Here is a 228,240-nt window from a genome sequence, read left to right as displayed (position 1 = left end):
TCCGGTGGTGGGCTGGCGGACAGCCTGGCCGCCGCGCTGACCTCTCTCGGGGGCGGATTCCTGTTCCTGGTGCCGTTCATCGGCGGACTCGGCGGCTACATCACCGCCTCCAATACGGGGGCGAACTCGATGTTCGGTGGCACCCAGACCGCCGCCGCCCACGCCCTCGGGGTGGAGCCGCTCTGGGTCATGGGCGGGCAGAACGCCGCCGCCGGACTCGGCTGCCTGACGAGCCCCGCCCGGATCGAGCTGGCCTACCGGCTGGCCCAGCCGCACGTGCTCGAGGACACCCCCGGGCGGACGCTCAGCCGGGGCGCCCTGCTGCGGATCACCATGCCCTTCTTCCTGGCCTGCCTGGTGATCTGGGGCTTCGCCTGCCTGCTGTTCCTGCCCGCCGCCGGGTGAATCCGGCTACGGCGTGACCAGGCCCGCCCGGTAGGCCGTCACCACGGCCTGGACGCGGTCCCGGGCCCCGAGCTTGGCCAGCACCCGGCCCACGTGGGTCTTCACGGTGGCCTCGGAGAGGAACAGCCCGGCGGCGATCTCCTGATTGGAGTCACCGCGCGCCATCAGCACGAGCACCTCGCGCTCTCGCGGTGTGAGCGAATCCACGGAGGCCGTCTCCCGTTGGCGCCGATCGTCGGCCGCCTGGTCCCGGCGCAGGGTCGGCGCCATGTGGTCCAGGAGGCGGCGCGTGGTGGAGGGGGCGATCACGGCGTCACCGCGGTGCACCGTGCGGATCGCCGCGAGCAGCTCTTCCGGGGGCGCGTCCTTCAGGAGGAACCCGGATGCCCCGGCCTCGATTGCCTCCAACGCGTATTCGTCCAGGTCAAAAGTGGTCAGCACCACGACGCGCGGTCCCTCCGGTTCGCCCGTGGCCGCACCGCCCAGCGAACTCGGGTGGGCGGCGCGGCCGTTCCCCGGTCCGTCCGTGGTGGCGCGACCGTCCGAGGCGGTGCGGCCAGCCGTGGCCGGTGCGGGGCCGGCGTCGGGCGTCTGGGGCAGCAGGGCACGCGTGGCGGAGATGCCGTCCATTTGCGGCATGCGGATGTCCATCAGCACCACGTCGGCACTGCGGACGGCGGGGGAGGCCACGGCGTCCCGGCCGTTCGAGGCCTCGGCCACGACCTCGAGGTCCGGCTGGGAGTTGATGAGCATGGCCAGGCCGGAGCGGACGAGTTGCTGGTCGTCCACCAGGGCCACGCGAATGGCTGCGGGATGCTGGGTCTCGGTCACGCTTCCATCATCTCCTGTCCGGTGCTCCCTGCGGTGCGGAGGTGCACAGGCGGCATCTCAGATCTCCTGATACGGCACCGAGGCGCGCACGGCGAAGCCACCGCCCTGCCGGGGGCCGGCCTGGACGGAGCCGCCGAACAGGGCGATGCGTTCGCGCAGGCCCACCAGACCCTGCTGGGAGCCCTTGGTGGACTCCGAGGCGGCGGCTCCGCGCCCGTTGTCCGTGACCTCGATCTCGAGGCCGGTGCCGGTCCAGCTCAGCAGTACCGTGGCCCGGGCGTTCGGGCCACCGTGGCGGACGGTGTTGGTCAGGGACTCCTGCACGGCACGGTAGGCCGCCAGCTCGCCGCCGGTCGGCAGGGCCCGGCGGGCAGTGCCCTCCACCGAGTAGTCCACATCCAGTCCGGTGAGGCGGATGGTGTTGATGAGGTCCTCGAGGTCCACCAGCCCGGGCTGCGGGTGGAACTCGGTGGCCTCCGGTCCGCGCAGCACGCCCAGCAGCCGGCGCATCTCCCCGAGGGCCTTGCGGCCGGTCTCGGAGATGGTGCCCAGGGTGTTGACGGCGACCTGCGGGTCGTGCGCACCGGCGTACCGGCCGCCGTCGGCCTGGGTGATGATGACCTGCAGCGAGTGCGCGACGATGTCATGCATCTCGCGCGCGATGTGGTTCCGCTCGTCCGCTGCCGCCAGTTCGCGCTCCTGGGCCGCCTCCACCTCGAGCTGCCGGGCCCGGTCCCGCAGTTGCTCCATGGCCAGGCGGCGGGTGCGGGCGAGATCGCCGAAGGCCCACGCCGCCAGCACGATCGCCGCGGCCCCCACGGCGAAGGACACCGCGATCACGGCCTGCTGGGCCGAATCGGCGTACATCGACGCGTTGTTGGAGATCAGATCCGCACCTGGATCCAGGAAGGACGGCGGGGCGTAGGCGATCTTCGCTCCGTTGAGCACGGCCCCCGCGAGGGCGGTACCGAGGCCGGCGAAGGAGGCCCACCGGGGCCCGTTCGCGGCGAGGTTGTGCACCATCATCGGCACGATGATGACCGAGGGCAGCAGGTCCGGGCCGATCAGCAGCTGCACAAGACAGAAGAACACGGTGACCCCAGCTGCCAGCACGGGCTTCCACCGCCGGATGGCCCACGGGACGAGCTGGCCGACCGAGATGATGAACGCCAGTATCTCCCAGCCCATGGACGACGCTCCCGAACCCGACATGGGGGCCGCAGCCCCGATCGACAGCGTGGAGAACAGGAGCACCAACACGCACGCCACCAGCACATCCGTGATGACGGGATGGTTGCGGAAAAACGAGTCGAGGCGGCGCAGAGGGTTCACGGTGTGAGGTCCGCCAGGATCTCCGAGGCCGGGGCCACGCGCGTCCGTGCGGCTCCGACGCCGGCCCACAGGCTCACTGCCTCAGCGTCACCGGCCGCGGTGGCCGCAGCCCGCAGCGGCTGGGTCAGGACGTTGACCTCCGGATACGCGGCCGGCGCGTCGGCGTGGTCGCGCATGAACCGGTTCTCCAGGCCCCGCGCCCAGCGCCCGGAGAAGGCGCGGGTCAGCGCGGTGCGGGCAGAGCCGTCGCCGTGAGTGAAGCGGGTGCCGGCGGCGGTCTGCTCCAGGACCGCGCGCTGCAGGGCGGAGGTGCCGGCCTCCTCGGCCCGCAGGAACGCGGTGCCGCACTGGGCGGCGGCGGCCCCGGCGGCCAGCACAGCACGCACCCCATCCGCGTCCGTAATGCCGCCAGCGGCAAACAGGGGAACCTGGGGCCCGACGCCGGCCCGCACCTCGGCGAGCAGCTCGGCCAGGGCGGTGGTGGCGGGGGCGGCCTGGGGATCGTGGACGGAGCGGTGGCCGCCGGATTCAGGCCCCTGGACGCTGAGCACGTCAGCGCCGTGGGCCAGGGCGGCGGTGGCCTCCTCGACGGTGGTCACGGTGACCCCGAGGACGCAGCCGGCGGCGTGCAGCCGGTCGAAGACCTCGGGTGCGGGCAGGCCGAAAGTGAAGGTGATCAGGGGCCAGGCGCCGGCCTCGGCGGCCTGGAGCTTGGCGTCCCAGCCGTCCATCGCGTCCGGGTTCACGGCCGGGCCCTGGGTGGGCGGGACGTCGGTACCGGGCAGGTCCACACCGAGGGCTGCCGCCTCGGCGAGCAGCGCGGAACGGTAGGCGGCCACCTCGGCCGCGCGCCGGCGTCGTGCCTCGGAACCGGGTGCCTTGCGGGAGGCGGGGATGGCGGTGTTGGCCGGTTCGGGGACGAAGAGGTTGACCCCGATGGTCCGGTCCGTGACCTGGCGGGCCGCCTCGACGTCCGCGGTGAGCTGGTCCACCGGACGCATGCCGCCGGCCAGGAACCCCAGACCGCCCGCGGCCGAGACCGCAACGGCGAGCTGCCAGGTGGAGGGGCCGCCGGCCATCGGCGCGGCGACCACGGGTACCGCGGGAGGCGCGAACTGCGGGGCGGTGTGCGGGCTGGTGCCGGGCGCGGCCGGTGAGACGAACGGAGAGCCGGTGAGCGGGGCGTCGGGTGAATCAGAGCTCATGGGTGGATTCTGGCACGGAGCGCGAGCACCTGCGTGATGCCAGCCGTGGCGAGCGCCGAGACCAGCATCGCGGCCAGGACGATCTCCTGGCCGGCGTCCGTGAACTGGGTGAGGAACGCACCCACGGCGATCATGGCGAGCAGCATGCCCAGCAGGGCAGGGCCGCGACCGGTGGACTCGGTACGGGCGGGGCGGGTCTCGGCGGCCGGGTCGGTGATGTCCGCGGCGTAGCTGGAGGCCGAGATGACGTGGTGGACGGGCTCGGAATCGGCCATTCCGTCCGTGGCCGGGATGGTGATGACGCGGAGATCCTCGGCGGGGGCATCGGTGTGGGTGGCGTCAGCGTGGGTGGCGGTGGTGGCGGAGGTGGGGGTCAGGGTCGGCGTGCTCATGTTCTCCAGAGTGCCCGCCGGGACCGGTCTCGCAGAAGACACCGGAGGGTGAACCTGTGGCCCGCGGTGTACAACCAGGGGATGACCCAGACCCTCTCGTTTTCCGTCGAGTTGGGGTGAGTGTTTCGCCGAAACACCCACCCCAACTCGACACACAACGCAGGCGGGTCAGAGGATGCCGAGCCGGTTGGCGTCCGGGGAGACACACGCCATGGGGTCCACGGAAGCCGTCAGTGACGGGTGACGGTTCAGCAGCGGCACGGTCCACTTCTCGCCCGGATGCATGGTCTTGTCCCGGCCCTCCACGTTGAGGTGGATGGGATGGGCGGAGCCGTCCAGCAGCTCCAGGGTGATGCAGTACTGGGTGATGCGCACGCTCAACGGCTGACGGCGGAACCGGATGGTGAACTGCAGGCCCGGCAGTTCCAGGGGGAGTAGGGGGTGCAGCCACAGGGTGTCCGCACGGGTCTCCACGCCGGCGTAGCAGCGGATGATCATGTCCACGGTGCCGGCCATGGCCCCCAGGTGGATGCCCTCGCGGGTGGTGCCGCCCTGGGTGTCGGACAGGTCCGCCTCGAGGGCCTCCTGGAAGAGTTCCCAGGAGCTGGAGCGGTCCGTGCGGGCCGCGACCCAGCCGTGGACCAGCCGGGACAGGGTGGATCCGTGGGAGGTGCGGGCCAGATAGTAGTCCACGGTGGCCGCGAAGTCCTCGGAGGTGAAGTGGTACCCCATCCGGTTGAGGATGCCCTGGAGTTCCTCGGAGGAGAACAGGTAGGTGAGCATCAGCACGTCCGCCTGCTTGGAGAGCTTGTAGCGGTTCGTGGTGTCACCCTCCGCCTGCAGGATGAGGTCGAGCCGCCCGATGTTGCCGTACTTCGCCCGGTAGGCGTCCCAGTCGAACTCCAGCAGGTCCTCGTAGCCGTCGAACTGGCTCATGACGCCGCCGTCCTGGAACGGTACCCGCAGCTTCAGGCTGATGTCCGCCCAGTGGTCCAGCTCATCCTCGAAGACGTCCAGCCATTCGGTCAGTGGGTCGTCCAGTCCGTCCAGCCAGTGCACCAGCCGCACGGTCTCGGAGAGCACCCAGGACAGCAGCACGTTGGTGTAGGCGTTGTTCCGCACACCGGAGCCGGGGGCCTCCGGGTAGCCGTCGTGGTACTCGTCCGGGCCCATCACGCCGTGCAACTCGTACCGGCCGCGCTCGGGGTTGTAGTGGGTCATGGACACGAAGAACCGGCAGATCTCCACGAGCATCTCGGCGCCGTAGTCGGAGACGAAGGTCTGGTCCTGCGTGGCCTCCACGTAACGCAGCACGGAGTACGCCACGGCCAGGGAGACGTGCCGCTGGCGGTGCGAGTTGTCCGGCATCCACTGCTGGGAGCGTTCGTTCCACAGCTCGGTGGGCGTCTCCTCGCGACCATCTGACCCGGACTGCCAGGGGAACATGGCGCCCTGGTATCCCTCGGCGCGGGCGTTGGCCCTGGCCTCGCCGAGCCGGCGGTAGCGGTACATCAACAGTCCGCGGGTCAGCTCCGGCCGGCGCAGTGTCAGCATGGGATAGATGAAGATCTCGTCCCAGAAGATGTGCCCGCGGTAGCCCTCCCCGTGCAGGCCACGGGCGCCCAGGCCGGCGTCCAGGTCCCGGCGGGAGCCGAAGCTGGTCTGCAGCACGTGGAAGGTGTGCAGGTTCAGAGCCATCTGGTGGCGCTGATTGGCCCCCTTGCGGACCAGGGCCTCGGTGGCGTCGAGCCGGGTGGCCGGGGGGAGCAGGTGGCCGTGCTGCTCCGGGGCCTGGTCCAGTTTCACGGCGAAGCGGGACCAGTTGATGCCCCACATCTCCTCGTGATAGGTCAGCAGCTGGCGGAATGAGCCGGTCCGCTCGATCCGCTTGGCCGCGTTGTGCCAGACCGAGGAGATGGCGTGGTCGTGGGTGTTGGCCGCTGCCGCGATCTTGTCGAACATCACCGGCACGCCCTCGGCGAGCTCGATCTCGATGTCGTGGCCGATCACCATGGGGCCCAGCTCCACCGGGGTGCGGACCGGTTCGGGCGCATCGGCGGGAGACTGGAAACGGGTCCGCGCGGCGGTGGCCACGTGCACGCGGGACTGGCTGGTCACGGTCTCCAGCAGGACGGTCTCCCCGTCGATCTCCCGGGTCTGGGCCGGCTCCCAGTGGTCCGAGGCGAGCTCGCGGTCATCGGCCACGTTCTGGTTGGACACACGGCCGTCGATCATGGACCGCACCGTGGCGGTGCCGGTCCAGTCCTCGGCCTCCACCGTCAGTTCCATGGCGGCCAGGTGGTGGCCGGCGAAGGACTGGAACTGGCGGGTGCTGACCCGGGTGGTGCGGCCCCGATCATCCCGGAACCGCATGGTGCGGCTCAGCAGCCCTCGGCGCAGGTCCAGCTCCTGGCGGTAGGAGACCATGTTCGGGTTGCCCGGCACCAGTTCCTCGCCGTTGTCCAGGGTGACCAGCACGAACGTCCAGTCCGGGGCGTTGACCATGTGCTCCGTCTCCACCGCCTTGCCCTGGACCGTGGACGTCAGCCGGTTGAAGACGCCGGCCACGTATGTCCCGGGGTAGTGGGTGGGGCCGGAGGTGGTGCCGGGGACGGAGCCACGCGTGCCCCAGTAGCCGTTGGCCAGGGTGCAGAGGGCCTCCCGGGTGCCCTCTTCCGCCGGGTCGAACTCGTCATAGGCCAGCACCCAGTTCGGGTCGAAGGGCCGGGTGGTGCGCTGTTCCAGGTGCAGCATGGTGATGTCCTCCACCACCACGTCCGCGCCGGCGTTCTTGAGCCGGTCCGGGTCACGCGCCCGGTCCACGCCGACCACCAGGCCGAAGCCGCCGTCGTGCGCCGCCTGCACTCCGGAGGCAGCGTCCTCAAGGACGATCGCGTCCACCGGCTCCACGCCCAGTTGCTGGGCGGCCAGCCGGAACATCGCCGGATCGGGTTTGCCGGGCAGGTCCCGTTCCAGGGCGGTGTTGCCGTCCACCACCACGTCGAAGAGCTTGTCCACGTGGCCGGCTCCCAGCACCGCCGCGGAGTTGCGGGAGGAGGTGACGAGGGCGGTGGGCACGGAATCGTGCCGCAGCTGCGTCAGCAGGGCGAGAGCCTCCGGGAAGACCGCGACGCCCTCGCGCGCCAGGACCTCCTCGAAGAATCCCTGCTTGCGGGCCGCCAGGGCCTGCACGGTCAGCGCGCCGTCCGCGCCAACGTCGACCCCCTCGGCGGCCGGCGTGCTCGCCGCCCCCGCAGCTGCTCCCGCGGCAGCCTCCGGGCCCGCGGGAGCCCTTGGGCCCGACAACTCGGTGAGCACGTCCGGAATTTCCGGCACCACCAGTCCGCGGGAGGCGAAGAAGGCCCGGACACCGTCCTCACGGGGCCGGCCGTCCACGAACTGCAGGTAGTCTGTGACGTGGTCGAAGGGGCGCAGCGCTCGCGGGTCCGCGGTCACCGTGGCCAGGTTGTGGGGCAGGGTGCCGACCGCCGCGATCGAGGCGTCGAAGAGTTCCTTCCACGCCCTGGCGTGCACGCCGGCGGTGTCCGTGACCACCCCATCCATGTCAAAGATGACCGCTCGGAAATGGCGGAGGGTGTGGCGGCGGGCGGGTCCCGTCAGCTGGACGGGACGAGTCAGTGGATGCATGAAGCCTTCCTGTTCCTCGGGCGGTGACCTCGGGACGATCGCGGTCAGTCCCCTGCATGGACCCGGCCACAGGTCTTGGGGCCAGCCTAACGAGGGGGACGTGCAGTGGATCAACCCGAGGCCACCCGGGCACGGCGAGCGCAGGGGCCGGGGAAGTCAGCGCCGTTCGAGGAGCATCAGGACCTCGTAGTGCTCGGTCTGCGGGAACATGTCCAGCAGCCGCGCCCGCACCGGACGGTACCCGGGCAGGTGCTCCAGGTCCCGCGCCAACGTGGCGGCATGGCAGCTCGAGTACAGCACGTGCGGAATCCCGGAGGCCTGGATCCAGTCCGCCAGCTCCGAGCCGATGCCGCGCCGCGGCGGATTGACCACGACAGCGTCCGGCAGCTCCGCGGGCACCTCGCCGGCGCCGGTGCCCATGGCCGGCGGCCCGTCCGGGGCGAGGTCGGGTGCGCGGTCCGGTGTTCGTCCCGTGGGGATCGCGGTGGCATCCCCGACGGCGAAGCGCACGCGGTCCTGCACGCCGAGCTCCCGTGCCGTCACCTGGGCGGCGGCGACGGCGTCCGCGGACGTCTCGAGGCCCCAGACCGTGCGCTCGGTGCCGGCCGGGAGCGGGCCGGGCCGGCCGTCGTCGTGAGGGCGGACCTCGGCGAGCTGGAAGCCGAAGCCGCCCACGCCGCAGTACAGGTCCCAGACGCTGGCGGCATCCGTGGTGTCCAGCCACTCGGCGGCCAGGGAGTAGAGGGCGGCCGCCATGGCGGTGTTGGTCTGGAAGAAGCCCTGGGGGCGCAGGTTCAGGGGGATGCCGTTGAGACGCATCGTCAGCGTCTGTGCCCCGGCCAGGTGGATCTCCTCCGGGCCTTCGAGCAGGGCGCGGTGCTCCGGCAGGAGGTTCGCGGTGACCACCTCGGTGTTCGGCAGGGCCGCCAGCAGGGCGGGGACCGCAGCACGGAGGGCAGGCAGCTGGTCCGTGGAACGCAGCACGAACCGGATCATCAGACCGCCGAAAGGGGAGAGGGTCATGATGACGTGCTTGAGCTCACCGGTGCGCGTGCCGACGCTGTACGGGGTCAGTGCGGCAGTGGTGATGACCTCCGCGACCACGGGGAAGGCCGCCCCGAGGGCCGGTTCATAGAGGCCGCAGTCGCGCAGGTCCACACCGGTGCCGTCATGGTGCTTGGGATGCTGGCGTGGATCGAGGATGCCGAGCCGGGGGTTCTCGGCGGTGCCCGTGACGACCATCTTGGCCTTGTTGCGGAAGCCGGACTCACGTGAGGGGACCGGGTCCAGCCACAGCTGCGAGCCATCCGGGGTCCGGGTGCCGGCCACCGGATCCAGGAGGCGGCGGACGCCGGCCTGTTTCCGGTCCAATTGCTCCGCGTAGGGCACGCCCATCAGGGGACAGGAACGGCACTCGCCGGCGTCGAAATGGGGGCATTGCATGGTGTCTCAAGGTTAGTGGCTGAAGAAAGTTCTGCCGATTCCCCACCCGGACCCATCCGCCGGCCGGGTGGCTCCGAATACTCCATGACAGCCCGCACGGAAGACCGGCGGGAGGCACCAGTGGGACAGCACGTTCCACGCACTTCAAGGAGTAGTCATCATGAAGACCACGATGCGCAACACCATGCTTGGATTGTTCGCTGTGACGGCACTCGGACTGACCGCCTGTGGCGGCGCCGCAGACGAGCCGGCCTCCTCCTCGGCGGCCGCCTCGTCCGAATCCTCCATGACCGCCTCGCCGTCCATGGAGGAGTCCATGGAGTCCGGATCTGGATCTGCCAGTGCCTCGGAGTCCATGATGGATCCGGCCGCCAACCTGGTCGGCCCGGGCTGCGCCGCCTACGCAGAGGAGGTCCCGGACGGTGCCGGCTCGGTGGAGGGCATGGCCATGGACCCCGTGGCCGTGGCCGCCTCGAACAACCCCATGCTGACGACCCTCACCTCGGCGGTGTCCGGCGAACTGAACCCGGATGTCAACCTGGTGGACACCCTGAACGGTGACGAGTTCACCGTGTTCGCCCCGGTGGATGACGCCTTCGCCGCCATCCCCGAGGCAGACCTGAACGCCGTGGTGGAGGATGCCGATATGCTCTCCTCGGTGCTCACCTACCACGTGGTCCCCGGCCAGATCTCCCCGGATGAGATCGCCGGAACCCACACCACCGTGCAGGGCGAGGACCTCGAGGTGGCCGGCAGTGGTGACGAGCTGACCGTCAACGACGCCAACGTCATCTGCGGTGGCGTGCAGACCGCCAACGCGACCGTCTACCTGGTCGATTCCGTCCTGATGCCGGCCATGGACTGATCCTCCACCGGCTGAGCCGGTCCATTGACGGCGCGGAGGTGGCCGGTCCAGTACCGAAGGAGGTGCGGGGCCGGCCACTTCCGCACCCGCCACTCTTGACCTAGCGACACTCTTCAAGTTCCACATTGTCCGCCCCCCGCCGCCAGGCGCAATCGACGAGAGAAGAACGATGGCCATGACGAGGCACGCTGAACCAGGCTCCGCCCGCGGCTGGCCCTTCGCCGCCTCCGGCGCCCTTGCCGCCGCCCTCCTGCTGGGCATCGCCGAGATCGCCTCCGCGCTGTTCTCCCCGGTGTCCTCACCCCTGGTGGCCGTGGGGGCGGCCTTCATCGACATCACGCCCTCGTGGCTGAAGGACTTCGCGATCGACGTCTTCGGCACTGCGGACAAGCTCGTGCTGATGGTGTCCATGGGCGTGGTGGCCCTGGCCCTGGCCGCCGTCCTGGGGCTCATCGCCCGCCGCCGGGTGGCACTGGCCTCGGTGCTCTGTGCCGCCATCGCCGTTCTTCTGGGCGCCGCCGTCCTGAGTCGGCCGGCGACGGGGTGGCTCGACCTGCTGCCCACCGTTCTCGGCGGCGTGGCTGGCATCGCGGCGCTGAACTGGCTCGTGCGGCTGGCGCATCGGCGCACCGTTCCGAACGGCGACAGCCCTGGCCCGGAGTCCACCGAGGGTGGCGCATCAGGTTCCGCTCGGCCGGAGGCGGCACGGCGCACCTTCCTGATCGGCGCCGGGCTGACGGCGGTGGTGGCCGTGGCAACCATGGCCGGAGGCCGCGCCCTCTCCGCCGTCAGCACGGCCGCGATGGCCACCCGTGACGCCTTGCGCCTGCCCGGGGCGCGCCGCACGGCCGCGCCGCTGCCCCCGGGAGTGGGCGCACCGGCCCCCGGGATGCCACCGTTCGTCACCCCCAACGGCGACTTCTACCGCATCGACACGGCCTTGGCCGTCCCCCGGATCGACCCCTCCACCTGGGAACTGCGGGTGCACGGCATGGTCGAGGAGGAGTTCACCCTGAGCTTCACCGAACTGCTGGAGCTGGACCTCCAGGAGAGCTGGGTGACCCTGACGTGCGTGTCCAACCCCGTGGGCGGGGACCTGGCCGGCAACGCCAAGTGGCTGGGATACCCGCTCCAGGACCTGTTGGCCCGGGCCCGGCCGCAGGCGGGTGCGGACATGGTGCTCTCGACGTCGGTTGACGGCTTCAGTGCCTCGACCTCCCTGGACGTCCTGACCGACGGCCGGGACGCTTTGCTCGCGGTCGGCATGAACGGGGAGCCGCTCCCGCTGGAGCATGGCTTTCCCGTGCGGATGGTGGTACCCGGACTGTACGGCTACGTCTCGGCCACCAAGTGGGTGGTGGACCTGGAGGTCACCCGCTTCGCGGACAAGACCGCCTACTGGACGGACCGCGGCTGGTCGGAACGCGGCCCGATCAAGCTGGCCTCAAGGATCGATGTCCCGCGGGGCTTCGAGGCGGTGCCGGCCGGCGCTACCGTCCTGGGCGGCACGGCCTGGTCCCAGACCATCGGCATCGACCGGGTCCAGGTGCAGGTGGATGACGGGGCGTGGCAGGACGCCACCCTGGCGGCCGAGGCCACCGTGGACACCTGGCGGCAGTGGTCCTTGGAGTGGGAGGGCGAGCCCGGCAACCACACGGCCCGGGTCCGCGCCGTGAACCGCGACGGCGAGGTGCAGACCGCAGAGCGTGCTGACACCGTGCCGGACGGCGCGAGCGGCTGGCATGAGGTCCAGTTCCGCGTCGAGTAGCCGACCGCGCGGCAGGCAGCCCGGCACGCAGCGCAGATTCGGCTCAGTACTCCGGTTCGGCGCGCAGGTCCGGCCGGGCGAAACGCTCGGCCAGGCGGTCCAGGGCGTCCTCGGCGGCTGAGGCCAGCACCGAATCGGGGTCCATGAGCAGACCCTGCAGGGCAGATGCGGTCGACTCCCCGCCGACCTCACCGAGGGCCTGCGCGGCGGCGCTGCGGACCCGCGGATCCGGGTCGGACAACAGCGCTTCGACGGTGCGGGCGGCGGACGCCAGGCCCTCCGCCGCGTGGGCCGCGACGACCCGGCAGCACATCCGCCGCACCGCCGTGCTCTCGTCCGTGAGGCCGGCCAGCACGGCATCGGCGGCCCGCGGGTGCCAATGGTGCACCAGCACGCGGGCGCCCAGCATGCGGGGCAGGTGCGGGTCCAGGGCCAGTTCCGGGTCCAGGGTGTCGGCCTCGCCGCGGATCAACGCGATGTCCGGATCCCCGACATCCCCGGGGCGCGCCCGGCCCCTGAGCAGCCGCACGGCCCAGTCGGCCAGCTGGTGCCCGCCCACCTGCTCGACGGCGGCCGTCACCATGGCGGCCTCCTCGCCCTCGGCGGGGCCCGGCAGGTTCACCTCCCAGAAGCGGTCGGCCATCAGTGCTGCCCTCTTTCCTGGGTCTCGGCTGTCTCATTGACTGTCTCGTTGTCTGTCTCAGTACTGGGTCCCGGGCCCCCTGCGGCCGGTGCGCGGCCGGCGTCGCCCTTCTGTTCCTCCAGCAGGTGGTTGGGCAGCCGGTTCCCCGGTGCCCGGCCGCGGATCTCCAGGAGGGTGCGGGCGTGCTGCCACAGCCTCCGGTCCTCGTCATTGGCCGGCTTCCACGTGGGGACCGGCACGGACGTCCCGGAACTGTCCCGGGCCACCATGACGGTGATGCAGTTCGTGGTCTGGGCCAGCTCCTGACCCTTCGGGTCCCCGGACCGGACTTCGACGGCGATGTGCATGCCCTTGTTCCCCGTGTAGATCAGGCGGGCCTCCACCTCCACGAGGTCTCCGATGTGCAGGGGGCGCAGGAAGCGGATGCCGCCGGAGAACACCGCCACGGTGTCCCGGCCGCAGTAGCGGGAGGAGCAGAGGTAGGCCGCGGAGTCGATCCATTCCATGACGATCCCGCCGTGGACCTTGCCGCCCCAGTTCACGTCCGTGGGTTCGGCCAGGAAGCGCAGCACCACCTTCTCGGCGGTGCCGGCCTCGGTGTACTGCTGCCCCCGGAGCTCGGCCGAGATCTCGTCCCGGACCGGGATGCGGGACCTGGCGTAGTCGCGGGCGAGCTGCTGCTCCAGGGTGCGGGGGACGAACTCGGGCACGGGCGTGGAGTGGCCCTCCGCGTCCACGGCCACGAAGATCACCAGGCAGCGGGCACGTTCTGCGAGCTGACCGGTCTTCGGGTCTCCCGATCGCACCATGGTGTTGATGTGCATGGAGGACCGGCCCGTGTAGAGGACAGTGGCCGTGATCTCGACCATCTCGCCGATCTGGACGGGGTATTCGAAGTGGACGTTGCCCACGTAGGCGGTGACGCAATAGCTCTCGCTCCAGCCCGTGGCGGCGGCGAAGGCGGCCTTGTCCACCCACTCCAGCACCCGGCCGGCATCCACCGTCCCGGCCTTGCCACGATCGGTGGGGGCCGCGAGGAAGCGCAGCGTGACCTCGTGCCGGCGGTCCGCCGTTGGCGTCAGCGATGCCGGAGCGGCCGGCGTCGGGGAAATCTCCATCCCACCATTGTGACCTGCGGCCGGGGGCTGGACGTCGGCTGTGGACTTGCCGAAAGTTTCCGCTGGGCGAGAATCCGGTGAACGTGGCGTCCGTCACGGGTGCTAGTTTCGGTGGTATGCCCACCCACAGTTCCGTAGCCCTGCAGTTCAGGGCCGAAGCCTATGACCACCCTGATGGCTCCGTGGACGCCGGCACTGTCATGACCTGGATCGACAAGACTGCTTACGCCTCCGCCGCCTCCTGGTCCGGCACCAACGTGGTCTCCTCCTATGTGGGCAACATGCACTTCGGCAACCCGGTGCCGGTGGAGACCCGCGTGGTGGTGCAGTCGCGGGTGGTGCACACCGGCCGGACCTCGGTACACGTGCAGACTCGGGTGGTGCTGCCGGAGATCAAGGGTGCTGACGGCAAGTCCACGGTGTGCACCGAGTGCGTCATGGTCTATGTGGCAGTGGACGCGCAGGGCAACTCCATCCCCGTCCGCCCCTGGGAGCCGGACACCCCGGAGGAGCTGGAGCGGGAGCGCCTGGCCAAACTGCGGGGCACGGTCCGCCGTGAGGTGGAGGAGGCCATGATCGCGGCCCCTCCGCCGGCCGGTGAGCTGACCAGCGAATCAGTGGTCATGAGGTTCCTGGCCCACACCCGCGAGGTGTACCCCGGGGAGAAGGTCCAGGGTGGCACTGTCATGCGGTGGATCGACGAGGCGGCCAACGTCTGCGCCTCCCGGTGGTCAGGCGTGCCTGTGGTCGCCGTCTTCGCCGGCGGCGTGCGCTTCTACCAGCCCGTCCGGGTGGGCGACCTCGTGGAACTGGAGGCCCGGCTCGTGCACACCGGCCCGCGTTCCATGCACCTGTCCGTCCGCGCCCGGGGCGGGGACCGGCGTGAACGCGAACCGATGCTGATCGCCCACGGGCTCACGGTGATGGTGTCCGCCGGAGCGGACGGCAAGGCCCTGCCCGTCAAGCAGTGGACCGCCGTGACCGAGCAGGACCAGGCCCTGGAACGGCGTGCCCTGGAACTCGTGGGCCTGCGGAACAAGGCCGCCCACGAATGGGCCGGCGGCTGACGGGGAGGACTGCTCCTCGGCCGAGGGCTGTGCGAAGCCCGCGGGCCGCTCGCAGGTGGTGAGTCACACGACGGGGACTCAGGTGTAGAACCCGTCCCGCAGATTGATCCCGTGCTCCACCCAGGCCTTCATGGCTGCCAGCATCCCGGTCCAGCCCATACAGTTGCCGAACGCGTTGCGTGCGCCGTCCTGGGTGGGATGCCAGGAGGACTCCGTGATCGAGACCAGCGTGCGAGTGTCTCCGTCCAGCGGGGAGAACGTGAACGTCACCGTGGTCATGCCGGACTCATCCACGGCCGACTCGCCGTCCCACCGCAGCACGATCCGTTGCGGCGCGATGGCCTCGACCACCTCGACCGGGAACGCCCCGGGGAAGTCGGCGAAGTCCCACGTCACCTCGGCACCGGTCTCCAGCCGGCCCCGCGCGCCGCCGGTGGTGAAGTACCGCGAGATCCGGCCCGGGTCCGCCACGGCCTCATAGGTCTCCGCCACCGGCCTGGCGATCCGCCCCGTCACGGTGAAGGACAGCTCGGTGAGGTCTACTGGCTCTGTCATGCGGTGAAGATACCGCCTGCACCCGGCGTGGCGATAGGGTCCACGCATGGACGTCTGCCCGGTCGAGCTCGAGGTCGGGGTGCCCGTCACCGCGCCCTACGACGCCCCCGGGATCTTCCGCTTCCTGGCGGCGCGCGCCATCACGGGCGTCGAGGCCGCCGACCTGACACGGCCCGAGGACCTCCGATACGCCCGCACACTGACCCTGCCGAACGGTCCGGCCGCGGTCCTGGTGTCCGCCACCTGGACCCGGAACCGGAGCTGGACCCTGCGGGCGAGGCTGCAGCTGGCCTCCGCCGCAGACCAGGGCCCCGCGCTCGCCGTCCTCCGGGCGCTGTTCGATGCGGACCGCGATGCAGTCGAGGCAGATGGTCTGTTGGCCGCCGACCCCGCTCTGGCTCCCCTCGTGCGGCGCACCCCGGGCATCAGGATCCCGGGCACGGTGGACCCTCACGAACTCGTGGTCCGCGCGCTCGTGGGCCAGCAGATCTCGGTCGCCGCCGCCCGCACGCATCTCGGGCGGCTGGCCGGGGCCCTGGGCACCCCGTACGCCCCTCGCGGCTTCCCGCCGATGCGCCAGTCAGAGGAACGCCCGGACGAGGACTCGCTCGTGGCCTCACTGCACCGGCACTTCCCGACGGCGGCCCAGATCGCCTCCGGCGTGCCCGAACCGATTCCCGGCGAGAGACCCGACCCCGAGCGACTCCTGAGGCTGCCGGGACAGGCCGTGCGGGCCGTCGTCGGGGCCTGCCGCGCCCTGGCCGACGGTGAGCTGGCCGTGCACGCGGAAGCCGAGCCGGAGGCGCTGCGCCGGGCGTTGCTGGCACGGCCGCGCATCGGGCCGTGGACCGCGGCCTACGTGGCGATGCGCGTGCTGAGAGATCCCGATGCCTGGCTCGACGGGGATGTGGCGCTCGTGGCCGGAGCACGGGCTGCGGGGCTGCTGGCACCGGACCTCACCGGGTCGGCGGCGCACAAGGCCCTGGCCCTCCGAGCCGCGGACTGGTCGCCCTTTCGTTCCTCCGCCGCCCTGCACCTCTGGCAGCTGGCGGGCCGTCGCGCCACCATGGGACGGGACGCCCGACCACGAAGGAGTGCCCGATGATGGACCCCAACCCCGCCGCGGTCGACCAGAACACGATCGAGCACGCGGCGATAGACCCCGCCGCCTGGGACGGTCTCGTCCTGTGCGCCACCTGCGGGGTCGAGCAGGCGGACACCGCCGCTGATTCCCTGACTGACGCCCTGACTGATGCCCTGCCGGCGGTCTGCGCCATCTGCGCGGACGACCGGCAGTGGGTTCCCGCCGACGGGCAGCGCTGGACCACGGTGGGTGAACTCCGCGCGTCGGGTGCGAGCACCGAGGTGACCGAGCTGGAACCGAACCTGTGGGCCGTGCGGGTGAGCGCCGGCGTCGGGATCGGCCAGCATGCCAAGATCCTGGTCACCGGGGCCGGGAACCTCATGGTGGACGTCCCCGCGTACATCGACCGCGCGGCCGTGGACGCCGTGATGGGGTTGGGCGGGCTGGCGGGGATCATCGCCTCCCACCCGCACATGTACGGCGCGCAGTCCGCCTGGGCCGAGGCCTGTGGAGGAACGGACGGTCCGGTGCCCGTCTACATCTCCGAGCCCGACGCCGGCTGGCTGGCCCGGCGGCCGGCGAACACCATCGTGTGGTCCGATTCCCTGACGCCGCTGCCCGGGCAGTCCGGACTGCCCGGCTCACCAGTGACCGCCTCCCAGCCCGGCGGGCATTTCCCCGGCAGCGTGGTGGTGCACTTCACCGGCCAGGACGGGGCGGGCGTGCTGCTGGCCGGGGACACCGTGGGCGTGGCCCGGGACCGGAAGTGGGCCACGTTCATGCGCTCGTTCCCCAACTACCTGCCGCTGTCCGGGGCCGTGGCCCGGCGGATCGCCGGGCACCTGGACCGGTACGAGTACGAGCGGCTCTATGACAACTTCTCCGGGGTCATCTCCTCCGAAGCCTCCGCGGTGGTGCACCGGTCCGCGCGGCGGCATGCGGACTGGGCCGAGGGCCGGATGGACCACCTGACTTGACCCTGACGCGACGTGAGGCTGTTCAGTGGGAGCCATGAAGAACGAGAAGCAGCGGATGAGACCCGGAGCCCATCCGGAGCTCGCACTGATGACGGTGGGGGAGACCGCCTCCGCCACCGGCGTCACCGTGCGCACCCTGCACCACTATGACGAGATCGGGCTGGTCTCCCCGGCCGCCCGCTCCTCGGCCGGCTACCGGCTCTACGCCCCCGCCGACCTCGAGCGCCTCCAGCAGGTGGTCGCCTACCGGCGGCTGGGCCTGGGGCTGGAGGACATCGCCGCCGCGCTCGCAGAGGGGCCCGGGCGCGACGACGGCGCGCACCCGGGTGCGCGGGGCACACCGGCCTGCCGGCCGGCGTCGGGCACTAGAACGCCAGCGCGAGCTGGTGGAGGAGAAGATCACCGAACTCACGCGGCTGCTGGCCGCGTTGGACACTGCATTGGAGAAGGACATGAAGGACATCGACCTGAACGAGGACGAGATGCGCGAGCTCTTCGGGGACTCCTACACGGAGCACTTCGAGGAGTACCAGGCCGAGGCCGAGGACCGCTGGGGCCAGACCGAGGCCTGGAAGGAGTCGCAACGCCGGACGACGGCGTACACGCAGGAGGACTGGGCCAAGATCAGCGCGGAGACGGAGGAGAACAACCGGCTGATCCTGGACGCGATGGACGCCGGCCTGCCGGCCGACTCGGAGCAGGCCATGGCCGCAGCCGAGGCCATGCGCGTACACATGGACCACTGGTTCTTCCCGATCGACGGAAAGTTCCACAAGAACCTCGGGGACATGTACGTCCAGGATCCCCGGTTCATGAAGACCTATGAGGACCTGCGCCCCGGGCTGGCTCAGTATCTCCGGGACGCCATCCACGCCAATGCGGACCGGATGGCGCGGTAGTCCGCCGCCCGCCACCGGGATCTGCGGGCGGGTTCTCCGATTCTGCTCAGAAGGTTTCACTGTCAGCAGAGAAGCGCCCATTTCACGCGATATTCGGGCATGATAACGATGGACCATTTTCGGCTCCCCGATCCCGCAGCCCACGCCCTCTCGGTCACAGCGGCATTCCTGCGCCCGGAAGCGGTCCCCATCATCAACATCCCTCCTGCCTGATCGGCAGGTGGGCGGAACGATCCGGAAGCGAAACCCATGCTGTGGAAACTCGTCCGGCATTACGGCAAGCCCTACTGGGCCCATGTCGTGGCCGTCCTGGTGCTCCAGCTGGCCGCCACCCTGGCCACGCTGTACCTGCCCAGTCTCAACGCTGACATCATCGACAACGGCATCGCCACCGGTGACACCGAGTACATCTGGCGCGTGGGCGCCGTCATGCTGGCCGTCGCCCTCGCCCAGGTCATCACCGCCATCGCGGCGGTCTGGTTCGGTGCGCGCATGTCCATGTCAATCGGCCGGGACATCCGCCAAGCCATCTACACCCGCGTGGACCACTTCTCCGCCGAGGAGATGGGCCGCTTCGGTGCCCCCACCCTGATCACCCGCGGCACGAACGACGTGCAGCAGGTGCAGATGGTCGTGCTGATGGCCCTGAACTTCATGGTGATGGTCCCCATCATGTCCATCGGCGGCATCGTGATGGCCATCCAGGAGGACCCGGGCCTGTCCTGGCTCGTGTGGGTGTCCGTTCCCGTGCTGCTGCTGATCGTGGGCGTGCTGGTGCGGCGGCTGATGCCGCTGTTCGAGCGGATGCAGACCAACATCGATGACGTCAACGGCGTGATGCGCGAGCAGATCATGGGTATCCGCGTGGTGCGGGCCTTCGTGCGGGAGCGCCACGAGACCGGTCGCTTCACGGACGCCAACGCGACGCTGACCAAGACCTCCGTGAACATCGGCCGGCTGTTCATCCTGATGGGCCCGCTCATCACCATGGTCCTGCACCTGGCCACCGCCGCCGTGCTGTGGTTCGGCGGCCACCGCGTGGACGACGGCCTCGTGGAGGTCGGCGCCCTGACCGCGTTCATGCAGTACCTGCTGCAGATCCTCATGGCCGTCATGATGGGCACGTTCATGTTCATGATGTTCCCGCGCGCGATCATCACCGCCCGCCGCATCGGCGAGGTGCTCACCACCACCGGTTCCGTCCAGGAGCCGGAGTACTCCATCGAGCCGCAGAGCAAGGACGGCACGGTCGAGTTCCGCAACGTGTCCTTCGCCTATCCGGGCGCCGAGGCGCCCATCGTGGACGGTGTTTCCTTCACTGCCGAGGCCGGCCGGACCACCGCGATCATCGGCTCCACCGGTTCCGGCAAAACCACCCTGATCAACCTCGTCCCCCGGCTCTACGACTCCACCGGGGGCACCGTGCTGATCGACGGCGTGCCGGTGGCGGAGATGTCCCGGGCCGCCCTCACCGAAGCTGTGGGATTCGTTCCCCAGAAGCCGTTCCTGTTCTCTGGTTCCGTGGCGGACAACCTCCGCTTCGGCAAGCCGGATGCCTCCGAGCAGGAGCTCTGGGCGGCCCTGGACACCGCCCAGGCCACCGAGTTCGTCCGGGACCGGACCACCGGCGAGGGTGAGAGCGCCGCGACCGGGCTCGACTCGTCCATCTCGCAGGGCGGCACCAACGTCTCCGGCGGTCAGCGCCAGCGACTCTGCATCGCCCGGGCCCTGGTGGCGAAGCCCCGCATCTACCTGTTCGACGACTCGTTCTCCGCCCTGGACGTCACCACGGACGCCCGGCTGCGGGCTGCCCTGAACGGCTACACCGAGGGGGCCACCACGATCATGGTGGCCCAACGCGTCTCCAGCATCACCGAGGCGGACCAGATCATCGTGCTCGAGGAGGGCCGAGTCGTCGGCCGCGGCACCCACCAGGAACTCCTCGACACCTCGGAGACCTACCGGGAGATCGTGGATTCCCAGATCAGCGCGGAGGAAGTGGCATGAGCACGGGCGAGAGCAACAACAGCACCCAGTCCAGCCAGCGAACCGGCCGCCCAGAGGACCTCTTCCCGGAGGTCCAGCGCCCCGCGTACCGGTCCACCGCCTTCCGGCGCACTGCCGGAGGTGCCGTGAAGGACGGCGGCGCCGCGGCCGGCGTCGTGTCCGAGCAGGAGATCGCCGAGCTGCAGGACAGTGTGGGCACCGGCGAGTGGGGCGAGGGCTCCGCGCCACGCAAGGCCAAGTCCTTCTGGCCCTCACTCGGGCGGCTCTTCGGCACCCTGAAGGACCACAAGTTCGGGGTGGTGATGGTGTTCGTCTTCGGCGCCATCTCGACCATCCTGACGGTCTGGGCCCCGGCCATCCTCGGCCAGGCCATGGACGTGATCTTCGACGGCTGGCTGGGCGACGGCATCGACTTCACCACGCTCTCGCGGATGCTGGCGATCGTGCTGGGCATGTACGTGGTGGCGTCCCTGTTCGACTGGCTCCAGGGCTTCGTGCTCAACGAGATCGTGATGCGCGTGGTCTACCGGATCCGCCAGCAGATCGAGGCCAAGGTCAACCGCCTGCCCCTGAGCTACTTCGACACGCGCCAGCGCGGGGATCTCCTGTCCCGGACCACCAATGACGTGGACAACGTGCAGACCGCCATGCAGCAGGCCTTCGCGTCCCTGTTCTACGCGGTCATGACCATCATCGGCATCACCATCATGATGTTCGTGCTGTCCTGGCAACTGGCGCTGATCGCCCTGATCGCCCTGCCGATTGCCGGGATCGTGGTGGGCCTCATCGGCTCGAAGTCGCAGAAGCTGTTCACCGCCCAGTGGAAGAACACCGGGCGGCTCAACGGGCACATCGAGGAGTCCTTCACCGGGCACGAGCTGGTGACCGTGTTCGGCCGCCAGGAATCCATGCGCGAACGCTTCGACGAGCGGAACGAGGACCTCTACGAGGCCTCCTTCCGGGCTCAGTTCTACTCCGGCATGATCATGCCGATCATGCAGTGGGTGACGTACCTGGGCTATGTGGGCATCGCCGTGGTCGGCGGCCTGCGGGTGGCCACCGGCCAGATGTCCCTGGGTCAGGTCACCGCGTTCATCCAGTACTCCCGCGAGTTCAACGCCCCGCTGGGTGAGATGGCGGGCATGGCGAACATGCTCATCTCCGGCGTGGCCTCGGCCGAGCGGATCTTCGAGCTGCTGGACGCCGATGAGCAGGAGGAGGACCTGTCCGACCAGGCCGAAGAGGGCACCCTGGATCCGGACGGCAAGCAGCCCGGCCAGCTGGCCCAGCCCGTGCACGGCCGGGTGGAGTTCGACCACGTGCAGTTCTCCTACACCCAGGAGAAGCCGCTCATCACGGACCTGTCCCTGGACGCGCGTCCGGGGGAGACCGTCGCCATCGTCGGCCCCACCGGGGCGGGCAAGACCACCCTGGTCAACCTCATCATGCGGTTCTACGAGATCGACGGCGGTCAGATCCGGCTCGACGGCGTGGACATCGCCACCCTGGACCGCGGGGTGCTCCGCGGCCAGATCGGCATGGTGCTGCAGGACGCCGTGCTCTTCGGCGGGACCATCCGGGAGAACATCCGCTACGGCCGGCTCGACGCCACGGACGAGGAAGTGGTGGCAGCGGCGAAGGCGACCTTCGTGGACCGGTTCGTGCACACATTGCCGGACGGCTATGACACGGTGATCGAGGCGGAGGGAGCCAACATCTCCGCCGGTGAGCGCCAGCTCATCACGATCGCCCGGGCCTTCCTCGCCGATCCCGCGCTGCTGATCCTGGACGAGGCCACCTCCTCCGTGGACACCCGCACCGAGGTGCTCGTCCAGGAGGCCATGGCGGCCCTGCGCTCGGACCGGACGTCCTTCGTGATCGCGCACCGGCTGTCCACCATCCGCGATGCGGACGTGATCCTCGTGATGGAGCACGGGGACATCGTGGAGCAGGGCTCGCATGAGCAGCTGCTCGCCGCCGAGGGTGCCTACTACCGGCTGTACATGTCCCAGTTCACCCAGGGCGTTGACCTGGACGCGGAGGAGGCGGCGGTGTCCGTGGGCACCGGTGCCATCCCGCTGGTGGACGCCCAGCCGGTGTCGGCCGGGGAATCTCCCGTTCCCGTGTCCACTGGACCGCTTCCGCTACTGGCCGAGCCGGAGGAGGGCGTGAATCCGCCCGGCGTCGACCGCGGACGATGACGCCGCCCTCCAGCGAAGGGCGACCCTTCACCCTTCGAGGTGACGGTTGGAAAGACGACTTTCCGTCAGTGCGACAGGAGGTCGGATTCTCACCCGTCTACTTCGTTTTCATGGGCGCGTTGTCGGCGTAACTGCTGTGCGGCGGCGTCGTTGCCTTCCTGCGCGAGCCCCGTCAGCATCTTGGTGACTTTCTGTTCCGGTGCCCGCGGCGGCAACAGCGGCGTGGCCGGGTCGACGATCGCCTCGATCACCGTGGGCCGGTCCGCGGCCAGGGCGGCGGCCCAGGCGTTGTCGATGTCCTCCGGCCGGTCGATCCGGATCGCGTCCAGCCCGAGCAGGCGGGCGTAGGCGGTCCAGGAGAAGCCTGGGACGTCCTGGGATGCGGGGAAGCGGGCGTCGCCCTCCATCTCCCGCTGCTCCCAGGAGACCTCGGCGAGGTCTCCGTTGACCAGGACGAGGACGACGAAGCGCGGGTCCGCCCAGTCCCGCCACCGGTGGGCCAGGGTGATCAACTCGGCGTTGCCGCTCATCTGCATGGCCCCGTCCCCGACCAGTGCGACCACGGGCCGGTCGGGGCGGGCCAACTTGGCGGCCAGGCCGTAGGGCATCGCCGAGCCCATGCAGGCCAGGGTGGAGGACAGGTGCGCGGGAACCCTCGGGGGCAGGCGCAGGAAGCGGGCGTACCAGTAGGTGACGGAGCCGACGTCGACCGCGACCTGGGCGTCCGCGGGCAGATGCGCGGACAGGGCCGCGACGACGGCCTGCGGGTTGAGTGGAACCGCCGGTTCGGCACAGCGTTGCTCTGCCACCCGTCGCCAGGACGTGACCATCTCCTCTACGTCTTCGCGCCATGATGTGCCCAAGTGTTGCAGGCGGGGCAGCAGGGCGCGGAGGGTCTCCGTGGCGTCCCCGGCCAGGGCCACCTCGACGGGATACTTGGCGCCGAGCTTGCTCGCGTTGATGTCGATCTGCACCGCCCGGGCTTGACCGGGGGCAGGGTAGAACTCTGTCCACGGGTCGTTGCTTCCCACGATCAGGAGGGTGTCGCACCCGGCCATCAGATCGGCCGCCGCCGTGGTCCCGAGATGGCCCATGACCCCGCAGGAGTACGGGAGGGATTCATCCAGCACGGGCTTGCCGAGCAAAGAGGTGGCGACTCCGGCGCCGAGCCGCTCGGCCACCTTCTGTACTTCCGTGCTGGCGCCGTAGACCCCTTGGCCCACCAGCAGCGCCACGCGCTCCCCGGCGTTGAGCAGCACTGCGGCTCGATCCAGGTCCTCCTCGCCGGGGATAGTCCGAGGGACGGCGGTGACCGGGGCGCTGGGGACCACCCCGTGCGTGTGCTCCTTGGCGGGGACCTCGGCCTGTTGAATGTCGTGGGCCACGATCACGCAGGTCGGGCTCGAGGTGGCGATCGCGGTGCGGAAAGCGTTGTCGACCACGGCCTCGAGCTGTTCCGGGGCGGAGAGTGTCTGGACGTACTGGGCGCACACGTCCTTGAACAAGGTGGGCAACTCGACCTCCTGCTGGTAGCCGCTGCCCTGGGCCGTGGTGACGACCTGTCCGATGATGGCCACGACCGGCTTGCTGTCGAGTTTGGCGTCGTACAAGCCGGCGAGCAGGTGCACCGCCCCGGGGCCCTGGGTGGCCAGACAGACCCCGACTTCTCCGGTGTACTTGGCGTGGCCGGTGGCCATGAAGGCGGCCATCTCCTCGTGCCGGGCCGAGACGAACTCTATGCCTTGCTCGGCCCGGTGCAGGGAGGCCAGGAGAGGGTCCACCCCGTCCCCGGCGTAACCGAACACCCGGTGCACGTCCCAAGCCCGGAGACGGTCGACGATCCCGTCTGCAACGTTGCCCATGCTCGTCCTCCTGTCGTGCACCCTTGCTCGGCTTCACGACCACAGCAATGGATGCTTCTGATGCTTTCGTCGCCGGCCACGGCATCCTCTGGCGTCTCTTCTGGTGAACACCCATGGTGTTACCCGTCGGTCGAGGTAGTGGCAGCTGTTGATCCTGCCCATCATTCTGGGCGGACCAGGGCCGTCCGGGGAAGAGACAAGCCATGTCGGATCCGAGGCGGCGACCACGCGTTGGACACCGAAGCGGTTGCCACCGCAGTGCAGCAGGCCCGGCGGCCCGGGTCTGGAGGGCGGCCCGGCTCGATGTTGGCCTGTAGTCGTTCTCTACTGTGGGTGCTTTTCGTCGCCCTGTTCTTGTTCGCCCTTGTCGCGTTTGTCGGCGAAGTCCTTGTTCAAGTCCTTGGGCTGGTTGACGTCTTCGGGGTTGTCTTGGGCGGACTGCATTGCCTTATCAGCTGCGTCACCGATACCGGACATGACGGTGTTCCTTTCGTCGTTCCCACCGCAACCGGCTGAGCGGCCGGCACGGCCTTGGGCACCCATCCTGGGGCATAGCGAATGGGCAGTCCAGTCCCGGACCCAGACGGCCTTGCGGCGTGCAATGGACGTATCCAGCGGGAATCCCGCTGCCCGGTAGGCCGTATCGATCAATGAGAGCGGACGGGGAGTCACCGGACGGAGTTGACGATGTCGGCGTCGAGCAGTTCCTTCGGGGCACGGTTGTGGATGCGTTTCCGTGCTGGCAAGTCGACCCCCCGGGTTGGTCGTCAAGCAACAATCGAGGGTTATCAGGCCGCGGTACCGCTGTTACGTTGAGAGTTCCGAGCAGCCCCAACTTGTCAGGAAGTCCCATGAACGACGTACCAGACCATGATCAGCTGCCTCTGCCCGACTATGACCACATCCCGCTGGGGACACTGCCCAGCAGAATCAACGGGCTCAGCGAAGACCAGGTGAACCAGTTGCTGGCCTACGAGACCGCGCACGGCAACCGTCTTCCGGTGGTCCAGGTCCTCGAACAACGCATCGAAGCCTTGCGCAACGGTGCCGAACCATCTGGGCCTACCGTGCCGGACACTCCCGAGGTCAGTGAGGGCCGTAGTGGTTCCCCGGTCTCTCCGGAGACCACCGGACCGAATGTCGTGCCGCCATTTCACGGCAACCCCGCTTACCCCTCGCAACCGGAGAAGTAGAGGTCCGAGCCGACTGGGTCCAGTTGCACATGCGGAGCGGTTTCGGCTTCCTCCGGGTGGCTTTCTGGCGTGGACGTCCACCTCTCGTCTCCCCGGCCTGTCGCAGAGCCAGCGTTGCCAGGGCGAGCAGCACTGTCGGTCTTTGATCCGGCTCATCCGCGTGACACGGTGAAGCGCAGGTGGAATGGGCTCAGGGTCCCGGGGACCTGGTCGGTGTCGAGAGGTCGTTCGGGCGTGAACCGCCGCTGGCGCAGCAGGTCCCCGAGCACCAGGCTGGCGGTCAGTAGCACCACGTTGCGTCCCGGGCACATGCCGGGTCCGCCGCTGAACGGCACGATCGGCCAGTCGCTTCCGTTGCACGGGGCATGCCCCCAGACTTCCACGGGGATATGACCCCGACAAGGGAACTCTCATGCCATCGCCTCTTGAGCCACTCCACTACATTCCCCTAGCGTGGGGGCTACTTCCCCTGGGAGTTGGGGAGGGCCAGGATCTGCAGGCAGCTCAGCCTCAGACGCAGAGCATGACGCATAGAAAGGCAGGGACCATGGCCAACGAACCGCAGAGTCCCGTCAAGGACCCGAACTACGACCTAATCTCCATCCTGGAAGCATCCCTGCACATGGTGTGGAAGATGGAGACCTACGCGCGGGATGCCGAGCAGGCCGGTGACACCGAACTCGCCCACTGGTTCCGTGCGATTCAGGAGAACAACCGCAAAGCCGGCGAGCAGGGCAAGCAGCTGCTCGCCCAGCGCCTGCAGAACCAGGCGGGCTGACTATCCAATCGGGGCTTTCCCCAGCGAAGGTCCTGACACCGTCATGAGGAAGGCCTCCACCGCCACGGTCGGTGGGGGCCTTCCTGTACCCGCTTCGCCTGAAGACCCATGGATCGGGTAATGCTCCCTTGACGAGGACCCAGGCGGTATTCGTCCACCATCACACCATCGGAGCCGCTGTTGCCGCGCAGGCCGCCCGAGCCGCATCAACGACACCCGGTGGCTCCGTCTGCTGGAGACGTTCAGTTCGCGGATCTGGACGGTCGAGGAGGTGAACTTGGTCGAGTCGGTGCTGCAGGGCCACGGCCACCGGCCCCGGCGCCAGATCGTGATGTCGGCACCTTTGAACCACTGACGGGAGCGGCCGGCGTCGGTACCGTGGGTGGTGCCATGCCGTGATGCGGTCGGCAGCTCCATCACCAGTCGGCGGCAGCGGCGCGAGGAGAGGGAACACCATGCTGCAGCAAACTGCCCGGAAGACCACCCTGATCCGCACGACGACGGCCCTGCTGGGCCTGGGCGGCATGCTCGCCCTGGGTGCCTGTGGAGGAGGCGGCGACGTCGACGCGACGCCGGCTCCCGTGCCCGAGGCCGCCACCCCGTCGGTGCCGGCCGACGACCCCGAAGCTCCGGGTTCTCCCGACGAGTCCCCCGGCATGGGGGCGGAGGGGGCCGGCGCTGCCTTCACCGCCACTCTGCAGGACATAGACGGCGGCGAGCTCGTCACGGCAGAGATCAGCGACGCCGAGGGGATGCTTGAGTTCACGGTGGACGCCACCGGCATGGAACCCGGGTTCTACGGCCTGCACGTCCACGCGATCGGGGAGTGTGAGCCGGACAGCGCCGCCCCCGACGACCCGGAGGACACCGGTGCGTTCAAGTCGGCCGGCGGCCACATCGGCTCCGAGGATTCCGACCATCCGGACCATGCCGGCGACCTGCCGACCCTGCTCGTGCAGGAATCCGGGGACGCGCACCTGACGTTCCAGACTGACCGGCTGAGCGCGGAGGACTTCGAGGACGAGGACGGCGCCGCGCTGATGGTGCACTCAGAGCCGGACAACTACGCCAACGTCCCCGAGCGCTACGCCCCGGACGGACCGGACGAGGACACCACCGGCACCGGCGACGCGGGCGATCGACTGGCCTGCGGGGTCATCGAACCCGCCTCCTGATCCCTCCCGCGATTCGCCCCAACCCCACGTCACGTACTCAATTGATGTGTTGAGCGGATCAGAGCGGACGGACCGACGAGGCCTGCATGCCCTTGGCGCCCTGCTCGGCCTCGAACTCGACCTTCTGGTCTTCCTGCAGCTCCTTGAAGCCGCTGCCCTCGATGGCGGAGAAGTGCACGAAGATGTCGGCGGAGTTGTCGTCCGGGGCGATGAAGCCGAAGCCCTTCTCGGCGTTGAACCACTTGACGGTACCGGTGGCCATGTGAGCCTCCTTCAGGGGGATGTGTCCCCTGCCGGGTTTCCGGCGGGGGCGAAGCGGCATGTTGCGAACCGCTTCCCAACGCCCCAGTCGGCCCCAAGGGGCCGTCCGGTCCGCAGTGAAGACGGACTTACTGCTACGACTTCTGTGCCTACCGTACGAGACAACCAGCCACCGGGCCAGAGCCCATTCGGATCCCGGTTCGCCCCATTGCGGGTGCCATAGGGCGGTCGCTCGTGCTCGCTCGGGAACTTTGCGAGTCTTACGCGTCGAAGAAACTGCGCGACGTGCCAGTTCGGATAACCGAAAGGATCGATGGTGGGGACCGCTTGGCGACCCTCAGCGACACGCCGACAAGGCGGAAAACGTCGGGAAGATGAGGTGGCAATGTCCATCCGTGAAGACGACCTCGTGAGCGCACTTTGACGAATGGCCGAACGCCGGCAGGAGCGGAAGAGATGACCACTGCAGCGGCGGCGCAGGAGGACATGCCCGATGACGTCGCGCGGGCGCTGAAACGGGCCAGAACGCTCGAATGGGTAACGCTGGGCTACCTGCTGGTGGACGTCGCCCTGGTGCTGCTGGTGAGCGGAAACTCGCAAGCCATGCAGGCCGCTTGGGTCCAGGACCTCCTGGAAATGGTCCCGCCGCTGGCCTTCCTGGTCACCGTCAGGATGGTGGCGAAACGTCCCACGCGCAAACACCCGTACGGATTTCATCAGTCCTTCGATCTCGCCTACCTGTTCGCCGCCTTGGCGCTGTTGGGCTTCGGTGGTCTGCTGCTCGTGCAGTCGGCGCTCTCCCTGATCCAGGCAGAACATCCCTCGGTCGGTACCGTCGCAGTGCTCGGCGAGACGGTCTGGCTGGGTTGGTTCATGATCGCAGTGCTGGCCGCCGGCCTTGTTCCGCCCCTGGTCCTCGGTCGGATGAAGATGAAGCTGGCCCCGAAGCTGCACAACAAGATGTTGTATGCCGATGCCCAAATGAACAAGGCCGACTGGTTGTCGTCGGCCGCCGCCATCCTGGGCGTGGGCGGCATCGGGATGGGCTGGTGGTGGGCCGACTCGGTGGCCGCGATCGTCATCTCCCTTGACATCATCCAGGACGGGGTCAAGAACCTGCGCGGCGCCCTGTCGTCGCTGACCGACGCCGTACCCAACGACCTGAAGGGGAAGGATAGGCACCCGTTGCTGGGGGAGGTCGAGGACCACCTGGTGGCTCTGCCGTGGGTCAAGGAGGTCGGCGTGCGGATGCGGGAGCAGGGCCAAGTCTTCCATGTCGAGGCGTTCGTGGTTCCAGATTCCATCGACGACGCCACGGTAGACCGCTTGATCGACGCTCGTCACGCTTGCCTGGACCTGGACTGGAAGATCCACGACGTGGTGATCGTCCCCACCGAGCAGCTACCGGAGCCGCTCCGGCCGGACCCAGCTGATTCGGCGTAGAGACGCAGCCGGGGCAGCCACGAGCAGGTCAACGACGTCGGCCTCGCACGTCTCGTTCACGAGCCGGTGCCTTGGCGCCGGATTTCGGATGGAGGTCCTGGCAGGGGGACCCGTCAATGTGGCCGATCAGCTCTCTACCGGCCAATGAGGCCGTTCACGCGGCCTAAGGCCCAATCCACCGCCGCAGCTGAGAAGTTGGACATGGCCCTGCGGCGTGCCTCCCCAAAGTTCGGCTCACAAGGCCTTCTCCCCCGCCGTTCCACCACCGAACGAACCACCTCCACGCGTAGCCCGGTCCAGATCGTCGCGCTGATCTATGGCGTGGTCTTCCTGCTGGTGGGAATCGCCGGGTTCATCCCTGGGATCACCACCAACTACGAGACCATGCAGTTCGCAGGACACCACTCCGAGGCCATGCTGATGGGGGTCTTCCAGGTCTCGATCCTGCACAACATCGTCCATCTGCTCTATGGCATCGCCGGATTGGCGCTGGCCCGGACCGGGACCATGGCACGGCATTACCTGCTGTGGGGCGGCATCGTCTATCTCCTGCTGTGGCTCTACGGCCTGTTCATCGGCCACGAGTCGCCAGCCAACTTCGTGCCGCTCAACGATGCCGACAACTGACTGCACCTGGGTCTCGCCGTGACCATGGTCGCACTGTCCTTCCTGCCGCGCAGGACGGACTCCACCGCCGAGACGACCGCTGCGACACCTCGGTACTGATCTCTGATCTCCGTCTTCCGACCACGCTAGTCACCGCTGGAGGCATATACCGTGGGGTATCCACTAGGAGGGCCGAGGAGTCGAGACGTGAAGAATCTGTTGACAGAAGCTCTGACGATCCTGGGGAACACAGAGGTGAATGACACCAGGCACAAGGCCCGTGGCCGTCGGGCTCAGGCCCGAGTCCTTGCGATGATCAGCGTGGCCGACGCGACAGCCCGGATGTACCGCGAACAGCGAATCGCCAACCTGTTGGTGCTGGCACAAATGGAAAAGGACTACGCTGACTGGGCGCTGAGCGAAGCCCGGCGACTGCTATCCGCGGACAAGCCAGGAGACCCGCCCGCACCGCCGGATAAGTCCTGATCCACGGCTTTGGATCGGTGGATCAAGACCAGCAAGACCGAAAGGGTAACGGAGCGGAGCCGACGCATGGGCGGTGACGGACGCTGCGAGGTGCCCTGGCCGTCCTCGGGCCCGATGCGGTTCCTGAGCGGAGAATGGGGCTAACCTTAAAATTCCCTGTGTGTTAGCGTCGGCAACTAGCACGGAAGCTGTTACGCACTGATCACGTGAACCGCAAGGTCACCACGATGCCGGCGTCAGGGGGCCGACGATGACTCAGGGTCGAGAACGCACGTTTCTCGGAGCCACGATCTCCCGTCGCTCGATGCTGGGTTCCACCGCGATCTTCGGTGGTCTTGCTCTCGCCGGTTGCACGCCGTCGAGCGAGCGAGAGGTTCCGGAGGAGCAAAGCATCCTCGCACCCGATCGGGAACCCACACCGCCGGGGGACCTCGGCCCGGACGCCTACGCCTTCTTCACCGAGGAGGAGGTGCGGTCCCTTGAGGCCATGGTTGCGCGGATCATCCCCGGAGACGACGATGACCCGGGTGCCCTCCAGGCCGGCGTTCCCGTCTACATCGATCGCAAGCTGGACATGTTCGAGGCGTTCGCCGAGCCCACCTACCGGCACGGCCCTTTCGCCCAGGGATATGAGGACGGCGAGGAGCCGCCAGCGGACCCCGAGTCGGTGCCGGTGCCCGAGGACCAGCTGTACCGCTACGGCTATCAGGCAGAGCTCGGGCCCCAGGAGCTCTATCGTCTCGGTCTCGCCGGGGTGGACCGCCTGGCCCAGACCCGTTCTGGGTCTATGTTCGCCGATCTCGATGCCGGCCAGCAGGATGAACTCCTCATGGTGCTCGATGGAGTGCAGCAGCGCAGCGAGGGGGGCGGCAGCGGAAGCGGCGCGGACCCCGAGGCCGATGCCGGTGAGGACACGGGCAGCAGCGGCCCGTCGGAGTCTGAGATGGACCAGGCGGAAGACCTGTTCGGGGAGGCGGACCCGGGATCATTCTTCAACACGGTGCGCATCGACACGATCGAGGGGATGTTCTCCGATCCGGCGTACGGCGGGAACCGCAATCTCGCCGGTTGGACACTGATCGGCTGGCCGGGAGCCCAGCGCTCCTATTCACCGCACGAGATGATGCACGGCACCGACAAGCAGCCGACGTCCATGGAGGGGCTCACCCCGATGAACCCAGACCGTGCCGGTGGCGGCCGTGAGGCCCTCGAGCAGCCACGTGAAGGCGTCCACAGCCACTGAGCAGTCAGGAGGGGAGATGAGAACGCACGACCCGGTCGACATCGTGACCATCGGTGGCGGAATGACGGCCTCGATCCTCGCAGCCCGGATCCTCCCCAGCACGAGCCACCGGATGGTGTCCATCGAGCAGGGACCGGCGCAGTGGACGTACCCCGACTTCGCCCATAACCACGACAGTCTCCGGTTCAACAACCGCTACGCCCTGATGCAGGACCTGAACCGGTCCACGTGGACCTGGCGGCCGAACGCCAACGCACCGTCTCTGCCCTACCGGCAGTACGGCAGCTTCCACCCGGGACAGGGGCTGGGCGGTGCGATGGTGCACTGGACCGCGCTGACGTGGCGATTCCTGCCCGACGACTTCCACGTCCGGAGCGTCAACGAGGAACGCTACGGGCGCGACCGCATCCCCGCCGAGATGACGATCCAGGATTGGCCGATCGGCTACGAGGACCTCGAGCCCTACTACGATGCCCTGGAGTACGACATGGGCGTCTCCGGGAAGGCCGGCAACCTGGATGGCCGGATCCTCCCCGGCGGAAATCCCTTCGAGGGCCCGCGCAAGCGTCCGTACCCGAACCCGCCGCTGGAACGGACGGCCTTCGGCGAGCTGTACATGGATGCCTGCCAGGACTTGGGCCTGCACCCCTTCCCGACGCCGGCCGGCATCCTCTCGCGCGGGTGGACCGACCCGTACGGCAACGTCCGGTCTGCATGTCTGTACTGCGGTTTCTGCACCCGATACGGCTGCGAGGTCGGAGCGAAAACCAGCCCATTGACCACCTGGCTGCCGCCGGCATTGGCCACCGGACGCTATGAGGTGCGGACCGATAGCCGGGTGCTGGGTATCGAGACCGCTGACGATGGCCGGGCCACCGGCGTGCGTTACGTGGATTCACGCGGCCGCGAGCACTTCCAACCGGCCGAGATCGTGGTGTGCTCCGCGTTCACCCTCGAAAACGTGCGAAATCTGTTGCTGGCCCGCAGCGACGCCCACCCCGAGGGCATCGGCAACGATCGCGGGATGGTGGGGCGGAACTACACCTACCAGATCAACCAGGCGCCAGCGCGGGGATTGTGGCGGAACCGCAGGTTCAACCTGTTCACCGGCAACGGGTGCACGAACGCCCAGATCCACGACTTCAACAGCGACAATTTCGACCACAGTGACCTCGACTTCATTGGCGGGGCACGCATCCAGTCCGAAGGGGGCCAGCGAGAACCGGTCAGTTCGATCGACGGCCTACTCGACGGCTTTGCCGACCGAGAGTGGGGTGCGGACTGGAAGGCGATGCTGGGACAGTCCTGGGACAGCGTCGGTGAGCTCAGTTACGAGGGCTGGAGCCCGGCCTACGAGGGCAACTTCCTGGACCTTGACCCCACCTACAAGGACGAGTGGGGCCTGCCCATGTTGCGTATCACCTTCGACTTCCGGGACAACGAACGCAACATGCACCGCTTCCTGGCCGACCGGAGCGAGGAGATCGTCCGCGCGATGGGAGCCGACGAGGTCGTCGTGGAGCGCGAGCTCGGTGACTACCGCATCGACCAGTACCAGAGCACCCACCCGACCGGCGGGGCGATCATGGGCACTGACCCGGGCAACAGCGTCACCAACAGCTATGGCCAGGTGTGGGACACCCCCAACGTCTTCGTCACCGGTGCCGCGCTCTACCCGCAGAACCCGGGGGCCAATCCGACCGGAACCGTGGGTGCGCTCGCTTTCCGCACCGCCGAGGCCATCCGTGACAGGTACCTCAACGATCCAGGAGAGCTGCTCGTCTAGCGCCGCGCGCGAGGACCGGTGGCAGAAGGGGAGGCGAGATGAGACAACACGACCCGGTCGACACCGTGGTGGTCGGCGCCAGCCCGAGGAACCGCCTCCTGACGTTCGCTCCTGCGGCCGTCGCTGCGCTGCTGCTGGCCGGGTGCGCCGCCCCCGGGGGCCCCGAGGTCGCCGTGGTGGAGATCACGGCCGACGGTTTCTCGCCGGCCACCCTCGTCGTCGCCCCCGGCACCGAGGTGCGGTGGACGAACAGCGAGCCTCAAGCGCACACGGTGACCAGTGGCGGTGCCCTCCTGCCCGGCCAGCGGCCCGTTCCCGGCGGAGCCGCCGAGTTCGACTCCGGACGCTTGCTGGAGGGCGAGACGTTCGCCCACGTCTTCCAGGTCGCAGGTGACCACTACTACTGGTGCGAATACCACGGAGAAGGGGAGCAGATGGTAGGGACTATCCGGGTGGAGCAGCCATGACCGGGCGTCGAACATCGCTTCCCGTGATCGCGGCAGCCGCGGGGGCGGTGCTGTTGGGCGGTTGCGCTGCCGCCGAGGAGCAGTCCCCGCTCAACCCGGTCGGACGCAGTGCTGAGGCCATTGACGTGCACTGGCAGACCATGCTTTGGACCGGAACAGCGGTATGGGTCATCGTCGTCGCCATGATGGTGGCCACGCTGGTGCGTCGGCGTCGCAAGGATGGAACGGGCGAGAGCCGAGGCGAAGGTGGGGGCGGGCGTGCCATCCTCTTCGTAGCCCTGGCCGGGGCGGTGATCCCAGCCGTGATCATCGTCGGCATCACGGTGCAATCGGTGTGGGTGCTGCAGGAGACGGACCCTGGACAAGAGGTGGACGGCAGGACCATCACGGTCACTGGTCACCAGTACTGGTGGGAGGTCGAGTACCCCGAGCACGGCGTCGTCACCGCCAACGAGATCCATATTCCAACCGGCGAGCGGGTCCGTCTGGAGCTCACCTCGGACGACGTCGTCCACAGCGTCTGGGTGCCTGAACTCAGCGGGAAGACGGACATGGTGCCCGGCCGGGCCACGAGCATGTGGCTCGAGACGGACGAACCTGGCACCTACTGGGGCCAGTGCGCCGAGTACTGCGGCATGCAGCACGCCCTGATGCGGTTCATCGTCGTCGTCCATGAGCCGGCAGAGTTCGAGGGATGGCTGGCAGCCCAGGGCCAACCGGGTGCGGAACCAGCAGCAGTGCCGTCCGGAGAACCCGACGTCTCGACCCAGGACACACCGGCCGAGCAGGACTCGGAACTGGTGGCGCGCGGGCGCGAGGTGTTCATGTCCTCCTCCTGCGTGTACTGCCACGCCATCTCCGGGACCGAGGCGCAGGGACGTGAAGGACCGGACCTCACCCACCTGGCCAGCCGGGACACGCTGGCAGCCGGTACGCTGCCGAACAACCCCGGAAACCTCGCCGCCTGGGTCGTCGATCCCCAAGCGATCAAGCCCGGGAACGAAATGCCCGGAACGGACCTGGCCGGGGATGAGCTGCAGGCTCTGCTGGCCTACCTGGAAAGTCTGGAGTAGCCCATGGCCCAGGACATGGCGATCAGCGCCGCAGAGTTCGAGCGCATCTACGACAAGCCCCCCGGTCTCCGCGGCTTCTTCACCAGTGTGCAGCACAAGGCGGTCGGCACCCGCTACATGATCACCGCGTTCGCCTTCTTCCTGATCGGCGGCCTCGAGGCCATGCTGATGCGGACGCAGCTGGCCAAGCCGGGGAACGACTTCCTCAGCGCCGAGAGCTACAACGAGCTCTTCACCATGCACGGCACCACCATGATGTTCCTGTTCGCCATACCCTTCATCGAAGGACTGGCCACCTATCTGCTTCCCTTGCAGATCGGAGCCCGGGACATGCCCTTCCCGCGGTACAACGTCTTCAACTACTGGTGCTATCTGTTCGGCGGGCTCCTGCTCTACGGCAGCTTCCTCGTGGACCTCGTCCCGGACGCCGGTTGGTTCGCCTACGTTCCCCTCAGCGGTCCGGAGTTTGCGGACAAGTCGATGGACATCTGGCTGTTCGGGCTCACCCTGGCCGAGATCGCCGCCGTCGGCGCGGCCATCGAGATCATCGTCTCCGTGCTCAAGACCCGGGCGCCCGGGATGTCCCTGGACAAGATGCCCATCTTCGCCTGGACCATGCTCTCGGTGGCGGTACTGATCATCGTGGCCTTCGTGCCGTTGATTGTCGCCTCGCTGCTGCTGGAGCTCGACCGATCGGTGGGTACCGCCTTCTTCAACCAGGATGCCGGTGGAGACCCGCTGCTCTGGCAGCACCTGTTCTGGATCTTCGGCCATCCTGAGGTCTACGTGATGTTCCTGCCGGGCGCGGCCATCATGAGTCACGTCATCCCCATCCATGCCCGTCACCGACTGGTCGCCTACCCGTTCGTGGTGGTCGCGGTCATCGTGACGGCCATCATGAGTCTGGGGCTCTGGGTCCACCACATGTACGTCACGGGCTTGCCGCCGCTGACACTGACCTTCTTCACGGCGGCGAGCATGTCGATCTCACTGGCCAGCGGCATCCAGATCTTCGCCTGGATCGCCACGCTGTGGTCCGGTCGCCCGAGGTTCACGGTGCCCATGCTCTTCGCCCTGGGTTTCATCATCACCTTCGTGGCCGGAGGCATCACCGGCGTGATGGTCGCGTCGGCGTCCTTCGATTCCCAGGTCCATGACACCTACTTCGTGGTGGCGCACTTCCACTACGTGATCATCGGCGGTCTGCTCTTCCCCGTCTTCGCCGCCCTGTACCACTGGTGGCCGAAGTTCACCGGTCGCATGGTCAACGACATGGCCGGATACGCCAGTTTCGCGCTGATCTTCCTGGGCTTCCACCTCACCTTCTTTCCCATGCACCTCACGGGCCTGTGGGGCCTGCCGCGCCGGGTGTACACCTATGACGAGTACATGGGCGTCGAAACGGTGAACCTCCTCTCGACCATCGGGGCCTTCGTGATGGCCGTCGGCGTCCTCATCTTCTCGGTGGCCCTGGTGTACGCGTGGCGCTGTGGTCGCCCAGCGCCGCGGGATCCGTGGGGCGGGGACACCCTGGAATGGGCGACGGAGTCGCCAGCGTCCTCGTCGAACTGGCCCACGATCCCGGTGGTCACGGACCGTCATCCACTGTGGGCGCCGGACCGGGACACCACGGAATCCCACCGTACGATGCGCGACGCCTTCGACCACCGGCCGACCACGGTCCGGGTCTCCCCGCTGACCACGGTGCTCTCGGCATCGCCGGACGGGGCGATGCGGTTGGCGTCGCCGACCGTCTGGCCGTTGTTGCCCGCCGGGGGGCTCATCGTCATCGCCCTCGGGCTGCTACTGGAGATCTACCCCATCGCCTTCGTGGGCATCACGGTCGTCGCCATCGGCCTGCTGGGCTGGGCGCGCAAGGTAGAGATCGACAACGGCGAGGCCTCCACTGCTCCAGTCGGAGGGCGATACCCCATCGAAGCCCGCGGATCCAGGGCGATCGGATGGTGGGCTGCCTGGTGCCTGGTGGCCGTGCTGACCGTCGGGATGGCGACGATCGTGCTGAGCGCGCTCTTCCTCCAAGTCAATGCCGGCAACTGGCCGCAGGAACCGCTCGGTGCACCGCTGCTGACCGCGGCCGGGGGACTGTGCGCGATCGTGGGCCTGTTGGCCTGCCGCCAGGGGTCACGCCACGGTATGACGCAACACGCGCCCGCCGGCTCCCGGCGGGCGCATCTGGTGGCCGCCGGGATCGCGCTGGTGGCCGGCGTCGTGCTCCTGGCACTCCTCCTGACGATCTGGGTCCAAGCCGGCAAGGACCCGACCGCTCACGCCTACGACTCCTCAGTGATGCTGCTGTTGGGCACCCAGGCACTGACGGTGCTGTTCGCATTGGGCACCACTGTCGCCGCGATGATCGCCCGGGTGATGCAGGTGCGGGACCTGAGGCCGGCGCTGCTGCTGCAGAACGCGGCCATTGCGTGGGTTGCCGTCCTGATCGCCTGGGCCCTGAGCTGGGTCGCCACGGACTTGCTCCCGGTGGCGGTGATCTGAGATGCCTACTCCCTCCTTCGTGCACCGGCCCGACGAGACGACGCGCGGGGCGTGGCAGGCCGCCCTTCCCCTCCTGATCCCGCCGGTCGCCTGGCTCGCCTCGCTGGGGTTGTCCTGGCTGCTGCAGGACTTCACGTGCACCGCGTCGGCGACCGCGGGGGCCCCGGCTCCCGAGACGGCGCTGCTCCTGGTGCTGATGGGGATGAACGCGGTGCTGCTGCTGATCACGGTCGTCAGCGGCTTCTTCAGCGTGCGGGCGCTACGTGCTGGGCACCGTGCCCGTGCGCCGCTCATGTCCTTCCTGGGCCTCAGCGGCTGTGCCCTGGCCGTCCTGTTCGGCTTCGGCATCGTGCTGATCATGGCCATGCCCCTCGTCCTGGAGGTCTGCTGATGAACGTCCGAAGAGCCGCTATTGCCGTGGCTGCGGTCGCCACGTTGCTGGCGGTGGCCGCCTGCGATCACGGGCCTGGCACCACAGACGGGTCCGGCCCCGTGCCCCGAAGTGATCCGGATGCGGGAAGCGCGGCGATCATCGAGTACGGCTGCGCCTCCTGCCACACCGTTCCGGGAGTCCAGAGCGTCTCCCGGACCATCGGCCCGGATCTCACCGGATTCGATGACCAGATCTACATCGCCGGTCAATTGCCCAACCGCCCTGAGGAGCTCATCCGATGGATAAAGAACCCGCAAGACATCGTGCCGGGCACCGCCATGCCGAACATGGGGGTCACCGAGCAGGACGCCCGGGACATCGCCGCCTACCTCTACGACCAATGAGTGCGGGGCAGCAGAAGCTGCTGGCAGCCGGATTGATCGTCTGCGTCCTCACTCTGCCGTTCGCCCTGTTCATCGCACCCGCCGATGCCGTCCAGGGAGAGGCGCAACGGCTGATGTACCTCCATGTGCCCGCCGCCTGGAGCGCCTTCCTCTGCTTCGGTGCAGTCCTGGTGGCCAGCCTCCGGCATCTGTTCATCCGCAGTGAGCGGGCGTGGGCCGTGGCCCGCGCTGCAGCCGAAGCCGGCGTCCTCCTGACCGCCCTGACCCTGCTCACCGGAAGCATCTGGGGAGCGCTGACCTGGGGAACGTGGTGGGCCTGGGACGCACGCGTCATCACCACCGTTGCCATGGGCCTGGTGTACGTGGTCTACCTGACCCTCAGCGGGCTGGTCCGGACCAGCCGCGGCCGTCAGTCGGCCTCCGTGATCGGCGTCGTCGGATTCCTCACCGTGCCGCTGGTTCACTTCTCGGTGCTGTGGTGGCGGACCCTGCACCAGCCTCCGACGATCCTGGCCCCGAGCCTGAGTCCGCCGATCGACCCCCTCATGGGCGTCGCGCTGGCTGCGGCCGTGCTTGGTTTCACCCTGCTGACGGCGTGGGCCGTGGGATATCGCGCCGTGACACTGCGGGAGGCGGCCACGCGAGGCGTGCCCCTACCCGAACCGAAGCTGCCATCGACCACCACCGGAGGGGAGCTGCTGCGCCGATGACCGATCGAGCCAGGCCCTCATGGATCACGTCGCGGACAGCGCGGCTGGGCCTACTGCTCGCCGCCTGTGCCGGCCTGGCCGGACTCGGGGTGGCGGCTGCCGACGACGGTATGTCCTATTTCCGGACACCCAGCGAACTGGTGGGAACCACGCAACCGGGGGATTCAGTGCGGCTGGGCGGGATGGTCATGCCGGGATCGGTGGTCGAGACCGTCGAGGAATCGACCATGACACTCACCGATGGAGCCACGGATGTCACGGTGAGTTACCCCGGCCGACTGCCGGACGTCGTGCGTGAGGGGGAGGGCGCCGTCGTCGACGGAACGCTGAGCGAGGACGGTGTGGTCGCCGCCGACCAGATCGTGCTGCGCCACTCCAACGAGTACCGTGCGCCCGCCGAGGTGACACCGTGACCGTGCTGGGCACCGTCCTGTTGATCCTCGTGCTGGCCGCCTCGCTGACCGGTGCCATCGTCTGGGCCGCCGCTGCCCGGGCGGAGGCCGTGCGCGTAGCCGGCCCCTCTACTACTGGAGCCGGACGTGGTCGTCAGCTGGCGAAGGTCGGGCAGTGGATGACTGGACTGGCACTGGCCGCTGCGGTCGCCGCGGTGGCGCTCGTCGAGGTCGCGCTGGTATCCCACGACACGCGATTGAACTTCGTGGCCATGGTGTCCGGACCGGAACTGCCGGTCTACTACCGCATCACCGCGCTGTGGTCCGCGTTGGAGGGATCGCTGCTGCTCTGGCTGCTCGTGTTGGCTGTTGTCTCGGCCCTCGCTGTCCGGGATGCTGCTGACACCTCGCAACGCAGCCGAGGTGTCGTCGGTTCGGTCCTGAGCCTGACCACGGTCGCCTTCGCCATCGTGGCCCTGATGGCGTCCCCCTTCACGGTGGATGACGGTGCCGTATCCGCCCGGCCCAGCCCTCTGCTCCAGGATCACGTGGCCATGGGCGTGCATCCGCCGCTGCTCTACGCCGGCTTCCTCGGTTTGGCTGTTCCCTATGCGGTCGCGTTAGGGGGCTTGGTCACCCGGCAGATGGATGCCGCCTGGGCGGCTCGATTGCGCCGGTGGACCCTGGTGTCGTGGATCCTGCTCACCGCCGGGATCGTCCTCGGTGCCTGGTGGTCCTACGCCGTCCTCGGCTGGGGCGGCTACTGGGCCTGGGATCCGGTGGAGAACGCCTCCCTGCTGCCCTGGCTCACCGCCACGGCCGTGCTGCACACGGTGGCTCCGAGGGCCCGTGTCGGCGCATGGCGACTGTGGGCGGCCGGACTGGCCGGTGCCAGCTTCGTGCTCGTGCTGTTGGCGACGTTCCTGACTCGGTCCGGATTCGTGGAGAGCATCCATGCGTTCACCACATCGCCGCTGGGACCGGCGTTACTGGTCATCGTGGTGGCCGCCCTCGTGCCGTGGGCGGTCCTGGTCCACCGGCGCCGCCGTGAACTGGGGGACACCTCGACGCCGTCGCTCGTGTCCCGGTCCACCGCCCTCCGGGTCAACCGGACGCTGTTGGTCCTCGTCACCCTCGTCGTGCTGGTGGGCACGACGCTCCCGTCGATCCTGCTGGCCACCACGGGTGAGCGACTGTCGGTCGGTCCGCCGTGGTACCACCGGACACTGGCTCCACTCGCACTCCTTCTGCTCGTCATGATGGTGCTCGGACCGTGGCTGCCGGTGCGTACCGGCACGTGGCGCTCGACGGCACGCCGTATGCGCCTGCCGGCCTTGGCCGGACTGACCTGCCTGGGCGCGGTCGCCCTGATCTTCTCCGAGGTGTGGCTGGCCGTCAGCGCCGGCCTGGCCGCTTTCGCCGTGGCCAGCCTCGCTATGGTGGCATCCGATCGACGCCGGCGCGACCGGCTCGCCGTCGGCGCGTGGGTCGCCCACACCGGTATCGCCGTGGCTGCCGTGGCCGTTCTGGGCGGTGGACTGGGCACGGTCACCCAGGAGAGCGTCCCCGTCGGGGGGACGGTGACGGCCGGGGAGACAACGGTCACGGTGATCGGACTCGATGGCCGGGACGAGGGACGCCGCAGCGTGGCGGCCGCCCAGGTGGCGCTGGGCCAGGGGCAGGAGTTCGTCACCGTCGTGGAGCCGGAACTGCGCTGGTACGAAACAGAGCGCACCATGCTCGCGGGACCGCAGATCCGCAGCGAGCTGCTGCGCGACGTCTACGTCACCCTCCTGGACGTGGACGAGGAGTCCGGGCTTGTCACCCTCCGTCTGGCGGTCAACCCCCTCGTCAGCTGGCTCTGGACGTCAGCGGGCATCATGATCCTCGGCGCAGCCATCGCCGGTTGGCCGCGCAGTCGTCGTGCCGCACCAGCGCGCCCGTCCCCTCGCTCAGATCCTGCGCCGGTGGGACAGCGGGCATGAGGCGCGGCAAGGCATCGGTGCGCACCATGGCGGCAACGGCCATCGGGGTGCTGGTCTTGGCGGGCTGCCAGCACGGCGCCGACGACGGCCCCCGCGTGGCGCCGCCCTTGTCCGGTCTCGACCTCCAGGGCAATCCCCAAGACATTGCCGAGCTGGCGGGAGAGGTTGTCGTCGTCAACGCCTGGGCATCCTGGTGTGGACCCTGCCGGGACGAGATGCCCGTTCTTGAGGCGGCCCAGGATGCTCACGGTGACGACGGCCTGCACGTGCTGGGGATCAACACCCGGGACCGGACGGATGCGGCCCAGGACCTCGTGGCGGAGACGGGAGTGAGCTTCCCCAGTGTGGTGGACACCGAGGGGACCCTTGCGGTCGAGTGGGGGATCAGCGGGATGCCCCAGACCTTCGTGGTGGACCGGGACGGGACCATCGCCGCCCACCGGTTCGGTGCGGTGGACCAGGACTGGATTGATTCCGTCATCGTTCCCCTCGTCCACGGCACCTCTGTGAGTGAAGAGGAAGAACCATGAGGCGGGTGCTGGCGTGGTCTGTGGCCGTGGCCATCGGGATCTTCGCGATCCTGGGACTGTGGTCCGCCGCGACGGATTCTGGCCCGGTCTCGGCGGAGGACACGGCCCGCGAAGTCTCCCAATCACTGCGCTGTCCCACCTGCGCCGGGGAGAGCATCGCCGATTCGAGCGCCCTGCTGTCCGATGCGATGCGGCGGACGGTGGAGCAGCAGGTCAGACAGGGCCGTTCAGCGCATGAGATCCAGGCGTGGTTCGCCGAGCGCTACGGAGATGAGGTGCTGCTGGCACCGCCCCACACCGGTTACGGCTGGCTGCTGTGGGCCGCGCCCGTCGCACTGGTCGGGGCCGCCGTCGTCGTGCTCCTGGTCCGTGGTGGCCCCGCCAACCGGCGGCGGTGGACCGGACTTCTGGCCTTGGCGGCCACCACCCTCGTTGGCGTGTGGTTGCTGGTCCCGCGCGCTGGGGCACCGGTGCCACAGGGCATGCAACAGGAGGGCGCGGGACCGGTTGATACCCTTCCCATCTTGCGTGACGCCGTCGACCACGCACCAGGGAACGCCGGACTGCGGCTCGCCTTCGCGGGCGCCCTGGAGGAGGCCGGCAAGGACGCCGAGGCCGTCAAGGCGTACGCCGCCGCCACGCGACTTCGGCCCCTGGACCCCGATACCCGCTACCGGCATGCCTTCGCCCTCGTCCGCAGCGGCGAACCGAGGGCAGCACGCGAGGTCCTGGAGGAGTCCCTGCGCGTCCGGCAGGACCACGCTCCCAGCCTGTTGCTCCTCGGCGCCCTGGTGCACGGCGAGGACCCTGACCGGGCCTCCGCGCTGCTCCAGCAGTTCGTCCAGTTGGCACCTGAGCATCCCGCCGCCGACCAGGTCACCGCCTTCCTGGAGGGCGGACTCGGCCAGATGCCCGCAGAGGTGCTGCCGTGACCTCCGGACCGCTCCGTTCCGCGCACCGCAGGACATTGCCGCCCCGGGCGTCGGTATGGGCCGCGATGTTCGGCTCGGCGCTGGCCGTGACCCTGGGCCTGGTAGTCGTCGGGTGCGGATCGGAAGAACCGGTGCCCGCACACTCCGCCGCACCACACTCCGCTGCACACTCCGCCGCGGCCACCGATCGGCTGCGGCTGGGACTGACTGAGTGGAGCATCGAGACCGGTGGGGCGCAGCTGATCCCCGGCGAGGTGCACGTGGAGGTGACCAACGCCGGAGGGGCCAGCCACGATGTCGTCATCCATGGTGAACAGGGTTCGTGGGCATCGCCGGAGCTCGACCCCGGCGAGACGCACATCATGGCGATCACAGTCTCCGCCGGCGAGGAGCTCGAGTTGGTCTGCACGCTCGTCGGACACCACGCGCAGGGCATGCACACCACGATCACCGTGGCGGAGTCTCCATGAGCCAGGTCGACCTTCGGAACACGCCGGGCCAGGAGGACACCGGCGGAGCGCCCTGGCCGGCCGCCTCGCTCCTGGCGGCAGCGCTAGTCATCGCGCTCATGGTGGCCGCGGCCGCCATCCTCCTCAGCGGCGTTGCGGTGTCCGGGGGACTCGTGGATCCAGGCGCGCTGGTGCGGTGGGGGCTGCCCCTGGTCAATGCCCTGGTGCACCTGGCGGCCATGGTGACGCTCGGCGGACTCACGCTGTGCGCCGTCGTCCTGCGGCCTGGCCGGCCACCATGGCAGCGCGCGGCCACGCTCAGCGCCGTCGCCGCCATCGTCTGGGCCCTCGCGCAAGCGGTCCACCTGGTGTTCGTCCATGCCTCCGTCATGGGATCCAGCATCGGCGGGCCCGGCTACCCGGCGTTGGTGGTCCAGTTCATCTCAGGCATCGACCTCGGCGCGACGCTGGCCTGGGCAGTGGTCCTCTCGGCCGTGACCGCAGCCCTGGCAGTGTTGAGCACGACGTCGGCCGGTGCCTGCTGGGCGGCCGTCGCCGCCGGTGCGGCACTGGCCCCGCGCGCCGGCCTCGGCCATGCCTCCAGCGCCGGGGACCACGAACTCGCCGTCTCGGCGCTATGGCTCCACCTGGTGGGTATCAGCCTGTGGGCGGGGGCGCTGGCCGTGCTGGTCTTCGCGATGCTGGGCACGAGGGACCACCTCAGGCCGGTGATCTCCCGGTTCTCCACGATCGCCGGCTGGGCGGTGGTGATGGTCGTCCTGTCCGGTGCTGCCGGTGCATGGATCCGACTGGAGAGCCCGTGGCAGCTGCTGACCACCACCTGGGGTCAGCTCCTCGCGGTGAAGCTCCTGGCCTTCACCGCCCTAGCGGCCGCCGGCTGGTGGCACCGGCGTTCCACGATCCCGCTCGTGACGGCCGCCGGTGGCCCGAGCTGGCCCTTTTGGCGGCTGGCTGCCGTAGAGGTGCTCATCATGGCGGCGGTGGTGGGGGTCTCCGTCGCGCTGGGGTCCTCCTCCCCGCCCATACCGCAGGCCCGGATCTCGGAGGGCGCGGAACTGGCCGGATTGCCCGTCCCTTGGTTCGCCGGCCTGGTCACACAGTGGAGTCTCGACCCGCTCTTCCTCCTTCTGGCGGGGGCAGGGGCGTGGGTCTACCTGTCCTGGGCGCTGCGGCTCCGGCGTCGTGGCGACGCCTGGCCGGCGGCCCGCATGGTGTGCTGGCTCCTCGGCATGGCGCTGCTGGTCTGGACGGCCAGCGGCGGGGTCGGCGTCTACGGCCGGGTTCTGTTCAGCGCGCACATGATGCAGCACATGATGCTGCTCTCGGTGTTGCCGATCTTCATCGTGCTCGGCTCGCCCGTCACCCTGGCCCTGCGCGCAATCCCACGTCGCCAGGATGGAACGAGCGGACCGCGGGAACTGCTGATGGCGGTCCTGCACGCCCGGTGGGCACAGTTCTTCACCCATCCGGTAGTCGCCGCGCTCCACGTACCCGTCTCGATGGCGATCTTCTACCTGACCCCTCTGTTTGAGCTGGCCATGCGCAGCCATGTGCTCCACGTCTTGATGATGGTGCACTTCTTCCTCGTGGGGTACCTGTTCACCAACGTGGTGATCGGGACCGACCCCGGCCCTCAGCGGCCCTTCTTCCCGCTGCGGCTGGCATTGCTGCTGCCCTCCATGGTCTTCCACACCTTCTTCGGGCTGTTCCTGCTCAGCAACACATCCCCCCTGGGCGGAGCCTTCTTCACGGGGATGGACCACCTGCCGTGGACAGACCCGGTGACGGACCAGCAAGTCGGTGGTGCCGTGTCCTGGGCCATGGGCGAGTTGCCGGCACTGGTGCTGGCCATGATCGTCGCCACGCGGTGGACGACGCATGACGAGCGCGCCCAGCGGAGACGCGGACACACCGTGCAGCGTCGATAACATGAACCCATGACCGACGACCCGCGGCAGCCCCCGCAGCACCAGCCCACCGGCCCGGCCCACGGTCACGGCTCCTCATCGCAGGGCCAGCCGAACATCCCGGCCGGCTGGCCGAAGCGGGGCCAGCGCTACGGCCAGCCGCAGGGCATTCCAAGCCACCCGAACGCGGTCGGCTTAGCCCCGCAGGGCTCCATCCCGCCGGGTTCCATCCCACCAGGGTGGCCGGGCCGCCGTCCGCAGGACCGGATCGTCCTCGACCCGGGGAAGCCCACCTGGATGGACCTGGTCACGGTGCTGGCCTACCTGCTCATCTTCATCCTGGGCGGGGCCGTGCTGGTGACGCTCATCCCGGGCTTCCGGGAGCAGTTCACGGAGCCGGATGGCACGCTCAACGAGGGCTCGTTCACGTTCAGCATCAACCTGATCTCCTACTCGCTCCTCACCGTCCTGGCGCTGATCGCGTGCTGGAAGCCGTTCATCGCCTCGTTCCGCACGTTCAAGCAGTACGGGTGGCTCAAGATCGGGCTCATCCCGGTGATCTGGTTCGCGTGCATCATGGTCAACGCCCTCGTGGTGATGGCCGCGGGCCAGCCCATCAAGAGTGCCAACCAGCTGGCCATCGAGGAGATGACCACCCAGGTCGCGTTCCTGCCCATGCTGCTGGTGACCGTTTTCATGGCGCCATTCGTGGAGGAGTACATCTTCCGGCACCTGATGATCGGCAAGCTCTCCCGCTGGATCAACGTGTGGGTCTGCGTGGTGATCTCCATGGTGCTGTTCGCCCTGATCCACTTCCTCAGCACCGGCTTCAACTTCGACCCCGTCCAGGTCATCCCGTACCTGACGCTCGCCGCCGCCATCACGGTGGCCTACGTCCTGACCGGCAAATCACTGGCCTATGCCACGATCCTGCACGTGTTCAACAACCTCGTCTCCATCATCGTGGCGTACACGCTCCTGCCCCTGCTGCCCGAGGGCATGTGACCGCAGCACCACGGGACGCCCGCCCGATCTCCCGGCAGATCCTGGCCCTCGCCGTCCCCGCGTTCGGCGCCCTGTTGGCCGAGCCGATGTTCCTGCTCGCGGACACCGCGATCATCGGCCACCTGGGCGTGGCCGAGCTGGCCGGCGTCGGGGTCGGCACCACGGTGCTGCACACCGTCACCGGACTGATGGTCTTCCTCGCCTATTCCACAACGCCGGCCGTGTCCCGGTTCCTGGGCGCCGGCAACCTGGGCGCGGCGATGGACCGCGGGCGGGACGGCGTGTGGCTGGCCCTGCTGCTCGGCACCGTCCTGGCGGTGGCCGGCTGGTTCGCCGCCCCGGCCCTGGCCGGGATGATCGGTGCCGACGGTGCGGTGCAGGACCATGCCGTGGCCTACCTGCAGTGGTCCATGCCGGGGATCCCGGCGATGCTCGGCGTGCTGGCCGCCACCGGCATCCTGCGGGGGTTGCTGGATACAAGGACCCCGCTGATCGTGGCCGGGGTGGGCTTCGCCGCGAACATCGGGCTGAACTTCGTGCTGGTCTACGGCGCGGGCCTTGGAGTGGCCGGCTCCGCGATGGGCACCTCGGCCGTGCAGTGGGCCATGTTCGCGGTCTATTTGGCCGTGCTGTACCCGCGGTTCCGTCGCGCCGGCACCCACCTGGCCCCGTCCGGGTCCGGCATGCGGGCCACCGCGCAGGTGGGCTCCTGGCTGCTGCTGCGCACCGCCACCCTTCGCGCCGCCATCCTCTTCACGGTGGTGGCGGCCACCGGCCTCGGCACGTCCACGCTCGCCGCACACCAACTCGTCTTCACGGTCTACTCGACCCTGGCCTTCGCCCTGGACGCCCTCGCCATCGCCGCCCAGGCCCTCATCGGCCGGGAACTCGGTGCCGGCCGAAAGGACGATGCCCGTGCCCTGACCAGCACCATGATCAGGTGGTCCCTGTGGTTCGGCGTGATCACCGGGTTGTTGTTGGCCGTCCTGGCGTGGGTGCTGCCGCCCCTGTTCACCCCGGAGCCCGCCGTCCAGGCCGCCGCGACCGCCGGGCTCCTCGTCCTGGCAGCCTCCCAGCCGCTGAGCGGTTACGTCTTCGTCCTGGACGGGGTGCTGATCGGAGCCGGCGATGCCCGCTATCTCGCGCTGGCCGGCGTCGTGAACCTCGCGGTCTACCTGCCGGCGCTCGCCGGGCTCGGTTGGCTCGCCACCGGTACCGGAACCGGTCAGGCGCCCGATTCCGGCGCCCAACTGGCGCTGCTGTGGGCCGGTTTCGCGGGGGTCTTCATGGGAGCCCGCGCGCTCACCCTCGGGCTGCGGGCGCGGTCGGATGCGTGGATGCGGACGGGCGGTTGACGGCACCCACCTAGAATGGTCGGGTGCCTGCAGCAAAAGCCCCCGCCGAGACCGCCGCGATCATGTGGAAGCCGATCATCATCCGCGCGCTGATCGCCGCGATCTTCGGCCTGACCACCGTCTTCCTCCAGGATTTCGGCCTGCCCGTGTTGAAGTACGGCCTGGCGGCCTACTTCGTGTTCTCCGGATCCGGCCTGTGGGAGTACCTGCGCCGGGATCCGGTGCCGGAAAAAATGCGCGGACCGCTCTCGATCGCCGCGGCCCTCTTCATGGCCGGTGCCATCGCCCTGCTGTTCGCCGGGACCGAGTTCGTGGCGGGGATCATCGCCGCCGTCGCCCTCATCGGCTCGGGTCTGGCTGAGTTCGTGGCGTGGCTGCAGTACCGCAAGGCCTTCGTGCCGGCCCGCGACCAGCTGTACACGGGTGCGGTGGGTGCGCTGTCCGGCGTCGGGCTGTTGCTCTTCCTCCACCTGGACGCGCACGGGCTGCTCGGCATCGTGGGCGGCGGAGCCATCATCATCGCGGTGCTGCTCGCGATCTCCGGCTTCGGCTTCCGGCACGACGCCGGCCCGGCCGCGCTGGCCGCCCAGAAGGACGAGGGACCGCGCGCCCCGCGCAGCTGACCGGATGCGCTCGGCGGAGCGGTCCTGCGGGACGGTCGGCCCCGTTCTCTACAACGCGTAGAATGAAAGGGTGCGTCCCGGCCTGAGGCCGGCGCGCCACCACACTTTGAGCAGGTCAGGCCCTCGTTCACTCGAATCCGGCCCGGCCACCCGCCGTACAGGAGATGGTCAGTGAGCACGCCCAGCGCCGGTCAGCAGCCCGAGACGCCCCGTCCCGGTGATGCCCGGACGGGGCGCGCCCCAGGGCAGGCTGCCGGGAAGCCGGCGCGGAAGGCAGCAGCCGGACGGTCGGAGACCTCGGCCAACCAGTCTGCCGCGACGCCCCAGCAGAAGGCCGGGTTCCTGCAGTCCATCAAGGGACCCCTGTGGTTCTCCTTCGTCCTGGCCCTGGTGGGCGGGGCTGTGGCCACGATGACCGCCTCCGGAGGCTCGGACAACCCGCTGCGGTTCGACCTCGGGTTGATCGCCTTCGGGATCTTCTTCATCGTCTCCCTCGTGGTCGTGGCGATGCTCCAGCTGGCCGCCAAGGACAACCCCGAACACCTCTCCCAGGGCTCCGGCGTGCACCGCTCCTCCGAGGAGCTGCACCGGCAGTCCGTCGCCCGGCGCAAGGCTGAGGCCCAGCGCAAACGGGATGCAGCCGGCCAGGGTGACCAGTCCGGCTCAGGCGACCAGTCCGACGCAGGCGAACCACAGGGGTCCTGAACCGTCAGTAGTGGAAGGTGTCCGAGGGCGCCGGGGCGTGATCGTCCTCGTCCTCGCGGATCCACTGCACGCCGAAGGCCTCGGCCAGTTCCAGGATCCGGTCCGCCCGCGCCTTGCGCGGCAGGTCGGAGCCGTTGCGGATGACCCCGCCGTCCGCGGCGAAGTCGTCCAGGAACTCGTGTGCCCACGTGATCTCGTCCTGGGACGGGCTCAGGCCCTCGTTGACCACAGCGCACTGCTCGGGCAGCAGGCAGATCTTTCCCGTCATGCCGAACTCCGCCGTGGTGGCGGCAGCCTCGGCCAGCTTCACGCCCGTGGTGCCGACGGTCGGGCCATCGATCGGGCCCGGCAGGCCGGTGGCCTTGGCGGCGATGGTGAACTGGCTGCGCGCGTAGGCCAGTGCCAGCGGCGACTCCCCGAATCCGGTGTCCCGGCGGAAGTCGCCGATCCCGAAGGCCAGCCGGTAGGTGCCCTTCGCCGCGGCGATCGAATTGATGCGCTGCAGCCCTCGGGCCGTCTCCACCAGTGCGACCACCGGGATGCCCGGCAACCGGGCCGCAGTCTCGTTCACGTGGTCGGTGGACTCCACCATCGCCAGCACGACGCCGGCCAGGCCACCCTCGGGGACCGGCCCGCCGTAGGCGCGGGGCAGGGTGGCGGCCAGCGCCGCGACGTCCTGCTCCCACCACGAGGAGCCGTAGCCGTTGAGGCGCACCCAGGCCGAGTGCCCGCCGGTCAGCCACGCCACGGCGTTCTCCCGCGCGGTGTCCTTGTCCTGGGGTGCCACCGCGTCCTCGATGTCCAGGACCACGATGTCCGCCGGAGAGTCCTCGGCGGCCGGGAACTTCTCGGGGTGGGCGGCGTTGACCAGCAGCCAGGAGCGGGCCAGGACCGGATCGATCCTCTGGCCGGGGGTGGGGGTGAATTGGTGCGGGATGGCAGGGATCAGGGGTGTGGAGTTCACGGTGTCTTCCTCACGTGGACGGCGATCAGGGACCAGCGCCACGGGCGCGGTCGGGGGACCGGCCAGCGGCGGGCAACAACGGTCGACGTGTGCGTCGGGCCTTGACGGCACCGTCCGGGTGAGACGGGAACGGTGTCCCGGGTGGGGACGTGACGAGCCTACTTCTTCTTCTTGCCCTTCTTGGCCTTCTTCTTCCCGGCCTTGTCCTTCTTCTCCTGCGCATCCTCCAGCGAGCCGTGCTCCGAGGACATCTCGTCCGATTCGGCCTCGTGGTCCGGGTCGTCGCTGTGGTCCGGGTGGTCTGAGTGGTCGCCGCGGTCCGATGACTCCGCAGCTTGCCGGGCCCGGTAGGCCTTGACGTGGGCGCGGTTGGCGCAATTGGCCTCGTCGCAGAACTGCTTGGAGCGGTTGCGGGTCAGGTCCACGAAGGCGTTGGTGCAGTCCTCCCCGGAGCAGGTCCGCAGCCGCGTCAGTTCGCCTGCCAGGGCCACCTCGGCCAGTGCCAGGGCCAGAGAGGTGGAGAGGGTCTTCTCCGGGACGTCACTGTCCTGCCCGGCGGCCAGCACTGCGGGGGTGCGCTCCGTGGCCGGTTCGGGCGCGATCACGTGCACGGGCCCCGCAGAGGCCAAAAGGTGGTTGACGCCCTCGAGAGCGGCATCGATGTCCAAGGCATGGGCGTCCTGCCAGATGCCGGCGACGGCGGCGCGCAGCTTGCGGACGGAACGCAGGGTGGCGCTGGAGGGATCCTCGTCGAAGTTCCAGTTGGGCAGGGCTACGGGGAGTTCGGCCGGCTGGTCGAGCCGGTCGGGGAGAAGGCGACCGCCGCGGGGACCGGGGGCCGTGTTGGCAAGCGTCGCGGCCTGGGCCAGACGACTGGTGGTGGTTGCTGAGAACATGGTGCGTTTCGTCCTTTTGAGGCTGTCCGGGATTCGGGGATGAATACTTCGGACGGTGACAGCACTGTACGTCTGCTTGGGGGTGCAGTTCAGGCGACTGGCGCTGAAACGGGTAGTGGACAGGAACTCCACAGATCATGTTCAGGGAGGACCACGTGCTCGCTGCGGACGACACATCCTGCCACAGCGCGGGGTGGGGCCTCTGAGCTGGGGTACTTTGTACAAAGTTTGACCTGCGCGCCGCCCGAGGACCATCTCGGGCCGCGGAGCCGGCATGTCCGGCACCGCCCACAGTCCAAGGAGTACTGCATGAGCACTGAACAGACCACGGCCACAACGAAGTCGGCCGGGCACGTCATCGTCGACACCCTCGACGCGCACGGCGTCAAGCGGATCTATTCCATTCCGGGTGAGAGCTACCTCGATGTGCTGGACGGCCTGCACCACTCCTCCATCGAGAACATCATCTGCCGCCACGAGGGCGGTGCCGCCTACATGGCTGAGGCCGACGGCAAGATGAACTCCGTTCCAGGCATCGCCATGGTGACACGCGGCCCCGGTGCCGCCAACGCCCATGTGGGCTTGCACACCGCATGGCAGGACTCGACCGCGATGGTCCTGTTCGTGGGCCTGATCCCGTTCGAGCACCGCGGCAAGGAGGCCTTCCAGGAGTTCGACCCGCAGATGTGGTTCGAATCCGGCGCCAAGCGCGTGATGACCCTGGACCACGCCAGCCGTGCCTCCGAGATCGTGGCCGAGGCCATGTTCGCCGCCACGTCCGGCCGGCCCGGGCCGGTGATCGTAGGCCTGCACGAGGACATCATCAAGGAGCAGATCAGCCCCGAGCTGCACCCGAACATCCCGGTGGCCACCGGCGGCATGACCGTGGAGGACTGGAAGGCCCTGAACGAGGCGCTGCAGGAGTCCGACAAGCCGCTGTTCATCACCGGAGGCAACGACTGGACCACCGAGGGTGCCGAGGCCCTGACGACGTGGCTCGAGGAGCACAACATCCCCGCGGCGGCCGAATGGCGCACCGAGGGCACCGTGCCGTTCACCTCCCCGTCCTATGTGGGCCCGATCGGCTACGGCCGCCCCAAGCCGACCTATGATCTGCTCGAGGAGACCGACCTCATCGTCTTCGTGGGCACCGTCCCCGGTGACGTGGTCACGGACGGATTCACCATCCGTCAGAACTGGGACAAGAAGAACTTCCTCGTCACCATCGACCCCTCGCTGCGCGGCCGCTCCGGCCCCGTGTCCCACCAGATCGTGGCCAAGCCGGACGTGTTCGTGCGGGACCTCGTCCGGATGGACCTGGCCGTCAAGGACTCGTGGAAGGAATGGACCTCCCGCATGCGCGGCGAGCAGGAGAAGTTCGCCGCCCTGCCGTCCGCCGAGCCGGCCGAGGGCCAGGCCCGCATGGACACCCTCATGGCCAACCTGGTGCAGTCGCTGCCCGAGGACGCCATGATCACCCTGGGTGCCGGTGAGCACACCAACTGGGCCCACCGTTACTTCCCGACCAACTCCTACGCCGCCATGGTCTCGGCCCGCAACGGTTCCATGGGTTACTCGGTGCCCTCCGCCGTGGCCGCGTCCCTGAACCACCCGGGCCGCCGCGTGGTGACCATCGCCGGTGACGGCGAGTTCCTCATGAACGGACAGGAACTGGCCACCGCCGCCCAATACGGCGCTACCCCGCTGGTGGTCGTGATGGACAACCAGGAGTACGGCACGATCCGCACCCACCAGGAGCGGGACTACCCCAATCGGGTCTCCGGCACGCAGCTGAAGAACCCGGACTTCGCGAAGATGGCCGAGGCCTTCGGCGGCTTCGGCGTGCGCGTGGAGAAGGACGCCGACGTCCCGGCCGCCGTCGAGGCCGCTCTCAAGGCGATCGACGAGGACGGCACGTTCGCGCTCATCCACCTGATCGTGGACCAGCGGGTCAAGGCCTACTGACCTGCTGCTCTGGAGTCATCACGGAGGCCGCCCCCGGACGGGGGCGGCCTCCGTGCCATCAGTAGACCTCCGGGTACGGCGGGTCCAGGCCGACCTGCCCGTCCACAGCCTCACGGATCAGGTCCGCATGGCCGAGGTGCCTGGAGTACTCCTCGATGAGGTCGAAAAGGTTCCGGCGCAGCGAGACCTCCAGATCGACCTGATCTGACAGGGCGAGCCGCTGGCCCAAGCCGCCCCGGTCGAGGGCTGCCTCCAGCCGGCTCTGGGCCTGCGTCACCGCGGCGTCGTAGAGCGCATACAGCTGCTCGGGGGAGTCCTGCCCGGCGGAGGTGAAATCCCAGTCCTGCACCTCGTCCCACGGAGCGGAGGCCCAGGGCTCACCGGGGCTGGAGCCGTCGATCTCCGGACCCGCCTTCATCGCCTCGACCCCCGCCAGGTGCTTGATCAGACCGCCCAGGGTCAGCGTCGATGCGCCGACGGTCGTGTTCATCGCCGCCGCATCCAAGCCTCCGGTCTTCCACCGGAAAGTGACGCGCAGACGCTCCAGGGAGCCCAGCACATGTTCGATTTCGGTGCCGGCCAGCGGCGGATCCCACGGCGGAGGCACCCACGGCCGGTCGTCGGTGGGCCCGTCCAGGGAGTCGTCGCTGGAGGTCATGGGACCAGGCTAGGAACTCCCGACGCCGGCCGGTAGCCTTCGGAGCCCCCACCAGGCCTCCGGTGGTCGTCAGGGAGTCAGAACCGAGTTCGCCGCCGCGCCGGCCCAGCGGTTAATGTCCAGGGGTGCCTGGCGGCACGTCTCGTACATCGCCGAGAAGGCCGGGTGGAAGACGGCATTGAGCTCATCAGTCCGGTCCTGCCAGGCCTGGATCTCCGGCAGGTAGCCGTTGAACTCGTCGACGATCTCCTGCTCGTCCAGGGTGGCGAGGGCACCGTGGTCCACCACGACCCGGCCGTCCACCATGACGTATTCGAGGGAACTGCCGTTCTCGGAATAGACCAGCTGGTGATCCAGCTTCTGCCGTGGCGTGAAGTTCAGGGTCTTGAGGTCCCACACCAGGAGGTCGGCACGCTTGCCGACCTCGAGTGATCCAACGGTGCGATCTAGCATGGCGGACTTCGCGCCGTCGAGGGTGCCGGCCCGCAGGGTCTCGTCGACGGTAGGCCACGCCGCCGGATCGGAGTCGCCGATCTTGTGCAGCAGAGACGCCATCTTGATGACCTCGAGCAGACGCGGGGTGTCCGAGGAGGAGCAGCCGTCCGTGCCCAGTCCGAGGTTCACCCCGGCGTCCCGGTATTTGCGCCAGGGGAGGATGCCGGAGCCGAGCTTCAGGTTGGAGATCGGGTTGTGGGAGACGGATGCGGAATGGTTGGCCAGGATCTCGATGTCCTGATCGGTCACCCAGATGCCATGGGCGAAGGTGGTGTTCCGGGACAGCGCCTGGATGCTCTCGAGGTACTGCGGCAGGGTCTTGCCGTAGAACTCCTGGCCGGTGATTGCCTGCGTCTTGGTCTCCAGCATGTGGATGTGGCACTCGATCCCGTGGCGGCCGGCCAGGGCCACGGCACCGGACAGGAGGTCCGGGGTGCAGCGTTGTGGAGCGGACGGGGCGAGCATGTAGTGGAGGCGCCCCTTCCCCCGCCCGTGGTAGCGCTGGATGGCCTGCTCGCTGTAGTCCAGGTATTCGCCGGCGCTGAGCAGGGACTCGTTCCGGACAGCGTCGAGCACTTCGGCCGGCAGGTGGTCTGCGGCGAAGGGGACGGTGTCCACGAAGGGCACGTTGATGACGTGACCGGAGACATTGGCCCGGATCCCGATCCGCTCGTAGGCATCCACCACGGCCTCGAGCTGGCCGAAGTCCTGTGAGGGGGTCTCCAGGACGTCGTCCACGATGGTGGTGACACCGGACTTCAGGCTCTCCAGCGCGAACAGCTGGGATCGGACGCGGACGAAGTCAGGCGACCGCGGCGGAGCGCCGAGCAACGGGTAGGTGTAGAGCATCCACAGTTCCAGCGGCATGTTGTCATAACGGCCCTTGTAGACGGTCTCCCACGAGTGGGTGTGGGCGTTGACGAAGCCGGGCGTGACGAGCCGGTCCCGGCCGTCCAGGATCTCGTCACCGGGCTCGGGCCGCAGGTCCGTGCCGATGGCCACGATGTCTTGCCCCTCGATCCGCAGGTCGAGGATCTGCGGGCTGCTACTGGTGCCCTCCGCCATGGTGATGACGTGGGCGCTGCGGATGAAGAGGGACATGCGGGTTCGCTCCTGAGAATGTGACGTGAGAGATGAGAGATGAGAGATGAACGCGAGGCGCCTCAGGCGTGTGAGGTGAGATCCCGGTTCCGGCCGGCCCAGCCGAGGGCGGCGGCGCAAGCCGTGGCGATGATGATGCCCACGATGGCGGGGCTGCCCCAGGACAGCAGGTTGCAGAGCACGGCGGCGGCCACGCCGGCCAGATAGGACACCACGCCGGGAAGCTTCAGGCGCGGCTGGTCCTCCAGATCGAGGCCAGGGTCGCGTCCCCGCCATGTGGTGAGGAAGGTGCCGATGAGGACTCCGCCCAACGGCGGGATGACCACTCCGACGAGCACGAGGAAGCCCGTCATGGCGTCTGCCACACCGGTCAGGGCCAGGACGATGCCGATGGCCACGCCGGCGACGATGAACGGGCTCTTGGACTTGCGCTCGAACAGTTCTGCCCCGGCGACACCGAAGGCATAGGCGGCGTTGTCATTGGTGGTCCAGAGATTGGCCACCAGGAGAAGGACGGCGGCGCCGGCCAGGCCCATGGACATCAGTAGGTTCACGAAGTCGGGCTCGCCGTAGGCGGCCGCGCCGACGCCGCCGAAGAACAGCATGCCGAACTGGACCACGATCACGGCCAGGGCGGTCAGGGTGAACACGCGGGCCGGGGTGCCACGGTCGAAGCGGCTCCAGTTACCGATCTGGGTGCCTCCAGAGACGAACGTGCCCACCATGAGCGTGATGGCCAATCCGGCGCTCATCTGTCCGTTGCCCTCGACGGCCAGGAGCCCGTCCCAGCCACCGATGTGGTCCAGCGACTGGGCCAGCACGATGCCGCAGAGGATGAGCATCAGCGGAATGGAGATCCAGGAGATGACCTCGATGCCCTTGAAGCCCAAGTAAGCCGTGGTGGCCATCAGGATGCCGCCGACGATGATGACCGGCCAGGCCACGGACCAGCCGAAGGCAGCGGCGACCAGATTGCCGAGAATGCCGACGGTGATGGCGTACCAGCCGACCTGGGTCCCGCCAAGGATGATGGAGGCCCATTTGCCGCCCCAGCGGCCCAGGACCAAGCGGGAGAGCAGGACGGTGGTCAACCCGGTTCGGGAGCTCGCGACGGCCAGTAACCCGATGTAGACGGCCAGGATCGCGGCGGCGGTGAAGGCCAGGCCGAGGTAGGGGCCGAAGGCGAAACCCGCGGCCACGCCGCCGCCGGTCACCATGGTCGGGGTGTAGAAGAAGAAGCCGGCGATGACGATGACCAGGGAGAGGGTCGGCCGGCGGGCCGACCGTGGAACGCGCGTGGCCGGATAGTCCCGGTCGACTGGCGTGGACCCGTTCGCCCGGGACGCGCCCGTCTCCTGGGCCTGCCGCACGGGCTGGGAAGGGGGTGGTGCAAGCGTGGTCATGGTTGCTCCTGAGGGGCGGGTGGTGGCGGAGGGGACACCGCCAGACAGTACGGAGCAGGAGGCGGCCCGGGGCGCTGCGGAAACAATTCGGGTGGAAGCCCACACGGTGCGGGGCGAAGAGTGTGCGGATCTACACGTCCCGGCAACGGGGGCGAAATATCGCGGTCCTAGGGTCGAAACATGTCCTCAGGAACCACCGGAAGCCGTTTTGAGCAGGAGGAGGCTTTCTGGCCGACCGTGCATCAGGTGCTCTCCTGGGGTGAACTGAAGCTGAGTCTGCGGGTGGGCGAGGGCCACCTGGACCGGCCGGTGCGGGTAGCGATGACCACGGAACTGGTGGACAACACTCCCTTCCTGCGTGGCGGCGAACTGCTGCTGACCACCGGCACGGCCTGGCGGCGGACCGAGGATGCTGCCGCCTTCGTCCACGGGGCGTCCCGGACCGGTGCCGCCGCCATCGGGTTCGGGACCGGGCCCTGGAGCGAGGCTGTGCCGGAGGCGCTGCTGGCCGCCGCGCGTCGGGTCTCGATGCCGGTGCTGGAGGTGCCGCGGTCCACGCCGTTCGTGGCCGTGGCCGAGCGGGTGGGGACCGAGCAGGCCGAGCGGCGAGCCCACCACACGGAAAGGGCGATGGTGGGTGCGCTCATGGACCACGTCCGGCGGGGGCAGGCCGACCCGGTCGTCCTGGAGGATCATGCGCCGTTCCTGTACTCCCGCCATGACTCCGGCACCACGCTGCTGGCGGCCGTCTGTCATGCCGACGGCGGTGCGTTCCCCGAGCCGGCCCGGGGGCGGATCCTGATCGGCCACCGGGAACGCCGGGTTCTGGTGGTGGGGGAGGAGCCGGCGGTGCGCTGGTATGTCCAGTCACGGGCGATCCCCCTCTACGGCTGGGGCGAGGCAGCCACGGCGCGTGACCTGCGCCGGATCCTCGGCGAGTCCTGGAGCGCCTTCGATGTGGCGCTCCAGCGCGGCCGGCCGGCCTCGACCCGGGACCTGGCCAGCATCGGCGGGCTGGTGGCGCGGCTGACCTCGGAGCAGCTGGCACCCTTCGCCGATCACGTCCTCGAGCCGATCCGGCGCTACGACGCCATCCACGGGACGGACCTGCTGACCACCGTCGCGGCCTTCGTCCGCGTGCGCGGATCCCTGGCCGAGACGAGTCGGGAGCTGTACCTGCACGTCAACACGGTGCGCAAGCGGATGGTCCGGCTGGGGGCCGTGCTGGGGTTGGACCCGCTGGACCCGGAGGGGTACCTGGTGCTTCACCTGGCCATCCATGCCGCCGGTAGTGACGTGGGCCACGACTAGGGATACCGTGGATGCACCGCCACAGCCAGGAGGTTGCGCCATGACGTCCCCGTCTACGGAATCCACCCGCACCGCAGTAGATGCCACGGATCGTTCCACCGGCACGGTCGATGCCAGCTCGGTGCTGGACGCCCGCCCCGAGATCGACGGCGAGGCCGTGTCCCGCGTCGACATGACCCAGGCCGCACTGGACCTGATCGGCTCGCTCCAGCAGGTCCACGGCCCGCTGATGTTCCACCAGTCCGGCGGCTGCTGTGATGGATCCTCGCCGATGTGCTTCCCCGCCGGTGACTTCAAGACCGGGGGAGCGGACGTCCTGCTAGGGACGTTCGTCCTGCCCGACGGCACGGAGCTGCCGTTCTGGATGAGCCGCGAGCAGTTCGACTACTGGAAGCACACCCACCTGACCCTGGACGTGGTCGATGGCCGCGGCTCGGGCTTCTCAGTGGAGGCGCCGGAAGGCAAGCGCTTCCTCATCCGGTCCCGCCTGATGGACGCGCGGTGACCCTGTCCCTGTCCGGCCCGTCGTCCGGCTCCCTGTCCGGTGCTGCCTATCAACGGGTCGTCGAGCGGGCGCGAGGCGAGCTGGCGGGGCCGGATCACCGCGGGATGCTCGGCCAGATCCGTGCCGAGGTCGCCGAGTCCTGGCGTCGTTCGCTGGTGGTGCACGGTGGCACCGGAAAGCCCCTGGAGCCTCGGCTGGTCGCGGACGCGGACCTGCGAGAGGTGCGGCAGGGCCACCCGTTGGCGCCGGTGCTGCCCATCATCCGCCGGCTCCTCGTGGAGCCCGCCGCGGACGCCAGCCTGATCGTCGCGGTGGGGAACGCGGAGGGGCATCTGCTGTGGGTCGAGGGCGATGACCAGGCCCGCCGTCGCGCTGACGCCATGGGTTTCGTCCCCGGTGCCGATTGGTCCGAGGCGTCCATGGGCACCTCTGCCCCAGGGACGGCGCTCTACTCCGGCCGGCCTGTGCAGGTGAGCCGGGCCGAGCACTTCAATCCCGTGGTGCATCCCTGGAGCTGCTCGGCGGTTCCCCTCCGCGACCCAGCTGACGGCCGCATCGTCGGGGTGATCGACCTGACCGGTGGGGACGAGGCCATCTCCCCGCTGGCCCTGCCCCTGCTGAAGGCCGCCGCCGAGGCGGTGCATTCGGCCTGGCGGGAGCACCTCCTCCCGCCCCCTGCGCCGAGCCCGGTCCGCGAGACCATCCTGCACGTCACCGGCGGTCTTCCGCCGCGGTTGGCGGGTGCGGACGGCGCCTGGCGGGAGATCCCCGGCAAGCACGCAGAGATCCTGACGCTGCTCACCTGGCATGGGGCTGGACTGGACGGCGCCGAGCTGGAAGAACTCGTCTACGGGTACGACGCCGGCACCACCCTCCGTGCCGAGGTGCACCGGCTCCGGCGAGCCTTGGAGGCCGGCGTGGCCGGCGTGGCGCTCCGGGCTCGGCCCTATCGGTTGGAGGGCGCGCTGGCCACGGACGCCGTGCTGGCGCGGGAGGCCCTGCGCCGGGGTGAGGTGAGCGTCGCGTTGGGCCATGCCGCAGGGTCGGTGCTGCCCCGGTCCGCGGCGCCCGGCATCGTCGAGATCCGCCACCACTTGGGCCTCGCCCTGCGGGAGGCGGTGCTGGAGGACGCGGGAATCGAGGACCTGTGGACCTACCTGGCACGCCCCGAGGCGGTCGGCGACCTCGAGTTGTGGATGACAGCTTTGAAGATGCTGCCAGCGGACTCCCCGCGCCGGGCCCTGGCGGTCTCCACCGTGGAGCGCCTCGAGGCCGAGGCGCGCTGAGAGCCCGGGCATAGGCCTGCGCGGAGGTGCAACGTGGATGCAACATGTCTGTGACTACGATCACAGCATCAGTCCATCCATCCCCGCATTCCAGGAGCTGACATGACCATCTACGCCAACCCGGGAACCGACGGTTCCGCGGTGACCTTCAAACCCCGCTATGAGCACTACATCGGTGGTGAGTGGGTAGCCCCGGTCAAGGGCCAGTACTTCGAGAACCCCAGCCCGGTCACCGGCAAGTCGTTCACCGAGGTCGGGCGCGGCACGCCGGAGGACATCGAGGCCGCCCTGGACGCCGCCCATGCCGCAGCCCCGGCCTGGGGCAGGACCTCTCCGGCCGAGCGGGCGGTCATCCTCAACAAGATCGCCGACCGCATGGAGCAGAATCTGGAGATGCTCGCGGTCGCCGAGACGTGGGATAACGGCAAGGCCGTGCGGGAGACCCTGAACGCGGACATCCCGCTCGCGATCGATCACTTCCGCTACTTCGCCGGCACCATCCGGGCGCAGGAGGGCTCACTGTCCCAGCTCGACGAGGACACGGTGGCGTACCACTACCACGAGCCCCTCGGCGTGGTGGGTCAGATCATCCCGTGGAACTTCCCCATCCTGATGGCCACGTGGAAGCTCGCCCCGGCGCTGGCGGCCGGCAACGCCGTGGTGCTCAAGCCCGCAGAGCAGACCCCGGCCTCGATCCTGGTGCTGGCCGAACTGATCGGCGACCTGCTGCCGGCCGGCGTGCTGAACATCGTCAACGGCTTCGGGCTGGAGGCCGGCAAGCCACTGGCGTCCAACAAGCGGATCCGCAAGATCGCCTTCACCGGTGAGACGACCACGGGCCGGCTGATCATGCAGTACGCCTCCGAGAACCTCATCCCGGTGACGCTCGAGCTGGGCGGCAAGTCCCCCAACATCTTCTTCGAGGACGTGATGGCCGCGGATGACGCGTTCTGGGACAAGGCGCAGGAGGGCTTCACCATGTTCGCCCTGAACCAGGGAGAGGTCTGCACGTGCCCGTCCCGTGCCCTGGTCCAGGAGTCCATCGCGGACGGCTTCCTGGAGGCCGCGGTGGAGCGCACCCGCCTCATCAAGCAGGGCAACCCGCTGGACACCGAGACCATGATGGGAGCCCAGGCCTCGAACGACCAGCTGGAGAAGATCAAGTCCTACCTGGACATCGGCCGCCAGGAGGGGGCCGAGGTGCTGCTCGGTGGAGAACAGGCCCACCTCGACGGCGACCTGGCTGGCGGTTACTACGTGCAGCCGACGATCTTCCGCGGCCACAACTCCATGCGAGTCTTCCAAGAGGAGATCTTCGGTCCGGTGGTCTCCGTGGCCACGTTCTCGGACTTCGATGACGCCATGACGATCGCCAATGACACGCTCTACGGCCTGGGAGCAGGGGTCTGGTCCCGCAACGGCAACACCGCCTACCGTGCCGGCCGTACCATCCAGGCGGGCCGGGTGTGGGTCAACCAGTACCACGCCTACCCGGCGCACTCGGCGTTCGGCGGCTACAAGTCCTCCGGAATCGGGCGAGAGAACCACAAGATGATGCTGGACCACTACCAGCAGACCAAGAACCTGTTGGTCTCCTACACGGAGGACAAGCAGGGCTTCTTCTAGGCCGTTTCCAGACACCGGCCCGGGATGTGCGGCTCGCGTCCCGGGCCGGTGACAACCACCGCGACTCCGGATCCGCGCGCCCAGAAGCGTGACGGCTCGCCGGAGGGGACGAGCGTGCCCTCAAGCCCTTGAGCGCGGCCATCCCGAGCAACGTCACCATGACCGCATCAACACACCCATGACCAACATGACCAAGGAGTACCCATGTCAACCATGAAGGCAGCAGTTGTTGAGAGCTTCAACCAAGATCTCGCGATCAAGCAGGTCGGCATCCCGGAGCCTGGGCCCGGCCAAGCCCTGGTGAAGCTGACGTCCTCAGGGGTCTGCCATACGGACCTCCACGCCGCGACCGGGGATTGGCCCGTCAAGCCGTCCCCTCCGTTCGTTCCCGGCCACGAGGGCGTGGGCATCGTGGAGAAGATCGGGGAGGGTGTCACCGAGCTCTCCGAAGGACAGATGGTGGGCAACGCCTGGCTGTGGAGCGCCTGCGGGAGCTGCGAGTACTGCCGCACCGGCTGGGAGACCCTGTGTGAATCACAGCAGAATGGCGGCTATGCGGTGGACGGCTCCTTCGGTGAGTACATGATCGTGGATGCCAAGTACGCCCCGGTACTGCCCGAGGGGTCAGACCCATACGAGGTCGGCCCGGTGCTGTGCGCCGGCGTGACCGTCTACAAGGGCCTGAAGCAGACGGAGGTCCGGCCCGGGCAATGGGTCGTCATCTCCGGCATTGGCGGCCTGGGGCATATCGCCGTGCAGTACGCGGTGGCCATGGGCATGCGAGTGGTGGCCGTGGACGTGGCCGATGACAAGCTGGCCCTGGCCCAGAAGCACGGGGCCGAGATCGTGGTGAACGCCAATGTGGCGGAGCCATCCGTGGAGATCCAGGAGAAGATCGGTGGTGCCCATGGCGTGCTGGTCACAGCAGTCCACCCGAAAGCCTTCGGCCAGGCGATCTCGATGACCCGCCGTGGGGGAACCATCGTGTTCAACGGCCTGCCCCCGGGAGACTTCCCGGCCCCCATCTTCGACATCGTGCTGAAGGGCCTGACGATCCGCGGTTCGATCGTCGGTACGCGGCAGGACATGGTGGAAGCCTTGGAGTTCTACGCCGCCGGCAAGATCCACCCGACCTACACCAAGCGTCCGATCGAGGACATCAACGCGATCTTCGACGAGATGCACCACGGCAAGATCGACGGCCGCGTGGTCCTGGACTACTCGGCCAGGCCGGAACGCTGATCTGCGCCGTGCCCACCGCGGGTGGGTACGGGAAGGGACCGCCACTGCGGGCATGACGAGACCCCGGGTGATCCGGCTGCGTGAGGGGGACGCAATCTGCCGGGCCCGGGGCCTCTTCCTGTCATCACTCGCACCTTGATGAGGTGCTTCCCACTGTAGGGAGACGACCTGTTCGTGGACTTGGCTGTCGCTGGGAATGGGCTGGCAATCCGGCCCCGCTCTAGAGGTACCGGCCGGCCAGGCGGGTGAGTGAGGCGCGGATGCCGTTGGCGTTGTCCTGGGGGCGGCGCGTCAGCTCGTACACGCGGGCCACGGCGGGCCGGGTCCAGGAGTAGTCGAAGGTCTCGGTGACCACGGTGCTGCCGTCGCCCTGGTCCTCGAACTGCCAACGCCAACGGTGCCCGCCGGGGTGCTGCCACTCCACGAGCTCGTTCTCATCAGCGGCGGTGACCACGAGCTTCATGGTGTACGGAACGCCCATCTTCTTCATGGCCACGGAGAACTCGTCCCCCGCCGACACCATTGAAGGCCCAGTCTTCGTGTATTGCACCGTGGCCGAGCCGTCCACCTCGTGGTGCCGATGCGGGTTGGCCAGGATCTGCCACAGTTCTGCGGCGGGGGCCTGGACGCGGATTCGGTAGCTCACCTGCCGCGGTCCGGTCTCCACCAGTTCGGGCCAGTCGGCCTGCGGGGCCGACGTCGGCAGGCCGGCCTCGGGGTTGACGGCGGCTTCGGCGTCCGGCCGGCTCGAGTTCGGCTGCGGGGTGTTCTGCGGCTGGTTGCTCATGTACCCAGTGTAGGAACACCTCCGGGCCGGCGCCGCGGCTACTGTGGAGGCGTCACCCTCGAACACCCGGAGTCCTTGCCATGCCCGACGACGTCCCTGCGCCCCCGCTGTTGCCGCACCACCCCGAGGTGGCCCAGAACCTCTCCCTGGGGCACGGTGGGGCGACCCCGGAGCAGCGCCAGTCGGTGTGGCTGACCCTGCGCCGGCCCGGATGGCTCAAGACGGAGGTGCTCTCCGGGCTCGTGGTGGGACTGGCGCTCATCCCCGAGGCCATCGCCTTCTCGCTCATCGCGGGCGTGGACCCGGCGGTCGGGCTGTTCGCGGCGGCCATCATGGCCATCTCCATCTCCTTCCTCGGGGGCCGGCCGGCCATGATCTCGGCCGCCACCGCCGCCACGGCCCTGGTCATCGCCCCCGTGGTGGCCAGCCATGGTGTGGAGTACCTCTTCGCCACCGTCATCCTGGCGGGTGTCCTGCAGGTGGCGATGGGCCTGCTCGGCATCGCGAAGCTGATGCGGTTCATCCCCCGCAGCGTGATGACCGGGTTCGTCAACGCGCTGGCGATCCTCATGTTCATGTCCCAGCTGCCGGACTTGATGGATGTGCCCTGGCTGGTCTATGTGCTGGTGGCCCTCGGCCTGGCCCTCATCTTCCTGTTCCCCCTGCTGACCAAGGCGGTGCCGGCGTCCCTGGTCTCGATCGTGGTGGTGACAGGCCTGGTGATCGCCACCCAGATGGCCGTGCCGACCGTGGGGGACAAGGGCGAACTGCCGCAGGCGCTGCCGGTGCTGGTGCTGCCCCAGGTGCCGTTCACCCTGGAGACGCTCCAGGTGATCGCGCCCTACGCGTTCGCCATGGCCGTCGTCGGGCTGATGGAGTCCCTCATGACCGCCAAGCTCGTGGACGATGTCACGGACACCGGCTCCTCCAAGACGCGGGAGTCCCTGGGTCAGGGCGGGGCGAACATCATCTCCGGGTTCTTCGGCACCATGGGCGGTTGCGCCATGATCGGCCAGACCATGATCAACACCAAGGCCAACGGGGCCCGCACGCGGCTCTCCACCCTGGCGGCCGGCGTCATGCTGCTGGTGCTCTCCGTACTGCTGGGCGAGCTGGTCGGGATGGTCCCGATGGCCGCCCTGGTGGCCGTGATGGTCTACGTCTCCTGGGCCACCTTCGACTGGCACTCGATCCGTCCCGCCACCCTGCGCGCCATGCCGCTGTCCGAGACGCTGGTCATGCTGGTGACCGTGGCCGGGACCGTGGCCACCGGGAACCTCGCGGTGGGCGTGGGGCTCGGCGTGCTCGCCGCCATGGTGTTGTTCGCCCGGAGGGTGGCGCACTTCGTGACGGTCCGGCGGACTGTCGGCCCCGGGGACAACGGGCACGACGACGGCGGGACCGTCACGTACACCGTGGACGGTGAGCTGTTCTGGGCCTCCTCGAACGACCTCTACACGCAGTTCGACTACCTCGCGGACCCGGATCACGTGGTCATCGATCTGACCCGGTCCCACCTGTGGGACGCCTCCACCGTGGCCAGCCTGGATGCCATCACGGAGAAGTATGAGCGCTACGGCAAGACCGTGGACGTGGTGGGGCTGAACGAGGCCAGCACGGCCATGCGTGCCCGCCTGAAAGGCAAACTCGCCCCGGGGGAGTGAGCCGACCGGACGGGCCGGTGCCAGAATGGGCGCCATGCAACCAGACGACCTCGACGCTCGCCTCATCCAGCTGCTCACGGACGAGCCGCAGCTGCCCGTCCTGGAATGCGCTCGGCGATTGGGCGTGGCCCGCGGCACCGTGACCAGTCGGCTGGCCCGGCTCCACGCGAAGGGTGTGGTCTCGGCGATCGTCCCTCAGGTCGACCCCGCGGGGTTCGGGTACGACCTGGTGGCCTTCTGCTTCGTGGACATCATCCAGAACGTGGGGCACGGACCGGTGACGGAGGCGATCCTCGCGGCCATCCCGGAGGTCACTGACCTCTACACGGTCACCGGGGACCACGATCTCCACCTGCGTGTGGTGGCCCGCAACGGCCAGGACCTGCAGGACGTGCTGGACCGGATCTCCCAACTGGCCGGCGTGGCGCGCACCTCGTCCTCCCTGGCCCTGCGCACCCACATCCAGGGGCGCACGCTGCCTCTGCTCCATGCAGTGGCCGACTCGACTCCCTAGTGTCTTCCCGGCTGGTCAGACTGTCTGATCGAATGCCGGTAGATGCGGTCAGAATGTACAGGGTGTTCAGTCGATACGTGCTCGATTGCGTAGCGAGGAAACGCCGTACACACTTCTCGGCAAGGCCCGAAGTCCATCTCGCCGAGGAGTTTCACCGTGACCGCTGCGCCCGCCCCGACCGTCTCGCCCACCGTCGAGATGGCCGAGCCTGCTGACGTTCCCGTGCCGCCCACTGGTTCCGGTGACCCCGCCGTGCGCGCCACCGTCCCCCAGGCGGTGGCCCGCGTGATCCGCGAGAACACCGAGGTCCTCTTCGGACTCATGGGCAACGGCAACGCCCACCTGATCAGTGAGCTGACCAGCACGGGGTTCCCGCTCGTCACCGTCCGCCATGAGGCCGGAGCCGTGGCTGCCGCCGACGCCTACCACCGGGCCTCGGGCCGGGTCGGGGTCGCCACCGTCACCTACGGGGCCGGATTCACCAACACCCTCACCGCCCTCTCGGAGGCCGCGCTGGCCCGCATTCCCCTGGTGCTGATCGTGGGCGACGCCCCCACGACCGGGCCGCGGTACTTCGACGTGGACCAGGCCGGCATGGCGGCCGCCGCCGGGGTCGAGACCGTGCGTCTAGGCGCCGACGACCCGGCGGCCCAGGCCCGCCGCGCCTTCGCGGACGCCGCCTCCGGGAGGCGCCCGGTCGTCGTCGCCATCCCCTATGACCTCGTGGAGGTGCCGGTGCAGCAGCCCGCCGCCGCCCTGGACCTGCCCGCCGTGCCTGCCGCGACTGCTGAGCCGGAGGCCCCCTCCGCCGAGGAGCTGAGCGCGCTGCTCGCTGCCCTGCGCGGCGCCGAGCGTCCGCTGCTCGTCGCGGGACGCGGCGTCGTGGACTCGCCGGGCGCCCCCGCCGCCCTGCGTCGGCTGGCCGACTCGCTGGGGGCCTTCGTGGCGACCTCGGTGATGGCCCGCAACGTCGCGGGCGCCGAGGGGGACCTGGGCATCGCCGGGGGATTCGCGCGGACCGAACGCGTCGAGATCATGCGGCAGGCCGACGTCGTGCTCGTGGTCGGCGCCGGCATGAACCCCTTCCAGATGCGCTACGGCACCCTTTTCTCCGCCGAGGCCACCGTGCTGCAGGTGGACCACCGCGCCGAGGCGCGCCATGAGCGGACGGAGCACTTCCTGGTGTCCGACGCCGGCGCTGCCCTGAGCGCGCTCGCCGCCGCCTTCCAGCCCGCCCCGGCGGGCAACGGACGTCCTGATGGTGGCTGGCGCGCGCACCAGCCGATCCCGGCCGCCCCGACGCTGGACCCCGTGCGCGCCGATGGCACCGCCGAGGAGGGACTGGCTGCCGACGGCCGGCTCGACCCGCGCGCCATGGCCCTGGCCCTGGACGGGATCTTGCCCCCTGAGCGGACCTTCGTGCAGGACGGCGGTCACTTCATCGGCTGGGTGCCCCTGATGTGCTCGGTCCCGGATCCGCGCTCCCACCTGTTCGTCGGCACCGCGTTCCAGTCCATCGGATTGGGTTTCCCCTCCGCCGTCGGCGCCGCCGCGGCCCGGCCGGACCGCACCACGGTGCTGGTCACCGGTGACGGGGGCGGGCTGATGGCCCTGGCCGACCTGGAGAGCTTCGTGCGCCAGGCCCGGTCCGGCGTCGTGGTGGTCTTCAACGACGCCGCCTACGGGGCCGAGCTGCACCAGTACGCGGTCCGCGGCCTGGATGACGAGGCCATGCTCATCGAGGAGGTGGACTTCGCCGCCCTCGGCCGCGCGATGGGGGCCCAGGGCACCAAGGCCCGCAGCCTGGCCGACCTGGACGCCCTGACGGACTGGGTGGCCCGGGGCGCCGAGGGCGTCTTCGTGCTCGACCTGCCGATCTCCCGCCATGTGGTGGCCGAGTACATGGCCGAGTCGATGGCGGGCGCCCAGCCCGCGCCGCGCCCGTTGTCAGTGGACTGATCGACCGGCGCTCCCCGGTGCCGGTCCGGGACGTCGGCTGCCTGCCGGGCCCACCGGGTTCCCTAGGATGTGGGGATGAGTGATCGTGAGGGCGGGAACCGCATGCTGGAACGGGTGGCGGCCATCCTGGACGCCGTGGAGACCGGCCCGGCGTCGGCGAGTGAGATCGCCCGCCGGACCAAGCTGTCCGTCTCCACCGTGCACCGGCTCGCCCTCTCCATGGTCGACTTCGAGTTCCTCCGCCGTGACTCCGACGGCCGGTTCCGGCGTGGTGCGCGCTTCGTCCGCTCTGCCTTGGAGAACGCCGCACTGCCGATCCTGACCCTGCTCCGCGACAGTACCGACGAGACCGCCCAGCTCTGGGTGCGCCGCGGTGACGACCGCGTGTGCCTGGCCACCGTGGACAGCACGCAGGTCTTGCGTGCCGCGCTGCCCGCCGGCACCCGTCAGCCACTCCCCGCAGGTTCGGCCGGCCGGCTGCTGGCCCGTGAGGAGGAGGCCTGGGCCTCGATCGAACGGCATGGCTGGGTCGAGTCGGTCGGCGTGCGTACTCCGGGTCTCGGCTCGGTCAGCGCTCCGGTCTGGCTGGGCGGCGAGCTCGTCGGCGCGATCTGCGTGGCCGTGCCCCTCGCCCGCGTGGAGGACGGCCCCGGCGCGGACTTCGGTGCCCAGGCCGTCGAGGCCGCCACCACGCTGGCCGGCGTGATGATGACGCTCCGCCTGCCCTGAGCCCTCGGGCCGGCAACTGCGCGCAGGCGCCCGGGGGTCCGACGGTCTCCTGAGCGCCGTGAGCGCCGTGAGCGCCGTGTGCGCCGTGAGCACCGAGTGCGCGGGGCAGTGCGCAATTCTCTCAACACCCCCTTGTGAGCCGGATCACGCCTTGCTATGGTCTTCCCGCTAAATAGCAACGAGTTCCCAACCAGTGGGAACGTTTTGGTGGGAGAGACATGACTGAATACGACATCGCCGTCATTCCCGGAGACGGCATCGGGCCCGAGGTCGTCGAGGCCGCGCAGGCGGTCCTGGCGGAGTGCGAGACGCGCTACGGGCTGACGCTGAACTACACCACGTATGACTTCAGCGCTGACCTGTACCGCCGTACCGGACGGAAGATCACCGCTGCCGATATGGACGAGATCGGCATGCGGGACGCCGTGCTGTTCGGTGCCATGGGTCTTCCTGACGTGCGCGGTCCGGAGGGCCTGGAACTGGGGGCCCAGGTGGAGATGCGAGCCCACTACGGCCTCTTCTCGAGCCTTCGGCCGGTCCGGCTCTTCCCGGGCGTCGACGGCCCGCTCAAGGCGGAGAAGGTCGACATGCTGGTGATCCGGGAGACCTCGGAGGGGATGTTCGCGGGACTGGCCGATGAACACGAGCCCAGCGACGAGAGCGCGAGCGATCGCATGACGATCACGCGGGCCACCAGCGAGAAGCTCTTCGACGTGGCGTTCTCGCAGGCGCGGGCACGCCGCAAGCGGGGGACCCCAGGTCATGTGACGCTCCTGCACAAGTCCAACGCCCTGCGCAGCAATGTCCTGCTGGAGAAGGTGTTCGACGAGGTCGCCGCACGGAACGCCGATATCGGCAGCGCCAAGTACTACATCGACGCGGGATCGATGTACATGGTCACCGATCCGGGGCGCTACGACGTCATCGTCTCGGAGAACATCTTCGGCGACATCGTCTCCGAGGTCGCAGCCGGCCTCGTGGGCGGCCTCGGCGTCGCCCCGTCGGCCGACGTCAGTCTGACGCACGGCGTCTTCCAGCCGTCTCATGGCAGTGCCCCCGACATCGCGGGCCAGGGTATCGCCAATCCCACAGCGATGATCCTCTCGGCCGCGATGATGCTGGAGTGGTTGGGGGAGCGCCGCGGTGACGACCTCGCCACCCGCATCGCCCACGCCATCCAGGGCGCCGTCGAATCGACGCTGGCGATCGGCCCCCGGGCGCGGGACCTGGGTGGCTCCGCTGGCACCCGGGAGGTGACGGACGCAGTCATCAGCGCGCTTCCGCCACAGGTGGACTCCGGACGGCGGGAACACGTCGCCGCGGCTGGCCGATGACCCGGTGCCGTCCGGCCGCCACCCCTTCTTCCTTCTCTTCTTCCCTCTCTCCCCTCCTCACCAGGTCCCCACGCCACCGGCCGGGGCCGCCCTGCGAAAGGCGCACACCCGTGACGTACAAGGTCCTGTTCATCAATCCCCTCAGGGACTACATCGACCGTCTGGTGGCGGCCGCACCGGAAGGTTTCAGGGTGACCGTCATGCCGCCGGGGACGGACGTCGAGGACCTCTGCCGCGAGGCCGCGGACGCTGATTTCCTGATCTCGGGCGTCGAGGTCCCTGAGGCGGTCTTCCGGGCCGCCTCGAAGGCGAAGTTCATCCAGTACATGAGCTCCGGCTATGGCCAGCTCTCCCTCGGGGTTCTCGATGACCTGGGCATACCGGTGGCGCAGATGAAGACACACTCCATCTCCGTCGCGGAGCATGCGGTCACCCTGGTCCTGACACTGCTGCGGCGGATCCCTGCCTCGATGCAGTTGATGCGGGACGGGAAGTGGCGCGAGGACCTGGACGAGACGTCTTACTCCGAGCTGTACGGCAAGACGGTCGGCATCGTCGGGCTGGGCAATATCGGCCGATGGGTCGGCAAGGTGGTCCATCACGGTTTCGGTGCCGAGGTGATCTTCTATGACAACGCGGAGATCCCGCTGACCGTCTCCGAGCTCGTCCCGGCCCGGCCCGTCTCCCTGGACGAGCTCATGCGGACCTCTGACATCGTCTGCGTCAGTGTCCCGTTGAACGCCGGGTCCGAGAGGCTGATCGGTGAGGACGAGCTCGCCCTCATGAAGAAGACAGGCGTCCTCGTGAACGTCGGTCGCGGTGAGGTCGTGGACGAGCGTGCGCTCATCGAGTCTCTGCGGGAGGGACGCATCGCCGGGGCCGGGCTCGATGTCTATAACCGGGAGCCCCTGGATGCTGCGAGCGAGCTGCTGGAGATGGAGCAGGTGGTGTGCACGCCGCACATGGCGGGAGTCGGCTGGGAGAACGTCCAGCGCCGGATCGCCACCGTGTGGCAGAACATCGAGGCCGTGCTGCGGGGCGACGTCCCGACCGGCGTCGTCACTCAGGTCAAGCGACCGGCGAACCTCGAGCCCGCCGCCTCGGAAGATGTCCTCTTGTGATGCGCATCACGTCCTGCTACCGTCCTACCGCTAAATAAGAACTGCTTCCCAGCCAATGGGAAGCATTGAGGAGAATCCCCGTGACCGAGAGCATTGACACCGGAGAGAACACCCTCCCGCTGCAGGGCATCCGCGTCCTCGAGCTGGGCAGCTTCATCGCCGCCCCCTTCGCCGCCCGCATCTTCGGCGACTTCGGCGCCGAGGTCATCAAGGTGGAGCGGCCCCTCGGCGGCGACGAGCTGCGCGACTGGCGCAAGACCCGTGGGGACACGTCCATGCTGTTCCGCACCATGGGCCGCAACAAGAAGTCCGTCGCCCTGGACCTGCGCAGCGAACTCGGCCGTGAGGCTGTGCTGAAGATGGCGGCGGGCGCCGACGTCGTCATCGAGAACTTCCGCCCGGGCACCCTGGAGAAGTGGGGGCTGGGGCCAGACGAGCTGATGGCCCAGAACCCCGACCTCGTCATGGTCCGCATCTCCGGCTACGGGCAGACCGGGCCGTACAACGACCGTGCCGGGTTCGGCAGCTCGGCGGAGTCCTTCGCCGGGCTGCGCTACATCACCGGCGAGCCGGACCGGCCAGCAGGCCGCGCCGCCGCCTCCCTGGGAGACACCGTCGCCGGCCTCTACGGTGTCATCGGCGCCCTGATGCTCATGGTGCAGAAGGCGCGCGGAGGGGACACCCGCGGCCAGCAGGTCGTGGACGTGGCGCTGTACGAGGGAGTGTTCAGCCTCCTGGAGTCCCTCGTCCCGGACTATGACGCCTACGGCATGGTCCGCCAGCGCACCGGCGGCCGCCTACCCGGCGTGGTGCCGACGGGGTCGTATGCCACCGGTGACGGGCTGGAAGTGGTCATCGGCGGCAACTCCAACTCGGTGTTCAAGCGCCTGATGCGTGCCGTGGGTCGGCCGGACCTCGCCGAGGACGAGTCCCTGACCACCACCGAGGCCCGAGGCGCCCGCGAGGAGGAGCTCAACGGCATCATCTCCGCGTGGACCGAGGGCCGTTCGCTCCAGGAGGTCTTGGAGGTCCTCAGCGAGGAGGGCGTCCCGGCCGGCCCGGTCTACGACGCGCCGTCGATCGCCCAGGACGAGCACTACATCGCCCGCGGCATGATCGAGACCCATGAGGTCGTCGTCGAGGACGAACCGGAGTTGATCCGCTTCCCCGGGGTGGTCCCCAAGATTCCCGGCCACGAAGGCCGCGTGGCCTGGGTCGGGCCGAATCTCGGTGAGCACACCGAGGAGGTGCTGCGGGAGATCGCCGGCTTCGACGGCGACCAGATCGCGGCAGCCTCCGCTGCCGGTGCCGAGGCGGTGCGCTCATGACTCCGGCTCTCCCGGGGGCGGGCATCCAGGTCACGGACGTCTTCCTGCGGGACGGCCTTCAAGACGAGGCCGTGACCCTCGCTCCCGCCCAGCGCGTGGAGATCGGCGAGGCCATCGCCGCAGCCGGAGTGCGGCGCATGGAGGTCGCCTCCTTCGTCCATCCCCGGCGGGTGCCACAGATGGCCGGAGCCGAGGAGGTGGTCCAGTCCCTGCAGGTCAGCACGACGGCGGAACTCACTGTCCTGGCGCTCAACGGCCGGGGAGTGGAGCGGGCCGTGGCGGCCGGAGCCGGCCACATCCAGATCGTCGCCTCCGCCAGCCAGGCGCACTCGAGCGCCAACGCCGGGCGCACCGTCGAGCAGGCCCTGCACGATCTGGGTGACCAGGTGGCGGCATGCCCCGGTGTCGACTTCTTCGCCGGGATCTCCACAGCGTTCACCTGCCCGTTCGAGGGGCGCATCGATCCGGAGCGCCTGCTGTGGATGGTCCGGTCCTTCAAGGACATGGGTGTCACGGACATCGGCCTGGCGGACACGCTCGGCACCACGCCCACCGCGGAGCTGGTCGCCAGCCTGGACCACGTGCTCGCCGGCGAGCCGAACCTGACCTACTACTTGCATCTGCACAACGCCCACGGCCAGGCGCTGGCCACCGTGGACGCGGCCATCGAACGCGGCATCACCCGCTTCGACGCCGCCCTCGGCGGCTACGGGGGTTGCCCCTTCGCCCCCGGGGCAGCCGGCAACCTCTCCACGGGCGACCTGGTCCGGCACCTGCACGAGCAGGGCCACCGGACCGGTATCGACGAAGACCTCCTCGCCGTGGCCACCTCCTTGGCGCGGGATCTGGTCAGCACTGCCCCGCGCCTGCCAGAGGCTTCGAACGCCTGAGCCTCCCCATCGACCACGAACGTTGCCCGGCTCTCCATCGCGACCCGGGCTGAACGACCCCTCTCCAGGAAAGAGACCACCATGTCCACCATGTCCACCAACGACACCCAGGGCGGCCGCCGTGCGGCCGCCACGTCCCGGGCGGAGGATGACGACCTCCGCGGGGCGCTCGAGCAGGAGATCACCGCCGGCACGCAGTCGGTCTTGGCCCGACCCGTCGAGAAGTCCGTCGACGGACGCGGCGGCGTGCACCACCCCGGGGCCGGATGGAAGCGGATTGCGAGCGTGCCGATCCCGCTGTACCTGATCATGGTGGCCGTGGTGGTCGTGGCCGCGGTGACCGAGACGCTTCCGGCGTCGATGTTGTCCGGATTCGCCGTGACCATTCTGCTGGGCGGGCTGTTCATCTGGCTCGGCAACCGGGTGCCCGTGGTCCGCGACTACGGCCTGCCGACCATCCTGTGCACGTTCGCCCCGGCCACCTTGGTGTACTTCGGCCTGGTTCCGGAGCCACTGGTGACCGTGGCCAGCACCTTCATCGACGAGCAGGGCTTCCTGGACTTCTTCGTCATGGCCATCATCGCCGGATCCATCCTCGGTATGCCCCGCGCGCTGCTGGTCAAGGCCGGGCCGCGCTTCGCGGTGCCGGTGTTGGGCACCATCATCGTGACCTTCCTGGTCATCGGCCTCGTGTCGATGATGTTCGGCAACGGCTTCATCGAGGGCATGCTGCTGGTCGCAGCGCCCATCATGGCCGGCGGTCTGGGGTTGGGTGCCCTGCCGATGTCCGAGATGTACGCCGCCCGCACGGGGCAGGACGCCTCGGCGTTCATGGGTGACCTCATGTCTGCCGTGGTTCTGGCCAACGTCTTCTGCATCATCTTCGCCGGCCTGCTCAACGGTCTGGGCAAGAACAAGCCGACCCTGTTCGCCGGCTTCTCCGGCAACGGTGACCTGATCCGGGTCAAGGGTGATCGTCGTGATCTCTCGATGCCGAAGAAGGGTGGGCAGTCCACCTACATCACGCTCGGCAAGGGGCTGCTGTTCGCCGCCGTCATCTTCGTGGTCGGCGAGCTGATGGGTGCCTACCTGACCTTCCTCCACCCCTACGCCTGGGCCATCATCATCATGGTGGTCCTCAAGCTGACCGGCTGGCTGCCCAAGGACCTGGAGGAGTCTGCCACCGATTGGGGTGATCTCATCAACGCGGTGCTGGTCCCGGCGCTGCTCGTGGGCGTCTCCCTGACGTATATCAAGATCGACGAAGTACTGGTCTCGTTGGCCGACCCGACCTTCATCGCGCTGACGTTCCTCTGCGTGCTGGTGGCGGGCCTGTCGGCGGGGATCATCGGGTGGCTGGTGAAGTTCAACTTCGTGGAGGTCGCCATCGTTCCGGGACTCGTCATGGCGGACACGGGCGGCTCCGGTGATGTCTCGGTGCTCAGCGCCTCCGAGCGCATGCACCTGATGCCGTTCGCGGCCATCACCAACCGCATCGGCGGCACCCTGGTGCTCTTCGTGACCTCGCTGATGGTGCCGCTGTTGGCAACCGGAGCCCTCTGAGCCATGCGGGGCACGGCGGAACTATCAACGCAGAGGCCCCCTAGGAGACGGGCGAGGGATCAGCGGTGGCATGGCGCGCCACGGCTGCGGTCATCAGCAGCTGGATCAGGCCTAGCTCGAGGAGGCTGGTGGCCGGTCGGTAGGTGACGTGGCCGGGCAGGGGATCAGGTCGCGTCTTCGACGTTGAGCCGGGCCATGGTTGCGGCGGGAGTTCGGGCCATGGTTCTGGCCGCGGTTCTGGGGGCCGTTGAGGTGGCCGGTTCCCCGGCGGCACGGTGGGTCGACCGGCGGGGCGTCCGGAGTGCGGCCCTGGTGGTGCTCCGGCCACGAGTGGCGGGGTACGGACGGTGTAGTGGTGTCCGGTCGGGGTGGTGACCTCCAGCCGGTCACCGTCTGAGGTGTGGGTCCAGGCGGGGTTCTCCTTGGTGTAGTTGCATCGGGCGCACAGTCCGGAGGCGTTCGCGGCGCTGGTGGGTCCGCCGTCCCGGTAGGGGGTGACGTGGTCCACGTGCTTGACCGGGGCATCGCAGTAGGGGGTGCGGCAGGTGTCGTCGCGCACCAGGATCAGCTGGCGCAGGGCCCCGGAGAAGGTGCGGCGCTTCGAGTCCATGGCCACGAGCTGTCCGGAGGTCGGCTCGGTGTACAGCCGGCGGATGAAGACCTCGGCCTGCGTGTCCGTGATGACCCGCCGGGCCACCTCGGCCGGCAACGGCCCCTGCCCGACCAGCCACGCCGGAACCTCTGACCCTCCCGTCCGGTCCAGTTCCGCCTGACCCTGTTCCGCCTGGTTTCGGCCCGGCTGGTTTCGTTCCGCCTGGCCCCCGACGGGTCGGTCTGTGCTGGGTGGGGCTGTGCCGGTGGAGCTCTCGGCGGTTCGATCCTGACCTGCTGGGTTCCGGTGTTCGGCGTCGGCCTCCTCGGCCTCGTCGGTCTCGGGGCCGCCCCAGAGCGACCGGTCGGTCATGACCAGGTGGATCTCCACGGGCAGGTCTTCGGCCTGGGTCTGTCCGGTGATGCGCTCCACGAGGAGGTCGGCCATGACCTGGTCCTGGGTCCGCTCGGCCCGGTCTCCGGTGCCGACGGTGGTGGCCGCTGACTTCTTCAGGGCCCCGAGGCAGCCCACGGCCTGGGCCATCGGCAACAGCGCCGTCAGGTACGCCATCGCCCCGGGCGCGGGGCGCACCGAGACCCGGCGCTCCCGCACGGACCGGTTCATCTGCTCCACCGCGGAGGCCTGGTCCAGCCGTTGGGCGTGGGCCCGGGCCACCCCGGCCAGCTTCTTCACCCCCAGCACCTCGAGACGACCGGCCATGAGCTCGTCCACCTGACGCCGGGCCTGAACCGGCAGCCACGCGGTCTCCCGACACATGATGGTGGCCTTCCATTCCGAGATCGCCCCCCGCGTCAGGGCGGCCAGGGTGTGTGGCATCTCCTCGCATAGGGCGCGGGCCAGGCCCAGGTCCCGGGACCCGGTATTCGGCGACTCCCGGCGCGCCAACGCCACCTCGGCGGCCAACCCGCGGCCACGGTCCCGGACGGGCACACCCTGCTCGGCCTCGGCCTGCGTCCTGAGCCCGTGCAGGGCCGCCGTGGTCCTCGCCTGCGCCGCCGCACACGCCGCCTTGAGTTCCTCCAGGGCCCGGATACGGTCCACCGCCTCGGCCTCCGAGGCCGGCGTCGGCAGGCTCGACAGCATGGAGACGCACGAGAGCAGATCTGCCGCACCGCCGTCTTCCCGCACCGAATCCTCGAACATGTGTTCTACATTAAGCGACCCCGAAGACGCCGTAAAGACCCCGGTACCCAGCTGTGGATACCCCAGCAGAGACCGCGGATTCCCCGTTTCCCGGTCCGCCACGCGGCCCTGGTCTTGGCCACCTCGGGCACTGCCACGCGGATTTCCTCCAGGGGTGGCCAAGGTCACGCTGAATCGTATACGATCACGGAAAGAGATCGGGGTCACTCCGACTGACCCCGGATCATGAGCCCCGGACGCGACGAAAGCAGGAGACGATGACCGAGGATGCCGCAGCGGGCCGATCGACAGCACAGGCGGCCGGCCCCGTGGACTTCACGGCCCGCCAGAACCGCCCCGGCAAGGTGGTGGCCCTGCACCTGAACTACCCCTCGAGGATCGCCCAGCGCGGCCGGTCCCCGAAGTTCCCCGGGTATTTCCTCAAGGCCGGCACCTCGATCGCCCGCACCGGAGAGGCCATCGAACGCCCGGCCGGCACCGAGCTGCTGGCCTACGAGGGGGAGATCGCCCTCGTCATCGGTGAGACCTGCCGCCGAGTATCCCCGGAACAAGGCTGGTCCAAGGTCTCCGGGATCACCGCTGCCAACGACTGGGGCCTCTACGACCTGCGCCATGCGGACAAGGGCTCCAACCTCAAGAACAAATCCGGTGACGGGTACACGCCGCTCGGTCCGAACGTCATCCCGGCCGCCGACCTGGATCCCACGAAGCTCCGCGTGCGCACCTGGGTCAACGGCGAGCTGACTCAAAACGACACCACCGAAGGACTCGTGTTCCCCTTCGGCCAACTGATCGCCGACCTCTCCCAGCTGATGACCCTGGAGGCGGGCGACGTCATCCTGACCGGAACCCCGGCCGGCTCCTCCGTGGCCCAGCCCGGCGACGTCGTCGAGGTCGAGGTCGACGCCCCGGACGCCCCCGGCGCACCGAGCACGGGACGGTTGGTCACCCACGTCGCCGCCTCGGAGATCCCGATGGCCGCCTACGGGCACGGCCCGCAGGTGGACGATACCCAGCGGGAGGAGGCCTGGGGGTCCCGCGAGGCCGCAGGCCTGGCGCCGCAACCGGCCGCCGCCTCCGGTGAGACGGCCGGCGGCGGTGAGGGGGCCGGCGTCGGGAACCTGCACTACGTGCCCTCCACCCCGGAGGCGGACCGCGGCCTGCTCACGGAGGAGTTGAAGTCGAGGATCAACGAGACGGCCGTCGCCACCATCACCGCCCAGCTGCGCAAGCGCGGCATCGACAACGCGACCATCGACGGCGTCCGGCCCACCCACCCCGGCCGGCGCATCCTCGGCTACGCCAAGACCCTGCGCTACGTGCCCAACCGCGAGGACCTGTTCAAGGCCTTCGGTGGCGGGTTCAACGCCCAGAAGCGCGCCATGGACTCGGTCCAGCCGGACGACGTGGTGGTCATGGAGGCCCGCGGGGAGAAGGGCACCGGCACGCTCGGTGACGTCCTGGCGCTGCGCGCCAAGGTCCGCGGCGCGGCCGCGGTGGTGACCGACGGCGGCGTGCGGGATTCCGCGGCCGTCGCCGAGGTGGGCCTCCAGGTCTACTCCAACGGCAACCACCCGGCCGTGCTCGGTCGGCGACACATCCCCTGGGAGGTGGGCGGCACGATCGCCTGCGGTGGTACCACCATCCAGCCGGGAGACATCGTCATCGGCGACGACGACGGTGTGGTGGTGGTTCCCCCCGCCCTGCTGGAGGAGGTCATCGCGGATGCCTGGGAGCAGGAACAGCAGGATGCCTGGGTCTACGAGCAGGTCGAGGCGGGCCACCCGGTCGACGGGCTGTTCCCGCCGAACGCCGAGTGGAAGGCGAAGTACGAGCAGTACCGCGCGTCCCGCCCGAACCGGGGCGAGCGATGACCACGATCGCCGCCGACGCGGCCTCGTCCAAGGCGGACCTGGCCTACCAGCGGATCCTGTCCGGCATCAATGCCGGCCGCTATGCCCCGGGGGCCCGGCTGGTGCTCGCCCAGCTCGCCGCCGAACTCGAGATGTCCGTGGTCCCCGTGCGGGAGGCCATCCGGCGCCTGCAGTCGGAGTCGGTGGTGGCCTACACCCGTAACGTCGGGGCGACCGTGATCGGGATCGACCCGGAGATCTACCACGACACCATGGAGACGCTCGCGCTGGTGGAGGGCTACTCCACGGCACTGTGCGCTCCTTTGGTCACCGCGGAGGAGATCGAGAGGGCGCGGGCCATCAACGAGCGGATGCGAGGGCTCCTGACGGACTTCAACGCCGTGGAGTTCACCCGTCTGAACAAGGAATTCCACTCCGTGCTGTTCGAGCACCACCAGAACAGCCACATCCTGGACCTCGTCCACCGGGGCTGGGCACGCCTGGCGGCGCTGCGTTCCTCGACCTTCGCCTACGTCCCCCACCGTGCCGACAGCTCGGTGGCCGAACACGACCACCTGCTGGACCTGATCGCCGCCGGTGCCGAGTTCGGCGCGGTGGAACAGGCCGCCCGTCACCACCGACTCAACACCCTGAACGCCTACCTGGACCACGTCGCCGCCAGCAACGGCGACGCCGACTCACCATCTGTCTGACGACCGAGAGGACCATCATGACTGCCCAGAGCAACGACTTCGTTCCCGCGAACCTGCCTTCGACCATCCAGCACTACATCGGCGGACAGCACGTCGACTCCATCGACGGGGACACGTTCGACGTGCTGAACCCGGTCACCAACAAGCCCTACCTGCAGGCCGCCTCCGGCAAGGTCGCGGACATCGATGCCGCCGTGGCCGCCGCCAAGGACGCCTTCGAGAACGGTCCGTGGCCGACCATGCTCCCGCGCGAGCGCTCCAGGGTGCTGCACAAGATCGCGGACATCGTGGAGACCCGCGGTCAGGAACTGGCCGAGATGGAGTGCTACGACACCGGGCTGCCGATCTCCCAGGCCCTGGGCCAGGCCCGTCGCGCTGCCGAGAACTTCCGCTTCTTCGCGGACCTGATCGTGGCCCAGCACGACGATGCCTTCAAGGTTCCCGGCCGCCAGGCGAACTACGTCAACCGCAAGCCGATCGGCGTGGCCGGGCTCATCACCCCGTGGAACACCCCGTTCATGCTCGAGTCCTGGAAGCTCGGCCCGGCCATCGCCACCGGGAACACCGTGGTGCTCAAGCCGGCGGAGTTCACCCCGCTGTCCGCCTCCCTCTGGCCGGGCATCTTCGAGGAGGCCGGTCTGCCGGCCGGTGTGTTCAACATGGTCCACGGCTATGGCGAGGAGGGCTTCGCCGGGGACTCTCTGGTCAAGCACCCGGACGTGCCGCTGATCTCCTTCACCGGCGAATCCCGCACCGGGCAGATCATCTTCGGCAACGCGGCCCCCTACCTCAAGGGCCTCTCCATGGAACTCGGCGGCAAGTCCCCGGCCGTGGTCTTCGAGGACGCGGACCTTGACGCGGCGATCGACGCCACCGTCTTCGGTGTCTTCTCCCTCAACGGCGAACGCTGCACCGCTGGCTCCCGCATCCTGGTCCAGCGGGGCATCTACGACGAGTTCGTGGAGCGCTACTCGGCCCAGGCGAAGCGCGTGAAGGTCGGCCTGCCGCACGAGGAGACCACCGAGGTCGGCGCCCTGGTCCACCCCGAGCACTTCGAGAAGGTCATGTCCTATGTGGAGATCGGCAAGTCCGAGGCCCGGCTGACCGCCGGCGGCGGGCGCCCAGAGGAGTTCCCCGAGGGCAACTTCATCCAGCCGACCGTGTTCGCCGACGTGTCCCCGGACGCCCGGATCTTCCAGGAGGAGATCTTCGGCCCGGTGGTGGCCATCACTCCGTTCGACACGGACGAGGAGGCCCTCGAACTGGCCAACAACACCAAGTACGGCCTGGCCGCATACATCTGGACGAACGACCTCAAGCGCTCCCACAACTTCGCCCAGAACGTCGAGGCGGGCATGGTCTGGCTGAACTCCAACAACGTCCGTGACCTCCGCACCCCCTTCGGCGGCGTGAAGGCCTCCGGACTGGGGCACGAGGGCGGCTACCGCTCGATCGACTTCTACACCGACCAGCAGGCCGTGCACATCAACCTCGGCGAGGTCCACAACCCCGTCTTCGGCCGGCAGGAGCAGGCCGCCGAGGACCTCCAGGCGTGACCGGATCCGGCTGCTCCGCGCCCGACGGGCTGTCTACCCAGGCTGCCCCGTCCGCCCCGACTTCCCCGACAGAGTAAGGACCATCATGACCCACCTCGACGACCGGACGATGACGTCCTCGGGCTTCTACGTCTCCCAGGAAGCCCCCATCGTCTCCGACAATCCCGTCCCGACCCCGCAGGCCCCGGCCCCGGACATCCTGCGCTGCGCCTACATGGAGCTCATCGTGACCGACCTGGCGGCGTCCCGCCAGTTCTACGTCGACATCCTCGGGCTGTACGTCACCGAGGAGGACGACGAGGTCATCTACCTCCGCTCCACAGAGGAGTTCATCCACCACAACCTCATCCTGCGCAAGGGCGAGCTGGCCGCGGTGCGGGCGTTCTCGTACCGGGTGCGCGCACCCGAGGACCTGGACAAGGCGGTCGCGTTCTACGAGGAGCTCGGCTGCCGCGTGGAGCGCCGCAAGGAGGGCTTCACCAAGGGCATCGGCGACTCCGTCCGCGTGGAGGACCCGCTGGGCTTCCCGTACGAGTTCTTCCACCAGAGCGAGCACGTCGAGCGCATGTCGTGGCGCTACGACCTGCACATCCCGGGTGAGCTCGTGCGTCTGGACCACTTCAACCAGATCACGCCCGACGTGCCACGCGCGGTGAAGTACATGCAGGACCTCGGCTTCCGCGTCACGGAGGACATCCAGGACGACGAGGGCACGGTGTACGCCGCGTGGATGCGTCGCAAGCCCACCGTGCACGACACCGCCATGACCGGCGGCGACGGCCCGCGCATGCACCACGTGTGCTTCGCGACGCACGAGAAGCACAACATCCTCGCGATCTGCGACAAGCTCGGCGCACTCCGCCGTTCCGACTCGATCGAACGCGGTCCCGGCCGCCACGGCGTCAGCAACGCGTTCTACCTGTACCTGCGCGACCCGGACGGGCACCGCGTCGAGGTCTACACGCAGGACTACTACACCGGCGACCCGGACAACCCCGTCGTCACGTGGGACGTGCACGACAACCAGCGTCGTGACTGGTGGGGCAACCCCGTGGTCCCGTCCTGGTACACCGACGGCTCGCTCGTGCTCGACCTGGACGGCAACCCGCAGCCGGTCATCGAGCGCACCGACAACAGCGAGATGGCGGTGACGATCGGTGCCGACGGGTTCTCCTACACCCGTGAGGGCGACGCCGCCGGCACCTACCAGGGCGAGGCCGCCAAGGGCTTCAAACTCGGACACCAGCTGTAGAGGCAGGGGACGCACGGACATGCTTGACCACTCAACGCACACGGCGATCGCCGATGAGCTGCACCGGGCCGGTGAGGACCGGACGCCGGTTCCCCTGCTCACCGCGCGGTACCCGGACATGGGGATCGAGGACTCCTACGCGGTCCAGGGGATCTGGGCCCAGCGGCAGATCGATGCCGGCCGGAAGAAGGTCGGCCACAAGATCGGCCTGACCTCCAAGGCCATGCAGGACGCCACCGGGATCGATGAACCGGACTACGGGGTGATCTTCGACGACATGGTGATGGAGTCCGGCCACGTCTTCGAGTGGTCCCGTTACACGCATCCGAGGGTCGAGATGGAGCTGGCCTTCGTGCTGAAGGACACCCTGGCTGGCCCGGGGGTGACGCTGTTCGACGTCCTGCGCGCCACGGAGTATGTGGTGCCGGCGCTGGAGGTGCTGGACTCCCGGATCGAGATGGAGGGGCGCACGATCACCGACACCATCAGTGACAACGCCGCGATGGGCGCCATGGTGTTCGGCGGCCGCCCGGTGGCGCCCGACGCCGTGGACCTGCGCTGGGTGGCCGGGATGCTGTCCCGCAACCAGGAGATCATCGAGACGGGCGTGGCCGCCGGGGTGCTCAACCACCCGGCCAACGGGGTGCACTGGCTGGCGAACCGGATCGCGGGGCACGGGGACGTGCTGGAGGCCGGGGAGATCATCCTGGCCGGCTCCTTCACCCGGCCCATGTGGGTCTATGCCGGGGACACCGTCTACGCCGACTACGGGAACCTGGGGACCGTGACATGCCGATTCGCCTAGAACCACAGCCCAGCCTCAAGAACCTGTTCAGCGCGCAGGCGCGCGCCGACCGGGACGGCCGGGCCCCGGCCGGGATGTTCATCAACTCGGCCGACCCGTCCGTCACCGAGATCTGCGCCTCCGCAGGCATGGACTTCCTGTTGGTCGACGGCGAGCACGCCCCGTTGGGCCTGGAGACCATCCAGTCCCAGCTGCGGGCCATGGCCGGATACCCGGTCATCCCCGTGGTCCGGGTGCCCGCCCTGGACCCGGTGCTGGTCAAGCAGTACCTGGACCTGGGTGCGCAGTCCCTCGTCATCCCGATGGTGGACAGCGCCGAGGACGCCGAGCGGGCCGTCCGCGCGATGCACTACCCACCGCGCGGGATGCGCGGGGTCGGGTCCGCCCTGGCGCGCTCGGCGCGCTGGAACCGGGTCCCGGACTACCTGGCCCGTGCCGGGGACCTGGTGACCCTGGTGGTGCAGATCGAGTCCGCGGCCGCCGTCGCCGCCGCCGGGCAGATCGCGGCCGTGGACGGAGTGGACGGGATCTTCGTCGGTCCCTCCGACCTGGCCGCCTCCATGGGACTGATCGGGCAGCAGAACCACCCGGACGTCGTCGCCGCGGTGAAGGCCGTGATCGGGCAGGCCCGGGAGGCCGGCCGGTTCGTCGGCGTCAACGCCTTCGCCCCGGACCAGGCCCGGGACTACCTGGCCGCCGGCGCCGATTTCGTCAACGTGGCGGCCGACGTCGCCCTGTTGGCCCGCGCCACCGAGGCCCTCGCCGACACCTGGTGTGCCACCGGCACCACCGAATAGAACGCTAGAAGACCTGTAGAGGAGACCACATGCTGTTTCACCACAACGGGTACGTGTCCGGGGACCCGCGCGTGCAGCCCGCCGCCGGCGTGGGCGTGGACCGTTCCCCCGAGCTGCCCGAGACCATGGACGTCCTGGTGGTCGGCGCAGGACCGGCCGGCATGACCGCCACCGCCCAGCTGGCCAGCTTCCCCGAGGTCATGACCTGCCTCGTCGACCGCCGCCCGCAGCGGCTGGCGATCGGCCAGGCCGACGGCATCCAGGCCCGGAGCGTCGAGACGTTCCAGGCCTTCGGGTTCGCCGAGGAGATCGTCGCGGAGGCGTACCACCTGACGGAGATGAACTTCTGGAAGCCGGACCCCCAGGAGAGCGGCCACATCATCCGCACCGCGCGGGCCGTGGACGACCCGGCCGGGGTCAGCGAGTTCCCGCACCTGATCGTCAACCAGGCCCGGGTGCTGGACTACTTCGCCCGGTTCGCCCGTCACGCGCCGTCCCGCACCGAGCCCTACTGGGGCTGGGAGTTCGTCTCCCTTGAGATGGGCGAGGGCGAGTACCCGGTGACCGTCACGCTGAAGCGCACCGGTGAGACGCCCGACGGCGGCGTGAACCCGGGCGAGACCCGGACCATCCGCACCAAGTACGTCGTCGGCGGAGACGGAGCGCACTCGAAGGTCCGCCGGGACATCGGCGCGCAGCACGTGGGTGCCGTGTCCTACCACGCCTGGGGCGTCATGGACGTCATCGCGGAGACCGACTTCCCGGACATCCGCACCAAGTGCGCCATCCAGTCCGAGCACGGCTCGATCCTGCACATCCCGCGCGAGGGCGGCTTCCTGTTCCGGATGTACGTGGACCTGGGTGAGGTGGACCAGAACGATGCCGGCGCCGTGCGCAAGACCCCGATTGAGTCGATCATCGCCCAGGCCAACCAGATCGTCTCGCCCTACACGGTGGACGTGAAGGACGTGGCGTGGTGGAGCGTCTACGAGGTGGGTCACCGGGTGACCGACCGGTTCGACGACGTCCTGGCCGAGGACGTCGGCCAGCGTCACCCCCACGTGTTCATCGCCGGCGACGCCTGCCACACCCACTCGGCGAAGGCCGGTCAGGGCATGAACGTCTCCATCCAGGACGCGTTCAACCTGGGCTGGAAGCTGGGCCACGTGCTGACCGGGCTCAGCCCGGAATCGCTGCTGTCCACCTACTCGGCCGAGCGACAGCCGGTGGCCCAGAAGCTCATCGACTTCGACCGTGAGTGGTCCTCGATGATGGCCGCCAAGCCGGAGGAACTGGAGAGCGCCACCGCGCTGGAGGACTTCTACCAGAAGACCGCGGAGTTCCCGGCGGGCTTCATGACGGAGTACCCGGCCGGAATGCTCGTGGCGGATGCCTCCCACCAGGCGCTGGCCAGCGGGTTCCCGCTCGGCAAGCGTTTCAAGGCGCACCCGGCCAAGCGCGTCTCCGACACGACTCCGCACCGCTTCGGTCATCAGCACACGGCGGACGGGCGCTGGCGGATCTATGCCTTCGCCGACGCCGCGGTGTCCTCCGCGCAGGACTCGGCGCTGCGGGCGTGGGCCCAGTGGCTGGACTCCGAGGACTCCCCGGTCCGTCGCTTCACCCCCGCGGGCCGTGACCTGGACGCGCTGTTCGACGTCCAGGTGGTCTACCAGCAGCCCCACGAGGAGGTGGAGCTGATGAAGACGCCCTCGATCTTCCGTCCGCAGGTCGGCCGGTTCCAGGTCTCCAACCTCAACAAGGTCTGGGGCGTGGACCCGGAGGACGACTTCTTCGAGGCGCGCGGCCTGAGCCGCGACGGCGTGATCGTGGTGGTCCGGCCGGACCAGTACGTGGCCGCCGTGCTGCCGCTGAGCGCCACGGAAGAGCTCACGGACTTCTTCGAGCCGATCTTCACCCCGTGACCCCGGCCTGCCCCGGCAGCCACGCACATCTTCTCAGCACCACCCAACGAGGTACCCATGACTGAAACCCGACACTCTGACCGGGCCAACCAACGCCGCGTCGCTGCCGCCACCCTGGTCGGCACCACCGTGGAGTGGTATGACTTCTTCATCTACGCCACGATGGCCGGCCTGGTCTTCTCCCAGCTGTTCTTCGAGCCGGCGGGGGAGTCGATCGGCCTGCTGCTGTCCTTCGCGTCGGTGGGCATCTCCTTCCTGTTCCGCCCGCTCGGGGCGTTCCTGGCGGGCCACTACGGGGACAAACTGGGCCGCCGCGTCATCCTGGTGGTCACGCTCATCATGATGGGCGGGGCCACCACCCTGATCGGCCTGTTGCCCACGTATGAGTCGGCCGGGGTCATCGCCCCGATCCTGCTGATCCTGCTCCGCGTGCTCCAGGGCGTCTCCGCCGGGGGCGAGTGGGGTGGCGCGGCGCTGATGGCCGTGGAACACGCCCCGGCGAAGCGCCGCGGGCTGGCAGGCTCCATGCCCCAGCTCGGCGTGCCCTTGGGTCTGTTGCTGGCCACCGGGGTGACCGCCCTGATGACCGGCGTGATCTCCCCTGGGGAGCAGTTCCTTGAGTGGGGCTGGCGGATTCCCTTCATCGCCTCCGTGGTGCTGATCGGGGTCGGCTACTTCGTCCGGATGGCCGTGGACGAGTCCCCGGTGTTCAAGGAGATGGCCGAGAAGAAGGAGCAGACGAGTGTCCCGATCGTGGAGCTGTTCCGCAAGTACTGGCACCTGGTGCTCCTGGCCTCGCTGATCTTCGTGGGCAACAACTCGGTGGGCTACATGTCCACCGGCGGGTTCATCCCCTCCTACGCCACCTCAGACGACATCGGGCTGGACAACACCGACGTGTTGATCGCCATGACGTTCGCCGCCGCGGTGTGGTTGCTCTCCACCCTCGGGGCCGGAATCCTCTCGGACTACATCGGGCGGAAGCGGACGTATCAGCTCGGCTATGTCTGGCTGATCCTGTCGGTCTGGCCCCTGTTCCTGCTCATCGACACCGGCAGCCTGGCGAACCTCTACCTGGGCCTGGGGATCATCTGCATCGGCACCGGGCTGACCTACGGGCCGCAGGCCGCCCTCTACTCGGAGCTTTTCCCCGCCTCCATCCGGTTCTCCGGGGTGTCCATCTCCTATGCGATCGGCGCCATCCTCGGCGGGGCGTTCGCGCCCATGATCGCCCAGGCCCTTCTGGACGCCACCGGATCCTCCGGGGCCATCGCCGTCTACCTCATCGGGATGTGCGTGGTGGCGCTGATCGCCGTGACCCTCGTCCGGGACCGCTCCGGAATCGACCTCTCCATCCACAACCAGGCCGAGCAGGAGGTCGGGTGCACGGTGTTCGATCAGCGCCCCGTGCCGGCAGCCCGCGAGATGTCCTCGCACTAGGGTTGCCTGGGCGGCGGTTGCTCGGTGCCGGACATCGGGTGATGAGCGCGCTCAGCGCCTGACCGCCGCTGTCAGCGCGCGAACCGCGTCAGCCGCAGCGAGTTGGCCACCACCAGCACCGAGCTCAGTGCCATCGCTGCGCCGGCCAGCATCGGGTTGAGCAGGCCGAGGGCGGCCACCGGGATGCCGAGCGTGTTGTAGGCGAAGGCCCAGAACAGGTTCGACTTGATGATGCCCAGCGTCTTCCGGCTGAGCTGCACCGACTGCACCACCTGGCCCAGCGAGGAGCCCATCACGGTGATGTCCGCGGCCTCACGGGCCACGTCCGTCCCGGATCCCATGGCGATCCCGAGGTCGGCCTGGGCCAGGGCGGGGGCGTCGTTCACGCCGTCGCCCACCATGGCCACCACGCGGCCGGCCTCCTGCAGCTCGATCACCTTGGCCACCTTGTCTTCGGGGCGTACCCCGGCGAACACGTCCTCCGCGGAGATCCCGACGGCGGCCGCCACCTGGGTGGCGACCTGCGCGTTGTCCCCGGTCAGCAGGATGGGGCGCAGTCCGAGTCGCGTGAACTCGGTGATCGCCGGAGCCGACGACTCCTTGATGGTGTCCTGCAGGGAGATGATCCCAGCGACCCGGCCGTCCACGGAGACCCAGATCGCGGTGGCGCCTGCGGCCTCGGCGGCGGCGAGCTGCTGCTCCTCGGCGGCGGTCAGGGTACCGGAGTCCACCTGGGTGGAGATGTAGCTGGACCGCCCCGCCGCCACGGTGTGGGACTGGACCGTTCCGCGCACGCCCCCGCCGGCGGCGGACTCGAAGCCGGTCACCTCCGGGACGGTGCTGCCGGCGGAGGCAGCAGCTTCGCGGGCCGCCGTGGTGATCGCGGCGGCGATGGGGTGCTCGGAGTGCGACTCGACGGCTCCGGCCAGGCGCAGGACCTGATCGGCGTCGTGGCCGTTGAGGGGCGTGACGGAGGTGACGGCGAGGTCGCCGGCCGTCACGGTACCGGTCTTGTCCAGCACGATCGTGTCCACGGTGCGCGTGTCCTCAAGGACTTCCGGGCCGCGGATGAGGATGCCCAGCTGTGAGGCGCGGCCGGTGCCGGCCAGCAGGCCGACGGGCGTGGCCAGGCCCAGCGCGCAGGGGCAGGCGATGACCAGGACGGCGACGGCGGCGCGGAAGGCCGCGTGCAGGTCACCCGAGAAGAGGAGCCAGAGGGCGAAGGTGATGACGGCGATCACGAGCACGATCGGCACGAAGACCGCGGAGATGCGGTCCGCCAGCCGGGCGATCGGAGCCTTTCCCGTCTGGGCATCGGAGACGAGCCGGCCCATCTGGGCGAGCGTGGTGTCCGAGCCGGTCCGGGTGGCGCGGACCAGCAGCCGTCCAGAGGTGTTGACGGTGGCACCGGTGACGGTGTCCTCCGGGCCGACCTCCTCGGGGACCGATTCACCGGTGATCAGCGAGGTGTCCACGGCGGAATGGCCGGAGACCACGTAGCCGTCCGTGGCGACCTTCTCACCCGGGCGGACCACGAACTCGTCACCGGGCACCAGCTGGGCCGCCGGAACGGTGACCTCCACGCCGTCGCGCAACACCGTGGCGGTCTTGGCGCCGAGATCCAGCAGCGACTTCAGGGCGTGGCCGGCCCGCTTCTTGGCGCGCGCCTCCAACCAGCGGCCGAGGAGCAGGAAGGTGGTGACCACGCCGGCGGTCTCGAAGTACAGCTGGTGATCGGCCATGCTGGCCATGGAGGCCATGCCACCGCCGCCCATGGCGGCACCAGCGTGGGCGGTCATGGCCGGGTCCAGCAGGAGTTCGGCCGTGGAGAAGCCCCAGGCGGCGAGCACGCCGATCGAGACGAGGGTGTCCATGGTCGAGGATCCGTGGCGGGCGGCCTTGAAAGCGGCGGTGTGGAACGGCCAGGCCGCCCAGAAGGTCACCGGTGTGGCCAGGGCGAGGGCCACCCAGCCCCAGTGGGGAAACTGCAGGGCAGGCACCATGGAGATCAGGAACAGCGGGATGGTGAGGACGGCGGCCCCGATGAGTCGAGGCTTGATCACGTCGTCCGAGGGGCCGTGGTTCAGGTGGTCTTCGTGTCCCTCGTGACCGTCAGGTCCGTGATTGCCGTGGTCGCCGTCGCCCGACTCCTCGCCGTGGCCGGGCGCAGGGTGACGAGAGCCCGTGACGGGGGTGGAGGTGTGCTCATGTGGTGCGTGGCGGATCGAGGCGGAGTAGCCGGCCCGGTCCACGGCGGCGATGATCTCCTCGTCGGTGACGGAGGACGGGACCGTGACGGCGGCGGCCTCCAAGGGCAGGTTGACCGTGGCGGTGACACCCTCGAGCTTGCCGAGTTTGCGCTCCACCCGCCCGACGCACGAGGCACACGTCATGCCGGTGATCTCCAGATCCACCCGGCGAGTCCCGCTGTCCTCGGCGGCTGCGCTTTTCACTCTCTCGCTCATGGCAAGCTCTCCTGTCCATCTTGTGTTCTTCGCGGGCCGATAACGGCCCGTTGTTGTCCTGCCGACGCTCGGGCCGGATCAGGACCGATCAGGCCAAGTCGAGCCCGGGGGTGGCCACGGCGTAACCGGCTTCTTCGACGGCGGCCTGCAGGTCCTCGGGAGCCGGCGCGCGTCCCTCGGAGGCGACAGTGGCAATGGAGGTTCCTCCGGCCACGAGGGTGACGTCGACGCCGGTGACACCCGGCAGTTCCTGGAGTTCCTCGGTGACGCTCGCAACGCAGTGGTTGCAGGTCATGCCGTTGATCTTGATGTCGGTGGTGGTGGTCATGGTGATCCTCCGTGGGGTGGTGTCGTGTGGGGCGGCCGGCGGCGAGCCGGTCAGCGCATGAGCCGGGCGATGGCTGCGGTGGCCTCGGCGACCTTGGCCTGCACGGCCTCGTCATTGCCGGTGTCCCGCGACTCGCGGGCGGCATCGGCCACGCAGTGACGCATGTGGTCCTCGAGCAGGCCGAGGCTGACAGCGTGCAGGGCCTTCGTGGCGGCGGCGACCTGGGTCAGGATGTCGATGCAGTACTTGTCCTCGTCCACCATCTTGGAGATGCCGCGGACCTGCCCCTCGATGCGGCGCAGCCGCTTGAGGTAGGCATCCTTGCTGGGGCTGTATCCGTGGTGCGCCCCGTCTGTGGCGTCCGCGCCCGCGGTGACCGAGGCGGACTGGTTGTCCCGGCCGGCGGTGCCGTGAAGGTCCGTGATGTCAGTGCTCATGACTCGAAGATATACCCCCGAGGGGTATCCAGTCAATTACCCCTGGGGGGTATCAATTGCCGATGGTTCCGGCGCGGGTCAGGAGTGCAGGTGCCCCTCCTGGTCCCGGTGCCCGGGCGGCTCCAGCTGGAAGGTGCTGTGGTCCAGGGGCAGCGCGAAGTGCTCGGCCACGCAGTCCTGTAGCGACCTCAGGATCTCCATGGTGTGGCCGTCCCCGAAGCAGCCGTGCTCCACCACCACGTGGGCCGTGAGCACGGGAGTCCCGGTGTCGATCCGGGAGACGTGCAGGTCGTGGACCTCAAGCACGTGGGGCTGCCCGAGCAGGTGGGTGCGGATCTCCGTCAGGTCCAATTCCCGGGGGACCGACTCGAGCAGGACACTGCCGGCCTCCCGTAGGATCACGAACGCGCGCGGAAGGATGAGTGCGGCGATGACCATCCCGGCCAGGGCGTCCGCACGGGTCCAGCCGGTGGTCGCGACGACCACGGCGCTGACGATGACGGCGACCGAGCCGAGGGCGTCATTGACGACCTCCAGGAAGGCAGCCCTCAGGTTCAGTGACCCGTCCCGCCCGCCGGCCAGGACGGCCAGGGCCACCAGGTTGCCGGCCAGGCCGATGATGCCGAAGACCAGCAGCCCGTCGGCGTCAACCTCGGCCGGCTCGGCGAGGCGTCGGAGGCCCTCGATGAGCGCATAGATCCCGACGGCGAGCAGTACCGTCGCCTGAGCGCCGGCGGCCAGCACCTCGGTACGGAGCAGCCCCCAGGTCCGGCGGTCGGTGGGCGGGCGCAGCATCAGGTTGGCCGCGATGAGCGCGACCAGCAGGCCTCCGGCGTCGGTGAGCATGTGGCCGGCATCCACGAGCAGGGCCAGGCTCCCGGTCAGCCAGGCGCCGATCACCTCGGCGACGAGGATGCTGGCGGTGATGCCGAAGGCGATCGCGAGCCGGCTCCGTGAGGATCCGGCGCCGTGTTGGTGGCCGGGCCCGTGCGTCGAGTCAGTCATGCCGTGATGATACGCCGCTAGGTCTCCGGGCCGCGTCACCGGCCAGGGCGGAGCCTGATCGCCCGGGGTGCGGCGCCCACGCGAGGCTGGGAACGTCAGGCGCTCATCTGCAGGGGGGGATGGTCTCGACGGTCGGACCCAGTCCCGGAGTCAGCGCCAGCCTCGGTGGCAGTGTCGGCGCCGACCTCACGCATCAGATCCAGCACCCGCGCATCGAGGTCCTCCCGCATGGCCCGAATGTCCTCGAGTGACCGTCCCACGAAGCTGGGGATGTCCCACTCGCGGTAGTCCTTGCCGGGCAGCTGATCCACCTGGTCGCCGCAGGACAGGGTGACCACGTGCTGGGCGGCGGCGTGGACATCCACGGACAGCGGCTTCGGGTAGGCCTGGTCCAGGGGGATGCCGATCTCGGCCATGACGGCCACGGCGTCCTCATAGAGGTGACCCACCGGCGCCACGCCGGCGGAGCGGGCCGTGACTCGCCCCTCCGAGTGCTTGAGCATCAGGGAGGCGGCCATCTGGGACCGTCCGGCATTGGCGTCATCGATGAACAGCACGCGGGGCAGGGGCGATTCGATGATCCCCTGAGCGATCCCGAGGGCGCGCAGCTGGCTGTCCGCGAAGTTGCCGGCCAGCAGGGGCAGGAAGGTCTTCACGGCCGCCCGGCGGTCCATCTCCTGGTAGGTCTCCTCCAGGATCCGGTCGACCGTGGCGCGGTCAGCCACCTGGGCGTAGCGCTCGTACAGGTGGGCTGCCGTCCGTTCCAAGACGTGGCGGTCCAACTCGGGGACGGCGTCGGGGGCATCGAGTCCACGGTCCTCCGGAGCCGTGTCCAAGGGGTTCTGGTGCGTGGTCATGGCTGCTCCTGGGTGGGAGTGGGGAATCAGGCGGCCGTTGTCATCCCGTCAAGGGTCTCGACGGTCTCGACCTCGGGAGTGCCGGCCGCGGCGGTGCGGTCAGCGATCTCGCGCAGGCGGGTCTCGGCCTGGTTCAGGGCGAGGGTGGGCAGGTAGGTCTTCAGCCGGGCCGTGCGGTTCAGCTCGCGATAGGCGGCGTGGACGGTGCGGCGGATGAGGCCACCGTCCAGGACCGGGGCAAACTTCGTCTGCAGGTCAGTGACGCCACGGGACAGCACGTGGGCATGGACGATCTGGTTGGCCCCGGTGGGCAGTGAACCGTTCATACCGTTGCCGGCGGCTGGGGCCATCGCGTGGCGGCCAGCCGTCCGGGCAGAGCGGGTCTCGGCCTCGGTGGCCAGGTTCTCGGTCATGACATGGGTGGTCATGGGCACCTCCTTCTATGGTCCCGCCAACCCTTGTTGGCGAGTCCGCCTCCTTCGTAAAGTGAACAAAAGGTAAACGGAGTATGAATCAGCATAGTCCAGTCGGCATCAAAACGGTAGAGGGTCGTTCCATGTGTCCGTCCATGAGGCGTTCGACATTGGGCCGTGGTGAGCACCGCGTGCCACCATCGTCAACGTGACGGACTTCAGCGCAACCTCAGCAACCGCCACCGGTCGACCGTCGGTGACCAGGGTCCCGGAGGGCCATCCCCGCCCGCTCGAAAGGCTCCTGTCGGTCCGTCGGCTCACCAGCCCGGTGGCCCGGGAGTCCTTGGCCATCTGGGTGGCCATCGCCTCCGGAGCCGCGGGAGCCGCCGTCGGGCTGCTGGTGTTCTCCGGGCGCCGTGCACCCCTGTCGGGCGACTGGTCCGTGGGTACCGCCGCGGCCATCCTGACCGCTGTGGCCGCGGGACTCGCCTGCCTGGTGGGGCTGGCGCGCTCCACCCGCACCACCCACCAGTGGATGACGCAGCGGCACTGGGGCTGGATGGTGGCGGACGCCGTCGGGCTCGTGGTGGTCCATGGAGCGATCGCCGTGATGGCCTGCCTGGCCTTGTTCCGCCTGTTCCAGGAGGCCTTCACCGGTCTGACCGTGGACGGCATCGCCTCCACGGTGATGCTGACGCTCACCGGTACCGTGGCGGGCTACCTCGGTTTCAACTCCTCGGCACGGATCTCCACCCGGTCCCTGTCCACCCTGCTGGCGCTGTTCATGGCCTCCGGGATGATCGTCTCGATGCTCCTGGCGGAGAACCCGTTCTGGTGGCATGCCTTCTTCTCCGAACTCGGCACCGGGCAGGCCGGGATCCTCTCCTTCTGGACGTTCAACACCACCCTCACGGTCTCCGGACTGGTGCTGACCACCCTGTCCTCCTTCATCACCCAGGACCTGTTCACCTGGGCGCGGGCCCGGGCCAGGCTCGGCATCCGCAAGGCGAGGATCGGCGTGCTGCGCTGGTCCCTGTTCATCATCGGACTGTGCATGATGGGCGCCGGAGTGGTCCCGATCAACTTCTCCGACCCCGTCCACTCCACGTTCATCCGCATCCTCGGCGTGGTCTTCATCGTGCTGCTGGCCAGCATCCAGCTCTGGCTCCCCGGCTTCCCGCCCGCCGTCTATGTGGGCACCTATCTGATGCTCGGCCTGGGCATCATCGCCACCCTGCTGTGGTTCCCGCTGCGCTACTACAACCTGACCGGCTTCGAACTCGCCATGGGCGGGGTGATCTACGCCTGGCTCGTGGTCTTCATCCGCAACCTCGATGCCGTGCTCACCGAGGCCGGCATGGGCGACCGGGCCCGGGACGCGGCCGTCCAGGAGGCTGTGGATGCGGTTCAGGAGACTGGCGAGGCTGTTCCGTCAGCACCGCAGCGGCCCGCCACCGCTGCGGTCCCGGTCTCCACCGCCTCCTTCACGACGCCGGCCCGGCAGCCGAGCGGCCGGCCCGCCTACCGCGGGTGGACGACTGGTCCAGGCGGGCCGGGGGGCCCGCGATGACCGCACCGACCGGCACGGAGGACCTGGCCCGGGAGGCCGTGGTGCTGGCCGGGGCCGGAGCGGCGATCCTGCTGCAGGTGTCCCACCCGTCCGTGGGCGCCGGGGTGGCACAACACTCCGACTTCGCGGCCGACCCGCTGAAGCGCCTGCGCCACACCCTGCAGTTCGTCTATGCCGCCGTGCTCCCGGAGGCGGGAGCCGCGCGAGAACGGGTGGCGGGCTGGGTGGGCGCTGCGCACGGCCCGGTCCAGGGCACGGATGCCACTGGACGTTCTTACTCCGCCGCCGATCCGCAGGCCCAGCTCTGGGTCACGGCCACCCTCTACTGGGCGGCCGAGCAGGCGCGGTGGCGGATCTGGGGCGAGTGGCCGGACGCGGTCGCGGGAGGCCATGGAGGCCGAGCTGGATCCGAGGCCGAGGCTGTCTATCGCGACTACGCCGTCCTGGGGACCCTGCTGGGCATGCCCGCCGATCTCTGGCCCGAAGACCGGGCGGCCTTCGCGCGGTACTGGGACGCCGCCGTCGGGAGCCTGGAGGTGACGGATGACGCCCGGGCGATCTGCCGGGACCTGTTCGCCGCTGAGGCGGCGCCGTGGTGGCTCCGGCGGGTGATGCCGTTGGTTCGGTTTGTCTCGGCCGGCATGTTGCCGGTGCGGATCCGTCACCAGCTCGGCCTTGACTGGGACGGTGCCGACTCCCGGCGGGAGGATGCCCTGTGGGGCGTGCTCCGGGCGGTGTACCCGCGGCTGCCCCTGCGCTGGCGTCAGCTGCCCGCGCGGCTGGTGGTCCGCACCCTCCAGGTCTGAACCGGTGGCCCGGAGTGGGCGGCACCGACTGCCCTGCCGGCGCCGAGACGCGAGGCTTCGTCATGAGCGGGCACCGCGCTGGCACAATGCTGGGATGACCACTTCACCGGCGTCCAGGCCGTCACCGGTCTCCTGGGTGTATCTGGCGCTCTGCGTGGTCTTCGTGTCCCTCAACCTGCGGACCCTGTTCTCGAGCTTCTCGGCCATCCTCCCGGAGATCGTCACCGCCACCGACCTGCCGGCCTGGGGTGCCACCCTGCTGACGACCGTCCCCGCCACCCTGCTCGGTGTCTTCGCACCGCTCGCACCGGTCCTCGCCCGCCGCTTCGGCACCTGGCAGGTGCTGGCGGGGGCGCTGGCGCTGCTGACGTTCGGCCTGGTGCTGCGCTCGGTCCCCGTTCCCGACGGCGGCGCCATGCTCACGCTCCTGGCCGGCACCGTGGTCTCCGGGGCGGCGATCGCCCTGGCCAACGTGGTGCTGCCCAGCATCGTCAAGCAGGACTTCGCCGAGCATCAGGGCCTGATGAGCGGGCTGTACACCACCGCGATCTGTGGTTCCGCGGCCTTCGGCGCCGGGCTGACCTTCCCCTTCTACGAGGCGGTGGGGGACTGGAACCTGGCCCTGGGTATCTGGGCCGTGCCCGTGGCAGTGGCCGCCGCACTGCTCATCCCGGTGATCCTGCGGCACCGTTCCTCCGCCCGGGTCTCCACCTCGACCACGGGGCGCAGCCCGTTGACCTCCCCGGTCGCGTGGCACATCACCGCCATGATGGTCTGCCAGGCCATGACCTCCTTCACCTGTTTCGCCTGGCTCGCCCCGATCCTGCGGGAACGGGGGATCGACGGCGGTCTGGCCGGGGGGATCGTGGCCTTCTCCATCGTCCTGCAGATGGCCGGCTCGCTCCTGGGCCCGGTCTGGGCGACGCGATTGCGCTCGCAGTCGTCGCTGAATGTGGCCGCCGCCGTGCTCACCGGCGGCGGGTTCATCCTGGCCATCCACGGTCCGTTGGCCGGGATCTGGTGGTGGACCGGCATCCTCGGCGTGGGGCAGGGTGCGCTGACGGCGTTGGCCCTGACCATGATCACGCTGCGCAGCACCACGCCCCACATGGCGATCCGGGTCTCCGGCATGATGCAGGGTCTGGGGTATGGCCTGGGCTCGGCCGGGACTTTCATCACCGGTCAGATCTTCGCCACCACGGGGTCCTTCGGGCCGGCGGCCTGGCTGTTCGCGGCCTCCGGGCTCGGCGCCGCGGCTTTCGGCTGGTTGGCGGGCCGGGACCGGACGATCGCGGGGTAGCCGTCCGGCCGGCGTCGTGCCCTGCTGTGGCCTGCGTTGGCCAGGGTGCCCGCGTGGAGGGCGGGCCGGGTGGTCTCACCGCGTTACGTGTCCGGTGCCGGCGGTTCGTGTCGTTATCGTTAGTTGAGACCCGCCGGCGATCCCGCCCTGCGGGGGCCCGGGCAGGGCCGGCCTGCCGAGTTCCCGGACCCGTCCCGCAGCGGACGCCGGGTGAAAGGGAGGCCACACCACGTGACCGTTCTCCTGAGTATCGTCCCGCGCGGTACGGCGGACAAGGCCGGCCTCCGGGCTGTCTGCGCCGCCGCCGTCGAGTCCTACACGCCCTTCCTCGGGCCGCGCTACGGACAGGAACCCGTGGTCCACCGGGGCCTGTCCTCCCCCGGCGCGGTGCTGGTCGAATGGCCGGCCACGGCGGCACGCCACACCCGCCGCAGGGCCATCCGGTGGGCCTCGGCAACGTTCCCGGGCGTCGGCGATGAGCTGCTGCGTTCGTCCGGGCCGTTCGGTCAGCCGATGGAGTTGCGCACCCCTGTTGGGGGGTCCTACATGGCGATCGCCGGAAACCGGCGGGAGATCTACTCCTGGAATACCGTTCCGGCCCTCGAAGCCGTCCACTATGGCGAGGACGCCGACTACTTCTACGTCTCCAACCGCCCCCTGGCCATCGCGCTGGCCATGGCCCGAGGCGACGTCAACGCGGTCGAGACCAGCGATGACTACCTGGCCGAGGCCCTCAACTTCGGCTTCTCGATGTCCGGCCAGACACCCTTCGCCGGTGTGACGACCATCCCCACGCGGAGTGCGGTGAAGATCTCCGGTGGACGGCTGGAGGTGGTGGACGGGCCCGCGCGGCCCCCCGCCACAATCGCCCCGAACGAGGACCCGTTCCAGCCGGGGGTGTCTGAGCTCGAGGCGGCCTTGAACAGCTCCACCGACCGGCTCCTGGCCGCCCTGCCTGAGAAGACCATCCAGCTGCGTCTGAGTGGCGGCAAGGACAGCCGCCTACTGCTGGGACTTCTGCGGAACCGGGGCGTGGAAAACCTCCATGCGGTCACTCAGGGGAACGAGACCAGCGAGGAGGTGATGGTGGCCGCGCAGCTGGCCGAGATGACCGGCATCCAGCACTCCGTGGTCCGGCCGGCCATGAGCGTTCCCAGCAGCGTCATCGATTCCTTCACCCAATCCCTTCGCGACGGCCAGGGGTTTTTCCTGTCCGAGGCTCTCGGTGCCCCCTACGCCTTCGCGGACCCCTTCGTGATCGGGGAGGGCTATGCCTCGGGGCAATGGCCCACCTTCAAGGGGCTCTATCAGCGCAAGAAGAGCATCGTCCAGGCGGACCTGGACCACGAGTGGGCGGCGCACAACGCCCAGATCCTGACCCCGGAGCTCAATGAGAAGACGGCTCAGGCCCTGCTGGACTGGGCCGAGTCCATGCCCGGCAGCACCCCGGCGGAGATCCTCTACGCCTACGGCAGGGACATCCGCGCCAGCCGGTACATGCAGGCCAGCACCGTGGTGGTGGACGCGTACTCCCAGGTGTTCTTCCCCTTCGCGGACTCCGAGGTCACCGCCGTCTCCGATGCCCTGACTCCCTACCTGCGCTTCTCCCACATCGCCATGTTCCTGGTGATGCGCCGGGTGTGGAATGAGTCGATGGCGGTCCCCTTCGCCCGCGGCGGCCGGTTCCGGTTCGAGCGGGACGGACCCTCCGAGAAGCTCAGCGGTCCGGATTTCGCCCAGCGCACGGCCACCCCCGAACCCCGACCGGTCACCGTGCTGGGCGCCGATCGGATGGCGGGGGTCCCCGACCGGGCGCTCGTCGAGGAGCCCCTGACGGCCAGTTCCCGCTACCTGTTGGAGTGCGCCGCCTGGCCGCGCCTGGAGACGCTCTTGAGCCCCCAGTTCGTGGCCCTGATCCGCAGGCTGGCCGCCATGGAGACGGAACACGAGGCGCTGATGACCCTGCGAACGGCGAAGGGCAGGGTCCATACCCGGGTCAACCTCGCACGCGCGATCCTGGCGGACCGCTGGCTGTCCCGGGAGTGGCTGCGTCCCTAGGATCTCCTTCGAGTCTCCCGTCCACCGATTGGACACTCATGGGAGAATGGCGGGGATGGCTGAGACTTCTCGTCCCCGTGGAGGGGACCACGGTACGGACCGCACTGACCGGACCCGGGCGCGCCGGAAGGCGCAGCAGGGTCGGGGCACGGCTGTCCCCGCGGCCGACCCCGCGGACGCCCGGCTGGAGCATGCGCGAGACGGCAAGCTCAAGCTGAACCGCCCCAAGCGCGGCCTGATCGACGAGACCGAGGCACAGCAGATCGCCGAGGACCGTGCCCGGCTACAACAGCAGGGAATCGGCGGGCCGCTGGACGGGCGGATGCTCTCCAACCCGGCCGCCACGGATGGAGGCCGGCCCCAGGTCCGTCCGCAGGCCGAGGGCTGGAAGCAGCAGACCACCGACGACGGCCGGCCGCTGCTGCAGTTCAAGCAGCCCCGCGTGGCGCAGCCCAAGACCCACCTGGCGGACCTGACACTCGCCGAACGCCAGGCCAAGGTGGCCGAACTCGGGTTCCCCGCGTTCCGTGCCAAGCAGCTCTCCAACCACTATTTCAATCACTTCACCTCGGACCCGGACCGGATGACGGACCTGCCGAAGGGCGCGCGGGAGAAGCTCGTGACGGAGCTGATGCCGCCACTGCTGACCGAGGTCCGCCGGCTCACCACGGACAACGGGGACACCATCAAGTTCCTCTGGCGCCTGTTCGACGGCGCCCTCGTGGAGTCGGTGCTCATGCGCTACCCGGGGCGGGTGACCCTGTGTGTGTCCAGCCAGGCCGGCTGCGGCATGAACTGCCCCTTCTGTGCCACCGGCCAGAACGGGCTGACCCGCAACATGTCCACGGCCGAGATCGTGGAGCAGGTGGTCCGCGCCAACGAGGTCATCGCCGAGGGCGCCTTGGGCGGCCTGCGCAAGGACGGCGGCCACAACGCCGAGCGCGTCACCAACATCGTGTTCATGGGCATGGGCGAGCCGCTGGCCAACTACAAGCGGGTCATCGCCTCGGTGCGCCGCATGGTGGACCCGGCCCCCGAAGGACTCGGCATGTCCGCGCGCCACATCACCGTCTCCACGGTGGGCCTGGTGCCGGCCATCAACAGGCTGGCCGAGGAGGGCATCCCGGTGACCTTCGCCCTGTCCTTGCACGCCCCGGACGACGAGCTGCGGGATGAGCTCATCCCGGTGAACTCGCGGTGGAAGGCGGACGAGGCCATCGATGCGGCGTACAACTACTTCGTCAAGACCGGACGGCGGGTGTCCATCGAGTACGCGCTGATCAAGGACATGAACGACCACGCCTGGCGCGCCGACCTGTTGGGCCAGAAGCTCAACGCCCGCGGCCGCGGTTGGGTGCACGTGAACCCCATCCCGTTGAACCCGACACCGGGCTCGATCTGGACCTCGTCCGAGCCGGACGTTACGGACGAGTTCATCAACCGCCTCGAGGCCGCCGGTATCCCGACCACGCTGCGGGACACCCGTGGGAAGGAGATCGACGGCGCGTGCGGCCAGCTGGCAGCCGAGGGGGACGAGGACGAGGGTGCGGAGGGTGACGTCACGCCGTCGGACCGGCGCCCCGGTGCGTCTTCCGCCTCGATCGACCTGCGCGCCTGAACCGGGCCGTCAGCCGTCGACCTGCGGTGGTGCGGTGGCTCAGCGGCCGGCTGTGACCTCTGCCGCAGTGGCCACGGGGGCGCTGAAGACGGCTCGGTGGCGGAGCCGGACGAGCAGCCCCAGGAGCGCGGAGGCCACGGAGACGATGATGCCGAGCCAGACCACGGTCTGGTAGGGGCCGCGGAGCGCCTAGACGGAGACCAGACGGGCAGCCTCCGAGGAGGACATTCCGGCCAGGTTCTGACCCATGCCGGGCAGTGACTGCTGGGCCAACCAGAACGCGCCGGTGGACGTGAAGCCGAAGATCACCAGGGCCACGCCCTCCACGGAGAGCTTGGCACCGGGGACGGAGCTGGCCGGTGCTGGGCTCTGGCCCTCACTCGTCTGCGGCGCCCGCTCACGGTCCGGGAACCTCACGAAGAACATGGCGACGAGGATCAGGGCCAGGAGGGCGGCCGCGCCGTAGAAGGACGTCCGCCAGAAGAGTCCGCCCGCCACGAGGATCGGCAGCAGGAGCTGTCCGATGGCGATGGCCGCCTTGACCAGGAGGTTGGCCGAACCCGCCTTCCGCGGGAACGATTCCATGAGGGCCGGATAGGCGCCGGAGTCCAGGAAGGCGTTGGCGATGCCGAACCACAGGGACAGGATGAAGCCGATCACGTAGTTCGTGCTGAAGGCCATCCCCACGAAGAACACGACGTTCATCGCCAGTGAGGTCATGATCATCGGCCGCCGGCCCAGCCGGTCGGACAGGAATCCGGCGACGACCGGGCCGATGAGCTTGCCGATGCCGATGCCCGAGATGGCGAGGGCGATCTGGGCCTCCGTGGCGCCCCATTGGTCCATCAATGCGCCGCTGTTCTGCGAGATGATGATCAGCGCAGCACCGTAGACGACGAAGTAGAAGTAGATCGAACTGGCGGTGGGGAGATACGGATGGTTCCGCATGGATCGACCTTTCGGGGACTCTGGCGCGATAGCAGGCCTGTGGGGCGCGGGACCCCGGGGCGAGGATCAGACAGGTTTTAGAGCAGGCGGGCCATGTGCTCCAGTGCCAGCCGGTAGCCGTGCACGCCGGCGCCGGCGATGACCGCCTCGGCCACCTTGGAGACGTAGGAGTGGTGGCGGAACTCCTCGCGCCGGTGGATGTTGGTGATGTGCACCTCGATCACCGGCAACTCGGCGGCCAGCAGGGCGTCCATGATGGCAATGGACGTGGTGGTGTAGCCGGCCGGGTTCAGGATGATGCCACTGCCGGAGGCACGGGCCTCCTGGATCCAGTCGATGAGGACTCCCTCATGATTGGACTGCCTGAACTCCACGGCCAGGCCGAGGCCCGAGGCCGTCTCCTCGCACAGCTCACGCACGTCGTCCAGCGTCGACGTGCCGTACTTCTCCGGCTCGCGCTGGCCCAGGAGGTTCAGGTTGGGGCCGTTGAGCACGAAGATGGTCTTGCTGGTGGGCGGGGTCATGATCACTCCTGGGTGGCTGGGCCGCTGCGCGACCGGTGATGATTTTGCAGAGGACGGGGCCGGATGGTCCGGCCCCGTCCTCGGTCTCACGTGGTGCGGCCAGTATCCCAGGCCGGTGAGGTCAGCGCTTGGAGCCGTGGTGTAGCCCGGCCTCGAGCTCGGCGTCGGACACCGGGTTGCCGAGCTCGCGCAGCGGCGTCTTGTAGGTCTCGCGGGTGGTCAGAGCCACGAGGGTCGCCAGGATGGTGGCGCCGGAGACGAGCCAGGCGGCCGGGCCCCAGTTCTCATAGTTGTCACCCACCAGCGCGGTGGCGATCATCGGGGTGAACCCGGAGACCAGGATGCCCACCTGGAGGCCCACGGCGACGCCGGAGTAGCGCACCTTGACGTTGAACAGCTCGGAGAACCAGGCCGGGTAGACCGCGTTGGACATGGCATAGGTGACGCCCAGGATGATGGTGGAGGTGACGAAGATCAGCGCGACGTTCGCCGTGGCGATCGCGTTGAAGTACACCCAGATCATCACGGCGGTGGTGGCCGTGCCGGCGATGAAGGTCGGCTTGCGCCCGATCTTGTCCGAGAGGTAGGCGGCTGCCGGAGTGGTGAAGATGGCCACGATGTTGCCGACGATGGTCACCCACAGCATGGTGGAGGAGTCGATGCCCACGGACGTGGCGTAGGAGAGCCCGAAGGCCTGCATCAGGGTGTTGGTCACGACCTGGAGGGACAGGATGGAGATCTGCACGAACTGCACCGGGTGGGTCTTCAGCATGACCAGGAAGGGGGCCTTCTCCTGCTCGCCGGCGTCCTTGGTCTCCTGGAAGTCCTCGGGTTCGGCGAGCTGCCGGCGCACGAACCAGGCGACGGCGAGCACGAGGATGGACGCCAGGAACGGCAGGCGCCAGCCCCAGCTGAGGCGGTCGGCCTCGTCCATTGCGGTGATCGGCAGGAAGGCCAGGGAGGCCAGGACGATGCCGGCGGCGATGCCGGAGATGGAGAAGGACGGGAAGAACCCGCGCAGGCCGACGGGGGCCTCCTCGGTGCTCAGCGCGGACGCTCCGGCGATCTCGGCGCCCGCGGACAGGCCCTGGGCCAGTCGCAGCACCACGAGCAGGATTGGGGCCCAGAGGCCGACCTGCTGGTAGGTGGGCAGCACGCCGATGAGGAAGGTCGCCACGCCCATCAGCAGCAACGTGGCCAGCAGGATGGACTTCCGGCCGACCCGGTCGCCGAGGTGGCCGAAGACGATGGCGCCGAACGGGCGGGCCACGTAGGCGACGCCCAGGGTGCCGAACGAGGCCACCATGGTCAGGGCGTCACTGCCGGTGTCCGGGAAGAAGATGTGGGGGAAGACCAGCGAGGCGGCCGTGGCGTAGACGAAGAAGTCGTAGTACTCCAGGGCGCCGCCGAGGAAGGCGGACCAGCCGGCCCGCTTGGCCCGGGTCATCCGGTATTGCTGCTGTTCCGGCGTCAGGGACTCCAGCGTGCCGCTGGTGTCCTGCTGGATGGTGGTGCTCATGTGTTCTCCCAGGGGGGACGTGGTCGTGGCCAACCTCGGGTCCGGAGCCGCCCCTGCTCGCATCACGCTCGCGGGGCGGTCGGATCACCGACAGGGGGTCGGGTGGCCGGTGACACCCGCTTCTGTGAACGGGGTCACGGTGCTTCAGAGAAGCCTTCCGCTCCGCCGCGGCCCAGACAAAACACAGCCCATTCAATGGGTTAGGCTCGTCTCTGTGTCCAAGGCGCGGCAGTGGGTCCAGAAGTGTGCCCTGGCCTGATGGGAGGACGTGACGGTGGCGAATTCCAAGTCCGGTGAATCGGTCGTGTCCAGGGTGGCGCGCCTGCTGCAGTGCTTCGACGCCGACCACGGTGAGCTCTCGGCCGCCGAATTGGCCGAGCGGGCCGGGCTGTCCACGTCGACCACCCACCGGCTGGCCTCGGCCATGGCGGAGGACGGCCTGCTCTTCCGCACGGGCCGCGGCCGCTTCCGGATCGGTCTGGCCCTGTGGGAGGCGGGCCAGCGTGGCACCCGCTTCCAGGCCTTCTCCCAGCTGGCCCTGCCGTTCATGGAGGCCATCCACGTCACGCTGAAGCAGAACGTCAGCCTCTCGATCCTGGACGAGTCGACGGCGGAGATCGTCTACCTGGAGCGGCTCACCCATCGCGGGGCCCAGGAGGATCTGACCAAGGTGGCGCTGCGCCAGCCGGCCCTCTCCGTCTCAGCCGGCCTGGCCATGCTGGCCTTCTCGCCCGCACCGGTGCAGGAGCGGATCCTGTCCATGCCCTGGGATCCCAGCGCGCTGCAGTCGGGCGTCACCGAGGGGCACATGAGGCGCCGGCTCGCCCAGGCCAGGGTGGACGGGTATGTCCATCTGCCCGGGGTGCTGGTGGGGTCGCTGGCCGGCCTCGCGGCGCCGATCCTGGACGCGCACCGGCAGGTGCTGGGTGCGCTCGCCATCGTGCAGACCATGGCGGACGTCAACCTCAAGGTGCAGGTTCCGGTGTTGCTCTCGGCCACCCGTGGGCTCTCGGGGATGGTCGGGAATCTGCCCCGCGACTGAGTTGGCCGATGGGCACGACGGCGGGAGGCCGGTTCCCGCTCGTGGGTGGGCCCGGAGGGTGTGTGAGTCCTGAGCGTGAGCCGCGGTCGTTGTGACCCGCTTCACCGGAAATCCTGTTCAATGGGACGCATGGTGGCCCCCCGCGTGTGAAGCGGGTTACATGAGGGGCGACGCGGGTTGCCTGCGTTCCACCGCACCATCCCTCGCCCTTCAGAAAGTGGGTCACCCCTGATGCCAGCAGCCAACGGACGCCTGATCGGCCTGGCACCCCTGTCACTGCTCTCGGTGGCGCCTCCGAACCTCCTGCAGCACGCGGCCGAGGCCGGCTTCGACTTCGTGGGGGTCCGCGTGCGCCCGGTGACCGCGGCGGAGAAGCCCTACGATATGCAGCCGGGATCCCCGCTGCTGGCCGAGACACTGGCGCGGATGGCGGACACGGGAGTGGGGATCAAGGACATCGAATTCCTGCTGCTGGACGGTACGGATCAGCGGGACGCCTGGCTGCGGATGTTCGAGGCCGGTCAGGCACTCGGTGCCGAGTCGCTGACCGTGGCCTGCGGAGATCCGGACCTCTCACGTGCCCGGGACACCCTGGCACAGATGGCGGAGGACGGGCGCGCCTTCGGGATCAGCCCCGCGCTGGAGCCCATCAGCTATCAGACGGTCGCCTCGATACCGATGGCGGACGAGTTCGCCGTGCACGCCGGCTGCGACATCCTGGTGGACACCCTGCACGTGGGCCGGTTCGGGGGAACCATGGAGGAGCTCTCCGCCGCCGCCTGCCGAGCACCGCTCGTGCAGCTCTGCGACGCCCCGGCCGAGCGCCCTGCCGACCGCGAGGGCCTCGTGGAGGAGTCCCGGTCCGCTCGCCTCGTCCCTGGCGAGGGAGGCCTGGAGCTGGCCGGAGTCCTGGCCGCACTGGAATCCGGGCTGGCGCAGACGCCGCGGGCCGGCACCCAGTTGCCCGTCTCGCTGGAGGTCCCGAACGACGCCGCCGTTGCGCGCCTGGGAGCCCAGGGCTGGGCGGATCACCTGAAGACCGCCGCCCTCACCCTCCTCGGTGAGCGCGCGATGCGCTGACCAGCCCGCCACCACCCCTGGCTCCGCCCTTCAGTCCATCCACTCCCACGTCCGGCTCGCGCCTGGCCCGCCAGCGGCCGGCCCGCGTGGCACCAGGGCCTTCCGTGCCCACCGTCAGAAATCCGCAGCAAGAGAAGTGAGACCGCTCCCATGCCCCAGACCGCAACCCCCTACCTCCTGTCCGAGGAAGAGGCCCTCACGCTGGACGTTCCGGTGGAGGACGTCGACGTCCTGGTCGCCGGGTCCGGCGCCGGGGGACTGGCCGCGGCCATCACGGCGGCCTATCACGGCCTGTCCGTGATGGTCGCTGAGAAGGCACCGGTCTGCGGCGGCGCCACGAGCTGGTCCGGTGGCTGGGCCTGGACCCCCGGGACCGCCCTGGCCCGGGCCGAGGGCGTGGACGAGGACCGCGAGCAGTTCCGCGCCTACCTGCGGGCCGTGCTCGGTGACCGCTACACCGAGGCCGCGGAGGAGAAGATCGACGCGTTCCTCGAGGCCGTGCCCCACATGGTCGGGTTCTTCCACACCAAGACCTTCATGCGCTTCGTCACCGGGGCCAAGATCAACGACATCTACGGCGACCTCCCCGGCGCGGGCACCGGCAACCGCTCCGTGGGCCCGGCACCCGTGAACGCCAAGGAGTTCGGACCGGCGCTGCTGAAGAAGATGCGCCGCCAGTACTACCCCACCTCCTTCTTCGGCATGGGCATCATGGCCGGCCCGGACCTCTCCACCTTCCTCAAGGCCTCGAAGCTCAAGCCCGAGGGCTGGATCCACTCGGTCAAGCGCGTGGTCCCGCACATGCTGGACATGGTCACCCGGGGCCGATCCATGCACCTGGTCAACGGCACGGCCCTGACCGGCCGCCTGATGAAGTCCGCGGACGACCTCGGGGTGGACATCCGGGTCAACTCCCCGGTCCAGGGCCTCGTCCGGTCTGCGGACGGCCGCATCACCGGCGCCATCGTCGGCTCGCCCGACGGCGGCCGGTACATCCGCGCGCAGCGCGGCGTGGTCCTGGCGACCGGAGGATTCCCGCAGGACGTGGGCCGGCGTCGGGAGGTATTCCCCCGGACGCCGACCGGCAACGAGCACTGGACGCTGGCCCCCGAGGAGACCACCGGGGACGGCCTGGACCTGGCGCTGGCCGCGGGCGGCGTGTTCGACGCGGACATGAAGGCACCGGCGGCCTGGTGCCCCGTATCCCTGGTGCCGTACCCGGGCAACCGGCATGGCGTGTTCCCGCACATCATGGACCGTGCCAAGCCCGGATCCATCGGCGTGCGCCGTGATGGCCGACGCTTCGTGAACGAGGCCAACGGTTACTACGACTATGTGGACGGCATGCTTGCGGCCACGCCGGAGGGCGAACCGGTGGAGTCGTGGCAGATCGCCGATTCCACTGCCATCCGGCGGTACTCCCTGGGCTTCGCCAAGCCGATCCCGATGCCGCTGACCCCCTACCTGAAGACCGGATACCTCGTGAAGGGGGAGACGCTCCAGGAGCTGGCCGAGAAGTGCGGGATCGACCCGGAGGGGCTGACCCGGACGGTGGCCGAGTTCAACGCGAACGCCCGGCGCGGCGAGGACCCGGAGTTCGCCCGCGGCGCCACGGCGTTCAACCGGTACGGCGGCGACCCCGAGGTGGGCCCCAACCCGTCCCTGGCCCCGCTCGAGAAGGGCCCGTTCTACGCGGTTCACGTGCGCCCCGGATCCTTCGGCACCTTCGCCGGGATCGCCGCGGATGCCAAGGCGCGGGTGGTGGATGCCAACGGTGCCCCCATCGAGGGGCTGTACACGGCGGGCAACGACCACGCCTCGATCATGCGCGGCTTCTACCCTGCCGGTGGCATCAATCTCGGCCCCGCCCTGACCTTCGGGTACGTGGCCGGCCGTGACCTGGCCGGCGTCACCGAGTACGAGGACGACGGTACGCAGGCCCCGGCCTGACGGGGCTACCGTTAAGGGTCACCGGGCATGAACACGAGAATGGAGTACGCATGAGCACCGTCGGGGAATCGTATCTGGTCGGACTGATCGGGGACGGGATCACGGCGTCGCTGAGCCCGCCCATGCATGAGAAGGAGGGCCGCGAGCACGGGCTCCTCTACCTCTACCGTCCGGTGGACGTGGCGGCGCTGGGCTTCGAGGGCCAGGCGGCGCAGGACGAGGCGCCGCGGCTGCTGGAGTACGGCCGGAGGCTGGGCTTCAACGCGTTCAACATCACCCACCCGTTCAAGCAGACCATCATGGAGCACCTGGACGAGGTGGACGAGGATGCCCGCAACCTCGGCGCGGTGAACACCGTGGTGTTCGAGCACGGCCGTTCCGTGGGCCACAACACCGACTACTCCGGCTACATCACCGGACTGAGGAACACCCTGACGGATCCCGACCTGGGTTCCGTGGTCCAGCTCGGCGCCGGCGGGGCCGGCTCGGCCGTGGCCTACGCCCTCCTGCGGGCCGGGGCGGGCAAGCTCACCCTGATCGACCTCGACCTCGAGAGGGCCACCGCCCGCGCCGCCGACCTGCAGGAGCAGTTCCCGGACCAGCAGGTCACGGCCCGCCCGCACGCCGAGCTGCAGGACGCCCTGGCCACCGCCACCGGCTTCGCCCACTGCACGCCCGTGGGGATGCACACCCATCCCGGCATCCCGGTGGACGCGGCGTGGCTGCGCCCCGAGCTGTGGGTCTCGGACGTGGTGTACCTGCCGGTGGAGACCGAACTGGTGGTGGCGGCCCGCGCGGCCGGCTGCCAGGTGGTGGACGGTGGGACGATGGCCGTGGGCCAGGCCCTGGACGCCTTCGGTCTGATGACGGGGCTCACCGCCGATCCCGAACGGGTGCGTGCCCACTTCCTCGAGCTCGTCGCCGCGAAGCAGGGCTGAGAACCGACGTAGGGTTAATGGCATGAGCCAGAGTGTCCCCGCCGTCAACGCCGCCAATGCCGCCATCGGCGTGAACGCAGAGCCCACCCGTATGTCCCGTACCTCGATCGCCACCGTCTGCCTCGCGGGCACGTTCGAGGAGAAGATGCGGGCCGCCGCGGAGGCCGGCTTCCACGGGATCGAGGTGTTCGAGCCGGACCTGGTGGCCTCGCCGCTGTCCCCGGAGCAGGTCCGCGACCTCGCCGCGGAGCTCGGCCTGACCCTGGACCTCTACCAGCCGTTCCGGGACCTGGAGGGGGTGGAGGAGGGCGTCTTCCAGAACAACCTGCGCCGGCTCGAGGGCAAGTTCCAGCTCATGCAGCGCCTCGGCGTGGACCTGATCCTGCTGTGCTCCAACGTCGGCACCGCCACGAGCTGGGAGGACGAGGTCGCGGTGGACCAGCTCCGCCGCGCTGCTGATCTCGCCGCCCGCTACCAGATCCGCATCGCCTACGAGGCGCTGGCCTGGGGCCGGTTCGTGAACACCTACGAGCACGCCTGGTCCCTGGTGGAGCAGGCCGACCGGCCTAACCTCGGCGTCTGCCTGGACTCTTTCCACATCCTCTCCCGCCGCGGCGACGTCAGCGGCTTCCGGGAGATCCCGGGGGAGAAGGTGTTCTTCGTGCAGATGGCGGATGCGCCGATCATGCTCATGGACGTGCTGTCCTGGTCCCGCCATCACCGCAACTTCCCGGGTGAGGGTGGCTTCGACCTGGTCACCTTCATGCGGGAGCTCTACGCGACCGGCTACACGGGGCCGATCTCCCTGGAGGTCTTCTCGGACGTCTACCGTCAGACGGAGTCCGTGCGCACCGCCCGGGAGGCCATGCGTTCCCTGCAGTGGCTCGACGACGCCCAGGCGGGGGAGGCACCCGCACGCCCCACCGGCTGGGACTTCGCCGAGGTCCGCGCCGCGGAACCCGCGGACCTGGCCGAGGTGCTGACGCAGTTGGGCTTCGCGGACCACGGACGCCACCGCACCAAGGACGTCCACCTCTTCTCCGCCGGCCACGCCCGCGTGGTCACCAACGACCGCACCGAGGCGCCGCTGGAACACGCCGGTGGCTCCGTCATCGCCTCGATCGGCCTGCAGGTGCCGGATCCCCGGACCACCGCGGACCACGCCCGTGCCCTCCACTACCCCAAGGCCTGGCGGGCCAACCGCGCGGACGAGATGGTGCTGCGCGGGGTGCAGGCCCCGGACGGCACCGAGGTCTTCCTGGCGCCCACCTCGGCCGCCGCACCCCAGTGGGTGGCCGAATACGGCCGGAACGACGGCGGCCGGGTCACCGGCACCGCAGCGTCCCGTGACGCTGGGGCGGGAACGGAGGCGGCCGGCGTCGTGGCCGGGGACGGGCTGATCCTCGGGATTGACCACGTCAACCTGGCCCAGCCCTGGCAGTGGTTCGAGGAGGGTGTGCTGTTCTACCGCTCGCTGTTCGGGCTCGAGGCGCAGGTCAGCAATGACGTCCCCTCACCGCAGGGCCTGGTGCGCTCCGAGGTGATGCGCACGCCGGACGGTGCCGTCCGGATACCGCTGAACCTCATTCCGCACGGCCTGGACCCGGGGCGGTCCTCCACCACCCGTACGGTCACCGGCCAGATCGACCACGACGAACTCCGGCTGAAGGCCGCGTATCCGCAGCATGTGGCGTTCCTGGCCTCGGACGCCGTCGAGGTGGCGCGCCGGGCCCGTGCCCGGGGACTGCGCATGCTGCCCGTCCCCTCGAACTACTACGAGGACCTGGCCGCACGCTTCGCCCTGGACGAGGCCTTCCTCGCCGAGCTTCGGGAGAACGACGTGATGTACGACCGGGACGAGGGCGGGGAGTTTCTGCACTTCTACACCCGCACCGTGGGCACCGTGTTCTTCGAGGTGGTCGAGCGCCGCGACGGCTACGAGGGCTACGGCGCCGGTTCCGCACCGGTCCGGCTGGCGGCCCAGTACGACCTGGACCGCCAGTAAACCGTCCGCCCCGCCCCCGCCCCGTTTTGAGTCGACTTGGGGTGGGCCATGATGCCAAACACCCACTCCAAGTCGACTGAAAACGCCCCGCTCCGCCCCGGCATTCGGGGTAGAGCGGGGCGTTTTCGACCGCCAGACGGACGGACGAGGTGGGTCAGTGGACGGGTGTGGTCTCCGGGGCGGGCGCCGGGGAGTGGGCCACGGCATCCGGCTCCTCATCGGCCGGGACCGACTTCACGAAGAAGGATCCGGCGAAGGCCACGAGCGCGATGACCGCGCCCCACACCATGGCGTTGTGAATACCGGACATGGTGGCCTCGACCACATCGGCGCCCGCGGCGGTACCGGCGAGGGTGGCCGTGGTCATGACGGTGATGAACACGGCGGTGCCGGCGGCACCTGCGACCTGCTGCAGGGTGGACAGGATGGCCGAACCGTGGGAGTACAGCCGGCGCGGCAGGGAGCCGAGCGCCGCCGTCATCAGCGGGGAGAACATGAAGGACAGGCCCGCGTTGAGCAGCATGTGCCAGGCGATGACCGTTCCCTGCCCGCTGTCCGCTGCCAGGGTGGTCATGCCCCACAGTGCGGTGGCGACGATGGCGGTCCCCGGGATCACGAGCGGGCGCGCGCCGACGCGGTCGAACAGTCGGCCGACGAAGAGGCCCATCACGCCCATGAGCAGGCCGCCGGGGAGCAGGGTCAGCCCGGTGTGCATGGCATCGAGGCCCAGCACGGTCTGCAGGTAGATCGGCAGCGTGATCAAAGTGCCGAACATGCCCATCATGCCAATGCACATCATCACCAGGGCCATCGTGAACGTGGAGGTGCCGAAGGCCCTGACATCCAGCAGCGCGTGGTCACGCAGGCCGAGTTGGCGCCAGGTGAACACCGCCAGGGAGACGATGCCCACGGCGAGCGGGATCCAGGGGGTGATCAGCGCACTGCCCTCGGCGGCGGAACCGATGCTGCTCAGGCCGAAGACCAGCCCGGCGAAGCCGAGCGCGGCCAGCACCACGGAGAGCACGTCCAGCGGCAGGCGCCGGGTCTCCGTGACATTGCTGATCATAGTGGCGCCCAAGACGAGCGCGATCGCGGCGATCGGGAGCATGATCCAGAACATCCAGCGCCAGTTGAGCGCGTCCAGGATGATACCGCCGAGGGTGGGACCGATGGCTGGGGCCACGGCGATGACGATGGAGATGACGCCCATGGTCCGGCCGCGGCGGTTCGAGGGGACCACGTTCAGCACAGTGGTCATCAGCAGCGGCATCATGATGGCCGTGCCGATCGCCTGGACCACGCGGCCCAGGACCAGGGTGAAGAAGGTCGGCGCGACGGCGGCCAGCAACGTGCCGAGCAGGAAGCTGGACATCGCGATGATGAATACCGTGCGAAGGGGCAGGCGGGTCAGCAGGTAGCCGGTGATCGGGATGACCACCGCCATGGTCAGCATGAACGCCGTGGTGATCCACTGGGCGGTGGAGGCTCCGATGGCGAACTCGGACATCAGGTTCGGCAGCGCCACGGACATGATGGTCTCATTGAGGATCACCACGAAGGCCGCGGCGACGAGCAGCGAGATGACTCGGCTGGCTCCCGGAGGAAGGCTGGAAGACGTGGGCGGCAGAGCAGCGCCGGCGGGGGTGGTCTGGGGTTTCTCAGTAGCCGGCATGGTCTACGGCGTTCCTCTCTTGACAAGCACGTGGAGCCAGTGGGCTCCGGGAGTGCAACACTCGTACAGTGTGCCGTTATTCCCGCCGATTCTCCGTATCCGTTAGTGCGGTGCTGTAGAGGCCTTGGTCACGGTGCGCCCGGCCTGAGCGCCGCTGGCAGCCTGGCGCCAGACATCGGGCGGGCCACTCGGGGGTGCTACCGTCTGCGGCATGACGCTTCCCGAGGACTGGATCGAGCACCGTCGCGAGGACGGTGAGCCCGTCGGCTGGATCGTTCCCGACGGCGGCGGGTTCCGTCCCATGGACATTCTCGGCCGCCCGGTGGGCGACGCACCGGTGGACTGGTTGGAGGCCGAGGAGGCACTCGACGCGCGGGGCCTCGGCTTCCTCGCGGAGCGTCACCGGCTGCGGTTGGCCGATGGGGCCGAGCGCCCCGTGCGCATCAGCCAGGCGAGCCCCGACGGAATCGTGGTGGTTGCCGACGAGTTCGGGGCCGCCTCCGCCGTGGGCGCCCAGGCCGAGGTGTTCCACCTCCCGTTTCCTGCGCCAGAGGACTTGCTCCTCAACGAGGGCTGACGTCTTGTGTGAAGCGACGTGACGCGAGACACAGCACTTGAGCGCCGATGTCCGTTAACGTGGGCGGGTAACCATCCAGAGCGGCCGAGAGACCTGGCTCGTCGACGCCGCAGCAACCCGTGGGGATTCCCCAGCCGGGTGCTACCGCCAGGACCGATGGAGATCCCACGGCTCAAGCGGTTCCCTGAACGATGCCGCTTCGAATGACCCGCACGGTCTGTTCCCCGCCACGGGAATCCTTCGGTGAGACCGAGAGGACCACCGAATGACCGCAACACCCCGCACCATCGCCGCCGTCCGGCCCGGCGTGAACCTCAGTGAGGGCCTGCCCACGGACTACGCCGGACTCAAGAGGCACTTCCAGCCGCTCTTCGAGGACATCGCGGCGGGGTCCCTGGCCCGGGAGCTCAACCGCGAGGTGCCCTTCGACGCCGTGCGGAGCCTGGACGAGGCCGGTTTCGGCACCCTGCGGGTCCCGGGGGTCCACGGCGGTCCGGAGGTCAGCCTCCAGGACTTCTTCCACCTGCTGATCGACCTGGCCGAGGCTGACTCCAACGTGGCCCACATCTACCGCTCCCACTACGGCTTCCTCGAGGCCCTGCGCTTCCAGCCGCGGGACGTCCAGGACGCCTGGTACCCGCTGGTTCTGGCCGGCGCCACGGTGGGCAACGCCTCCACGGAGAAGGGTGGCAATGCGCTGGGCGGTCTGAACACCACGCTGACCCCGACCGCCGGCGGCATGGAGCTCAACGGGCAGAAGTTCTACGCCACCGCCTCCATCTTCTCCGACTACACGCGCGTCTCGGCCGCCCGTTCCGACGCCGACGGCAAGCTGCTCGACGGCCGTCAATTCGCCGTGGTGGCCACGGACGCCGAGGGGGTGGCCCTGGAGGACGACTGGGACGGCTTCGGCCAGAAGCTCACGGGCACTGGCACGGCGACCTTCACGAAGGTCACGGTCCCCGCCCACGGGGTGCTCGACCGGGTACCGGGGTCCGCCGAGGCCGTTCACGAGGCCGCCTTCTTCCAGCTCGTGCTGCTGGCCGTCCTGGCCGGAATCGCCCGTGCCTCCCGCCGGGATGCCGTGGCGACCATCGCCTCCCGCAAGCGCACCTTCAACACCGGATCCGGCCTGCCGTTCCGCGAGGATCCGCTGATCCAGGAGGCCGCCGGCCGCATCGCCGCGAAGGCCTTCACCGCCGAGGCCACGGTGCTCCACGCCGCCCGAGCGCTGGATGCCGGCATCGCCGCCGCCCAGACCGTCGGGGCCGACCGCCCGGACTTCACCGGAGACGTCCCCGCCGAGCTCTACGGCTCCGAGCTGGCCATCGAACATGCCACCATCACGGTGCCAGAGCTGGGCATCGGAGCCGCCCAGGACCTGTTCCTCACCGTGGGCGCGTCCGCCACCTCCACGAAGAAGGCCCTGGACCGCCACTGGCGCAATGCCCAGACCGTGGCCACGCACAACCCCATCGCCTTCCGGGCCCGGTCCCTGGGGGACTACTGGATCAACGGGACCCTTCCCGAGGGCCTCAACGCGATCGGCGATGCGAAGGGCGGCCAGGGCTGATGGGCGCCACGAACATCCTCTCCGGCAAGAAGCGGGTGCTGGCCTCCGCCTTCGCCGGCACCACCATCGAGTGGTACGACTTCTACCTCTACGGCACGGCCGCGGCGCTGATCTTCAACGTCCAGTTCTTCCCGATGGCCACCGAGCTTGGCGGGATCGTCGCCTCCTTCGCGACCCTCGCCGTCGGGGTGATCGCCCGGCCGCTGGGCGGGATCATCGCCGGCCACCTGGGGGACCGGATCGGCCGCAAGGCGCTGCTGGTCGCATCCCTGGTGCTGATGGGGGTGGCCTCCACCCTGATCGGTCTGATGCCCACCTTCGAGGTCATCGGGTGGTGGGCCGTCGTCGGGCTGGTGTTCCTGCGGATCCTCCAGGGCCTGTCCGCCGGGGCCGAATGGGGCGGTTCGGCGCTGCTGAGCGTGGAGCACGCGCCGGCACGGCACCGCGGCTTCTTCGGATCCTTCACCCAGATCGGCTCCTCCGCCGGCATGCTGCTGGCCACCGGGGCGTTCTTCATCATGCAGAACGTGATGAGCGCCGAGCAGTTCGCCGCCTTCGGCTGGCGCATCCCGTTCCTGCTCTCCGCCCTGCTGGTGGCTGTGGGCCTGTGGATCCGGCTCGGCGTGGCCGACGCCCCCGAGTTCCTGGAGCACCGGGCTTCGGGCAACGTGGCCAAGGCGCCCCTGAAGGAGCTGCTGGTCCACCACCGGCGGCCGCTGCTGGTCACCATCGGGCTGCGACTGGCCCAGAACGCCATCTACTACCTCGTCACCGTGTACATGCTGACCTACCTCAGGGACGTGCGCGGGGACAGCGCCTCGGGCGTGACCGCGGTGATGGTGGCCTCGGCGATCGGCCTGTTCTCCACGCCGTTCTGGGGCTGGTTGTCCGACCGGATCGGCCGCCGGATCCTGTCCGCGGCCGCCTATGCCGCCATCGGCGTCTTCGGCTGGGTCCTCTTCGCCTTCCTCGACGCCGGCCCGCTCGCGTTCCTGCCCCTCGTGGTGATCCTGGGCATCAATCTCATCCACGACGCGATCTACGGGCCGCAGGCGGCGTGGTTCGCCGAACAGTTCCCCGTCCACGTCCGGTACTCGGGGGTGAGCCTGGGCTACCAGGTCGGCACGGTCCTGGGCGGCGGGCTGATGCCGATGATCGCCGCCCTGCTGTTCGCCGCCGGCGGGGAGGCCCCGTGGCTGATCGCCGGTTACCTGACGGTGCTGTCCGTCATCTCCGTCGCCGCCGCGCTCGCGGCGAAGGATCCGGCCAGCCGGCAACGCGGCACGGAGCTCACGGACCTGCACGCCGTCCCGGTGGTGGGCGATCCCACGCTGTCCTCCGAGCACCATGCCGCAGCCAGCACAGCAACAGGCACCACAGCAGGAACCGCAACGGACCCCGATCGCCCCACCGAGAGCACGTCTGAAAGGACGACTGTATGACCCGCCCCCTCCTCCTGAACGCCTTCGACATGATGGTCCCCGTGCACCAGTCGCCGGGCCTGTGGAGGCACCCGGAGTCCGGGGTTTCGGGGTTCGACACCCTGGGGTACTGGACCGGACTGGCCCGCACCCTGGAGCGGGGCGGGTTTGCGTCCCTCTTCCTGGCGGACATCCCCGGCGTGTATGACGTCTACCGGGACTCCACCGACGCCACGCTGCGCGGCGGCGTGCAGGTTCCGCTGCTGGACCCGCTCGTGGTGGTGCCCGCCATGGCCGCCGTGACAGAGCGCCTCGGCTTCGGGATCACCGCCTCCGTCACCTACGAGGCTCCGTACCTGCTGGCCCGCACGTTCGCCACCCTGGACCACCTGACCCGCGGCCGCATCGCGTGGAACGTGGTGACCTCCTACCAGGACTCGGCGGCCCGGAACCTCGGCATGGACCAGCAGATCCCGCATGACGAGCGCTACGACCGTGCGGACGAGTACCTGGAGGTCATGTACAAGCTCTTCGAGGGATCCTTCGAGGCGGGAGCCGTGGTGGCCGACCGGGAGCGAGGCGTCTTCGTGGACCCGGAGAAGGTCCACCCCGTGGGCCACCGTGGCCGGTTCTTCTCCGTGCCGGACCAGGCCCTGACCCATCCCGGCCCTCAGGGCACCCCCTTCCTGTTCCAGGCGGGGGCCTCGAAACGGGGCCAGGACTTCGCCCTGGACCACGCCGAGGCCATCTTCCTGATCGGCAACACCACCGCCCTCGTCCGCCAGTGGGTGGATGACATCCGTGCCGGGCTGGCCGAACGCGGGCGTTCCCGGGACGCGATCCGGATCTTCACCATGGCCACCGTGGTGGTCGCGGACACGGACGAGGAGGCCCAGGCCCGGCTCGAGGGCTACCGGGAGTTCGTGGACATCGACGGCGCCCTAGCCCTGTTCGGCGGATGGACCGGCGTGGACCTGGACGGCTCGGACCCGGACGCCCCGTTGGAGTACATCAAGACCGAGGCGAACCAGTCGGCGCTCGCGGCCTTCACCAAGCTGTCGCCGGACCGGACCTGGACCGTCCGGGACCTCGCCGAGTTCATCGCCGTCGGCGGCCGCGGACCGGTCATCGCCGGCTCCCCGCAGACCGTGGTGGACGAGCTGATCCGTTGGCAGGAGGCCACGGACGTGGACGGTTTCAACATCTCGGCGGCCGTCCGCCCGGCGGACCTCGAGCGGTTCTCAGACCTGGTGTCTCCGGAGCTGCGGCGGCGCGGACTGCTGCCGGAAGAACCGGCCGAGGGGGCCGGCGTCGGGACCCTCCGCGAGGTGATCCTGGGCGACGGCCCGCGCCTGGCGGACGACCACCGGGGGGCCGCCTTCCGGCGCTGAGAACCGCCCGGATTCCGCCCGCCGGGTAACTGCAGGGGGTGCCGGCGCGAAATGACGTACGGTCGAACTGAATGCGTCATCGACTCCGAAAGAGGACTCCATGTCTACGTCCCCCTCCGTCCGCGGTGGTGCCCGTCCTCCGCGCCAGCCCAAGCCGCCGGTCCTGCTCGAGGTGGTCGCCACCGAGCGGATCAGCGCGCACCTGGTGCGCCTGACGCTGGGTGGGCCGGGGTTCTCGGACTATCAGGACAAGGACGCCACGGACAAGTACATCAAGCTGATGTTCGCGGACCCGGCCCTGGGCCTGACGATGCCCTATGACATGGAGAAACTCCGCGAGTCCCTGCCCCCGGAGAAGATGCCCGTGCGCCGCACCTACACGGTGCGGTCCGTGGACCACGACGCCGGCACCCTCACCGTCGACTTCGTGGTGCACGGGGACGAGGGCCTCGCCGGCCCCTGGGCGGCCAACGCCAGTATCGGCGACCCCGTCACCTTCGGCGGTCCCGGGGGGATGTACCTCCCCGATCCGGCGGCCGACTGGCACCTGCTGGCCGGGGACGAGTCGGCCGTTCCCGCCATCTCCTCCGCGCTGGAGGCCATGCCATCGGATGCCGTCGGCCTCGCCATCATCGAGGTCACCGGGCCGGAGGACGAGGTCGCCCTGACCGCCCCGGAGGGCATCGAGGTCACCTGGCTCCACCGCGGCGGCATCTTCACGCCGGAGTCCACCACGCTGGCCCATGCGGTCATCGAGGCGCCGTGGCGCGAGGGTGACGTCCAGGTCTTCGCGCACGGTGAGCGGGAGATGGTGAAGGACCTGCGCCGCTACCTCGCGGACGTCCGCGGCGTGGATCGCCGGCGGATGTCCCTGTCCGCCTACTGGGCCTACGGCCGCGCCGAGGAGGCCTTCCAGGCTGAGAAGAGCGAGCCGATCGGGCAGATCTTCCCGGACGCGTAGCGGGTCTCGTCGTTCCGAAGCGTCATGGGCCTCACTGTGGCCCTGGTGTCCGCAACCCTGGCCATCCGCAGCCCTGGGCGCCAGCTGCTCAGGCGGCGACGCCGGCCAGCCTGCGGGACAGTCCGTCCAGGTCCCGGAACATGTCCTTGTTGAATTGGAAGCCTCGGGATGCCTCTTCGATGAAGGCATCCTCCTGTTCCGGCGTCAGGCCGAGTGAGTCCAGCTTCAGCCGGTAGCCGTCCTTGTAGACCTTGGGCTTCTCGATCCCCTCGAACCGGTACATGGCCAACTGGTCCGGGTTCAGCCCGTAGTGGCGGGACACCATCTTGCCGATGGCCTGACCGCCGGAGAGGTCGCCCAGGTACCGCAGGTAGTGGTGGGCGGCGAGCCGGGCGTGGTCATGCTCCACTTCGGCGATGCGCCGCACGTAGGCCCGCGTGGACGGCAGCTCGGCGGGGGCCTCGTCCAGGCCGGCCGCGGGCATCAGGTTCGCCAGATCCTGCCGGATGAAGGGGGCCCGCTCGAGTGCGGGGTCGAACAGGTCCGCCACGGGGCCCGGGGAGGTGACGCGGGCCAGGGCCACGGAGTCCTCCAGCTGGTGATAGATGTGCTCGTACTGGGACAGCAGGAGGGCATAGTCCCGGGCTGAGCGACGTCCGCCCATGAGATCGGTGATGAACGTGGAGGTCTCGGCCTCGTGGTGGTCGGCCTGGGTCAGCTCGCGAACGCGGGCCGAGAGGGTCGGTACGGGGGTGGCGGTCATGTGACGCCCTTTCGGAAGGTGCCGGTGCGGGGGTGCGCGGCGTGACTCACGTCATCTTCGCAGACAACTTGTGATTTGTTTAGGTAAGGCTTACCTTAACGTTAGCTGAATGCGCCACACAACCGTTTCGTAATGCGCTCGGCAGGCATCTCACTAGCACCTTTGGACGGTCCGCGCCTTCTGTGCCGGGCCGTTCCCACGGAGAGGACTCCATGAAGACCCCCATTCACCGACGCGTCCTGCGCTGGGTGGCCATGGCCACCGCAGTGCTGCTCGCCTCCTTCGGGCTCACGGCTCTGCCCGCCAGCGCCGCCCCCACCGTCTCCATCACCGAGGCCCCCGACGGCGGCGGGCAGGTCACCGTCTCGGGTGCCGGTTTCTCCGCCGAGGCCCCTGGCATCTACCTCGGCATCGGCCCCAGCGGCCTGCCCGGCTTCTACCAGGGCAGCGGCAGCCTCCTGGAGGACCAGACCGTCTACGTCAGCCCCACCGCTGAGGTGGGCGACTCCGAGATGGGCCGTACTGAGCGGATGCAGGCCGACGGCACCTTCACCTTCACCACCACGCTGCCCACGGAGCCCGAAGGTGGCCTGGCCGCCTACACCTCCAAGGCCCACGGTCAGGGCTTCGCCGATCCGTCACAGAACTCCATCACCCCGATCACGTACGCCGAGCCGGCCCCGGCCGCCCCGCCGGCGCTGACCGCGACGGAGGTGCCCGCCGCCGGCGGTGAGTTCGCGGTGACCGGCACCAATTTCTCCACGGAGGGCCCCGGCGTCTACCTGGGCGTCGCCCCGACCTCCGCCGGCGGTTTCTACGCCGCCGCGAACTCAGGGGCCATCAGCCAGGCGGACACGGTATATGTCCCCGCCGCACGGATCTCCGCCGAGGGGTCCTTCACGGCTACCCTCACGGCCCCCGCAGGCGACGGCACCTCCTACTCCGTGTTCTCCTCCAAGGCCCATGGCCAGGGCGTCGGCGACCCGTCCCAGGACGCCAGCGTCGTGTTGGAGTTCGCCCCTGCTCCGACTCCGGAGCCGACGCCGGAACCCACGCCGACCCCGACGGATGGGCCGTCCACTCCGGCTCCGACCCCGACGGATGAGCCGTCCACCCCGGCTCCGGACAACGGCGCCCCCCGGGTCACCGCCTCCGCTCCGGACAACGACACGGTCACCGTCAAGGGCGCCGGCTTCTCCACCGCGGCGCCCGGCATCTACGTCGGACTCGGCGAGGCCGGACAGGCCGGTTTCTACCAGGCCTCCTCCGCGGGCGTCCTCGTGGAGGGGCAGACCGTGGCCGTTGCCACGGAGTATGAGAACGGGTCGATCGATATGGGCCGCACCGCCAAGCTCAACGCGGACGGTTCGTTCTCCCTGTCGGTGACCCTGCCCTCCGGTGCTGATGCCTCCGACTATGCGATCTACACCTCCAAGGCCCACGGTCAGGGACGCACCGACACCTCCCAGGACGTGATCGTGCGACTGTCCGACACCGCGCCCTCGGAAGGATCCGGCACCCCTGGCGCCGGTGAGGACAACAGCGGCGCCACCCCGGCACCGGCCCCGACGTCCCCGAACGCCTCCGGAGGCCAGGGGACCGGTGGCGGAAACGGCACGGTGACCGGCAACGGCAGTGACAACACCGATGGCCAGCCCGGGGCGAGCGATACCAAGCCGGTCTACCAGACCGTCTGCGCGGCCAACGAGGTCTCCGGTGCCACCCTGAACTGGGGGCTCAAGTCCTCCTTCCGCAACTACATCCGCGGCGGCATCGCCCAGGGCGGCTGGACCCTCGGCGGCGGCGCGTCCTACGCGGGCAGCGCCTTCACCTTCGGTGGCGGCAACGGCTCCTATGCCAAGGACTCCCGCACCGGCACCGTGACCTTCGGCGGTTCCGTGCACTTCACCGGGCATGACGGCGTGCTGGACATGAACCTGTCCAACCTCCGGTTCAAGCAGACGAGCCCGTCGTCCGCCGTGATCATCGCGGACGTGACGTCCTCGTCCATGGAAGGAGACGGCTTCAGCCGGAGCAATGTCACCTTCGCCACCGTGAACACCTCGAACCTGTCCGTCGGTCAGAACAGCGTCTCGCTCAACGGTGCCAGTGCCACCCTGACGGCTGCCGGCGCGGAGGCCTTCGCTGGCTTCTACGAGGCCGGTACCGCGCTGGATCCGATCAGTCTCACCCTGCCGCTGGGCGAGGGCACGGACTGCCAGCAGGTCCTGGTCAAGGACGGAACCGGCCAGTACGCCACCGGCCAGGAGCCCGGCTCTGTGCAACTGGCCTCCACCGGCGCGGAGACCACCGGGCTGATCGCGGCCGGTGGCGGGCTTCTTGCCCTCGGCGCTCTGGCACTGGTCCTGGCCCGGCGCCAGCAGGGCAGCCACGCCGCCTGACCCGGCGACGTGGTAGAGCTGACCACCACCCCCATCGGTCCGCCTTCCGCGCGTTGAGCGCGGCAGGCGGACCGGAACCACACCTGACCCGGCCGGGCCTCGGATCCCTCGGGGCCCGACCTAGGACTTCCACCATGACTCCCATGCACCCCTCCCGGCAGACCCGGCCCACCGGCCGGCGTCGTGCCCTGGCCGGAACGGTGACCGCCACCCTGCTGGCCATCACCGTGGCCCTGACCGGCTGTGGCGCCACCGGCGCCCCCTCGGACGCGGCGACGTCCGGCTCAACCCCGGCAACGACGAGTTCCGCCGGCGGTAGTGGCACCGGCGCGACCTCCGCATCCCCAGACGTCACCGCCTCCGCAGACGCCTCCGAGGCTCCGGCGCTCGACCTGCCGGATCCCGCCAGCATCGAGGGCCCCTCCACGGCCGAGGCCGTCGCCGAGATCCTGCCGATCGAGAACCCCCAGACACCCGAACTGCCCGTCACCGTCACGGACCACGACGGCCAGGACGTGACGATCGAGAGCGCGGACCGGATCCTCGCGCTTGACCTCTACGGCACCTTCTCGGACATCGTGACCGGTCTCGGTCTCGGCGACCGGTTGGTGGGACGGACTTCCTCGGACACCTCGTCCGCCATGGCGGACCTGCCCCTGGTCACCTCCAGCGGACACGACCTCAATGCCGAGGCCATCCTGTCCCTGCGCCCAACCGTCGTCCTGGCGGATACCACCCTCGGCCCGCCCGAAGTGTACGACCAGCTCCGTTCCGCCGGCATCACCCTGGTGATGTTCGACCCGGACCGCAGTCTGGAGACCAACGAAGACATGATGGTCCAGGTCGCCCGGGCCCTCGGTGTCCCGGAGGCCGGCGAGGCCCTGGTCGAGCGCTACGACGCCGAGATGGAGACCGCCCAGGCCCGGATCGAGGCCCTGGTGCCGGACGACGAGGCGGACCTGGTCAGCGCCGCGATCCTCTACGTGCGGGGAACCGCCGGCATCTTCTTCGTCATGGGCAGCGACTCCGGCGGTGACGTGGTGGAGAGCGTCGGTGCGCTCAACGCAGCCGAACAGGCCGGCATCACCGGCACCAAGCCGGCCAATGCCGAGGCGCTGGCCGCCCTGAACCCGGACGTCATCCTCGTCATGGCCGACGGCCTGGAGTCCACCGGTGGACTCACCGGCCTGCTGGAGCGTCCCGGAGTCACCCAGACCGCGGCCGGTCAGAAGCAGCGCATCGTGGACGTCCCGGACGGACAGCTGATGTCCTACGGGCCCCAGACGCCCCAGGCGCTCGTGGCCCTGGCCGAGGCTGTGTACAACCCCGAGGGTGCCCGGTGACCGTCTCGGAGACCCGTCGGGAGGCCGCCGTGGAAAGTGCGTCGCCCGGACGAGCCCGGTCCACGGTGAACGCCACGGCGCCCGACGGCGGCGCACCCACCGGGGGTGGCCACGGAGTCCAGTCCGGTGCGAACGGCTTCCGCGCGGGCAGGGGCACCCGACCGCACTCTGCGGCGCGGACCGCGGTGACCGGCGTCGTGCTGCTGGTGCTGCTGCTGGCCGTGCTGGTGCTCTCCGCCGGAGCCGGGCAGTTCCCCACCGCTCCCTCCGAGGTGATCGGCTCGATCTGGCGCGCGGTGACCGGCACCTCGGCAGCCACCCCGGACGAGACGCTGCTGGACTCCACCCTGTGGAACATCCGCTTCCCGCGGCTGTTGCTCGGGGTGATCGTGGGCGCCGCCCTCGGGGTGGCCGGGGCCCTGATGCAGGGGGTGTTCAGCAACCCGCTGGCCGAACCCGGGATCATCGGCGTGAGCTCCGGTGCCGCCGTGGGCGCCTGCGTGGTCATCGTGTTCGGGTTGACCGCCGCCGGCGGTTGGGTGCTGCCGTTGGCTGCCTTCCTCGGCGGGATGCTGGTCACCTGGCTCGTCTACCTGCTGGCCACGTCCGGCAACCGGGCCATGGTGCTGACGCTCGTGCTGACCGGAATCGCGGTCAACGCCGTGGCCGGCGCCATCATGTCCTTCCTCGTCTTCCTCGGGGACACCGCCAGCCGTGAACAGATCGTGTTCTGGCAGATGGGTTCCCTGAATGGGGCCACCTGGACCGCAGTGGGCACCGCCGGTCTCGTGTTCCTGCTGGGCGTCGTCGTGGCCATGTCCCTCCGCAGCCAGCTGGACCTCCTCTCCCTCGGCGAGCGGCCCGCCCAGCATGCCGGAGTGAACGTGGGGCGGCTGCGCGTGGTGTCCATCATCGCCGTGGCCGTGCTCACCTCCGCCGCCGTGGCCTACGCCGGGCTCATCAGCTTCGTGGGGCTGGTGGTCCCGCACGCCCTGCGGCTCGTGATCGGCCCCTCCCACCGGGGCCTCATCCCCCTCTCCGCCCTGGGTGGGGCCATGCTGCTCTCGCTCGCTGACGTGGCCGCGCGCACCGTCATCCCCTTCGCCGACATGCCGATCGGCATCTTCACCGCCGTGGTCGGAGGACCCGTGTTCTTCATCCTGTTGCGTCAGTCCCTGAAGAGGCAGGGGACCCTCTGATGCTCGAGGCACAGGACGTCCACGTGGAGATCAACGGACGCCAGATCCTGCATGGGGTCAGCGTGGACCTGCGCCCCGGCGAGGTCACCGTGGTGATCGGACCCAACGGCGCCGGCAAGTCCACTCTGTTCTCCGTGCTCTCCGGGGACATCCAGCCCAGCAGGGGTGCCGTCAGCCTGGACGGGACGCCAGTGGCTCGGTGGAAGCCCCAGGACTCCGCCCAGCGCCGGGCCGTGATGGTCCAGGACTCCGGGGTGTCCTTCCCCTTCACCGTCCGCGAGGTCGTGGAGATGGGACGCAACGCCTGGCGGCGCACCGAACGGGCGGACCAGGACCAGGACGTGGTGGACGGCGCGATCGCCGCCGTGGGGATCGAACACCTGCAGGGGCGGACCATCACCGTCGTCTCCGGTGGCGAACGCCAGCGCACGGCCCTGGCGAGGGTGCTGGCCCAGGAGGGCCGGACCGTGCTGCTGGACGAGCCCGTCTCCGCCATGGACATCGCCCACCAGGAACGCACCCTGATGCTCTGCCGTGAGCTGGCAGCGCACGGTGCCGCGGTCGCCGTCGTGCTCCATGACCTGGACTCCGCCGCCGTGTACGGGGACCGGATCGTGGTGCTGGACCAGGGGCGCGTGGTGGCGGACGGGCCCGCCGCCGAGGTCTGCACCGCGGAGCTGCTCAGTGAGGTCTACGGGACGCCGATCCAGGTGCTCGAGTTGGACGGTGTGACCCGCGTGCTGCCCGAGCGGTCCGGGGTGCGGCGGCTGGCGGACGCGCCTATCGGCTCCTCGGCGCAGACCCTAGGCTGAACTGGAGGCACGATGACGTGCCACAGGAAGGACCCATGGGCAGCACAGACGAGAGTGTTCCGACGGCTAGGAATCCAGCGGCACCGAGCGCGGCGACGGGCGAGAGTTCCGAGCCGGGCGCCGAGGAAGCGTACGAGCGGTACCGTGCGGCCCGGGAGCGCTATGCCGTGGCCAAGTACGAGTACAAGGCGGCGCAGTACGCCCTGAAGGCAGCCAGATTGCGCGAGCAGGGGGCGGCCGGCGGCACCGTGGGCAAGAGCGGGAAGCGAGACAAGCGGGACAAGTACGGCAAGTGTGGCAAGGACGAGCACCATCACCGCCGACGCCACCGGCACGGCGGGCGTCAGGAGCGTAGCGAGTACGGCCAGCACGGCCAGCACGGCCACGCGGAGGGCGATGACCGGCGTGGCGTGGCGGGGCGCGGGGCGCTGGGGCCGGTGGAGACCCGCGATTCGTCGGACCGCCGCAAGGGCCAGCAGGTGGTCCTGGACGTGGTCTCCACCGAGCGGCTGGGGGAGCACTTCCAGCGGCTGACCCTCGGCGGGCCGGGGTTCGCCGACTTCCGGGACAACCGCTTCACGGACAAGTACGTCAAGATCCTCTTCGTGGACCCGGCCCTGGGGCTGACCCCGCCCTACGACGTGCAGGCGTTGCGCAAGTCACTGCCGAAACACCAGCGCCCCGTCCGCCGCACCTACACGGTGCACTCGGTGGACACCGAGGCTGAGACCGTGGTGATCGACTTCGTGCTGCACGGGGACTCCGGGGTGGCCGGACCGTGGGCGGCGGCAGCGCAGGTGGGGGATCCGGTGGCCTTCGCCGGCCCGGGCGGCAAGTACGCCCCGGACCCGACCGCCGACGCTCACCTGCTCGTGGGGGATGAGTCGGCTCTGCCGGCGATCTCCGCCGCGCTGGCCGCGTTGCCGGATGGCGCCGCAGGGCAGGCCTTCATCGAGGTGGGCGGACCCGCCGACGAATGGGAACTGACGGTGCCCTCCGGTGTGGAGGTGACGTGGCTGCACCGTGGCGGCGAGTACCGGCTCGGGCGCTCGCAGCTGGCGGCCACCGTGGAGGGGATCGGCCGGTCCGAGTGGCCCGCAGGCCGAGTGCACGCCTTCGTCCACGGGGAGAAGTCCATGGTCAAGCGCCTGCGCCGGCACCTGACCGAGGAGCGCGGCGTGGACCGGAGGATGCTGTCCCTGTCCTCGTACTGGACCTACGGCAAGGCCGACGACTAAGCCGCCCGGCCTCGTTGAGCCTGGAGCGATTCACACATTAGGCGGCTGATTGCGTGAATCCCTCCAGACTCAACCGTTCAGCGGCGGACAGCCATGACGTCGGCGATCTGCCCGACGCACGGCTCGTTCTGCAGGGACGTGGTGTCGCCCAGAGCGGTGCCCTCGTAGAGCTGGGTCAGCAGGCGCCGCATGATCTTGCCCGAGCGCGTCTTCGGCACGTCCGGCACGAAGACCACGTCCCGCGGCTTGGCCACCGGGCCGATCACGGTGCCCACGTGCTGGCGCAGAGCCTCGGCGGGGCTCAGGTGCGGGGCACCGGCGGAGGTCCCGACGCCGGCCGCACCGGCCCCAGCGTCCGCGGCGGATCCGCGGCCCTCGGCATACCCCTCACGCGCCACCACGAAGGCGACGGCGGCGTGTCCGGTCTTGGCGTCCGGCACCGGGCACACCCCGGCCTCCACCACGCCTGGGTGGGACACGAGGGCGGACTCGATCTCGATGGTGGACAGGCGGTGGCCGGAGATGTTGATGACGTCGTCGATGCGCCCGAGGATCCAGAGGTCCCCGTCCTCGTCGTACTTCGCCCCGTCCCCGGCCAGGAACCAGCCCTGTTCGGCGTAGTCCTTCCAGTAGGAGGTGAAGTAGCGCCGCGGGTTGCCCCAGACGGTGCGGGCCATGGCCGGTCCGGTGCGGGTCACCACCACCTTGCCCTGCAGGCCGGCGGCCACGCGCTCGCCGGCGTCGTCCACCACGGCCACGTCCACGCCGGGCAGCGGGCGCGAGCCGCAGCCGGGCTTGAACCGCTCGTCGTCCTGCCGCGGGGAGAGGATGGTCGCTCCAGTCTCGGATTGCCACCAGGTGTCCACCATGGGGACACCCACGGAACCATCGCGCGGGACCTGCGCGCCGGCGTCGCCGGTTGCGGCCTGTGCCTCACCGTCCAATGCGGCGAGCCTGTCCCGGCCGATCTGGGTGCGCGCCCAGGTCCAGGCCTCCGGGTTCACGGCCTCGCCCACCGTGCCGACCAGGCGGATGCTGCTCAGGTCATAGTCCGCGGGGATGCCCTCGGGGAACCAGCCCATGAGGGAGCGCACGAGCGTCGGCGCCGTGTAGTAGCTGGTCACGCCGTAGCGCTCGATCACCTCGAAGTGCCGGCCCGGGTGCGGGGCGTTCGGCACGCCCTCGTAGATGACCTGGGTGACGCCGTTGGAGAGCGGGCCGTAGATCTCATAGGTATGGGCGGTGACCCAGGCCAGGTCCGCCGTGCACCAGTGGACGTCCCACTCGCGGGCTGCCACGTCCGGGTTGGAGAACAGGTAGTCGAAGGACCAGCTTGCCTGTGTCAGGTACCCGCCGGAGGTGTGCACCAGTCCCTTGGGCTGGCCGGTGGTGCCGGAGGTGTACATGATGAACAGCTCGGTCTCGGCGTCGAAGGCCTCGGGGGTGTGGGTCTCCGGCTGGCGGTCCACGATCTCGTGCCACCAGACGTCCCGGCCCTCGACCCAGTCCACATCCGTGTGTCCGGTGCGGTTGAGCACCAGCACGTGCTCGATGCTGTTCTCACCGGAGACGGCCTCGTCCGCATTGGCCTTGACCGGGACGGCCTTCCCCCGGCGGAACTGGCCCTCGGAGGTCACCAGGAGCTTGGCGCCGGTGTCCTCCACCCGGAACTTCAGGGCCTCGGCAGAGAAGCCGCCGAACACGAGCGAGTGCACGGCGCCGATCCGGGCGCAGGCCAGCGTGATGACCACAGTCTCCACCAGCACGGGCAGGTAGACGACCACGCGGTCGCCCTTCCCGATGCCCAGTTCGATCAGCGCGTTCGCGGCCTGGCTGACCTCCTTCTGCAACTGCGCGTAGGTCACGGCGCGGCGGTCGCCGGGCTCGCCCTCGAAGAACAGCGCCACCTTGTCCCCGCGGCCGGCCGCCACGTGCCGGTCCACGCAGTTCACCGCGACGTTGAGGGTACCGCCCTCGAACCAGCGGATCTGAGGACCGCGCTCGGCCACCGGGTCCGGGGCCGTCCATGAGTGGGTGGTGTGCCACTCGGTGTCCCAGTCGAGGCGGCGCGCGGCGGCGTCCCAGAAGGCCAGGCGGTCCTGCTCGTCCACGGGCTCGCCGTCGCCGAGCCCGCCGTGGAGCAGGCTCGCGGGGCGGCCGGGGTGGACGGTGGTGTCGGCGGAGTTCAGGACAGAGTCCGGTAGGGGGCCCGGCAACGGAGCGGAGACGGCGCCAGTGTCGGCGGTGGTGGTGTTCGGGGCAACAGACAAGACAGAACCTTCTTTCCATCGAATCTGGCGGTAGCACCTGGTGGCCGATGCCGCGCCCGGAAAGGGGCCGGCGTCGACCACGGGTTGCTGCGGCGTCACAGAGCCAGATCTCTCGGCCGCTCGGGATGGTCGATTCCACTGTACGTCCGGGTCCCGGGCCCGGACCAAACCGGTGAAGCCGTGCTACGGCGCCGGGATTAGTCTGGACGGGCAGTGGTGACGCCAGCCACCGGAACGGGGAGGCCCCTTGGAAGAATTCGCACTGCTGGCCGTGGCCGGCATCCTGATCATCGTCCTCGTGTCTCTCTTCGCCCCGAAGTTGGGCGTGGCCGCACCCATCCTGCTGGTCATCGTCGGCATCGGCTGCAGCCTGATCCCCGGGGCGCCCAGGATCCTGCTGGAGCCGGAGTGGATCCTCATGATCGCGCTGCCGCCGATCCTCTACTCGGCTGCAGTCAACGTCCCCATCACGGATTTCCGCCGGGACCTGGAGACGATCAGCGCCCTGTCAGTCCTGCTCGTGGTCGCCTCCGCCTTCGCCACCGGATGGCTGATCTGGTGGGTGCTGCCGGATATCGGCTTCGCCGCCGCGGTGGCCCTGGGGGCCGTGATCAGCCCGCCGGACGCCGTGGCTGCGACCTCCATCGGCAAGAAGCTGGGGCTGCCGCCGAGGCTGGTGATGATCCTCGAGGGGGAGGGGCTGGTCAATGACGCCACGGCACTCGTCATGCTCCGCACCGCCATTGCCGCCACCGCCGGCAGCATCACGTTCTGGGGTGCCATCGGCGACTTCGTCTACGCGGTCATCGCGGGGGTAGCGGTCGGGCTAGTGGTCGGGGCCCTCACGGTGTGGGCCCGCTCCCGGATCCGCCAGCAGCCGGTGCTCACCACGGCGATCTCCCTGACCGTGCCGTTCCTGGCCTACATGCCGGCGGAGAACCTGCACGCCTCGGGCGTCATCGCCGTGGTGGCGGCCGGGCTGGTCACCGGGCATCAGGCTCCCAAGCGCTTCAGTGCCGTGGACCGCATCACCGACCGCACCAATTGGCGGACCATCCAGTTGCTGCTGGAGAACGGCGTGTTCTTGCTGATGGGCTTCGAGATCACCTCGATCGTCGCGGATGCCGAGTCCTCCGGCCGGGGGCTGTGGATGGCCGTTGCCCTCGCGGCCGTCTGCACGGTGATCCTCTTCGGGGTCCGCATCCTGTTCGTGGTCCCGCTGATCGCCCGACTCCGGGCCCGTCAGCGCCGGATGCCCGAGGTTGCCGAGCAACTGGACGCTGCCCTGGAAGCCGTCGCCGAGGGCGATCAGGATGCCAATCCACGGCGCGCGGCGCGGCTGCAGCGGTGGCGTGCGGACGCACAGTTCCAGGCCACCCACAGCCTCGGGTGGCGCGGCGGTGCCGTGCTGGCCTGGTCCGGGATGCGCGGAGCCGTCACCCTGGCGGCGGCCCAGTCGCTGCCCTCGGACATCCCCTACCGGGCCGAGTTGATCCTGATCGCCTTCACGGTCGCCATCATCACCCTGGTGGTCCAGGGCGGCACCCTGCCCCTGCTGATCCGCGTCCTTGGCATCAAGGGCACCAACGAAGAGGCCGAGGGCCGTGAGGTCACCCGCCTGGCCGAGGAGATCATCGCCGCTCGCCAGGCCTTCCTGGACAATCAGGCGCTGCTGCGGGAGAACGGCAGACCCTTCGCCCCCGAGGTGCTGGAGCGGACGCGGAGCCGGGGCCTGGCCGCCACGGAGGCGCTGGCCGCCATGGTCAATGACGACGATCCGGACGGCCATGCCCAGCAGCACCGCGAACTGCGCCGCCAGCTCGTGGACGTGGAACAATCCGTCCTGCTCGACGCGCGAGCCGGCGGCACCTACTCCTCGCACACCCTCCAGCGGGCGCAGCATTTCATCGACGCGGAGTCCACCCGGATGGCCTAGCGGCCCAGCTCCTCTACGGTCAGCATCCGCACGCCCTCGGGGCGGCGGGCGGCCTCCAGCACGGGGCCGACGGGATACCGCTCCGGATCGGTCCCGGCCATGAACTCCTCCAGGGCTGCGGCCAGTCCCGCCTCCGGCAGCAGCCGCTGACCGCGGACGAAGCGCTCCGGCGGGGCCAGGGCCAGCAGGAGCATGCCGTAGACGGCGTCCTGCGTCTCGTCGACCGGCGGCTGGAAGTAGGGCACGTCCAGGATCTGCCCACCGAGCCGGGCATAGAAGCGCAACCGCGCGGCGGGGTCCCCGTGGACGGGGTGAGCCTGGTGGTGGTCGGGGTGCTCCACCTCGGCGAGGACCACGGAGACCTCCGGGTCCGCGGTGATGCCGGCCAGCAACCCAGACAGCAGTGCCGTGCCCACGCCCCGTCCGCGCTGGTCGGCGCGAATGGCGACGTAGCTCAGCAGCACGGCCGGGGAGCCGGTGAAGGTGGCCGTGATGGCCACGGCCACGGGGTCCGACGCCTCGCCGACCACGCGCACCGTGGCCGAGCCCCGGGCGACGTCCTCGAGCAGCTCCTCCACCGAGACCAGTTCCCGGGGCGGGAAGTTCGGGACCAGCAGGCGCTCATGCACCCGCGCCACGGCGACGGGGTCGGTGACCGGAGTGCCGCCGTCGGGATGCGGGATGTCGGTGGCGTTCACGCGTGGGCTCCTGGTGTGTTGCGGGAAACGGACGAGGGGCAGACGTGGGGCGGGCGGTGGGTCTTGATGTCCTGGGGGTTCACCGAATCCTCATGCCATGGGAGATTACCGTGGTGACGAGCGAGACACCGCGACGTGACCGGAAAGGCTGCGCCACTGAATGGAAAGGTTTACGCTTAAACCGCTGGGCGGACTTAACCCTTTCTGTCATCACAGGGATGCGCCCCCCTTCTGCGTGGAAGACGCGCCCCGCACCCACATTGCGCGCCAGTCGACCGAGGGCTGACGAGGCCTTCGAGTGATAGGAACGGTCCATGAAAACCCGAGCAGCTGTAGCCACCGCACCCCAGACGGACCTGGAGATCCGCGACGTGGAGCTTGACGCTCCCCGCGCGGACGAACTCCAGGTGCGGATCGTCGCCTCAGGTGTCTGCCACACCGACGCCATCGTCCGGGACCAGTGGTACCCGGTCCCGCTGCCGTCCGTGTTGGGTCACGAAGGCGCGGGCATCGTCGAGGCCGTGGGTTCTGACGTGCAAGGCTTCAAGGCAGGCGACAAGGTCGTTCTCGGCCCCGCCTACTGTGGGCGTTGCGAGCAGTGCCTGGCCGGACACCCCATGTTCTGCGTGAACTTCTACGACCGTAACTTCGGTGGCGGACGGGCTGACGGCTCGAAGTCCTTCTCCGATGGTTCCGGTGAGATCAGCTCCCACTTCTTCGGACAGTCCTCCTTCGCCGAGCACACCAATGTGGTGGCCAGTGGTGCCGTCAAGGTCCCCGATGATGCGCCTCTGGACCTGCTGGGTCCACTCGGCTGCGGCATCATGACCGGCTCCGGCGCCGTCCTGAACGTCCTTCAGCCCCAGCCTGGGTCCTCCGTGGCGGTCTTCGGCACCGGCGCCGTGGGCATGGCCGGCATGCTGGCCGCAAAGGCCGCCGGCGCCACGACGATCATCATGGTGGACATCGTCCCGGAGCGGCTCGAGTTCGCCAAGGAACTCGGCGCCACCCATACCGTCAACTCCAAGGAGACGGACCCGGTCGAGGCCATCAAGGAGATCACCGGCGGTGGCGTGGAATACGCCCTGGACACCACCGGCGTCCCGCCGGTCTTCGCCCAGATGACCAAGTCCCTGGCCACCCGAGGCCACGGAGCCCTGGTGGGAGCGGCGAAGTTGGGCACGGAGGCCCCGTTCGACATCGGCACCCTGTTGCTCAGCGGCATCAAGATCAGCATGGTGGTGGAGGGCGACGCTGTGCCGCAGGAGTTCATCCCACGGTTGATCGCTCTGCATGCGGCCGGCACGTTCCCGTTCGACAGGCTGACCAAGTCCTACGCGTTCGAGGACATCAATCAGGCCTTTGCCGATTCCGCCAACGGAACCACGCTCAAGCCCATCATCGTGTTCTGAACGACGTCAGCGCGCAACGGGCGATGCACTGAGTGCGGGCCGGCCCACCGGGGCCGGCCCGCACTCAGTGTGGTCAGGTAGCCGGCTCCGAGCGGGACGGGACGGTCTCCTCCGCGGGGGTCGAGCCGCCTCCTGCCGCCCTCGAGGTCCCGCCGCCCTCGGTCAGCAGGACCACCGCCACGAAGACCGTGATCATGGCCGCGAGCATGACCAGGCCCACCAGCCCGAACTGCACGAGCCACGGCCACAGCGCCGCACCGGCCACCACGAGCAGCCCGGCCACGATGACGGCGGTGACCCCGCGCTGACGCTCCCGGCCGGGGGCCACCAGCCGCCACCGCGACTGCGCGAGGGTCACGAGGACCATGCCCAGCAGGTTGGCGGTCATGCCCACCCAGACCGGGTGCATGCCCAGGAGGAAGTCGGTGGCGTGGAAACCGGAGGCCGCGTACCAGCCCATGCCCGCGCTGAATCCGGCCAGCATGGCCGTCAGCGCGGCGGACCGGGTGGCCAGTGGCCAGAAGAACGCGGCGAGCACCGGCGCCAGGGTGGCACCGTTGCGCAGGGTCCAGGCCATCACGTTCCACCACGCCGACTCCTCGGTACGCAGCAGGGCGAAGACCACCATGACCACGGTCAGCCCGACCAGGGCCACGCGGGTGTAGCGGACCAGCTGCCGCTCCGTGGCCGCGGGGTTCAGCGCCGAGCCGAGGTCCCTGCCCAGCGAGGTGGCCCCGGAGAACTGGCAGGGCCCGGCCCAGCCAAGCGCGCAGGCCCACAGTCCCACGAAGAAGACCCCCGCGGCCCAGGGCGGCACCACTCCCGCGATGTACTCGGGGATGGCCACGAGCGGCAGGGCCTCGCCGGGCTGCACCAGGGCGGCGGCCACACCGATGACCACGCCCAGCAGGATCAGTGGGATGCCGAGGACGGCGGCACGGTACAGGCCCCGCTGGCCGTCCTCCGGGGTGCGTGCGGACATGGACATCTGGAAGGCCGCCTGGGCCAGGGGCACGTTGATGATGAAGGTGCCGAACCAGGCCACGATCAGGGACACGCCGGCGTTGGAGAGGACGAGCATCTCGGGCGCCGCAGCCGCGCGGGCCACGAGCCCGTCCGCGCCGCCGAGGCCCGGGTCGGCGAGCAGCACCCAGACGCCGACGAGGAACATCAGCCCGATCATGATGACATTCATGGTCTGGCTGAAGCCGACCGAGCGCATCCCGCCGCCGGAGAGGAACGCCAGCAGGACCACGGCGGTGGCGGCCACGGACAGCGGCAGGGACAGGTCCGTCACCACGTGCAGGGCGGAGGCGAACGCGATGGTGGTGGCCACGGAGTACATGGGGAACGTCAGCCCGGTGATGACCGAGCCGATGGCCTTCGCGGCACGGCCGAAGCGATCCCCGATGATGCCGGTCACCGTCACCACGAGCTTCTCCCGCAGCGGCTTGACCAGCAGCAACGCGATCAACAGGATCTGTACGGTCTCCGCCACGCCGTACCAGACGGCGGAGATCCCGGTCCGGTAGCTCAGCTCCACGATCGCAATGTAGGAGGAGCCGGAGAACAGCCCGGTGATGCAGAAAGCCACAGTCCACGGACCGAAGGAGCGCCCGCCCACGAAGAACCCGCCCTTGCCGGTCTCCTGGCGCCGGACCATGATCCGCCCGCCGACCACGAGCCAGGCGGTGTAGGCCAGCGCCAGGATGATCGTCCATACGCCGGCCGCGGTCACGCGTCCGCCTCAGGTGCCCGGCCGGCGTCGGCGTTCTCGCAGGTGAACACGGGTTCCGGGGCGTCCACGGGGCCGATCCGCGGCTGGTAGCCGAGGGCCTGGTTGCAGGCGGCCTCGGCATCATGGTCCACGGTCCGCCCGGCGAAGGTCCAGGCCACGGTCAAGCCTGCGCCCGCGTCCCGCAGCAGGTTCACGGCGGGGCAGGAGTGCTCGACGGCGGCCGCGAAGTCCCGCAGGGCCGTGGCGTCCGTCTCCGGGGTGCCGATGGCCAGCTGCAGCCGGTAACGGTGGAAGTAGGGCTGGACGTCCGCGGTGCCGGCCAGGCCGCGGCGGTCCTGCCGGGCGAGCGAATAGGTGTTGATCCCGGTCAGCTCCAGGCCGCGCCGGGCTGCCACCTGCTCCGCGGTCACGGTGATGCAGGCATCCACCGCCCCGGCCAGGTACTCCATGGGGGTGGGGCCCTGATTGCGGCCGCCCACCGCCTCGGGCTCGTCCACCGTGAACTCGAACTCGCGGAGGCTCACCCGCGTCTGTTGCTGACCGGTCCACGTTCCGGCGGCGCGGAGGGTCTTCGACTCGGAGTCGAGGGGCGTCTCGCTGAATCGGGAGGGTGCTCGGGACGGTTCTCGGACAGGCTCAGAAGAGGACACGGCCGTCATTGTAGAACCCTCACACGAACATCAGGTGGGGGCAGGACCGGCCACTCATCCACACGCCGCGTCATGTGACGTCTTATTCGAGGGCTCTTGCCGTCAGATCCGGGCCCGCAGCGATCCGACGGCACCAAGGGTCGGAATGTGACTCCGGATTAGTTCGTCTCCCGCGCCATCTGGTCACCTGGGAGGGACCCATCCAGAGCGGCCGAGAGATCTGGCTCGACGACGCCGCAGCAACCCCCTGTCGCAGGAGCGGGTGCTACCGCCAGGACCGATGGAAGGACGTGCATTCTGATGCTCGAACGCGCCCCGCGCCGGATCCGGTTCAACGCCTTTGACATGAACTGCGTGGGCCACCAGTCCCCGGGGCTGTGGCGCCACCCGGAGGACCGCTCCAGTGACTACAACACGATCGGCTACTGGACGCATCTTGCCCAGGTCGCCGAACGCGGCCGCTTCGACGGCCTGTTCATCGCCGACGTGCTTGGCACCTATGACGTGTACGGAGGCTCCAACGAGGCCACTCTCACCGCCGGCACCCAGGTCCCTGTCAACGACCCGATGCTGCTCGTCAGCGCCATGGCCGCGGTGACCGAACACCTCGGTTTCGGCATCACCGCAGGAACCGCCTACGAGCATCCCTATCCCTTCGCCCGCCGCCTGGCCACTCTGGACCATCTCACGGGCGGGCGGGTCGGTTGGAACGTGGTCACCGGCTACCTGCCCTCGGCTGCCCGCAACATGGGCAGCCAGGACCAGCTGGCCCATGACGAGCGCTACGACCACGCAGACGAATACCTCGAGGTCGTCTACAAGCTGCTGGAGGGCTCCTGGGACGAGGACGCCGTGGTCCGGGACCGGGACGGTTGCGTCTACACGGACCCGGCCAGGGTGCACGAGATCGGCCATCAGGGGACCTACTTCTCGGTGCCGGGCATCGCCCTGACGGAGCCGAGCCCCCAGCGCACCCCCGTGGTCTACCAAGCCGGCACATCGCCGCGCGGCCTGGCCTTCGCCGGGCAGAACGCCGAATGCGCCTTCGTCTCCGCCCCCAGCCGGGACAAGCTGGCCCAGGCCGTGACCAGGATCCGTGCTGCCGCCGTGGAGGCCGGCCGTGACGCGAAGGACATCAGGATCTTCAACCTTGCAACCGTCATCACCGGTCCGGACGAGGGGGCGGCCCGCGCCAAACACGCCGACTACGTCCGTTACGTGGACCACCGTGGTGCCCTCGCACTGTTGTCCGGGTGGATGGGCATCGACTTCTCGCAGTACGGCCTGGACGATGTGATCGGTCAGGACGTGCAGACCAACGCGGTGCAGTCCGCCGTCGAGACCTTCCGCTCGGGCGGTGCCAACGCCCTCGACGACGGGGAGCCCTGGACCATCCGCCGACTCGCCGAATGGGTCGGCATCGGCGGCTTCGGCCCGGTATTCGTCGGGTCCGGCGAGCAGGTCGCCGACCAGCTGCAGGAATGGGCCGAGGAGACGGACGTGGACGGCTTCAACCTGGCCTACGCGATCTCCCCGGGAAGCTTCGAGGACGTCGTGGAGCACGTGGTCCCCGAGCTCCAGGCCCGCGGTGCCTACCCCGCCGAGTACGAGTCAGGCACCCTGCGCCACAAGCTGTTCGGCCGCGGGGACCGGTTGCCGGAGAACCATCGCGGCGCTGGCTTCCGGCTGGCAGCGGCCGGCACCCGTGACGGCGGTGCGCTGTGATCGAGATCCGCGATCTGCACCAGTCCTACACGGGGCACGAGGGGGCAGTCGAGGTGCTCAAGGGTATTGACCTGACCGTGCCGGAAGGCTCCATCACCGCCGTGGTCGGGCCCTCAGGGGCCGGAAAGACGACCCTGTCGCACTGCATCTCCCTGCTGGAGAAGCCCACCAGCGGCGAGATCCTGGTGGACGGCAGTGACCTGTCCCGGCTCCGGGGCCGCCAACTGCGCTCCGCCCGCCGCGCCATCGGCACAATCTTCCAGCACTCAGCCCTGTTGCGCCGCATCACCGTGGCCGAGAACATCGCCCTTCCGCTGCGCAATCTCGGGGTAGTCCACCACGAGATGCAGGACCGGGTGGCCGAGCTGCTGGACCGCGTCGGACTGCTGCACAAGGCCAACGCCTACCCCGGTCAGCTCTCCGGCGGGCAGAAGCAACGAGTGGGCATCGCCCGAGCGCTGGCCCTGCGGCCCCGAATCCTGCTCTCGGACGAGTCCACTTCCGGCCTGGACCCGGACACCACCGCGCAGATCCTGTCCCTGCTCGCGGACCTACGCACCGATCTGGGCCTCTCCATCATCCTCATCACTCATGAGATGGACGTGGTCCGGCACGTCGCCGACCAGGTGGCCTCCCTGTCTCACGGCCGGCTCGCGGAGTACGGCTCCCTGCCCTCCCTCGTCGCGGACCAAGACTCCACCGTCGGCGGGCAGCTGCTGCCGATCGCCGCACTGCCGCTGCCGGCCGGCTTCGACACCGCTCTGGACCTCGCCTACCGGGACGGGGACGTGGACCCAGAATGGTTCACCCGCGTGGCGGTGGACCACCAGATCCGCCTAGCCCTGCTCGGCGGCACCGTCGAGGCCCGCGGTGCGACCGCCCTCGGCCGCGCCGTCGTCGGCGTCCGTGCCGAGCAGGCCCAGCGCGCCATCGGCGCCCTGAACGGGCTCGGGCTCAGCGCCCGCGTGAGGAGTGACGCCGGCCGGTCGGGTCCTTTGGGAACCACCACGTCGATCGCGGGGACAGACCCGGCCGGGCCGCCGCTGTCGGTGGCCGGCCAGATTCAGACCGGCGCGACGGTGGGGGCGACGGCATGAGCGCGACCGCGGACACCTCGCAGCCCCTGCTCTCCGACACCCCTCTGTCCGAGCTGCCTGCCCTGCTGCTGCCGGCCTACGGGGAGACCTGGGCCATGGTCGGCATCGTCATGGTGCTAGTCGTCGTGATCGGCGGCGCCACCGGCGTGCTGCTGTACAACACGAGCCCGCGTGGGCTGTTCCCGCAGAAGCGCGCCTACGGGGTGCTCAGTTGGGCCGTCAACATGGGCCGTTCTCTGCCGTTCCTCGTGCTGATGGCGGCCATCATCCCGCTGACCCGGTGGATCACCGGCACCACCCTGGGCATCGCCGCGGCCGTGGTGCCCATGACGATCGCCGGCATCCCGTTCTTCGCCCGGCTCGTGCAGAACACCCTGAACGACCTGCCGCAGGAGAACATGGCCGTCGGTCTGGTGACAGGATCCTCCCCGGCGCAGATCATCCGCCAGACGCAGCTGCGCGAGGCCCTGCCCGGCCTGGCCTCGGCCGTCACCCTGAACACCATCTCGATGATCGAGTACTCGGCCATCGCCGGGACCATCGGCGCGGGCGGCATCGGCTTCCTGGCCGTGACCTACGGCTACCAGCGCTTCGACATGACCGTCATGCTCGGCACGATCATCCTGCTCATTATCACCGTCCAGCTCGTCCAGTTCGTCGGCGACCGGATCGCCCGTTCGCTGACCCGGCCCTGAGCGGCCCCGCACCCCTTTCGAAGGACCCCCATGAACCCCGAGAAGAAGACCCCGGCGACGACCGGCGAGAACACGACGGCCGGACACGACCACGGCTTCACCCTGCGGAAGTCACGCACCTCCCTGCCTTGGTCCCTGGCCGCCATCGCCACGGTGGTCGCCCTGGCGCTGGGCCTCGTGGTGATCCAGCAGTCCAACCGGCCGGCCGTGGCCGCCGGCGGCGAGGCCGAGATCACCCGCCCGCTGAAGGTGCACTACGAACCGGCCATGGCCGGGGAGGAGAGCCTGGTCGAGTTCGTGGCCGAGGAGATCGCGCCCGACTACGGCGTCGAGATCGAGGCGGTGGGCATCGCGGACCCGGTCCAGGCCAACCGGGCCGTGGCCGAGGGCCAGGTGGACGCCACGATCTTCGAGCACCAGTGGTACATGAAGCAGGTGGCGGAGGGTAACGACTTCGACCTGTCCACCACGGTGGAGATCTACCAGTGGGCCTTCGGCCTGTACTCCACCCGATATGACGACGTGGAGGACCTGCCGGACGGCGCCACCGTGGCCGTGCCCACAGACCTGGCCAACCAGGGCCAGGCGCTGTGGCTGTTGGAGCGCGAGGGCCTGATCGGGCTGGACCCGGACATCGAGCCGCGCACCGCCCAGCTCAAGGACGTGGTGGAGAACCCTCGCCGTTTCGACTTCACCGAGATCGACCTGTTGTCCATGGCCCGGACCTTGGACTCGGTGGACGCCGCCCTCGGCTACACCAACATCTTCGACGCCGGCAAGATCGGCCGGGACAAGGGCATCCTGTTCCCGGACCCGCCCCGGACCTACGCCTCCTGGCTGATCGTGGGGACCGAGTTCAAGGACACCCCGGAGACCCGCAAGCTCGTCGAGATCTTCTCCGACCCCCGGTTCGAGGAGTACCTGGAGACCACGGACAACCCGCTAGTCGCCGGCGTCTTGACCCCGGTCTCCGAACAGTAGGGGCCGCCCACCCCACAGCTGGGCCCCGAGGGGTCAGAAGAAGCCACGGCACTCTGGTCTACCCGCGAACCTCGCATTGGACCCGGACCATCGCCAGATGGTCTGATGGGAGTGACCACCATCCAGAGCGGCCGAGAGATCTGGCTCGACGACGCCGCAGCAACCCGCCCGTCAGGGGCCAGGGTGCTACCGCCAGGACCGATGGAGCCTTTCTCATGACGACCTTGCCGTCCTGCTGCACCTCCCGCTACACCGCCCTGTCCGCCCGTTTTGCCCCGGCCTTCGCCGAGGTGGCACAGGGGGAGCTGCCCCGGGAGGCCGGCCGCCACCTGCCCTTCGCGGCCTTCGAACAGCTCCGCGAACAGGGTCTGGGCGCCCTCAGCGTCCCGGAATCCGCCGGGGGAGCGGGGGCGAGCCAGGAGGATGCCTTCCGGCTGCTGATGGATCTCGCCGCCGTGGACGCCAACACCGCGCACCTGATGCGCAGCCACCTCAGCTTCGTCCAGCATGTGCTGGCCCAGCCCGGCCGCACCGTCCGCGACCGCTGGCTGCGGCGCGTGGTCGAGGGAGAGGTGGCCGGCAGCGCCCTGTCCGAGGGACGCGACGCACCGCTCGGCGGGCTCGGGACCACCGTGTCCCAGGACGAGGCGGGGCAGTTGCTGATCAACGGCAGCAAGTACTACACCACCGGCAGCATCTTCTCCACGTGGGCGCTGGCCACCGTCCGGCTGGACCCCAGCGTCTCCCGTGCCCTCCGGCGCAAGGTCCTGCCCCGTGCCACCACATCCCGGGGCACGACGCCGGCCGCCGGCTCGGGCGGCCGGGGCGGCTCCCAGCGGGCCGACGTCGCGCTCGCCGTGGTGCGGGTGCGGCAACCGCGGATCACCGTGAAGGACGACTGGGACGGCTTCGGCCAACGCCTCACCGGGACGGGGACCATGGAGTTCCACGGGGCCGGCGTCGAGGAGCTGCTGGCGTTGCCGCCCGCCGACGGGCCGGTTCCGCTGCACCACGAGTCCACCCTGATGGCTTTGCTGGCGGGCATCGGGCGGGCTGCGCTGCGCGATGGCGTGGAGCAGACCCGGCGGCGGAGGCGCTCGCCGAACACCGGGGGTGGGCTGACCCCGCGCGAGGACGATCAGCTGCTGGGGATCATCGGCGAGCTCTCCGCCCAGCAGGCAACCGTCGAGGAGCTCGTGCGCGCCGCCGGGCGGGACCTGGATGCGGCACTGACACTCGCCGGCGTCGGGCAGGAACAGCCGGACGGGGAGCCGGAGGGTGCGCCGGGCGGGCGCGTGGCCGGCGTCGGGATGGATGGTGATGGCGCCGCGGCCGAGGCGATGCACCGCGCCGCCCTGACGGCGCACCGGGCTCATGTGATGGTGCCGAAGCTGGTGCTGGACACGTGCACGCGGATCTTCGACACGCTCGGTGCCTCCGCCACCAGCACGGACCTGCAACTGGACCGGCACTGGCGCAATGCCCGGACCATCGCCAGTCACGATCCGGCCGTGTTCATGGCCCGGATGGTGGGCGATTGGGAGGTCAACGGGACCCGCACGGTGCCCTACCTCCAGACCGGCACCACCGACGAGGCCTGAATCCGACCCATCCGCAGGGCCGTCGGCTCCGAACACCAGACAGCACCCGGCGGCCGAGCAGGACACCGGGCCGATCACCACTGGACCAACACCGGGCCACCACCGGACCAACACAGGAGGAGCCATGCGGATGAAGAGACCACCCCTATTGAGCGACGCCCCTGACAGGTAAGCCGTTCCTGGCCCTGCGCCCGGATAGGGTGGAGCCATGACGAGCACTGCAGGCACCGGACCCGGCCGCAGTGCTGCGCGCGAGCGGGACGCCCACCTGGTGGGCCTGCTCCGGCGCAGTGCCACTGGAGACCAGGAGGCCTTCGCCGCCTTCTATGATGCCGTGGCCCCCTCGGCCTACGGCCTGGCACGGAAGATCGTGCGCGACGCCGATCTGGCGGCCGACGTCACGCAGGAGGCCCTCGTGGACGTATGGCGCTCGGCTGAGCGCTTCGATCCCGACCGCGGGTCAGTGGTCGGCTGGGTCTGCTCGATCACCCATCGCCGGGCCGTCGACCTGATCCGTTCCACTCAATCCGGCCGGGACCGGGAGGAACGGGCCGGGGTGGCCGCGTTCGAGCGGGACCGGGATGACGTGACCGAGGCCGTGGAGTCGGCGGAGGACCGAGGCCGCGTGACGGAATGCCTCGGCACGCTGACCGGCCTGGAGTACGAGGCCGTGACGCAGGCCTACTACGGCGGACTGACCTACCGGCAGGTCGCTGAACGACTCGGGGCCAAATTGGCCACCGTGAAATCTCGGATGCGCAGTGCGCTCCAACGACTACAGGACTGTTTGGGGGTGGGAGCATGACGAACGGAAACGAGAACGAGAATGAGAACGTGATCGGCGCGGAGTTGCTCGCCGCCTGGGCCCTGGACGCCGTGGACGAGGACGAGCGCCGCGCCATCGAGCAGCAGCTCGGCTCAGACCCTGAGCTCCGTGCCCGGGCCGATGCCCTCAACAGCACCGTCGCCCGCCTGGCGGTGAGCACACCTGCCGAGCCTCCCGCCGGCCTGCGGGACCGTGTCCTCTCGGCCGTGGCCGGGACCGGCCAGGACGCCCGGCCTGCCGCGGACGGCGACGCCTCGCCCGCAGCGGGGCACGGCACCACCGGCTCCAGCGCTGACGGTTCCAGCGCTGGCACCGAGCGAGCCGGCGTCGCTGATCTGGACGACCACCGTGCCCGACGCCGGCCGGCCGCGCGCCGCTGGTGGGTGGGGGCGGTCTCGGCCGCCGCGGCGGCAGCCGTGGCCGTGGCCGTAGTGGTGAGCCAGCCGTGGGCGCCCACAGGTGGCGTGACCGAGGGCGATCAGCTCACGGCGATCGAGCAGATCCTGCAGGTGGAGGGGGCCGAGCGGCTGGAGTCACCGGTGACCGGTGGAGGTGAGGTCGAGGTGGCGCGCGCGCCCACTGGTGAGACCGTGCTGGCCGCCCGGGGCCTGCCGGCTCCCGGCGAGGGCCGCGACTACCAGATGTGGACCATCCAGGGTGAGGCAGCGCCCCAGCCGGCCGGGTTGCTGGAGGTTCAGGACGGTCTCGCCCTCGTGCGGATGCAGGATGTTCCGGCGGATGCGGCACTCGCCGTCACCGTGGAACCGGCCGGAGGGTCTGAAGCGCCGACCACGGATCCGATCGTGGTCCTCGCCTCGAGCTGACACAGCAACTCCCCTCACGAGGATGCCGGGTGACTCCGCGTGAACCCCGGTTGGGGTCGCGCCCGGAGGTGTGGTGAAATCGATGGGTACCCATCCAGAGCGGCCGAGAGATCTGGCTCGATGACGCCGCAGCAACCACCGGGCAACCGGACAGGTGCTACCGCCAGGACCGATGGAAGGAGCACCACCGTGTCTGTCCCCAGCAACGAGAACGCCCATGGATCGAACGATCTCCCCGAGGGCGTGCCCACCACCGCCGCCGGCAAGCGCGAGATCCTCTTCAACGCCTTCGACATGAACTGCGTGGCGCACCAGTCACCGGGCCTGTGGCGCCACCCCGAGGACCGCGCCCGCGACTACAACACCCTGGGCTACTGGACCGGATTGGCCCAGACCCTGGAGCAGGGCTTGTTCGACGGCCTGTTCATCGCCGACGTCCTGGGACCCTATGACGTCTACGGCTCCTCCGACGAGGCCACCCTCAAGGCCGGCACCCAGGTCCCGGTCAACGACCCGATGCTCGTGGTCCCGCCGATGGCGGCCGTCACGAAGAACCTGACCTTCGGGGTCACCGCGGGCACCGCCTACGAGCACCCGTACCCGTTCGCCCGCCGCCTGGCCACCCTGGACCACCTGACCGAGGGCCGCGTGGGCTGGAACGTGGTGACCGGCTACCTGCCCTCCGCCGCCATCAACATGGGTCAGGAAGACCAGATGGAGCACGACGAGCGGTACAACCACGCCGACGAATACCTCGATGTGGTCTACAAGCTCCTCGAGGGCTCCTGGGAGGACGACGCGGTCGTCAACGACAAGGAGTCCGGGGTCTTCATCGACCCGTCCAAGGTCCACCGGATCGAGCACGAGGGCACCTACTTCAAGACCCCCGGCATCGCCTTCACCGAGCCCAGCCCGCAGCGGACCCCGGTCATCTACCAGGCCGGCGCCTCCACCCGCGGGCGGGCCTTCGCCGGCAAGCACGCCGAGGCCGTGTTCATCAACTCGCCCACGGATGACCTGATCAAAGGCACCACCGCGAAGATCCGCCAGGCGTTGGTCGAGTCCGGCCGCGATCCCTACGACGTCCGCGTGATGTCCATGCAGACCATCGTCACGGGCGCCACCGACGAGGAGGCGCACGCCAAGTACGAAGAGCTGACCCAGTACATCGACGTAGAGGGCGGACTGGTGCTGATGTCCGGCTGGATGGGCATCAACCTCGCCGAGTTCGAGCTCGACGAGCCGATCGGGGACGTGCAGTCCAACGCCATCCAGTCCGCCGTGGAGACCTTCAAGAAGGCCTCCGGCGACGACTCGATCGAGTGGACCGTGCGCAAGCTCGCCGAGTGGTGCGGCGTGGGCGGGTTCGGCCCGGTCATCGTCGGCTCCGGTGCGACCGTGGCCCGTGAGCTCACCCGGATCCAGGACGAGACCGACGTGGACGGCTTCAACCTCGCCTACCACATCACCCCGGGCACCTTCGAGGACATCGTCGAGTTCGTGGTCCCCGAACTGCAGCAGCTCGGCCGCTACAAGACCGAGTACGCAGAGGGCACCATGCGCCACAAGCTCTTCGGGCGCGGAGACCACCTGCCGCAGAACCACTACGGTTCGTCCTTCGCCCTGCGGAACCGCGCCGCCGTCTGAGAGGCGCGGGGGCCGGCGTCGGGCCGATTGTCAGCCCGGGCCCGCCCCGGCCCGGCCCGGCCCGTTGAGTCTGGAGGGATTCACGCCCAGGGTGTCCCCTGGCGTGAATCCCTCCAGGCGCAACCGTGAGGGCAGCCGAGACCGTGGCGGCAACCGGGTATGCAGGAACCCCGGCCCCCTGAAGCGGGGACCGGGGTTCCGGTGCGTGGTGGGACGGTGCCGGGTCAGTACCGTCCGGGTCCGCCGCCCTCGGTCTCGAGGGACTGAGACGGATCGGAGACCACGTCGCCGGAGGATTCCTTGACGTTGGTGTTCCCGCTCGAGGCATTCGCATCGGAGCCGGTGGCCGGGGCGTCGGAGTCCTTGGTGACGGATGTGTCACCGGAGGCGTGCTTGCCGGCGGACTTCTCCGCGGCATCGGAGGCCTTGTCCGCCAGCCCCTGGGCGGCGTTGGCCCCTTTCTCGGTGGCCGAGTGGGCGGCGGCGTTGGCCTTGTCCGCCTTCTCCGCCAGGTTCGGCGCCTTGTCCTTCAGAGCGTCCGTGGCCTTGTCCGCCAGGCCAGCCGCCTTGTCCGCCACCACGGGCGCCTGGTCCTTCACGGCACTGGTGGCCTTCTGGGTGGCCTTGTGCACCTGGTCCTGGGTCTTCGGGTCATTCCAGAAGCTCTGCGCGTTCTTGGCGAACTTGTCGAGGTTCTTCCGCCCTTCGCGGCTGCCCAGGAGGTATCCGAGGGCCGCGCCGATGCCGAGGGTGATCAATCGTTTCATGTCGTCTCCTTTGTGGCGTCTGCCCGTGGCGGGGTGACCGCTCGGGTATGCCCGAGTCTTCACCGCGCGCGGAGTCAGGTCAATCGGTGCACAGCTCGGCACCGGGGGATTCACAGCCTTTCCTCAGGCATGGTGCCGATGACCGGGGCCATGGTGTGGACGCCCGGGGTATCCGGCACCGTCGTACGGCCCATGGCACACTGTCCCCAGTGAAGGAGGGGGGCATGACGAATCTCAGCTCCGAACAGGTGGCACGGATGCGCTTGGTCTCCCAGGGGCTGGTCGATCCGTTGCCCACTGTGGCCGAGGCGACGCGATGGCTCACGTGCACCCAGGGCCAGGACTACCCGGGCTCCACCCTGGCCCTGCGCAGCGTGGCCCGCTCCACCGCAGCGGTTCGCGAGGCCTATGATGCGGGGCGCATCGTCCGGTCCTGGCCGATGCGCGGCACCCTGTTCGCCGTGGCGGCCGAGGACCTCGGCTGGATCCTGGACCTCACCGCGGCCCAGACGCTGAAGGCGAGCGAACGGCGCCGTGAGGAGCTCGGTCTGGACGCGGGCGTGCTCGACCGGGCCGAGTCAGTCGCCCTTCAAGCCCTGGCCGGTCCGGGACTGACCCGTTCGGAGCTTCTGGACCGGTTCACCGTGGAGGGCCTGTCCGTGGATGAGGGCCGCGGTTACCACCTGATCTTCTTCCTCGCCCTGCGCGGGGTGCTGTGCTTCGGCCCCACCGAGGGGCGGGAACAACGCATCGTCCTGGCCACGGAATGGATCGCCTCCGGTGAAGCCGCTGGACGAATGCGGGACCGGACGCCACGTCGGAAGCTGGACCGGGAGGACGGGGTCCGCGAACTGCTGTTGCGCTACCTGCGCTCCCACGGCCCGGCCACCGTGGAGGACTTCTGCTGGTGGTCCAAGATCGGCAAGATCCAGACCCGGGCCGCCCTGGCGGACCTCCGACCGGACCTGCTGTCCGCGGACGTGGACGGGCGGGAGCACTGGATGTCCCCGGACCTTCCGGACCGGCACGCAGAGCGAACCCGGGCGACCGCCGCACCGATCCTGCTGCCCGGGTTCGACGAGATCGTCCTCGGCTACCAGGACCGGTCCGCGGTGCTGACCAGGGATGAGGAGGCGCTCGTGGTCCCCGGGCGCAACGGGGTGTTCAAGGGCACGGTGCTGCACCGCGGCCATGCCGTGGGGACCTGGAAGAAGTCCACCCGGCGTGGCCAGCCGGTCGAGGTCACCGCGTTCGGAGAGCTGCCCGGACCAGTGGCCAGGGCGGTCCCCCGCCTCAGCGACGCGCTGCCGGCCTGACGCCGCGGGCCCCGACCGGAAGGACCGGCCGGGGCCCGCGCGTCGGGAAACGGGTGCTCAGACCCGTGGCGTGGCCACCTGCGCTACGGCCTCGGCCACGCGGACCGAGACTTCGGGGTCGAAGACCGAGGGGATGATGAAGCTCGGGTTCAGCTCCTCGTCCGTGATGGTCCCGGCGATGGCCTCGGCGGCGACCACCAGCATCTCGTCGGTGATGTCCGAGGCTCCGGCGTCCAGCAGCCCGCGGAAGAAGCCGGGGAAGGCCAGCACGTTGTTGATCTGGTTCGGGAAGTCCGAGCGGCCGGTGGCCACGATCGCGGCGTGCTTCGACGCGATGGCAGGGTGCACCTCCGGATCCGGGTTGGACATGGCGAACACGATCGAGTTCTCGTTCATGGCGGCCACATCGGCCTCGTCCAGCAGGTTCGGGGCGGAGACGCCGATGAAGACGTCGCGTCCCACGACAGCCTCCTTGAGGGAGCCGGAGAAGCCCTCCTCATTCGTGTTGTCCGCGAGCCACTGGCGGTTGGCGTCGGCATGCTGGGAGCCCCGCTCGATGATCCCGGCCCGGCCGGCGGCCACGATGTGGCGGGCTCCGGAGGCCTTCAGAAGCTTGATGATGGCGGTGCCGGCTGCGCCGACGCCGGCCACGGCGATCGTGACGTCCTCGATCTTCTTGCCGGTGAGCTTCAGGGCGTTGGTGAGGGCCGCCTGGACCACGATCGCGGTGCCGTGCTGGTCGTCATGGAACACGGGGATGTCCAGTTCCTCGCGCAGCCGGGCCTCGATCTCGAAGCAGCGCGGGGCGGAGATGTCCTCGAGGTTGATGCCGCCGTAGGCCGGGGCGATGGCCTTGACGATGCTGATGATCTCCTCGGTGTCCTTGGTGTCCAGCGCCACCGGCCAGGCATCCACGCCGGCGAACTGCTTGAACAGGGCGGCCTTGCCCTCCATGACGGGCATGGCGGCCTCGGGGCCGATGTCCCCCAGGCCGAGGACGGCGGTCCCGTCCGTCACCACGGCCACCGTGTTCTTCTTGATGGTGTACAGGCGGGCCAGGTCCTTGTCCTCGGCGATCGCCTTGCACACGCGGGCCACGCCCGGGGTGTAGGCGCGGGAGAGATCGTCCCGGGTGCGCAGCGGCACGCGCAGAGTCGTCTCGATCTTGCCGCCCTCGTGTAGCTGGAAGGTCTGGTCCGTGACCTCATGGACGGTGATGCCCTCGAGGGCGTCCACGGCCTCGCGGACGCGCTCGGCATGGGCGGCGTCCACCGTGTCACAGCCGACGGCCACGGTCATGAACCGGTGGTGCGACTCGATCACGTCCAGGCCGGTCACTGCGGCACCGGTGCCGGCAATGGCCGTGGCGATGTCAGAGGTCGCGGTGAAGGACACGGGGGTCTCGACGCGCAGGGAAATGGAATAGCCGGGGCTGGGTGCTGCCATGGGGATGCTCCTTGGAATCGGGATCCGAACGGTTGCTGGACGGGTCGCCTTCATCGCCGCCGCGGCGGCACGGCTGGCAAGCTACTGAGTGTAGCGGTGGAGGACTTCTACCGGGCAGTACGCGGCGTAATGTTCGCCCTCGTCAGCGGGTTCGTGACGTCACGGTGAGGTGGCCGGCGCGGCGTGGCGCCGACGGTGGAACTGGTGGATTCCCTCGAGAAGGACACAGGCGACCGCGCCGATCGTCACGGCGGCGAGGGTCAGGTCCACGGGCGGGATCTCGAACTGGTGGAACTCCCGGGACGCGGGGATCAGCAGGACGAGCAGCAGCAGGGCGTACATCGCGGCCACGAGGGACAGCTTCCACTTCGTCAGCGGCCGGGAGATGAGGTTCAGCACCCACAGGCCCATGAGCGTCAGGGTGATCACGGAGGCGGTCTGCACCTGTTGCAGGGACACCTCTCCCACGCCGCCGGCCGGCCCCGTGGCTCCGCCCGAGAAGCCGGCGAACCAGCGTGCGTACCCGTTGGCGGCCAGCAGCCCGGCGAGGATGACGAGGCCGGAGGGAATTGCGAACCGGAGGGCGCGTCCGAGGAACCCGGGGACGTAACGGCGCTGGTTCGGCACCAGGGCCAGGAAGAAGGTCGGCAGGCCGATCATGAGGAAGTCGACGGTGGAGGCCTGGCGCGGCAGCAGCGGGTACTGCCAGGCCAGCAGGGAGAAGACCACGCCGAACAACACGGCATAGGCGGTCTTCGTCAGGTACATGTGCGCCAGCTGCTCCATGTTGGCGATGACCTGCCTGCCCTCCGCCAGCACCGAGGGCAGGCGGGAGAACTTGCTGTCCAGCAGCACCATGCGGGAGACCGCCTTGGTGGCCGGGGCCCCATTGCCCATCGCGATCCCCAGGTCCGCCGTCTTCAGGGCCAGGGCGTCGTTGATGCCGTCCCCGGTCATGGCCACCACATGACCGTCCTGCTGCAAGGCGCTGACCATGCCCTTCTTCTGCTCGGGAGAGACCCGGCCGAACACGGAGTGCCCTTGCAGCACCACCCGGCGCTCCTCGGGATCGGAGGGCAGGTTCCGGGCGTCATAACCGTCCCCCTGGACGTCCATGCCGACCTCGCGGGCCACCGCGGCGACGGTCCGGGGATGGTCTCCGGAGATGACCTTCAGCTCGACGTCCTGCTCGCGGAAGTACTCGAGGGTCTCACGGGCGTCATCGCGCACCTTCTCGCGGAAGGTCAGCAGCGCCACGGCCTCCAGCGCGGGCGGCAGACCCCGGCCCTCGTCGAACCAGATCCCGACGCCGGCCGGTTCCGTGGAGCGGCACAGCACCATGGTGCGCAGGCCCCGGCTGGTGGTCTCCTGGCACAGCGCCTCGATGTGCGCGCGCCGGTCCGCACCGAGTCCTCTGCCGGACGCCGGGAGCAGGACCTCCGGGGCACCCAGGACCCAGGCCCCGTGCACCGCATCGCCGGACGGGAGATCCCGGCCGGTGCCGGCGTCGTGCAGGAGTGTGGGGCCGAAGGCCACGGCGGACCAGCGCCGCTCCGAGGCGAAGGCGACCTGGTCCGTGGGCGCCACGGTGGGCTGTGCGGGGTAGGCCTCCGCGAGGGCCAGTGCGGTGGGGTTGGCGTTCGCGTCGGCGCCGAACCAGCCCAGGACCAGTGCCCCGGCGGAACGGAGGTCATCCGCGCCGGCTGGTCCGGGGGTGAGGTCCGTGGAACCGTCGAAGACGATCCGACCCTCGGTGAGGGTGCCCGTCTTGTCCAGGCACACCGTGTCCACCCGGGCCAGGATCTCGACCGCCGGCTGCTCCTGGATGAGCACCTCTTGACGGGCCAGCTTGAGGGCGGCCACGGCGAAGGAGATGGTGGTCATCAGCGCCAGGCCCTGCGGGATCATCGAGGTGATCGCGGCGACAGAGGCGACCACGGCCGGTTCGATCGCGTCCTGCTCCAGGGCACGGGCCCAGCCGCCCACGGCCTGGACCTGGCCGTTGACGATCAACGCCGCGATGGGCACCAGCGCGATGGTCAGCCAGGTGGCCACCGTGTCCAGCGCGCCGCGGAGCTCGGAGGGGATCTTGGAGAACCGGCGGGCCTCGATGGCCAGACGCGAGGCATGGGAGTCCGATCCGACGGCCGTGACCCGGATCAACCCCGTCCCGGAGAGGACTGCGGATCCGGAGAGGACGGCATCACCGGGGAGCTTGCCCACCGCATCGGCCTCGCCGGTCAGCAGGGACTCGTCGATGTCCAGGCCGTCGGCGGACAGCACCACCCCGTCCGCGGGGACCTGGTCGCCGCGGCGCAGCACCACGGCGTCGTCCAGCACGATCTCCTCGAGCCGAACGGAGTGCTCGGTGCCGGCCCGGAGCACGTGGGCGTCGTCCTGGTGGAGCAGGGCTATGGCATCGAGCTTGCGCTTGGCCGAGTACTCCTGGATCACGCCGATGACCACGTTGGCCACGGCGGCCAGGCAGAACACGAGGTCGAACCAGCGGCCCAGCAGGATGATGGCCACGGCGCAGGTGGCGATCGCCAGGTTGAACAGCGTCAGGATGTGGACGCGCAGTATGGTCCAGATGGACCGGGAGGTATCCCGCGGCTGACGGTTGACGAGCCCCTTCTCCTCCCGTTCGGCGACGGCGGCCGGGGCCAGGCCGCGCACGGTGAGCACAGCGTCCTGGGGGCGGGGGAGCGGAGCATGGCCGCGCCGGTGCAGGTGCAGGTGGCGCTGGTGGTCCGGATGCTCCGGATCGTCCGGGAGTCCAGTTCCATGGCTCGCCTGTTCAGTGGTGTTCTCCACCATGCTCATGATTCTCCCCTGGGCAATACAGGGCAACGGACTGCGATGTCCGCCAAGGCCCTGCCGATGTGATCCGGCGTGATCCCCGGAACCCGTTCAACCTACTGCCCCGTCGGAAGCCGAACATCCCACCTGGGGACTATTCCGGGTCGGTTCCGGGTCGTCCTCCGGGGTGGCTCCGGGTGATGTTCACCCTGCAGTCAGTCCGGTTCACGGTTTTGGTATCAGACGTTCACGTAGGAAGAGCCTGGCGTTCAACACCGCTCCTTACCGTCTGAGGGTCATCACCTCTCTGCTGCCTTCGGGGCAGCACCCCCAACAGAAGAATGGATCATGACCGCCAAGCGCTTGCCTCTTGCCGTCCTCGCCCTGTCCGTCGGCCTGACCTCCACCGGTGCGCTCATGCCGGTCGCGGCTGCCTCCACTGCCCCCCTCGCACCGGCGGTGAACCATGCCACCGCTGCCGTGGCCGCCCCAGACGCTGATCTGCTTGACGTGACCTTCGAGGACGGCACCCCGGTGGACGCCGCGCAGGACCGTCCCGTCGAGACGTTCGGTGCCCCCCAGATCGGCGTGGACGGCACCCTGGCCCGCTCTGTCGGTGACTTCGACGGGGAGTCCGCCTACTCCTACGCCCTGACCGAGGCGGACTACGGCCAGCTGGCCGACGGCTTCACCGTGGAGTGCAATTTCAAGCGCGATGCAGCGGACACCACCGGAGAGGACACCCTCTGCGGCAACAAGGAGGCCGGCGGCTTCGCCATGGTCGTCAAGGGCGACCAGGCCGGTTTCATGGTCCACGCCGAGGGCGGCTACACGTTCGCCTGGGCGGACATCGACGCCGAGACCTGGTACCACGCCGCCGGTGTCTACGATGGCGAGTCCATCAAGCTCTACCTCGATGGCGAGTTGGCTGCTGAAGCCCACGCCGGAGGCCCCATGACCATCCCGGCCAACGAGAACGCCCACGCCCTGGTCGTCGGTGCGGACAGCGGCAACGGCACCCCGGGCCAGCACTCGATCGCGAAGATCGACTCGGCCCGCCTGTACAGCGCCCCGGCCAGCGCCGAGCAGGTCGCCGCCCTGAACAGCGAGTACGCCGTGGAGGTCGAGGCCCCGGCGGCAGACGTCTTCAATGTGGACTTCGCCGACGGCACCACGGCCGAGACCGTCCAGGGCCTCCCCGTCACCACCCACGGCGCGCCCATGATCCAGGAGGACGCGGCCCTCGGCCGCAACACCGCCACCTTCGACGGTGACGACGCCCTGCTGTACCCCTTCGGCGAGCAGTACTCCACCCTCGGGGATTCGATGACCGTGGAGTGCGTGTTCCGCTACGACGGCCCGCTGCCCACCTCCGGGGAGACGAACCTCTGTGCCAACAAGGAGGCCGGCGGGTTCTCCATGACGATGTACGCGAACAAGCTCACCTTCGCGGTCAACACCGGCAGCTACCACAACGCCGGGATCGAGATCGAGCCGAACGAGTGGTACCACGCCGTGGGCGTCTTCGACGGCGGCTCCCAGACCGTCAAGCTCTATGTCAACGGCGAACTCGTGGCCGAGGCCCCGACCAACAACTCCGAGATCAAGTGGCCGCCGAACGCGGCCGCCCACAACATGGTGATCGGCGCGGACTCCTCCAACGGCAACAGCCAGTTCCACGCCAACGCCACGATCGCCTCGGCCCGGGTCTTCGGGGACTCGCTGGACGCGCAGCAGATCGCGGCGCTGAACATCGACGCCTTCGGCGGGCTGCGTGACCAGTCGGCCGAGCTGTCCGGCACCACCCCGGCCGAGGGCTCCGAGCTGACCCGCGCCACCGAGTTCGCGGTCGAGTGGACCACCCCCGGCCTTGTGGCCGCCGGCACCGCCTACACCCTGGACGGAGAGCCCGTCGAGCCGGGCGAGATCATCGGCTCCGGGATGGAGGCCGGCGAACACGTCATCGGGATCGAGGGCAAGACCGTGTTCGGCCTGCCGATCTCCGAGACCGTCACCTTCACCTCCGGGTCCATCCCGGAGGGCGGGGGCACCGAGACCGGACAGGGCAACGGCACCGTCACCCTCTCCGCCCGGGCCACCAACCCCGACGGCGGCGACGTCACCAGCACCTTCTACGCCGGCACGGCGGCGCTCGCCGACGGCGGCTTCCAGGGCCTCGTGGACCAGACGCCGATCACCCTGGAGTTCGACTACACCGAGGAAGCCGCCCTGGAGGGCGGTGGGGACTCCCTGACCGCAGAGCCGGGCGAGATTCCCTTCCAGCGCTTCGACGTGGCGGTCGGCGAGGCCGCCGAGGGTCAGTCGATCCGATGGGCCGGAACCGCCGACCCGAACCGTCAGGTCAACCTGCTGGTGTGGAACACCGCCCAGGAGCAGTGGGACGAGGTGGCGGCGGGCCGCGGCCTGCAGGAGAGCGAGCTCGTCCTGACCGGGGAGATCGGCGCGGACCACCTGAACGAGGACGGCGCCGCCTCCGTTCTGGTGGTGGGCGAGGACCCCTTCGCCGACGACCTGGCGAACGAGGTCAAGGACGGGTTCGAGGACCCGGCGGACTACGACTTCTCGATCGCGCACTTCACCGACACGCAGTACCTGGCCGAGGGGGCCGCGGAGGACGCGTACTCCGAGGAGCAGCAGTCGGTCTGGGCCGAGGCCTACACCTCGGTCGCCGAGTGGATCGTGGACAACGCCGAGGACAAGAAGATCGAGTACGTCGCCCACACGGGCGACATCATGGAGAACTGGCACACCGGTACCCCGCGCGCGGACGAGGAGGAGTATCGGCAGATCGCGATCGAGGAGTTCGAGTTCGTCTCGGAGGCCCAGAAGATCCTGGACGATTCCGAGATCCCGAACGGCGTGACCGCGGGCAACCATGACAACCGCTCCGGCATGGACGTGGGCCCGGACAACCTCTACAACCAGTACTTCGGCCCCGAGCGCTACGAGGCGCTGGAGCAGACACAGGGCTGGAAGGACGCCAACGCCACCTACACGCCGTGGCAGGAGGGGGACAACGAGAACCACTACGACCTGTTCACGGCCGGTGGCCTGGACTTCATCGCCGTGTACCTCGCCTATGACGTAACGGACGAGGAGATCGAGTGGGCCAGCGGCGTGCTGGACGAGTACTCCGATCGCAACGCCATGATCATGACCCACGCCCAGCGCAAGCCGAGCACCAACCCGGACGGACGTGGCGCCACCTTCTCCCACGACGGCGCCAAGATCGACGAGGGCCTGCTCCAGAAACACCGCAACATCTTCCTGGCCCTCTCGGGCCACGAGCACGGCGTGAACATCGAGGTCCGCAAGGACGTGGGCTCCGAGGGCAACAACGTCGTGGAGTTGCTCGCTGACTACCAGTTCTACAAAGTCTCGGCCGAGGAGTTGGGCCTGACGGGAGTGGACGGACGTTCGGCCACGGACATGCTCCAGTTCGGCTCCAGCTTCTTCCGCATGCTGCAGTTCGACGTGGACAACTCCGAACTCGCCGTGGACACCTACTCGCCGATGCTGGACGACTTCGGTGCCACGGAGTACGACGACCGAAACCGCTACAACGGCAGAGAGGATGACACCCGCCTGCCGATCCAGCTCGAGACCCGCAAGACCTCCTTCGGCACCAACCAGGTCATGGTCACCACACCGACCGACGAGGTCATCGGAGAGGCCACCGCGAAGTCGGGCTGGCCGGCGTCGGTGGAGTGGGCAGGTCTGACCGAAGGCCAGACCTACGCCTGGTACGCCACCAGCCGGGATGCCGAGACCGGTGACGAGGTGGACGCCGGAGAGACCGGCCAGATGGGGGTCTTCACGGCCTCAGCCGCGGGTACCGACACCGTTGCGCCGGAACTGACCGTTCCGGAGGCGGCAACCCTCACGGTCGGTGACGCCTTCGATCCGATGGAGGGTGTGTCCGCCACTGACAACACCGACGGAGACGTGACCGCGTCGGTGCAGGTCATCGGCTCGGTGGACACCTCCACCGCCGGGTCCTACACCGTGACCTACGTGGCCGAGGACGCCAACGGTAACCAGGCCATCGCCTCCCGCGCAGTCGTGGTGGAAGAGGCCGAGCCGGAGGTGCCGGTGGTGGAGGACTTCACGGACAACCCGGAGGGCTCGCAGTACTACGCCCCGGTCCGGTGGATGCAGGAGCAGGGCATCACGACCGGGTACACGGACGGCACCTACCGCAAGGGCAAGGACATCTCCCGTGGCGAGTCGGTGGCCTTCCTCCACCGGTACATCGATCCGGAGACCACCGGCGGCAGCGAGGACTTCACCGATATCACGGAGTCGAACGGGTTCTTCGAGGAGATCGTCTGGGCGGCTGACGCCGGCGTGACGAAGGGGTACGCGGACGGGAAGTTCCTGCCGTATGACAGCGTGACCCGTGGTGAGTTCGCCTCGTTCCTGTTCCGTGCAGTGGAGCCGGAGGCGGGCGAGTGGGACGCATCGTTCTCGGACGTGGCGGAATCACACCCGCACCACGAGGCGATCTCGTGGCTGGCCTCGACCGGGGTCTCGACCGGGTACAAGGACGGCACGTTCAAGCCGAATGACACGATCACCCGTGGCGAGGTCGCCGCGTTGATGCAGCGCTACGCGACCGAGGTCGCCGACCAGGGCTGACCAAACCGGACCAGCCAAACTCGGATCAGCCCTGACCGCATTGCGGGCAACGACCGATCTTTGCCTGCAAAGTGCGGTGGGCCGGTGTCTATCGGAGCGGTGGCCCCGTCCTTCTTCAACAGAAGGACGGGGCCACCGTCCGTTCCCGTCAGGGAAGGAGCACCGGTTTGATCGTGCGGCCGGCGGACATGTCCTCCACGGCAGTATTGATGTCCGCCAGCGGATAGGTCCTCACCAGCCGCTCCACGGGGAAGCGGCCCTGTTCGGCCAAGGCCAGGATGGCCGGGACCAAGGACTGGATCTCGGCATCGCCGATCGTCAGGCCGTGAATCTTGCGGCCCGGGAGCATGAAGTTCACGTCCACCTGGACCGACTGCCCGAAGGGCGGGGCGCCCACGATGGCCACCTCGCCTTGACCGCGAGTGCACTGCACGGCTTGCTCCAGGACCTTGGTGTTGCCGGTGGCCTCGACCACCCGATGGGCCCCGCCGCCGGTGACCTCCTGGATGCTGGCGACCACGTTTTCGACCCGGCCCGGATTGATGGTGTGCGTTGCCCCGAGTTCACGGGCCAACTCGAGACGTTCGTCCACCAGATCCACTGCCACGATCCGAGTGGCGGGGGACAACGCCGCAGCGATGACCGCCGCGAGACCCACGGTGCCGACGCCGAAGACGACCAGGCTGTGGCCGGGACATGGTTGGAGGGCATTCCACACGGCCCCCGCACCGGTCTGGACGCCGCAGGCCAAGGGGGCCACGTGCTCCCAGGGCAGGTCCGTGGAGACCTTGACGACATTGCGCTCATCGGCGATGGCCGCCGTCGCGAAGGAGGACTGGGCGAAGAAGTGGCCGCCGATCTCCTTCCCGTCCCGGGTAAGCGGGGACGAGCCGTCCACGCGTTGCCCACCGAGCAGATTGTCCGGAAGCCACCGAACGCAATAGGCCGGATGGCCGCCGCGGCAGCCCTCGCAGAGGCCACAGGAGGTGAAGGACAACACCACCCGGTCCCCAGGGGCCACCGAGGTCACGGCTGCCCCGACCTGGCGGACGACTCCGGCTCCCTCATGTCCGAGCACGCCGGGCAGCGGGAAGGGCAGTGCTCCGGAAGCCACGGTGAGGTCCGTGTGGCAGAGACCGGCGGCCTTGATGTCCACCAGGATCTCGTGATCCTGGAGCGCGCCGAGTTCCACGTCCTGGAGGGTGAACGGGGCGCCCCCGGCTTCGGTGACGGCTGCGGTGATGGTGGTCATGATGCGTCCTTACCGGTGCTGACAGTGCTGGCTGTGCTGTTGGTGGTGGGCTCGGGGGCCGGTTCGATCGCGATGATGACCGATTTGGTCCGGGTGTAGGCCTCGAGCTGCTCGGGTCCGTTCTCCCGTCCCCAGCCGGAGGACTTGACGCCGCCGAAGGGCATGGCCGGGTCCAGCATGCCCCACGCGTTGACCCAGATGATGCCGGCGTCCAGGGAATCGGCCACCCGATGCGCCCGGGAGATGTTCCCCGTCTGGATGCCCGAGGCCAGGCCGTAGTCCGTGCTGTTGGCCAGCTCGATCGCCTCCCGCTCGGTATCGAACGGCTGGACGGTCAGGACCGGTCCGAAGATCTCCTGTTGAACGGCCTCGGCGGAATTCGCGACGTCGGCCAACACGGTCGGGCGGTAGAAGAACCCGCCGTTGATCTCGGCCAGCTCGCCGCCAGTCACCACGCGAGCCCCGGTGACCTTGGCCTGCTCGACGGCGGCGGCGACCTTCTCCAGCTGGCGGCGGTTCGCCAGCGGCCCGATCACGGTGCCCGGGTCCCGCGGATCACCGAACGGCACGTGGGGTATTGCGCCGGCCAGGGCCTCGAGCACCTGGTCATAGACAGGGCGTTCCACCAACAGCCGGGGGCCGCCCATGCAGAACTGGCCGGTGTTGAAGACGAAGGCCGAGATGGTGGTCTCGACCGCCTTGGCCAGGTCGGCGTCCGCGAAGATGATGTTGGCGGCATTCCCGCCCAGTTCTGCGGTGATGGGACGCAGGGCCTGGCCGGCCACGGCTGCGACGCGTGCGCCGGTCTGGGTGGAACCGGTGAAGGCCACCTTGGCCACACGAGGGTGTGCGGTGAGATGGTCGCCGAGATCCGTGCCGTAACCGGTGACCACGTTGTAGACGCCGTCGGGGACACCGGCCTCCGTCAGCAGCCGCGCCGTCAGCAACGCCGAGAGGGGGGTGTCCTCGGCAGGCTTGTGCACCACCGTGTTGCCGGCGGCCAGGGCCACTGCGATCTTCGAGGTGGAGAGTATGAGCGGGAAGTTGAACGGAGTGATGGCCGCGACCACGCCGAGGGGTTCCCTCTGGGTGTAGGCGTGGGCCGGCAGCGGCGTACGGCGCACCGCACCGTCCAGATTCTGGGCCAGCGAGGCGGCGTACTCGTAGGTGTCCGCAGCGGTGTTGACGTCCACCGCCCGGGCCAGGCTGATGGGCTTGCCCACGTCCAGGCTCTCCACCTGCGCGAGTTCCTCCGCTTGTTCACGGAACAGCTGAGCCACCCGGATCAGCACCCGGGACCGTTCGCGGCCGGACAGCTGCGACCAGGTTCCGCTGCGAAAGGCGGTGTGGGCAGCGTCCACGGCGAGGTCGAGGTCTGCGGTGGTTCCGGCCGGCGTGGTGGCGATCTGCTGGCCCGTGGCGGGGTCAAGTACGGCGATCGTGGTGGAACCCGAGCTCGGGGCGGGCCCGCCGTTGATGTAGTGCTGCGCCTCGCGCAGGTGGTCGGGGAGACGGTACTCGGTCATGGTGTGGGCCTTTCGGGAAGGACGTAACGAGGGAGTTGCTGGTCAGCGGGGAAGGTGGTGGCCGGCGTCGCGGTAGCGGGTTCCCCAGATGCCGGACTTCCCGGGGGCCATGATCGAGTTCGGGTCCAGGGCGTCCTTGATGCGCTCGTGGAAGCGCAGCAAGGCGTTGTCATTGAAGTCGAAGGTGTCCATGACCTGGTCCATGAGCGCCAGGTGCGTGCGGTACTCCCCGTAGCCGTTCTCGGCGCCCTCCTCCACGAGCTTGCGGCCGAGCGCCATGACCTGCTCGCGCTGGTCGGCATCCGCGGAGTCGTAGAGGAACAGGCAGATGTGGTGCATCTCGCGCAGACCGACGGCGAACTGGGCGGCGTAGTCGGGCCCGTACTCGTACGAGCGGTTGCGGACCATCTCGAACTGCTTCTGAGCCTCGGCCCCGTCCGGCTCGGAGATCGGCGAGAAGCCGATGTGGGCGCCGTTGGGGACCCACTCGAGGATCTGTTGCTCCTTGATGGAGGGAATGCCCTGGTTGATCTCGTGGCGGTCGTGCAACACGTGGGAGCCCGGGGTGTCCTCGGCCCGGTCCTGGGTGGTGAAGAACCGTGAGCCCTTGACCGCTGAGAAGGCGTTCTTGATCATTCCCAGGAACAACTCGATCTGCTCCGGTGGGCCGTAGACCGTGGCGTAGAGATTCCAGTAGCCCAGATTGAGCTCGTCCATCATCCGTTGGATGACCTCAGCGGTCAAGGGGCCGCCATCGGGCAGCCAATGGGTGCGCTTCGTCTGCGCTGCTGCGTCGAGGACGATGTTGCGCAGCACCGGCACGCTCTGGAGCGGCGCCATTCCGATGCGCAGCGGAAGCATGATGTCCACGATCTGGGCGAGGTCCTCCTCCTGCTCGAAGGTGATGACGAAGGTCTCGGCCGCCGGCGGAGCGGGCATGAGGGCGATGCCCATCTTGGTGACGATTCCGAAGTTCGACTGGGAGAACAGCCCGTCCGGGTAGGGGCCGAAGCCGTAGGAGAACAATTGCCAGGTCTTCGCCGTGCTCATGGCTCCCATGCCGGTGCGGAGAAGGTCGCCGTCGGGGAGGACCACCTCCAGGCCGGTCTGCCAGGACCAGTGATCGCCGTACGGTGTGTAGCCGACGCCGCGGTCCAGGGCGTTGCCGACCACGGATCCCCAGCCGAGGTCCGGAACATCGATCCACAGGTTGTAGCCCTGTTCCTGGATGTGGTTGTAGAGGTCGAAATAGGTGACGCCGGGTTCGATCAGGGCGTAGGCGTACTTCTCATTCACCTCAATGATCTTGTTCATCCGGCGCGAGGTGTGAACCACCACGGTGCCGGACAGCCGCGGTGCAGCACCGCCATAGCCCAGGTTCTTCCCGGTGGCGACCGGGGACAGGGGGATCCGGTGTTCGTTGGCGATCCGCACCAGTTCCTGGACGTCCTCGGTGGTCTCCGGGAACACCACGGCTCCCGGCCGGAAGTCGTCCCCGGACGTGGTGGGGAAGGGGTCGTCGAACTCCTTCAGCGCGTTCGGTTCGGAGATGACGTGTTCCGCGCCCAGGAGGGTGCGGAATTTCTGCAGGGCGGCGTCGAACTCTTCGACGGGAACATCTGCGGGCACAATGCGGTCCATGACGGGCTCCTCGGTCCTAGGGGGCAGGGCCCCCGTGGAATGTGATGCAGCTCATGCTGTGACGGCATCGTCGGTGTCACAAGAGCTTCCTGCGCAATATGGATAGGAGCGGGGTTGTCCGGGCGTTCTTCAGGATGAGCGGGCCAGTGTCTCCGAGGGGGACTCCCCGAAGGCCTGCGCGAAGTGGATGGCGAACCGGCCCACATGGCGGAAACCCCAGCGTTCCGCAATCGCGGCCACGCGCGTCCCGGGCGGGCTGGAGGACAGGTCCTGGCGTGCACGGTCCAGCCGGATTCGGCGAAGGGCTGCCACGGGCGTGGTGTCCAGATGCTTGCGGAACCCGGCCTGCAGGGAGCGGACGCTGACTCCTGCGGCGCGGGCCATGTCCTCCGCGCTGAGGGGCTGGTCCGCGTTGGCGTGCATGAATTCCAGAGCGGCTTTGATGGTTTCCGGGGGCTCCGTCGGAGCCGGCGTGTGCAAGAGATGACTGTGATTGTGACGTGCAGCCAGGAGCAGGCCGCGTGCTGCTGCCTGTGTCAGAGGCCCGGACAGGAGCGGATGGGTGGAGATGGGGGAGGTGGGATCCAGTCCCTGGGCCAAGGCTTGCACGGTGGCCCGCCAAGCCTGTCCCCCTGGGGAAGCCAGGTCCAAGTCGCCATCAAAGCGGAGAGGCTCGCCGACCGGCATGCCAGTCAGGGCCTCGAACTCCTGCTCCAGGGTCACCCGCGGGATCTTGAGTCCGACCACGCGCGCAGGATGGCCCCAGCCTTGCATCCTCGTCACCTCGGAGAGGCCATGAACAGCGGCACGGCGGTTGTTGATCTGAACGGTTTGGTTGGCGTACCCCATGGACACCGAGCCGAAGGTTGTGAAGTTGACCTGATACGAGTCCTGCAGAGGTGGGGTCCTGACGCTGACCGGATGGCCGTACTCAAGCAACCCCAGCGTGAGGTTCGGCAGGTGTATCGCCTTCAGGCCCATGCGGAACCGACGCGTACGGGAGTCCAGTCGGATGCGGTGCGGATGGTAGACATCGCGGCCCACGGACATGGCCCGGTCGGGATCAGTGGTGTCAATGTCGATGGTCCGGGGCGACGAGGCTCCCGCACTGGAGGTGAGCTCCGGCAGCTCCGGCGTGGACAACATGACCCCAAAGTCTAGAGCTGCAGTGCCGTGGATCACAGGGGTAGGTCGCGGGGCTTGGGGCAGCATGCAGGAGTGCGTACCGTGGGCCCATGGCACACACCAACGATCCGGCGACCATCCGCAGGCTGTTGACGAACCGCGGGGCCCGCTGGGCCGTCGTCGGGCTCACTCCCAATCCGCGCCGCGCCGCCGTCGGGGTGGCGAAGTTCCTGCGGGACGAGCAGGGCATGGAGATCATCCCGGTCAATCTCGGCGCGCAGGAAGTCCATGGCGAGCGGGGATACCGGGCACTGGCGGACATCCCCGGCACGGTCGATGTGGTCGACTGTTTCGTGAACTCGCAGAAGGTCGGGTCGATCGTGGACCAGGCCATCGAGATCGGGGCGAAGGCGGTCTGGCTCCAGCTCGGGGTGATCGATGAGGCGGCGGCCCAGCGCGCGGCGGACGCCGGACTGGACGTGGTCATGGACACCTGCCCGGTGATCGAGGTCCGGAAGGACCCGTCCCTGCGGAGTTGAGTACTTACGGCGTCCACCGGACTGGATAGGCTGGACCCATGATCTTCATCGTCGTCAAGTACCAGGTCAAGCCCGAATACACCGACACCTTCCTGGACTCGGTCGCCGAGTTCACGGCCGCCACTCGCGCCGAAGAGGGCAACCTCTGGTTCGAGTGGTCCCGCAGCGTGGAGGACCCGAACGAGTTCGTCCTGGTCGAGGCCTTCAAGGATGGGGCAGGGGAAGCCCACGTCACCTCCGAGCACTTCGCCGCCGGGCTGGAGTCCATGCGTCCGCTCTTGGCCGCCACGCCCCAGATCGTCAGCCGCCAGATCGAGGGCGAGGGCTGGGACGAGATGGGCGAGCTGCAGGTCGGCTGAGGGCCCAGCTGTGAGAGAACGCCCCGAGCGGCTCGCCTACCTCTACGCCGCTGAGGACGGGCTCAGGATGGGCGATCCGGACGGTTCTCACCTGCTAATGAGCACCGAGGGCATCCGCGTCCGGGGAGTCGCCGACGATGGCGGCCACGCCCCGGATCGGTGCGTGGCATTGGACTGGAGCCGGATCAGCGGCCTGACCGTGGATGCACCGGTCTCCAGGCTGGGAGGAGTGCTTCCCGGCCTGCTGACCACGGCGCTCTATGCCTTCGGCATGGATGACGGCCAGGGCACGGCGGCTGCCGTGCAGGTCCGGCTCGAGGTGGCGGATTCGGTAACGGAGGTTGCTCACGGTGCCGTGCCGACCGCTGCTCTCGCGACACCCGACACCCCCGCGAGCGCTGCCGCCGTATCCGGCGGGCGCATCTGGGAGTTCTCCCTGCCCGGGCCGATGCGCTTCGGGTTCCCCCGAGCCGAGATCGACGGGGCCGCGCGCGCGACGGCCCTGCTGCTCGAGCGCCCCACACTCCGCGCCCAACTGAACCGGCCGGGACGCCTGCTGAAGGAGCTGCGCCGGCTGGGGACCGGAGACGGATAACAGCGCTTCTGCCACACTGGGCCCCATGCCCATTCAGCACATTGCCGAAGCCGCCGACTGGGAGCGGGCGTTGGACACCGGCCTCTACGACCGGTCCACCCGCGGTGCCTCCATCGCGAAGGTCGGTTTCCTCCACGCCAGCGCCGGTCCCCGTCAGGTCGCCCTGGTCCTGGACGCGGTCTATGCCGACGTCACGGAGCCGCTGGTCCTGCTGACCATGCACGAGGAGACCCTGCACGGGGCCGGCCTGCGGGTGGTCCTCGAACCTGGCGTCCCCGCGGATCCCCGCGGGGAGTGGTTCCCCCACGTCTATGGCGGGCCGATTCCGGTGGGTGCGGTGGCCGGCGTCGAGCAGATCGACCGGCCCCAGCCGCGAGTCGAGCAAAACCGCGTGGTCACGGGCAGCACCACAGGCGTGCCCACGAATGTGTCCGCGAGCGTACCCGCGGGGGAGGAATCCGCGGAGAACGCCGCCGCCAGCTCCCTCATCGAGGCGCACCTGTCCCGGGCTATCGACCTGGCCGCCTCCAACGCCGCCACGAACGGCGGTCCCTTCGGCGCGCTCGTGGTGTCCGCGGACGGCCAGGTCTTCCAGGGAACCAACCGGGTCACCGCCACCCACGACCCGACGGCCCATGCCGAGGTCGAGGCCATCCGGTCAGCCGGGCTCGGACTGGGGACCTTCGACCTCAGCGGGGCTGTGCTCTACGCGAGCTGCGAGCCGTGCCCCATGTGTCTGGGCGCCGCCCTGTGGTCCCGCATCACCCGGGTGGTGTTCGCGGCGGACCGTCATGACGCCGCTGCTGCCGGCTTCGACGATGCCGCGTTCTACGAGTACTTCGAGGCCCCGGGCCGCCGGGACGCCATGCCCGTGGTCCACCACCCCACGGACCGCGCCGCCGCGCCCTTCGAGGCGTGGCGGGGCAACGAGTCCCGCACCGCCTACTGATCCACTCTGCGGGCCCCGAGCGGAGCGCTGCCGGGCAGCCGGCACCACAGAAATGCCCGACGCCGGCACCCAGGGTGGGCGCCGGCGTCGGGCGGGTGTTCTGGCGCGGTCAGGTCAGCCGAAGTACTTCGGCATGGTGCCGGCCCAAGCGGCGCGGAGCTCCTCGATCGGCAGGGTGAACTGGTCCTGCACCTCAAGGGCGCCGGAGGCCACGTCCACCACGCCGATGCGGGCCACCGGGAAGCGGCGGGCCGTGGTCATGTCCTTGAACCGGACCTCCTCGGTGCGCGGCACGGCCACGAGGGCGCGGGCCTGCGACTCGGAGAACAGGGCGGTGAAGGCGTCCACGCCGTCACGGCCTTGGATCTCGTCGAGTGAGACCCTCGCGCCGACGCCGAAGCGCAGCACCATCTCGGACAGCGCAGCGGCGAGCCCGCCCTCGGAGAGGTCGTGGGCGGCGTCGATCATGCCGTCCCGCGAGGCGTTGATCAGCAGCTCGCCGAGCAGCTTCTCCGCGGCCAGGTCCACCTGCGGCGGCACGCCGCCCAGGTGCCCGCGCAGGTTCGCGAACTCGGAGCCGTCCAGCTCGTCCCGGGTCACGCCCATGAGGTACACGGCCTGGCCGTCCGCCTCCGCGTGGAAGCCGGAGGGGGTGCGCCGGCCCACGTCATCGAACTTGCCGAGCGTGGCCACCACGGGGGTCGGGTGGATCGGATTGGCGCCGGTCTGGTTGTACAGGGAGACGTTGCCACCGGTCACGGGGATGCCGAGCTCGAGGCAGGCGTCCGAGAGGCCCCGGATGCCCTCCGCGAGCTGCCACATGACCTCGGGGTCCTCGGGGGAGCCGTAGTTCAGGCAGTCCGAGACGGCCATCGGGATGGCGCCGGAGGTGGCCACATTACGGTAGGACTCCGCCAGGGCGAGCTGCGCGCCGGCGTAGGGGTCCAGGAAGGCGTAGCGGCCGTTGGCGTCGGTGGCCACGGCCACCCCGAGCCCGGTCTCCTCGTCCACCCGGACCACGCCGGCGTCATCCGGGGCCGCCAGGGCGGTGTTGCCGCCCACGTAGCGGTCGTACTGGCTGGTGATCCAGGACTTGTCACACATGTTCGGGCTGGCCATCAGCTCCAGGACCGTGGCGCGGAGCGCATCGCCCGACGCCGGCAGGTCGGCTCCCGCTGCCGAGTCGCGGAAGCGGTCGGCCTCCAGGGCGTCCTGCCCGGCCGGGCGGTGGTACGGGCGATCGTAGACCGGGCCGTCATGGGCCACGGTCTTCGGGTCCACGTCCACGATGGTCTCGCCGTCCCACGTGATGATGAGGCGGTTGGTGTCCGTGACCTCGCCGAGCCAGGAGTACTCGACTCCCCACGTGGCCATGACGGCCTCGAAGGCCTCCACGTTGGCCGGGTTTACCACGGCCATCATGCGTTCCTGGGACTCGGACATGAGGATCTCACCCGGGGTCAGGGTGGGGTCCCGGAGCAGCACGTCGGTCAGCTCGACCTGCATGCCGCCCTCGCCGTTGGAGGCCAGCTCAGAGGTGGCGCAGGAGATCCCGGCGGCGCCGAGGTCCTGGATGCCCTCCACCAGGGAGTTCTTGAACAGCTCGAGGCAGCACTCGATGAGCACCTTCTCCGCGAACGGGTCGCCCACCTGCACGGCGGGGCGCTTGGAGGGCTTGGTGTCGTCAAAGGACTCGGAGGCCAGCACGGAGGCGCCGCCGATCCCGTCGCCGCCGGTGCGGGCGCCGAACAGCACGATCTTGTTGCCGACGCCGGAGGCGTTGGCCAGGCGCAGGTCCTCATGGCGGAGCACGCCCACCGCGAGGGCGTTGACGAGCGGGTTGCCCTGGTAGATCGGGTCGAACACGGTCTCGCCGCCGATGTTCGGCAGACCCAGGGAGTTGCCGTAACCGCCGATCCCGGCGACCACGCCATGCACCACGCGCTGGGAGTCCTCATGGTCGATGGCCCCGAAGCGCAGCGGATCCATGACGGCCACCGGGCGGGCGCCCATGGAGATGATGTCCCGGACGATGCCGCCGATGCCGGTGGCCGCACCCTGGTAGGGCTCCACGAAGGAGGGCGAGTTGTGGGATTCGATCTTGAAGGTCACGGCCCAGCCATCGCCGAGGTTCGTCACACCGGCGTTCTCGCCGATGCCGACCATCAGGTCCTTCTTCATGTCCTCGGTGAGCTTCTCGCCGAACTGGCGCAGGTGCACCTTGGTGGACTTGTAGGAGCAGTGCTCGGACCACATGACGGAGTACATGGCCAGTTCGGCGGCGGTGGGCCGGCGGCCGAGGATCTTCACGACCTCCTCGAACTCGTTCTGCTTCAGCCCGAGCTCGGCCCAGGGCAGCTCGATGTCCGGGGTGGTGGCGGCGTGCTCCACCGTGTCGATGTTGAACTGCCGAGTGTCTGCCGGCGGGGTGTTCTGGGTACCAGTGGTCACTGGGCGCCTCCTGCGATCGATGCCACCACGGACGTGAAGATGCCGAGCCCGTCCGTGCCCAGGCGCATGCCCGCGGCGGAGTCCGGGCCGAAGCCGGGCTCCACGGCGTGCTCCGGGTGCGGCATGAGGCCCACCACGTTGCCGGCGGCATTGGTGATGCCGGCGATGTCCCGGCGGGAGCCGTTGGGGTTGCCGCCGACGTAGCGGAAGGTCACCAGGCCCTCGCCCTCGAGGCGGTCCAGGGTCTTCTCATCGGCCACGTACTGGCCGTCCTGGTTCTTCAGCGGCACGGTGATCTCCTCACCGGCGGAGAACTCCCGGGTCCAGGCGGTCGCATTGTTCTCCACGCGCAGCACCTGGTCCTGGCAAAGGAACTTGAGGCTCTCGTTCTTGATCATCGAGCCGGGCAGCAGGTGCGACTCGGTGAGGATCTGGAAGCCGTTGCAGATGCCGAGTACCGGCAGGCCGGCGGCCGAGCCGCCCAGGCCGGCGTCGTTCCCGGCCGTGCCTCCGGCGGCGGCGATGATGGCGTCCATCAGGGGGGCGAAGCGGGCGATGGCCCCGGCGCGCAGGTAGTCGCCGTAGGAGAAGCCGCCGGGGATGATCACGGCGTCCAGTGAGGACAGGGCCGCCGCGCCGTCGGGCTCGGCGTGCCACAGGGGCACGGCTTCGCCGCCGGCCAGGCGCACGGCGCGGGCGGCGTCCCGGTCATCGAGGGTGCCGGGGAAGGTCACCACGCCGATGCGCGCGCCGGTGAGGACGGGCCCGGCCGTGGAGTAGTCACCGATGAGCGGCAGCTCGGTATTCTGCGCGGTCATCAGGCGCTCTGGCTCTCGTTCTGGGCCGACTCGGTCAGCACGGCGACGTTGACCACGTCCTCGATGACCGGGTTGGACAGCAGTTCTTCAGCGGCCTTCCGGGCCTGGGCGAGGACGTCTTCGGTGACCTCGCCGTCCACGGTCAGTTCGAAGCGGCGGCCTTGGCGGACCGATGCGAATCCGGTGAAACCGAGGCGGGGCAGGGCTCCGGCGATGGCCTTGCCCTGCGGGTCAAGGATCTCGGGTTTGGGCATGACGTCGACGACGATCGTGGGCATGGAGGACTCCCGGTGGTATGCGTGAGGGCTTGACTCAGTCTAGCCGTGACCGGCCGGCCCGATCCGCCTACGCTGAAACGATGAACACGTCCGAGAACCCGCCCGCAGATCACGCCGCCGGCCAAGCCTCCGCAGAGCGCCGGTGCCCCTGCGGCGGCGGTGACGTCTACGGCGCCTGTTGCGGTCGCCTGCACGGGAGGTTCGCCGCGGACGGCACCCTGGCCGCCCCCACCGCCGAGGCCCTGATGCGCTCGCGGTACGCGGCGTTCGCGCTCGCTGCCACGGGGGAGTTGGCGGAGGCCGAGGCCTATCTGTTGGCGACGTGGGCACCTGAGACCCGGCCGGCGCAGCTGGCCCTGGACGGGCCGGCAGACGAGTCCGGCGACGATGTCCACTGGCTGCGCTTGGACGTCGAGTCCACGTCCGGCGGCGGCCCTTTCGACGACGCCGGCACGGTCACCTTCACCGCCCACTTCCGGACGCCGGCGGGCCGGCACACCCAGCACGAGACCTCGCGCTTCGTGCGCCGCCAGGGCACCTGGTTCTACCGCGACGGTGAGGTTTCCGCAGCCCCACGTTGAGCCTGGAGGGATTCACAGATTTCGCCCGTCTGGGCGTGAATCCCTCCAGACTCAACGGTTGGGTGGGTTGGGTTGGGTTGGGGCGGGGTGGGCCGTCAGTTGTAGATGCCGATGACCCCGAAGAGGACACCCGAGGCCAGCATGACCAGCGAGACGATGCAGGCGCGCCAGAGCACCTTCTTGTGGTGGTCGCCCAGGTCCACTTTGGCCATGGAGACCAGCAGCAGGATCGCCGGCACGAGCGGGGACTGCATGTGCACGGGCTGGCCGGTGATGGAGGCCCGCGCCATATCCACGGCCGGGATCCCGTAGTGCGCGCCGGTCTCGGCCAGCACGGGCAGGATGCCGAAGTAGAAGGCGTCATTGCTCATGAAGAACGTGGCCGGGATGGAGATCAGGCCGGTGAGCACCGCGAGGATCGGGCCCATCGAGTCCGGGATGACGTCCACGAGCCAGGTGGACATCGCGTCCACCATGCCGGTTCCGGTCAGCACCCCGGTCAGCACGGCGGCGGCGAACACCATGGAGACCACGGCGACGATCGAGGAGGAGTGGTTGCCCAGAACCTCGGCCTGCTTCTTGACGTTCGGGAAGTTCACCAGCAGCGCGATCGCGGTGCCGATCATGAACAGGTAGGACAGCGGCACGATGTCCGCGATCAGCAGCACCATGATGGCCACGGTGAGCACGAGGTTGAACACGAACAGCTTGGGCCGCAGGGTGTCCCGGTTCGGGTCCAACGCGGTATCGGACATGTCCGGCCCTGCAGGGGAATCGACAGTCTCGGTGCGTTCCAGGAGCCCGACGCCGGCCGGGGCCCCGGAGGTGCCCGGCGTCCCGCTGGGCACGGGATCGCCGGAGGGGCGCGAGCCACCCGTTCTGCTGCCGGCACCGCCTGAACCCTCACCGGCGGCGGCGTCATCGGCTCCGTCACCGGTACCACTGTCGGTGGTGCCCTGACCGCCGAAGGTGACGGAGCCGGCGTCGAACCTCTGCTCCGGACGGCCCCAGCGGGCCGGATCCTCGCGGCGCAAGCGGCGGCGCTCGGCGACGCCCAGGAACCAGGCGAAGACGAAGACCACGGCGAGGCCCACGAGCAGAGAGGGGATCATGGGCACGAAGATCTCGCCGGCGTCCACGTTCAGGGCGGCAGCCGCGCGGACGGTGGGGCCGCCCCAGGGGACGATGTTCAGGGTGCCGTTGGTCAGGCCGGCCACGCAGGTCAACACCACGGGGCTCAGACCCAGGCGGTGGTAGACCGGCAGCAGGGCGGCGGTGACCACGATGAAGGTGGTGGACCCGTCCCCGTCGAGGGAGATGACGGCGGTCAGCAGGGCCGTGCCCATGACCACCTTGGCCGGGTCGTGGCCGACCACGCGGACGATCCAGTTGACCAGCTTGTCGAAGAGGCCGACGTCGATCATGATGCCGAAATAGGCGATGGCGAACATCAGCAGCGCGGCGGTGGGGGCCATCTGGCCGACGGCCTCGAGGATCATGTCCCCCAGGCCGAGTCCGGCGCCGGTGAACAGGCCGAAGATCGTGGGGACGAGAATCAGAGCCAACAAGGGCGTCATCCGCTTCGTCATGATGAGGACCATGAAGGTGGCCACCATCGCGAAGCCCAGCAGGACGAGCATGGGTTCTCCTGGTTCGAGAGGGGTGCCGGCTTTCACCGGGACGCGTGACGGGGACCACGGAGGCCCGCAGATTGCAGTCACCCTACGGTGACCCGGACCACGGAAAGCGGTTGTGCTCGCAAGTGGGCGAAGAACCCGTTCGGCGCATTGTGTGCATTGTGCTCACCGCGGTCCGCCGCGTCTTCCGCGAGCCGCCGGACCCTAGACTGACGGGCATGGATGAGCAGCGGCCCGTTCGGGGAACCTTCTCCGGGCGCATGACGGCCCTGGTGCTGGCCGCCGTGGCCGGCACGCTGGTGATCTGCCTGCTGGCCATCGTGTGGTTGACGGCCCAGCGCATCCACGACCAGGCCGAACAGCAAGCCCTCGGCATCGCCCGGTCCGTCGCCTCCATCCCGGACGTCCGTGAGCTGGTCGCCGACCAGGCGGAGCTCGAGACCCTGGACCCGGTGCAGCTCGCCGACGGGCCCCTGCAGGCCACCCTCGAGGGGGTGCGCGAGCGGACCGGAGCCCTGTTCGTCATCGCCACCGAGGACCGCGGGCTGCGGCTGGTCCACCCCAACCCCGACCTCATCGGCCAGCGGGTCAGCACCGATCCGGTGGCGCTGCGCGGGGTGGAAGATACCTCGACCGAACGCGGCACCCTGGGTGAATCGGTGCGGGCCAAGGTGCCCGTCTGGTCCGGCGACGGAGAGCGCGTGGTGGGAGAGATCAGCGTGGGCGTGGGGGTGGCCGCCGTCGCCGCGGACGTGCGCCAGGCCGCGGTTTCCGTGGCCGTCGTCGGGGTGGTGGGGCTCGGCCTCGCCCTGCTGTCCGCCATGTACCTCAAACGCCGGCTCCGGCGCCTGACCCTGGGGCTGGAACCGGATGAGATCGCTGCCTCCGCGCGGGACCAGGCTGCCGTGCTCTACGGGGTGCAGGACGGGGTGATCGGCGTCAGTCCGGAGGGGATCATCACGGTCCGCAACAAGGCGGCCCGCATGCTGTTGGGCCTGCCGCACCGGTCTGAACCGGGCGACGTGGTCGGCCGCCGCTATGACGAGTCCGGCCTGCCGGGCGCGCTGACGGAGGCGGTCACTGGAGCCCTGCAGTCCGGCTCCTCGGCCACCGGACTGCGGCTGGCCGTGGGCGAATCCTCGATGATCGCCTCCGTGGTGCCTGTGCACCGGGACGGCGTGGACCTGGGCGGAGTGGTCATGCTGAAGGACACCACGGCGGTGGAGGCACTCGGCAGCCGGTTGGATGCCGTGGAGACCATGGCCTCGGCCCTGCGCGCCCAGCGGCACGAGTTCGCCAATCGGCTCCATGCCCTCTCCGGCCTGTTGGCGGCCGGCCAGTTGGAAGCGGCCCAGGAGTTCCTGCACCAGGTCATCGAGTCCGGCCCCGTGAAGGATCCCGTGCCCCGGATCGACGCCGTGCAGGACACGTTCTTACGCGCCTTCGTGGGCGCCAAGGGCGTGCAGGCCCACGAGCTCGGCGTGGAACTGCGGGTGGGACCGGAGACGTCCTTCTGGCAGACCGTGGTGGACCCTCAGGATGCGACGGCGGTGCTCGGCAACCTGGTGGACAACGCCGTGCGCGCGGCGCTGGAAGGGCGCGGGCCGGAGGGCCACGATGCCGGCCCGGCCGGCGCTGCTGACCTGGCTGGCCGGGCTGGCACCGCCGGTACGGCCGGTCGAGCGTCCGCCGTCCCGTGGGTCGAGGTCGACCTGCTGGGGGAGGGGGACACCCTGCACCTGGCGGTCGCCGACTCCGGCGGCGGGGTGCCGGCGGGCCTGGACGTCTTCGCCCCGGGCGCCACCACCCGGGAGGGCGGGGAACATGAGGCACACGGGCACGGCGTCGGCCTGTCCCTGGCGCGGCGGCTGGCACGCCAGCGGGGCGGGGACGTGTGGGTGGCGGACCCTGGGGGCCTGGACGAGGCGGGAACGGGACTCTCAGGAGCGGTGTTCTGCGCGCGCATCCCCGGGGTCCTGAGCACATCGATGGAGGGCGAGAGATGACGGAGAACTCCACGGACCTGACGGTCCTCGTGGTGGACGACGACTTCCGGGTGGCGTCCATGCACGCCGCCTATGTGGACGCAGTGCCCGGCTTCACGGCGCTGCCGCCCGTGAACGACGCCCGCGTGGTGGCCCGCACCGTGGCGGAGGCCCGGCCGGACCTGGTGCTGCTGGACCTCTACCTGCCCCACGTCTCCGGGCTGGAGCTGCTGAGCGTGCTGGACGTGGACGCCTTCGTGCTCAGTGCCTCCGGGGAGGGCGAGTCGGTACGGACGGCCCTGCGGCGGGGTGCCCTGGCCTACCTGGTGAAACCCTTCGCCGAGAAGGCGCTCGCGGACCGTCTACGGGCCTATGCCCGGTACCGCCGGCTCCTGGCGGGCGGCACCCATGACCAGGTGGCGATCGACCGGGCACGCAGGGTGCTGCTGGTGGAGTCCGAGCAGGCTCCGGCCTCGGCCGCGGCGACCACCGAGCAATCCGTGTTGGAGGCCGTCACCGCGGCCACGGGGGACCTCACCGTGATGGAGGTGGCCGAAGCCGTCGGGATCTCGCGGGCCACCGCCCAGCGGTACCTCTCACATCTGGCCCAGACGGGGCAAATCAACCTCGGGCTGCGCTACGGAGCCCGTGGCCGGCCGGAACACCGCTACGGCCCGGCGTTGAGTTGATACATCACCATCAGCGTGGTGAGGCCCGCCGAGAGCAGAAGCCCCGGTATGGCCAGCAGGATCTGGGTGCGCTTGTTCATCACCATGACGGCCAGGAACTCGCGCAGGTAGGCACTGGGGACGTAATAGCCGGCCGTGCTGCCACCCACCACGTCCGCGTCCACGCCGATCCGCCGGGAGAGCAGGGCCGCCCTCGGTGCGTGATACTCGTTCGTGGCCACCAGCAAGTGTCCGGGCCTGGCGTCCTGCGGTAACGCGCCGTCGGCGATCTCCCTCGAGAAGCGCAGGTTCTCCTCCGTGGTGCGCGAGCGCTCCTCCGGCAGGACCAGCTCCGGCGGCACGCCGTGGTCCACGAGGTAGTCGGCCATGGCGGCCGCCTCCGGGCGCGGCTCGTCCGAGCCCTGCCCGCCGGAGGGGATCATCGGCAGGGCGGCCCGCTGGGCCTGCCAGGCCTGCCGCCCCCGGTCCAGTCGGGAAGCCAGCAACGGAGTCACCTTCCCGTGGACGAGCCCGGAGCCCAGCACCACCACGGCATCCGCCCCCGGGCGTGGCTCCCGCCGGGCGTACAGGACCGTAAACACCAGGAATGTCACGAAGGACAGCCCGACCTGGGCTGAGACGAAGAAGGCCAACGCCGCGGCGCCGATGCCGACGGGGTGCAGTGTCGCGACCAAGAGGAAAGCTGCCACGGGCAGCGCCAGCAGGGCGAGCCCGGCCAGCATCGAGAGCAGGTTGCCCAGACTCCGGCCCTCTCGCCGCACCATCTGGACCCCGTTGCGGATGAGGAATCCTGCCAGCACGAGCACGGAGAACGGCAGCGCCAGGAGCACCAGGCCGATCAGCGCCTGCACCTCGGGGGAGAAGTACCCGATGACCTCCACCACGGCACCCCACGCGAACCAGGCCCCCACCAGCAGTACGACGGCGGTGCGCAGCCGGCGTGGTTCGGTCCGCCACATCTTGCGGTACAGCAGCCAGCACCCGAGGGCGAGCAGGGCGCCGATCACGGCGTGCCCGCTTCGGCGCCCAGGGCCCGCACGGTGTCCAGTTCCGCCAGCAGCCGGCCGCGCAGCACATTGGCCTCTGCGGCGAAACCGCGCTGCAGGCGCACATACTCGGCACGGCCCTCGGTGGTCTCGATCCGGATCGGCTCCAGCCCCCAGTCGGTCAGCTCGTAGGGGGAGGCCCGCATGTCCATGGTCCGGATGCGCCAGGCGAGTTCGAAGCAGTCTGCCACCAGGTCCGAGCTGACCGCCGGCAACAGCTTGTAGGCCCACTTGTAGACATCCATGTTGGCGTGCAGACACCCGGGCTGCTCCAGGTCCACCTGCGTCTCGCGCGTGGGCTGCAGCTGGTTCAGTCCCACCGCTTCGGGTGCGTAGAAGCGGAAGGCGTCGAAGTGCGAGCAGGCGATCCGGTGGTCCTCGACCACCCGGTTCGTGCCGTCCGAGCCCAGGCGCAGTGGCACGGTGGAGTGGCGGATCCCGTGGACCTCGGATCGGTAGGCCATGGCCCATTCGTGCAGGCCGAAGCAGGCCAGCCGGGCCGGGCGCTGTGCCGTCAGGCCGAGGATGCGCCCGGCGAACTCGATCATCGCGGCGCGGCGTGCGGCAAACGCGGGCACATCCACGGTCCAGCCGCCGTCGGGCAGCCCCGGGCAGGGCTCCACCCACCGGTAGAACTTCCCTCCGCCCCCGGAGCCGGGCCCGCCCGCGGGAGCCGCGTGGCCGTCGTCGTGAGGCCGGGCCGGCGCAGCCAGCACGACGCCGGCCCCCGGGTGCCAGCGCTCGAGGGCGCCCGGGGTGAGTGAATAGTAGGAGAACAGGAAGTCGTGGACCGGGTGCCGCACACCGCGGGAATGCAGGTCCTTCAGCGGCTCCGTGTAGGCAGCGATGCGCTGGCGGTGGGCCGCAGCGGTGGCCTGCCACCGGTCCACGGACAGCACCCGGAGCCCACCAGTGGTCAATGGGTCGGCGGAGCGGGTGGAGAGGGAACCGGGCACCCCACCAGCGTACGGTTCCCGGCGGATCCGCGCAGGTGAGGCGACGGACCGGGCAGGAGGTGAGCCATCCGCGTGTAAAAGGTCTGTTTCAGGACTTCCGTTGACCGTGCGGCTCGGGTAAGTTGCCGTCATCCCACCTCTGTGGTTCGCATCACTCGCACCGCTCTCACAATGGCTTTCGCACCGACTCGTGCCCGTCTCGGCCGAACACCGCGGCAGCCTCGTGCAGCAACCACGGAGATCACTCGCCGGGCACACCCGTGCCCGGTTCGCACCTTGGTGAGGAAAGGCGAGGTTCATGTCCAGGAACCCCAAAACAGCTCGGCGACGCCGGGCACTGACTGCCACATTGGCGGGGATCGGCCTGCTGGCCACGCCGCTCGCGGCCATGCCGGCCGTGGCGGCCCCGTCCGGCGGCGGCTCGTATCCCTCGATCGACCAGGCGCTGCAGGCTGGCGCGGAGTACAAGGACGGCCGCTACTTCGTGATCCTCAAGGAGGATCCGGTGGCCACCTACCAGGGCGGCACGGACGGCTTCCCGGCCACGGCCGCCACGGACGGCACTTTCGAGGCGGAATCCGCAGCAGCCCAGAAGTACGATCGGCACCTCACCGCGGGCCAGCTGGAGGTCGCTGCCTCAGAGTCGCTGTCCGTGGACAAGCACTTCACCACGGCCCTCAACGCCTTCGTCTCCGACCTCACCGCAGAGCAGGCGCGCGAGCTGTCCAAGGATGAACGCGTCCTGGGCGTCTCCGAGGTTCAGGAATACGCACCGGACTACTCGTCCACCGAGTTCCTCGGCCTGCCTGGCCCGCAGGGAGCCTGGAACAACCAGTACGGTGGGCTGGAAGCCGCCGGCAAAGGCGTCGTGGTCGGTGTGATCGACACCGGCTACTACCCCGATCAGGAGATGCTCGCAGGGGAACCGGTCCCGGCACTCTCCGGTGAGCCTCAGGTCGGGGAGCCATACCTGGACTCCGCCGGGCGCATCGCCATGCTCAAGGCTGACGGCACCACCTTCAGCGGCGACTGCGAGGCCGGCGAGGACTTCTCCGGTGAGGAGTGCAACTCCAAGGTGCTCTCCGCCCGCTACTACTCCGAGGACTTCGAAGCCTTCGTTCCCGAGGCGAATCGCGACCCCCGGGAGCGGCTGTCCCCGCTCGACATCGCCTCGCACGGCACCCACACCGCCACCACGGCTGCGGGCAACAACGGGGTTGACCAGGTCTTCAACGGCGGCCACTCCTATGGCGAGGGCTCCGGCGTGGCACCCGCGGCGGCCGTCTCCGTCTACAAGATCTGCTGGGAGGATGACAACCCTGATACGGGCGGCTGCTACGGCACCGCCTCCGTGGCGGCCATCGAGCAGGCCATCATCGACGGCGTCGACGTGTTGAACTACTCGATCTCCGGATCGAACAACTCCGTGGTGGATCCCGTCTCGCTGGCCTTCAAGTCTGCCGCCGAAGCCGGGATCTTCGTCTCGGCCTCCGCCGGCAACTCCGGTCCGGTCGCCCAGACGGTGAATCACTCCGCACCGTGGCTGACCTCCGTGGCTGCCTCGACGTTCTCCAATGAACTGTCCGGCACCGTGGAGTTCCCGGACGGGGCAAAGTTCCGCGGGGTCTCTTCCATGCCCGAGGGTGTGGGACCGGCGGAGATCGTGCTGGCCAGTGAGGTCGAACTCGCCGGCCAGCAGACCGGTGACGTCCAGCTGTGCGCACCCGGATCCCTGGACCCGGCCACTGCCGCCGGCAAGATCGTGGTCTGTGACCGTGGGGAGGTCGACCGCGCAGCCAAATCGGTCGCGGTCGCCCAGGCCGGCGGCGTGGGTATGGTGCTGGTGAACATCGGCGGCGGCTCCGAGGATGCGGACCTTCATGCGGTTCCCACCGTGCACACCTCGGACGAGTCCATCAAGGAGCTCGTCGCCTCCACTGACCAGCCGGCGACCCTCGTGGTCGGGGACACCACGGACCTGGATCCGGTCCCCGTGCCCCAGATCGCCGGGTTCTCCTCGCGTGGTCCGTCCACCGCGGTGGACTCCGAGCTGCTCAAGCCGGACGTCGCCGCCCCGGGCGTCAACGTCCTGGCCGGTGTCTCCCCGCTCGACCCGATGTACAACGGTGACTCCTACGGGCTGATGTCCGGCACCTCCATGGCCGCCCCGAACCTGGCCGGCATGGCCGCGCTCATGAGCGCGGAGAAGCCGGACTGGTCTCCGATGGCCATCAAGTCGGCCATGATGACCACTGCCGGTGACGTCCTGAACGCCGATGGCTCGGCCAGCGCGGACAACTTCGCCACCGGTGCCGGCTCGGCCGACCCGGCGGCGATGGTGGAGCCGGGGTTGGTCTACGAGGCCGACGCCCGCCAGTGGGACGCCCTCATCCTGGGTGAGACCACCGGCCGGGACATCAACGTGGCATCGATCGCGGTGAACGACCTGCTGGGTTCGGCCACCGTGACCCGCACCGTCACGGCCACCGAGACCGGGACCTGGGCCGCCAGCGGTTCGGTACCCGGCTACGAGGTGACGGCCTCGCCGTCCACCCTGTCCCTGTCCGCCGGCGAGTCCGAAGAGGTGAAGATCACGCTGACCCGCACGGATGCCCCCGCAGACGAGTGGGGCCAGGGTTCCTTCACCTGGACCCGTCCGGGTGCCGCCGCCGTCACCTCCCCGGTGGCCGTGCGCTCGGTGGACGTGCTGGCCGAAGACGCCATCACGGGTGAGGGCGCCAGCGGTGCTGTGGAGTCCGAGCTCGAGCCCGGCGTCACGGACACCCTGGAGCCGGTCATCGAAGGCCTCGGCCTGGCCGTGACCGATGAGTTCTCCAAGGTCCCCGGAGACCTGGCTGGCGCGGAGAATGCCTCCAACCACGTCACCGAGACCGTGGTCCCCGAGGGTGCCACTTCCGTGACGTGGTCGCTCAATGCGGGTGACGGCGAGTCCGATTGGGACCTGTTCGTCATCACTCCGGAGGGCGCTGTCATCCAGGAGGCCACCGCCTCCGGTTCCGAGGAGTTGGTCCTGCTCGACCCCGTCCCGGGGGAGTACTTGGCCGTCTCGAACCTGTACTCCTCACCGGGCGGTGCCTCGGCGGCCGCCACCATGGAGACCGTGGTTCTTGAGGGCGATTCCGGCAACCTGACCGTCACTCCGGACCCGTTGGCCGTGGAGAACGGTCAGGCCGAGCCGGTCGCCGTCGAGTGGCAGGGTCTGACCCCGGGCACCTGGAAGGGCGCCATCGAGTGGGCACCCGGCACCCGGTCCACGGTCACCGTGACCGTGGGAGAGGGCCCGGCCGACTGCGAGGCCGAGGACTTCACGGACAACGCCCCCGGCAGCCAGTACTACGACTACGTGCGCTGGATGCAGTGTGATGGCATCACCACGGGTTACGAGAACAACACGTACCAGAAGCACCGGGACATCGCCCGTGGCGAGTCCGTGGCGTTCCTGTACCGCTACATGGATTCACCCACGGTGACGGATCCGGCTGAGTTCCCGGACGTCCCGGAGTCCAGCACCTTCTTCGACGCGATCTCGTGGGCGAACGCCGAGGAGATCACCACCGGGTACGAGGACGGCACGTTCCGCCAGTTCGATGAGGTGACGCGCGGTGAGTTCGCCTCCTTCGTCTTCCGCACGGTCGGGCCGGAGCCCGGCACCGTGGAGGGTGAGGGCTTCCCGGACGTTCCGGAATCCAGCGCGCACCACGAGGCGATCGTCTGGATGGCGGAGGAAGGAATCTCCACCGGCTATGAGGACGGCAACTACCGTCCGGGTCACCAGATCACCCGCGGCGAGGTGGCAGCCCTGCTGTCCCGCGCTGATGAGGTGACGGGCGGCTAGCCAACAGAGAGCAAAAACACCAAGCCCGACGTCGGCCGCGCGAGATGCGCGGCCGGCGTCGGGCTTTGTGTGTAGTGGGTTCTCGGGGGCCGGCTCGAGGGCCGACCCTACCGCTGGCTCAGCGGCCGGTGCCGCCGTAGACGGTGGCTTCCTCGTCTGCGTCGAGGCCGAAGGCCTGGTGGACGGCGCGCACGGCGGTGTCCAGCATGTCCTCGCGGGTGATGATGGAGATGCGGATCTCCGAGGTGGTGATCATCTCGATGTTCACGCCAGCCAGCTTCAGGGCGTCGAAGAAGGTGGCGGAGACGCCCGGGTTGGAGCGCATGCCGCCGCCGATCACGGAGAGCTTACCGACGTGCGGGTTGAGGATGGCGTCCTCGAAGCCGATCTCCTCCCGGGCAGCGTCCAGGGCGGCCATGGCCGTCTTGCCGTCGGTGATCGGCAGGGTGAAGGAGATGTCCGTGCGTCCGGTCTCCACGCGGGGGACGTTCTGCACGATCATGTCGATGTTCACGCCGGCCGTGGCGACCACGTTGAACACCTCAGCGGCCTTGCCCGGGAAGTCCGGGACGCCGTAGACGGTGACCTTGGCCTCGGAGCGGTCGTGGGCAACGCCGGCAACGATCGGCTGTTCCATGGGTTCGCCTTCCTCAAGTTTGATGGTGTCGTCAGGATTGGGACGCACCCAGGTGCCTTCGTTGTGGGAGAAGGAGGAGCGCACGTGCAGCAGCACGCCGAAGCGGCGGGCGTACTCCACGCAGCGCAGGTGCAGGATCTTGGAGCCGGCCGCGGCCATCTCCAGCATGTCCTCGGAGGAGATCTCGTCGATCTTCCGCGCCGAGGGGACCACGCGCGGGTCCGCGGTGTAGACGCCGTCCACGTCCGAGTAGATCTCGCAGACGTCCGCGTTCAGTGCGGCGGCCAGCGCCACGGCCGTGGTGTCCGAGCCGCCGCGGCCCATGGTGGTGATGTCCCGGGACTCACGGCTCATGCCCTGGAAGCCGGCCACGATCGCGATGTCGCCGGCATCCACGGCGTCCTTCACGCGGTTGGGGGAGACGTCGATGATCCGGGCGTCTCCGTGCAGGCTGTCCGTGAACATGCCGGCCTGGGAGCCCGTGAAGGACTGGGCGGTGGCGCCCTGCGAGTGGATGCCCATGGCCAGCAGGGACATGGAGATGCGCTCGCCCGCGGAGAGCAGGATGTCCATCTCGCGGGCCGGTGGCTCTTGGTTGATCTGCTCGGAGAGGTCCAGCAGCTCATCGGTGGTGTCCCCCATCGCGGAGACCACCACCACCACCTGGTGGCCGGCCTGCTGGGTCTCCACCACGCGTCTGGCCACGCGCAGGATCCCTTCGGCATCGGCGACGGAGGATCCGCCGTACTTCTGGACGATCAGGCTCATGCAAGGACCTCAGAGTGGGTTGACGTACCGCTGTCAGCGGACTGGCAAAGGGACTGCTGTTCAGTCTAGGTGGAGGCGGCGTTCGGGCCCCACCCATGACCGCCGAAGTCACAGAAGGGTAACGCCGCGGTGGTGTCTGACTGCTCTGCGCGTGTGGTCCGGACTCCATTCCGCCTGCCCGTCCTTGCCGTGGGATGGACCGTGCCGGACGATGGGCCCATGACTACCGACACCCGAACCGACGACTCCGGAGAGGCCCCGGTCCCTGCGTCCTCGGACGCGGCGCCGGGCATCACCGTGGACTCGGTGACGCGCAGCTTCGGGCCCGTCAATGCCCTGCAGGGCGTGGACCTCACGGCGCCGGCCGGGGCCATCACGGCGCTGGTGGGCCCCAATGGCTCGGGGAAGACCACCCTCATGCTGGTGCTGGCGTCCCTGTTGAAGCCCGACGCCGGCTCCGTCACGATCGCCGGCTTCGATCCCTTGGTCCATCCGGCCGCGGTCCGCCGGAACACCGGCTGGATGCCGGACACGCTCGGGGTGTGGGAATCGCTGACGGCCCGCGAGATCCTCGTGACCATGGGCCGGTTCTACGGGATGGACCGGGACCGGGTGCGGTCCCGCGCGGCGGAGCTGCTGGAGTGGCAGGAGCTGTCCACGCTGGCGGACCAGCCGGCCCGGGTGCTCTCCCGCGGGCAGCAGCAACGGCTGTCCCTGGCCCGGGCCATCCTCCACGATCCCCAGGTGCTGCTGCTGGACGAGCCCGCCTCCGGCCTGGATCCGGGCTCCCGGATCCGGCTCCGGGACGACCTCAAGCAGATGGCCGCCGCCGGCAAGACCATCCTGGTCTCCTCCCATGTGCTCTCCGAGCTGGACGAGATGGCGGACCTGGCCGTCTTCATCCAGTCCGGAGTCACCGTCCGGGTCGAGGACCTCAGCCAGGAGGGGGCCGCCGGGGGCCGCTTCCTCATCACCGCTCTCGATCCGGGCTCCCTGCACGCGGCCCTGGAGCACTACTCCATCGCCTACCGCACCGAGGGCAAGCGGCGGGACTCGGTCAGCGTGGAGGTGGCCTCCGCCAGCGAGGCCGCTGACATGCTCGCCACCCTCGTGGGTGACGGCGTCCGGGTGCTGTCCTTCACCCCCGGCACCTCGCGTCTGGAGGCTGCCTACCTCGAACTGGACCGCCGCCGCCCGGCAGAGGGGCCGGCGTCGCTCCCCGGGCCCGACGCCGGCCGGGCCGGTGCCGCACATCGGCCGGGCATGCGCCCGGATGGAAGGGGGATCCAGTGATGACAATGGACACCAAGCAGGAGTCGGCCGTCCGATCGGCGGGGCGGCTCGGCTGGGGAGCAGCCCTCGGCAACGTCATCCAGATGGAACTGCGCCAGCGGCTGCGCACCCGCAGCTGGTACGTCATGCTGGCCGTCTGGTTCGTGGTCATCGGCCTGGTCACCTGGGGTTCGGTGGCCAGCTACAACACCCTGGCCGGCGACGACCTGTTCTTCAGCCCGGGCCGCTTCGTGTTCGAGGCCGTGGTCGGCTTCGTGCTCTTCTTCGGGCTGCTGGTGGCCCCGGCCATGTCCGCGAGCACCGTCAGCGGGGACCGCGCCGGTGGCACCCTGGCGGTCGTTCAGGTCACGCTGGCCACCCCGGGCCAACTGCTCACCGGCAAATGGCTGGCCTCCTGGATCGCCGCGCTCGGCTTCCTGGTGGCCGCCCTGCCGTACATCATCCTGGCCGTGGTGCTGGGCGGGCTGGACGTCCCGGGGCTCGTGGTCTTCGTCCTGATGGTGGCCGTGGAGTTCGGGGTCATCTGCGCCCTCGGTACCGCGGTCTCCGCCATCGTCTCCAGGACCCTGTTCGCGGTGGTGGCCACCTACCTGCTGGTGGCCTTGTTCTCCCTGGGTACGCTGATCGGCTTCGCCCTGACCGCCCCATTGACCATGACCACCGTGCCGGCCAACCAGGCGGTGTACCCGGACGAGCAGCCGCTCGTCGACGAGGAGACCGAGTACGACGCGGCGGAGTGGGAACCACTGCGGTGCGCCGGGCCGATGGTCCCCCAGGAGACCCTGGACACGCGGTCCACGTACTGGATGCTGGCCGCCAACCCGTTCGTGGTGGTGGCGGATGCCGTGCCGCATCCGGAGAAGCCGCCCTATGATCCCGACGACCCCGAGACCTGGGCGCCCGATGGCATCATGACCTCGATCTCCACCGGGGTGCGCTACCTGCAGCAGCCGCCGGAGACGAACGTGGAGTGTGCCAACGGCCAACTGATGGACCAAGGCCAGCAGGACGAGGACTCCGAGGGCACCCCCGTCTGGCCGCTCGGACTGGGCATCCAGGTCGCCGTGGCCGCCGCCCTGTTCGCGTGGGGCCGCCAGCGGATCGTGGCCCCGGCCGCCCGCCTGCCGCGCGGGACCCGCGTGGCGTGACCGGCCGGCGTCGTCCCCGTCGAATCGCCTTAAGGCACTGTCCGGCCCATTCCCTCCGGTGGGATGGGCCGGACAGTGCTAGGGGTCAGCGGGTGCCGATCTGGCCCTCGCCGAGGACGGCACGGAGGAACTTCTTCGTGCGGTCATGGGTCGGCGCTGTGAACATGGTGTGCGGATCGGCGTCCTCCACGATCGCGCCGCCGTCGAACATCAGCACCCGGTCCGAGACGTCCCGGGCGAACTGCATCTCGTGGGTGACGATCAGCATGGTGATGTCCGTGGTGTCTGCGATGTTCCGCAGGATGCCGAGCACCTCGTCCACGATCTCCGGGTCCAGGGCGGAGGTCACCTCGTCCAGCAACAGGATCTCCGGGTCCATGGCCAGGGCTCGCGCGATGGCCACGCGCTGCTGCTGACCGCCGGACAGGGACGAGGGGTGGGCGTCCGCCTTGTCATCCAGCCCGACCTTGTGCAGCAGGTCTTTGGCCTTGGCCCGGGCCTCGTCCTTGGACTGGCCCAGCACGTGGATGGGGGACTCCGTGATGTTCTGGATCACGGTCATGTTCGGGAACAGGTTGAACTGCTGGAACACCATGCCGATCCGGGTGCGGGTCTTCTTGATCTCCTTGTTGGACAGCCGGACCCGTTTGCCACCCTCGATCCGGTGGGTCAGGGGATCCCCGTCGATGAGGATCATCCCGTCCGTGGCCTCCTCCAGGGTCATGACCAGCCGCAGGATGGTGGTCTTGCCGGAGCCGGACGGACCGATCAGGGTCACCCGCTCACCCTTGTTGACGTGGAAGTTCAGGTCCTTGAGCACCACGTTGTCACCGAAGCGCTTCTCCACGTCCCGGAACTCGATGATGGGGGCGGTGCCCCTTGTAGCGTGGCCGGCGGCAGCCGCAGTGGCGCCACCGGCGCGGTCACCGGGGGTGGTGGCACCGGGGTCAGTAGGCGTAGGCAAGTCGCTTCTCCAATCGGCGGACGAGGACGGACGTGGGGTAGCTGGCCAGCAGGAAGATGATGCCGGCCAGCGTGATGGCCTCCACGTAGCGGAAGTTGTTTCCACCGAAGATCTGGGCGGCGTTGACCATCTCCACCACTCCGATCACCAGCAGGAACGGCGTGTCCTTGAACATGGAGATGGCGTAGTTGCCCAGGGCCGGCACGGTGGCGCGCAGGGCCTGGGGGATCACGACGGCGGTCCAGGTGCGTCGCGTGGACATGGACAGTGCCGTGGTGGCCTCCCACTGGCCCTTCGGCACGGCATCGATGCCGGCGCGGTACACCTCGGACATGTACGTCGAGTAGTGGATGCCGAACACCACGATCCCGATGGGGATCGCATCGAACATCAGGAACGTGTAGTAGGCGAACAGCAGCTGCACGACGATCGGGGTCATCCGGATGAAGCTGACGACCCACTTGACGATCCCGGAGATCGGCTGCGGGGCCAGCCGGATGATCATGGCCCAGACCAGGCCGAGGACGGCCGCGATCAGGGTGGCGACGACGGTCACCAACAGGGTGACTTGGAGGAATGCCAAGAGGATGTCCGGCAGGGCCTCGAAGGCGAGGTCCCAGTTCCAGGGCTGGCGCTGGTTCTCCATCAGACGCCACCTCCCGCCGTGGACAGTGAGTTCTTGTTGGTGGGCGTGGGCGAGAGGACCTCACGCAGGGACGGGCCCCGGCCCAGCCGGTGCTTGGCGCGGGCCTCCAACGCATTCATGAAGAGCGTCAGGATCAGGGCGAGGAGGAAGTACCCCACCAGCCCGACGGCGGCGTAGGCCCAGAATGTGTCTGTCTGCCGGGTGAGCTGGTCCAGGTAGAACGTGAAGTCCCGCAGGAGGATGACGCTGACGATGGCCGTGCCCTTGAGCAGGTGGACCATCAGGGTGGCCAGGGACGGGATCATCAGAGCCCAGGCCTGCGGGAAGATCACCCGCCGCATCCGGTGGACCGGAGACATGGACAAAGCGGTGGTGGCTTCCCACTGTCCCTGCGGCACCGAGGCGATGGAGCCGCGCACCACCTCCGCGGAGTAGGCCCCGTAGTTCAGGCCCAAGGCGAGCACCCCCACGACCATGCCGGGCAACTCCACCCCGAACTGGGGCAGGACGAAGAAGATGAAGAACAGTTGGACCACCAGGGAGGTCCCGCGGAAGAACTCGATGATGATCCGGCCGGGGATGGCCAGGGCCTTGTTGGAGGCCCCGGCCATCAGCCCGAGGACAACGGCGAGGACGAGGGACAGCGCCGAACCCATGACGGTGAGCTGGATGGTCACCCACAGTCCCTGGGCTAGGAACGGCCAGGCCTCCGCTGTGGCTTGGAGGTTGTCAAGCACCGACTATCAGCCCAGTTCGCCTGCGCACAGCTGTTCGGTGGTCAGGTCCTCCGGGGGGAGGTTCTCGGCGGTGAAGCCGTAGTCGCCCACCACCTCCAAGTAGGTCTCCTCGGACTCGGTGACGGATGCCAGTGCCTCGTTGTAGGCCTCCAGCAACTCGGTGTCATCCTGGCGGAACACGGTGCCGCCGGCGCCGATCTGCTCCACGCCGTCGATCACCTGGACGAAGGCATCAGTGGTCTCGACGCCGGCATCCGGGTTCTCCTCGGCCAGGGTGTTCAGGGAGATCGCGGTCATGGCGAAGGCGTCCGCTCGGCCGTTGGCCACGGTGTCCATGCCGGTCTGGGCATCCGGGACGGACTGGACGTCCAGGCCCAGGGACTCGGCGTAGCCGGCCTCGATGCCGCCGGCCAGCACGGCCAGGTTGACGTTCTCGCCGGCATCCATCTTCTCCTTGACGGAGTCCAGGTCGGTCAGACCCAGGGGATTGCCCTCGGCCACCATCAGGGTGGTGGTGTACATGATCTCCGGATCGGAGAACGCGGCCTGGGCGCAGCGATCCGGAAGGATGGACATGCCGGCGGAGACGGCGTCGAAGCGGCCGGCGTTCAGACCCGGGATCAGCGAGTTCCACTCGACCAGCTCGGCCTCGACGTTCTCGATGCCCATGTCCGCGAAGATCTTCTCGTGCATGGCCACGGTGGCCCCGGCAGGCTCGCCGTCCTCCAGGTAGGAGTAAGGGACCTCGCCGGCGATGCCGACGGTGATGGTGCCCTCCTCCTGGAGGCGTTCCAGGGTGTTGCCCTCGGCCGCTGCGGTGGTGCCCTCGCCGCCGTCGCCGCCCTCAGCGCCGCCGTCACCCCCGCCGCAGGCCGTGAGCATCAGGGCCGAGGCGGCCAACAGGCCCGCCCCCTGCAGGAGCCGGCGCTTGCGGGATGTGCCGGCGGGAGAGGTCAGGGTGGTCAGGTGCTGGATGGTCATGGCGTGCTCCTCAGCTGTCCGGACCTCCCGGGCTGCCGGCGGGAGGGCCGGTGGTGCGAATCGTGACGGTGCTTGGGTGCGGTGCGTCGTGGTCTGGGCGATACGCGGAAGCGGTCACAAGAGGGTCGGGGATCGTCCCCCACTGTGTCCGGCGCCACGGAAATCGCTGGCAACCTGGGGCCGACGTTAGCAGAATGTGAACGGGGCCACCATTGGATCGTCGACCTGAAGAATGTCGACAATGTAACGATTCGCGTGGAATGATCAGGGTTCGTCGCATGGAATGATCGTGGTTGCGTCGAAAGGAACCGCCACATGAACCAGACCCAGGACCGGGGTTCGGCCCGCCGGAACGGACCGGTCACCAGGCCTCTGGTCAACACGGTGCGCCGTCCCTCGACAGTCGACTTGATCGCCGTGGAACTGCGCAACGCGATCTACGGGGGCACCCTGATGCCGGGGTCCTCCGTCCGCGAGGCCGAGGTGGCCTCCCAACTCGGAGTCAGCCGCGGCCCCCTGCGGGAATCGGCCCAACGACTGGTCCAGGAGGGCCTGCTCGTGGCCCGCCCCGGGGCAGGCCTGCGCGTGGTGGCAGTCGGCGCGGACCAGGTCGAAGACCTCTACCAGGCCCGGCTCGCGATCGAGAGCGCTGCCGTGCGCCAGATCGCAGCACTGGATCCCGAGGAGCGGCGTCGGCACATCGCCTCGGCCGAGGACCTGCTGGCCGCGCTGGCCTCAGCGCTCGAGGACGGCACTGATGCCCGCCGGATCGGGGACGCGGACCTGGACCTGCACTACGGACTGGTCGAGGCCACCGGCAACCTGCGGCTGATGTCCTTCGCGTCCACGCTGATCATCCAGACGCGCATCGCCGCCCTCTCGCACGCGGACGGCTATGTGGTGCGGACCGACATCCTCGACATCCACCGCACGTTGCTGCGCCAGCTCTCAGACGGCGACGGCCAAGCCGCCTCGGAGACCCTGGCGGGGCACTTCCGGCAGACGGTCGACCGCCTCCTCGGACGCCTGCACGAGCCCTTCAGCACGGTCTCCGGTGAGGCTGACGGCTCGCACTTCTCCTTCAACCGGCTGCCCTGACCGTCAGTTCTGAGAGTCTGCTCTGACCAGGGCCCCGGATCAGCCGGCGACGTTGCGCCGGCCCTCGAAGGCACGGCCGAGGGTGACCTCGTCGGCGTATTCGAGGTCTCCGCCCACCGGTAGTCCGGAGGCCAGGCGCGTGACCTTCAGGCCCGTCGAGCCGAGCATTCGGGCCAGATAGGTGGCGGTCGCCTCGCCCTCGAGGTTCGGATCGGTCGCGAGGATGACCTCCTCGATCTCGGCGTTCTGCAGCCGGGTCAACAGCTCGCGGATGTGCAGCTGGTCCGGGCCGATGCCCGCGATTGGATTGATGGAGCCGCCCAGCACGTGATACCGGCCGCGGAAGGTACGGGTCCGCTCGATCGCCATGACGTCCTTGGACTCCTCCACCACGCAGACCTGGGCCCGGTCCCGGCGATCGTCACGGCAGATGGAGCATGTCTCCTGTTCAGAGACGTTGAAGCAGATGCTGCAGTGCTTGACCTTGTCCTTGACCGTGCGGATCGCGTCGGCCAGCCGCATCATGTCCTCCGCTTCGGCCTCCAGGACGTGGAAGGCGATGCGCTGGGCTGACTTCGGCCCGATGCCGGGCAACCGTCCGAGTTCGTCGATCAGGTCCTGGACCGCACCTTCGTACACGCTACCGACCACTTTCTGCGTTGCTGGACCGGCCGATGGGCCGGAGGGGAGGGTTCCTGCGGGGCCAGGAGCGTCGGATCAGGACGCGTCAGGACAGGGGACTCCCGTCCAGCATGCGTTCCTCGATGAAGCGGCCGCCCAGCAGTCGCTCGACCACCTTGCGCCCGGCGATGCCGGATTCCTCAATGGTGATGTCGTCCTCGCTGGGAACCTCGTCGCTCCAGTTTACGGACCCGGGTGCCCCGTTCCCGGTCGCACCGCCGCCGCCGTCGGAAGTTCCCGACGCCGGCCCCGCCGCCCCAGTCACCCCGGGCCGGCCGACGCCTCCCCCCGCGTTTCCCGCGGCGGGTGCACCGCCCTGGGACTGGTTGTACTCCTCCATCATCTGCTGGAAGCGGCTGGACCGCCGGTGGTGGGGAGTCTCCGCCGCCGCGGGCGTAGGTGCACTGGCCGGCGTGGCCTCACGCGCGGCCGTCATCTCGGCCTCCGGCTTGGCGAACGACGGGATGCCGCCGAAGCCGGGCTCGGGCCGGGGGATCGGAGCAGCGGTGGGTTCAGGCCGCGGGATGCCACCCGCCGCGGGTTCGGGACGCGGGATGCCACCCGACGCGGGCTCCGAAGCTCGAGTCTGCACCGGAGTCGGAGTCGGAGCTGGGGCCGGGGCGGGATCTTCGCCCCACTGGCGTGCATAGCCGCCGTCATCCTCGGGCTCTGGTTCGTCATAGGGTGGCGGCGGGACGTCGTCGTACGGATACGGTCCGCCGGAGCCATCCCAGTCGGAGACCGGGACGTCATCGGCGGCCAAGTCCTCCGGCTCGGCGGGATGCCCCGGGCCGGTGGCGGCTTCCTCGACCGGATCAAGGGAGGTCTCATCATCGGCGTCATCGTCGGCGTTGGCCTCCGTGCCGGCGTCCGCATTCGCCTCCATGACGCGGCCCTGTGGTGCAGGAGCCGCAGCGGGTTCGGCGGGTGGCTCGGTGGCGGTCACCGCGGCAAATGCTGGATCTGCGGGTGCGGACGCGGAAGCGGGCCGCGGTGCCTCCGGCCGCGGTGCCTCCGGCTGCGGGGCCGCCAGTGCGGGGCGGCCCTCAGCTTTTGGGCTGGAACCACCCGCTGGCGCGGACCCTCCGGTGATGAGGTCCAGCTTCGGCTGGATCCCGAGGACCGAGTGGACCGCCTCGGAGATGACCTGATCGCCGCCGCGCCGCTGGACGGTGTCTCGGGGGCCGTCGCCGGAGAAGCCGATAGTCAGCAGCTGACCGTCGAAACCCGCCACGGAGGCGTTCTGGGAGACCAGCATCCAGATGAGCCGTGAGTGCTCCTCCAGGTAGCCGAGGATCTCCGGCCATGCCCGGCGGATCATCTCCACCTGCGAGGTGGAACCGCCGTGCGTGGGAGGAGTGGCCGGCGGTGCTGCCGGAGTGTGCTCTGCTGCCGGCTGTTCCTGCTGTTCCTGCTGTTCCTGCTGTTCCGGTTCCGGGGCGAAGCCCCAGCCTCCGCCCCAGTCGGGCGAAGGAGCGCCAGCGGGGCGGGCCGGTGGTGCGGTTGGCATCGCGGCGGCCGGAGTCCCGGCGGCAGGCATGGACGGCGGGCCGGCGTGGGTCCCTGCGGGCTCATCGGCGGCCGGGGCGCTCCGCTGGTCGCCCCGCTGATCGACGCGCTGCTCAGCATGCTGATCGACTCGCTGCTCGGCGCGCGGCGCATTGTCGTCCTGGGCCGGGGGCGCCGACTGATCCGCCGTCTCGCCACGCTTCATCGCGGCCCGGGCCAAGGCCGCACCGGACAGGCCCGAGGCGTCAGCTCCGCCGGTCGGAGTGCCCTGCGAGCCCTGCTGTTGACCGTCGGGGGAGTAGCCGCGGTTCGAGCCCTCGGACGCAGTCCGGGGTGCACCAGAGGTGACCGGCGCGGCAGGTGCGGGGCGGCCGGGAGCGGCAGGGCCGGCGTCGTGCGCTGAGGGTGCTTCAGGGACGTCCGGGCCGCCGCCATAGGCGAGCCGCCGTTCGATCCGATCCAGGCGGGCGGCCAACCCGCGTTCGGTGGCGTCCGTGGTGGGCAGCATCAGCCGGGCCATCAGCAGCTCGAGGTGCAGGCGCGGGCTGGTGGCGCCGACCATCTCGGTCAGGGCCTGGTTGGTGATGTCCGCGGCGCGGGAGATCTCGCCGTGGCCCAGCTGGGCGGACTGGGTCTCGAGGCGGCGGACCTGGTCCTCGGGCATGCCGTGCAGCACGGCGGAGGCTGACTCCGGCATGGCCTTGACGATGATGAGATCCCGGAACCGCTCCAGCAGGTCCTCGACGAAGCGGCGCGGGTCCTGGCCGGACTGCACCACCCGGTCCACCACGCGGAACACGGTCTGGGAGTCGGCGGCGGCCACGGCGTCCACCACGTCGTCCAGCAGGGCGTCCGGGGTGTAGCCGAGCAGGTTCACGGCCAGCTCGTAGCCGATCGCGCCCTCGGCGGCGCCGGCCATGAGCTGGTCGAGCACGGACAGGGTGTCACGCACGGAGCCGCCGCCGGAGCGGACCACCAGGGAGAGCACGCCCGGCTCCACCTCCATGTTCTCCTGCACGCACAGCCGCTCGAGGTACTCCATGAGCGGCTCCGGCGGCACTAGGCGGAACGGGTAGTGGTGCGTGCGGGAGCGGATGGTCCCGATCACCTTGTCCGGCTCGGTGGTGGCGAAGATGAACTTGATGTGGGGCGGGGGCTCCTCCACGATCTTCAGCAGCGCGTTGAAGCCAGCCGAGGTGACCATGTGGGCCTCATCGATGATGAAGATCTTGTACCGGTCCCGCACGGGGGCGAAGGTGGCGCGTTCGCGCAGGTCGCGGGCATCATCGACGCCGCCGTGCGAGGCCGCGTCGATCTCGATGACGTCCAGGGCACCCGAGCCGCCGGTGGCCAGTTCCCGGCAGGAGTCGCACACCCCGCACGGGTGGCCGGTGGGTCCCTCAGCACAGTTCAGGCAGCGGGCGAGGACGCGGGCCGAGGTCGTCTTGCCGCAGCCGCGCGGACCGGAGAAGAGGTAGGCGTGGTTGACCCGGTCCTTGGACAGGGCGGTCATCAGCGGCACGGTGACGTGCTCCTGGCCAATGATGTCCTCGAAGGAGTCGGGACGGTAGCGGCGGTACAGGGCGGTAGTCACCTATGGAACCTTATCTTCTCTTCGGGGGTCCCCGCAGGGTCGGCGGGGGTCTGTGGAGGAGGCAGCGGCGGAGTCCAGGGGGAGCCTGGTACCGCGTCCGGATCGAAGCGGGTCAGCGCTCGGTCCAGGGGGCCAGCCGGCAGGCCGAGTGAGTCCAGCAACAGGTCCCTGACGCGCTCGGGCGACCAGCCGACGTCGGACCCTTGGTCTCCGTGTGCGGAGCTGGCCGGCAGGGCCGCCAGGTCCGCCAGCGTCACGGCGCCGTCCCGTTTCGCCAGGCGCTGGCCGGCGGCATTCAGCACCAGCGGGACGTGCACGTACTCGGTCTCCGGCGCGGGTCGGCCCATGCGCTCGGCCAGCAGCCGGGCCAGCCAGTCCTGCCGCGGCGTGGAGGAGAGCAGGTCGTCCCCGCGCACCACCTGGTCCACCCCCTGGGCCAGATCGTCGACGACGACCGCCAGGTTGTAGGCAAACGCCCCATCATTGCGGCGCAGCACGAAATCGTCGACGGCGGCCTCCACCGTTCCATTCAGCCGGTCCGTGATGCGGTGGACCGGCGCCTGGCCGTCCGGCAGCCCGGCGGCGCGGGCGGCGTTGATCCGCAGGGCAGCGGGCCGTTCGGCGCGGCGACGCTCGCGCTCTGACTCGGTGAGGTTCCGGCAGGTCCCGGGATACGAACCGGGTGGCAAGAGGAGGGGTGCAGCGCCGCCGGGGCCGGTGGCGGCGGTGGCCTCAGCGGGCGGGTGGGGCGCAGAAGAGGCCGCGTCGTGAGGAGCGAGGTGCGGGGCGCTCGTGGCCTCGGCGATGTCCTTGCGGGAGCAGTAGCACTCGTAGACGAGGCCGCTGCCGAGAGCGTCCTTCCCGCCTGCCCCGCCCAGTGCGGTGAGGGCGTCCTCGTAGAGGTGGATCCGCTCGGACTGGCGGACCGGTTCGGCGTCCCAGGTGAGGCCGATGGCCGCCAGGTCGGCGACCTGCTGGGCCTCGGCGCCGGAGCGGACGCGGTCCAAATCCTCGATGCGCAGGAGGAACGTCCGGTCCGAGTGACGGGCGTACAGCCACGCCAGGATCGCGGTGCGGAGGTTGCCCAGGTGCAGGTCTCCGGACGGACTGGGGGCGTAGCGGCCTGCGGGCACGGGACCTCCGGGAAGGTGGCGCGGCTGGTGGTGACACAGCGGCGGGAAGGGTGGGAACTGGAGGGGAAATTAAAGACCCCCCACGCACCTGCCAGAGCCCACTTACCCTTGCTACCTTCCGGTCCTGGGGGAGTTCAGCGAGATGACACCACGTGAGGGGCCGTCGTCCATACTACCAGCGTCCGCCGCCCGATGTGATCTCGCTGAACGAGTGGGTCAGAACGTGAAGCCCTCCCTGTCTCCCGGTTGAACCGGCCCCTAGTCTGGGCGCATGACCTCACGTGAGCAGTGGAGCGCCGTTGACGACTACCTCGTGGAGACCGCGATCCGGCCCGACGCGGCTTCTGATCGCACCCGAGCTGCCACCCACGAGGCCGGGCTGCCGCCGATCGAGGTGCCCGCCGGGCAGGGCAAGCTGATGGGCCTGATCGCCGAACTGGCCGGGGCCCGCTCGGTGCTGGAGTTCGGCACCCTCGGTGGGTACTCGACGCAATGGTTCGCGGCCGCCGTCGGGCCCGGGGGCACAGTCACCACGCTCGAATACGAACCACGTCATGCCGAGGTGGCCCGAGCGAATCTGGACGCCGCGGGACTGGGAGACCGGGTTCAGATCCGCGTCGGGGCGGCGCTGGCCACAGTGCAGGAGCTCATCGACTCCGGGGCGGGTCCCTTCGACGTGGTCTTCATCGACGCGGACAAGGCCAACAATGCCAACTACCTCGATGCTGCCCTGAAGCTCTCCCGGCCCGGCACCGTGATCATCGGGGACAACGTGGTCCGCGGCGGCCGGGTGCTGGACGACTCCGGCACCGGTGCCGACGCCGCAGACGTGGCCGGGATCCGCGCCTACCTGCAGCGGCAGGGGGATGATCCGCGGCTGGACGGCACGGCCCTGCAGACCGTCGGCGGCAAGGGCTGGGACGGCTTCGCCCTGGCTATCGTGAGGGACGTGGAGCCCGGTGTGGCCGGGGCGGAATGAGCCGATTGGTCCCCGAGGCCTTCGGTCAGGTACGATGAATCCTGCTCTTGAGTCGGTTGCCACGCGCATCCGGAACTTGGGCACCTCAGGAGGATTCGCCTAGCGGCCTATGGCGCACGCCTGGAACGCGTGTTGGGTTAACGCCCTCGGGGGTTCAAATCCCCCATCCTCCGCAGTCAGACCCCGGAAACCTCACGGTTTCCGGGGTCTTTGCGTTGGGGCCGACGGGTTATAGGCAGAAATGGGCTGACCTCTACCCTGTCCCTGCCTCAATGGAACTTTCCCGATGATCGTGAAAAATCACGGCCATGATGACGGGGAATTCTCACGATCGGCGGGACATCTCACAGCTGGTCTCCCGGACTCGGGTCACGGGTCACGGGTCGCGGGGTCGCGGGTCACGGGTCACGGGACCTGGGCGGCTCAGAGCTGTTCGAGGAAGTGCGGGCTGTGGATGAGCCCCAGGATGTTCCCGAAGGGGTCCAGCATGGAGGCTGTCACGAAGCCCTCGTCCCCTCGCGGAGTGATGGGCTCGTGCTCGGTGGCCCCGATCGACATCAGGTGGGCGACCATTCCCTCGAGATCATCCGCGTGCCAGCGGGCGATAATCCCACCGCCACCGGTGTGGCCCTCCGGTGACGGCAGGTAACGGCGGTCGATGATCCCGAGTTCGTCCCGGCGGTCGCCAAGCCGAAACTCGACATAGGCGGGCGACCCGGCGTCGGGCTGCTGAAAGTACGGCTGGACGCCGAGGGCCTGGGCGTACCAGTCGCGGGTGGCGGCCACGTCGTCGGCAGGGATGTTGACCTGGGCCAGGCCGCGCAGGGCGGGGGTGGTGGACATGGGCGACAGGGTATCCAGGTCAGTGCCCACCGGTGAACCGTTCGCACGCGCCGGCCTATCCAGCAACGGCAGCGACTCGCCTCGGCAGGTTGAGGAGGCTCAGGAGAAGAGCGCGATGCCGTAGACAGCGAACACCACGAGGTGGGCGGCTCCGTGCAGGGCGGTCACCTTCCTCGCCGCCAAGGTGGTCACGGACAGCAGCAACGTCACTCCCAGCAGGAGCAGGTTGGCCGGCGACTCGGCCAGCACGACGTCCTGTCCGGTGAGCAGGCCGATGATCAGCACCGCGGGGATGGTCAGCCCCACCGTGGAGACCAGGGCGCCGTGGCAGAGGTTACTGACCCGCTGGATCTCTCCCCCCAGGGCGGCGCGCACCGAGGTGATGGCCTCGGGCAGGAACACGATCATGGCGATCAGCACTCCGCTCAGGGCCACGGGTGCCCCGAGGCGTTCCAGGCCGTCGTCCAGCAGGGCGGCCATGTCATGGGAGAGCAGCACGATGGGCAGCACGGTCGCCACCAGCAGGGCCACCCGGGCGATGATCTCGCCGCGGTGGCGCGTCAGGGTGTCCCGGATGCTGGGGGCGGCCGGGGCTGTGGTGAAGGTCCCGGCCGTGGCGGCCGGGCCGGCGTCGACTTCGCGGAAATCCGCAGCCTGCGGCCCCATCTGCCGGACCAGGAAGAACCCGTACAGGGCCAGGGTGAGGACGATGATCGGGATCTCCTGGCCCGGGGTGTACGCGCCGTTGCGGCCGATCACCGCGGGCAGCGCCAGCGCCATCGCGGCCAGCGGGACCAAGAGGGCGAGGTAGGCGGAGGCGCCGGTGCGGTTGTGCGCGAGGCCGCCGTGGCGCAGCCCGCCCAAGAGGAGGGACAGTCCGATCACCGCGTTGAGGATGATCATGGAGACGGCCATGACCGAGTCCCGCGCGATCGTGGCATGCTCGCCGGGGCCCAGCATGACGGCGGCGATCAGCACGACCTCGATCAGCACGATCGAGAGAGTCAACACGAGGGTCCCGTAGGGGTCGCCGAGGCGGCGGGCGAGGTGCTCGGCCTCGTGCACCACCCCGAAGGAGCAGAGCAGGATGACCCCGACGATCACCGCCAGGGCGATGATCAGCAAAGGTCCGGGGAGGGGCGGCTCCAGCAGCGGGCCGGACAGGGCCAGGGCCAGGAAGGTCCCCCAGCCCACGCCGAGGCGGACGAGGGCGGCGGGCGTGAGGATGGTGCGCACGGGGGAGGACCCCCGGGAGGTGGTGGAAGATGCCGGTGAACTGGCCATGGCGGTTCGGGTCCTGTCCTGAAGGGGCCGTCCCCCTCGCAACAAGCCGGAATGGGCCGTCCCATCCGCAGGTCCACCGTGGTTTCCGGCGTCCCGATCAACCATCCTAGCGCCGCCGGCGTCAGCGTGGAGTGATCTGGACAACAGGTCGGCGGCTGGGGAATGCTACTAGTGAGTATGGCAATCGCCACATCGTGCCCCCGGCATCGATGCCGCTTCTTCCGAGAGGACCACCATGACCGAGGCTTACATCGTCGATGCCGTCCGCACACCCGTGGGGCGCCGCGGCAAGGGGCTGGCGCACGTCCACCCGCTGGACCTGGCGGCGGCTCCGATCCGCGAGATCATCGCCCGGGCCGGGGTGGACACGGAGCTCTATGACGAGGTGATCCTGGGCTGCATCGACCAGGTGGGACCTCAGGCCATGGACATCGCCCGCAGTGCCTGGCTGGCCGCGGGTGGTTCCGAGTCCGTCCCGGGCACCACGGTGGAGCGCCAGTGCGGTTCCGGTCAGCAGGCCATCCACTACGCGGCGCAGGCCGTCATGTCCGGCACGAGTGACCTGGTGGTGGCCGGCGGGGTGCAGTCGATGTCCGCCATCCCGCTGTCCTACTCCAACCAGGCCGCCCGCGAGTTCGGCTTCGACGACCCCTTTAACGGGTCCGCGTCCTGGGCCGAGCGCTATGGCGACCAGGAGATCTCCCAGTTCCGCGGGGTGGAGATGATGGTGGAGCGGTGGGGTTTCACCCGGGACCAGCTCGAGGAGTTCGCCGTGATCTCGCAGCAGCGAGCCCTGGCCGCCCGGTCCGCCGGTCACTTCGAGCGCGAGATCATCCCGGTCCCGGGTGCCGAGTCCGTGACCCAGGACGAGGGCCCGCGCGAGCCGGACCTGGACAAGATCCGCTCCCTAAACCCGATCCTTCCCGGCGGTGCGCACACGGCCGCCTCGGCGTCCCAGATGTCCGACGGCGCTGCCGCCCTGTTGATCGCCTCGCCGGCCGCGGTGGAACGGCATGGTCTGAAACCGCGGGCCCGGATCCACCATCTCTCCGCGCGGGGTGCGGACCCGGTGATGATGCTCTCCGCGCCGATCCCCGCCACGAAGTACGCCCTGGAGAAGTCGGGGCTCACCCTGGAGGAGATCGACCTGGTGGAGATCAACGAGGCGTTCGCCGCCGTCGTGCTCGCCTGGTTGCAGGAGACCGGCGCGGATCCGGAGAAGGTGAACGTCAACGGCGGGGCGATCGCGCTGGGCCACCCGATCGGGGCCACCGGGGCCCGCCTGATGACCTCGCTGCTGCACGAGCTCGAGCGCACCGGCGGCCGCTATGGACTCCAGACCATGTGCGAGGGCGGCGGCCAGGCCAACGTCACCATCATCGAAAGGCTCTGACCATGACCACGGAGACCGAAGCACCCGACCAGGCCATCACCCGCGCCGGGGCCAACACCCTCGGCACCCTGCTTGCGCGGACCGCCTCGCGGAATGGGACGAACACGGCACTGCGGTTCGAGGACCGCGAGTGGACCTATTCCGAGCTGGAGCAGGCCGTGCACCGGGTGACCCACCGGCTGCGGGACACCGGGCTGCCGGACGGCTCCCGCGTGGCCGCCTACGGGCTGAACTCGGACGCCTACGCGATCCTCTTCCTCGCCTGTGCCACCGCCGGATACGTGCACGTGCCGGTCAACTTCGCGCTGAAGGGCGAGGAGCTGGCCTACATCCTCGAGGATTCCGGCGCCGCACTGCTCGTGGCGGATCCCGCGCTGATGCCGCGCATCGGCGAGGTCCGGGACCAGGGGCGAGCGGCCGGCGTCGGGCAGCTCTGGCCGTTCTTTGCCGACGGAGGCCTTCCCGACGGCGGCACGGACGGTTCCGCGGCCGGCGCACCGGACGCGGCGCTGCTGACCACGGCCCTGGACGAGTCGGCGCCGGACACCCCGCTGGACCTGTCCATCGGCGACGCCGACCTGGTCCAGTTGCTGTACACCTCGGGCACGACGTCGGCCCCCAAGGGCGCCATGATGTCCCACCAGGCGCTGATCTCCGAGTACGTGTCCACCATCGTCGCCCTCGACCTGACGGAGGAGGACCGGCCGCTGGTGTGCATGCCGCTCTACCACTCGGCGGCGATGCACGTGTTTCTCATGCCGTACCTGACCCTCGGTGCGACCGTCCGGCTGCTGCCCAAGCCCGACGTGCCGGAGGTCCTGCGGTTCGTGGAGGCCGAGCACATCGGCTCGCTCTTCCTCGCGCCCACCGTGTGGGTGCCGCTGAGCAACCACCCGGACCTGGACGCCCGCGACCTCTCCTCGCTGACCAAGGCGCAGTACGGTGCCTCGATCATGCCGGTGACCGTGCTGCAGCGGCTGCGCGAGCGGTACCCGAGAATCGGCTTCTACAACTGCTTCGGCCAGTCCGAGATGGCCCCGCTGTGCACGGTTCTCCGCCCCGAGGAGCACCACGCGCGGCCCGCCTCCTGCGGCCGGCCTGTGTTGTTCGTCGAGGCCCGGCTGGTCACGGCGGAGGGTGCGTTGGCGCGGCCGGGTGAGCCCGGAGAGGTGCAGTACCGGTCCCCGCAGCTGATGAGCGGGTACTGGAACAAGCCGGAGGCCACGGCCGAGGCGTTCGACGACGGCTGGTTCCGTTCCGGCGACCAGGCCACCCAGGACGAGCAGGGCTACCTGCAGATCGTGGACCGCATCAAGGACGTCATCAACACCGGTGGCGTGCTCGTGGCCCCGCGGGAGGTGGAGGACTGCATCTACGAGCTGGAGGAAGTCGCCGAGGTCGCCGTGGTGGGGCTGCCGGACGAGCGCTGGATCGAGGCGGTGACGGCCGTCGTCGTGCTCAAGGACGGTGCCGAGCTGACCGCCGAGGCCGTCCGTGCCCACGTGAAGTCGAAGATCGCGGACTTCAAGGTTCCCAAGCGCGTGGACTTCGTGGCCGAGCTGCCGCGGAACCAGTCCGGCAAGCTGCTCAAGCGGGAGCTGCGGGCGGAGCGGAGCTAGCCAGCCAGTCGAAGGCGCTGTGGGGCAGAGAAGCTGTGGGGCAGAGAAAAGGGGTGCGCGTACGCGTACCCCCTTTCTCCGCGCCCAACAACGCAGGGGTCAGTGACGGATCACTGCTCCGGGTCGAGGACGAAGTCGTAGTGGGTGATCTCGCCCTCGCCGTCCGGGTTCGGCTGCGGGTCCAGCATCAGTTCGGGCTTCACGGCCGAGGCGATGTCGTCCTCGTTGTGCGGGTCGCCCGGGAAGTAGAGCTGGGCGGTCAGCTTGTGGTGGCCCGGGGCATGCACCTTGAAGTGCAGGTGGGCTGGGCGCCAGGCGTGCCAGCCGGCGGCCTCGATGAGCTGGCCGCAGGCGCCGTCGGTGGGGATCTGGTAGGGCGCGGGGCGAACGGTGTGGATCTCGAAGCGGCCGTCCTCGTTGGCGGTCCAGGTGGCGCGCAGGTTCCATTCGGGCAGGCCGGGGGCGAACTGGGAGTAGAAGCCCAGGTCATCGGCGTGCCACAGTTCCAGCTTGGCCCCGGGCAGCGGGGAGCCGTCCACGGCGCGGACCTGGCCGGTGAAGGTGAACGGGGTGCCCGGCTCGTCCTCACGCATCGGGATGGTGCCGTTCCACGGGACCTCGGGGGAGTCCTCGAGGTAGTAGGGGCCCTCGATGGTGCCCTTGGAGCCCTCACGGTGCTCGTTGGCGACCTCCTCGACGGAGTGCTCCAGCCAGACGTCCAGGAACAGCGGCCACTCGCCGTCCTCGCCCACGCGGATCAGCCAGGCCTTGAAGGCGTTGTACTCCTCGTAGCTGACCCTCTCCTCGAGCACGATGTCATTGAGGGCCTTCACCGCGCGGGAGGCCAGGTGGTTGACGCGCTCGGTGTCCACCACGCCGCCGGCGGACTGGGCGGCCATGCGCTCGCGGAACCGTGCCGAGGCGTTGGCTCCGGAATCGGCGGCGCGGGCGACGGTCTCCTCGTTGTAGCTGTCCTGGGTCATGATTCCTGCTCTCTTTCGTCCTGTGCGGATATGCGGATGTGCGGTGGTGTCGTCTATGGGCTGGACGGGATGTACTGCAGCCCTCGGAAGCGGGCGGCGGCGGTGAAGACGTCGAGATCCGGTGCCGTGTCCCGGTGGGCGGCCATGCGCAGGCCGAGCCTCAGCAGCATTTTGATGTCCCGGGGCGTGATGTCCGGGAAGCCGTCCACGAGCTGGTCCAGCAGGCCATCGGGCAGGGTGACCTGGTGGCCGGCGGCGAAGGTCTGCCAGATCTGGCGGGCGGCATCCGGCTCGGGGGAGCGGTAGTCGATGACGGCGGCACAACGGGCGAGGATGGCCCCGTCCACCTCGTCGATCCGGTTCGTGGTGAGGAACAGCAGCCCGTCGTAGTACTCGAGGGTGCGCAGGAACTCGGCCACGATCGCGTTCTGGTGCAATTCGAACCCGCGCTCCAGCACGAAGACGTCGGCCTCGTCCAGCAGCAGCACGGCGTCCCAGCGCTTGGCCTGGACGAAGATTTCCTCGAGGTTCTTACGCACCAGTTCCGCGGGATGCCCAGAGAGCCGGTGTGGATGGAGTAGAGCGGGCGTCCGATGACCTCGGCGTACACCTCGGCAGTCAGCGTCTTGCCGACGCCGGGCCGGCCGCGGGCCAGGATCACGTTCCCGGCGGACTTGCCCTCGATGATGTCTCCGGTGAACACGGAGATGTCCGAGGTGAGGATGTCCAGCAGCTCGCGCTGGTCGTCCGGCAGCACCAGCTTGTCCCGCAGCCCCGGGTTGTACTCGTAACGGGTGAGGTCGGCGGTGTTGACGTCCAGGTAGTCCTGGGCGGCGAGGTCGAACACACGCACGGCGGTGACCACGGGGACCGCGCCGGTCTCCTGTTCGTCGAAGAGGACGGAGGAGGCCACCATCCGCAGGGGTGCCCGTTCGTCCGGGGCCACGTCGTGGACGACCTTGCGGTGGGTGCGGTCATGGGCCGAGCGGTAGTCCTCGGTGCGCATGGCACGGCCGGTGAAGACGAACTGCTGGCCGAAGTCGTGGTCGATGATGTCCTGGAACGCATCCCGGCGCTCCTGGTACTCCGCCCGCAGCCGCTCCGTCTCCTTGAACGCCCGATGCGCGGTCAGGACGTCCGCGGGCGTCTTGCCGACCAGCTCGGTCTCGTCGAACTGCAGCAGCCGCGGTGCCCGGGAGGGGCGCTTGACCGTGGGATTGTCCGCCTCCATCGTGATCTTGATGCGCGGCGGGCGGGTGCGGTCACCGTGGTCCAGCCCGATGTCCATCACCAGGTAGGGGTGCAGGTAGCCGTCGGGCTCCTGGACGTAGAGCCAGCCGTCGATCAGCCCGTCCTTGAGGAATTCGCGGAAGAGTTCCACGGCGGAGTTGATGTTCGGGATCGGGGCGAAGTCACCGGCGCGGGCGGACTGGACGGCCATCACGGCACGGGCGAAGCCGGCATCCTGCACGGACTCTGCGGCCGCCGCCAGGTCCGCCAAGGCGGCATCGGAGAGGTACCGGTCCGGGATGCCCATCTCCTTGGACCGCCACGAGCCGGCCTGCGTGCGGGCCGTCTGCAGATCGTCAGCAGTGGTGGCGAGGACCACCTCCGTGGGGGCGATGAACATCCGCAGGACTCCTTCACTGGGCGGACCGCCCGCCGAGTATGCCGTGGCTCACGCCGGCGGGATTGGGGTCAGCCTAGCCCCGCGTTCTTGAACGCAAAAATACTCAAAGGCTCTGGATTCAGAGGGTGGGGCTATGGGCCCTGGTCCGCCGTACTGCGGCGGTCTCAGGAACCGGAGGGCACGACGTCGGCCAGGAACGCCAGGATGTCCGGCAGCACCTCCTCGGCGAACTCCTCGAAGAAGCCGTGCCGGCCGCCCGGGTAGAGGCGCATCCGCGCGTCGGGAATCCGCTGGGTGATCAGTGCGGCGTTCTCGGCCGGGACCATGAGGTCCTCGGTGCCGTGCAGGACCAGCGTGGGAGCGGTGATCGAGGGCAGTGCCTCCCAGGCGTCATGGCGGTCGCTGGCCCTGCGGTGGCCCACCTGCTCGCGCGGGCGCATGGTGGGATCGCCCAGCAGGGTGCTTTGCGCGGGGGTTCCCGGCCAGTCGGGGGTGTAGAAGAGCTCGTGCAGCTTGGCCTGCTGCTCCTCGCGGGCGCCCCGGGCCAGCCACCGTCGGGTCTCGGCTTTGCGCTCGTGGGCATGCTCCCCGCCGGGGGAGGTGCAGCCCAACACCAGGGCCCAGACACGCTCGGGGTGGTGGGCGGCGAGCATCTGGGCCACCCGGCCGCCCATCGAGGTGCCGAACACGGCCGCGGAGCGGATGCCGAGGTGGCACAGGACCTCGGCGGCGTCGTCGGCGAATCCCTCCGTGGTCCACGCTCCCAGCTCGCCGCGGCTGTTCCCGGTACCGCGGTAGTCAAAGGTCACCGTCCGGAACGCCTCCTCGAATCCGCCGCGGACGCGGTCCCACCAATGGTGTGAGTTCGACTGGCCGGGCAGCAACAGTAGCGCCGGCAACGCCTTCTCTGCCTCATCTCCCTCCGCCGGGCCGCTGGTCTGGACCCCGAGCGGAAACCCGTCCCGCGCGTGGTGGATCATCTCCTCTGACATGCGTCCCCTTCCGGATCTGTCGGTCGATGGATTCGCTGTTTGACCGTCAATCTACGGGTTTCGGATCACCCATCAACCTGCAGTCGCAGGTGGGAGGCCAGCCGGGCCAGCGCGTAAGGCCACGAGACCCGTTCCTGCTCCAATCGCACGTCGCCTTCAGCACGCAGCCGCTCCACCGTCCGTGACTCGGCCGGGGTGAGGGTGACCAGGGCGCCACGGAACGGCTTCGGCTCGGGCACCCAGAGGTCTGCGAAGTCCTCCAGGGTGGCCTCGTCCATCAGCACGCTCTCGACCTGGGGCAGGTGCGAACGGTACCGGTGCAGGATGGCGAATCCCTGCGAGTCCAGATCACCCCAGTAGGTGATCGGCACGCCAGCCAACCACGGCAGCACCGCGGCCGCGGTGTCGAATCCCCGCCCCCAGATGGCCAACACGCCGCGGGCCTCCGGTAGGCACAGCAGCGTCTCCTTGTTCTCCACGATCAGCACCCGCTCCAGTGCCCCGCCCAGTACCCCATCCAGTGTGACGGCCTCCGCCATGGGCAGCTCGAGGTCCTCCAGTCCGGCCGGTCGCATCGACGGGTCCAGCACCCGCATGCGGACGCGCGGGTCGGCGTCGACCACGCCGAGATCCACGGGCACGGACGCCAACGCCCCGTGCAGGGCCGTCAGCACGGTCCGATGCACGGAGAACCACTTGGAGTCCACTCCGCGGATGGGTAGCTGCCGCGGCCGGAGCCCGGCGACCGGATGCCGGGCGAGCCACGCGAGCACCCCCAGCATCCGGTCGAACTCCTCGTCCGGCAGTCCGGTGAGACGCTCCGCATGGCGGCGAAGGGCGGCGTTGAGCCTCTCGTGCCGGGGGTCGCCGGGATCCCCATCATCTGCTGGAACGTCAGGGCCACCCAAGTAGCGGGCCAGCGGGCTCTGCCCGACGGCGGCCGGGTAGTCGGTGCGGATCCGCGCCACCCGCGCGGCGAACCGAGTGGCCTCCGCCGCCACCGGGCCGCCGGCGAATCCGGCCAGGTCCTCCGGTGATTGCGCGACCAGCCGCACGGGGACCCGTTGGGTGCCGACGCTGCGCCAGGTCCGGTCCTCCCAGTCCAGGCTGAGGCCCGCCGTCAGGGACCGTCCGGCCCAGCCGCGGACCCAGGCCTCGGCGGCTGCGGGGTCGGCCAGGACCTGGCGTTCGGTCGGCGGGCGCAGGGGCAGGGTCCAGACCGGCTGCGACCATCCGTCCAGGGTCCACCGCCGGTGGGAGGCGGTGAGCCGGCGCCGGGCCTCGGAGCGTGCTGCCTCGGGGGAGACCATCGGGTCCGGGCTCATGCCGAGCTCTCGGCGTCTCCGCGACCAGCCGTGCCCCCGGACTCCCAGGTGACATCGGCCAGCCGGGTGAGGCGCCGGCTGGGGTTCTCCACGGTGGTGATCCCGCCGACGTACGGCTCGATGGTCTGCAGCAGCTTTTGCGGGGTGGCGAGGACCATCTGGAAGCCGAACTCCACGAACACGTCCATGGCCATCCGGGTGTAGCGCACATCGGCCTTGTCGAAGGCCTCGTCCAGGATCACGGTGCCGTAGGCCGGCAGCGGATCGTCCGGGGACGCCAGCTGGTAGCGCAGCGCCGCCGCCAAGCAGAAGATCACGAGCTTCTGCTGCTGGCCGCCGGACATGGCCGCACCCGAGTCGTACGTGGCGTGGGCCGTGCCGTGGACATCGACCTCGTCCGCCAGGAACGTGACGTGCTCGCGGGTATCCAGGCAGGCCTGCCGCCACGTCCGGTCGGCATGCTCGGAGGAGGCGAAGCGGTCCATGATCGCGGCCAGCCGCCGGTACCGGTTCTCCGCGGCCGTCAGGTCCTCCTCGGACCAGGAATGCTCGGCGACGGCGGCCAGGTCCGCCATGAAGCCCCGTACCGTCTCCGAGCGCCGGGTCTTGACGCGCAGCCGCAGGAACCGGCCCTCGTCGAAGGGCGAGCGGGCGAGAGACGTGTTGATGGGTTCCACCCGGTTCTCGATCTCTCCGGGCGCCGAGCGGATCTCGCTGGAGAGTTCCCCGATCAGGGTGGAGGACCGCTCGTGCAGCAGCTGCTGGAACCGGGACTCGTGTTCGGGCAGTCCCTGGCCGATGATCCGGTCCAGGATCTGCAGGTAGGAGCCGCGGTCCTCCACCCCCGGTGTGGCGTCCGCCGCCACGGAGGGCCAGAGCTGGGAGAACTCGGTGGTCAGCATGGTGCAGCGCGTGGCTGCCCCGTTCGAGGCCGACCGCGTGGCGTCCAGCTCCCGGCCGATGTCCCGCAGGACCGTCTGCGTGGTCTCCGGCAGGGACACCCGCGTCAGCTTGCGCCGCACTGTCCGGAAGCGGGCGGCCAGCTCGACGGCGAGCGGCTCCGGCACCGTCTCGGTCCCGGCTCCCAGCGCCAGCAGCTCGTCCCGCTCCGCGCCCAGCCGGGCCTCGTCCGTCTCGGCCCGGTCCAGCTCCAGCCGGGCCTGCTGGGCCGCCGTCTGCGCATCGCCCTCCTCGGACGCGGCGGCCCGCTCGCGGTCGGTGGCCGCCTGCAGCCCGATGTCCCCCTCGGTGAGCTGCCGCAGCTGGTCCTCGACCGCCTCGGCTGCCCGGGAGACCGTCCAGTGGTCCACGTCCTTCCACGGGGTCTCCCGCACGGACTGTAGGGCCGTGCGCCGGTCGCGCTCGTGGTTCGCGGCCCGCTGGGCCTGCTCGACGGCGGCGCTCGCCTCGGCGTGCTCGGCCTCCACCAGGTGCCGGGACTCCAGCAGGGCCTCGAGCTTGGCCGCCGGGTCTCCGAGGACCCAACGGGAGCGGTCGTCGAGGCGGTGCCGGTCGTTCTTCTCGTAACTGGTCGCCGAGGACTTCACCTGGCCGGCCAGGGTGACGGCGCGGAGGTGGTCATCCAGCTCGGCGGCAGTCTTCACGCAGGCGTAGTCGAACCGGGACGATAGGCGGGACTGGAGCCAGTCGTGGAACTCGCCCGGACGGACGGCGATCTTGTGGACCAGCGATGCCTCTGAGCGGGCCGGGCGGACGGCCTCGGTGGTGCCGGTGACCTCCTCGTAGCGCAGCCGCAGACCCAGGTGGTGACCGTCGATCCAGCTCCGGGCCTGGCGCAGGAGCCGGGCCGGGACCAGCAGGGTCAGGGACAGCGGGGACAGGACCCGCTCGATCGCCCCCGCCCACTGCTCCTGGCCGGCCTCCACCTCGAGGAGTTCCGCAGCGAACGGCAGGGCGGAGGTGGGCACCCCAAGCTGCTCCGCCAGCCGCTCCCGGACTCCCAGTAGCGGGGCCGGGACCGCGCTGGACCCGCGGCGCAGGGCAGCGATGTCCGCGTCGATCCGGCGGAGCCGGTCCTGGGTCTCGAACGCGGCCCGGTTCTGCTCGTGGGTGGGACCGAGGTCCGCCGCCGGGGCCTCGAGGTCCTTCTCGATCTCGGTGAGGAGCTCGGCGAACTCGCCCGCCGTCGTCGGGACCGTGCCGATCCCGGCGCGCTCCAGGCGGGACCGCAGCGTGTCCCAACGGTCGCTGACCTCCGTGCGGCGGGCCCGCAGCTCCTCGCGCTGGCGCTGCAGGTCCGTGACGCGGGTGCCGCCGACCTGGTGCAAGGTCAGCTGCGCGTCCGTGTGTGCCTGGCGTGCCTGCGCGTGGACGGCCTCGGCCTGCTCGTGGGCGGCCCGCAGCCCGTGGAGGGATTCGCGCAGGCCGTGGAGCTCGTCCTGGATCAACTCGAGCTGACGGATCCGCTGGTACGGGTGCACGGCGTCCTGGAGGTCCCGCAACCGGTCGGCCTGGGACTGGGCCGCCTCATATTCGGTGGCCGCGGCACGCAGCCCCTCGAGGTGGTCCCGCTGGCGGCGCAGGTCCACCACCCGCTCGTAGGCGGTGCGCAGGGCGCCGAACTCCTCCACGGCCTTCTCGGCCATGGCGAAGGTGGCCGGGCGTTCGAGCATGTGGTGGCGGAAGAGCTGGTCCAGGGAGTCCAGCCCCTTGGCGGACTGGGTCCGGTGCAGCAGCTGCAGGGCAGCGGCGTCTCGGATGCCGAACACGGAGCGCAGCCGCGCGTAGAAGGGCCCGTGCGCGGTGTTCGTGGTGACCACGGCGTTCGGCCAGGCCGACTGGACCTTGCGGGTCTGGATGCCCTGGGCCACGAAGGGCTGCAGCTCGGACAAGTCCACGGCCGAGTGCTCCAGCAGGCACAGGTCCCGCATGTCCGCCCGAGTGGTGGCGGTGCCGCGGAGGAAGAACAGCCGGCACAGGGACACCGTCTTGCCGGTCCCGGACTCGTAGCGCAGGATGATGCCGCTCCACGTGGCCCGGGGACGCAGGTAGGCGGAGACCACCCGGTCCTCGGACTCGTCCTGCGTGCGGGTCCAGGCCCCGCGCAGGTAGGACATGAGATTGCGGGTGGGTGCCTTGCCGGATCCACCCTGCGCGGCCTGGTTGAAGCGCAGCCACTGGTCCGGGGTGAGCACGGCGGCGATTGCGTCCAGGATGGAGGACTTCCCGGAGCCGGAGGGGCCGGTGATCAGGTGCCCCTTCCGGGCCACGGGCAGCCGGTAGATACTCCCGTCCAGGGTGCCCCAGTTGGCCAGTTGGACCTCCGCCAGGCGCCACTGGGCCGAGGAAGCGGCGGTGGCGCCGAGGCCGAAGTCCAGCTTCTGCTGCGCGGTCATGGGGTCTCCTCTGCTTCGGGCCCGCTGGTGTCCGGATCGTCACGTTCGTCGGTGTCGGCGGGAGTAAGGGTCCGGTAGAGCTCGGCGAAGGCGCGCGCCTGGTCGTGGTCCACCATCATCTTCAGCACCGGGGAGATCTCCGCCCGGCCCTCGTCCACGGTATGCAGGACGTTGAACTTGTTGAGCATCTTGGTCCAGGAGCTGTTCAGCCGGCGGGCCCACGAGGACTCATCGCCCTGGCGGTAGACCGAGAGCTGTTCGAAGACCTCCGTCCGGCCGGCGATCACTCGCCGCTCGCCCGCGGCCATCAACAATTGCTGACGCAACACCAGCAGCATGGCGGTGTCCAGGAAGGTCAGGGCCTCGCTGCGCAGTGCCGCCGGGACCTGGAGTTCCTCCGTGGTCACCTTGCGCGTGAAGGCGAACTCCTCGGCGTGGTCGATCACCAGCTCCAGGAACAGGTCGTGCAGCCGGGAACGCACGGCGTCCTCGTCGGCCACCAGGGACTGCCACAACTGGGGCTTGCGCGCACCGGAGAGGTAGGGGCCCTTGAGTAGGTCCAGCAGGGCGCGCCGGGACCCCTCGCCCAGCGTGCCGGTGTCCCCGGACCACAGGATCGGGCGGGACGGGTCCGGCGCGGTGGCTCCCTCGGGGGAGTCGGCGGACGGTGGGGGGTTCTCGGTCATCAGGACCTGATCCTTCCGGTGAAGGCGTGGCGTACCACGCGGGCGTGGCGCGGGTGGCCGTCCTCGCCGTCCCAGCTGACAAGGTCCGTGCGGTCAGCATCCACGGTGCCGTGGCGGGCGGCCAGGGAGAGCAGACCCACCACGCTGGCCACGCCCTGGCTCGCGGGGAAGGCCGCCAAGACCTCCGCCACGGAGACTCCGGCGGACCGCTGCTCGGCGGTGGCCCCCGTCAGGACGGCGTGGACGTTGTCCTCGAGTTCGGCGAAGTCGATCTCGGTCTGCCGGGCGATGGCCCGCAGCGTCTCCACGTCCACGACCGCCACCGGCGCGTCATCCAGGACCGGGCCGGCGTCGTACTCCGAGGGATCGTGGAGGGCGACCTCGCCGACCGAGGCCACCTGCATGCCGGTCATCTCCAGGTCCAGGCCGGAATGATGGTAGGGGCGCGTGGCGGCCAGGGCCGGGACGGCCGCGGCGAGGGCGTCCTGCAGCGTCAGGCGCAGTTGCCGGTCCCGCTGGTACTCGAGGGAGAGCACATAACGGCGCAGCCCGCGCGCGAACTCCGCCAGGGAGTCCTGCACCGTCCGGGAGCCGTCCTTGAGGGTGCGGACGAGCCCGCGCAGCGCGGTCCGGGAGGACGGGGTCAGGCTGCGCGCGAAGTCCCGGTCCAGGATGGAGCGCAGATCGGCCTCGAAGGACTCGGAGATCTCCGGGTCCCGCACCAGCCGGGAGAAGCCCGCGAAGGTCTGGCCCTCGTCCGAGGACTCGATCAGGTCCACGCCGCGGAAGACCTCGTCCAGCACGCCGCCGGGCAGGTCGTCGCCGGTCAGGATGTTGACCCGCAACTCGTGGTTGAGCTCCTCGAAGCGGGCGCGGACGCGGGCGAAGTCGGTGGGCAGGTCCTCGGCCTGGGCCAGGATGTCCCCCACCCGTTCCAGGGCGCGGCGGGAGTCCAGCACGCCGGTCTCGCCGGACCGGACCCGGCGGATGCGTTCGTCCAGGGCGTCTCGCTCAGCCTGCAACGCCTCCAGCCGAGACCCGACGTCCGGGTCCGTGGCGATGGCCAGTTGGCGGAGGGCGCCGGTCAGCGAAACGAGCCGGGACTCGGTGGCGGCGGCCCGCGGCGCGATGAGCTCCTCGATGACCCGCAGCCCGTGACGGGCCTCTGGGGTGAGCTCGTAGGTCTCGGCGCGGGCGTCGGAGGCGGGCCGGCGCAGGAGCAGTCCGGTCTGGCGCCAGTCGTCGCAGTAGGCCTTGGCCGTGCGGTCTGAGAGGTCGAGGTGGGTGCGCAGGGAGTCCAGCTCCGCGTCGACCGCCTCATGCAGGTCCTGGGTAGGGGTCTTCGCGTTGGGAGCGCCCAGGTGCTCGGCGAGGACGCCGGCCAGGAGGGGGAGGGTGTCCATCCGGAGCATGCGCAGGGTGGTGTCCTCCCGCAGGAGGCGCTGGACCGTCAGGGCCCGGACGAGCGAGGACATGAGCACAGTCTGTCAGGTGGCCCGGACGCGGTAGGGCAGACGGCGCTACATGAAACTACTCGAAGTTACTCTAAATTTTTTAGAGTAACTTCGAGTAGTTTCATGCCAGCGATGCGTGTATCAATCGACCAGGCGCCACGTTGCGCGCGGATCTTTGGGGGACTTGCCCTCCCAGGCGACCACCCCGGCCTCCCGCAGGGTTTCGAGTACAGTCCGGACCCATGGCCTGGACCGCCCGGACTCTTCCACGATCTCTCCCGTGCCGATGGCACCGCCGTGCTGCCGGAGCATCCGGACCAGGTCGTCGGCTCCGGCGGGCAGCTGGCTCTCCAGCTCCGGATCGAGCCGAGACGTGGCCGCCAGTGTCAGGCGAACACTTCCGCCGGTCTGTTCGTACAGCGGGTCGACGAGGCCCAGCCCGCGCATCTCCTCGAACATGCGGCGGATTCCCTCGCCGCGCTCCAGCGTGATCCCCAGGTCCGAACACACGCGGGCAACGCGTGGATTCCTCGCATAACGGGCGATGTCTAGGGGATGGGTCGGGTCGGCAAGTCCGGGAAACCGGCCGGGGCTCTCCACCTCGATCCGGTCGGGAAAGATGCTGACGCGGATATGGTCCCCGGCGAGGCTGTAGGACCGGTGGACCACGGCATTGACCAGTCCCTCCAGCCACACGTCATCGGGTAGCAAGGGGATGTCCTCGAACCGGCGGGATGCGCCCAGGGCGCGGCGCTTCGGCATCCACTGCGAGATGCACTCTGCTGCCTGGTCGATGATGGTGGGGATGGGTCCCTCGAAGCGTCGGTCTTTGCCACTCTCGAGAGACTGCCGCGAACCGGTTCCAGGATCCCGTTCGGAGAAGCGCATTACGCGGACCAGAGCCTGGGGTAGGTATTGCTGGGGGGAGTGGCCCAGTAGCAGGAGACCTGCAACCGTGAGGTCGCCCGTGCGTGTCAACAGACTGCGCGCCCTGAGCGCCGTCGGGTCGTCTGCGCCCGCGCCGATGGCGTCGCGGTAACGCTGGAGTTGATCTGAATCCAGGTCATCAGTGCTTGCCCCTGGCGCTGCTTCTCCCTCGAACTGCGCCGAGCCTCGGTCATACGCCAACTCACGCCGTTGGTTGAATCCCAGTTTGCGAGTCTCGTCGCCGACCCGGAGGTAGGCATCGCCCTTGCTGGTTTCGTAGACCTGGTCGCCGGGGCGGACGTGTATCAAGAGGACGGAACGGTCATCTCCCACGCTGACTTCCTCGGTCTCCATGCGGACCGGCGGATTGGTGTGGTCCATGGCCGCTTGGCGTAAGGCACTGTTCCGGGCCGGTGTGAGGAGATGCCCATCGTACTCGCCATCGTGCACACCGATGGCGGCAGTTCCACCCTCTGCGTTGGCCAAGGCCACCAGTAATGAAGCGAGGTCCTTGGGTGCTGCTCGGGCGGACTTTCGGTCGAACCACTGGTCTTCAGTGGTTTCCAGCAGCGCTTTGAGTCTGGCGTCTTCCGGAAGAGAAGCGAGGTGACTTGCGGGGGTGCCATGCATGAAACTACTCTAAGCTACTCTAAAAAATTTAGAGTAGCTTAGAGCAATTGCGAGCGGCACTCCGGAGCCGAAAGGGTGATGGCCCCGCGGGCAAGAGAGCACTCGCAACTTCTGCCCGAAGAGCACCATCGGGGAGCAGGTCAGCGGGAGCTTTCCGCCAGCAGGTCCATCGCCTGCGCTCGCAGATCCACCTTGCGGACCTTGCCGGTGACGGTCATGGGGAACTCCTCGATGACCTGCACGTAGCGGGGCACCTTGTAGTGGGCGATCTTCCCGGAGCAGAACTCCCGCAGTGAGGAGGCTGTCGGTTCCGGGGCGCCCTCGCGGATCCGGATCCAGGCCATCAGCTCCTCGCCGTACTTCTCGTCCGGCACCCCGACCACCTGGGCGTCCACAATGTCCGGGTGCAGGTAGAGGAACTCCTCGATCTCGCGTGGGTAGATGTTCTCGCCGCCGCGGATCACCATGTCCTTGATGCGGCCGGTGATCTGCACATAGCCGTCCCCGTCCATGAGGCCGATGTCCCCGGTGTGCATCCAGCCCTCATCATCAATGGATTCGGCGGTCTTGTCCGGGTCGTTCCAGTAGCCCTTCATCACGGAGTAGCCCAAGGTCTGCAGCTCGCCGGCCTCCCCGCGCGGCAGCACCTCGCTGGATACCGGGTCCACCACGCGGACCTCGAGGTGGGGCCCCACCCGCCCCACGGTGCCGACGCGCTGGTCCAGGCTGTCCGACGTCGTGGTCTGGAGGGAGACCGGGGAGGTCTCCGTCATGCCGTAACAGATGGAGACGTCCCGCATGTTCATCTGCTCGATCACCTGGCGCATCACGTGCTCGGGGCAGGGCGAGCCGGCCATGATGCCGGTGCGCAGGGTGGAGAGGTCGTAGGAGGAGAAGTCCTCCAGGCCGAGCTCGGCGATGAACATGGTCGGCACCCCATACAGGGAGGTGCAGCGCTCGGTGGCCACGGCGTGTAGGCTGGCCGTGGGATCGAATCCCGGCGCCGGGATGACCATGGCCGCGCCGTGGGTGGTGCACGCCAGGTTGCCCATCACCATGCCGAAGCAGTGGTAGAAGGGCACCGGAATGCAGACCCGGTCGGCCTCGGTGTACTGCACGCGCTCGCCGACGAAGAAGCCGTTGTTGAGGATGTTCCGGTGGGACAGGGTGGCGCCCTTGGGGAAGCCCGTGGTGCCGGAGGTGTACTGGATATTGATCGGGTCGTCCGGGGTCAGGTGCGCGGCGATCCGTTCCAGGCGGGCCGGGTCGGCATCCGTGCTGGCCAGCCGGTTCCAGTCCTCGCCGCCGATGATCACCACGTCCTTTAGCTCCGGGCAGTCGCGCCTGACCTGCGCCAGCATCGCCTCGTAGTCCGAGGTCTTGAACGAGCTCGCCGCCACGACCGTGCGGACGCCGGACTGGTTGAGCACGTACTGCAGCTCCTCCGTCCGGTAGGCCGGATTGATGTTCACCAGGATCGCGCCCATCCGCGCGGTGGCGTACTGGGTCAGCGTCCATTCGGGCAGGTTCGGCGCCCAGATCCCCACCCGGTCACCCGTCTCGATGCCCATCCCCAGCAGTCCGGTGGCCACGCGGTCGACGTCGGCCGCGAACTCCGCGTACGTCCAGCGCCGTCCGCTCGGCACGTCCACCAGCGCTTCGCGCTCGCCGAAGGCGGCGACGGTCCGTCCCAGGTTCTCGCCGATGGTCTCCTCCAGGAGGGGAGTGCTGGTCTCGCCGCGGTCATGGGACAGAGTGGTGCCGGTCGGTTGGCTGGTCATGAGGACTCCTGTCGGCGGGTGTAATCCAGATCACATGATCTCGTCGCGGACGATCCTAGTTACTGAGCGCTAACCGGTCCAGTCGCCGCTCCTCCGGTATCTCGGCTGACGAGTTTCCGGTCGGCCTTGTGGCGCCCAGACCCCCGTGGAAGTCTGGGGAGCATGCCCCGTGCAACGGAACCCCGCAGCTCACCGGACATCCCCATCCTCGGACCCGTCGGCCATGCGCGCGTTCTCGCCCGCGTGCTGCTCAGTCCGGTGATCAAGGGGCCGATCGTGCGCCGACCGAGGGTTGTCGGCCTGGCCGAACGCATCGACCTCGACTCGGCCGGGGTGGCCGAGATGCAGCGGCTGCGCAGCCGCTACGGACCCGGCCCGGTGCAGTTGCGGATCCCCGGACGGAGGATCGCCCTGCTCCTTGATCCGGAGGACGTGCACCGGGTGCTGAATGAAGGCCCCGAGCCGTTCTCGCAGGCCACGCTGGAGAAGCGCGGAGCCCTGAACCACTTCGAGCCGGGCAGCTCGCTGGTCTCCTCGGCGCAGCAGCGGCTGTCCCGCCGGCCGTTCAACGAGCAGGTCCTGGAGACGGATCGTCCCGTCCACAGCCACGCCGAGCAGATGACGGCCATCATCACCGAGGAGGTCGAGGCCCTGCTGGGGCACGCGGACTTCACCGGGACGCTGGACTGGGACGGTTTCGCGGTGATGTGGGGACGGATGGTCCGGCGCATCGTGCTGGGCGACGGCGCGCGCGAGGACGATCAGGTCACCGACGACCTCCGCCGGCTGCGGGAGCGCGGCAATCTCTCCTACCTCATGCCCCAGAACCGCCGGCTGCGCGAGAGATTCCTGGGCCGGTTGCAGGAGTACGTCGACCGCGCGGAGTCAGGGAGTCTGGCGGCGATGGTCGCGCAGACCCCGGCGCCGGCGGATGCCAAGCCGGTCCAGCAGATGCCGCAGTGGCTGTTCGCCTTCGACGCGGAGGCGTGGGCGACGTTCCGGGCGCTGGCGCTGCTGGTGTCCCATCCGGGCGCTGCGGAGCAGGTCCGGTCCGAGATGACGGTTCCGCCCGGGGCGAGCGCGGCGGAGGCGGCCGGGTCAAGCGCGTGCGGTCCGCGGGACCAGCCCCTGCTGCGTGCCGCCGTCCTGGAATCCCTGCGCCTGTGGCCCACCACCCCGCTGATCCTGCGGGACAGTACTGCTGGCACCCGCTGGCGCAACGGCACCCTCCCGGCAGGTGCCGGATTGGTTATCTTCGCGCCGTTCTTCCACCGCGACGGCCAGACCCTGCCGGAGGCCCACCGCTTCAGTCCAGCACTGTGGTCCGGTGACCGGGATGACAGTGACTGGCCGCTCGTGCCGTTCAGCGGCGGACCCGGCATGTGCCCGGGGCGGAACGTGGTGCTGCTGACGGCCAGCAGGGTGCTCGGGGAACTGCTGGGTCAGAGGGAGATCGCGGCAGCCGAACCCCTGGACACGAGGCGGCTCCCGGGCACCCTGAGCCCCTTCCACCTGCGCTTCGCCGTCCGGCGGGGCTGAACGCGGAGGATCAGAGCTCGACGGTGTTGCTCTCTCCGGGGCGGGCGGGTTCACTGCTGACCATGCCCTTGATGACCTCCACCACGGTGGCCGGCAGGCCCGGGGAATCCCAGTACTCACCCGTGTCCGGGTCCACCTTGAGCAGGACGATGTCCGAGTCCTCCGGCTGCGACTCGCCGAAGAACGCCTCGGTGGTCTTGGACCAGTAGCGCTTCTTGCGCTCCACGTCCCCCTCCACAGTGGCGGTGCCGGTGATGGAGGCCCAGAAGCCCTTCTCCGCCACGGTCACGTTGACCGGCTGGCTCCCGGTCACCTCGCCGATCTTCGGCGTGCTGACCCGGGTGATGAACCAGATGGTGTGGTCCGGCTCGATCTCCTGGATGGCCATCGGCCGGCTGACGATGCGCCCATCGGCATCAGTGGTGGCCAGCATGGCCACGCCCGCCTTCTCGGTCTTCTCCAACAGGTTCTTCACGGGATCGTGGTCAACCATGGTTCCTCCTCATTAGCGTGGATCCGACGGGTCCGCAGGCCATCGGGTCGGTCCAGCCAGTCCAACACAGATGGCACGGAACGCAATAGGGGCATGGGCTGCCGGAGTGGGATGCACGGGAAGCTCCCAGCGGGAAACCGTTCTCAGCCCTCAGATGGAGCCGTACGGTGGGGCCCATGACTTCCGAACCACTGTCGCCGCTGCAGCTGTCCCTCCCCGCCGGAGAGGGGCGCCGCGTATTGGTCACCGGAGCCACCGGCTATGTGGGCGGCCGGTTGATTCCGGAGCTGCTGGCCGCCGGATTCGCGGTGCGGGCCACGGCCCGAAACCTGGAGGACCTGTCCCAACGGCCGTGGGCGGGGTCGGTGGAGACGGCCCAGGCGGACCTGCAGGAGGAAGAGCAGGTGCGGGCGGCGATGCAGGATGTGCATACGGTGCTGTACCTGGTGCACTCCATGGGCTCCGGCAAGGACTTCATCGAGCGAGAGGCGGCGATGGCGCGCACCGTGGCACAGGCCGCCGCCGAGGCCGGCGTCCACCAGATCGTCTTCCTGGGAGGGCTGCATCCGGACAAGCCGCTGGAGGAGCTCTCAGACCACATGCGCTCCCGGGAACAGGTCTCCCGGATCCTGCTGTCCGGCGAGGTTCCCACGCTGGTGTTCGAGGCGGGGGTGATCATCGGCTCGGGCTCGGTGTCCTTCGAGATGATCCGCCACCTGGCCGAACGGCTGCCGGTGATGCCCGGACCCAGTTGGCTGGCCAACAGCATCGAGCCGATCGCGATCCGGGACATCCTGTACTACCTGGCCCACGCCTGCGCACTGCAGGAACCGGTCAACCGCACCTTCGACATCGGCTGCGGGCGGCCGCAGTCCTTCGCCACCATGCTGACGGAGTATGCCGAGGTCGCCGGTCTCTCGCCACGCAAGGTCTACGCCCTGCCCATCCCGGCCCAGCGACTCTCCGGGTTCTGGATCGGAATTGTCACCCCGATCCCGCGGGGTATCGCCATGCCGCTGTCCGCCTCGATGGCCGAGGACGCTGTGAGCGAGGAGCATGACATCGCTGGCCTGATCCCTGACCCGCTCGAGGGGCTGACGGACTTCCGGGAGGCCTGCCGGCGGGCGATCGAACGCCAGCGTTCGGGAGCCGTGGACCAGACCTGGGATGACGACGTCCTGGCCACGATGGCGCTCGACCCGGCAGAACCGCTGCCCTCGGACCCGGAGTGGGCGGGGAATACGGTCTTCACGGACGTGCGGGAACGTGATGGCGAGGCCTCGCCCGAAGCGGTGTGGGAGGTGGTGGAGTCCATCGGTGGTCAGAACGGCTGGTATTCCGCACCGGTGCTGTGGCGGATCCGCGGGCTGATGGACCAGGTGATGGGCGGCTACGGGCTGGCGCGGGGCCGGCGGGACGCCCGCCGGCTGCGCGTCAACGACCATGTCGACTGGTGGCGTGTGGAGAAGGTCGAGCCCGGACGCTCGGTCACGCTGCGGGCCGAGATGCGGGCCGGCGGCCGGGCCTGGCTACAGTTCAGTGTGGAGGGGCGCGACGGCGGCGGGTCACGTCTGCGCCAGCGTGCGGTGTTCTTCCCCTCCGGACTGGCCGGCCGGGCCTACTGGCGGGCCATCCAGCCGTTCCATGCCCTCGTCTTCCCGACCATGGCCAAGAACATCCTGGCTGCCGCTGATGCCCAGGCCGCCACGAAGACCGCCCCCGATGGCATCGCCACCGACTGCCGGCTCGTGTAGCGGCCAGCCGCGGCACGGCCGCTCCCCGTCAGCGCGGGGAGCGACTCGGCACGCGGTAGCGGCTCAGCGCTTGAGCGGCGAGCGGTCGCCCTCCTCAAGCTTGAGGGCCACACCGAGGGCGAAGAACGTGGGGGTCCATTCCCCGACGAACAGGCCCCAGCGGTCTGACTGCGACTTCGAGTCGTCCTTCTTGCCTCGGGAGACGGCCCAGGACAAGAAGGTCAGGCCGATGGAGGCGAATCCGGCCGTGTAGAGGTGGTCGGACTTGATTCCCATATCGGACAGTTTCTTCAGCATGGTTTTCCTTCCATGTGGAGTGGAGCCCGGACCGGACGGTTGCGGCGTGGAAGCCGTGGTTGAGGTCAGGTTGGCCCGGACGCGCTCATTCGAACACGGGGCGGGTGGGAATTGCTAGCCTTGCTAGCAGCCGATCTGCGCGGGGCTCACACGTTCGTGGCGAACACGGCCACCTTCTGCTGCAGCTGCGCGATCCGGGTGTTCCGGGCCGCTTCCAGGTCATATCCCTTGTACGGCAGTGGGGGATCCCGGCGCACATTCTCCGAGCAGTTGAAGTCCCGGCAGATATAGGTCCCCACGGAGTTGCCCTGGCGGCCGGCCGTTCCGGACCGCTTGGCCCCGTAGAAGACCACCTCGCTGTTGAGCCAGACGTCCTCGCACCACGCGCACATCATCCGCAGGCCTACCGACGCCTCGGCTTGCCGGAACATGATGCCCACCAGTCCGCCGTCTCCCACCGGGATGACCGCGTAGGCGCGGCCGGGGAGTTTGGGGTCCCGCCATCCGAGGTAGTCGAGGCTCTCCCAGGGAGTCAACTCCAGTGCGGGCGGAAGGACTGCATCGGTGCGCTCGCGGCGGGAGGTGTTGACGAAGGAGGAACGGATGGCCTCTTCCGTGAGGGCGATCATGGTCGTATCTTCTCTCTTCTCTCTATCGGTCTGACGTGTCGTCACAAGCTGCCGGGTCGAGGCAGTCGGCCATCGATTCCAGGAAATCCGTCACGGCCTGCCGGGACTCCTCGGGGACGCCGTGCGCGACCTCCAGCATCCGTTGGTGCATGTCCGTCAGCCACTCACGGATCTGAGCATGGGCATGGTCGGTGGCCGTCACGATCACCGAACGCCTGTCGTCGGGGTGGGGATGGCGTTGGACGTGACCGGACGCGCTGAGGCGGTTGAGCAGTTTGGCCGTGGACGCCGTCGAGATGTCGAGGTGGGTCGCCAAGCCTCTGGCCGTCACCGCTTCACCCGCCGCGTGGTGGGCAATGATGTGGCGCAGTGCCTCAACGTCCGTGGCGTTGAGATCCATGTCCGAGCCCATGCGCCGCCGCATTCTCTGGTCTGCCCGCCGGAAGCGGCGCAGTGCATGGAGCAGATCCACCGTGGGGTCGGAGCCCTCATACCAATAGGGTGTCGAGGAGACGCCGCGTCCTGGTGGATTGTCCATGGTGGTCAATGCTAATGTCGTCTTCACTAGACAGGCTAGCTAGATTGTCTAGTGAATGTTGTGATCGCGTGAGGGAGAGCCAGTGAGCACCGTTCCGGAAGACCACGTGGTGCTGGTGGACGAACACCGCAACGCCCAGGGCCTCGCTCCTCGTGCCACGGTCCACACCACGGACACCCCACTGCATCTGGCGTTCTCCTGCTATGTCTTCCGGCCGAACGGGGACCTCCTCCTCACGCGCCGTTCCCTCGCGAAGGTGGCCTGGCCCGGGGTCTGGACCAATTCGTTCTGCGGTCACCCGAGGCTCGACGAGTCGTATGAGCAGACCATCGAGCGGTATGCCGCCCATGAACTCGGCCTGCAGGTCAAGTGGCTCCACTGCGCGCTCCCGGACTTCCGCTACCGTGCCGTCGATGCCTCCGGGATCGTCGAGAACGAGATCTGCCCCGTCTACGTGGCCACAGCCCACGGTGACCCCGTGCCGAACCCGGACGAGGTCATGGATTATCGCTGGGTCCCCGCCGGCGAGGTCGCGGCTCTCGTTCGGGCCGCCCCCTGGGCCGTGAGCCCCTGGATGGCCGAACAACTCCCCGGGGTGCTCGCCCACCGGACGCATCCGGCCGCGACCGAGGGTGAGAAGGCATGAAGGACGCCCCCGACGGGGTCACGGAGGAACTGGATCGGCTGTTGGCCTCCGGGCTGGACCGCTCCACCCGGCTGGGACAGGACCACCGCGATCTCTGGGACGCACTGTCCCTGGCGTCCGGCGGCGGCAAGCGATTCCGTCCCGGTCTGGCGGTCGCCACGCATGACGCCCTCGGTGGATCCTCGTCCGATTCCGTGGACCGCGTCGGCGCCGCACTGGAACTGCTGCACACGGCCTTCGTGGTGCACGATGACGTGATCGACGGTGACGATGTGCGACGGGGGCGCCCCAATGTCTCGGGGACCTTCGCCGCAGCCGCCCGGGACGCGGGAGCGGACCAGCCCGCAGCCCGTCACTACGGTGAGGCCGCCGGGATCCTGGCCGGCGATCTTGCCCTGGTCTCCGCGGTCCGGCTGGTCGCCCGATGTCAGGCGCCGGCTGCCCTCGTGGACGAGCTGCTGGACCTGCTCGAGGACACCGTGCACGCCACCGCGAGCGGTGAGTTGGCGGACGTTCGGCTCGGTCTGCACCTGAGCGGGCACCCGGTCACCCTGGACGAGGCCCTGCGGGTGGCCGAACAGAAGACCGCCGTCTACTCCTTCCAGCTCCCGCTCCAGGCCGGTGCCATCCTCGCCGGCGCTCCGGCGGACGTCACCGCGGCCCTGGCCCGCCTGGGCCGGCTGGTGGGCATCGGCTTCCAACTGCTGGACGATCTGCTCGGGGTGTTCGGCAACGAGACCCGCACCGGCAAGAGCGCCCTGACGGACCTGCGCGAGGGCAAGCACACCGCCTTGCTGGCCCACGCCCGGACCACCGCGGCCTGGCCCGACCTGCAGGGCCTGGTCGGGGACCCGGACCTGGACCACCACGACGCCGGCCGCGCACGTGCCCTGCTCGAAGACTGCGGCGCTCGGGATGCCGTCCAGGAGGTCGCCGACCGTCACCTCGAGGAGGCACTCGCCGCCGCAGCACGGAAGCCGATTCCTGCCGCGCTGGCCCGAGTCCTCACCGACCTGGTCCGCGACATCCGGGACACCGCCGTGCTGGCCCTCGACGATCCACGGACTGTCAGGAGCGTGGACGCCTCGACGTCGTCACCCGCGGTGGCCCCGCCGGACGCAGCGGCTGAACCGGCACAGTTCGCTGACGCCTCCAGGGCGGGGGCCCGATGAACGCGCCGGCCACCAACCGTTACGACCGGGTGGCCCAGGCCAGTGCCGCCAAGGTGATCAGCGGATACTCGACGTCCTTCGGCTGGGCGTCCCGACTTCTTGCCGAACCCGTCCGCTCCGATGTGCGCAGCATCTACGCGCTGGTGCGGGTGGCCGATGAGATCGTCGACGACCCGGACCCGGTCCTCACGCCGGCACTGAGGGCGGCCCAACTCGACGGTCTCGAAGCCGAGACGATGAAGGCCCTGGAATGCGCCCGCAGCACGAATCTGGTGGTCCATGCGTTCGCGGGTGTGGCTCGGCGGTGCGGGATCGGCACCGGGCTTGTGCAGCCGTTCTTCGCCTCCATGCGGGCGGACCTGAGCCAGAGTTCACATGACAGCCAGAGCCTGTCCGAGTACGTCTACGGTTCGGCGGAGGTGGTGGGGCTGATGTGCCTGAAGGTCTTCACCGCCGGTGACCCCGGGGCCTTCGAACGCCTCGCACCGGCTGCCCGTAGCCTCGGCGCGGCCTTCCAGAAGGTGAACTTCCTCCGGGACCTCGCTGATGATCATGACCTGTTGGGCCGCACCTACTTCCCGGGACTCGACCCGGCGACCTTCAGCGACGCCCACCGGGATGCGCTGCTGGATGACATCGACGCAGACCTGGCCGTGGCCGCCACGGCGATCCCCCACTTGCCGTCCAGCAGCCGGCGCGCGGTCCAGGCCGCCCACGGACTGTTCGCCGCCCTGTCCCGGCGCCTGCGGCAGACCCCGGCCGCGCAGATCCGCCAGGCACGGGTGCGCGTCCCGGACACCGAGAAGGCCCTCATCCTGCTCCGGGCGCTGACGGGACGGGCTACATGAGCGCCGGACGACACTCGAGAACGACGGCGGAGCACGAGATTGCGTCCCACCCCGACGGCGAGAACGTGGTGGTCATCGGTGGCGGCATCGCCGGGCTCGCGTCCGCCGCCCTGCTGGCCCGCGAGGGGTACACCGTGGACCTCGTCGAAGCGCGGGAGTCCTTCGGCGGCCGCGCCGGCAGCTGGGAGCACGAGGGCTTTCGCTTCGACACGGGGCCGTCCTGGTATCTGATGCCGGACGTCTTCGACCACTTCTTCCGGCTCCTCGGCACCACCGCCGAGGCCGAACTCGACCTGCAGCAGCTCGACCCCGCCTACCGGGTCTTCTTCGAGGGACTCGATGGTGATGACGGCGACCCACCCGAACCCCTCGACATCGCCGCGGACCGGGACACCAACATCGCCCGGTTCGAGGCGGTCCAACCGGGGGCCGGCCGAGCCCTGGCACGCTACCTCGACTCGGCGCAGCGCACGTATGACATGGCCATCGAGCGCTTCCTCTACACCTCCTTCTCCTCCATCCGGCCGTTCCTGTCCCGGGGTGTGGCCGGCCAGGCCCACCGGCTCGGACCGCTGCTGCTGCAGTCCTTGGAGAGGTTCGTGGCCCGCCGCTTCACGGATCCGCGGATCCGCCAGGTCCTGGGCTACCCGGCCGTCTTCCTGGGGTCCTCCCCGGACCGCACCCCCGGGATGTACCACCTGATGAGCGCCCTGGACCTGACCGGCGGGGTGCTGTACCCGCAGGGCGGTTTCGGCCACCTCATGGACGTCATGGTCCGGCTGGCCCGCGAGTCCGGCGTGCGCCTGCATGCCGGCACCGCCGCGACCGCCATCCTCACGGAACCTGCTCACAGCGCTCACCCAGCGTCTCGCGATCGCCGTGCCCGCCGGCTGCCGGCCCGCGCCACCGGCGTCCGGGTCCGCGGACGGGACGGGGAGGAGCGGGAGCTGCCGGCCGGCGTCGTGGTCTCCGCCGCGGACCTGCACCATACGGAGACGACCCTGCTGCCGCGCCCGCTGCAGACGTTCCCCGAGGATTGGTGGCACCGGCGCACGAGCGGGCCGGGCGGTGTCCTGGTGATGCTGGGGGTGCGGGGCACGCTGCCGGAGATGCCGCATCACAGCCTGTTCTTCACGCGGGACTGGAAAGCCAACTTCTCCGCCATCGCCGCCGGAACCGTGCCGGAACCGGCCTCGGTCTACGTGTGCAAGCCCTCGGCCACGGACCCGGGGGTGGCCCCGGAGGGACACGAGAACCTCTTCATCCTGGTGCCCATGCCGGCCGATCCGGACCTGGGCCGGGGCGGCCTCGACGGCAACGGTGATCCGATGATCGAGTCGATCGCGGACGCCGCCCTCGAGCAGGTGGCCCGCTGGGCCGGCATCCCGGACCTGGCCGAGCGGACCGTGGTCCGCCGCACCGTGGGACCCAGGGACTTCGCCGAGGACCTGGGTGCCTGGCGCGGAGGCATCCTGGGGCCGGCCCACACGCTGGCCCAGAGCGCCTTCTTCCGAGCCGGCAATGTCTCCCGGCGTGTGTCGGGGCTGTACTACGCCGGTTCCAGCACCATCCCCGGCATCGGCCTGCCGATGTGCCTGATCAGCGCCGAGATCCTGCTCAAGCGCTTGCGCGGGGACCACTCCGCCGCACCGCTGCCGGAACCGGAACCGTCTCCCGCGGAGGCGCTTGGGGCGCCGTCGTCTGCTCCCGAGAGTCCCGGCACCCCGCTGACCATCCAGGGGCGGCCATGACGGCGTTTCTCTACCTCGCCGCCCTGCTCGTCTCGACCGGCTGCATGGCGCTGCTCGATCACCGCTTCCGGCTCGTACTCTGGCGCGCGCCGCGGGCCGGGGCGATCACCGTGGCCATCGGCATCGCGTTCTTCCTTGCCTGGGACCTGGCGGCAATCGCCTCCCAGCACTATGCCGCCGGCCAGAGCGCGGGCATGACGGGCATCATGCTCGCCCCCGAGCTGCCGTTGGAGGAGATCGTCTTCATCACCTTCCTCTCCTACCTCACCCTGGTGCTGCGCGGGCTGATCGTCCTCGTCCTGCGCCGGGCCGGCCGTGGTGGATCCACCGGAAGCACCCTGCCCGACGCCGGCGGACCAGCCCCGCGCCCGGCCGCCGGTCAGGAGGTGGGAGAGTGAGCTACATAGCGCTCGCCGGGCTCTTCCTGCTGCTCCCGGTGGCCGTGGCCGCCTACGCCTCCTGGCGCTGCCGACTGGGGCAGCGGTGGTGGGCCGCCACCGGATTGACCATCGCCGTCCTGGTGGCGCTGACCGTGGTGTTCGACAACCTGATGATCGCCGCCGACCTGTTCCGGTACAACGAGGAGCTGCTCACCGGCTGGCGGGTGGGGCTGGCCCCGATCGAGGACCTGGTCTGGCCGGTGGCGGCGGGACTGCTGCTGCCCGCGGTCAGCGCCCTGCTGTCCAGGACGAGGCGGGACGGGTCGAGCCGAGACGAGACAGGATGGACTGACACGGAGCAGCAGGAGACGGGACGGGAGGTGGAGGCATGACGGTCACGGCCACCGCCCCGGAGGCGGCCCGCCAGCTGCTCGGGTCCTCCCGCCCGATCAGCTGGGTCAACACCGCCTATCCGTTCGCCGCGGCGTATCTGATGGCCGGCGGCAGCTCCACCCTCGAGCTGATCGTCGGCACCCTGTTCTTCCTGTTCCCGTACAACCTGTTGATGTACGGAATCAATGACGTGTTCGACTACGAGTCCGACCTACGCAACCCGCGCAAGGGCGGGGTGGAGGGCATCGTCCTCTCCGACCGGTGGCACCGGCTGACCCTGTGGTCTGCCGGGCTGCTATCGCTGCCCTTCGTGGTGTTCCTGCTGATGGCCGGCACGGTTGTGTCCGGCGTGGTGCTCGCGGTGGCGCTGGCCGCCGTCGTGGGATATTCGGCTCCGCGGATCCGGCTGAAGGAACGTCCGCTGCTGGACTCCATGACCTCGTCCACGCACTTCGTGGGCCCCGCGGTCTTCGGGCTGGCGCTGGCCGAGGCCCCGCCGACCCTGACCGTGGTGGCCTCCATGGTCGCGTTCTTCTTCTGGGGCATGGCATCGCAGGCCTTCGGCGCGGCGCAGGACGTCACGGCGGACCGGCAGGCCGGCATCGGCTCCATCGCCACCGCACTGGGAGCCCGCGGAGCCGTCCGCACCGCGGTGGTCCTCTACGCCGCCGCCGGACTCGTGATGCTGCTGGCCGGGTGGCCCGGTGCCCTGGCCGGGGTGCTGGTGCTGCCCTACATCGTCAGCATCCTGCCGTTCCGGTCCCTGCCGGATGAGCGCTGCGAGGAGGCGAACCGGGGCTGGCGCCGGTTCCTCTGGCTCAACATGGTGACCGGATTCCTGGTGACCCTGCTGCTGATCTGGATCGCCCGTGGCGGCTGAGGCGAACGCCAGCCCCGCGGCACGCCTGTGGCAGGAGGCCGTGCGGACGCTGCGGGTGGACGGACCGCTGCCCGCCCGGCTGATCGCCGACGCCGCCGCCCTGCTCACGCTTCTGAGTCTGGTCCTGGGACTGTGGGACAGCGGGGTGGCCGTGGCCTTGTACTCCCTGGTGCTCCTGGGCCAGACCGTGATCCGCCTGGCCCCGCTACGGGGATCTGTCCAGGCTGGAACCGCCGTCATCCTGCTGGTTGCCGCCTGGGCGGCCCTGCTGGACGCGTACCAGCTGATCCCGTGGCTCGACCTCGTCATGCACGTGGTGGCCACCGGCCTCCTGGCCGCCATCGGTACCGCCGCGCTGCTGCGTAGCGGCTGGCTGCAGACGGGTCCCTCAGCCGGCCGCGCTGGCCAGACCCTGCTCACCGCCGGATTGGGCGCCCTGCTGGCCGTGCTCTGGGAGGTGGGCGAGTGGTTCGGCCACACCCTGCTCGATCCCGCCATCCAGGTCGGCTACGAAGACACGATGGGTGACCTGGCCGCCGGGGTGCTCGGCGCGCTGCTGGCCGGGCTGTTGCTGGACCGGCTCGTGAAGGACGGGCCGTGGCCCTGAGTTCCGAGACGCACGGTTCAGTGCCAGTACCAGCACCAGCTCCGAAGCGGGAGTTGGTGAGTGTGGTGATCCCCGCCCGAGACGACGCCGTCCTGCTGGACCGGTGCCTGCTCGCCCTGGCGCAGCAGACCGTGGCGCCGGCCGAGGTGATCGTGGTGGACAACGCCTCCGAGGACACCACAGCGGCTGTGGCCGCGTTCCACGGGGCGCGCGTGCTGGTGGAACCGACGGTCGGCATCTGGGCCGCGGCCGCCACCGGTTACGACGCCGCCGAAGCCCCGGTCATCGCCCGCCTCGACGCCGACTCGCTGCCCCGCCCAGACTGGGTCGAGCAGATCACCGAGGCCATGGCGCAGCGCCCGGAGGCCGCCGCAGTCACCGGCTGGGGTCGTTTCGTGGACCTGCCCCGGCTGATCGGCATCCCTGCGGCTGCGGTGTACCTGGGGGCCTACTACGCCCTCGGTTACGCGGCGACCGCCCGGGCGCCGCTGTGGGGCTCGAACATGGCCATCCGTCGGTCGGTCTGGCGGGAGGTGCGAGGCCGGGTGCACCGCACGGAGCGGGAAGTGCATGACGACATGGACCTGGCCCTCGCGTTGGGGCCTCACCACATCGTGGCCACCGTGCCCCGCATCGTGGTGGGGGTCTCGGCCCGCTCACTGCGCGGGATGGCCCAGCTCGGCCGCCGTTTCCACCGCGCCCTGCGCACCCTGTCCCTCAATTGGTCTCGGGTGCCCCCGTGGAAACGGTGGGCCCTGCGGTTCGGGTGGGGTGTTCGCCATGCGCCCCACTGACGGTTCTGAGTGCACGCACTGGCTGTTGCCCGTCAACCCCGCCGCCCACGCTGAACGTCTGCCTGCAGATTGGCGGACGAGGCACGACGCGACGGGTGTCTGGGAAGCGATCGGCCGGACCCAGGCGATCGACCGGTGGTGTCTGAGCAGTGGCTTCCGCACGATGCGGCCCGGCGGATTAGCCCCAATACCGTTCGATCAGATCACGATCGCCTCTTCCGACTGGCGATCCGCTGGTGGATCATGTGCCGGTCTGGATCATGGCGACTTCCAGAGATCGTAGAAGTGGTGGACGGGTCCGGGGCCCTGGCCGATCTCGAGGGAGTCCGCGGCCCGCAGGGCCCCGGTCAGCCAAGACTTTGCCCGGTCTACCGTCTGCGGCCATGACGCGCAGCGCGGTACCAGGGCGGCCATGGCCGAGGACAGCGAGCAGCCGGTGCCGTGGGTATTGGCCGTCGGCACCCGCGGCCCGGTGAACAGGTGCTCTCCGTCGGCGTTGAGCCACAGGTCGGTGGCATGCCCACCAGCCAGATGCCCGCCCTTCAGGAGCACCCGCCGGGCGCCGATGTCGAGCAGGGCCCGGGCCTGGGTGCGCATGCCTTCCATGTCGGTGGCCTCTGCCTGGTCGAGCAGGACCGCGGCCTCGGGGATGTTGGGGGTGATGACAGAGCTGTAGGGCAACATCTCGCGGATGGCAGCCACGGCGTCGTCGGCCAGGAGGCGCGAGCCGCTGGTGGAGACCATCACCGGGTCCAGCACCACGGCCGGACCCTGTCCTTCGGCCAGCTCGCGCAGGAAGTCCGCCACGGTGCGCACGGTCGGGGCGCCGGCGAGCATCCCGATCTTGATGGCGTCCACGGGTATGTCCGCCAGAAGGGTGTCGAGCTGGGCGCGGACGAACTCCGGGGGGACGGCGTGCACGCCGGTCACGCCCTGGGTGGACTGGGCAGTCAGCGCGGTGATCACGGCGGTGCCATAGACGCCCAACGCCGAGAACGTCTTGAGATCGGCCTGGATGCCAGCCCCGCCGGAAGGGTCCGAGCCGGCGATCGTCAGGGCGACCGGTGGTCTGCTCACGAGTTCACTGCCCCCCACCCAGTTCTGCCGGCGTGGGTCGGACCTCTGCCGGGCCGGTATCAGAAGGTACGGAGTCTTCAGGCACGGACATCCGCGGTGTTCCTCTCGCTTGCATTCGGTGGACCTGTGGACTTCGTGGCGTCGGGCTGGCTCAGTAGGCAGGTTTCTCCGGTTCGACCTGCGCCACCCAGGCCAGTACCCCGCCCTCGAGGTGGCGGATGTTCTCCTCCCGCCCTGCGAAGTACGGGCGCAGCGTGGCCAGGGCGGTGGCGGAGCGGGTCCCGGCCTTGCAGTGCAGCACGAGGTCGGCGCCGCGGGTCTCCGCTGGCAGTGCGGCTTCTCGGCGGTCGAGCAGCTCCTGCAGCGGAACGGGCCGTGCGCCCGGTATGCTCACCAGCTCGCGTTCCCAGTCCTCGCGGACATCCACCAGGGTGAAGGCAGCCTCCCCGCGATTCCGGCGCTCGAGCAGGTCCGCCAGCTCGGGGGCGGTCAGCGTCTCGTGCGGGGCGACCGCGGCATCGCCCGGTACGGCGAAGTTGAGGTCAAGGTCGTTCACAGCTGTGACCGGGACCGCGTCTGGGTCCGGGTCCAGACGGAGTTCCCGCCAGGTCATCTCCAGGGCGTCGTGCACCAGGACCCGTCCGACCAGGGGATCCCCGATGCCGGTGATGAGCTTGATGGCCTCGGTGGCCATGATGGAGCCGATCGTGGCCGGAAGCACCCCCACCACCCCGCCCTCAGCGCAGCTGGGCACCTTCCCGGGCGGTGGAGCCTCGGGGTAGAGGTCCCGGTAGGTGGGTCCGTGCCCGGCCCAGAAGACGCTGACCTGCCCCTGGAAGCGCAGGATCGAGCCCCACACGCACGGTCGGCCGGTCAACGTCGCGGCGTCGCTGACCAGGTACCGGGTGGTGAAGTTGTCCGCGCCGTCCAGTACCAGGTCGTACTGGCCCACCAGGTCCACGGCATTGTCCGCGGTGAGTCGGACCGCGTGGGTCCGCACCTCCACCAGGGGGTTGAGCCGGGCCACCGCGTCGGCGGCGGAGTCCGTCTTGGGCCGACCGAGGTCGGCAACCGTGTGGATTACTTGGCGTTGCAGGTTGGAGACCGCCACCACGTCGTCGTCGACGATCGCCAGGGTTCCGACCCCGGCGGCGGCCAGATACTGCAGGGCCGGGGCGCCCAGACCGCCGGCCCCGATGACCAGGACCCGGGCGTTCTTGAGTCGCCGCTGTCCGATGGCCCCGACCTGGGGCAGGGACAGGTGGCGGGCATAGCGCCCGATCTCCTCCAGGGTCAGCTCGGGGCCGGGTTCCACGAGCGGGGGCAGCGAGCTCATCGGCCCTCCCGGACGGGTGCCCAGTCTCCGCGCGGCACGTCCTCCGGGTCGTCGGTGTCGACCAATCCGGTCATGGGTGAGGAGGCCACGGCGTGGCGGCGCGCGGGGATGCGACCGGCACCAGCGGCCAGCCGTCCGGCGGCCACGGCGTGGCGCATGGCAGTGGCCATGGCCACGGGATCCTGGGCCCGGGTCACCGCGCTGGCCAGCAGCACGGCGTCGCAGCCCAGTTCCATGGCCAGGGCGGCCTCGGAGGCGGTGCCGATGCCCGCGTCGAGGACCACGGGCACGTCGGCGCGGGAGGTGATGAGCTCGATGTTGTGCGGGTTGAGGATGCCGAGCCCGGTGCCGATGGGTGCGCCCAAGGGCATGACGGCGGCGGCGCCGAGGTCCTCCAGGCGGTGGGCGACGGCCGGGTCGTCGGAGGTGTAGGCGAAGACCTTGAAGCCGCGGGCCACCAGCTGTTCGGTGGCGTCCAGCAGTTCGACGACGTCGGGCAGCAGCGTGTCCTCGTCGGCGATGACTTCGAGTTTGACCCAGTCGGTCTCCAGCGCCTCCCGGCCCAATTCGGCGGTCAATAGGGCGTCGCGGGCGGTGTAGCAGCCGGCGGTGTTGGGCAGGATCCGGATGCCGTTGCGCTCGAGCAGGGAGAACAGCGTGTCCCCCTGGCCGGGGGAGTAGCGGCGCAGGGCCACGGTGGTCAACTCGGTCCCGGAGGCGAGAAGGGCCTGCTCCAGGGTGTGCAGGGAGCTCAGACCCCCGGTGCCCATGATCAGTCGGGAGGAGAACTCCGCACCGTCGAGGAGCAGCGGGTCCGGGTGCGGCGTGGTCATGTTTCAGCCTCCTTGGACGGCGGTGATGATCTCGATGCTCTGGCCCTCGACGACGGGCGTGCGGTACCAGCGGCTGCGAGGGAGGACGATGGCGTCCACGGCCACGGCCATGCCCAGGCGGCCCCCGTCCAGCGGGCGGCCGTCGGGGCCCAGGGGCCGGCTGATGGCCTCGGCGACGAGGTCGACGATGGTCGTGTCCTCGGGCACGGCATGCGGGGTGCCGTTGAGGGTGATGGCGGTCATCAGGTCCTCCTGTTCTCGGGGGCGGAAGCTTGGGCGGCGACCGTGCGCCGAGCGAGGCCCGAGGGGTCGAAGCGGTGGGGGTCGGTAGTGGTCAGGTGCGCGGCGTCGGCGTCCGGATCGGTCCCCGCCTGATCGGTGACCAGCTGGGCGGCAAGGCGAGCGGCCAGTGGGGTGAGCAGCACCCCGTGGCGGAAATGACCAGTGGAGACCACCAGGCCGGGCACGGGTTCGCCGTCGGGCGTGCGGATGCGGCCGAGGTAGGGCGCGTCGTCGGGGGTACCGGGGCGGGCGCGGGCCATGACCTCCCTGAGCTCCAGGTCGGCAACGCCCGGCACGAGGGCCTGGGCGTCGCGCAACAGGCGAAACACCCCGCCGGCGCTGACGCCACCCAGGTCGTCCTCGCGAGACGTGGCACCGATCACGATCGTGCCGTCGACGCGCGGCACGAGGTAGACCGGCACCCCGTGGACCAGGCCACGAACGGTGCGCTCGATCAGTCGCTGCGGGCCAGCGGGGAGCCGGGCGCGAAGGATGTCTCCATGTACCGGACGAAGCGGCAACCGACAGGTGTCAGGCAGGCCATCCAGTGCACCGGTACCCATACCCAGGGCCAGGATCGTCTCGTCAGCAACCACATCCTGACCGTCCGTCAGTACGATACCGGTGACCACGCCCTGCCCGTCCCACAACAGTGCCCTGGCCTGCACGCGGAGAAGGCGCACTGGCCCACCATCCACGTCACCGGCGAGGAGCACCCCGGTCACGTCTCGCTCGACCAGGGCCGCCAGCAACCCGGTCACCAGTCGGCGCGGGTCGATCTGGTGGTCGGTGGGGATGCGGAACGCCGCGGACAGACGCGGGGTCAGGGCCGGTTCCAGGGAACGGGCCGCGCGGAGGGTCAGCGGTTCCACCGCCATGCCATGGCTCAGTTGCAATTGGCGAAGGTCAGCCAGTGCCTGCCGGTCGGAGGAGTCGACTCCGCAGACCAGGGTCTCGGTGGCCCGGTACCCCACGGATGCTCCGGCAGCCTGCTCGACGGAAGCAGCGAAGCCCGGGTATTCGGCAGCCGAAGCGCCCATCAGCGGGTACAAGGACTCCTGCTGGTACTGGACTTCGCTGACCGGAGCCAGCATGCCGGCCGCCGCCCGCGACGCCCCCGCCCCCGGGTCTGGGTCGATCAACGCGACGGAGCGACCGCGGCGGCGCAACTCCCAAGCGGTGGCCAAGCCAACCAGCCCGGCGCCCACGACGGCGACGTCGACCGCTCTAGTCCCGACACCAGGATGCACAGAATTCACCGGCACGTCCTTTCCTCCGGCGGCATGACCCGCATCAGGTGTGGCGGTCGGCGCTCAAGCCTTCTCAGCCCCCGAGGGGCTCCCGCAGAACCCGCTGACTATCACCAGCGTGTGACCCACCATACCCCCGCGTTCCCCGTACCAGCAGACCGCAACTCGCGCCGTGCCCGCGCCGAAAGGCTCGCCGACGCCCGGCTCTACCTATGCACCGACGCCCGCCAGCAACAGGGTGACCTCGAGGATGTCCTGAAGGCCGCGTTCGCCGGTGGGGTCGACATCATCCAGTTGCGGGACAAGACCTTGGACACCGATGCGGAGATCTCCGCACTGCACCTGCTGGCCGACGTGGCGGGCGAAAACGAGAAACTGTTCGCGGTCAACGACCGGGCCGACGTGGCGGCCCCACGTCGGCGCGGACATCTTCCACATCGGCCAGCACGATCTCTCCCCCGCCCAGGCACGGTCCTTACTCGGCTCCGAGGTGCTGATCGGACGTTCCACCCCTGATCTCGATCAGGCCCGTGCGGCAGTCGAGGATCCCGAGGTCGATTACTGGCTCATCACAAATAGGGGTGTAGATGGTTCCCCCGGGGGTGGCGGCGCGTCGATGTCTGGGTAGAGGTCGAGGCCTTCCGATGATGGAAGTTCTCACACTGCCCATCGGGAAGACCTCGACGTGCCTAACGCTACCTTCGACGACTGTGACCTGACCAAGTTCTGCCGCCTCGACGAGCTCGGCCTCGTAGCCGTCGGCCAACGCCTGGAACCCGGACGGGCCGTGCTGGCCTGCCGGGTGGTGGAGCCAGATGACTGGTGCCATCGCTGCGGATCCCAAGGAACTCCACGCGGCACTGTGATCCGGCAGCTGGCGCACGAACCGGTGGGCTGGCGGCCCACCACCCTGCAGATCACCGTGCGCCGCTACCGGTGCGAGGACTGCGCCCATGTCTGGCGCCAAGACACCACGAAGGCGGCCGAGCCCATGGCCAAACTCTCACGCCGTGCACTGCGGTGGGCGCTTGAAGCGCTCGTGCTGCAGCACCTGACCATCGCCCGGGTCGCCGAGTCCCTGGCTGTGCGGTGGAACACCGCCAACGACGCCGTGCTGGCCGAGGGTCAACGCCTGCTGATCAACGACCCCACCCGGTTCGACGGAGTCACGGCGATCGGCGTGGACGAGCACGTGTGGCGACACACCCGGCGTGGGGACAAGTACGTCACCGTGATCATCGATCTCACCCCGCTGCGGGCCGGGACCGGCCCGGCCCGCCTGTTGGACATGGTGGAAGGCCGGTCGAAGAAGGTGTTCAAGACCTGGCTGGCCGAACGAGACCAGGACTGGCAGGACGGCATCGACGTCGTGGCCATGGACGGGTTCACCGGCTTCAAGACCGCCGCCGAGGATGAGGTCCCGAGGCGGTGGCGGTCATGGATCCCTTCCACGTAGTCCGGCTGGCCGGAGATGCCGTCGAGCGTTGCCGGCGCCGGGTCCAGCAACAGGTCCACGGCCACCGGGGACGGAAGACTGACCCGCTCTACAAGGCCCGCCGCACATTGCTCACTGGTGCGGACCTACTCACGGACAGGCAGTACTCCCGGATTCAGGCTGTCTTCGAGGGCGATGAGCACGTGGAGGTTGAGGCGACGTGGGCGTTCTACCAGCACATAGTCGCCGCTTACCGGCAACCGGACAGAGCCAAGGGCAAGACGATGATGCAGTCACTGATCGCCAAGCTGGGCCGTGCAGTGCCGAAGAAGCTCACGGAGCTGGCCGCGTTGGGCCGGACGTTGAAGAAGCGGTCGGCGGACATCTTGGCCTACTTCGATCGGCCCGGGACCTCGAACGGACCCACGGAGGCCATCAACTGAGTATTTGAGGGCCTGAGAGCCACCCAGTATTGCCTTTCAGAGCCACTTGTATTG

Annotated in this window: 192 protein-coding genes, 1 tRNA gene, 1 other RNA gene, 3 pseudogenes and 6 riboswitches (1 of these 203 only partly in view); of the genes and pseudogenes, 120 read left to right on the top strand and 77 right to left on the bottom strand. The window is 69.4% G+C overall.

The window, feature by feature from the left end:
* Nucleotides 1-405: the end of an L-lactate permease gene (locus IEX49_RS04405; RefSeq protein ID WP_229672236.1), read on the top strand. Its footprint begins 1,056 nt before the window's first position; 405 of the gene's 1,461 nt are visible here — the last part of the coding sequence; the start codon falls outside the window, past its left edge; it ends in the stop codon at nt 403-405.
* A 6-nt stretch (nt 406-411) separates the two neighbouring features.
* Here IEX49_RS04405 and IEX49_RS04400 read toward each other — a convergent pair whose 3' ends face one another.
* From IEX49_RS04400 to IEX49_RS04375, 6 genes are all read right to left on the bottom strand, one after another.
* Nucleotides 412-1,236 carry a response regulator gene (locus IEX49_RS04400; protein ID WP_188804568.1) on the bottom strand — a complete coding sequence of 275 codons (825 nt, stop codon included), beginning with the start codon at nt 1,234-1,236 and terminating at the stop codon, nt 412-414.
* A gap of 57 nt (nt 1,237-1,293) precedes the next feature.
* Nucleotides 1,294-2,568, bottom strand: a complete 1,275-nt coding sequence (locus IEX49_RS04395; protein ID WP_229672235.1) for a sensor histidine kinase — start codon at nt 2,566-2,568, stop codon at nt 1,294-1,296.
* Nucleotides 2,565-3,773 (bottom strand): nitronate monooxygenase, encoded by a 1,209-nt coding sequence (locus IEX49_RS04390; RefSeq protein ID WP_188804566.1) that lies wholly within the window; start codon nt 3,771-3,773, stop codon nt 2,565-2,567. Before IEX49_RS04390 ends, IEX49_RS04395 begins: the two co-directional genes overlap by 4 nt.
* Nucleotides 3,770-4,165 (bottom strand): hypothetical protein, encoded by a 396-nt coding sequence (locus IEX49_RS04385; RefSeq protein WP_188804564.1) that lies wholly within the window; start codon nt 4,163-4,165, stop codon nt 3,770-3,772. Before IEX49_RS04385 ends, IEX49_RS04390 begins: the two co-directional genes overlap by 4 nt.
* A 168-nt stretch (nt 4,166-4,333) precedes the next feature.
* Nucleotides 4,334-7,813 carry an HAD-IA family hydrolase gene (locus IEX49_RS04380; RefSeq protein ID WP_188804562.1) on the bottom strand — a complete coding sequence of 1,160 codons (3,480 nt, stop codon included), beginning with the start codon at nt 7,811-7,813 and terminating at the stop codon, nt 4,334-4,336.
* A 156-nt stretch (nt 7,814-7,969) separates the two neighbouring features.
* Nucleotides 7,970-9,256: a methyltransferase domain-containing protein gene (locus IEX49_RS04375; protein ID WP_188804560.1), complete on the bottom strand. Its 1,287-nt coding sequence runs from the start codon at nt 9,254-9,256 to the stop codon at nt 7,970-7,972.
* Nucleotides 9,257-9,416: 160 nt separating this feature from the next.
* Here IEX49_RS04375 and IEX49_RS04370 point away from each other — a divergent pair, with 160 nt between their 5' ends.
* Nucleotides 9,417-10,121, top strand: coding sequence for a fasciclin domain-containing protein (locus tag IEX49_RS04370; protein ID WP_229672233.1), 705 nt, complete (start codon nt 9,417-9,419; stop codon nt 10,119-10,121).
* 175 nt (nt 10,122-10,296) lie between these two features.
* The gene (locus IEX49_RS04365; protein WP_188804558.1) at nt 10,297-11,889 is read left to right on the top strand and encodes a molybdopterin-dependent oxidoreductase; all 1,593 of its coding nucleotides are present in this window, start codon (nt 10,297-10,299) and stop codon (nt 11,887-11,889) included.
* Nucleotides 11,890-11,932: 43 nt separating this feature from the next.
* On the opposite strand, the gene IEX49_RS04360 is transcribed toward IEX49_RS04365, so the two are convergent.
* Both IEX49_RS04360 and IEX49_RS04355 read right to left on the bottom strand, forming a co-directional pair.
* Nucleotides 11,933-12,532, bottom strand: coding sequence for a HEAT repeat domain-containing protein (locus IEX49_RS04360; protein ID WP_188804556.1), 600 nt, complete (start codon nt 12,530-12,532; stop codon nt 11,933-11,935).
* Nucleotides 12,532-13,650, bottom strand: a complete 1,119-nt coding sequence (locus IEX49_RS04355) for an acyl-CoA thioesterase (protein WP_188804554.1) — start codon at nt 13,648-13,650, stop codon at nt 12,532-12,534. The genes IEX49_RS04360 and IEX49_RS04355 overlap by 1 nt, the downstream gene beginning before the upstream one ends.
* Nucleotides 13,651-13,766: 116 nt before the next feature.
* Here IEX49_RS04355 and IEX49_RS04350 point away from each other — a divergent pair, with 116 nt between their 5' ends.
* Complete coding sequence (locus IEX49_RS04350; protein WP_188804553.1) at nt 13,767-14,717, top strand: acyl-CoA thioesterase; 951 nt, start codon at nt 13,767-13,769, stop codon at nt 14,715-14,717.
* A gap of 78 nt (nt 14,718-14,795) precedes the next feature.
* Here the strand turns inward: IEX49_RS04350 and IEX49_RS04345 are convergent, their stop codons facing one another.
* Nucleotides 14,796-15,272 (bottom strand): SRPBCC family protein, encoded by a 477-nt coding sequence (locus tag IEX49_RS04345; protein ID WP_188804552.1) that lies wholly within the window; start codon nt 15,270-15,272, stop codon nt 14,796-14,798.
* Between the two features lie 46 nt (nt 15,273-15,318).
* On the opposite strand from IEX49_RS04345, the gene IEX49_RS04340 reads away from it, so the two are divergent.
* The 6 genes and pseudogenes from IEX49_RS04340 to IEX49_RS04320 all read left to right on the top strand — a co-directional run bounded on the left by IEX49_RS04340 (nt 15,319) and on the right by IEX49_RS04320 (nt 22,440).
* Nucleotides 15,319-16,377 (top strand): DNA-3-methyladenine glycosylase family protein, encoded by a 1,059-nt coding sequence (locus IEX49_RS04340; protein ID WP_188804551.1) that lies wholly within the window; start codon nt 15,319-15,321, stop codon nt 16,375-16,377.
* Nucleotides 16,374-17,333 (top strand): MBL fold metallo-hydrolase, encoded by a 960-nt coding sequence (locus tag IEX49_RS04335; RefSeq protein WP_229672231.1) that lies wholly within the window; start codon nt 16,374-16,376, stop codon nt 17,331-17,333. The genes IEX49_RS04340 and IEX49_RS04335 overlap by 4 nt, the downstream gene beginning before the upstream one ends.
* A gap of 34 nt (nt 17,334-17,367) precedes the next feature.
* Nucleotides 17,368-17,565: pseudogene (locus IEX49_RS16760) on the top strand (MerR family transcriptional regulator); the annotation flags it as partial.
* 154 nt (nt 17,566-17,719) lie between these two features.
* Entirely contained in the window at nt 17,720-18,232 is a 513-nt protein-coding gene (locus tag IEX49_RS16755) for a TipAS antibiotic-recognition domain-containing protein (RefSeq protein ID WP_229672229.1), read from the top strand.
* 249 nt (nt 18,233-18,481) lie between these two features.
* Complete coding sequence (locus IEX49_RS04325; RefSeq protein WP_188804550.1) at nt 18,482-20,239, top strand: ABC transporter ATP-binding protein; 1,758 nt, start codon at nt 18,482-18,484, stop codon at nt 20,237-20,239.
* Nucleotides 20,236-22,440, top strand: coding sequence for an ABC transporter ATP-binding protein (locus IEX49_RS04320; protein ID WP_188804549.1), 2,205 nt, complete (start codon nt 20,236-20,238; stop codon nt 22,438-22,440). Before IEX49_RS04325 ends, IEX49_RS04320 begins: the two co-directional genes overlap by 4 nt.
* Before the next feature lie 89 nt (nt 22,441-22,529).
* On the opposite strand, the gene IEX49_RS04315 is transcribed toward IEX49_RS04320, so the two are convergent.
* Entirely contained in the window at nt 22,530-24,302 is a 1,773-nt protein-coding gene (locus tag IEX49_RS04315) for a thiamine pyrophosphate-requiring protein (RefSeq protein WP_188804548.1), read from the bottom strand.
* Nucleotides 24,303-24,626: 324 nt separating this feature from the next.
* On the bottom strand, nt 24,627-24,779 hold the full coding sequence (locus tag IEX49_RS04310; protein ID WP_188804546.1) for a hypothetical protein: 153 nt from the start codon (nt 24,777-24,779) through the stop codon (nt 24,627-24,629).
* Nucleotides 24,780-25,153: 374 nt separating this feature from the next.
* On the opposite strand from IEX49_RS04310, the gene IEX49_RS04305 reads away from it, so the two are divergent.
* Complete coding sequence (locus IEX49_RS04305; protein WP_188804544.1) at nt 25,154-25,495, top strand: DUF8129 domain-containing protein; 342 nt, start codon at nt 25,154-25,156, stop codon at nt 25,493-25,495.
* 152 nt (nt 25,496-25,647) lie between these two features.
* Here the strand turns inward: IEX49_RS04305 and IEX49_RS04300 are convergent, their stop codons facing one another.
* On the bottom strand, nt 25,648-25,788 hold the full coding sequence (locus IEX49_RS04300; protein ID WP_188804542.1) for a hypothetical protein: 141 nt from the start codon (nt 25,786-25,788) through the stop codon (nt 25,648-25,650).
* Nucleotides 25,789-26,042: 254 nt separating this feature from the next.
* Between IEX49_RS04300 and IEX49_RS04295 the strand changes: the two genes are divergently transcribed.
* Together IEX49_RS04295 and IEX49_RS04290 are read left to right on the top strand one after the other, a co-directional pair.
* Nucleotides 26,043-26,273 carry a hypothetical protein gene (locus tag IEX49_RS04295; RefSeq protein ID WP_188804541.1) on the top strand — a complete coding sequence of 77 codons (231 nt, stop codon included), beginning with the start codon at nt 26,043-26,045 and terminating at the stop codon, nt 26,271-26,273.
* 455 nt (nt 26,274-26,728) lie between these two features.
* Nucleotides 26,729-27,448 (top strand): superoxide dismutase family protein, encoded by a 720-nt coding sequence (locus IEX49_RS04290; protein ID WP_188804539.1) that lies wholly within the window; start codon nt 26,729-26,731, stop codon nt 27,446-27,448.
* Between the two features lie 58 nt (nt 27,449-27,506).
* Here IEX49_RS04290 and IEX49_RS04285 read toward each other — a convergent pair whose 3' ends face one another.
* Entirely contained in the window at nt 27,507-27,710 is a 204-nt protein-coding gene (locus tag IEX49_RS04285) for a cold-shock protein (RefSeq protein ID WP_188804537.1), read from the bottom strand.
* 455 nt (nt 27,711-28,165) lie between these two features.
* Between IEX49_RS04285 and IEX49_RS04280 the strand changes: the two genes are divergently transcribed.
* From IEX49_RS04280 to IEX49_RS04175, 21 genes are all read left to right on the top strand, one after another.
* Entirely contained in the window at nt 28,166-29,152 is a 987-nt protein-coding gene (locus IEX49_RS04280; protein ID WP_188804535.1) for a cation diffusion facilitator family transporter, read from the top strand.
* Nucleotides 29,153-29,353: 201 nt separating this feature from the next.
* The gene (locus tag IEX49_RS04270; protein ID WP_188805021.1) at nt 29,354-29,779 is read left to right on the top strand and encodes a DUF4383 domain-containing protein; all 426 of its coding nucleotides are present in this window, start codon (nt 29,354-29,356) and stop codon (nt 29,777-29,779) included.
* Between the two features lie 186 nt (nt 29,780-29,965).
* On the top strand, nt 29,966-30,244 hold the full coding sequence (locus IEX49_RS04265; RefSeq protein WP_188804533.1) for a hypothetical protein: 279 nt from the start codon (nt 29,966-29,968) through the stop codon (nt 30,242-30,244).
* Between the two features lie 250 nt (nt 30,245-30,494).
* The gene (locus IEX49_RS04260) at nt 30,495-31,487 is read left to right on the top strand and encodes a gluconate 2-dehydrogenase subunit 3 family protein (RefSeq protein ID WP_188804531.1); all 993 of its coding nucleotides are present in this window, start codon (nt 30,495-30,497) and stop codon (nt 31,485-31,487) included.
* A gap of 16 nt (nt 31,488-31,503) precedes the next feature.
* Nucleotides 31,504-33,273 carry a GMC family oxidoreductase gene (locus IEX49_RS04255; protein WP_188804529.1) on the top strand — a complete coding sequence of 590 codons (1,770 nt, stop codon included), beginning with the start codon at nt 31,504-31,506 and terminating at the stop codon, nt 33,271-33,273.
* Nucleotides 33,274-33,311: 38 nt separating this feature from the next.
* Complete coding sequence (locus tag IEX49_RS04250; RefSeq protein WP_188804527.1) at nt 33,312-33,740, top strand: cupredoxin domain-containing protein; 429 nt, start codon at nt 33,312-33,314, stop codon at nt 33,738-33,740.
* The gene (gene coxB, locus IEX49_RS04245; RefSeq protein ID WP_188804525.1) at nt 33,737-34,813 is read left to right on the top strand and encodes a cytochrome c oxidase subunit II; all 1,077 of its coding nucleotides are present in this window, start codon (nt 33,737-33,739) and stop codon (nt 34,811-34,813) included. The genes IEX49_RS04250 and coxB overlap by 4 nt, the downstream gene beginning before the upstream one ends.
* A 3-nt stretch (nt 34,814-34,816) precedes the next feature.
* Nucleotides 34,817-37,324 carry a cytochrome c oxidase subunit I gene (gene ctaD / locus IEX49_RS04240; RefSeq protein WP_188804522.1) on the top strand — a complete coding sequence of 836 codons (2,508 nt, stop codon included), beginning with the start codon at nt 34,817-34,819 and terminating at the stop codon, nt 37,322-37,324.
* Between the two features lies 1 nt (nt 37,325).
* Nucleotides 37,326-37,715 carry a hypothetical protein gene (locus IEX49_RS04235; RefSeq protein WP_188804520.1) on the top strand — a complete coding sequence of 130 codons (390 nt, stop codon included), beginning with the start codon at nt 37,326-37,328 and terminating at the stop codon, nt 37,713-37,715.
* Nucleotides 37,715-38,101, top strand: a complete 387-nt coding sequence (locus IEX49_RS04230) for a c-type cytochrome (RefSeq protein WP_188804518.1) — start codon at nt 37,715-37,717, stop codon at nt 38,099-38,101. Before IEX49_RS04235 ends, IEX49_RS04230 begins: the two co-directional genes overlap by 1 nt.
* Nucleotides 38,098-38,811: a cytochrome c biogenesis protein CcsA gene (gene ccsA / locus IEX49_RS04225; protein ID WP_188804516.1), complete on the top strand. Its 714-nt coding sequence runs from the start codon at nt 38,098-38,100 to the stop codon at nt 38,809-38,811. The genes IEX49_RS04230 and ccsA (IEX49_RS04225) overlap by 4 nt, the downstream gene beginning before the upstream one ends.
* A complete protein-coding gene (locus tag IEX49_RS04220; protein ID WP_188804514.1) occupies nt 38,808-39,224 on the top strand; it encodes a cytochrome c maturation protein CcmE in 417 nt (138 codons plus the stop codon). Before ccsA (IEX49_RS04225) ends, IEX49_RS04220 begins: the two co-directional genes overlap by 4 nt.
* The gene (gene ccsA, locus IEX49_RS04215) at nt 39,221-41,188 is read left to right on the top strand and encodes a cytochrome c biogenesis protein CcsA (protein ID WP_188804512.1); all 1,968 of its coding nucleotides are present in this window, start codon (nt 39,221-39,223) and stop codon (nt 41,186-41,188) included. The genes IEX49_RS04220 and ccsA (IEX49_RS04215) overlap by 4 nt, the downstream gene beginning before the upstream one ends.
* Entirely contained in the window at nt 41,185-41,718 is a 534-nt protein-coding gene (locus tag IEX49_RS04210) for a TlpA family protein disulfide reductase (protein WP_188804510.1), read from the top strand. The genes ccsA (IEX49_RS04215) and IEX49_RS04210 overlap by 4 nt, the downstream gene beginning before the upstream one ends.
* On the top strand, nt 41,715-42,650 hold the full coding sequence (locus tag IEX49_RS04205) for a cytochrome c-type biogenesis protein CcmH (protein WP_188804508.1): 936 nt from the start codon (nt 41,715-41,717) through the stop codon (nt 42,648-42,650). Before IEX49_RS04210 ends, IEX49_RS04205 begins: the two co-directional genes overlap by 4 nt.
* Nucleotides 42,647-43,120: a cupredoxin domain-containing protein gene (locus tag IEX49_RS04200; protein ID WP_188804506.1), complete on the top strand. Its 474-nt coding sequence runs from the start codon at nt 42,647-42,649 to the stop codon at nt 43,118-43,120. Before IEX49_RS04205 ends, IEX49_RS04200 begins: the two co-directional genes overlap by 4 nt.
* The gene (locus tag IEX49_RS04195) at nt 43,117-45,048 is read left to right on the top strand and encodes a bifunctional copper resistance protein CopD/cytochrome c oxidase assembly protein (protein WP_188804504.1); all 1,932 of its coding nucleotides are present in this window, start codon (nt 43,117-43,119) and stop codon (nt 45,046-45,048) included. Before IEX49_RS04200 ends, IEX49_RS04195 begins: the two co-directional genes overlap by 4 nt.
* 9 nt (nt 45,049-45,057) lie before the next feature.
* Nucleotides 45,058-46,032, top strand: coding sequence for a CPBP family intramembrane glutamic endopeptidase (locus IEX49_RS04190; RefSeq protein WP_188804502.1), 975 nt, complete (start codon nt 45,058-45,060; stop codon nt 46,030-46,032).
* The gene (locus tag IEX49_RS04185; protein ID WP_188804500.1) at nt 46,029-47,387 is read left to right on the top strand and encodes an MATE family efflux transporter; all 1,359 of its coding nucleotides are present in this window, start codon (nt 46,029-46,031) and stop codon (nt 47,385-47,387) included. Before IEX49_RS04190 ends, IEX49_RS04185 begins: the two co-directional genes overlap by 4 nt.
* Before the next feature lie 23 nt (nt 47,388-47,410).
* Nucleotides 47,411-48,010, top strand: a complete 600-nt coding sequence (locus IEX49_RS04180; RefSeq protein WP_229672226.1) for a hypothetical protein — start codon at nt 47,411-47,413, stop codon at nt 48,008-48,010.
* A 171-nt stretch (nt 48,011-48,181) separates the two neighbouring features.
* Nucleotides 48,182-48,715: a hypothetical protein gene (locus IEX49_RS04175; protein WP_188804498.1), complete on the top strand. Its 534-nt coding sequence runs from the start codon at nt 48,182-48,184 to the stop codon at nt 48,713-48,715.
* 4 nt (nt 48,716-48,719) lie between these two features.
* Here IEX49_RS04175 and IEX49_RS04170 read toward each other — a convergent pair whose 3' ends face one another.
* Together IEX49_RS04170 and IEX49_RS04165 are read right to left on the bottom strand one after the other, a co-directional pair.
* Nucleotides 48,720-49,679, bottom strand: a complete 960-nt coding sequence (locus IEX49_RS04170; protein WP_373286676.1) for an HpcH/HpaI aldolase/citrate lyase family protein — start codon at nt 49,677-49,679, stop codon at nt 48,720-48,722.
* Between the two features lie 158 nt (nt 49,680-49,837).
* On the bottom strand, nt 49,838-50,575 hold the full coding sequence (locus tag IEX49_RS04165; protein WP_229672224.1) for a CGNR zinc finger domain-containing protein: 738 nt from the start codon (nt 50,573-50,575) through the stop codon (nt 49,838-49,840).
* Nucleotides 50,576-50,884: 309 nt separating this feature from the next.
* Between IEX49_RS04165 and IEX49_RS04160 the strand changes: the two genes are divergently transcribed.
* Nucleotides 50,885-52,540 carry a thiamine pyrophosphate-dependent enzyme gene (locus IEX49_RS04160; RefSeq protein ID WP_188804496.1) on the top strand — a complete coding sequence of 552 codons (1,656 nt, stop codon included), beginning with the start codon at nt 50,885-50,887 and terminating at the stop codon, nt 52,538-52,540.
* Nucleotides 52,541-52,598: 58 nt separating this feature from the next.
* On the opposite strand, the gene IEX49_RS04155 is transcribed toward IEX49_RS04160, so the two are convergent.
* From IEX49_RS04155 to IEX49_RS04145, 3 genes are all read right to left on the bottom strand, one after another.
* Nucleotides 52,599-53,198 (bottom strand): mycothiol transferase, encoded by a 600-nt coding sequence (locus IEX49_RS04155; protein ID WP_188804494.1) that lies wholly within the window; start codon nt 53,196-53,198, stop codon nt 52,599-52,601.
* A 69-nt stretch (nt 53,199-53,267) separates the two neighbouring features.
* Entirely contained in the window at nt 53,268-54,794 is a 1,527-nt protein-coding gene (locus IEX49_RS04150) for an amidohydrolase family protein (protein ID WP_188804492.1), read from the bottom strand.
* Between the two features lie 62 nt (nt 54,795-54,856).
* Nucleotides 54,857-56,197 carry a cytosine permease gene (locus IEX49_RS04145; RefSeq protein WP_188804490.1) on the bottom strand — a complete coding sequence of 447 codons (1,341 nt, stop codon included), beginning with the start codon at nt 56,195-56,197 and terminating at the stop codon, nt 54,857-54,859.
* 180 nt (nt 56,198-56,377) lie between these two features.
* Here IEX49_RS04145 and IEX49_RS04140 point away from each other — a divergent pair, with 180 nt between their 5' ends.
* The 5 genes from IEX49_RS04140 to adhP all read left to right on the top strand — a co-directional run bounded on the left by IEX49_RS04140 (nt 56,378) and on the right by adhP (nt 62,167).
* The gene (locus IEX49_RS04140; RefSeq protein ID WP_188804488.1) at nt 56,378-57,508 is read left to right on the top strand and encodes a PucR family transcriptional regulator; all 1,131 of its coding nucleotides are present in this window, start codon (nt 56,378-56,380) and stop codon (nt 57,506-57,508) included.
* Between the two features lie 172 nt (nt 57,509-57,680).
* Nucleotides 57,681-58,013: a DUF779 domain-containing protein gene (locus IEX49_RS04135; protein WP_229672276.1), complete on the top strand. Its 333-nt coding sequence runs from the start codon at nt 57,681-57,683 to the stop codon at nt 58,011-58,013.
* Nucleotides 58,010-59,299 (top strand): helix-turn-helix domain-containing protein, encoded by a 1,290-nt coding sequence (locus IEX49_RS04130; protein ID WP_229672222.1) that lies wholly within the window; start codon nt 58,010-58,012, stop codon nt 59,297-59,299. The genes IEX49_RS04135 and IEX49_RS04130 overlap by 4 nt, the downstream gene beginning before the upstream one ends.
* 102 nt (nt 59,300-59,401) lie before the next feature.
* On the top strand, nt 59,402-60,925 hold the full coding sequence (gene adh, locus IEX49_RS04125) for an aldehyde dehydrogenase (RefSeq protein WP_188804485.1): 1,524 nt from the start codon (nt 59,402-59,404) through the stop codon (nt 60,923-60,925).
* A gap of 204 nt (nt 60,926-61,129) precedes the next feature.
* On the top strand, nt 61,130-62,167 hold the full coding sequence (adhP, locus tag IEX49_RS04120) for an alcohol dehydrogenase AdhP (protein ID WP_188804483.1): 1,038 nt from the start codon (nt 61,130-61,132) through the stop codon (nt 62,165-62,167).
* A 220-nt stretch (nt 62,168-62,387) separates the two neighbouring features.
* Here the strand turns inward: adhP and IEX49_RS04115 are convergent, their stop codons facing one another.
* Nucleotides 62,388-62,954 carry an SRPBCC family protein gene (locus IEX49_RS04115; protein WP_188804481.1) on the bottom strand — a complete coding sequence of 189 codons (567 nt, stop codon included), beginning with the start codon at nt 62,952-62,954 and terminating at the stop codon, nt 62,388-62,390.
* Between the two features lie 80 nt (nt 62,955-63,034).
* On the opposite strand from IEX49_RS04115, the gene IEX49_RS04110 reads away from it, so the two are divergent.
* From IEX49_RS04110 to IEX49_RS04070, 9 genes are all read left to right on the top strand, one after another.
* Nucleotides 63,035-64,618, top strand: a complete 1,584-nt coding sequence (locus IEX49_RS04110; protein ID WP_188804479.1) for a SulP family inorganic anion transporter — start codon at nt 63,035-63,037, stop codon at nt 64,616-64,618.
* Nucleotides 64,619-64,652: 34 nt separating this feature from the next.
* Nucleotides 64,653-65,132: an Lrp/AsnC family transcriptional regulator gene (locus IEX49_RS04105; protein ID WP_188804477.1), complete on the top strand. Its 480-nt coding sequence runs from the start codon at nt 64,653-64,655 to the stop codon at nt 65,130-65,132.
* 156 nt (nt 65,133-65,288) lie between these two features.
* Nucleotides 65,289-67,091, top strand: coding sequence for a thiamine pyrophosphate-binding protein (locus IEX49_RS04100; RefSeq protein ID WP_268237698.1), 1,803 nt, complete (start codon nt 65,289-65,291; stop codon nt 67,089-67,091).
* Nucleotides 67,092-67,166: 75 nt separating this feature from the next.
* Nucleotides 67,167-67,820, top strand: coding sequence for an IclR family transcriptional regulator (locus tag IEX49_RS04095; RefSeq protein WP_188804476.1), 654 nt, complete (start codon nt 67,167-67,169; stop codon nt 67,818-67,820).
* A 218-nt stretch (nt 67,821-68,038) separates the two neighbouring features.
* Entirely contained in the window at nt 68,039-69,154 is a 1,116-nt protein-coding gene (locus tag IEX49_RS04090) for an isocitrate/isopropylmalate dehydrogenase family protein (RefSeq protein WP_188804474.1), read from the top strand.
* 110 nt (nt 69,155-69,264) lie between these two features.
* Nucleotides 69,265-70,275 (top strand): NAD(P)-dependent oxidoreductase, encoded by a 1,011-nt coding sequence (locus IEX49_RS04085; RefSeq protein WP_188804472.1) that lies wholly within the window; start codon nt 69,265-69,267, stop codon nt 70,273-70,275.
* An 80-nt stretch (nt 70,276-70,355) separates the two neighbouring features.
* Nucleotides 70,356-71,603, top strand: coding sequence for a CaiB/BaiF CoA transferase family protein (locus tag IEX49_RS04080; protein WP_229672220.1), 1,248 nt, complete (start codon nt 70,356-70,358; stop codon nt 71,601-71,603).
* Entirely contained in the window at nt 71,600-72,493 is an 894-nt protein-coding gene (locus IEX49_RS04075; protein ID WP_188804470.1) for a hydroxymethylglutaryl-CoA lyase, read from the top strand. Before IEX49_RS04080 ends, IEX49_RS04075 begins: the two co-directional genes overlap by 4 nt.
* An 81-nt stretch (nt 72,494-72,574) precedes the next feature.
* Entirely contained in the window at nt 72,575-74,056 is a 1,482-nt protein-coding gene (locus IEX49_RS04070; RefSeq protein WP_229672217.1) for a 2-hydroxycarboxylate transporter family protein, read from the top strand.
* 40 nt (nt 74,057-74,096) lie between these two features.
* On the opposite strand, the gene IEX49_RS04065 is transcribed toward IEX49_RS04070, so the two are convergent.
* Nucleotides 74,097-75,812 (bottom strand): HNH endonuclease, encoded by a 1,716-nt coding sequence (locus IEX49_RS04065; protein ID WP_188804466.1) that lies wholly within the window; start codon nt 75,810-75,812, stop codon nt 74,097-74,099.
* A gap of 257 nt (nt 75,813-76,069) precedes the next feature.
* Here IEX49_RS04065 and IEX49_RS04060 point away from each other — a divergent pair, with 257 nt between their 5' ends.
* The 8 genes from IEX49_RS04060 to IEX49_RS04025 all read left to right on the top strand — a co-directional run bounded on the left by IEX49_RS04060 (nt 76,070) and on the right by IEX49_RS04025 (nt 86,153).
* The gene (locus tag IEX49_RS04060) at nt 76,070-77,686 is read left to right on the top strand and encodes a fumarylacetoacetate hydrolase family protein (RefSeq protein WP_188804464.1); all 1,617 of its coding nucleotides are present in this window, start codon (nt 76,070-76,072) and stop codon (nt 77,684-77,686) included.
* Nucleotides 77,683-78,378 (top strand): GntR family transcriptional regulator, encoded by a 696-nt coding sequence (locus IEX49_RS04055; RefSeq protein ID WP_188804462.1) that lies wholly within the window; start codon nt 77,683-77,685, stop codon nt 78,376-78,378. Before IEX49_RS04060 ends, IEX49_RS04055 begins: the two co-directional genes overlap by 4 nt.
* Nucleotides 78,379-78,395: 17 nt before the next feature.
* Nucleotides 78,396-79,934 carry a 5-carboxymethyl-2-hydroxymuconate semialdehyde dehydrogenase gene (gene hpaE / locus IEX49_RS04050; protein WP_188804460.1) on the top strand — a complete coding sequence of 513 codons (1,539 nt, stop codon included), beginning with the start codon at nt 78,396-78,398 and terminating at the stop codon, nt 79,932-79,934.
* An 85-nt stretch (nt 79,935-80,019) separates the two neighbouring features.
* On the top strand, nt 80,020-81,186 hold the full coding sequence (gene hpaD / locus IEX49_RS04045; protein ID WP_188804458.1) for a 3,4-dihydroxyphenylacetate 2,3-dioxygenase: 1,167 nt from the start codon (nt 80,020-80,022) through the stop codon (nt 81,184-81,186).
* Nucleotides 81,187-81,205: 19 nt separating this feature from the next.
* The gene (locus IEX49_RS04040) at nt 81,206-81,991 is read left to right on the top strand and encodes a 2-keto-4-pentenoate hydratase (RefSeq protein WP_188804456.1); all 786 of its coding nucleotides are present in this window, start codon (nt 81,206-81,208) and stop codon (nt 81,989-81,991) included.
* Complete coding sequence (locus IEX49_RS04035) at nt 81,976-82,788, top strand: HpcH/HpaI aldolase family protein (protein ID WP_188804455.1); 813 nt, start codon at nt 81,976-81,978, stop codon at nt 82,786-82,788. The genes IEX49_RS04040 and IEX49_RS04035 overlap by 16 nt, the downstream gene beginning before the upstream one ends.
* A 29-nt stretch (nt 82,789-82,817) precedes the next feature.
* On the top strand, nt 82,818-84,713 hold the full coding sequence (locus IEX49_RS04030; RefSeq protein ID WP_188804453.1) for an FAD-dependent monooxygenase: 1,896 nt from the start codon (nt 82,818-82,820) through the stop codon (nt 84,711-84,713).
* A 57-nt stretch (nt 84,714-84,770) separates the two neighbouring features.
* A complete protein-coding gene (locus tag IEX49_RS04025) occupies nt 84,771-86,153 on the top strand; it encodes an MFS transporter (protein ID WP_188804452.1) in 1,383 nt (460 codons plus the stop codon).
* 71 nt (nt 86,154-86,224) lie between these two features.
* On the opposite strand, the gene IEX49_RS04020 is transcribed toward IEX49_RS04025, so the two are convergent.
* From IEX49_RS04020 to IEX49_RS03995, 6 genes are all read right to left on the bottom strand, one after another.
* Nucleotides 86,225-88,618 carry a heavy metal translocating P-type ATPase gene (locus IEX49_RS04020; protein ID WP_188804450.1) on the bottom strand — a complete coding sequence of 798 codons (2,394 nt, stop codon included), beginning with the start codon at nt 88,616-88,618 and terminating at the stop codon, nt 86,225-86,227.
* Nucleotides 88,619-88,706: 88 nt separating this feature from the next.
* Nucleotides 88,707-88,946, bottom strand: coding sequence for a heavy-metal-associated domain-containing protein (locus tag IEX49_RS04015; RefSeq protein ID WP_188804449.1), 240 nt, complete (start codon nt 88,944-88,946; stop codon nt 88,707-88,709).
* A gap of 50 nt (nt 88,947-88,996) precedes the next feature.
* Complete coding sequence (locus tag IEX49_RS04010; protein WP_188804447.1) at nt 88,997-89,383, bottom strand: metal-sensitive transcriptional regulator; 387 nt, start codon at nt 89,381-89,383, stop codon at nt 88,997-88,999.
* Between the two features lie 78 nt (nt 89,384-89,461).
* Nucleotides 89,462-90,388 carry a cation diffusion facilitator family transporter gene (locus IEX49_RS04005; protein ID WP_188804445.1) on the bottom strand — a complete coding sequence of 309 codons (927 nt, stop codon included), beginning with the start codon at nt 90,386-90,388 and terminating at the stop codon, nt 89,462-89,464.
* 95 nt (nt 90,389-90,483) lie between these two features.
* The gene (locus IEX49_RS04000) at nt 90,484-91,245 is read right to left on the bottom strand and encodes an arsenate-mycothiol transferase ArsC (protein WP_188804444.1); all 762 of its coding nucleotides are present in this window, start codon (nt 91,243-91,245) and stop codon (nt 90,484-90,486) included.
* 26 nt (nt 91,246-91,271) lie between these two features.
* Nucleotides 91,272-91,673: a three-helix bundle dimerization domain-containing protein gene (locus IEX49_RS03995; RefSeq protein WP_188804442.1), complete on the bottom strand. Its 402-nt coding sequence runs from the start codon at nt 91,671-91,673 to the stop codon at nt 91,272-91,274.
* Between the two features lie 193 nt (nt 91,674-91,866).
* On the opposite strand from IEX49_RS03995, the gene IEX49_RS03990 reads away from it, so the two are divergent.
* From IEX49_RS03990 to rlmN, 5 genes are all read left to right on the top strand, one after another.
* Nucleotides 91,867-93,228 carry a hypothetical protein gene (locus tag IEX49_RS03990; protein WP_188804440.1) on the top strand — a complete coding sequence of 454 codons (1,362 nt, stop codon included), beginning with the start codon at nt 91,867-91,869 and terminating at the stop codon, nt 93,226-93,228.
* A complete protein-coding gene (locus tag IEX49_RS03985; protein WP_229672215.1) occupies nt 93,225-94,034 on the top strand; it encodes an oxygenase MpaB family protein in 810 nt (269 codons plus the stop codon). The genes IEX49_RS03990 and IEX49_RS03985 overlap by 4 nt, the downstream gene beginning before the upstream one ends.
* Nucleotides 94,035-94,128: 94 nt before the next feature.
* Nucleotides 94,129-95,334: an MFS transporter gene (locus IEX49_RS03980; RefSeq protein ID WP_229672213.1), complete on the top strand. Its 1,206-nt coding sequence runs from the start codon at nt 94,129-94,131 to the stop codon at nt 95,332-95,334.
* 231 nt (nt 95,335-95,565) lie between these two features.
* Nucleotides 95,566-97,392, top strand: a complete 1,827-nt coding sequence (locus IEX49_RS03975) for an asparagine synthetase B family protein (RefSeq protein WP_188804438.1) — start codon at nt 95,566-95,568, stop codon at nt 97,390-97,392.
* A 322-nt stretch (nt 97,393-97,714) separates the two neighbouring features.
* Nucleotides 97,715-99,010 carry a dual-specificity RNA methyltransferase RlmN gene (rlmN, locus tag IEX49_RS03970; protein ID WP_188805004.1) on the top strand — a complete coding sequence of 432 codons (1,296 nt, stop codon included), beginning with the start codon at nt 97,715-97,717 and terminating at the stop codon, nt 99,008-99,010.
* Between the two features lie 189 nt (nt 99,011-99,199).
* Here rlmN and IEX49_RS03965 read toward each other — a convergent pair whose 3' ends face one another.
* From IEX49_RS03965 to IEX49_RS03955, 3 genes are all read right to left on the bottom strand, one after another.
* Nucleotides 99,200-99,958, bottom strand: coding sequence for an MFS transporter (locus IEX49_RS03965; RefSeq protein ID WP_188804436.1), 759 nt, complete (start codon nt 99,956-99,958; stop codon nt 99,200-99,202).
* A gap of 77 nt (nt 99,959-100,035) precedes the next feature.
* On the bottom strand, nt 100,036-100,482 hold the full coding sequence (aroQ, locus tag IEX49_RS03960) for a type II 3-dehydroquinate dehydratase (protein WP_188804434.1): 447 nt from the start codon (nt 100,480-100,482) through the stop codon (nt 100,036-100,038).
* Between the two features lie 121 nt (nt 100,483-100,603).
* Nucleotides 100,604-102,001 (bottom strand): MFS transporter, encoded by a 1,398-nt coding sequence (locus IEX49_RS03955; protein WP_188804432.1) that lies wholly within the window; start codon nt 101,999-102,001, stop codon nt 100,604-100,606.
* 274 nt (nt 102,002-102,275) lie between these two features.
* On the opposite strand from IEX49_RS03955, the gene IEX49_RS03950 reads away from it, so the two are divergent.
* The 5 genes from IEX49_RS03950 to IEX49_RS03930 all read left to right on the top strand — a co-directional run bounded on the left by IEX49_RS03950 (nt 102,276) and on the right by IEX49_RS03930 (nt 109,016).
* Nucleotides 102,276-103,043, top strand: coding sequence for an IclR family transcriptional regulator (locus IEX49_RS03950; protein WP_188804430.1), 768 nt, complete (start codon nt 102,276-102,278; stop codon nt 103,041-103,043).
* Nucleotides 103,044-103,274: 231 nt separating this feature from the next.
* Nucleotides 103,275-104,123 (top strand): sugar phosphate isomerase/epimerase family protein, encoded by an 849-nt coding sequence (locus IEX49_RS03945; protein ID WP_188804428.1) that lies wholly within the window; start codon nt 103,275-103,277, stop codon nt 104,121-104,123.
* A 150-nt stretch (nt 104,124-104,273) separates the two neighbouring features.
* Nucleotides 104,274-106,073 carry an FAD-dependent oxidoreductase gene (locus IEX49_RS03940; protein WP_188804426.1) on the top strand — a complete coding sequence of 600 codons (1,800 nt, stop codon included), beginning with the start codon at nt 104,274-104,276 and terminating at the stop codon, nt 106,071-106,073.
* A gap of 50 nt (nt 106,074-106,123) precedes the next feature.
* Nucleotides 106,124-107,011 carry a shikimate dehydrogenase gene (locus IEX49_RS03935; RefSeq protein WP_188804424.1) on the top strand — a complete coding sequence of 296 codons (888 nt, stop codon included), beginning with the start codon at nt 106,124-106,126 and terminating at the stop codon, nt 107,009-107,011.
* A 22-nt stretch (nt 107,012-107,033) separates the two neighbouring features.
* Nucleotides 107,034-109,016 (top strand): sugar phosphate isomerase/epimerase and 4-hydroxyphenylpyruvate domain-containing protein, encoded by a 1,983-nt coding sequence (locus IEX49_RS03930; RefSeq protein WP_308421909.1) that lies wholly within the window; start codon nt 107,034-107,036, stop codon nt 109,014-109,016.
* 154 nt (nt 109,017-109,170) lie between these two features.
* Here the strand turns inward: IEX49_RS03930 and IEX49_RS03925 are convergent, their stop codons facing one another.
* Nucleotides 109,171-110,688 carry a DHA2 family efflux MFS transporter permease subunit gene (locus IEX49_RS03925; RefSeq protein ID WP_188804422.1) on the bottom strand — a complete coding sequence of 506 codons (1,518 nt, stop codon included), beginning with the start codon at nt 110,686-110,688 and terminating at the stop codon, nt 109,171-109,173.
* A 211-nt stretch (nt 110,689-110,899) separates the two neighbouring features.
* On the opposite strand from IEX49_RS03925, the gene IEX49_RS03920 reads away from it, so the two are divergent.
* From IEX49_RS03920 to IEX49_RS03900, 5 genes are all read left to right on the top strand, one after another.
* Nucleotides 110,900-111,265: a hypothetical protein gene (locus IEX49_RS03920; protein WP_188804420.1), complete on the top strand. Its 366-nt coding sequence runs from the start codon at nt 110,900-110,902 to the stop codon at nt 111,263-111,265.
* Between the two features lie 68 nt (nt 111,266-111,333).
* A riboswitch (SAM riboswitch) is annotated at nt 111,334-111,428 on the top strand.
* Nucleotides 111,429-111,530: 102 nt separating this feature from the next.
* On the top strand, nt 111,531-112,838 hold the full coding sequence (locus tag IEX49_RS03915; RefSeq protein ID WP_188804419.1) for an acyl-CoA dehydrogenase family protein: 1,308 nt from the start codon (nt 111,531-111,533) through the stop codon (nt 112,836-112,838).
* A complete protein-coding gene (locus IEX49_RS03910) occupies nt 112,838-114,280 on the top strand; it encodes an MFS transporter (RefSeq protein WP_229672211.1) in 1,443 nt (480 codons plus the stop codon). The genes IEX49_RS03915 and IEX49_RS03910 overlap by 1 nt, the downstream gene beginning before the upstream one ends.
* Complete coding sequence (locus IEX49_RS03905) at nt 114,277-115,650, top strand: LLM class flavin-dependent oxidoreductase (protein ID WP_188804417.1); 1,374 nt, start codon at nt 114,277-114,279, stop codon at nt 115,648-115,650. Before IEX49_RS03910 ends, IEX49_RS03905 begins: the two co-directional genes overlap by 4 nt.
* A 100-nt stretch (nt 115,651-115,750) precedes the next feature.
* A complete protein-coding gene (locus IEX49_RS03900) occupies nt 115,751-116,611 on the top strand; it encodes a siderophore-interacting protein (protein WP_188804415.1) in 861 nt (286 codons plus the stop codon).
* A gap of 88 nt (nt 116,612-116,699) precedes the next feature.
* Here IEX49_RS03900 and IEX49_RS03895 read toward each other — a convergent pair whose 3' ends face one another.
* Nucleotides 116,700-117,374: a biliverdin-producing heme oxygenase gene (locus IEX49_RS03895; RefSeq protein WP_188804413.1), complete on the bottom strand. Its 675-nt coding sequence runs from the start codon at nt 117,372-117,374 to the stop codon at nt 116,700-116,702.
* 212 nt (nt 117,375-117,586) lie between these two features.
* Between IEX49_RS03895 and IEX49_RS17005 the strand changes: the two genes are divergently transcribed.
* The 5 genes from IEX49_RS17005 (at nt 117,587) to IEX49_RS03870 (ending at nt 124,368) form a co-directional block, all read left to right on the top strand.
* Complete coding sequence (locus IEX49_RS17005; RefSeq protein ID WP_188804411.1) at nt 117,587-119,776, top strand: HtaA domain-containing protein; 2,190 nt, start codon at nt 117,587-117,589, stop codon at nt 119,774-119,776.
* 134 nt (nt 119,777-119,910) lie between these two features.
* Entirely contained in the window at nt 119,911-121,119 is a 1,209-nt protein-coding gene (locus IEX49_RS03885; RefSeq protein WP_188804409.1) for a heme/hemin ABC transporter substrate-binding protein, read from the top strand.
* Nucleotides 121,116-122,318 (top strand): FecCD family ABC transporter permease, encoded by a 1,203-nt coding sequence (locus tag IEX49_RS03880; protein ID WP_229672209.1) that lies wholly within the window; start codon nt 121,116-121,118, stop codon nt 122,316-122,318. The genes IEX49_RS03885 and IEX49_RS03880 overlap by 4 nt, the downstream gene beginning before the upstream one ends.
* Nucleotides 122,318-123,130: a heme ABC transporter ATP-binding protein gene (locus IEX49_RS03875; RefSeq protein WP_188804407.1), complete on the top strand. Its 813-nt coding sequence runs from the start codon at nt 122,318-122,320 to the stop codon at nt 123,128-123,130. Before IEX49_RS03880 ends, IEX49_RS03875 begins: the two co-directional genes overlap by 1 nt.
* Before the next feature lie 35 nt (nt 123,131-123,165).
* Nucleotides 123,166-124,368 carry a siderophore-interacting protein gene (locus tag IEX49_RS03870; protein ID WP_188804405.1) on the top strand — a complete coding sequence of 401 codons (1,203 nt, stop codon included), beginning with the start codon at nt 123,166-123,168 and terminating at the stop codon, nt 124,366-124,368.
* Between the two features lie 77 nt (nt 124,369-124,445).
* On the opposite strand, the gene IEX49_RS03865 is transcribed toward IEX49_RS03870, so the two are convergent.
* Nucleotides 124,446-126,638, bottom strand: a complete 2,193-nt coding sequence (locus IEX49_RS03865; protein ID WP_373286674.1) for an AMP-binding protein — start codon at nt 126,636-126,638, stop codon at nt 124,446-124,448.
* 12 nt (nt 126,639-126,650) lie between these two features.
* Nucleotides 126,651-126,770, bottom strand: a riboswitch (SAM riboswitch).
* Between the two features lie 115 nt (nt 126,771-126,885).
* Between IEX49_RS03865 and IEX49_RS03860 the strand changes: the two genes are divergently transcribed.
* Nucleotides 126,886-128,574: a cation:proton antiporter gene (locus IEX49_RS03860; RefSeq protein WP_188804404.1), complete on the top strand. Its 1,689-nt coding sequence runs from the start codon at nt 126,886-126,888 to the stop codon at nt 128,572-128,574.
* Here the strand turns inward: IEX49_RS03860 and IEX49_RS03855 are convergent.
* Nucleotides 128,571-129,272 carry a GNAT family N-acetyltransferase gene (locus IEX49_RS03855; RefSeq protein WP_188804402.1) on the bottom strand — a complete coding sequence of 234 codons (702 nt, stop codon included), beginning with the start codon at nt 129,270-129,272 and terminating at the stop codon, nt 128,571-128,573. The two genes, IEX49_RS03860 and IEX49_RS03855, sit on opposite strands and share 4 nt — an antisense overlap.
* Nucleotides 129,273-129,586: 314 nt before the next feature.
* On the opposite strand from IEX49_RS03855, the gene IEX49_RS03850 reads away from it, so the two are divergent.
* Complete coding sequence (locus IEX49_RS03850; protein ID WP_188804399.1) at nt 129,587-130,684, top strand: NAD(P)-dependent alcohol dehydrogenase; 1,098 nt, start codon at nt 129,587-129,589, stop codon at nt 130,682-130,684.
* A gap of 73 nt (nt 130,685-130,757) precedes the next feature.
* Here the strand turns inward: IEX49_RS03850 and IEX49_RS03845 are convergent, their stop codons facing one another.
* Entirely contained in the window at nt 130,758-132,422 is a 1,665-nt protein-coding gene (locus IEX49_RS03845) for a sodium:solute symporter family protein (RefSeq protein ID WP_188804397.1), read from the bottom strand.
* Nucleotides 132,419-133,072, bottom strand: a complete 654-nt coding sequence (locus IEX49_RS03840; RefSeq protein ID WP_188804396.1) for an OsmC family protein — start codon at nt 133,070-133,072, stop codon at nt 132,419-132,421. Before IEX49_RS03840 ends, IEX49_RS03845 begins: the two co-directional genes overlap by 4 nt.
* Before the next feature lie 195 nt (nt 133,073-133,267).
* Nucleotides 133,268-133,359, top strand: a riboswitch (SAM riboswitch).
* A 13-nt stretch (nt 133,360-133,372) separates the two neighbouring features.
* Between IEX49_RS03840 and IEX49_RS03835 the strand changes: the two genes are divergently transcribed.
* The 8 genes from IEX49_RS03835 to IEX49_RS03800 all read left to right on the top strand — a co-directional run bounded on the left by IEX49_RS03835 (nt 133,373) and on the right by IEX49_RS03800 (nt 142,468).
* Nucleotides 133,373-134,797, top strand: coding sequence for an LLM class flavin-dependent oxidoreductase (locus IEX49_RS03835; RefSeq protein ID WP_188804394.1), 1,425 nt, complete (start codon nt 133,373-133,375; stop codon nt 134,795-134,797).
* On the top strand, nt 134,794-135,894 hold the full coding sequence (locus IEX49_RS03830; protein ID WP_188804391.1) for a methionine ABC transporter ATP-binding protein: 1,101 nt from the start codon (nt 134,794-134,796) through the stop codon (nt 135,892-135,894). The genes IEX49_RS03835 and IEX49_RS03830 overlap by 4 nt, the downstream gene beginning before the upstream one ends.
* Entirely contained in the window at nt 135,891-136,589 is a 699-nt protein-coding gene (locus IEX49_RS03825; RefSeq protein ID WP_188804389.1) for a methionine ABC transporter permease, read from the top strand. The genes IEX49_RS03830 and IEX49_RS03825 overlap by 4 nt, the downstream gene beginning before the upstream one ends.
* Nucleotides 136,590-136,619: 30 nt before the next feature.
* A complete protein-coding gene (locus IEX49_RS03820; protein ID WP_188804388.1) occupies nt 136,620-137,570 on the top strand; it encodes a MetQ/NlpA family ABC transporter substrate-binding protein in 951 nt (316 codons plus the stop codon).
* 115 nt (nt 137,571-137,685) lie between these two features.
* Nucleotides 137,686-137,778, top strand: a riboswitch (SAM riboswitch).
* Nucleotides 137,779-137,785: 7 nt separating this feature from the next.
* The gene (locus IEX49_RS03815; protein ID WP_188804386.1) at nt 137,786-139,171 is read left to right on the top strand and encodes an acyl-CoA dehydrogenase family protein; all 1,386 of its coding nucleotides are present in this window, start codon (nt 137,786-137,788) and stop codon (nt 139,169-139,171) included.
* Between the two features lie 208 nt (nt 139,172-139,379).
* Nucleotides 139,380-139,976, top strand: coding sequence for an ECF RNA polymerase sigma factor SigK (sigK, locus tag IEX49_RS03810; protein ID WP_188804384.1), 597 nt, complete (start codon nt 139,380-139,382; stop codon nt 139,974-139,976).
* Entirely contained in the window at nt 139,973-140,821 is an 849-nt protein-coding gene (locus IEX49_RS03805) for an anti-sigma factor (RefSeq protein WP_188804382.1), read from the top strand. Before sigK ends, IEX49_RS03805 begins: the two co-directional genes overlap by 4 nt.
* A gap of 87 nt (nt 140,822-140,908) precedes the next feature.
* A riboswitch (SAM riboswitch) is annotated at nt 140,909-141,000 on the top strand.
* 64 nt (nt 141,001-141,064) lie between these two features.
* Nucleotides 141,065-142,468: an LLM class flavin-dependent oxidoreductase gene (locus tag IEX49_RS03800; RefSeq protein WP_268237701.1), complete on the top strand. Its 1,404-nt coding sequence runs from the start codon at nt 141,065-141,067 to the stop codon at nt 142,466-142,468.
* 224 nt (nt 142,469-142,692) lie between these two features.
* Here the strand turns inward: IEX49_RS03800 and IEX49_RS03795 are convergent, their stop codons facing one another.
* On the bottom strand, nt 142,693-143,235 hold the full coding sequence (locus IEX49_RS03795; protein ID WP_188804380.1) for a hypothetical protein: 543 nt from the start codon (nt 143,233-143,235) through the stop codon (nt 142,693-142,695).
* Nucleotides 143,236-143,459: 224 nt separating this feature from the next.
* Here IEX49_RS03795 and IEX49_RS03790 point away from each other — a divergent pair, with 224 nt between their 5' ends.
* The gene (locus tag IEX49_RS03790) at nt 143,460-144,551 is read left to right on the top strand and encodes a winged helix DNA-binding domain-containing protein (protein WP_188804378.1); all 1,092 of its coding nucleotides are present in this window, start codon (nt 143,460-143,462) and stop codon (nt 144,549-144,551) included.
* Nucleotides 144,552-144,608: 57 nt separating this feature from the next.
* Here IEX49_RS03790 and IEX49_RS03785 read toward each other — a convergent pair whose 3' ends face one another.
* The gene (locus IEX49_RS03785; RefSeq protein ID WP_188804376.1) at nt 144,609-145,997 is read right to left on the bottom strand and encodes an NAD(P)-dependent malic enzyme; all 1,389 of its coding nucleotides are present in this window, start codon (nt 145,995-145,997) and stop codon (nt 144,609-144,611) included.
* A gap of 159 nt (nt 145,998-146,156) precedes the next feature.
* Nucleotides 146,157-148,820, bottom strand: a complete 2,664-nt coding sequence (locus tag IEX49_RS03780) for an HAD-IC family P-type ATPase (RefSeq protein WP_229672207.1) — start codon at nt 148,818-148,820, stop codon at nt 146,157-146,159.
* Between the two features lie 324 nt (nt 148,821-149,144).
* On the opposite strand from IEX49_RS03780, the gene IEX49_RS03775 reads away from it, so the two are divergent.
* Nucleotides 149,145-153,455: a LamG-like jellyroll fold domain-containing protein gene (locus IEX49_RS03775; RefSeq protein WP_188804372.1), complete on the top strand. Its 4,311-nt coding sequence runs from the start codon at nt 149,145-149,147 to the stop codon at nt 153,453-153,455.
* Between the two features lie 148 nt (nt 153,456-153,603).
* Here IEX49_RS03775 and IEX49_RS03770 read toward each other — a convergent pair whose 3' ends face one another.
* The 4 genes from IEX49_RS03770 to IEX49_RS03755 form a co-directional block, all read right to left on the bottom strand.
* Complete coding sequence (locus IEX49_RS03770) at nt 153,604-154,707, bottom strand: NAD(P)-dependent alcohol dehydrogenase (RefSeq protein WP_229672206.1); 1,104 nt, start codon at nt 154,705-154,707, stop codon at nt 153,604-153,606.
* Complete coding sequence (locus IEX49_RS03765) at nt 154,704-156,233, bottom strand: aldehyde dehydrogenase family protein (protein WP_188804370.1); 1,530 nt, start codon at nt 156,231-156,233, stop codon at nt 154,704-154,706. The genes IEX49_RS03770 and IEX49_RS03765 overlap by 4 nt, the downstream gene beginning before the upstream one ends.
* 42 nt (nt 156,234-156,275) lie before the next feature.
* The gene (locus tag IEX49_RS03760) at nt 156,276-157,874 is read right to left on the bottom strand and encodes an FAD-binding oxidoreductase (RefSeq protein WP_188804368.1); all 1,599 of its coding nucleotides are present in this window, start codon (nt 157,872-157,874) and stop codon (nt 156,276-156,278) included.
* Nucleotides 157,875-158,003: 129 nt separating this feature from the next.
* A complete protein-coding gene (locus IEX49_RS03755; RefSeq protein ID WP_188804366.1) occupies nt 158,004-159,020 on the bottom strand; it encodes an AraC family transcriptional regulator in 1,017 nt (338 codons plus the stop codon).
* An 89-nt stretch (nt 159,021-159,109) separates the two neighbouring features.
* On the opposite strand from IEX49_RS03755, the gene IEX49_RS03750 reads away from it, so the two are divergent.
* The 5 genes and pseudogenes from IEX49_RS03750 (at nt 159,110) to IEX49_RS16735 (ending at nt 161,441) form a co-directional block, all read left to right on the top strand.
* Nucleotides 159,110-159,538, top strand: a complete 429-nt coding sequence (locus IEX49_RS03750) for a CoA-binding protein (RefSeq protein WP_188804364.1) — start codon at nt 159,110-159,112, stop codon at nt 159,536-159,538.
* Between the two features lie 38 nt (nt 159,539-159,576).
* Entirely contained in the window at nt 159,577-159,897 is a 321-nt protein-coding gene (locus IEX49_RS03745) for a putative quinol monooxygenase (protein WP_188804362.1), read from the top strand.
* A gap of 10 nt (nt 159,898-159,907) precedes the next feature.
* Nucleotides 159,908-160,492 carry a hypothetical protein gene (locus tag IEX49_RS03740; protein ID WP_188804360.1) on the top strand — a complete coding sequence of 195 codons (585 nt, stop codon included), beginning with the start codon at nt 159,908-159,910 and terminating at the stop codon, nt 160,490-160,492.
* Between the two features lie 25 nt (nt 160,493-160,517).
* Nucleotides 160,518-160,826: pseudogene (locus IEX49_RS16740) on the top strand (DUF952 domain-containing protein); the annotation flags it as partial.
* 153 nt (nt 160,827-160,979) lie between these two features.
* Complete coding sequence (locus tag IEX49_RS16735) at nt 160,980-161,441, top strand: nucleoside deaminase (RefSeq protein ID WP_229672271.1); 462 nt, start codon at nt 160,980-160,982, stop codon at nt 161,439-161,441.
* Between the two features lie 114 nt (nt 161,442-161,555).
* On the opposite strand, the gene purL is transcribed toward IEX49_RS16735, so the two are convergent.
* From purL to purS, 3 genes are read right to left on the bottom strand one after another with little or no spacing between them, the layout of a single operon-like run.
* Nucleotides 161,556-163,892: a phosphoribosylformylglycinamidine synthase subunit PurL gene (purL, locus tag IEX49_RS03730; RefSeq protein ID WP_188804356.1), complete on the bottom strand. Its 2,337-nt coding sequence runs from the start codon at nt 163,890-163,892 to the stop codon at nt 161,556-161,558.
* The gene (gene purQ / locus IEX49_RS03725) at nt 163,889-164,710 is read right to left on the bottom strand and encodes a phosphoribosylformylglycinamidine synthase subunit PurQ (protein WP_188804354.1); all 822 of its coding nucleotides are present in this window, start codon (nt 164,708-164,710) and stop codon (nt 163,889-163,891) included. Before purQ ends, purL begins: the two co-directional genes overlap by 4 nt.
* Nucleotides 164,710-164,988, bottom strand: coding sequence for a phosphoribosylformylglycinamidine synthase subunit PurS (gene purS, locus IEX49_RS03720; RefSeq protein WP_188804352.1), 279 nt, complete (start codon nt 164,986-164,988; stop codon nt 164,710-164,712). Before purS ends, purQ begins: the two co-directional genes overlap by 1 nt.
* 80 nt (nt 164,989-165,068) lie before the next feature.
* Here purS and IEX49_RS03715 point away from each other — a divergent pair, with 80 nt between their 5' ends.
* Nucleotides 165,069-165,569, top strand: coding sequence for a YchJ family protein (locus IEX49_RS03715; RefSeq protein ID WP_188804350.1), 501 nt, complete (start codon nt 165,069-165,071; stop codon nt 165,567-165,569).
* Nucleotides 165,570-165,664: 95 nt separating this feature from the next.
* Here the strand turns inward: IEX49_RS03715 and IEX49_RS03710 are convergent, their stop codons facing one another.
* Complete coding sequence (locus IEX49_RS03710) at nt 165,665-167,209, bottom strand: CitMHS family transporter (protein WP_188804348.1); 1,545 nt, start codon at nt 167,207-167,209, stop codon at nt 165,665-165,667.
* Between the two features lie 215 nt (nt 167,210-167,424).
* On the opposite strand from IEX49_RS03710, the gene IEX49_RS03705 reads away from it, so the two are divergent.
* Entirely contained in the window at nt 167,425-169,212 is a 1,788-nt protein-coding gene (locus IEX49_RS03705; RefSeq protein ID WP_188804347.1) for a sensor histidine kinase, read from the top strand.
* Nucleotides 169,209-169,880, top strand: a complete 672-nt coding sequence (locus IEX49_RS03700) for a response regulator (protein ID WP_188804345.1) — start codon at nt 169,209-169,211, stop codon at nt 169,878-169,880. Before IEX49_RS03705 ends, IEX49_RS03700 begins: the two co-directional genes overlap by 4 nt.
* Here the strand turns inward: IEX49_RS03700 and IEX49_RS03695 are convergent.
* The gene (locus tag IEX49_RS03695) at nt 169,859-170,887 is read right to left on the bottom strand and encodes a YdcF family protein (RefSeq protein WP_229672204.1); all 1,029 of its coding nucleotides are present in this window, start codon (nt 170,885-170,887) and stop codon (nt 169,859-169,861) included. The genes IEX49_RS03700 and IEX49_RS03695 overlap by 22 nt on opposite strands.
* Nucleotides 170,884-171,882 (bottom strand): 3-methyladenine DNA glycosylase, encoded by a 999-nt coding sequence (locus IEX49_RS03690; protein WP_373286673.1) that lies wholly within the window; start codon nt 171,880-171,882, stop codon nt 170,884-170,886. The genes IEX49_RS03695 and IEX49_RS03690 overlap by 4 nt, the downstream gene beginning before the upstream one ends.
* A 298-nt stretch (nt 171,883-172,180) precedes the next feature.
* Here IEX49_RS03690 and IEX49_RS03685 point away from each other — a divergent pair, with 298 nt between their 5' ends.
* Entirely contained in the window at nt 172,181-175,738 is a 3,558-nt protein-coding gene (locus tag IEX49_RS03685) for a S8 family serine peptidase (RefSeq protein ID WP_188804343.1), read from the top strand.
* Nucleotides 175,739-175,856: 118 nt separating this feature from the next.
* Here IEX49_RS03685 and IEX49_RS03680 read toward each other — a convergent pair whose 3' ends face one another.
* Complete coding sequence (locus IEX49_RS03680) at nt 175,857-177,143, bottom strand: aspartate kinase (RefSeq protein ID WP_188804341.1); 1,287 nt, start codon at nt 177,141-177,143, stop codon at nt 175,857-175,859.
* A gap of 219 nt (nt 177,144-177,362) precedes the next feature.
* On the opposite strand from IEX49_RS03680, the gene IEX49_RS03675 reads away from it, so the two are divergent.
* Complete coding sequence (locus IEX49_RS03675; RefSeq protein WP_188804339.1) at nt 177,363-178,436, top strand: ABC transporter ATP-binding protein; 1,074 nt, start codon at nt 177,363-177,365, stop codon at nt 178,434-178,436.
* Complete coding sequence (locus IEX49_RS03670) at nt 178,436-179,584, top strand: ABC transporter permease (protein WP_188804337.1); 1,149 nt, start codon at nt 178,436-178,438, stop codon at nt 179,582-179,584. The genes IEX49_RS03675 and IEX49_RS03670 overlap by 1 nt, the downstream gene beginning before the upstream one ends.
* A gap of 85 nt (nt 179,585-179,669) precedes the next feature.
* On the opposite strand, the gene IEX49_RS03665 is transcribed toward IEX49_RS03670, so the two are convergent.
* From IEX49_RS03665 to ehuB, 4 genes are read right to left on the bottom strand one after another with little or no spacing between them, the layout of a single operon-like run.
* Nucleotides 179,670-180,548 (bottom strand): amino acid ABC transporter ATP-binding protein, encoded by an 879-nt coding sequence (locus IEX49_RS03665; RefSeq protein WP_373286672.1) that lies wholly within the window; start codon nt 180,546-180,548, stop codon nt 179,670-179,672.
* The gene (ehuD, locus tag IEX49_RS03660; RefSeq protein ID WP_188804335.1) at nt 180,532-181,194 is read right to left on the bottom strand and encodes an ectoine/hydroxyectoine ABC transporter permease subunit EhuD; all 663 of its coding nucleotides are present in this window, start codon (nt 181,192-181,194) and stop codon (nt 180,532-180,534) included. The genes IEX49_RS03665 and ehuD overlap by 17 nt, the downstream gene beginning before the upstream one ends.
* Nucleotides 181,194-181,931: an amino acid ABC transporter permease gene (locus tag IEX49_RS03655; protein ID WP_188804334.1), complete on the bottom strand. Its 738-nt coding sequence runs from the start codon at nt 181,929-181,931 to the stop codon at nt 181,194-181,196. Before IEX49_RS03655 ends, ehuD begins: the two co-directional genes overlap by 1 nt.
* A gap of 6 nt (nt 181,932-181,937) precedes the next feature.
* On the bottom strand, nt 181,938-182,912 hold the full coding sequence (gene ehuB, locus IEX49_RS03650) for an ectoine/hydroxyectoine ABC transporter substrate-binding protein EhuB (RefSeq protein WP_188804333.1): 975 nt from the start codon (nt 182,910-182,912) through the stop codon (nt 181,938-181,940).
* 315 nt (nt 182,913-183,227) lie between these two features.
* Between ehuB and IEX49_RS03645 the strand changes: the two genes are divergently transcribed.
* Nucleotides 183,228-184,010 (top strand): GntR family transcriptional regulator, encoded by a 783-nt coding sequence (locus IEX49_RS03645; protein WP_188804332.1) that lies wholly within the window; start codon nt 183,228-183,230, stop codon nt 184,008-184,010.
* A 39-nt stretch (nt 184,011-184,049) separates the two neighbouring features.
* Here the strand turns inward: IEX49_RS03645 and recR are convergent, their stop codons facing one another.
* The 4 genes from recR to ffs form a co-directional block, all read right to left on the bottom strand.
* A complete protein-coding gene (recR, locus tag IEX49_RS03640) occupies nt 184,050-184,649 on the bottom strand; it encodes a recombination mediator RecR (protein ID WP_188804331.1) in 600 nt (199 codons plus the stop codon).
* Nucleotides 184,650-184,737: 88 nt separating this feature from the next.
* Nucleotides 184,738-187,794: a DNA polymerase III subunit gamma and tau gene (locus IEX49_RS03635; RefSeq protein ID WP_188804330.1), complete on the bottom strand. Its 3,057-nt coding sequence runs from the start codon at nt 187,792-187,794 to the stop codon at nt 184,738-184,740.
* On the bottom strand, nt 187,791-188,927 hold the full coding sequence (gene gluQRS / locus IEX49_RS03630) for a tRNA glutamyl-Q(34) synthetase GluQRS (protein WP_188804329.1): 1,137 nt from the start codon (nt 188,925-188,927) through the stop codon (nt 187,791-187,793). The genes IEX49_RS03635 and gluQRS overlap by 4 nt, the downstream gene beginning before the upstream one ends.
* A gap of 68 nt (nt 188,928-188,995) precedes the next feature.
* Nucleotides 188,996-189,092: signal recognition particle sRNA small type (gene ffs, locus IEX49_RS03625), an RNA gene on the bottom strand.
* A 106-nt stretch (nt 189,093-189,198) separates the two neighbouring features.
* Between ffs and IEX49_RS03620 the strand changes: the two genes are divergently transcribed.
* Entirely contained in the window at nt 189,199-189,906 is a 708-nt protein-coding gene (locus IEX49_RS03620; RefSeq protein ID WP_188804328.1) for an O-methyltransferase, read from the top strand.
* A gap of 88 nt (nt 189,907-189,994) precedes the next feature.
* Nucleotides 189,995-190,079 (top strand) — tRNA-Ser (locus IEX49_RS03615).
* 250 nt (nt 190,080-190,329) lie between these two features.
* On the opposite strand, the gene IEX49_RS03610 is transcribed toward IEX49_RS03615, so the two are convergent.
* On the bottom strand, nt 190,330-190,749 hold the full coding sequence (locus IEX49_RS03610; RefSeq protein ID WP_188804327.1) for a VOC family protein: 420 nt from the start codon (nt 190,747-190,749) through the stop codon (nt 190,330-190,332).
* 99 nt (nt 190,750-190,848) lie between these two features.
* On the bottom strand, nt 190,849-192,033 hold the full coding sequence (locus tag IEX49_RS03605; protein ID WP_188804326.1) for a calcium:cation antiporter: 1,185 nt from the start codon (nt 192,031-192,033) through the stop codon (nt 190,849-190,851).
* A gap of 235 nt (nt 192,034-192,268) precedes the next feature.
* Between IEX49_RS03605 and IEX49_RS03600 the strand changes: the two genes are divergently transcribed.
* Entirely contained in the window at nt 192,269-193,426 is a 1,158-nt protein-coding gene (locus IEX49_RS03600) for an acetyl-CoA C-acetyltransferase (protein WP_188804325.1), read from the top strand.
* A gap of 2 nt (nt 193,427-193,428) precedes the next feature.
* Entirely contained in the window at nt 193,429-195,045 is a 1,617-nt protein-coding gene (locus IEX49_RS03595; RefSeq protein WP_188804324.1) for a fatty acyl-CoA synthetase, read from the top strand.
* 110 nt (nt 195,046-195,155) lie between these two features.
* Here the strand turns inward: IEX49_RS03595 and catA are convergent, their stop codons facing one another.
* Together catA and IEX49_RS17195 are read right to left on the bottom strand one after the other, a co-directional pair.
* Entirely contained in the window at nt 195,156-196,028 is an 873-nt protein-coding gene (gene catA / locus IEX49_RS03590; protein ID WP_159553903.1) for a catechol 1,2-dioxygenase, read from the bottom strand.
* A gap of 53 nt (nt 196,029-196,081) precedes the next feature.
* Complete coding sequence (locus IEX49_RS17195) at nt 196,082-196,516, bottom strand: hypothetical protein (protein WP_505625263.1); 435 nt, start codon at nt 196,514-196,516, stop codon at nt 196,082-196,084.
* Nucleotides 196,517-196,596: 80 nt separating this feature from the next.
* Here IEX49_RS17195 and IEX49_RS17115 point away from each other — a divergent pair, with 80 nt between their 5' ends.
* Nucleotides 196,597-197,922, top strand: a complete 1,326-nt coding sequence (locus IEX49_RS17115) for a hypothetical protein (protein ID WP_373286671.1) — start codon at nt 196,597-196,599, stop codon at nt 197,920-197,922.
* Here IEX49_RS17115 and IEX49_RS03580 read toward each other — a convergent pair.
* The 7 genes from IEX49_RS03580 to IEX49_RS03550 form a co-directional block, all read right to left on the bottom strand.
* Nucleotides 197,823-198,650, bottom strand: a complete 828-nt coding sequence (locus IEX49_RS03580) for an alpha/beta fold hydrolase (protein WP_229672199.1) — start codon at nt 198,648-198,650, stop codon at nt 197,823-197,825. The genes IEX49_RS17115 and IEX49_RS03580 overlap by 100 nt on opposite strands.
* Before the next feature lie 65 nt (nt 198,651-198,715).
* Nucleotides 198,716-199,975, bottom strand: a complete 1,260-nt coding sequence (locus IEX49_RS03575; RefSeq protein ID WP_188804323.1) for a Wadjet anti-phage system protein JetD domain-containing protein — start codon at nt 199,973-199,975, stop codon at nt 198,716-198,718.
* Nucleotides 199,972-203,331, bottom strand: coding sequence for an ATP-binding protein (locus tag IEX49_RS03570; protein ID WP_188804322.1), 3,360 nt, complete (start codon nt 203,329-203,331; stop codon nt 199,972-199,974). Before IEX49_RS03570 ends, IEX49_RS03575 begins: the two co-directional genes overlap by 4 nt.
* Entirely contained in the window at nt 203,328-204,017 is a 690-nt protein-coding gene (locus tag IEX49_RS03565) for a DUF4194 domain-containing protein (RefSeq protein ID WP_188804321.1), read from the bottom strand. Before IEX49_RS03565 ends, IEX49_RS03570 begins: the two co-directional genes overlap by 4 nt.
* On the bottom strand, nt 204,017-205,492 hold the full coding sequence (locus IEX49_RS03560) for a DUF3375 domain-containing protein (RefSeq protein ID WP_188804320.1): 1,476 nt from the start codon (nt 205,490-205,492) through the stop codon (nt 204,017-204,019). Before IEX49_RS03560 ends, IEX49_RS03565 begins: the two co-directional genes overlap by 1 nt.
* 120 nt (nt 205,493-205,612) lie before the next feature.
* Nucleotides 205,613-207,028, bottom strand: coding sequence for an ATP-binding protein (locus tag IEX49_RS03555; RefSeq protein WP_188804319.1), 1,416 nt, complete (start codon nt 207,026-207,028; stop codon nt 205,613-205,615).
* A 140-nt stretch (nt 207,029-207,168) separates the two neighbouring features.
* On the bottom strand, nt 207,169-208,809 hold the full coding sequence (locus tag IEX49_RS03550) for an AMP-binding protein (RefSeq protein WP_188804318.1): 1,641 nt from the start codon (nt 208,807-208,809) through the stop codon (nt 207,169-207,171).
* A gap of 162 nt (nt 208,810-208,971) precedes the next feature.
* On the opposite strand from IEX49_RS03550, the gene IEX49_RS03545 reads away from it, so the two are divergent.
* Complete coding sequence (locus IEX49_RS03545; RefSeq protein WP_188804317.1) at nt 208,972-210,348, top strand: cytochrome P450; 1,377 nt, start codon at nt 208,972-208,974, stop codon at nt 210,346-210,348.
* 10 nt (nt 210,349-210,358) lie between these two features.
* Here IEX49_RS03545 and IEX49_RS03540 read toward each other — a convergent pair whose 3' ends face one another.
* Entirely contained in the window at nt 210,359-210,841 is a 483-nt protein-coding gene (locus IEX49_RS03540) for a pyridoxamine 5'-phosphate oxidase family protein (RefSeq protein WP_188804316.1), read from the bottom strand.
* Between the two features lie 176 nt (nt 210,842-211,017).
* Here IEX49_RS03540 and IEX49_RS03535 point away from each other — a divergent pair, with 176 nt between their 5' ends.
* Nucleotides 211,018-212,595 (top strand): SDR family oxidoreductase, encoded by a 1,578-nt coding sequence (locus IEX49_RS03535; protein WP_188804315.1) that lies wholly within the window; start codon nt 211,018-211,020, stop codon nt 212,593-212,595.
* Nucleotides 212,596-212,658: 63 nt separating this feature from the next.
* Here the strand turns inward: IEX49_RS03535 and IEX49_RS03530 are convergent, their stop codons facing one another.
* The 3 genes from IEX49_RS03530 to IEX49_RS03520 all read right to left on the bottom strand — a co-directional run bounded on the left by IEX49_RS03530 (nt 212,659) and on the right by IEX49_RS03520 (nt 214,059).
* Entirely contained in the window at nt 212,659-212,892 is a 234-nt protein-coding gene (locus IEX49_RS03530; protein WP_188804313.1) for a hypothetical protein, read from the bottom strand.
* 146 nt (nt 212,893-213,038) lie between these two features.
* Nucleotides 213,039-213,521 carry an FBP domain-containing protein gene (locus tag IEX49_RS03525; protein WP_188804311.1) on the bottom strand — a complete coding sequence of 161 codons (483 nt, stop codon included), beginning with the start codon at nt 213,519-213,521 and terminating at the stop codon, nt 213,039-213,041.
* Nucleotides 213,522-213,543: 22 nt separating this feature from the next.
* Nucleotides 213,544-214,059, bottom strand: coding sequence for a MarR family winged helix-turn-helix transcriptional regulator (locus IEX49_RS03520; RefSeq protein WP_229672196.1), 516 nt, complete (start codon nt 214,057-214,059; stop codon nt 213,544-213,546).
* Between the two features lie 82 nt (nt 214,060-214,141).
* On the opposite strand from IEX49_RS03520, the gene idi reads away from it, so the two are divergent.
* The 9 genes from idi to IEX49_RS03475 are packed head-to-tail and all read left to right on the top strand — an operon-like array spanning nt 214,142 to nt 221,530.
* Complete coding sequence (idi, locus tag IEX49_RS03515) at nt 214,142-214,705, top strand: isopentenyl-diphosphate Delta-isomerase (RefSeq protein ID WP_229672194.1); 564 nt, start codon at nt 214,142-214,144, stop codon at nt 214,703-214,705.
* On the top strand, nt 214,702-215,877 hold the full coding sequence (locus IEX49_RS03510; protein WP_188804309.1) for a polyprenyl synthetase family protein: 1,176 nt from the start codon (nt 214,702-214,704) through the stop codon (nt 215,875-215,877). Before idi ends, IEX49_RS03510 begins: the two co-directional genes overlap by 4 nt.
* Nucleotides 215,874-216,725 (top strand): phytoene/squalene synthase family protein, encoded by an 852-nt coding sequence (locus tag IEX49_RS03505; protein WP_188804307.1) that lies wholly within the window; start codon nt 215,874-215,876, stop codon nt 216,723-216,725. The genes IEX49_RS03510 and IEX49_RS03505 overlap by 4 nt, the downstream gene beginning before the upstream one ends.
* Nucleotides 216,722-218,476, top strand: a complete 1,755-nt coding sequence (crtI, locus tag IEX49_RS03500; RefSeq protein WP_188804305.1) for a phytoene desaturase family protein — start codon at nt 216,722-216,724, stop codon at nt 218,474-218,476. Before IEX49_RS03505 ends, crtI begins: the two co-directional genes overlap by 4 nt.
* The gene (locus IEX49_RS03495) at nt 218,473-218,874 is read left to right on the top strand and encodes a lycopene cyclase domain-containing protein (protein ID WP_188804303.1); all 402 of its coding nucleotides are present in this window, start codon (nt 218,473-218,475) and stop codon (nt 218,872-218,874) included. Before crtI ends, IEX49_RS03495 begins: the two co-directional genes overlap by 4 nt.
* Nucleotides 218,871-219,248, top strand: a complete 378-nt coding sequence (locus IEX49_RS03490; RefSeq protein ID WP_188804301.1) for a lycopene cyclase domain-containing protein — start codon at nt 218,871-218,873, stop codon at nt 219,246-219,248. Before IEX49_RS03495 ends, IEX49_RS03490 begins: the two co-directional genes overlap by 4 nt.
* Nucleotides 219,245-220,129 carry a prenyltransferase gene (locus IEX49_RS03485; RefSeq protein WP_188804299.1) on the top strand — a complete coding sequence of 295 codons (885 nt, stop codon included), beginning with the start codon at nt 219,245-219,247 and terminating at the stop codon, nt 220,127-220,129. Before IEX49_RS03490 ends, IEX49_RS03485 begins: the two co-directional genes overlap by 4 nt.
* Complete coding sequence (locus IEX49_RS03480) at nt 220,119-220,736, top strand: DUF2238 domain-containing protein (RefSeq protein ID WP_188804297.1); 618 nt, start codon at nt 220,119-220,121, stop codon at nt 220,734-220,736. Before IEX49_RS03485 ends, IEX49_RS03480 begins: the two co-directional genes overlap by 11 nt.
* A 56-nt stretch (nt 220,737-220,792) precedes the next feature.
* Nucleotides 220,793-221,530: a glycosyltransferase family 2 protein gene (locus IEX49_RS03475; protein ID WP_229672192.1), complete on the top strand. Its 738-nt coding sequence runs from the start codon at nt 220,793-220,795 to the stop codon at nt 221,528-221,530.
* A gap of 258 nt (nt 221,531-221,788) precedes the next feature.
* Here IEX49_RS03475 and thiD read toward each other — a convergent pair whose 3' ends face one another.
* The 5 genes from thiD to thiO form a co-directional block, all read right to left on the bottom strand.
* The gene (gene thiD / locus IEX49_RS03470; RefSeq protein ID WP_229672190.1) at nt 221,789-222,607 is read right to left on the bottom strand and encodes a bifunctional hydroxymethylpyrimidine kinase/phosphomethylpyrimidine kinase; all 819 of its coding nucleotides are present in this window, start codon (nt 222,605-222,607) and stop codon (nt 221,789-221,791) included.
* 151 nt (nt 222,608-222,758) lie between these two features.
* Complete coding sequence (gene moeB, locus IEX49_RS03465; RefSeq protein WP_188804293.1) at nt 222,759-223,943, bottom strand: molybdopterin-synthase adenylyltransferase MoeB; 1,185 nt, start codon at nt 223,941-223,943, stop codon at nt 222,759-222,761.
* The gene (locus tag IEX49_RS03460; protein ID WP_188804291.1) at nt 223,940-224,776 is read right to left on the bottom strand and encodes a thiazole synthase; all 837 of its coding nucleotides are present in this window, start codon (nt 224,774-224,776) and stop codon (nt 223,940-223,942) included. Before IEX49_RS03460 ends, moeB begins: the two co-directional genes overlap by 4 nt.
* A 3-nt stretch (nt 224,777-224,779) precedes the next feature.
* Nucleotides 224,780-225,019, bottom strand: a complete 240-nt coding sequence (gene thiS, locus IEX49_RS03455) for a sulfur carrier protein ThiS (protein WP_115932244.1) — start codon at nt 225,017-225,019, stop codon at nt 224,780-224,782.
* Complete coding sequence (gene thiO, locus IEX49_RS03450; protein ID WP_188804289.1) at nt 225,019-226,317, bottom strand: glycine oxidase ThiO; 1,299 nt, start codon at nt 226,315-226,317, stop codon at nt 225,019-225,021. Before thiO ends, thiS begins: the two co-directional genes overlap by 1 nt.
* A riboswitch (TPP riboswitch) is annotated at nt 226,312-226,413 on the bottom strand. It overlaps the preceding gene by 6 nt.
* Nucleotides 226,414-226,428: 15 nt before the next feature.
* Here thiO and IEX49_RS03445 point away from each other — a divergent pair.
* The 3 genes and pseudogenes from IEX49_RS03445 to IEX49_RS03440 form a co-directional block, all read left to right on the top strand.
* A complete protein-coding gene (locus IEX49_RS03445; protein WP_245952253.1) occupies nt 226,429-226,824 on the top strand; it encodes a thiamine phosphate synthase in 396 nt (131 codons plus the stop codon).
* Nucleotides 226,736-226,936, top strand: coding sequence for a thiamine phosphate synthase (locus IEX49_RS17000; RefSeq protein ID WP_268237700.1), 201 nt, complete (start codon nt 226,736-226,738; stop codon nt 226,934-226,936). Before IEX49_RS03445 ends, IEX49_RS17000 begins: the two co-directional genes overlap by 89 nt.
* A gap of 57 nt (nt 226,937-226,993) precedes the next feature.
* Nucleotides 226,994-228,183: pseudogene (locus tag IEX49_RS03440) on the top strand (ISL3 family transposase); the annotation flags it as partial.
* Between the last annotated feature and the right edge of the window lie 57 nt (nt 228,184-228,240).

The organism is Citricoccus zhacaiensis (assembly GCF_014645315.1).
In the GTDB taxonomy this organism is placed as follows: Bacteria; Actinomycetota; Actinomycetes; order Actinomycetales; family Micrococcaceae; genus Citricoccus; species Citricoccus zhacaiensis.
The sequence above is the reverse complement of the archived record's forward strand: the minus strand, read 5'-3'. Positions and strand labels throughout refer to the sequence as shown.

What these genes read in the sequence shown, in the direction of transcription:
- aroQ (WP_188804434.1), bottom strand. Translation starts at nt 100,482, where the DNA reads ATGACCCCGCCCACCAGCAAGACCATCTTCGTGCTCAACGGCCCCAAC.
- hpaD (WP_188804458.1), top strand. Translation starts at nt 80,020, where the DNA reads ATGACCCACCTCGACGACCGGACGATGACGTCCTCGGGCTTCTACGTC.
- IEX49_RS03980 (WP_229672213.1), top strand. Translation starts at nt 94,129, where the DNA reads ATGACCACTTCACCGGCGTCCAGGCCGTCACCGGTCTCCTGGGTGTAT.
- IEX49_RS04380 (WP_188804562.1), bottom strand. Translation starts at nt 7,813, where the DNA reads ATGCATCCACTGACTCGTCCCGTCCAGCTGACGGGACCCGCCCGCCGC.
- IEX49_RS04335 (WP_229672231.1), top strand. Translation starts at nt 16,374, where the DNA reads ATGATGGACCCCAACCCCGCCGCGGTCGACCAGAACACGATCGAGCAC.
- IEX49_RS03755 (WP_188804366.1), bottom strand. Translation starts at nt 159,020, where the DNA reads ATGTTGTCCACGCCGGAGCTGCCGGAGCTCACCTCCAGTGCGGGAGCC.
- IEX49_RS17005 (WP_188804411.1), top strand. Translation starts at nt 117,587, where the DNA reads ATGAAGACCCCCATTCACCGACGCGTCCTGCGCTGGGTGGCCATGGCC.
- IEX49_RS03530 (WP_188804313.1), bottom strand. Translation starts at nt 212,892, where the DNA reads ATGCTGAAGAAACTGTCCGATATGGGAATCAAGTCCGACCACCTCTAC.
- IEX49_RS03825 (WP_188804389.1), top strand. Translation starts at nt 135,891, where the DNA reads ATGAGCGCGACCGCGGACACCTCGCAGCCCCTGCTCTCCGACACCCCT.
- IEX49_RS03995 (WP_188804442.1), bottom strand. Translation starts at nt 91,673, where the DNA reads ATGACCACCCATGTCATGACCGAGAACCTGGCCACCGAGGCCGAGACC.
- IEX49_RS03710 (WP_188804348.1), bottom strand. Translation starts at nt 167,209, where the DNA reads ATGCTCGTCCTGCTGGGCTTCGCGATGGTGGCCACCTTCATGGTCCTC.
- IEX49_RS04015 (WP_188804449.1), bottom strand. Translation starts at nt 88,946, where the DNA reads ATGACCACCACCACCGACATCAAGATCAACGGCATGACCTGCAACCAC.
- IEX49_RS04345 (WP_188804552.1), bottom strand. Translation starts at nt 15,272, where the DNA reads ATGACAGAGCCAGTAGACCTCACCGAGCTGTCCTTCACCGTGACGGGG.
- IEX49_RS03520 (WP_229672196.1), bottom strand. Translation starts at nt 214,059, where the DNA reads ATGGACAATCCACCAGGACGCGGCGTCTCCTCGACACCCTATTGGTAT.
- IEX49_RS04115 (WP_188804481.1), bottom strand. Translation starts at nt 62,954, where the DNA reads ATGAGCAACCAGCCGCAGAACACCCCGCAGCCGAACTCGAGCCGGCCG.
- IEX49_RS03935 (WP_188804424.1), top strand. Translation starts at nt 106,124, where the DNA reads ATGAGCACCGTCGGGGAATCGTATCTGGTCGGACTGATCGGGGACGGG.
- adhP (WP_188804483.1), top strand. Translation starts at nt 61,130, where the DNA reads ATGTCAACCATGAAGGCAGCAGTTGTTGAGAGCTTCAACCAAGATCTC.
- IEX49_RS04150 (WP_188804492.1), bottom strand. Translation starts at nt 54,794, where the DNA reads ATGTCCCTCTTCATCCGCAGCGCCCACGTCATCACCATGGCGGAGGGC.
- IEX49_RS03555 (WP_188804319.1), bottom strand. Translation starts at nt 207,028, where the DNA reads ATGCATGGCACCCCCGCAAGTCACCTCGCTTCTCTTCCGGAAGACGCC.
- IEX49_RS04370 (WP_229672233.1), top strand. Translation starts at nt 9,417, where the DNA reads ATGAAGACCACGATGCGCAACACCATGCTTGGATTGTTCGCTGTGACG.
- IEX49_RS04155 (WP_188804494.1), bottom strand. Translation starts at nt 53,198, where the DNA reads ATGACCTCCAGCGACGACTCCCTGGACGGGCCCACCGACGACCGGCCG.
- IEX49_RS03965 (WP_188804436.1), bottom strand. Translation starts at nt 99,958, where the DNA reads ATGCGGAACCATCCGTATCTCCCCACCGCCAGTTCGATCTACTTCTAC.
- IEX49_RS03485 (WP_188804299.1), top strand. Translation starts at nt 219,245, where the DNA reads ATGACGGTCACGGCCACCGCCCCGGAGGCGGCCCGCCAGCTGCTCGGG.
- IEX49_RS04000 (WP_188804444.1), bottom strand. Translation starts at nt 91,245, where the DNA reads ATGACCACGCACCAGAACCCCTTGGACACGGCTCCGGAGGACCGTGGA.
- ehuD (WP_188804335.1), bottom strand. Translation starts at nt 181,194, where the DNA reads ATGGAGAACCAGCGCCAGCCCTGGAACTGGGACCTCGCCTTCGAGGCC.
- IEX49_RS04220 (WP_188804514.1), top strand. Translation starts at nt 38,808, where the DNA reads ATGACCGATCGAGCCAGGCCCTCATGGATCACGTCGCGGACAGCGCGG.
- IEX49_RS04210 (WP_188804510.1), top strand. Translation starts at nt 41,185, where the DNA reads ATGAGGCGCGGCAAGGCATCGGTGCGCACCATGGCGGCAACGGCCATC.
- ctaD (WP_188804522.1), top strand. Translation starts at nt 34,817, where the DNA reads ATGGCCCAGGACATGGCGATCAGCGCCGCAGAGTTCGAGCGCATCTAC.
- IEX49_RS03760 (WP_188804368.1), bottom strand. Translation starts at nt 157,874, where the DNA reads ATGGACCGCATTGTGCCCGCAGATGTTCCCGTCGAAGAGTTCGACGCC.
- IEX49_RS03785 (WP_188804376.1), bottom strand. Translation starts at nt 145,997, where the DNA reads ATGGCAGCACCCAGCCCCGGCTATTCCATTTCCCTGCGCGTCGAGACC.
- IEX49_RS03560 (WP_188804320.1), bottom strand. Translation starts at nt 205,492, where the DNA reads ATGTCCTCGCTCGTCCGGGCCCTGACGGTCCAGCGCCTCCTGCGGGAG.
- IEX49_RS03955 (WP_188804432.1), bottom strand. Translation starts at nt 102,001, where the DNA reads ATGAGCACCACCATCCAGCAGGACACCAGCGGCACGCTGGAGTCCCTG.
- IEX49_RS04375 (WP_188804560.1), bottom strand. Translation starts at nt 9,256, where the DNA reads ATGCAATGCCCCCATTTCGACGCCGGCGAGTGCCGTTCCTGTCCCCTG.
- catA (WP_159553903.1), bottom strand. Translation starts at nt 196,028, where the DNA reads ATGACCCAGGACAGCTACAACGAGGAGACCGTCGCCCGCGCCGCCGAT.
- IEX49_RS03940 (WP_188804426.1), top strand. Translation starts at nt 104,274, where the DNA reads ATGCCCCAGACCGCAACCCCCTACCTCCTGTCCGAGGAAGAGGCCCTC.
- IEX49_RS03765 (WP_188804370.1), bottom strand. Translation starts at nt 156,233, where the DNA reads ATGACCGAGTACCGTCTCCCCGACCACCTGCGCGAGGCGCAGCACTAC.
- IEX49_RS04310 (WP_188804546.1), bottom strand. Translation starts at nt 24,779, where the DNA reads ATGTCCGGTATCGGTGACGCAGCTGATAAGGCAATGCAGTCCGCCCAA.
- IEX49_RS03675 (WP_188804339.1), top strand. Translation starts at nt 177,363, where the DNA reads ATGACTACCGACACCCGAACCGACGACTCCGGAGAGGCCCCGGTCCCT.
- IEX49_RS03770 (WP_229672206.1), bottom strand. Translation starts at nt 154,707, where the DNA reads ATGACCACCATCACCGCAGCCGTCACCGAAGCCGGGGGCGCCCCGTTC.
- IEX49_RS04390 (WP_188804566.1), bottom strand. Translation starts at nt 3,773, where the DNA reads ATGAGCTCTGATTCACCCGACGCCCCGCTCACCGGCTCTCCGTTCGTC.
- IEX49_RS03885 (WP_188804409.1), top strand. Translation starts at nt 119,911, where the DNA reads ATGACTCCCATGCACCCCTCCCGGCAGACCCGGCCCACCGGCCGGCGT.
- IEX49_RS03895 (WP_188804413.1), bottom strand. Translation starts at nt 117,374, where the DNA reads ATGACCGCCACCCCCGTACCGACCCTCTCGGCCCGCGTTCGCGAGCTG.
- ccsA (WP_188804516.1), top strand. Translation starts at nt 38,098, where the DNA reads ATGAGTGCGGGGCAGCAGAAGCTGCTGGCAGCCGGATTGATCGTCTGC.
- IEX49_RS04195 (WP_188804504.1), top strand. Translation starts at nt 43,117, where the DNA reads ATGAGCCAGGTCGACCTTCGGAACACGCCGGGCCAGGAGGACACCGGC.
- coxB (WP_188804525.1), top strand. Translation starts at nt 33,737, where the DNA reads ATGACCGGGCGTCGAACATCGCTTCCCGTGATCGCGGCAGCCGCGGGG.
- IEX49_RS04365 (WP_188804558.1), top strand. Translation starts at nt 10,297, where the DNA reads ATGACGAGGCACGCTGAACCAGGCTCCGCCCGCGGCTGGCCCTTCGCC.
- IEX49_RS03600 (WP_188804325.1), top strand. Translation starts at nt 192,269, where the DNA reads ATGACCGAGGCTTACATCGTCGATGCCGTCCGCACACCCGTGGGGCGC.
- IEX49_RS04020 (WP_188804450.1), bottom strand. Translation starts at nt 88,618, where the DNA reads ATGAGCGAGAGAGTGAAAAGCGCAGCCGCCGAGGACAGCGGGACTCGC.
- IEX49_RS04070 (WP_229672217.1), top strand. Translation starts at nt 72,575, where the DNA reads ATGTCCACCATGTCCACCAACGACACCCAGGGCGGCCGCCGTGCGGCC.
- IEX49_RS04320 (WP_188804549.1), top strand. Translation starts at nt 20,236, where the DNA reads ATGAGCACGGGCGAGAGCAACAACAGCACCCAGTCCAGCCAGCGAACC.
- IEX49_RS04230 (WP_188804518.1), top strand. Translation starts at nt 37,715, where the DNA reads ATGAACGTCCGAAGAGCCGCTATTGCCGTGGCTGCGGTCGCCACGTTG.
- IEX49_RS04285 (WP_188804537.1), bottom strand. Translation starts at nt 27,710, where the DNA reads ATGGCCACCGGTACCGTCAAGTGGTTCAACGCCGAGAAGGGCTTCGGC.
- IEX49_RS03610 (WP_188804327.1), bottom strand. Translation starts at nt 190,749, where the DNA reads ATGTCCACCACCCCCGCCCTGCGCGGCCTGGCCCAGGTCAACATCCCT.
- IEX49_RS04290 (WP_188804539.1), top strand. Translation starts at nt 26,729, where the DNA reads ATGCTGCAGCAAACTGCCCGGAAGACCACCCTGATCCGCACGACGACG.
- IEX49_RS03620 (WP_188804328.1), top strand. Translation starts at nt 189,199, where the DNA reads ATGACCTCACGTGAGCAGTGGAGCGCCGTTGACGACTACCTCGTGGAG.
- sigK (WP_188804384.1), top strand. Translation starts at nt 139,380, where the DNA reads ATGACGAGCACTGCAGGCACCGGACCCGGCCGCAGTGCTGCGCGCGAG.
- thiS (WP_115932244.1), bottom strand. Translation starts at nt 225,019, where the DNA reads ATGACCGCCATCACCCTCAACGGCACCCCGCATGCCGTGCCCGAGGAC.
- IEX49_RS03795 (WP_188804380.1), bottom strand. Translation starts at nt 143,235, where the DNA reads ATGAAACGATTGATCACCCTCGGCATCGGCGCGGCCCTCGGATACCTC.
- IEX49_RS03545 (WP_188804317.1), top strand. Translation starts at nt 208,972, where the DNA reads ATGCCCCGTGCAACGGAACCCCGCAGCTCACCGGACATCCCCATCCTC.
- IEX49_RS04340 (WP_188804551.1), top strand. Translation starts at nt 15,319, where the DNA reads ATGGACGTCTGCCCGGTCGAGCTCGAGGTCGGGGTGCCCGTCACCGCG.
- IEX49_RS04135 (WP_229672276.1), top strand. Translation starts at nt 57,681, where the DNA reads ATGACCCAGGCCGCACTGGACCTGATCGGCTCGCTCCAGCAGGTCCAC.
- IEX49_RS03750 (WP_188804364.1), top strand. Translation starts at nt 159,110, where the DNA reads ATGGCACACACCAACGATCCGGCGACCATCCGCAGGCTGTTGACGAAC.
- hpaE (WP_188804460.1), top strand. Translation starts at nt 78,396, where the DNA reads ATGACTGCCCAGAGCAACGACTTCGTTCCCGCGAACCTGCCTTCGACC.
- IEX49_RS03645 (WP_188804332.1), top strand. Translation starts at nt 183,228, where the DNA reads ATGAACCAGACCCAGGACCGGGGTTCGGCCCGCCGGAACGGACCGGTC.
- ehuB (WP_188804333.1), bottom strand. Translation starts at nt 182,912, where the DNA reads ATGACCATCCAGCACCTGACCACCCTGACCTCTCCCGCCGGCACATCC.
- IEX49_RS03870 (WP_188804405.1), top strand. Translation starts at nt 123,166, where the DNA reads ATGGGCAGCACAGACGAGAGTGTTCCGACGGCTAGGAATCCAGCGGCA.
- IEX49_RS04140 (WP_188804488.1), top strand. Translation starts at nt 56,378, where the DNA reads ATGTCCTCAGGAACCACCGGAAGCCGTTTTGAGCAGGAGGAGGCTTTC.
- IEX49_RS03700 (WP_188804345.1), top strand. Translation starts at nt 169,209, where the DNA reads ATGACGGAGAACTCCACGGACCTGACGGTCCTCGTGGTGGACGACGAC.
- IEX49_RS03850 (WP_188804399.1), top strand. Translation starts at nt 129,587, where the DNA reads ATGAAAACCCGAGCAGCTGTAGCCACCGCACCCCAGACGGACCTGGAG.
- IEX49_RS04110 (WP_188804479.1), top strand. Translation starts at nt 63,035, where the DNA reads ATGCCCGACGACGTCCCTGCGCCCCCGCTGTTGCCGCACCACCCCGAG.
- IEX49_RS04270 (WP_188805021.1), top strand. Translation starts at nt 29,354, where the DNA reads ATGGCCCTGCGGCGTGCCTCCCCAAAGTTCGGCTCACAAGGCCTTCTC.
- IEX49_RS03670 (WP_188804337.1), top strand. Translation starts at nt 178,436, where the DNA reads ATGACAATGGACACCAAGCAGGAGTCGGCCGTCCGATCGGCGGGGCGG.
- IEX49_RS04005 (WP_188804445.1), bottom strand. Translation starts at nt 90,388, where the DNA reads ATGACTGACTCGACGCACGGGCCCGGCCACCAACACGGCGCCGGATCC.
- IEX49_RS03570 (WP_188804322.1), bottom strand. Translation starts at nt 203,331, where the DNA reads ATGACCGCGCAGCAGAAGCTGGACTTCGGCCTCGGCGCCACCGCCGCT.
- IEX49_RS03920 (WP_188804420.1), top strand. Translation starts at nt 110,900, where the DNA reads ATGACGCTTCCCGAGGACTGGATCGAGCACCGTCGCGAGGACGGTGAG.
- IEX49_RS04105 (WP_188804477.1), top strand. Translation starts at nt 64,653, where the DNA reads ATGCAACCAGACGACCTCGACGCTCGCCTCATCCAGCTGCTCACGGAC.
- IEX49_RS04065 (WP_188804466.1), bottom strand. Translation starts at nt 75,812, where the DNA reads ATGTTCGAGGATTCGGTGCGGGAAGACGGCGGTGCGGCAGATCTGCTC.
- IEX49_RS03875 (WP_188804407.1), top strand. Translation starts at nt 122,318, where the DNA reads ATGCTCGAGGCACAGGACGTCCACGTGGAGATCAACGGACGCCAGATC.
- IEX49_RS03495 (WP_188804303.1), top strand. Translation starts at nt 218,473, where the DNA reads ATGACGGCGTTTCTCTACCTCGCCGCCCTGCTCGTCTCGACCGGCTGC.
- IEX49_RS04030 (WP_188804453.1), top strand. Translation starts at nt 82,818, where the DNA reads ATGCTGTTTCACCACAACGGGTACGTGTCCGGGGACCCGCGCGTGCAG.
- IEX49_RS03805 (WP_188804382.1), top strand. Translation starts at nt 139,973, where the DNA reads ATGACGAACGGAAACGAGAACGAGAATGAGAACGTGATCGGCGCGGAG.
- IEX49_RS03945 (WP_188804428.1), top strand. Translation starts at nt 103,275, where the DNA reads ATGCCAGCAGCCAACGGACGCCTGATCGGCCTGGCACCCCTGTCACTG.
- IEX49_RS03745 (WP_188804362.1), top strand. Translation starts at nt 159,577, where the DNA reads ATGATCTTCATCGTCGTCAAGTACCAGGTCAAGCCCGAATACACCGAC.
- IEX49_RS03915 (WP_188804419.1), top strand. Translation starts at nt 111,531, where the DNA reads ATGACCGCAACACCCCGCACCATCGCCGCCGTCCGGCCCGGCGTGAAC.
- IEX49_RS03780 (WP_229672207.1), bottom strand. Translation starts at nt 148,820, where the DNA reads ATGAGCATGGTGGAGAACACCACTGAACAGGCGAGCCATGGAACTGGA.
- IEX49_RS03510 (WP_188804309.1), top strand. Translation starts at nt 214,702, where the DNA reads ATGAAGGACGCCCCCGACGGGGTCACGGAGGAACTGGATCGGCTGTTG.
- IEX49_RS04260 (WP_188804531.1), top strand. Translation starts at nt 30,495, where the DNA reads ATGACTCAGGGTCGAGAACGCACGTTTCTCGGAGCCACGATCTCCCGT.
- IEX49_RS03705 (WP_188804347.1), top strand. Translation starts at nt 167,425, where the DNA reads ATGGATGAGCAGCGGCCCGTTCGGGGAACCTTCTCCGGGCGCATGACG.
- IEX49_RS04055 (WP_188804462.1), top strand. Translation starts at nt 77,683, where the DNA reads ATGACCACGATCGCCGCCGACGCGGCCTCGTCCAAGGCGGACCTGGCC.
- IEX49_RS03790 (WP_188804378.1), top strand. Translation starts at nt 143,460, where the DNA reads ATGACGAATCTCAGCTCCGAACAGGTGGCACGGATGCGCTTGGTCTCC.
- IEX49_RS03835 (WP_188804394.1), top strand. Translation starts at nt 133,373, where the DNA reads ATGCTCGAACGCGCCCCGCGCCGGATCCGGTTCAACGCCTTTGACATG.
- purQ (WP_188804354.1), bottom strand. Translation starts at nt 164,710, where the DNA reads ATGACCGCGCAGAATACCGAGCTGCCGCTCATCGGTGACTACTCCACG.
- IEX49_RS04160 (WP_188804496.1), top strand. Translation starts at nt 50,885, where the DNA reads ATGAGCACTGAACAGACCACGGCCACAACGAAGTCGGCCGGGCACGTC.
- IEX49_RS03535 (WP_188804315.1), top strand. Translation starts at nt 211,018, where the DNA reads ATGACTTCCGAACCACTGTCGCCGCTGCAGCTGTCCCTCCCCGCCGGA.
- IEX49_RS04280 (WP_188804535.1), top strand. Translation starts at nt 28,166, where the DNA reads ATGACCACTGCAGCGGCGGCGCAGGAGGACATGCCCGATGACGTCGCG.
- IEX49_RS03930 (WP_308421909.1), top strand. Translation starts at nt 107,034, where the DNA reads ATGAGCCAGAGTGTCCCCGCCGTCAACGCCGCCAATGCCGCCATCGGC.
- IEX49_RS04235 (WP_188804520.1), top strand. Translation starts at nt 37,326, where the DNA reads ATGCCTACTCCCTCCTTCGTGCACCGGCCCGACGAGACGACGCGCGGG.
- IEX49_RS03775 (WP_188804372.1), top strand. Translation starts at nt 149,145, where the DNA reads ATGACCGCCAAGCGCTTGCCTCTTGCCGTCCTCGCCCTGTCCGTCGGC.
- IEX49_RS04075 (WP_188804470.1), top strand. Translation starts at nt 71,600, where the DNA reads ATGACTCCGGCTCTCCCGGGGGCGGGCATCCAGGTCACGGACGTCTTC.
- IEX49_RS03680 (WP_188804341.1), bottom strand. Translation starts at nt 177,143, where the DNA reads ATGAGCCTGATCGTCCAGAAGTACGGCGGATCCTCCGTCGCCGATGCC.
- IEX49_RS03715 (WP_188804350.1), top strand. Translation starts at nt 165,069, where the DNA reads ATGAACACGTCCGAGAACCCGCCCGCAGATCACGCCGCCGGCCAAGCC.
- IEX49_RS03815 (WP_188804386.1), top strand. Translation starts at nt 137,786, where the DNA reads ATGACGACCTTGCCGTCCTGCTGCACCTCCCGCTACACCGCCCTGTCC.
- IEX49_RS04255 (WP_188804529.1), top strand. Translation starts at nt 31,504, where the DNA reads ATGAGAACGCACGACCCGGTCGACATCGTGACCATCGGTGGCGGAATG.
- IEX49_RS03565 (WP_188804321.1), bottom strand. Translation starts at nt 204,017, where the DNA reads ATGACCGAGAACCCCCCACCGTCCGCCGACTCCCCCGAGGGAGCCACC.
- IEX49_RS03905 (WP_188804417.1), top strand. Translation starts at nt 114,277, where the DNA reads ATGACCCGCCCCCTCCTCCTGAACGCCTTCGACATGATGGTCCCCGTG.
- IEX49_RS03925 (WP_188804422.1), bottom strand. Translation starts at nt 110,688, where the DNA reads ATGCCGGCTACTGAGAAACCCCAGACCACCCCCGCCGGCGCTGCTCTG.
- IEX49_RS04090 (WP_188804474.1), top strand. Translation starts at nt 68,039, where the DNA reads ATGACTGAATACGACATCGCCGTCATTCCCGGAGACGGCATCGGGCCC.
- IEX49_RS03595 (WP_188804324.1), top strand. Translation starts at nt 193,429, where the DNA reads ATGACCACGGAGACCGAAGCACCCGACCAGGCCATCACCCGCGCCGGG.
- IEX49_RS04325 (WP_188804550.1), top strand. Translation starts at nt 18,482, where the DNA reads ATGCTGTGGAAACTCGTCCGGCATTACGGCAAGCCCTACTGGGCCCAT.
- IEX49_RS04190 (WP_188804502.1), top strand. Translation starts at nt 45,058, where the DNA reads ATGACCGACGACCCGCGGCAGCCCCCGCAGCACCAGCCCACCGGCCCG.
- IEX49_RS04165 (WP_229672224.1), bottom strand. Translation starts at nt 50,575, where the DNA reads ATGTTCTCAGCAACCACCACCAGTCGTCTGGCCCAGGCCGCGACGCTT.
- IEX49_RS03525 (WP_188804311.1), bottom strand. Translation starts at nt 213,521, where the DNA reads ATGATCGCCCTCACGGAAGAGGCCATCCGTTCCTCCTTCGTCAACACC.
- IEX49_RS04355 (WP_188804554.1), bottom strand. Translation starts at nt 13,650, where the DNA reads ATGGAGATTTCCCCGACGCCGGCCGCTCCGGCATCGCTGACGCCAACG.
- IEX49_RS03685 (WP_188804343.1), top strand. Translation starts at nt 172,181, where the DNA reads ATGTCCAGGAACCCCAAAACAGCTCGGCGACGCCGGGCACTGACTGCC.
- IEX49_RS04360 (WP_188804556.1), bottom strand. Translation starts at nt 12,532, where the DNA reads ATGGCCGACCGCTTCTGGGAGGTGAACCTGCCGGGCCCCGCCGAGGGC.
- IEX49_RS04010 (WP_188804447.1), bottom strand. Translation starts at nt 89,383, where the DNA reads ATGAGCACTGACATCACGGACCTTCACGGCACCGCCGGCCGGGACAAC.
- IEX49_RS04025 (WP_188804452.1), top strand. Translation starts at nt 84,771, where the DNA reads ATGACTGAAACCCGACACTCTGACCGGGCCAACCAACGCCGCGTCGCT.
- IEX49_RS04350 (WP_188804553.1), top strand. Translation starts at nt 13,767, where the DNA reads ATGCCCACCCACAGTTCCGTAGCCCTGCAGTTCAGGGCCGAAGCCTAT.
- IEX49_RS04295 (WP_188804541.1), top strand. Translation starts at nt 26,043, where the DNA reads ATGGCCAACGAACCGCAGAGTCCCGTCAAGGACCCGAACTACGACCTA.
- crtI (WP_188804305.1), top strand. Translation starts at nt 216,722, where the DNA reads ATGAGCGCCGGACGACACTCGAGAACGACGGCGGAGCACGAGATTGCG.
- IEX49_RS04095 (WP_188804476.1), top strand. Translation starts at nt 67,167, where the DNA reads ATGAGTGATCGTGAGGGCGGGAACCGCATGCTGGAACGGGTGGCGGCC.
- IEX49_RS03460 (WP_188804291.1), bottom strand. Translation starts at nt 224,776, where the DNA reads ATGACCACGCCGCACCCGGACCCGCTGCTCCTCGACGGTGCGGAGTTC.
- IEX49_RS04205 (WP_188804508.1), top strand. Translation starts at nt 41,715, where the DNA reads ATGAGGCGGGTGCTGGCGTGGTCTGTGGCCGTGGCCATCGGGATCTTC.
- IEX49_RS04305 (WP_188804544.1), top strand. Translation starts at nt 25,154, where the DNA reads ATGAACGACGTACCAGACCATGATCAGCTGCCTCTGCCCGACTATGAC.
- IEX49_RS03550 (WP_188804318.1), bottom strand. Translation starts at nt 208,809, where the DNA reads ATGACCAGCCAACCGACCGGCACCACTCTGTCCCATGACCGCGGCGAG.
- purS (WP_188804352.1), bottom strand. Translation starts at nt 164,988, where the DNA reads ATGCCCACGATCGTCGTCGACGTCATGCCCAAACCCGAGATCCTTGAC.
- IEX49_RS04315 (WP_188804548.1), bottom strand. Translation starts at nt 24,302, where the DNA reads ATGGGCAACGTTGCAGACGGGATCGTCGACCGTCTCCGGGCTTGGGAC.
- IEX49_RS03580 (WP_229672199.1), bottom strand. Translation starts at nt 198,650, where the DNA reads ATGTCAGAGGAGATGATCCACCACGCGCGGGACGGGTTTCCGCTCGGG.
- IEX49_RS04035 (WP_188804455.1), top strand. Translation starts at nt 81,976, where the DNA reads ATGCCGATTCGCCTAGAACCACAGCCCAGCCTCAAGAACCTGTTCAGC.
- IEX49_RS04145 (WP_188804490.1), bottom strand. Translation starts at nt 56,197, where the DNA reads ATGACCACGCTTGCACCACCCCCTTCCCAGCCCGTGCGGCAGGCCCAG.
- IEX49_RS03910 (WP_229672211.1), top strand. Translation starts at nt 112,838, where the DNA reads ATGGGCGCCACGAACATCCTCTCCGGCAAGAAGCGGGTGCTGGCCTCC.
- rlmN (WP_188805004.1), top strand. Translation starts at nt 97,715, where the DNA reads ATGCTCTCCAACCCGGCCGCCACGGATGGAGGCCGGCCCCAGGTCCGT.
- IEX49_RS04385 (WP_188804564.1), bottom strand. Translation starts at nt 4,165, where the DNA reads ATGAGCACGCCGACCCTGACCCCCACCTCCGCCACCACCGCCACCCAC.
- IEX49_RS03985 (WP_229672215.1), top strand. Translation starts at nt 93,225, where the DNA reads ATGACCGCACCGACCGGCACGGAGGACCTGGCCCGGGAGGCCGTGGTG.
- adh (WP_188804485.1), top strand. Translation starts at nt 59,402, where the DNA reads ATGACCATCTACGCCAACCCGGGAACCGACGGTTCCGCGGTGACCTTC.
- IEX49_RS03575 (WP_188804323.1), bottom strand. Translation starts at nt 199,975, where the DNA reads ATGAGCCCGGACCCGATGGTCTCCCCCGAGGCAGCACGCTCCGAGGCC.
- IEX49_RS04060 (WP_188804464.1), top strand. Translation starts at nt 76,070, where the DNA reads ATGACCGAGGATGCCGCAGCGGGCCGATCGACAGCACAGGCGGCCGGC.
- IEX49_RS03605 (WP_188804326.1), bottom strand. Translation starts at nt 192,033, where the DNA reads ATGGCCAGTTCACCGGCATCTTCCACCACCTCCCGGGGGTCCTCCCCC.
- moeB (WP_188804293.1), bottom strand. Translation starts at nt 223,943, where the DNA reads ATGAGCTCGCTGCCCCCGCTCGTGGAACCCGGCCCCGAGCTGACCCTG.
- IEX49_RS03820 (WP_188804388.1), top strand. Translation starts at nt 136,620, where the DNA reads ATGAACCCCGAGAAGAAGACCCCGGCGACGACCGGCGAGAACACGACG.
- IEX49_RS04250 (WP_188804527.1), top strand. Translation starts at nt 33,312, where the DNA reads ATGAGACAACACGACCCGGTCGACACCGTGGTGGTCGGCGCCAGCCCG.
- IEX49_RS03540 (WP_188804316.1), bottom strand. Translation starts at nt 210,841, where the DNA reads ATGGTTGACCACGATCCCGTGAAGAACCTGTTGGAGAAGACCGAGAAG.
- IEX49_RS04040 (WP_188804456.1), top strand. Translation starts at nt 81,206, where the DNA reads ATGCTTGACCACTCAACGCACACGGCGATCGCCGATGAGCTGCACCGG.
- IEX49_RS03505 (WP_188804307.1), top strand. Translation starts at nt 215,874, where the DNA reads ATGAACGCGCCGGCCACCAACCGTTACGACCGGGTGGCCCAGGCCAGT.
- IEX49_RS03900 (WP_188804415.1), top strand. Translation starts at nt 115,751, where the DNA reads ATGTCTACGTCCCCCTCCGTCCGCGGTGGTGCCCGTCCTCCGCGCCAG.